Origin of the sequence: Bacillus sp. ATD (assembly GCF_050585765.1) — a bacterium.
Taxonomy (GTDB): Bacteria; Bacillota; Bacilli; order Bacillales; family Bacillaceae; genus Bacillus; species Bacillus stercoris.
This window is the reverse complement of sequence record NZ_JBOBQH010000003.1, coordinates 1-230,686: the sequence shown is the minus strand read 5'-3', so window position 1 is coordinate 230,686 and position 230,686 is coordinate 1. Positions and strand designations below refer to the sequence as shown.

General features: G+C 41.5%; 235 protein-coding genes and 7 pseudogenes (1 of these 242 cut by a window edge). 192 read left to right on the top strand and 50 right to left on the bottom strand.

Annotated elements, in window-relative coordinates:
* The 114 genes and pseudogenes from smc to ACQXR1_RS08890 all read left to right on the top strand — a co-directional run.
* A protein-coding gene (gene smc / locus ACQXR1_RS09455; RefSeq protein ID WP_430772029.1) for a chromosome segregation protein SMC crosses the window boundary here: on the top strand, positions 1-1,007 show its end. Its footprint begins 2,554 nt before the window's first position; 1,007 of the gene's 3,561 nt are visible here — the last part of the coding sequence; the start codon falls outside the window, past its left edge; the stop codon is at positions 1,005-1,007.
* A 19-nt stretch (positions 1,008-1,026) separates the two neighbouring features.
* The gene (gene ftsY / locus ACQXR1_RS09450) at positions 1,027-2,016 is read left to right on the top strand and encodes a signal recognition particle-docking protein FtsY (protein ID WP_014663946.1); all 990 of its coding nucleotides are present in this window, start codon (positions 1,027-1,029) and stop codon (positions 2,014-2,016) included.
* Positions 2,017-2,100: 84 nt separating this feature from the next.
* Positions 2,101-2,871, top strand: a complete 771-nt coding sequence (locus tag ACQXR1_RS09445; protein ID WP_430772085.1) for a phosphotransferase family protein — start codon at positions 2,101-2,103, stop codon at positions 2,869-2,871.
* A gap of 121 nt (positions 2,872-2,992) precedes the next feature.
* Positions 2,993-3,325: a putative DNA-binding protein gene (locus tag ACQXR1_RS09440; protein WP_003238590.1), complete on the top strand. Its 333-nt coding sequence runs from the start codon at positions 2,993-2,995 to the stop codon at positions 3,323-3,325.
* A gap of 13 nt (positions 3,326-3,338) precedes the next feature.
* Positions 3,339-4,679 (top strand): signal recognition particle protein, encoded by a 1,341-nt coding sequence (gene ffh / locus ACQXR1_RS09435; RefSeq protein ID WP_326245390.1) that lies wholly within the window; start codon positions 3,339-3,341, stop codon positions 4,677-4,679.
* A gap of 105 nt (positions 4,680-4,784) precedes the next feature.
* A complete protein-coding gene (gene rpsP, locus ACQXR1_RS09430; RefSeq protein WP_003220815.1) occupies positions 4,785-5,057 on the top strand; it encodes a 30S ribosomal protein S16 in 273 nt (90 codons plus the stop codon).
* Positions 5,057-5,302: a KH domain-containing protein gene (locus ACQXR1_RS09425; RefSeq protein WP_014663949.1), complete on the top strand. Its 246-nt coding sequence runs from the start codon at positions 5,057-5,059 to the stop codon at positions 5,300-5,302. Before rpsP ends, ACQXR1_RS09425 begins: the two co-directional genes overlap by 1 nt.
* A gap of 121 nt (positions 5,303-5,423) precedes the next feature.
* On the top strand, positions 5,424-5,810 hold the full coding sequence (locus ACQXR1_RS09420) for a YlqD family protein (RefSeq protein ID WP_014663950.1): 387 nt from the start codon (positions 5,424-5,426) through the stop codon (positions 5,808-5,810).
* Between the two features lie 4 nt (positions 5,811-5,814).
* Positions 5,815-6,339: a ribosome maturation factor RimM gene (gene rimM / locus ACQXR1_RS09415; protein ID WP_227098539.1), complete on the top strand. Its 525-nt coding sequence runs from the start codon at positions 5,815-5,817 to the stop codon at positions 6,337-6,339.
* Positions 6,336-7,067, top strand: a complete 732-nt coding sequence (gene trmD, locus ACQXR1_RS09410; protein WP_430772028.1) for a tRNA (guanosine(37)-N1)-methyltransferase TrmD — start codon at positions 6,336-6,338, stop codon at positions 7,065-7,067. Before rimM ends, trmD begins: the two co-directional genes overlap by 4 nt.
* 139 nt (positions 7,068-7,206) lie before the next feature.
* Positions 7,207-7,554, top strand: coding sequence for a 50S ribosomal protein L19 (gene rplS, locus ACQXR1_RS09405; protein ID WP_003220825.1), 348 nt, complete (start codon positions 7,207-7,209; stop codon positions 7,552-7,554).
* 144 nt (positions 7,555-7,698) lie between these two features.
* The gene (gene ylqF, locus ACQXR1_RS09400) at positions 7,699-8,547 is read left to right on the top strand and encodes a ribosome biogenesis GTPase YlqF (protein WP_322393317.1); all 849 of its coding nucleotides are present in this window, start codon (positions 7,699-7,701) and stop codon (positions 8,545-8,547) included.
* Between the two features lie 70 nt (positions 8,548-8,617).
* On the top strand, positions 8,618-9,385 hold the full coding sequence (gene rnhB, locus ACQXR1_RS09395) for a ribonuclease HII (protein WP_243571844.1): 768 nt from the start codon (positions 8,618-8,620) through the stop codon (positions 9,383-9,385).
* Between the two features lie 29 nt (positions 9,386-9,414).
* Positions 9,415-11,142, top strand: coding sequence for a hypothetical protein (locus tag ACQXR1_RS09390; protein ID WP_430772027.1), 1,728 nt, complete (start codon positions 9,415-9,417; stop codon positions 11,140-11,142).
* Entirely contained in the window at positions 11,139-11,420 is a 282-nt protein-coding gene (locus tag ACQXR1_RS09385) for a FlhB-like flagellar biosynthesis protein (RefSeq protein ID WP_014663956.1), read from the top strand. Before ACQXR1_RS09390 ends, ACQXR1_RS09385 begins: the two co-directional genes overlap by 4 nt.
* Positions 11,421-11,594: 174 nt before the next feature.
* Positions 11,595-12,752 carry an ADP-forming succinate--CoA ligase subunit beta gene (gene sucC, locus ACQXR1_RS09380; RefSeq protein WP_306289818.1) on the top strand — a complete coding sequence of 386 codons (1,158 nt, stop codon included), beginning with the start codon at positions 11,595-11,597 and terminating at the stop codon, positions 12,750-12,752.
* A 28-nt stretch (positions 12,753-12,780) separates the two neighbouring features.
* The gene (gene sucD, locus ACQXR1_RS09375; RefSeq protein WP_003238566.1) at positions 12,781-13,683 is read left to right on the top strand and encodes a succinate--CoA ligase subunit alpha; all 903 of its coding nucleotides are present in this window, start codon (positions 12,781-12,783) and stop codon (positions 13,681-13,683) included.
* A gap of 60 nt (positions 13,684-13,743) precedes the next feature.
* On the top strand, positions 13,744-14,637 hold the full coding sequence (gene dprA, locus ACQXR1_RS09370; protein WP_326273959.1) for a DNA-processing protein DprA: 894 nt from the start codon (positions 13,744-13,746) through the stop codon (positions 14,635-14,637).
* Positions 14,638-14,824: 187 nt separating this feature from the next.
* Positions 14,825-16,900: a type I DNA topoisomerase gene (topA, locus tag ACQXR1_RS09365; RefSeq protein WP_014663959.1), complete on the top strand. Its 2,076-nt coding sequence runs from the start codon at positions 14,825-14,827 to the stop codon at positions 16,898-16,900.
* Between the two features lie 75 nt (positions 16,901-16,975).
* Complete coding sequence (trmFO, locus tag ACQXR1_RS09360; RefSeq protein WP_069149591.1) at positions 16,976-18,283, top strand: FADH(2)-oxidizing methylenetetrahydrofolate--tRNA-(uracil(54)-C(5))-methyltransferase TrmFO; 1,308 nt, start codon at positions 16,976-16,978, stop codon at positions 18,281-18,283.
* A gap of 67 nt (positions 18,284-18,350) precedes the next feature.
* Positions 18,351-19,265: a tyrosine recombinase XerC gene (xerC, locus tag ACQXR1_RS09355; protein ID WP_014663961.1), complete on the top strand. Its 915-nt coding sequence runs from the start codon at positions 18,351-18,353 to the stop codon at positions 19,263-19,265.
* 12 nt (positions 19,266-19,277) lie between these two features.
* Positions 19,278-19,823 (top strand): ATP-dependent protease subunit ClpQ, encoded by a 546-nt coding sequence (clpQ, locus tag ACQXR1_RS09350; protein ID WP_014663962.1) that lies wholly within the window; start codon positions 19,278-19,280, stop codon positions 19,821-19,823.
* 16 nt (positions 19,824-19,839) lie between these two features.
* Positions 19,840-21,243 (top strand): HslU--HslV peptidase ATPase subunit, encoded by a 1,404-nt coding sequence (gene hslU / locus ACQXR1_RS09345; RefSeq protein WP_014476801.1) that lies wholly within the window; start codon positions 19,840-19,842, stop codon positions 21,241-21,243.
* 39 nt (positions 21,244-21,282) lie between these two features.
* Positions 21,283-22,062, top strand: coding sequence for a GTP-sensing pleiotropic transcriptional regulator CodY (gene codY, locus ACQXR1_RS09340; RefSeq protein ID WP_003220850.1), 780 nt, complete (start codon positions 21,283-21,285; stop codon positions 22,060-22,062).
* Between the two features lie 381 nt (positions 22,063-22,443).
* Positions 22,444-22,833: a flagellar basal body rod protein FlgB gene (gene flgB, locus ACQXR1_RS09335; RefSeq protein ID WP_430772026.1), complete on the top strand. Its 390-nt coding sequence runs from the start codon at positions 22,444-22,446 to the stop codon at positions 22,831-22,833.
* Positions 22,833-23,285, top strand: a complete 453-nt coding sequence (gene flgC / locus ACQXR1_RS09330) for a flagellar basal body rod protein FlgC (protein ID WP_014663965.1) — start codon at positions 22,833-22,835, stop codon at positions 23,283-23,285. The genes flgB and flgC overlap by 1 nt, the downstream gene beginning before the upstream one ends.
* 10 nt (positions 23,286-23,295) lie before the next feature.
* Positions 23,296-23,616: a flagellar hook-basal body complex protein FliE gene (gene fliE / locus ACQXR1_RS09325; RefSeq protein ID WP_003238544.1), complete on the top strand. Its 321-nt coding sequence runs from the start codon at positions 23,296-23,298 to the stop codon at positions 23,614-23,616.
* 45 nt (positions 23,617-23,661) lie between these two features.
* Positions 23,662-25,272, top strand: coding sequence for a flagellar basal-body MS-ring/collar protein FliF (gene fliF / locus ACQXR1_RS09320; protein WP_040083177.1), 1,611 nt, complete (start codon positions 23,662-23,664; stop codon positions 25,270-25,272).
* A gap of 12 nt (positions 25,273-25,284) precedes the next feature.
* Positions 25,285-26,301, top strand: a complete 1,017-nt coding sequence (gene fliG / locus ACQXR1_RS09315) for a flagellar motor switch protein FliG (protein WP_014663967.1) — start codon at positions 25,285-25,287, stop codon at positions 26,299-26,301.
* Positions 26,294-27,046, top strand: coding sequence for a flagellar assembly protein FliH (fliH, locus tag ACQXR1_RS09310; RefSeq protein ID WP_041521507.1), 753 nt, complete (start codon positions 26,294-26,296; stop codon positions 27,044-27,046). The genes fliG and fliH overlap by 8 nt, the downstream gene beginning before the upstream one ends.
* Positions 27,043-28,359, top strand: coding sequence for a flagellar protein export ATPase FliI (gene fliI / locus ACQXR1_RS09305; protein ID WP_014663969.1), 1,317 nt, complete (start codon positions 27,043-27,045; stop codon positions 28,357-28,359). Before fliH ends, fliI begins: the two co-directional genes overlap by 4 nt.
* Positions 28,360-28,362: 3 nt before the next feature.
* On the top strand, positions 28,363-28,806 hold the full coding sequence (gene fliJ, locus ACQXR1_RS09300; RefSeq protein ID WP_014663970.1) for a flagellar export protein FliJ: 444 nt from the start codon (positions 28,363-28,365) through the stop codon (positions 28,804-28,806).
* Positions 28,807-28,817: 11 nt separating this feature from the next.
* Positions 28,818-29,432 (top strand): MotE family protein, encoded by a 615-nt coding sequence (locus ACQXR1_RS09295; protein ID WP_168780914.1) that lies wholly within the window; start codon positions 28,818-28,820, stop codon positions 29,430-29,432.
* 12 nt (positions 29,433-29,444) lie between these two features.
* Positions 29,445-30,908 (top strand): flagellar hook-length control protein FliK, encoded by a 1,464-nt coding sequence (locus ACQXR1_RS09290; protein ID WP_168780915.1) that lies wholly within the window; start codon positions 29,445-29,447, stop codon positions 30,906-30,908.
* Entirely contained in the window at positions 30,905-31,327 is a 423-nt protein-coding gene (gene flgD / locus ACQXR1_RS09285) for a flagellar hook assembly protein FlgD (protein ID WP_069840323.1), read from the top strand. Before ACQXR1_RS09290 ends, flgD begins: the two co-directional genes overlap by 4 nt.
* Positions 31,328-31,348: 21 nt before the next feature.
* Positions 31,349-32,143, top strand: coding sequence for a flagellar basal body rod protein FlgG (gene flgG / locus ACQXR1_RS09280; RefSeq protein WP_069149597.1), 795 nt, complete (start codon positions 31,349-31,351; stop codon positions 32,141-32,143).
* A 39-nt stretch (positions 32,144-32,182) separates the two neighbouring features.
* Positions 32,183-32,398: a swarming motility protein SwrD gene (gene swrD / locus ACQXR1_RS09275; protein WP_014663975.1), complete on the top strand. Its 216-nt coding sequence runs from the start codon at positions 32,183-32,185 to the stop codon at positions 32,396-32,398.
* Positions 32,395-32,817, top strand: coding sequence for a flagellar basal body-associated protein FliL (gene fliL, locus ACQXR1_RS09270; RefSeq protein WP_014663976.1), 423 nt, complete (start codon positions 32,395-32,397; stop codon positions 32,815-32,817). Before swrD ends, fliL begins: the two co-directional genes overlap by 4 nt.
* Before the next feature lie 33 nt (positions 32,818-32,850).
* Complete coding sequence (fliM, locus tag ACQXR1_RS09265; protein ID WP_003220879.1) at positions 32,851-33,849, top strand: flagellar motor switch protein FliM; 999 nt, start codon at positions 32,851-32,853, stop codon at positions 33,847-33,849.
* Positions 33,839-34,978: a flagellar motor switch phosphatase FliY gene (fliY, locus tag ACQXR1_RS09260; protein ID WP_014663977.1), complete on the top strand. Its 1,140-nt coding sequence runs from the start codon at positions 33,839-33,841 to the stop codon at positions 34,976-34,978. The genes fliM and fliY overlap by 11 nt, the downstream gene beginning before the upstream one ends.
* 25 nt (positions 34,979-35,003) lie before the next feature.
* Positions 35,004-35,366, top strand: a complete 363-nt coding sequence (gene cheY / locus ACQXR1_RS09255) for a chemotaxis protein CheY (protein WP_014476812.1) — start codon at positions 35,004-35,006, stop codon at positions 35,364-35,366.
* A 14-nt stretch (positions 35,367-35,380) separates the two neighbouring features.
* A complete protein-coding gene (gene fliZ, locus ACQXR1_RS09250; protein WP_040083170.1) occupies positions 35,381-36,040 on the top strand; it encodes a flagella biosynthesis regulatory protein FliZ in 660 nt (219 codons plus the stop codon).
* Entirely contained in the window at positions 36,033-36,698 is a 666-nt protein-coding gene (gene fliP, locus ACQXR1_RS09245; RefSeq protein WP_003245692.1) for a flagellar type III secretion system pore protein FliP, read from the top strand. Before fliZ ends, fliP begins: the two co-directional genes overlap by 8 nt.
* A 14-nt stretch (positions 36,699-36,712) precedes the next feature.
* Positions 36,713-36,982 carry a flagellar biosynthesis protein FliQ gene (gene fliQ / locus ACQXR1_RS09240; RefSeq protein WP_003220888.1) on the top strand — a complete coding sequence of 90 codons (270 nt, stop codon included), beginning with the start codon at positions 36,713-36,715 and terminating at the stop codon, positions 36,980-36,982.
* 7 nt (positions 36,983-36,989) lie between these two features.
* Positions 36,990-37,769, top strand: coding sequence for a flagellar biosynthetic protein FliR (fliR, locus tag ACQXR1_RS09235; RefSeq protein WP_014663979.1), 780 nt, complete (start codon positions 36,990-36,992; stop codon positions 37,767-37,769).
* Positions 37,769-38,851, top strand: coding sequence for a flagellar biosynthesis protein FlhB (gene flhB, locus ACQXR1_RS09230; RefSeq protein ID WP_014663980.1), 1,083 nt, complete (start codon positions 37,769-37,771; stop codon positions 38,849-38,851). Before fliR ends, flhB begins: the two co-directional genes overlap by 1 nt.
* 32 nt (positions 38,852-38,883) lie before the next feature.
* Positions 38,884-40,917 (top strand): flagellar biosynthesis protein FlhA, encoded by a 2,034-nt coding sequence (flhA, locus tag ACQXR1_RS09225; protein WP_014663981.1) that lies wholly within the window; start codon positions 38,884-38,886, stop codon positions 40,915-40,917.
* Positions 40,917-42,014, top strand: a complete 1,098-nt coding sequence (flhF, locus tag ACQXR1_RS09220; RefSeq protein ID WP_014663982.1) for a flagellar biosynthesis protein FlhF — start codon at positions 40,917-40,919, stop codon at positions 42,012-42,014. Before flhA ends, flhF begins: the two co-directional genes overlap by 1 nt.
* Positions 42,005-42,901: a flagellum location/number ATPase FlhG gene (gene flhG / locus ACQXR1_RS09215; RefSeq protein WP_082033009.1), complete on the top strand. Its 897-nt coding sequence runs from the start codon at positions 42,005-42,007 to the stop codon at positions 42,899-42,901. Before flhF ends, flhG begins: the two co-directional genes overlap by 10 nt.
* A gap of 1 nt (position 42,902) precedes the next feature.
* The gene (cheB, locus tag ACQXR1_RS09210) at positions 42,903-43,973 is read left to right on the top strand and encodes a protein-glutamate O-methylesterase CheB (protein ID WP_071576858.1); all 1,071 of its coding nucleotides are present in this window, start codon (positions 42,903-42,905) and stop codon (positions 43,971-43,973) included.
* A 5-nt stretch (positions 43,974-43,978) separates the two neighbouring features.
* Positions 43,979-45,994, top strand: coding sequence for a chemotaxis protein CheA (cheA, locus tag ACQXR1_RS09205; RefSeq protein WP_040083165.1), 2,016 nt, complete (start codon positions 43,979-43,981; stop codon positions 45,992-45,994).
* 21 nt (positions 45,995-46,015) lie between these two features.
* The gene (gene cheW / locus ACQXR1_RS09200; RefSeq protein WP_003231938.1) at positions 46,016-46,486 is read left to right on the top strand and encodes a chemotaxis protein CheW; all 471 of its coding nucleotides are present in this window, start codon (positions 46,016-46,018) and stop codon (positions 46,484-46,486) included.
* A gap of 18 nt (positions 46,487-46,504) precedes the next feature.
* Positions 46,505-47,134: a CheY-P phosphatase CheC gene (cheC, locus tag ACQXR1_RS09195; RefSeq protein ID WP_003231935.1), complete on the top strand. Its 630-nt coding sequence runs from the start codon at positions 46,505-46,507 to the stop codon at positions 47,132-47,134.
* Positions 47,131-47,631, top strand: coding sequence for a chemoreceptor glutamine deamidase CheD (gene cheD / locus ACQXR1_RS09190; protein ID WP_014476818.1), 501 nt, complete (start codon positions 47,131-47,133; stop codon positions 47,629-47,631). The genes cheC and cheD overlap by 4 nt, the downstream gene beginning before the upstream one ends.
* A gap of 22 nt (positions 47,632-47,653) precedes the next feature.
* Positions 47,654-48,418, top strand: a complete 765-nt coding sequence (sigD, locus tag ACQXR1_RS09185) for an RNA polymerase sigma-28 factor SigD (protein ID WP_003220911.1) — start codon at positions 47,654-47,656, stop codon at positions 48,416-48,418.
* Between the two features lie 28 nt (positions 48,419-48,446).
* Entirely contained in the window at positions 48,447-48,950 is a 504-nt protein-coding gene (locus ACQXR1_RS09180; RefSeq protein WP_430772025.1) for a Swarming motility protein SwrB, read from the top strand.
* 143 nt (positions 48,951-49,093) lie between these two features.
* Positions 49,094-49,834 (top strand): 30S ribosomal protein S2, encoded by a 741-nt coding sequence (gene rpsB, locus ACQXR1_RS09175; protein WP_003220918.1) that lies wholly within the window; start codon positions 49,094-49,096, stop codon positions 49,832-49,834.
* A 101-nt stretch (positions 49,835-49,935) separates the two neighbouring features.
* The gene (gene tsf, locus ACQXR1_RS09170) at positions 49,936-50,817 is read left to right on the top strand and encodes a translation elongation factor Ts (protein WP_014663986.1); all 882 of its coding nucleotides are present in this window, start codon (positions 49,936-49,938) and stop codon (positions 50,815-50,817) included.
* Between the two features lie 145 nt (positions 50,818-50,962).
* The gene (gene pyrH, locus ACQXR1_RS09165; RefSeq protein ID WP_003220923.1) at positions 50,963-51,685 is read left to right on the top strand and encodes a UMP kinase; all 723 of its coding nucleotides are present in this window, start codon (positions 50,963-50,965) and stop codon (positions 51,683-51,685) included.
* A gap of 1 nt (position 51,686) precedes the next feature.
* A complete protein-coding gene (gene frr, locus ACQXR1_RS09160) occupies positions 51,687-52,244 on the top strand; it encodes a ribosome recycling factor (RefSeq protein WP_003231927.1) in 558 nt (185 codons plus the stop codon).
* A 130-nt stretch (positions 52,245-52,374) separates the two neighbouring features.
* Complete coding sequence (locus ACQXR1_RS09155) at positions 52,375-53,157, top strand: isoprenyl transferase (protein WP_040083163.1); 783 nt, start codon at positions 52,375-52,377, stop codon at positions 53,155-53,157.
* A 3-nt stretch (positions 53,158-53,160) separates the two neighbouring features.
* Complete coding sequence (cdsA, locus tag ACQXR1_RS09150; RefSeq protein WP_082033008.1) at positions 53,161-53,970, top strand: phosphatidate cytidylyltransferase; 810 nt, start codon at positions 53,161-53,163, stop codon at positions 53,968-53,970.
* Positions 53,971-54,031: 61 nt separating this feature from the next.
* Complete coding sequence (dxr, locus tag ACQXR1_RS09145) at positions 54,032-55,183, top strand: 1-deoxy-D-xylulose-5-phosphate reductoisomerase (RefSeq protein WP_243571835.1); 1,152 nt, start codon at positions 54,032-54,034, stop codon at positions 55,181-55,183.
* 6 nt (positions 55,184-55,189) lie between these two features.
* Positions 55,190-56,458, top strand: a complete 1,269-nt coding sequence (gene rseP, locus ACQXR1_RS09140) for an RIP metalloprotease RseP (RefSeq protein WP_014663991.1) — start codon at positions 55,190-55,192, stop codon at positions 56,456-56,458.
* 32 nt (positions 56,459-56,490) lie between these two features.
* Complete coding sequence (gene proS, locus ACQXR1_RS09135) at positions 56,491-58,185, top strand: proline--tRNA ligase (RefSeq protein WP_430772024.1); 1,695 nt, start codon at positions 56,491-56,493, stop codon at positions 58,183-58,185.
* Positions 58,186-58,293: 108 nt separating this feature from the next.
* Positions 58,294-62,607, top strand: a complete 4,314-nt coding sequence (locus ACQXR1_RS09130) for a PolC-type DNA polymerase III (protein WP_168780924.1) — start codon at positions 58,294-58,296, stop codon at positions 62,605-62,607.
* Positions 62,608-62,935: 328 nt separating this feature from the next.
* Positions 62,936-63,406, top strand: coding sequence for a ribosome maturation factor RimP (gene rimP, locus ACQXR1_RS09125; RefSeq protein ID WP_014663994.1), 471 nt, complete (start codon positions 62,936-62,938; stop codon positions 63,404-63,406).
* A 34-nt stretch (positions 63,407-63,440) separates the two neighbouring features.
* Positions 63,441-64,556, top strand: coding sequence for a transcription termination factor NusA (gene nusA, locus ACQXR1_RS09120; RefSeq protein ID WP_014663995.1), 1,116 nt, complete (start codon positions 63,441-63,443; stop codon positions 64,554-64,556).
* 13 nt (positions 64,557-64,569) lie between these two features.
* The gene (rulR, locus tag ACQXR1_RS09115; protein ID WP_014663996.1) at positions 64,570-64,845 is read left to right on the top strand and encodes a glucose-induced regulator RulR; all 276 of its coding nucleotides are present in this window, start codon (positions 64,570-64,572) and stop codon (positions 64,843-64,845) included.
* 1 nt (position 64,846) lies between these two features.
* Positions 64,847-65,149 (top strand): YlxQ family RNA-binding protein, encoded by a 303-nt coding sequence (locus ACQXR1_RS09110; protein WP_003220946.1) that lies wholly within the window; start codon positions 64,847-64,849, stop codon positions 65,147-65,149.
* Positions 65,150-65,168: 19 nt separating this feature from the next.
* Positions 65,169-67,316, top strand: a complete 2,148-nt coding sequence (gene infB, locus ACQXR1_RS09105; protein WP_014663997.1) for a translation initiation factor IF-2 — start codon at positions 65,169-65,171, stop codon at positions 67,314-67,316.
* Entirely contained in the window at positions 67,313-67,591 is a 279-nt protein-coding gene (locus ACQXR1_RS09100; RefSeq protein WP_003220950.1) for a DUF503 domain-containing protein, read from the top strand. Before infB ends, ACQXR1_RS09100 begins: the two co-directional genes overlap by 4 nt.
* Positions 67,592-67,607: 16 nt before the next feature.
* Entirely contained in the window at positions 67,608-67,961 is a 354-nt protein-coding gene (gene rbfA, locus ACQXR1_RS09095; RefSeq protein WP_009967251.1) for a 30S ribosome-binding factor RbfA, read from the top strand.
* 82 nt (positions 67,962-68,043) lie between these two features.
* Positions 68,044-68,973: a tRNA pseudouridine(55) synthase TruB gene (truB, locus tag ACQXR1_RS09090; RefSeq protein ID WP_069149607.1), complete on the top strand. Its 930-nt coding sequence runs from the start codon at positions 68,044-68,046 to the stop codon at positions 68,971-68,973.
* Positions 68,974-68,991: 18 nt separating this feature from the next.
* On the top strand, positions 68,992-69,942 hold the full coding sequence (gene ribF, locus ACQXR1_RS09085; RefSeq protein ID WP_243571832.1) for a bifunctional riboflavin kinase/FAD synthetase: 951 nt from the start codon (positions 68,992-68,994) through the stop codon (positions 69,940-69,942).
* Between the two features lie 156 nt (positions 69,943-70,098).
* Positions 70,099-70,368, top strand: a complete 270-nt coding sequence (rpsO, locus tag ACQXR1_RS09080; RefSeq protein ID WP_003220957.1) for a 30S ribosomal protein S15 — start codon at positions 70,099-70,101, stop codon at positions 70,366-70,368.
* 172 nt (positions 70,369-70,540) lie between these two features.
* A complete protein-coding gene (gene pnp, locus ACQXR1_RS09075) occupies positions 70,541-72,658 on the top strand; it encodes a polyribonucleotide nucleotidyltransferase (protein WP_014664000.1) in 2,118 nt (705 codons plus the stop codon).
* Between the two features lie 116 nt (positions 72,659-72,774).
* Complete coding sequence (locus ACQXR1_RS09070) at positions 72,775-73,734, top strand: polysaccharide deacetylase family protein (RefSeq protein WP_069840310.1); 960 nt, start codon at positions 72,775-72,777, stop codon at positions 73,732-73,734.
* 39 nt (positions 73,735-73,773) lie between these two features.
* Positions 73,774-75,003 carry a M16 family metallopeptidase gene (locus ACQXR1_RS09065; protein ID WP_040083155.1) on the top strand — a complete coding sequence of 410 codons (1,230 nt, stop codon included), beginning with the start codon at positions 73,774-73,776 and terminating at the stop codon, positions 75,001-75,003.
* Between the two features lie 77 nt (positions 75,004-75,080).
* Positions 75,081-75,338 carry a YlmC/YmxH family sporulation protein gene (locus ACQXR1_RS09060; RefSeq protein WP_014664003.1) on the top strand — a complete coding sequence of 86 codons (258 nt, stop codon included), beginning with the start codon at positions 75,081-75,083 and terminating at the stop codon, positions 75,336-75,338.
* 174 nt (positions 75,339-75,512) lie between these two features.
* Entirely contained in the window at positions 75,513-76,406 is an 894-nt protein-coding gene (gene dpaA, locus ACQXR1_RS09055; RefSeq protein ID WP_014664005.1) for a dipicolinic acid synthetase subunit A, read from the top strand.
* Positions 76,407-76,408: 2 nt separating this feature from the next.
* On the top strand, positions 76,409-77,011 hold the full coding sequence (gene dpaB / locus ACQXR1_RS09050) for a dipicolinate synthase subunit B (RefSeq protein WP_069149611.1): 603 nt from the start codon (positions 76,409-76,411) through the stop codon (positions 77,009-77,011).
* Between the two features lie 125 nt (positions 77,012-77,136).
* Complete coding sequence (gene asd, locus ACQXR1_RS09045) at positions 77,137-78,177, top strand: aspartate-semialdehyde dehydrogenase (RefSeq protein ID WP_014664007.1); 1,041 nt, start codon at positions 77,137-77,139, stop codon at positions 78,175-78,177.
* Between the two features lie 91 nt (positions 78,178-78,268).
* Positions 78,269-79,483 (top strand): aspartate kinase, encoded by a 1,215-nt coding sequence (gene dapG, locus ACQXR1_RS09040; RefSeq protein ID WP_040083152.1) that lies wholly within the window; start codon positions 78,269-78,271, stop codon positions 79,481-79,483.
* 30 nt (positions 79,484-79,513) lie between these two features.
* Positions 79,514-80,386: a 4-hydroxy-tetrahydrodipicolinate synthase gene (gene dapA / locus ACQXR1_RS09035; RefSeq protein ID WP_003245816.1), complete on the top strand. Its 873-nt coding sequence runs from the start codon at positions 79,514-79,516 to the stop codon at positions 80,384-80,386.
* 177 nt (positions 80,387-80,563) lie between these two features.
* Positions 80,564-82,231, top strand: coding sequence for a ribonuclease J2 (gene rnjB, locus ACQXR1_RS09030; RefSeq protein ID WP_014664010.1), 1,668 nt, complete (start codon positions 80,564-80,566; stop codon positions 82,229-82,231).
* A gap of 116 nt (positions 82,232-82,347) precedes the next feature.
* Positions 82,348-83,085, top strand: coding sequence for a translocation-enhancing protein TepA (tepA, locus tag ACQXR1_RS09025; RefSeq protein ID WP_014664011.1), 738 nt, complete (start codon positions 82,348-82,350; stop codon positions 83,083-83,085).
* Positions 83,082-83,294, top strand: a complete 213-nt coding sequence (gene tepJ, locus ACQXR1_RS09020; protein WP_003231871.1) for a TepA modulator TepJ — start codon at positions 83,082-83,084, stop codon at positions 83,292-83,294. The genes tepA and tepJ overlap by 4 nt, the downstream gene beginning before the upstream one ends.
* Positions 83,295-83,424: 130 nt before the next feature.
* The gene (spoIIIE, locus tag ACQXR1_RS09015) at positions 83,425-85,788 is read left to right on the top strand and encodes a DNA translocase SpoIIIE (RefSeq protein WP_168780928.1); all 2,364 of its coding nucleotides are present in this window, start codon (positions 83,425-83,427) and stop codon (positions 85,786-85,788) included.
* A 144-nt stretch (positions 85,789-85,932) separates the two neighbouring features.
* Positions 85,933-86,658: a GntR family transcriptional regulator gene (locus ACQXR1_RS09010; RefSeq protein WP_003245732.1), complete on the top strand. Its 726-nt coding sequence runs from the start codon at positions 85,933-85,935 to the stop codon at positions 86,656-86,658.
* A 137-nt stretch (positions 86,659-86,795) separates the two neighbouring features.
* On the top strand, positions 86,796-88,007 hold the full coding sequence (gene bcbE / locus ACQXR1_RS09005; RefSeq protein ID WP_227098998.1) for a bacillibactin exporter BcbE: 1,212 nt from the start codon (positions 86,796-86,798) through the stop codon (positions 88,005-88,007).
* Positions 88,008-88,205: 198 nt separating this feature from the next.
* The gene (gene yfmF / locus ACQXR1_RS09000; RefSeq protein WP_430772023.1) at positions 88,206-89,486 is read left to right on the top strand and encodes an EF-P 5-aminopentanol modification-associated protein YfmF; all 1,281 of its coding nucleotides are present in this window, start codon (positions 88,206-88,208) and stop codon (positions 89,484-89,486) included.
* Positions 89,483-90,769, top strand: coding sequence for an EF-P 5-aminopentanol modification-associated protein YfmH (yfmH, locus tag ACQXR1_RS08995; RefSeq protein WP_040083147.1), 1,287 nt, complete (start codon positions 89,483-89,485; stop codon positions 90,767-90,769). Before yfmF ends, yfmH begins: the two co-directional genes overlap by 4 nt.
* A 54-nt stretch (positions 90,770-90,823) precedes the next feature.
* Positions 90,824-91,552 carry an elongation factor P 5-aminopentanone reductase gene (gene ymfI / locus ACQXR1_RS08990; protein WP_418656974.1) on the top strand — a complete coding sequence of 243 codons (729 nt, stop codon included), beginning with the start codon at positions 90,824-90,826 and terminating at the stop codon, positions 91,550-91,552.
* An 80-nt stretch (positions 91,553-91,632) separates the two neighbouring features.
* Positions 91,633-91,890 carry a DUF3243 domain-containing protein gene (locus ACQXR1_RS08985; RefSeq protein ID WP_003245199.1) on the top strand — a complete coding sequence of 86 codons (258 nt, stop codon included), beginning with the start codon at positions 91,633-91,635 and terminating at the stop codon, positions 91,888-91,890.
* A 129-nt stretch (positions 91,891-92,019) separates the two neighbouring features.
* Complete coding sequence (locus tag ACQXR1_RS08980; RefSeq protein WP_040083145.1) at positions 92,020-92,811, top strand: DUF3388 domain-containing protein; 792 nt, start codon at positions 92,020-92,022, stop codon at positions 92,809-92,811.
* A gap of 18 nt (positions 92,812-92,829) precedes the next feature.
* The gene (rodZ, locus tag ACQXR1_RS08975) at positions 92,830-93,744 is read left to right on the top strand and encodes a cell shape determination protein RodZ (RefSeq protein ID WP_069839434.1); all 915 of its coding nucleotides are present in this window, start codon (positions 92,830-92,832) and stop codon (positions 93,742-93,744) included.
* A 49-nt stretch (positions 93,745-93,793) separates the two neighbouring features.
* Positions 93,794-94,375, top strand: coding sequence for a CDP-diacylglycerol--glycerol-3-phosphate 3-phosphatidyltransferase (gene pgsA, locus ACQXR1_RS08970; RefSeq protein ID WP_014664019.1), 582 nt, complete (start codon positions 93,794-93,796; stop codon positions 94,373-94,375).
* A 17-nt stretch (positions 94,376-94,392) separates the two neighbouring features.
* The gene (locus ACQXR1_RS08965) at positions 94,393-95,643 is read left to right on the top strand and encodes a competence/damage-inducible protein A (protein WP_430772022.1); all 1,251 of its coding nucleotides are present in this window, start codon (positions 94,393-94,395) and stop codon (positions 95,641-95,643) included.
* A gap of 172 nt (positions 95,644-95,815) precedes the next feature.
* Entirely contained in the window at positions 95,816-96,862 is a 1,047-nt protein-coding gene (gene recA, locus ACQXR1_RS08960; RefSeq protein ID WP_003245789.1) for a recombinase RecA, read from the top strand.
* A gap of 167 nt (positions 96,863-97,029) precedes the next feature.
* Entirely contained in the window at positions 97,030-98,205 is a 1,176-nt protein-coding gene (locus ACQXR1_RS08955; protein WP_430772021.1) for a serine hydrolase domain-containing protein, read from the top strand.
* Between the two features lie 276 nt (positions 98,206-98,481).
* The gene (gene rny / locus ACQXR1_RS08950; RefSeq protein WP_003221010.1) at positions 98,482-100,044 is read left to right on the top strand and encodes a ribonuclease Y; all 1,563 of its coding nucleotides are present in this window, start codon (positions 98,482-98,484) and stop codon (positions 100,042-100,044) included.
* A 69-nt stretch (positions 100,045-100,113) separates the two neighbouring features.
* The gene (ymdB, locus tag ACQXR1_RS08945; RefSeq protein ID WP_040083141.1) at positions 100,114-100,908 is read left to right on the top strand and encodes a 2',3'-cyclic-nucleotide 2'-phosphodiesterase; all 795 of its coding nucleotides are present in this window, start codon (positions 100,114-100,116) and stop codon (positions 100,906-100,908) included.
* A 198-nt stretch (positions 100,909-101,106) separates the two neighbouring features.
* Complete coding sequence (gene spoVS, locus ACQXR1_RS08940; RefSeq protein ID WP_003154135.1) at positions 101,107-101,367, top strand: stage V sporulation protein SpoVS; 261 nt, start codon at positions 101,107-101,109, stop codon at positions 101,365-101,367.
* Between the two features lie 265 nt (positions 101,368-101,632).
* The gene (gene tdh, locus ACQXR1_RS08935; RefSeq protein WP_430772020.1) at positions 101,633-102,676 is read left to right on the top strand and encodes an L-threonine 3-dehydrogenase; all 1,044 of its coding nucleotides are present in this window, start codon (positions 101,633-101,635) and stop codon (positions 102,674-102,676) included.
* Between the two features lie 13 nt (positions 102,677-102,689).
* The gene (locus tag ACQXR1_RS08930; protein WP_430772019.1) at positions 102,690-103,868 is read left to right on the top strand and encodes a glycine C-acetyltransferase; all 1,179 of its coding nucleotides are present in this window, start codon (positions 102,690-102,692) and stop codon (positions 103,866-103,868) included.
* A gap of 144 nt (positions 103,869-104,012) precedes the next feature.
* Entirely contained in the window at positions 104,013-105,542 is a 1,530-nt protein-coding gene (gene miaB / locus ACQXR1_RS08925) for a tRNA (N6-isopentenyl adenosine(37)-C2)-methylthiotransferase MiaB (protein WP_306289811.1), read from the top strand.
* Position 105,543: 1 nt separating this feature from the next.
* Positions 105,544-105,975, top strand: a complete 432-nt coding sequence (ricA, locus tag ACQXR1_RS08920) for a regulatory iron-sulfur-containing complex subunit RicA (protein WP_014664027.1) — start codon at positions 105,544-105,546, stop codon at positions 105,973-105,975.
* 261 nt (positions 105,976-106,236) lie between these two features.
* Positions 106,237-106,782 carry an outer spore coat protein CotE gene (gene cotE / locus ACQXR1_RS08915; protein ID WP_003221022.1) on the top strand — a complete coding sequence of 182 codons (546 nt, stop codon included), beginning with the start codon at positions 106,237-106,239 and terminating at the stop codon, positions 106,780-106,782.
* 132 nt (positions 106,783-106,914) lie between these two features.
* Positions 106,915-109,506, top strand: coding sequence for a DNA mismatch repair protein MutS (gene mutS, locus ACQXR1_RS08910; protein ID WP_430772018.1), 2,592 nt, complete (start codon positions 106,915-106,917; stop codon positions 109,504-109,506).
* A 15-nt stretch (positions 109,507-109,521) separates the two neighbouring features.
* Complete coding sequence (gene mutL / locus ACQXR1_RS08905; protein WP_430772017.1) at positions 109,522-111,405, top strand: DNA mismatch repair endonuclease MutL; 1,884 nt, start codon at positions 109,522-109,524, stop codon at positions 111,403-111,405.
* Positions 111,406-111,786: 381 nt separating this feature from the next.
* On the top strand, positions 111,787-111,984 hold the full coding sequence (locus tag ACQXR1_RS08900; RefSeq protein WP_151257152.1) for an XtrA/YqaO family protein: 198 nt from the start codon (positions 111,787-111,789) through the stop codon (positions 111,982-111,984).
* A gap of 42 nt (positions 111,985-112,026) precedes the next feature.
* Positions 112,027-112,350 (top strand): annotated as a pseudogene (locus ACQXR1_RS08895) (VWA domain-containing protein).
* Between the two features lie 513 nt (positions 112,351-112,863).
* Positions 112,864-113,121 (top strand): hypothetical protein, encoded by a 258-nt coding sequence (locus ACQXR1_RS08890; RefSeq protein ID WP_430772016.1) that lies wholly within the window; start codon positions 112,864-112,866, stop codon positions 113,119-113,121.
* A gap of 60 nt (positions 113,122-113,181) precedes the next feature.
* Here the strand turns inward: ACQXR1_RS08890 and ACQXR1_RS08885 are convergent, their stop codons facing one another.
* Positions 113,182-113,532, bottom strand: a complete 351-nt coding sequence (locus ACQXR1_RS08885) for an Ig-like domain-containing protein (RefSeq protein WP_136654460.1) — start codon at positions 113,530-113,532, stop codon at positions 113,182-113,184.
* Positions 113,533-114,035: 503 nt separating this feature from the next.
* Between ACQXR1_RS08885 and ACQXR1_RS08880 the strand changes: the two genes are divergently transcribed.
* On the top strand, positions 114,036-114,500 hold the full coding sequence (locus ACQXR1_RS08880) for a hypothetical protein (RefSeq protein ID WP_071584046.1): 465 nt from the start codon (positions 114,036-114,038) through the stop codon (positions 114,498-114,500).
* A 448-nt stretch (positions 114,501-114,948) separates the two neighbouring features.
* Here the strand turns inward: ACQXR1_RS08880 and ACQXR1_RS08875 are convergent, their stop codons facing one another.
* From ACQXR1_RS08875 to ACQXR1_RS08865, 3 genes are all read right to left on the bottom strand, one after another.
* Complete coding sequence (locus tag ACQXR1_RS08875) at positions 114,949-115,062, bottom strand: YjcZ family sporulation protein (protein WP_227098564.1); 114 nt, start codon at positions 115,060-115,062, stop codon at positions 114,949-114,951.
* A gap of 578 nt (positions 115,063-115,640) precedes the next feature.
* On the bottom strand, positions 115,641-116,096 hold the full coding sequence (locus tag ACQXR1_RS08870) for a regulatory YrvL family protein (protein ID WP_014664034.1): 456 nt from the start codon (positions 116,094-116,096) through the stop codon (positions 115,641-115,643).
* A 134-nt stretch (positions 116,097-116,230) separates the two neighbouring features.
* Entirely contained in the window at positions 116,231-116,788 is a 558-nt protein-coding gene (locus ACQXR1_RS08865) for a hypothetical protein (protein WP_071582072.1), read from the bottom strand.
* A gap of 120 nt (positions 116,789-116,908) precedes the next feature.
* Here ACQXR1_RS08865 and ACQXR1_RS08860 point away from each other — a divergent pair, with 120 nt between their 5' ends.
* The gene (locus tag ACQXR1_RS08860) at positions 116,909-117,523 is read left to right on the top strand and encodes a TetR/AcrR family transcriptional regulator (RefSeq protein ID WP_069839424.1); all 615 of its coding nucleotides are present in this window, start codon (positions 116,909-116,911) and stop codon (positions 117,521-117,523) included.
* Positions 117,524-117,660: 137 nt separating this feature from the next.
* On the opposite strand, the gene ACQXR1_RS08855 is transcribed toward ACQXR1_RS08860, so the two are convergent.
* The 3 genes from ACQXR1_RS08855 to aprX form a co-directional block, all read right to left on the bottom strand.
* Complete coding sequence (locus ACQXR1_RS08855; protein WP_014664051.1) at positions 117,661-118,017, bottom strand: hypothetical protein; 357 nt, start codon at positions 118,015-118,017, stop codon at positions 117,661-117,663.
* A 78-nt stretch (positions 118,018-118,095) separates the two neighbouring features.
* A complete protein-coding gene (locus ACQXR1_RS08850) occupies positions 118,096-118,920 on the bottom strand; it encodes an MBL fold metallo-hydrolase (RefSeq protein WP_430772015.1) in 825 nt (274 codons plus the stop codon).
* Positions 118,921-119,030: 110 nt separating this feature from the next.
* Complete coding sequence (gene aprX / locus ACQXR1_RS08845; RefSeq protein WP_069149625.1) at positions 119,031-120,359, bottom strand: serine protease AprX; 1,329 nt, start codon at positions 120,357-120,359, stop codon at positions 119,031-119,033.
* Positions 120,360-120,581: 222 nt separating this feature from the next.
* Between aprX and ACQXR1_RS08840 the strand changes: the two genes are divergently transcribed.
* The 3 genes from ACQXR1_RS08840 to ACQXR1_RS08830 all read left to right on the top strand — a co-directional run bounded on the left by ACQXR1_RS08840 (position 120,582) and on the right by ACQXR1_RS08830 (position 122,324).
* Positions 120,582-120,815: a hypothetical protein gene (locus tag ACQXR1_RS08840; protein ID WP_014664054.1), complete on the top strand. Its 234-nt coding sequence runs from the start codon at positions 120,582-120,584 to the stop codon at positions 120,813-120,815.
* Between the two features lie 279 nt (positions 120,816-121,094).
* Positions 121,095-121,802 carry a poly-gamma-glutamate hydrolase family protein gene (locus ACQXR1_RS08835; RefSeq protein WP_014664055.1) on the top strand — a complete coding sequence of 236 codons (708 nt, stop codon included), beginning with the start codon at positions 121,095-121,097 and terminating at the stop codon, positions 121,800-121,802.
* A gap of 69 nt (positions 121,803-121,871) precedes the next feature.
* Positions 121,872-122,324 carry an OsmC family protein gene (locus ACQXR1_RS08830; RefSeq protein ID WP_014664056.1) on the top strand — a complete coding sequence of 151 codons (453 nt, stop codon included), beginning with the start codon at positions 121,872-121,874 and terminating at the stop codon, positions 122,322-122,324.
* 13 nt (positions 122,325-122,337) lie between these two features.
* Here ACQXR1_RS08830 and ebrB read toward each other — a convergent pair whose 3' ends face one another.
* The 3 genes from ebrB to ACQXR1_RS08815 form a co-directional block, all read right to left on the bottom strand.
* Positions 122,338-122,691 (bottom strand): multidrug efflux SMR transporter subunit EbrB, encoded by a 354-nt coding sequence (gene ebrB, locus ACQXR1_RS08825; RefSeq protein ID WP_430772014.1) that lies wholly within the window; start codon positions 122,689-122,691, stop codon positions 122,338-122,340.
* 13 nt (positions 122,692-122,704) lie between these two features.
* A complete protein-coding gene (gene ebrA / locus ACQXR1_RS08820; protein WP_014664058.1) occupies positions 122,705-123,022 on the bottom strand; it encodes a multidrug efflux SMR transporter subunit EbrA in 318 nt (105 codons plus the stop codon).
* A 135-nt stretch (positions 123,023-123,157) separates the two neighbouring features.
* Complete coding sequence (locus ACQXR1_RS08815; RefSeq protein WP_069149627.1) at positions 123,158-123,433, bottom strand: hypothetical protein; 276 nt, start codon at positions 123,431-123,433, stop codon at positions 123,158-123,160.
* An 89-nt stretch (positions 123,434-123,522) separates the two neighbouring features.
* On the opposite strand from ACQXR1_RS08815, the gene ACQXR1_RS08810 reads away from it, so the two are divergent.
* The 9 genes from ACQXR1_RS08810 to ACQXR1_RS08770 all read left to right on the top strand — a co-directional run bounded on the left by ACQXR1_RS08810 (position 123,523) and on the right by ACQXR1_RS08770 (position 130,399).
* Complete coding sequence (locus tag ACQXR1_RS08810) at positions 123,523-123,936, top strand: YmaF family protein (protein ID WP_080478223.1); 414 nt, start codon at positions 123,523-123,525, stop codon at positions 123,934-123,936.
* A 99-nt stretch (positions 123,937-124,035) separates the two neighbouring features.
* Positions 124,036-124,980, top strand: coding sequence for a tRNA (adenosine(37)-N6)-dimethylallyltransferase MiaA (miaA, locus tag ACQXR1_RS08805; RefSeq protein ID WP_071582076.1), 945 nt, complete (start codon positions 124,036-124,038; stop codon positions 124,978-124,980).
* 39 nt (positions 124,981-125,019) lie between these two features.
* The gene (gene hfq, locus ACQXR1_RS08800; protein WP_003221097.1) at positions 125,020-125,241 is read left to right on the top strand and encodes an RNA chaperone Hfq; all 222 of its coding nucleotides are present in this window, start codon (positions 125,020-125,022) and stop codon (positions 125,239-125,241) included.
* A gap of 199 nt (positions 125,242-125,440) precedes the next feature.
* Positions 125,441-125,713 (top strand): YmzC family protein, encoded by a 273-nt coding sequence (locus ACQXR1_RS08795; protein ID WP_071582077.1) that lies wholly within the window; start codon positions 125,441-125,443, stop codon positions 125,711-125,713.
* An 81-nt stretch (positions 125,714-125,794) separates the two neighbouring features.
* Positions 125,795-126,025, top strand: coding sequence for a hypothetical protein (locus tag ACQXR1_RS08790; protein WP_003245262.1), 231 nt, complete (start codon positions 125,795-125,797; stop codon positions 126,023-126,025).
* Between the two features lie 243 nt (positions 126,026-126,268).
* The gene (gene nrdI / locus ACQXR1_RS08785; RefSeq protein ID WP_040083097.1) at positions 126,269-126,661 is read left to right on the top strand and encodes a class Ib ribonucleoside-diphosphate reductase assembly flavoprotein NrdI; all 393 of its coding nucleotides are present in this window, start codon (positions 126,269-126,271) and stop codon (positions 126,659-126,661) included.
* Complete coding sequence (gene nrdE / locus ACQXR1_RS08780) at positions 126,621-128,723, top strand: class 1b ribonucleoside-diphosphate reductase subunit alpha (RefSeq protein WP_095432820.1); 2,103 nt, start codon at positions 126,621-126,623, stop codon at positions 128,721-128,723. Before nrdI ends, nrdE begins: the two co-directional genes overlap by 41 nt.
* Positions 128,724-128,740: 17 nt before the next feature.
* Complete coding sequence (nrdF, locus tag ACQXR1_RS08775; RefSeq protein WP_014664066.1) at positions 128,741-129,730, top strand: class 1b ribonucleoside-diphosphate reductase subunit beta; 990 nt, start codon at positions 128,741-128,743, stop codon at positions 129,728-129,730.
* 48 nt (positions 129,731-129,778) lie between these two features.
* Positions 129,779-130,399 carry a hypothetical protein gene (locus tag ACQXR1_RS08770; protein WP_430772013.1) on the top strand — a complete coding sequence of 207 codons (621 nt, stop codon included), beginning with the start codon at positions 129,779-129,781 and terminating at the stop codon, positions 130,397-130,399.
* Positions 130,400-130,462: 63 nt separating this feature from the next.
* On the opposite strand, the gene cwlC is transcribed toward ACQXR1_RS08770, so the two are convergent.
* The gene (gene cwlC, locus ACQXR1_RS08765) at positions 130,463-131,230 is read right to left on the bottom strand and encodes a sporulation-specific N-acetylmuramoyl-L-alanine amidase (RefSeq protein WP_430772012.1); all 768 of its coding nucleotides are present in this window, start codon (positions 131,228-131,230) and stop codon (positions 130,463-130,465) included.
* 623 nt (positions 131,231-131,853) lie between these two features.
* Between cwlC and spoVK the strand changes: the two genes are divergently transcribed.
* From spoVK to ACQXR1_RS08675, 18 genes and pseudogenes are all read left to right on the top strand, one after another.
* Positions 131,854-132,822: a stage V sporulation protein K gene (gene spoVK / locus ACQXR1_RS08760; RefSeq protein WP_069839416.1), complete on the top strand. Its 969-nt coding sequence runs from the start codon at positions 131,854-131,856 to the stop codon at positions 132,820-132,822.
* A 132-nt stretch (positions 132,823-132,954) separates the two neighbouring features.
* Positions 132,955-134,217 (top strand): GTPase HflX, encoded by a 1,263-nt coding sequence (gene hflX / locus ACQXR1_RS08755; RefSeq protein WP_069839414.1) that lies wholly within the window; start codon positions 132,955-132,957, stop codon positions 134,215-134,217.
* Between the two features lie 17 nt (positions 134,218-134,234).
* Positions 134,235-135,500 carry an aminotransferase class I/II-fold pyridoxal phosphate-dependent enzyme gene (locus tag ACQXR1_RS08750; RefSeq protein WP_095432825.1) on the top strand — a complete coding sequence of 422 codons (1,266 nt, stop codon included), beginning with the start codon at positions 134,235-134,237 and terminating at the stop codon, positions 135,498-135,500.
* Positions 135,501-135,609: 109 nt separating this feature from the next.
* Positions 135,610-136,017, top strand: a complete 408-nt coding sequence (glnR, locus tag ACQXR1_RS08745; RefSeq protein WP_014664075.1) for a transcriptional repressor GlnR — start codon at positions 135,610-135,612, stop codon at positions 136,015-136,017.
* 58 nt (positions 136,018-136,075) lie between these two features.
* A complete protein-coding gene (glnA, locus tag ACQXR1_RS08740; RefSeq protein ID WP_014664076.1) occupies positions 136,076-137,410 on the top strand; it encodes a type I glutamate--ammonia ligase in 1,335 nt (444 codons plus the stop codon).
* A 129-nt stretch (positions 137,411-137,539) separates the two neighbouring features.
* Positions 137,540-137,709, top strand: a pseudogene (locus tag ACQXR1_RS08735) (phage holin family protein); the annotation flags it as partial.
* Between the two features lie 75 nt (positions 137,710-137,784).
* A pseudogene (locus ACQXR1_RS08730) lies at positions 137,785-138,596 on the top strand (peptidoglycan recognition protein family protein).
* A gap of 1,143 nt (positions 138,597-139,739) precedes the next feature.
* Positions 139,740-140,579: an SMI1/KNR4 family protein gene (locus ACQXR1_RS08725; RefSeq protein ID WP_430772011.1), complete on the top strand. Its 840-nt coding sequence runs from the start codon at positions 139,740-139,742 to the stop codon at positions 140,577-140,579.
* Between the two features lie 338 nt (positions 140,580-140,917).
* Positions 140,918-141,376 (top strand): hypothetical protein, encoded by a 459-nt coding sequence (locus ACQXR1_RS08720; RefSeq protein WP_430772010.1) that lies wholly within the window; start codon positions 140,918-140,920, stop codon positions 141,374-141,376.
* A 367-nt stretch (positions 141,377-141,743) separates the two neighbouring features.
* Positions 141,744-142,856, top strand: a complete 1,113-nt coding sequence (locus ACQXR1_RS08715; protein WP_069839314.1) for a RapH N-terminal domain-containing protein — start codon at positions 141,744-141,746, stop codon at positions 142,854-142,856.
* Entirely contained in the window at positions 142,856-142,987 is a 132-nt protein-coding gene (locus tag ACQXR1_RS08710; protein WP_268446067.1) for a hypothetical protein, read from the top strand. Before ACQXR1_RS08715 ends, ACQXR1_RS08710 begins: the two co-directional genes overlap by 1 nt.
* A 682-nt stretch (positions 142,988-143,669) precedes the next feature.
* On the top strand, positions 143,670-144,473 hold the full coding sequence (locus ACQXR1_RS08705; RefSeq protein WP_430772009.1) for a septation ring formation regulator EzrA: 804 nt from the start codon (positions 143,670-143,672) through the stop codon (positions 144,471-144,473).
* A 76-nt stretch (positions 144,474-144,549) separates the two neighbouring features.
* Entirely contained in the window at positions 144,550-145,680 is a 1,131-nt protein-coding gene (locus tag ACQXR1_RS08700; RefSeq protein WP_069839316.1) for a hypothetical protein, read from the top strand.
* A complete protein-coding gene (locus ACQXR1_RS08695) occupies positions 145,673-145,948 on the top strand; it encodes a DUF2651 family protein (protein ID WP_059335910.1) in 276 nt (91 codons plus the stop codon). Before ACQXR1_RS08700 ends, ACQXR1_RS08695 begins: the two co-directional genes overlap by 8 nt.
* A gap of 222 nt (positions 145,949-146,170) precedes the next feature.
* The gene (locus ACQXR1_RS08690) at positions 146,171-146,503 is read left to right on the top strand and encodes a YolD-like family protein (protein WP_430772008.1); all 333 of its coding nucleotides are present in this window, start codon (positions 146,171-146,173) and stop codon (positions 146,501-146,503) included.
* Positions 146,496-147,746, top strand: a pseudogene (locus tag ACQXR1_RS08685) (DNA polymerase thumb domain-containing protein). Before ACQXR1_RS08690 ends, ACQXR1_RS08685 begins: the two are co-directional and overlap by 8 nt.
* Positions 147,747-147,965: 219 nt before the next feature.
* Positions 147,966-148,541 (top strand): hypothetical protein, encoded by a 576-nt coding sequence (locus tag ACQXR1_RS08680; protein ID WP_430772007.1) that lies wholly within the window; start codon positions 147,966-147,968, stop codon positions 148,539-148,541.
* Position 148,542: 1 nt separating this feature from the next.
* Positions 148,543-149,010 (top strand): hypothetical protein, encoded by a 468-nt coding sequence (locus ACQXR1_RS08675; protein ID WP_430772006.1) that lies wholly within the window; start codon positions 148,543-148,545, stop codon positions 149,008-149,010.
* 320 nt (positions 149,011-149,330) lie between these two features.
* Here ACQXR1_RS08675 and ACQXR1_RS08670 read toward each other — a convergent pair whose 3' ends face one another.
* Positions 149,331-149,474 (bottom strand): hypothetical protein, encoded by a 144-nt coding sequence (locus ACQXR1_RS08670; protein WP_153801665.1) that lies wholly within the window; start codon positions 149,472-149,474, stop codon positions 149,331-149,333.
* Positions 149,464-150,594, bottom strand: coding sequence for a tetratricopeptide repeat protein (locus tag ACQXR1_RS08665; RefSeq protein ID WP_430772005.1), 1,131 nt, complete (start codon positions 150,592-150,594; stop codon positions 149,464-149,466). Before ACQXR1_RS08665 ends, ACQXR1_RS08670 begins: the two co-directional genes overlap by 11 nt.
* A 293-nt stretch (positions 150,595-150,887) precedes the next feature.
* Here ACQXR1_RS08665 and ACQXR1_RS08660 point away from each other — a divergent pair, with 293 nt between their 5' ends.
* From ACQXR1_RS08660 to xynB, 6 genes are all read left to right on the top strand, one after another.
* Positions 150,888-151,400, top strand: a complete 513-nt coding sequence (locus ACQXR1_RS08660) for a GNAT family N-acetyltransferase (protein WP_430772004.1) — start codon at positions 150,888-150,890, stop codon at positions 151,398-151,400.
* A gap of 276 nt (positions 151,401-151,676) precedes the next feature.
* The gene (locus ACQXR1_RS08655) at positions 151,677-152,318 is read left to right on the top strand and encodes a DUF3885 domain-containing protein (RefSeq protein ID WP_040083078.1); all 642 of its coding nucleotides are present in this window, start codon (positions 151,677-151,679) and stop codon (positions 152,316-152,318) included.
* Between the two features lie 269 nt (positions 152,319-152,587).
* Positions 152,588-152,752, top strand: coding sequence for a hypothetical protein (locus ACQXR1_RS08650; RefSeq protein ID WP_003231681.1), 165 nt, complete (start codon positions 152,588-152,590; stop codon positions 152,750-152,752).
* Positions 152,753-152,881: 129 nt separating this feature from the next.
* Positions 152,882-153,352 carry a hypothetical protein gene (locus ACQXR1_RS08645; protein WP_430772003.1) on the top strand — a complete coding sequence of 157 codons (471 nt, stop codon included), beginning with the start codon at positions 152,882-152,884 and terminating at the stop codon, positions 153,350-153,352.
* A gap of 829 nt (positions 153,353-154,181) precedes the next feature.
* Positions 154,182-155,573 (top strand): MFS transporter, encoded by a 1,392-nt coding sequence (locus tag ACQXR1_RS08640; protein ID WP_430772002.1) that lies wholly within the window; start codon positions 154,182-154,184, stop codon positions 155,571-155,573.
* 30 nt (positions 155,574-155,603) lie between these two features.
* Positions 155,604-157,205 carry a xylan 1,4-beta-xylosidase gene (xynB, locus tag ACQXR1_RS08635; protein WP_430772001.1) on the top strand — a complete coding sequence of 534 codons (1,602 nt, stop codon included), beginning with the start codon at positions 155,604-155,606 and terminating at the stop codon, positions 157,203-157,205.
* Positions 157,206-157,313: 108 nt separating this feature from the next.
* Here the strand turns inward: xynB and xylR are convergent, their stop codons facing one another.
* The gene (gene xylR / locus ACQXR1_RS08630) at positions 157,314-158,468 is read right to left on the bottom strand and encodes a transcriptional repressor XylR (protein ID WP_430772000.1); all 1,155 of its coding nucleotides are present in this window, start codon (positions 158,466-158,468) and stop codon (positions 157,314-157,316) included.
* Between the two features lie 240 nt (positions 158,469-158,708).
* Here xylR and xylA point away from each other — a divergent pair, with 240 nt between their 5' ends.
* The 3 genes from xylA to ACQXR1_RS08615 all read left to right on the top strand — a co-directional run bounded on the left by xylA (position 158,709) and on the right by ACQXR1_RS08615 (position 162,636).
* Positions 158,709-160,046 carry a xylose isomerase gene (xylA, locus tag ACQXR1_RS08625; RefSeq protein WP_071581672.1) on the top strand — a complete coding sequence of 446 codons (1,338 nt, stop codon included), beginning with the start codon at positions 158,709-158,711 and terminating at the stop codon, positions 160,044-160,046.
* 146 nt (positions 160,047-160,192) lie between these two features.
* The gene (gene xylB, locus ACQXR1_RS08620) at positions 160,193-161,695 is read left to right on the top strand and encodes a xylulokinase (protein ID WP_430771999.1); all 1,503 of its coding nucleotides are present in this window, start codon (positions 160,193-160,195) and stop codon (positions 161,693-161,695) included.
* Positions 161,696-161,937: 242 nt separating this feature from the next.
* Positions 161,938-162,636 carry a glycoside hydrolase family 11 protein gene (locus tag ACQXR1_RS08615; protein WP_040083068.1) on the top strand — a complete coding sequence of 233 codons (699 nt, stop codon included), beginning with the start codon at positions 161,938-161,940 and terminating at the stop codon, positions 162,634-162,636.
* A 211-nt stretch (positions 162,637-162,847) separates the two neighbouring features.
* Here ACQXR1_RS08615 and ACQXR1_RS08610 read toward each other — a convergent pair whose 3' ends face one another.
* Positions 162,848-163,471 (bottom strand): thermonuclease family protein, encoded by a 624-nt coding sequence (locus ACQXR1_RS08610; protein WP_168780950.1) that lies wholly within the window; start codon positions 163,469-163,471, stop codon positions 162,848-162,850.
* Positions 163,472-163,880: 409 nt separating this feature from the next.
* Between ACQXR1_RS08610 and ACQXR1_RS08605 the strand changes: the two genes are divergently transcribed.
* The gene (locus tag ACQXR1_RS08605; RefSeq protein WP_430771998.1) at positions 163,881-165,296 is read left to right on the top strand and encodes a sugar porter family MFS transporter; all 1,416 of its coding nucleotides are present in this window, start codon (positions 163,881-163,883) and stop codon (positions 165,294-165,296) included.
* A gap of 103 nt (positions 165,297-165,399) precedes the next feature.
* Here the strand turns inward: ACQXR1_RS08605 and alr are convergent, their stop codons facing one another.
* Positions 165,400-166,584, bottom strand: a complete 1,185-nt coding sequence (alr, locus tag ACQXR1_RS08600; RefSeq protein WP_430771997.1) for an alanine racemase — start codon at positions 166,582-166,584, stop codon at positions 165,400-165,402.
* Positions 166,585-167,229: 645 nt separating this feature from the next.
* On the opposite strand from alr, the gene ACQXR1_RS08595 reads away from it, so the two are divergent.
* Together ACQXR1_RS08595 and dutA are read left to right on the top strand one after the other, a co-directional pair.
* Positions 167,230-167,691: a DUF2691 family protein gene (locus tag ACQXR1_RS08595; RefSeq protein WP_014664097.1), complete on the top strand. Its 462-nt coding sequence runs from the start codon at positions 167,230-167,232 to the stop codon at positions 167,689-167,691.
* 34 nt (positions 167,692-167,725) lie between these two features.
* Positions 167,726-168,154 carry a dUTP diphosphatase DutA gene (gene dutA / locus ACQXR1_RS08590; protein ID WP_069149646.1) on the top strand — a complete coding sequence of 143 codons (429 nt, stop codon included), beginning with the start codon at positions 167,726-167,728 and terminating at the stop codon, positions 168,152-168,154.
* Positions 168,155-168,246: 92 nt separating this feature from the next.
* Here dutA and ACQXR1_RS08585 read toward each other — a convergent pair whose 3' ends face one another.
* On the bottom strand, positions 168,247-168,831 hold the full coding sequence (locus tag ACQXR1_RS08585) for a VanZ family protein (protein ID WP_430772083.1): 585 nt from the start codon (positions 168,829-168,831) through the stop codon (positions 168,247-168,249).
* Positions 168,832-169,210: 379 nt separating this feature from the next.
* Here ACQXR1_RS08585 and ACQXR1_RS08580 point away from each other — a divergent pair, with 379 nt between their 5' ends.
* Positions 169,211-170,050: a thymidylate synthase gene (locus ACQXR1_RS08580; RefSeq protein WP_136654431.1), complete on the top strand. Its 840-nt coding sequence runs from the start codon at positions 169,211-169,213 to the stop codon at positions 170,048-170,050.
* A gap of 87 nt (positions 170,051-170,137) precedes the next feature.
* Here ACQXR1_RS08580 and ACQXR1_RS08575 read toward each other — a convergent pair whose 3' ends face one another.
* The 5 genes from ACQXR1_RS08575 to ACQXR1_RS08555 form a co-directional block, all read right to left on the bottom strand.
* Complete coding sequence (locus tag ACQXR1_RS08575) at positions 170,138-170,425, bottom strand: hypothetical protein (RefSeq protein ID WP_014664102.1); 288 nt, start codon at positions 170,423-170,425, stop codon at positions 170,138-170,140.
* A 41-nt stretch (positions 170,426-170,466) separates the two neighbouring features.
* Positions 170,467-171,183 carry a YrpD family protein gene (locus tag ACQXR1_RS08570; protein ID WP_040083056.1) on the bottom strand — a complete coding sequence of 239 codons (717 nt, stop codon included), beginning with the start codon at positions 171,181-171,183 and terminating at the stop codon, positions 170,467-170,469.
* Between the two features lie 163 nt (positions 171,184-171,346).
* Positions 171,347-171,703: a YoqO family protein gene (locus ACQXR1_RS08565; RefSeq protein WP_134976505.1), complete on the bottom strand. Its 357-nt coding sequence runs from the start codon at positions 171,701-171,703 to the stop codon at positions 171,347-171,349.
* 250 nt (positions 171,704-171,953) lie between these two features.
* Complete coding sequence (locus tag ACQXR1_RS08560; RefSeq protein WP_430771996.1) at positions 171,954-172,220, bottom strand: spore coat protein C; 267 nt, start codon at positions 172,218-172,220, stop codon at positions 171,954-171,956.
* A 175-nt stretch (positions 172,221-172,395) separates the two neighbouring features.
* Positions 172,396-172,584: a twin-arginine translocase TatA/TatE family subunit gene (locus tag ACQXR1_RS08555; RefSeq protein WP_014664108.1), complete on the bottom strand. Its 189-nt coding sequence runs from the start codon at positions 172,582-172,584 to the stop codon at positions 172,396-172,398.
* Between the two features lie 185 nt (positions 172,585-172,769).
* Here ACQXR1_RS08555 and ACQXR1_RS08550 point away from each other — a divergent pair, with 185 nt between their 5' ends.
* Positions 172,770-173,168: a hypothetical protein gene (locus ACQXR1_RS08550; protein WP_430771995.1), complete on the top strand. Its 399-nt coding sequence runs from the start codon at positions 172,770-172,772 to the stop codon at positions 173,166-173,168.
* 67 nt (positions 173,169-173,235) lie between these two features.
* Here the strand turns inward: ACQXR1_RS08550 and ACQXR1_RS08545 are convergent, their stop codons facing one another.
* Entirely contained in the window at positions 173,236-173,670 is a 435-nt protein-coding gene (locus ACQXR1_RS08545; RefSeq protein WP_069149652.1) for an SRPBCC family protein, read from the bottom strand.
* A gap of 256 nt (positions 173,671-173,926) precedes the next feature.
* Here ACQXR1_RS08545 and ACQXR1_RS08540 point away from each other — a divergent pair, with 256 nt between their 5' ends.
* The 6 genes from ACQXR1_RS08540 to pghL all read left to right on the top strand — a co-directional run bounded on the left by ACQXR1_RS08540 (position 173,927) and on the right by pghL (position 178,872).
* Positions 173,927-174,115: a hypothetical protein gene (locus ACQXR1_RS08540; RefSeq protein ID WP_014664111.1), complete on the top strand. Its 189-nt coding sequence runs from the start codon at positions 173,927-173,929 to the stop codon at positions 174,113-174,115.
* A 315-nt stretch (positions 174,116-174,430) separates the two neighbouring features.
* Positions 174,431-175,237 carry a hypothetical protein gene (locus ACQXR1_RS08535; protein ID WP_430771994.1) on the top strand — a complete coding sequence of 269 codons (807 nt, stop codon included), beginning with the start codon at positions 174,431-174,433 and terminating at the stop codon, positions 175,235-175,237.
* 4 nt (positions 175,238-175,241) lie between these two features.
* Positions 175,242-175,859 carry a DUF4166 domain-containing protein gene (locus tag ACQXR1_RS08530; RefSeq protein ID WP_243571805.1) on the top strand — a complete coding sequence of 206 codons (618 nt, stop codon included), beginning with the start codon at positions 175,242-175,244 and terminating at the stop codon, positions 175,857-175,859.
* Positions 175,856-177,496: a YndJ family protein gene (locus tag ACQXR1_RS08525; RefSeq protein WP_430771993.1), complete on the top strand. Its 1,641-nt coding sequence runs from the start codon at positions 175,856-175,858 to the stop codon at positions 177,494-177,496. Before ACQXR1_RS08530 ends, ACQXR1_RS08525 begins: the two co-directional genes overlap by 4 nt.
* A 77-nt stretch (positions 177,497-177,573) precedes the next feature.
* Positions 177,574-177,888, top strand: coding sequence for a hypothetical protein (locus tag ACQXR1_RS08520; protein WP_040083045.1), 315 nt, complete (start codon positions 177,574-177,576; stop codon positions 177,886-177,888).
* A 225-nt stretch (positions 177,889-178,113) separates the two neighbouring features.
* Positions 178,114-178,872, top strand: a complete 759-nt coding sequence (gene pghL, locus ACQXR1_RS08515; RefSeq protein WP_040083043.1) for a gamma-polyglutamate hydrolase PghL — start codon at positions 178,114-178,116, stop codon at positions 178,870-178,872.
* A 26-nt stretch (positions 178,873-178,898) separates the two neighbouring features.
* On the opposite strand, the gene ACQXR1_RS08510 is transcribed toward pghL, so the two are convergent.
* Complete coding sequence (locus tag ACQXR1_RS08510; RefSeq protein ID WP_014664120.1) at positions 178,899-179,348, bottom strand: YndM family protein; 450 nt, start codon at positions 179,346-179,348, stop codon at positions 178,899-178,901.
* A 215-nt stretch (positions 179,349-179,563) separates the two neighbouring features.
* Between ACQXR1_RS08510 and fosM the strand changes: the two genes are divergently transcribed.
* Positions 179,564-179,998: a FosM family fosfomycin resistance protein gene (gene fosM, locus ACQXR1_RS08505; RefSeq protein ID WP_243571803.1), complete on the top strand. Its 435-nt coding sequence runs from the start codon at positions 179,564-179,566 to the stop codon at positions 179,996-179,998.
* Between the two features lie 434 nt (positions 179,999-180,432).
* On the opposite strand, the gene lexA is transcribed toward fosM, so the two are convergent.
* Positions 180,433-181,050 (bottom strand): transcriptional repressor LexA, encoded by a 618-nt coding sequence (lexA, locus tag ACQXR1_RS08500; protein ID WP_003238209.1) that lies wholly within the window; start codon positions 181,048-181,050, stop codon positions 180,433-180,435.
* 149 nt (positions 181,051-181,199) lie between these two features.
* Here lexA and yneA point away from each other — a divergent pair, with 149 nt between their 5' ends.
* From yneA to ACQXR1_RS08470, 6 genes are all read left to right on the top strand, one after another.
* Positions 181,200-181,517 carry a cell division suppressor protein YneA gene (gene yneA / locus ACQXR1_RS08495; protein WP_080478226.1) on the top strand — a complete coding sequence of 106 codons (318 nt, stop codon included), beginning with the start codon at positions 181,200-181,202 and terminating at the stop codon, positions 181,515-181,517.
* Between the two features lie 19 nt (positions 181,518-181,536).
* Positions 181,537-182,190, top strand: a complete 654-nt coding sequence (locus ACQXR1_RS08490; protein WP_040083041.1) for a YneB family resolvase-like protein — start codon at positions 181,537-181,539, stop codon at positions 182,188-182,190.
* A gap of 67 nt (positions 182,191-182,257) precedes the next feature.
* Positions 182,258-182,491 carry a DUF896 domain-containing protein gene (locus ACQXR1_RS08485; RefSeq protein WP_003231595.1) on the top strand — a complete coding sequence of 78 codons (234 nt, stop codon included), beginning with the start codon at positions 182,258-182,260 and terminating at the stop codon, positions 182,489-182,491.
* A 168-nt stretch (positions 182,492-182,659) separates the two neighbouring features.
* Positions 182,660-184,663, top strand: coding sequence for a transketolase (gene tkt / locus ACQXR1_RS08480; protein WP_243571802.1), 2,004 nt, complete (start codon positions 182,660-182,662; stop codon positions 184,661-184,663).
* A gap of 152 nt (positions 184,664-184,815) precedes the next feature.
* Entirely contained in the window at positions 184,816-185,262 is a 447-nt protein-coding gene (gene sirA, locus ACQXR1_RS08475) for a sporulation inhibitor of replication protein SirA (protein WP_003231591.1), read from the top strand.
* Between the two features lie 85 nt (positions 185,263-185,347).
* Positions 185,348-185,566: a YneF family protein gene (locus ACQXR1_RS08470; RefSeq protein ID WP_003221221.1), complete on the top strand. Its 219-nt coding sequence runs from the start codon at positions 185,348-185,350 to the stop codon at positions 185,564-185,566.
* Between the two features lie 73 nt (positions 185,567-185,639).
* Here the strand turns inward: ACQXR1_RS08470 and ynzD are convergent, their stop codons facing one another.
* The gene (gene ynzD, locus ACQXR1_RS08465) at positions 185,640-185,813 is read right to left on the bottom strand and encodes an aspartyl-phosphate phosphatase YnzD (RefSeq protein WP_024121579.1); all 174 of its coding nucleotides are present in this window, start codon (positions 185,811-185,813) and stop codon (positions 185,640-185,642) included.
* A 219-nt stretch (positions 185,814-186,032) separates the two neighbouring features.
* Here ynzD and ccdA point away from each other — a divergent pair, with 219 nt between their 5' ends.
* From ccdA to ACQXR1_RS08450, 3 genes are all read left to right on the top strand, one after another.
* Positions 186,033-186,740: a cytochrome c-type biogenesis protein CcdA gene (gene ccdA, locus ACQXR1_RS08460; RefSeq protein ID WP_095432849.1), complete on the top strand. Its 708-nt coding sequence runs from the start codon at positions 186,033-186,035 to the stop codon at positions 186,738-186,740.
* An 88-nt stretch (positions 186,741-186,828) separates the two neighbouring features.
* Positions 186,829-187,191, top strand: a complete 363-nt coding sequence (locus ACQXR1_RS08455; protein ID WP_014113939.1) for a response regulator — start codon at positions 186,829-186,831, stop codon at positions 187,189-187,191.
* A gap of 78 nt (positions 187,192-187,269) precedes the next feature.
* Positions 187,270-187,761 (top strand): CcdC family protein, encoded by a 492-nt coding sequence (locus tag ACQXR1_RS08450; protein ID WP_080478227.1) that lies wholly within the window; start codon positions 187,270-187,272, stop codon positions 187,759-187,761.
* Between the two features lie 29 nt (positions 187,762-187,790).
* Here the strand turns inward: ACQXR1_RS08450 and yneK are convergent, their stop codons facing one another.
* The 4 genes from yneK to sspO form a co-directional block, all read right to left on the bottom strand.
* Positions 187,791-188,219, bottom strand: a complete 429-nt coding sequence (yneK, locus tag ACQXR1_RS08445; protein ID WP_069839389.1) for a DynA interaction protein YneK — start codon at positions 188,217-188,219, stop codon at positions 187,791-187,793.
* 254 nt (positions 188,220-188,473) lie between these two features.
* Positions 188,474-188,866, bottom strand: coding sequence for an outer spore coat protein CotM (gene cotM / locus ACQXR1_RS08440; RefSeq protein ID WP_014664130.1), 393 nt, complete (start codon positions 188,864-188,866; stop codon positions 188,474-188,476).
* Positions 188,867-188,947: 81 nt separating this feature from the next.
* Positions 188,948-189,094, bottom strand: coding sequence for a small acid-soluble spore protein P (locus ACQXR1_RS08435; RefSeq protein ID WP_003221237.1), 147 nt, complete (start codon positions 189,092-189,094; stop codon positions 188,948-188,950).
* Between the two features lie 31 nt (positions 189,095-189,125).
* Positions 189,126-189,272, bottom strand: coding sequence for an acid-soluble spore protein SspO (sspO, locus tag ACQXR1_RS08430; RefSeq protein ID WP_003244839.1), 147 nt, complete (start codon positions 189,270-189,272; stop codon positions 189,126-189,128).
* A 226-nt stretch (positions 189,273-189,498) separates the two neighbouring features.
* On the opposite strand from sspO, the gene acnA reads away from it, so the two are divergent.
* The 7 genes from acnA to ACQXR1_RS08395 all read left to right on the top strand — a co-directional run bounded on the left by acnA (position 189,499) and on the right by ACQXR1_RS08395 (position 194,331).
* A complete protein-coding gene (gene acnA, locus ACQXR1_RS08425; protein WP_326273780.1) occupies positions 189,499-192,228 on the top strand; it encodes an aconitate hydratase AcnA in 2,730 nt (909 codons plus the stop codon).
* Between the two features lie 71 nt (positions 192,229-192,299).
* The gene (locus ACQXR1_RS08420) at positions 192,300-192,812 is read left to right on the top strand and encodes a redoxin domain-containing protein (RefSeq protein WP_430771992.1); all 513 of its coding nucleotides are present in this window, start codon (positions 192,300-192,302) and stop codon (positions 192,810-192,812) included.
* 79 nt (positions 192,813-192,891) lie between these two features.
* Positions 192,892-193,017 carry an FbpB family small basic protein gene (locus ACQXR1_RS08415; RefSeq protein ID WP_003244964.1) on the top strand — a complete coding sequence of 42 codons (126 nt, stop codon included), beginning with the start codon at positions 192,892-192,894 and terminating at the stop codon, positions 193,015-193,017.
* 64 nt (positions 193,018-193,081) lie between these two features.
* Positions 193,082-193,228: an acid-soluble spore protein SspN gene (gene sspN, locus ACQXR1_RS08410; protein ID WP_003221249.1), complete on the top strand. Its 147-nt coding sequence runs from the start codon at positions 193,082-193,084 to the stop codon at positions 193,226-193,228.
* A gap of 35 nt (positions 193,229-193,263) precedes the next feature.
* The gene (gene tlp / locus ACQXR1_RS08405) at positions 193,264-193,515 is read left to right on the top strand and encodes a small acid-soluble spore protein Tlp (protein ID WP_014664135.1); all 252 of its coding nucleotides are present in this window, start codon (positions 193,264-193,266) and stop codon (positions 193,513-193,515) included.
* Between the two features lie 84 nt (positions 193,516-193,599).
* The gene (locus ACQXR1_RS08400; protein WP_430771991.1) at positions 193,600-194,013 is read left to right on the top strand and encodes a YbgC/FadM family acyl-CoA thioesterase; all 414 of its coding nucleotides are present in this window, start codon (positions 193,600-193,602) and stop codon (positions 194,011-194,013) included.
* 18 nt (positions 194,014-194,031) lie between these two features.
* A complete protein-coding gene (locus ACQXR1_RS08395; protein WP_430771990.1) occupies positions 194,032-194,331 on the top strand; it encodes a hypothetical protein in 300 nt (99 codons plus the stop codon).
* 31 nt (positions 194,332-194,362) lie between these two features.
* Here the strand turns inward: ACQXR1_RS08395 and ACQXR1_RS08390 are convergent, their stop codons facing one another.
* Positions 194,363-194,650: a HesB/YadR/YfhF family protein gene (locus tag ACQXR1_RS08390; RefSeq protein ID WP_014664138.1), complete on the bottom strand. Its 288-nt coding sequence runs from the start codon at positions 194,648-194,650 to the stop codon at positions 194,363-194,365.
* Between the two features lie 87 nt (positions 194,651-194,737).
* On the bottom strand, positions 194,738-195,319 hold the full coding sequence (gene plsY / locus ACQXR1_RS08385; protein WP_014664139.1) for a glycerol-3-phosphate 1-O-acyltransferase PlsY: 582 nt from the start codon (positions 195,317-195,319) through the stop codon (positions 194,738-194,740).
* A gap of 169 nt (positions 195,320-195,488) precedes the next feature.
* On the opposite strand from plsY, the gene ACQXR1_RS08380 reads away from it, so the two are divergent.
* From ACQXR1_RS08380 to parC, 3 genes are all read left to right on the top strand, one after another.
* Positions 195,489-195,896 carry a CoA-binding protein gene (locus ACQXR1_RS08380; RefSeq protein WP_430771989.1) on the top strand — a complete coding sequence of 136 codons (408 nt, stop codon included), beginning with the start codon at positions 195,489-195,491 and terminating at the stop codon, positions 195,894-195,896.
* Positions 195,897-196,292: 396 nt separating this feature from the next.
* Positions 196,293-198,260 carry a DNA topoisomerase IV subunit B gene (gene parE, locus ACQXR1_RS08375; protein ID WP_014664141.1) on the top strand — a complete coding sequence of 656 codons (1,968 nt, stop codon included), beginning with the start codon at positions 196,293-196,295 and terminating at the stop codon, positions 198,258-198,260.
* Between the two features lie 3 nt (positions 198,261-198,263).
* Positions 198,264-200,684 (top strand): DNA topoisomerase IV subunit A, encoded by a 2,421-nt coding sequence (gene parC / locus ACQXR1_RS08370; RefSeq protein ID WP_430771988.1) that lies wholly within the window; start codon positions 198,264-198,266, stop codon positions 200,682-200,684.
* 40 nt (positions 200,685-200,724) lie between these two features.
* On the opposite strand, the gene ACQXR1_RS08365 is transcribed toward parC, so the two are convergent.
* Both ACQXR1_RS08365 and ACQXR1_RS08360 read right to left on the bottom strand, forming a co-directional pair.
* On the bottom strand, positions 200,725-200,850 hold the full coding sequence (locus ACQXR1_RS08365; RefSeq protein WP_003231548.1) for a hypothetical protein: 126 nt from the start codon (positions 200,848-200,850) through the stop codon (positions 200,725-200,727).
* 25 nt (positions 200,851-200,875) lie between these two features.
* Positions 200,876-201,229, bottom strand: a complete 354-nt coding sequence (locus ACQXR1_RS08360) for a hypothetical protein (protein ID WP_014664143.1) — start codon at positions 201,227-201,229, stop codon at positions 200,876-200,878.
* A gap of 511 nt (positions 201,230-201,740) precedes the next feature.
* On the opposite strand from ACQXR1_RS08360, the gene ACQXR1_RS08355 reads away from it, so the two are divergent.
* The 3 genes from ACQXR1_RS08355 to ACQXR1_RS08345 all read left to right on the top strand — a co-directional run bounded on the left by ACQXR1_RS08355 (position 201,741) and on the right by ACQXR1_RS08345 (position 205,305).
* Positions 201,741-203,138: an alanine/glycine:cation symporter family protein gene (locus tag ACQXR1_RS08355; protein WP_040083027.1), complete on the top strand. Its 1,398-nt coding sequence runs from the start codon at positions 201,741-201,743 to the stop codon at positions 203,136-203,138.
* Positions 203,139-203,467: 329 nt separating this feature from the next.
* Positions 203,468-204,967: a cellulase family glycosylhydrolase gene (locus tag ACQXR1_RS08350; protein ID WP_430771987.1), complete on the top strand. Its 1,500-nt coding sequence runs from the start codon at positions 203,468-203,470 to the stop codon at positions 204,965-204,967.
* A gap of 74 nt (positions 204,968-205,041) precedes the next feature.
* The gene (locus ACQXR1_RS08345) at positions 205,042-205,305 is read left to right on the top strand and encodes a YnfE family protein (protein WP_040083025.1); all 264 of its coding nucleotides are present in this window, start codon (positions 205,042-205,044) and stop codon (positions 205,303-205,305) included.
* Positions 205,306-205,855: 550 nt separating this feature from the next.
* Here ACQXR1_RS08345 and xynC read toward each other — a convergent pair.
* Together xynC and xynD are read right to left on the bottom strand one after the other, a co-directional pair.
* The gene (gene xynC, locus ACQXR1_RS08340; RefSeq protein WP_430771986.1) at positions 205,856-207,124 is read right to left on the bottom strand and encodes a glucuronoarabinoxylan endo-1,4-beta-xylanase XynC; all 1,269 of its coding nucleotides are present in this window, start codon (positions 207,122-207,124) and stop codon (positions 205,856-205,858) included.
* Positions 207,125-207,233: 109 nt separating this feature from the next.
* Complete coding sequence (gene xynD / locus ACQXR1_RS08335) at positions 207,234-208,775, bottom strand: alpha-L-arabinofuranosidase (RefSeq protein ID WP_430771985.1); 1,542 nt, start codon at positions 208,773-208,775, stop codon at positions 207,234-207,236.
* Between the two features lie 578 nt (positions 208,776-209,353).
* Here xynD and ACQXR1_RS08330 point away from each other — a divergent pair.
* From ACQXR1_RS08330 to ACQXR1_RS08320, 3 genes and pseudogenes are all read left to right on the top strand, one after another.
* Positions 209,354-209,805, top strand: a pseudogene (locus ACQXR1_RS08330) (GtrA family protein).
* A gap of 6 nt (positions 209,806-209,811) precedes the next feature.
* Entirely contained in the window at positions 209,812-210,705 is an 894-nt protein-coding gene (galU, locus tag ACQXR1_RS08325; protein ID WP_430771984.1) for a UTP--glucose-1-phosphate uridylyltransferase GalU, read from the top strand.
* A 72-nt stretch (positions 210,706-210,777) separates the two neighbouring features.
* Entirely contained in the window at positions 210,778-211,374 is a 597-nt protein-coding gene (locus ACQXR1_RS08320; RefSeq protein WP_003231529.1) for a DedA family protein, read from the top strand.
* Between the two features lie 48 nt (positions 211,375-211,422).
* On the opposite strand, the gene nrnB is transcribed toward ACQXR1_RS08320, so the two are convergent.
* The 14 genes and pseudogenes from nrnB to ACQXR1_RS08250 all read right to left on the bottom strand — a co-directional run.
* Complete coding sequence (gene nrnB / locus ACQXR1_RS08315) at positions 211,423-212,622, bottom strand: oligoribonuclease NrnB (RefSeq protein ID WP_430771983.1); 1,200 nt, start codon at positions 212,620-212,622, stop codon at positions 211,423-211,425.
* A 169-nt stretch (positions 212,623-212,791) separates the two neighbouring features.
* On the bottom strand, positions 212,792-214,327 hold the full coding sequence (locus ACQXR1_RS08310) for an acyl-CoA carboxylase subunit beta (RefSeq protein ID WP_430771982.1): 1,536 nt from the start codon (positions 214,325-214,327) through the stop codon (positions 212,792-212,794).
* Between the two features lie 10 nt (positions 214,328-214,337).
* Complete coding sequence (locus ACQXR1_RS08305) at positions 214,338-215,120, bottom strand: enoyl-CoA hydratase (RefSeq protein ID WP_430771981.1); 783 nt, start codon at positions 215,118-215,120, stop codon at positions 214,338-214,340.
* 20 nt (positions 215,121-215,140) lie between these two features.
* Positions 215,141-216,040, bottom strand: coding sequence for a hydroxymethylglutaryl-CoA lyase (gene ldeG / locus ACQXR1_RS08300; RefSeq protein ID WP_151257150.1), 900 nt, complete (start codon positions 216,038-216,040; stop codon positions 215,141-215,143).
* A gap of 14 nt (positions 216,041-216,054) precedes the next feature.
* Positions 216,055-216,276, bottom strand: a complete 222-nt coding sequence (locus ACQXR1_RS08295) for an acetyl-CoA carboxylase biotin carboxyl carrier protein subunit (RefSeq protein WP_014664155.1) — start codon at positions 216,274-216,276, stop codon at positions 216,055-216,057.
* Between the two features lie 14 nt (positions 216,277-216,290).
* Positions 216,291-217,625: an acetyl-CoA carboxylase biotin carboxylase subunit gene (locus ACQXR1_RS08290; protein WP_430771980.1), complete on the bottom strand. Its 1,335-nt coding sequence runs from the start codon at positions 217,623-217,625 to the stop codon at positions 216,291-216,293.
* Positions 217,626-217,634: 9 nt separating this feature from the next.
* Positions 217,635-219,284, bottom strand: coding sequence for an AMP-binding protein (locus ACQXR1_RS08285; RefSeq protein ID WP_430771979.1), 1,650 nt, complete (start codon positions 219,282-219,284; stop codon positions 217,635-217,637).
* 43 nt (positions 219,285-219,327) lie between these two features.
* Positions 219,328-220,470, bottom strand: a complete 1,143-nt coding sequence (locus ACQXR1_RS08280; RefSeq protein ID WP_014664158.1) for an acyl-CoA dehydrogenase — start codon at positions 220,468-220,470, stop codon at positions 219,328-219,330.
* Between the two features lie 90 nt (positions 220,471-220,560).
* Positions 220,561-220,767: pseudogene (locus tag ACQXR1_RS08275) on the bottom strand (hypothetical protein); the annotation flags it as partial.
* Positions 220,768-220,771: 4 nt separating this feature from the next.
* Positions 220,772-220,948: pseudogene (locus ACQXR1_RS08270) on the bottom strand (GNAT family N-acetyltransferase); the annotation flags it as partial.
* Positions 220,949-221,021: 73 nt separating this feature from the next.
* Positions 221,022-222,554 (bottom strand): glycoside hydrolase family 10 protein, encoded by a 1,533-nt coding sequence (locus ACQXR1_RS08265; protein ID WP_168780970.1) that lies wholly within the window; start codon positions 222,552-222,554, stop codon positions 221,022-221,024.
* Between the two features lie 153 nt (positions 222,555-222,707).
* Positions 222,708-223,100 (bottom strand): DUF1360 domain-containing protein, encoded by a 393-nt coding sequence (locus ACQXR1_RS08260; RefSeq protein WP_014476970.1) that lies wholly within the window; start codon positions 223,098-223,100, stop codon positions 222,708-222,710.
* A gap of 111 nt (positions 223,101-223,211) precedes the next feature.
* Positions 223,212-227,051 (bottom strand): non-ribosomal peptide synthetase, encoded by a 3,840-nt coding sequence (locus ACQXR1_RS08255; protein WP_430772082.1) that lies wholly within the window; start codon positions 227,049-227,051, stop codon positions 223,212-223,214.
* A gap of 7 nt (positions 227,052-227,058) precedes the next feature.
* Positions 227,059-230,686: amino acid adenylation domain-containing protein (locus ACQXR1_RS08250; RefSeq protein WP_430771978.1), on the bottom strand; the 3,628-nt coding region annotated here is incomplete at its 5' end.

Sequence of the window (230,686 nt, the reverse complement as noted above, 5' to 3'; positions counted from 1 at the left end):
AAGACTTAAGCTTCTTAACGTCAGAGATGTCATCAAGCACCAGCGGCGAAGAAAAGCTGGAAGAAGCCGCAAAACATAAATTGAATGACAAAACGAAAACGATCGAACTGATTGCGTTAAGGCGCGATCAGCGCATCAAGCTTCAGCATGGGCTTGATACGTATGAGCGTGAGCTAAAAGAAATGAAACGCCTGTATAAACAAAAAACAACACTCTTAAAAGACGAGGAAGTCAAACTTGGGCGAATGGAAGTAGAGCTCGATAATTTACTCCAGTACTTGCGGGAGGAATACAGCTTGTCCTTTGAGGGGGCAAAAGAGAAATATCAGCTTGAAACTGATCCAGAGGAAGCCAGAAAGCGCGTGAAGCTGATAAAACTCGCAATTGAAGAGCTTGGTACCGTGAACCTCGGAAGCATAGATGAGTTTGAGAGGGTCAACGAACGGTACAAGTTTCTGTCGGAACAAAAAGAAGATTTAACAGAAGCGAAAAATACCCTGTTCCAAGTGATTGAAGAAATGGATGAAGAAATGACGAAACGCTTTAACGACACATTCGTCCAAATCCGCTCACACTTTGATCAAGTCTTCCGCTCCTTATTCGGAGGGGGGCGAGCTGAATTGAGGCTCACCGATCCTAACGATCTGCTTCACTCAGGAGTGGAGATTATCGCACAGCCGCCGGGGAAAAAGCTGCAAAACTTAAATCTCCTGTCAGGCGGAGAGCGTGCGCTTACGGCTATAGCGCTCTTATTCTCAATTTTAAAAGTTCGCCCAGTGCCGTTTTGCGTCCTTGACGAAGTAGAGGCTGCGCTTGACGAAGCGAATGTGTTCCGGTTTGCGCAGTATTTAAAAAGATACAGCAGAGATACCCAGTTTATTGTGATTACCCACAGAAAAGGGACGATGGAGGAAGCGGATGTCCTATACGGCGTAACCATGCAGGAGTCCGGTGTGTCCAAGGTAATCTCAGTTAAGCTGGAAGAAACAAAAGAATTCGTTCAGTAACGAGGAAAGAGGTTAAAAGATGAGCTTTTTTAAAAAATTAAAAGAGAAAATCACAAAACAGACAGATTCCGTATCTGAAAAGTTTAAGGATGGCCTTGAAAAAACAAGAAACTCTTTTCAAAACAAAGTGAATGATCTTGTATCCCGTTACCGTAAAGTGGATGAGGATTTCTTCGAAGAGCTTGAAGAGGTTCTTATCAGCGCGGATGTCGGTTTTACAACCGTTATGGAATTGATAGATGAACTAAAAAAAGAAGTCAAACGCAGAAATATCCAAGATCCGAAGGAAGTCCAGTCAGTCATTTCTGAGAAACTGGTCGAGATTTATAACAGCGGAGATGAGCAAATTTCAGAGCTGAATATCCAGGATGGGCGTTTAAACGTAATCCTTCTGGTAGGTGTAAACGGCGTTGGGAAAACGACAACGATCGGAAAGCTTGCTCATAAAATGAAACAAGAAGGAAAATCTGTCGTGCTTGCTGCCGGAGACACTTTTAGAGCGGGAGCCATTGAACAGCTGGAAGTATGGGGAGAGCGTACAGGAGTGCCTGTCATTAAGCAGACGGCCGGAAGCGATCCGGCGGCTGTCATCTACGATGCTGTTCATGCTGCAAAAGCAAGAAATGCCGATGTGTTAATTTGTGATACGGCAGGTCGTCTCCAAAACAAAGTCAATCTCATGAAAGAGCTTGAAAAAGTGAAACGTGTTATCGAAAGAGAGGTTCCTGAAGCGCCGCATGAGGTGCTGCTTGCCCTTGATGCCACAACTGGCCAAAATGCAATGGCCCAGGCAAAAGAGTTCTCTAAAGCGACAAATGTTACCGGCATTGCTTTAACGAAGCTTGATGGTACGGCAAAAGGCGGTATCGTCCTTGCGATTCGCAACGAGCTTCACATCCCGGTTAAACTAGTCGGGTTAGGTGAAAAAGTTGATGACCTCCAGGAATTTGATCCAGAATCGTATGTGTACGGGCTCTTTTCAGATTTAGTGGAAAAAGCCGAGGATTAATGAATAAAAAGCGAGTATAAAATGGACAGTTTTATACTCGCTTTTTTATACGCATTGATATATCGGAATGGAGGGTGCAGATTGTTGGACAAATGGCTGAAAGCTGAATTGGAAAAAAAGATCGGCGCAATACAACACATGTCGCTGTTGGATGAACAGGGAGGCACTTCAACCGTTCGAAAAATAGTGACAAGCCAAGGCGCATATCTGTTGAAAAGTTCTTCTCACTTGAGGTATCGGGAATGGTTAAGGAGAGAAGCCCTTGTTTTACAAAAGCTTACCGAAACTCATCGTCTGCCTGTCCCTGTTTATTATGGGTTTATCCAGCAACAGCATTCCAGCCATATCGTCATGTCGTTTGAAGATGGAATTACACTGACTTCTGCTTTAAGAAAAGCAAAGGGAGATACTGAAAAGAAAAAGCTGATCAAAAGCTTCGGCCAGTTTCTCAATCGTCTGCATGAAACCGAACTTGTCCCTGATTTACAGCCGGAAATAGATTGGCTCGATTTGCAAATCAAACGAGCCGGTGAATATGTCGAAAAAGGACAAGCTGAAGGCAGCGCATGGCTTTTGAAGGAATTGGACCAGCACAGGCCTGTTCCTGTTCAGCAGACAATGATTCATGGTGACTGCACAACTGATAATGTGCTGGTGAAAGACGGAGAGGTCTGTCTGTTTATTGATGCTGCGGGAATATCAGCGGGAGATCCGCGATATGATGAATCATTAGCGATCAGAAATTTTGCCACAAATGAAGCATTTCTCAATGCTTTTTACGAAGGCTATTGCCGCTATCGAGTATCTAAACAAGAATTCGAGTATTTTAACGGCGGTCTATATGAATTTTTCTGAATGAATTTATTATGCAAAAAGAGCAGCATGCTTTGACAAGATAAAAACTTGACAGTATCAATAAAACCGTGTAAACTAAGTTATCGTAAAGGGATTTGACTTAACAAAGGGGAGAGCTCAAATGTCACTCGAAAAGACAACGAGAATGAATTATCTGTTTGATTTTTATCAGTCGTTGTTGACGTCAAAACAGAAGAGCTATATGTCGCTTTATTATTTGGACGATTTCTCCCTAGGCGAAATAGCCGAAGAATATGAGGTTTCAAGACAAGCTGTTTATGATAACATCAAACGAACAGAAGCGATGCTTGAACAATATGAAGAAAAGCTGCTCCTTTTGAAAAAGTTTCAGGAGCGTAAAGAGATGTTTAATAAGCTGAAGGAGCTTGCTTCCGGTTCAAAAGAAGAGGAAGAAATTACAGCTCTGATTGAAGCGCTTGAGAAATTAGATTAGGAGGCGGCAAACTATGGCATTTGAAGGATTAGCCGACCGACTGCAGCAGACGATTTCTAAAATCCGCGGAAAAGGGAAAGTCAGCGAACAAGATGTTAAAGATATGATGCGTGAGGTTCGTCTTGCGCTGCTTGAGGCTGACGTTAACTTTAAAGTAGTCAAGGATTTTGTCAAAAAAGTAAGTGAACGCGCTGTAGGCCAAGACGTCATGAAAAGTCTGACGCCCGGCCAGCAAGTCATTAAAGTTGTTCAAGAGGAACTGACTGAGCTGATGGGCGGCGAAGAGAGCAAAATCGCCGTCGCAAAAAGGCCGCCGACTGTTATTATGATGGTCGGTCTCCAAGGTGCCGGTAAAACGACAACAAGCGGTAAGCTTGCGAATCTGCTGCGCAAAAAGCATAATCGCAAACCGATGCTGGTTGCTGCCGATATTTACCGCCCAGCCGCAATTAAGCAGCTGGAAACGCTCGGCAAACAGCTAGATATGCCTGTTTTCTCTCTTGGTGATCAGGTCAGTCCTGTTGAAATAGCGAAACAAGCGATTGAGAAAGCCAAGGAAGAACATTATGACTATGTCATTTTGGATACGGCAGGCCGCTTGCATATCGACCATGAACTGATGGATGAACTGACCAACGTCAAAGAAATCGCCAATCCGGAAGAAATCTTCCTTGTTGTCGATTCAATGACCGGTCAGGACGCTGTGAATGTTGCCAAAAGCTTTAATGAACAGCTCGGTTTAAGCGGTGTTGTGTTAACGAAGCTGGATGGAGACACACGCGGCGGGGCTGCGCTTTCTATTCGCGCGGTCACAAACACGCCGATTAAATTCGCAGGTATGGGCGAAAAGCTTGATGCGTTAGAGCCGTTCCATCCTGAACGCATGGCATCAAGGATTCTCGGCATGGGCGACGTGCTGACATTGATTGAAAAAGCACAGGCCAGCGTTGATGAAGACAAAGCCAAAGAGCTCGAACAAAAAATGAGGACGATGAGCTTTACATTGGACGATTTTCTGGAGCAGCTCGGGCAAGTCAGAAACATGGGACCGCTTGATGAACTTCTGCAAATGATGCCGGGTGCAGGTAAAATGAAAGGCCTGAAAAACATCCAAGTTGATGAAAAACAGCTGAATCATGTGGAAGCCATCATCAAATCAATGACTGTTCTTGAAAAAGAACAGCCGGATATCATCAATGCCAGCCGGCGAAAGCGGATTGCAAAAGGAAGCGGGACATCCGTACAGGAAGTCAACCGTCTGCTTAAGCAGTTTGACGAAATGAAAAAAATGATGAAGCAGATGACAAATATGTCAAAAGGCAAGAAAAAAGGGTTTAAGCTACCTTTTATGTAATCGGTTATACATGATAAAACCATTGTTAAGAAAAAACACTTTACAAACACTTTTATCATTGTTAATATACTATCTTGTTGAAATATTTTCGGAGGTGCTAGTAAAATGGCAGTAAAAATTCGTTTAAAACGTATGGGAGCAAAAAAATCTCCTTTCTATCGTATTGTTGTAGCAGATTCTCGTTCACCACGTGACGGCCGTTTCATTGAAACAGTCGGAACTTACAACCCGGTTGCAAAACCAGCGGAAGTAAAAATTGACGAAGAGCTTGCTCTTAAATGGCTTCAAACTGGAGCGAAACCATCTGATACAGTTCGCAACTTGTTCTCTAGCCAAGGAATCATGGAAAAATTCCACAACGCTAAACAAGGCAAGTAATGACTGATCAACACTTGGAAGATTTGATTGTCCGAATTGTGACCCCGCTTGTTGATCATCCAGATGACATTCGCGTCACAAGAGAAGAAACCGATCAAAAGATTGCGCTGCGCTTATCTGTCCATAAGTCAGATACCGGTAAAGTTATCGGAAAGCAAGGCCGGACTGCAAAAGCGATTCGAACAGCTGTATTTGCAGCTGGCGCACAGTCTTCTAAGAAAGTTCAATTTGAGATATTTGACTAAAAGGGAGAGGGCCGGCACCTCCCCTTTTTTTACACGCAAAAAAAGGGTAAACTGATAGAAGCTTAGGCAAAATAGAAAAGCCTGAGCGAGAAAAAGTTTTAAAAGCGGGGAGCTTGGTGCGATGCAAATTATTCACCGTGTAGCCGTTATGCAAGTCTTAACCGAGCGCAGCAAAGAACAGCTTTTAGCTTCTTTTGCCGAAAAGAAACAAATGCTTGAACGAGAATGCAGCCAGCTCTATTTTCAGCTTAGAAAACACGAGAAAGAACAACAAAACCCTGATATGATTGAACAATTTAAAAAGGCAATAGAAAAGCGAAAAGATGATATAAAGATCATCGATTTTCAAATTGCTCAAGTACATACATTGCCGCTTGGCAGTGAGTTGAGAGAAAAGGAAGTCGATGCCCTGCTGACGATTGAAGCCGGGGATGACTGGCATGAAAAAACAGCAGCGAACACCATCGTCATAAAAGACGGAAAAGTAATTGAAATTCGCCAGAGGTGATCATATGACAAAGCGATGGTTTAATGTAGGCAAAATCGTGAATACCCACGGAATCAAAGGCGAAGTGCGTGTGATTTCGAAAACAGATTTTGCCGAAGAACGATACAAGCCGGGTAACACGCTGTATTTGTTTATGGACGGCCGTAACGAACCAGTGGAAGTAACGGTAAACACGCATAGACTGCATAAGCAATTTCATCTGCTGCAGTTTAAAGAAAGACAAAGCCTAAATGAAGTAGAAGAGCTGAAAAACGCAATCATTAAAGTGCCTGAAGAAGATTTAGGAGAGCTGAATGAGGGTGAATTTTATTTTCACGAAATCATTGGGTGTGAAGTATTTACTGAGGAAGGCGAACTCATCGGAAAGGTCAAAGAAATTTTGACGCCTGGTGCTAATGACGTTTGGGTCATCGAACGAAAAGGAAAAAAAGATGCACTCATTCCTTACATTGAATCAGTGGTCAAACATATCAATGTCAGCGAAAAGAAAATTGAGATTGATCTCATGGAAGGGTTAATAGACGAATGAAAATCGACTTTTTGACGCTGTTTCCAGAAATGTTTGAAGGTGTGCTCGGCTCATCGATTCTTCAAAAAGCCCAGGAAAAAAATGCGGTGCAGTTTCAAGTCGTCAATTTCCGGGAGTACTCTGATAACAAGCACAATACTGTTGATGATTATCCTTATGGCGGCGGTGCAGGTATGGTTCTCAAGCCTCAGCCTGTTTTTGACGCGATCGAGGACCTGACATCAAAGGCAGCAGCTGCTCCGCGTATTATCCTCGTATGCCCGCAAGGTGAGCGTTTTACCCAAAAAAAAGCCGAACAATTAGCAAAGGAAGAGCATTTGCTGTTCATTTGCGGCCACTATGAAGGCTATGATGAACGCATCCGCGAGCATCTGGTAACGGATGAAATATCAATTGGCGACTTTGTACTGACGGGCGGTGAGCTCCCTGCAATGATGATCGCAGACAGCGTGGTCAGACTGCTTCCGGGTGTACTGGGTAAAGAGGCTTCCCATATTGAGGATTCATTCAGCACCGGACTCTTAGAGCACCCGCATTATACAAGACCGGCAGATTACAAAGGTTTAAAAGTGCCTGAAACACTTTTGTCAGGAAACCATGCAAAAATTGAAGAATGGCGGAATAAAGAATCGATCAGAAGGACCTACCTAAGACGTCCGGATCTGTTGAAAGACTACCCGCTTACAGAGCAGCAAAGAAAGTGGATTTCTGAATGGGAAAAAGAATAGATTTTATTGCATAGGCTATGAAATTGTGATAAGATACTACTTGTGGCTTAAGCGGGCTTATCCGCTGCAAGCTTGAAAACGATGTTCCGCTGTGCCGTGTTTTGTGGCCAAGAGCATCTGTTGGAAGGAGTTGAAAACGATGCAAAAACTAATTGAAGATATCACAAAAGAACAACTTCGTACTGATCTTCCTGCGTTCCGTCCTGGTGACACTTTACGTGTACACGTTAAAGTTGTTGAGGGTAACCGTGAGCGTATCCAGATCTTTGAAGGTGTTGTGATTAAGCGTCGTGGTGGTGGAATCAGCGAAACGTTCACAGTTCGTAAGATTTCTTACGGTGTTGGCGTTGAACGTACTTTCCCTGTACACACACCAAAAATCGCGAAAATCGAAGTTGTACGTTACGGTAAAGTACGCCGTGCTAAACTTTACTACCTGCGTGAACTTCGCGGAAAAGCGGCTCGTATTAAAGAGATCAGACGATAATGATAACGAACGAAAAGAGCTTGTTACCTGTAACAAGCTCTTTTTTTATACAGAATTTGAAAATGCCGGACAGGCATCGTAAAATACATAAAGAACAACAATGAATCATGCATACTGAAGAGATAAAGGCGGTGTTCGTGTCACATGACAATTCAATGGTTCCCGGGCCATATGGCAAAGGCAAGAAGGGAAGTAACCGAAAAATTAAAATTAATCGATATCGTATATGAATTGGTAGATGCCAGAATTCCAATGTCATCAAGAAACCCAATGATTGAAGATATTCTAAAAAATAAGCCTCGAATCATGCTGTTAAACAAGGCTGACAAAGCAGATGCGGCAGTTACACAGCAATGGAAAGAGCACTTTGAGAACCAGGGGATCCGCTCTCTGTCCATTAATTCTGTAAATGGACAAGGGTTAAATCAAATTGTGCCTGCATCAAAAGAGATCCTCCAAGAAAAATTTGACCGGATGCGGGCGAAAGGTGTGAAGCCGAGAGCGATTCGCGCCTTGATTATCGGTATTCCAAATGTCGGGAAATCGACGCTCATTAACCGCCTTGCAAAGAAAAACATAGCAAAAACGGGAGACAGACCTGGTATTACGACATCTCAACAGTGGGTCAAAGTTGGGAAAGAATTAGAGTTATTAGATACACCGGGGATTTTGTGGCCTAAATTTGAGGATGAGCTTGTCGGCTTGAGACTGGCAGTCACCGGGGCTATTAAGGACTCGATAATCAATTTGCAGGATGTAGCCGTGTTCGGTCTTCGTTTTCTTGAAGAACATTATCCAGAACGGCTTAAAGAGCGCTACGGCCTTAATGAGATCCCGGAGGACATTGCCGAGCTGTTTGATGCAATAGGTGAAAAACGCGGCTGTCTCATGAGCGGTGGGCTTATTAACTACGATAAGACGACTGAAGTCATCATTCGCGATATCCGAACTGAAAAGTTCGGCAGGCTGTCATTTGAACAGCCGACGGTGTAAAGGCGCGCAGAAATGCGGGTCTTTATTTTTTCTTGGCCGAACCGATACATACAGTAAGGGAGAAGAGAAAGTGAATACATTAACCGTAAAGGACATTAAAGACCGTTTGCAGGAAGTGAAGGATGCACAAGACCCATTTATTGCCCAGTGCGAAAACGACCCGAGAAAAAGCGTTCAAACGCTTGTAGAGCAATGGCTTAAAAAGCAAGCGAAAGAAAAAGCGCTGAAAGAACAATGGGTGAATATGACTTCCTATGAAAGGCTGGCAAGAAACAAAGGATTCCGTTTGATTGCAGGTGTTGACGAGGTCGGACGGGGGCCATTGGCAGGGCCAGTTGTCGCCAGTGCAGTCATCCTGCCAGAGGAATGTGAAATACTTGGGCTGACAGACTCCAAAAAGCTTTCAGAGAAAAAACGTGAGGAATTTTACGAGCTTATTATGAAAGAAGCACTGGCGGTCGGGATAGGAATTGTAGAAGCTGCTGTTATTGACGAAATCAATATATATGAAGCTTCTAAAATGGCAATGGTGAAAGCGATACAGGATTTGTCGGATACACCTGATTATTTGCTTGTTGACGCAATGACACTGCCGCTCGACATGGCTCAGTCGTCAATTATAAAAGGAGATGCCAAAAGTGTGTCTATTGCGGCAGGTGCGTGTATCGCAAAAGTGACGAGAGACCGAATGATGAGCGCTTATGCCGAAACGTACCCTATGTACGGGTTTGAAAAAAATAAAGGTTATGGAACAAAAGAACATTTGGAAGCTCTCGCTGCATACGGCCCAACTGAATTGCACCGCAAAACTTTCGCTCCTGTTCAATCTTTCAGCTAAATCAATGGACAAGGAGGCACTTTTTTTAAATGAACATACGAAATGATGTGCAAAAGGCGCTGCAGCATCTTTTTGGGCGTACAGCAGTCCCGCAGGAAACATCAAATGTAAACGAAGCGCTAAACGGGGAGAAACGTCTCCTCTTGGGAAAAGTGCTTCGTTTACTAGGAGATCAGCATGCCCTGATCCAAGTCGGCAATCAAACTGTTCAGGGAAAACTAGAAACCCAGCTTCGTCCTCAGGCATACTATTGGTTTTCCTACGAAAAAACGGCAGAACAGACAGGACGTTTTCAGGTCGTTCAAAGCTTTGAGCAAAATCCTAAAACCATTCAGGATGCAGCTGGCAAGCTTTTAAATGCCATTTCAGTGAAGCCGTCAAACACAGCTCTCATGATGACAGGAGCGATGCTGAAGAGCAAAACACCCGTGACAGAAAATGATATTAAAACAGCTGTCCGCTGGATGGACACGCTGCCGTCGCAAGACGCCAAAAAAGCGATTGAAACGGTTCTCTTCGCTTTAAAGCGCGATCTTCCCATTCACTCCGAGGTTTTGAATGGTGTTCATGCTGTGAAATCGCCTGTTCCGTTGCATCAGCATATATCCCAGCTGGTTCAGGCAATCGAACAAAACCCTCAGCAGAGCCAAATGATGTCAAAGCTAACGGAGGCAGTTACAGCGCTTTTAAATAGTGAAATTGATGTTCATGCAGAACGTCTGATCTCTAAGCTTATTTCTTTAACGGAGACTGCGAAAACACCCTCTTCCGCCAATACAGCTGGAAACAGGGAACTTAGCACACCGGCAGGCTTCCCCGAAAAGGCCAGCCTGCCGGTTGCAAATCATCTAGCAGAACAGAGAAACATACAAGGAGAGCCTGTTAAAACAGCCTCAGACATTCCAATCAAAGAAGCCCGCCAGCTGCTGGCAAAGCTGACGGAATCTGCTGAAAAAAACAGTCTCCAAATAGTGAAAGAAGCAGCAAATTGGATTAAAGCGGCTGGTTCAACGGGTGATAGTAAGTCACTTGCAGCTTCAGCTCATTTACAGGCGGCACAAATCACAGACCAGGAAGCCGAAGTTTTTTTAAAGGCTGTTCAGCAGACAGCACCTCATTTAGCGGATAAGGCAGATGTTCTTTCCTTCTTATCCAAAGTGAAAACGGCAATTGGCGCAAGGGACGAGCTTGCGTTCATTAAAGCGTTTGAACAAGGAAGCGCAGACACATCTGACGAAATGCAGTCCATCAAGCTGGCTCTTCATGCCATAAGAGCATCGCATGAGGTAGCCGAACCAATCAAGCAAGAAGCCGATCAGCTTTTTCATAAATTAAATGGCCAGCTTTTCATGCAGCAGGACCATCCGTCATACAGCCAAATTGTACTGTCATTTCCGATGTTTTCGAAGTCAGGAATTCAGGACATGACCGTTCTGTTTAAAGGAAAGAAAGAAGCGGATGGCAAGCTTGATCCTTCCCATTGCCGCCTTTTATTTTTGCTGCAGCTTGATACATTAAAAGAAACCGTCGTTGATTGCTTGATACAGCAAAAAGTCATGACCATTACAATAGAGACTGATTTTGAGCTGCAGGCTGCGATAGATCCGATGGTTCCCGCGCTTAAACAGGGGTTAAAAGAAATGGGATACAGCCTTTCAGGGGTAAACGCGAAAAAAAGGGTTCACACCGAAGAAAAGGCTTCAATCGATCAATATATAACAAGTATCAGTGATCAAGAAGTGGATGTGAAAATATGAAAGAGCAGACACCGATCAGAAAAGCTGTGGCTCTTCATTATGACGAACAAAAAGACAAGGCGCCGAGAGTGCTTGCCACAGGAAAGGGTCATGTAGCCGACAACATTATTAAAGAAGCGAAAAAGGCAGGGGTCCCGATTCAAGAAGATCGGACCCTTGTCGAATTAATGCGCCATTTGACGGTAGATGATCAAATCCCTGAGGCTCTTTATGAAACGGTAGCCGAGATTTTTTCATTCATTTACAGATTGGACGAAAGCGTAAAAAACAAAAAATAGCTAAAATATTCCCCATCCTCTGTTTGAAAATTTATGTTTTTAATAAAGTAAAAGTTTGAATGTTTAGAAGGATTAAAAGATTTTGCACCGAAGTGTAGACAATTCTTCCAGTATTATTATAGAATGAAAGCGCAGTCTATTTTAGTTTTGTTACATAAGTTAGGAGGATGGGAAATGAATATCCATGAGTACCAGGGAAAAGATGTCCTCAGAAAATATGGGGTATCTGTTCCTGAAGGTAAAGTGGCTTTTACAGCAGAAGAAGCAGTTGAGAGTGCAAAGAGCTTATCCAGCTCGGTTTATGTCGTAAAGGCTCAAATTCATGCTGGCGGTCGAGGCAAAGCTGGTGGGGTAAAAATAGCAAAATCATTAGACGAAGTAAAAGCGTATGCCGAAGAACTATTAGGGAAGACCCTAGTTACACATCAGACGGGTCCGGACGGCCGAGTAATAAAACGCTTACTTATTGAAGAAGGCTGCGATATTAAAAAAGAATATTACGTGGGTCTTGTGCTTGACCGCGCTACTTCCAGAATCGTTCTGATGGCTTCTGAAGAAGGCGGAACGGAAATTGAAGAAGTTGCGGAGAAAACACCGGAAAAAATCAAAAAAGCTGTCATTGATCCGGCTGTCGGCCTTCAAGGCTATCAAGCCAGAGAAATTGCATTCGCTATTAATATTCCAAAAGAGCTTGTGGGGAAAGCTGCTAAATTTATGCTTGGACTATATAAAGCGTTTGTTGAAAAAGACTGCTCAATCGCCGAAATCAACCCGCTTGTTGTTACCGGGGACGGAAATGTGATGGCGCTTGATGCAAAATTGAATTTTGACAGCAATGCGTTGTACAGACAAAAGGACATTATGGAATACAGAGATTTGGATGAAGAAGATCCGAAAGAAATCGAAGCGTCCAAATATGACCTAAGCTACATTTCCCTTGATGGAAATATCGGCTGTATGGTAAACGGCGCGGGACTTGCAATGTCCACAATGGATATTATCAAGCATTACGGTGGAGAACCGGCCAACTTCCTTGATGTGGGCGGCGGTGCAACCGCGGAAAAAGTCACGGAAGCATTTAAAATCATTCTTTCTGATCAAAACGTTAAAGGGATTTTTGTCAACATTTTCGGCGGCATTATGAAATGTGATGTCATCGCAGAAGGGGTTGTTGAAGCGACTAGACAAGTTGGTTTGACATTGCCGCTTGTCGTCCGTCTTGAAGGCACAAACGTGGATCTAGGGAAGAAAATCCTTAGTGAATCAGGATTAAACATTACATCTGCGGAATCAATGGCTGACGGCGCGCAGAAAATCGTATCCTTAGTTTAAGAAAGAATGAAAGGCAGGGGACCATATAATGAGTGTTTTTATTAATAAAGATACAAGAGTTATTGTACAAGGGATTACAGGTTCTACCGCTTTATTTCATACGAAGCAGATGCTCGAATACGGCACAAATATCGTAGGCGGTGTAACACCTGGAAAAGGCGGAACTGAAGCGGAAGGTGTTCCTGTATTTAATACAGTGGCTGAAGCAGTTCAAACGACCGGCGCTAACGCGTCTGTTATATATGTGCCTGCACCGTTTGCAGCTGATGCGATTATGGAAGCGGTAGATGCGGAGCTTGATCTCGTGATTTGTATCACAGAACACATTCCGGTTTTGGATATGGTGAAGGTCAAACGTTTCATGGAAGGCAAGAAAACGAGACTGATAGGGCCGAACTGCCCTGGTGTCATTACGCCTGAAGAATGTAAAATCGGCATTATGCCCGGATACATCCATAAAAAGGGTCATGTAGGCGTTGTATCACGTTCAGGAACATTAACATACGAAGCGGTGCACCAGCTCTCAGAAGCGGGCGTAGGACAGTCTACAGCTGTTGGAATCGGCGGCGACCCTGTAAATGGAACAAACTTTATTGACGTTTTAAAAGCGTTTAACGAAGATCCTGACACACACGCTGTCATCATGATTGGCGAAATCGGCGGTACTGCCGAAGAGGAAGCGGCAGAGTGGGTAAAAGCCAACATGACAAAACCGGTAGTCGGTTTTATCGGCGGTAAGACAGCACCTCCTGGGAAGCGCATGGGGCATGCAGGCGCCATTATTTCCGGCGGAAAAGGGACAGCTGATGAAAAAATCAAAACCCTTAATGCATGCGGAATTGAAGTTGCAGAGACACCTTCTGTTATGGGTGAAACCTTAATTAAGGTGCTGAAAGAGAAGAACCTGTTCGAAACTTGTAAAACGCATTAATAAAAAAGGGACAGCCGTTAAGGCTGTTCCTGCTTTTTCTGTCAAAAGGAGGTCAATCTATTGGATCAGGCCGCTGCCTGCTTAACGACTTGCAGAATCAATCAATTATTATCCCCATCCCTTCTATTAAAATGGTGGAAAGCCGATCCGTCTATGTCGCTGACATCATCGGTGTTACAAACGGTTACTCGTGATAAAATGAAAGCAGCTGCATTAAAAAAGAAAATAGAAGAATTTTACCCAAAGCTCCAACGCGTACTTGCTGCTTATTGTGAGCAAGGCATTAACACCATTCCTATCTCTTCAAAGCAATATCCTTTCTGGCTTAAAACCATTTATGATCCCCCCGCCGTTCTGTTTGCAAAGGGTGATATGACTCTTCTTTCGAAAGGAAGAAAAATTGGAATTGTAGGGACAAGAAATCCAACAGCTTACGGGGAACAAGTTGTCAATCATCTTACAGAAGAACTCTGTCGTAAAGATTGGGTGATTGTCAGCGGACTGGCGTCTGGGATAGACGGAATGTCCCATGCTGCAAGTATTAAGGCGAAGGGGCGGACAATTGGCGTCATTGCAGGCGGATTTCAACACATTTATCCCCGGGAAAATCTTCAGTTAGCAGATCACATGGCTAAACACCATATCCTTCTGTCAGAGCACCCACCTGAAACTAAACCCCAAAAATGGCATTTCCCTATGAGAAACCGTATCATCAGCGGACTGAGTGAAGGCGTTATTGTCGTACAGGGCAAGGAAAAAAGCGGTTCGCTGATAACTGCCTATCAAGCATTGGAGCAAGGTAGAGAAGTGTTTGCCGTACCCGGTTCATTATTTGACCCTTACGCCGGAGGTCCTATAAAACTGATCCAGCAGGGGGCTAAAGCCATAAGGTCAGCAGAGGATATTTTCGAGGAGCTTCCCGAGAGAAACGTTCAATATACGGAACCCTTTTGAATTATCGTTTGACAAACGGCATTGTAATATTTAATAATAGTGAGGATTTAAAGTTGCATATTGTTTTCTATTTAATGAATGACGTTCATGATAAAGAATGAAATGTTGAAAGCCAAATAAAGACAGCTGCAAAAATAAAATTGAAATATCTTGAAAAGAGAGAGAACACCTCTTGAGGGGGATGAAAATGTCTGATTATCTAGTCATCGTGGAATCGCCCGCTAAGGCGAAAACGATTGAACGTTACTTAGGTAAAAAATATAAAGTAAAAGCATCAATGGGACATGTCCGGGATCTTCCAAAAAGTCAAATGGGAGTTGACATAGAACAGAATTTCGAACCGAAATATATTACCATTCGAGGTAAAGGTCCGGTATTAAAAGAACTGAAAACGGCTGCCAAAAAAGCCAAAAAAGTGTATCTCGCGGCCGACCCCGACAGAGAAGGGGAAGCGATTGCATGGCACTTGGCACACAGCCTTGATTTAGATCTCAATTCAGACTGCCGTGTAGTGTTTAACGAAATTACAAAAGACGCTATTAAGGAATCGTTTAAGCATCCACGCATGATTAATATGGATTTAGTGGATGCACAGCAAGCGAGACGTATTTTAGACAGGCTTGTCGGATATAAAATCAGTCCGATCTTATGGAAAAAAGTCAAAAAAGGGCTTAGCGCAGGACGCGTGCAATCTGTTGCCCTCCGTTTGATTATTGACCGTGAAAAAGAGATTAACGACTTTAAGCCTGAGGAATATTGGACAATTGACGGTACGTTCTTAAAAGGCCAGGAAACCTTTGAAGCAAGCTTTTTCGGGAAAAACGGCAAAAAACTTCCTTTAAATAGTGAAGCTGATGTAAAAGAGATTCTTTCTCAGCTCAAAGGGAATAAATATACAGTCGAAAAAGTAACCAAAAAAGAACGCAAACGTAATCCTGCATTGCCTTTTACCACCTCAACCCTGCAGCAGGAAGCGGCTCGCAAGCTCAATTTCAGAGCGAAGAAAACGATGATGATTGCACAGCAATTATATGAAGGAATTGATCTAGGAAGAGAAGGAACTGTTGGTCTGATCACGTATATGAGAACGGATTCAACCCGTATTTCAAATACGGCTGTTGATGAAGCTGCTGCTTTTATCGATCAGACATATGGAAAAGAGTTCCTAGGCGGAAAACGGAAGCCTGCGAAAAAGAATGAAAATGCTCAGGATGCCCACGAAGCAATTCGGCCGACATCAGTTCTCAGAAAACCAAGTGAATTAAAAGCAGTTCTCGGCAGAGACCAAATGAGACTGTATAAATTAATTTGGGAGCGTTTTGTTGCCAGCCAAATGGCGCCGGCTGTTCTAGATACAATGAGTGTCGACCTGACAAACAATGGTTTGACATTTCGTGCAAATGGAAGTAAAGTCAAGTTTTCCGGGTTTATGAAGGTGTATGTTGAAGGAAAAGACGACCAGATGGAAGAAAAAGACCGGATGCTGCCTGACTTAAAAGAAGGCGATACGGTATTATCAAAAGATATAGAACCGGAGCAGCATTTTACCCAGCCGCCTCCGAGGTATACTGAGGCACGGCTTGTGAAAACGCTTGAAGAACTCGGCATAGGCCGTCCATCCACATATGCTCCGACGCTTGATACTATTCAACGGCGCGGCTACGTGGGTTTGGATAATAAACGCTTTGTTCCGACTGAATTAGGTCAGATCGTTCTTGACTTGATCATGGAGTTTTTCCCGGAGATCATTAACGTTGAGTTTACAGCTAAAATGGAGAGAGATCTTGATCATGTTGAAGAAGGAAATACCGAATGGGTCAAGATTATTGATAATTTCTACACCGATTTTGAAAAACGCGTCAAAAAAGCCGAATCAGAAATGAAGGAAGTTGAAATCGAACCAGAATATGCTGGAGAGGATTGTGAATTGTGCAGTTCTCCGATGGTATATAAAATGGGACGGTACGGTAAATTCTTAGCTTGCTCCAACTTCCCTGACTGCCGGAACACGAAACCGATTGTGAAACAAATCGGCGTGAAGTGTCCGAGCTGCGGAGAAGGAAACATTGTTGAGCGAAAATCGAAAAAGAAACGGGTGTTTTACGGCTGTGATCGTTATCCGGACTGTGAATTCGTATCCTGGGACAAACCAATTGAACGAAAATGCCCGAAATGCGGAAAAATGCTCGTCGAGAAAAAACTCAAAAAAGGCATACAAGTCCAATGCGTGGAATGCGATTATAAGGAAGAACCACAGAAGTAGCGGTGAGCAGGGTCTTGCTCACCTTCTTTGTGTGTTAAAAGAAGGCCTTGAATAATAAACTAGGAGATGTGAAAGATGAACCAACAAACAGTGAATGTAATCGGAGCCGGACTCGCAGGAAGTGAAGCAGCATGGCAGCTTGCCAAACGAGGGATTCAAGTCAAATTGTATGAAATGCGGCCTGTGAAACAAACGCCTGCGCACCATACTGATAAATTTGCCGAGTTAGTCTGCAGCAACTCTCTTCGCTCTAATACTCTCGCTAACGCTGTCGGTGTATTAAAGGAAGAGATGCGTGCGCTTGATTCAGCCATCATCGCGGCTGCTGACGAATGTTCGGTCCCTGCCGGAGGGGCTCTTGCAGTAGACCGTCATGAATTTGCCGCAAGTGTGACAAATCGGGTGAAAAATCATCCAAACGTAACCGTTATTAATGAAGAAGTGACTAAGATTCCTGAAGGTCCTACCATTATCGCAACGGGACCGTTAACATCTGAATCGCTGTCTGCCCAGCTGAAGGAGCTGACTGGAGAGGACTATTTATATTTTTATGACGCAGCGGCGCCAATTGTAGAAAAAGACAGCCTTGATATGGATAAAGTGTACTTGAAATCCCGCTATGATAAAGGTGAAGCAGCATATTTGAACTGCCCTATGACAGAAGAAGAATTTGACCGTTTCCATGAAGCTTTAACATCAGCAGAAACAGTCCCGTTAAAAGAATTTGAAAAAGAAATTTTCTTTGAAGGCTGCATGCCGATTGAAGTCATGGCAAAACGCGGTAAGAAAACAATGCTTTTCGGTCCGATGAAACCGGTTGGGCTAGAGCATCCTGTTACAGGAAAACGTCCTTATGCCGTCGTTCAGCTCAGACAGGATGATGCTGCGGGTACACTTTATAATATTGTAGGATTCCAGACACATTTAAAATGGGGAGATCAAAAGGAAGTCCTCAAATTGATTCCAGGGCTTGAAAATGTAGAAATCGTCAGATATGGCGTGATGCACAGAAATACATTTATTAACTCTCCTAGCTTGTTAAAGCCGACTTATCAATTTCAAAACCGCAGTGACCTGTTCTTTGCAGGCCAAATGACGGGAGTAGAAGGATATGTGGAATCAGCTGCTTCAGGACTGGTAGCAGGCATTAATGCGGCGAAGCTTGTATTGGGAGAAGAGCTTGTTATTTTCCCGCAGGAAACGGCAATTGGCAGTATGGCTCATTATATTACAACAACAAACCAGAAGAACTTCCAGCCGATGAATGCAAACTTTGGGCTTTTAAAAGAACTGCCTGTTAAAATTAAAAATAAAAAAGAACGAAATGAACAATACGCGAATCGTGCAATTGAAACAATTCAAACAATTTCGAAAACAATATAGGTATTGATTGCAACCTGAACGCGATTTGTGATACCATTTAAAAGCCCTTCCTGGGGAGGTATTAGGCATGGAGAATGTTAAGAATTTCGTAAAGTTATTCGTTGAATATTTACAAATTGAAAAAAATTATTCACAATATACTATTGTGAATTATGTGGATTCAATTGAAGAATTCGAGACTTTCCTGCGCGTTCAAGGTATAAATGGATTTGAAGAAGCTGCATATCAAGATACTAGGATTTTTTTGACAGAAGCCTATGAAAAAGGTTTATCGAGAAGAACAATAAGCAAAAAGATATCTGCATTAAGAAGCTTTTATAAGTTTCTAATGCGGGAAAAGCTTGTTGAAGAAAATCCGTTTCAGCTTGTTCATCTGCCGAAACAAGAGAAACGGATACCGAAGTTTCTATATCAAAAAGAGCTTGAGGAGCTGTTTGAAGTTTCAGATATAAGCCAGCCGGCCGGAATGAGGGATCAAGCGCTGTTAGAGCTGCTCTATGCTACCGGAATGAGGGTCAGTGAATGCTGTTCCATAACTGTTAATGATGTTGATTTATTTATGGACACTGTGCTTGTTCACGGTAAAGGCAAGAAGCAGCGCTATATCCCCTTTGGGTCTTATGCCCGCGAAGCGTTGAAGGTATACATGAATAGCGGAAGACAGTGCTTGCTGATGAAGGCAAAAGAACCTCATGATCTATTATTCGTAAATCAAAGAGGCGGACCGCTTACAGCCCGTGGCATCAGACATATTTTAAGCGGGCTTGTTCAAAAAGCGTCCGGCACTTTACATATCCATCCGCATATGCTTCGACACACGTTCGCCACCCATCTGTTAAATGAAGGAGCGGATTTGAGAAGCGTTCAAGAACTGCTCGGGCATTCCAATCTGTCTTCGACACAGATATACACGCACGTTTCGAAGGAAATGTTGAGAAACACATATATGTCCCACCACCCAAGAGCATTTAAGAAAAATTAAAGGAGGCCCTTTATGTCATCTTTTCATGCGACCACAATATTTGCCGTACAGCATAAAGGACGAAGCGCTATGTCTGGAGACGGCCAAGTAACGTTTGGTCAGGCTGTTGTCATGAAACACACGGCACGAAAAGTGAGAAAACTGTTTAACGGCAAGGTTCTTGCTGGCTTTGCGGGATCTGTTGCAGACGCTTTCACTTTATTCGAAAAGTTTGAAGCCAAGCTTGAAGAATATAACGGCAACTTAAAACGGGCGGCTGTTGAGCTTGCGAAGGAATGGCGCAGCGATAAAGTGCTTAGAAAGCTTGAAGCCATGCTGATTGTGATGAATCAGGATACTTTGCTTCTCGTATCGGGAACAGGCGAGGTGATCGAACCAGATGACGGTATCCTTGCAATTGGATCAGGAGGCAATTACGCTTTGGCAGCCGGAAGAGCCTTGAAAAAGCATGCCGGTGAAAGTATGACCGCAAGTGAGATTGCAAGAGCCGCATTAGAAACAGCAGGCGAAATTTGTGTTTACACGAACGATCAAATCATACTGGAAGAGCTTGAATAGAAAGGACTTGAGGCGCATGGAAAAAAAACCGTTAACTCCTAGACAGATTGTAGATCGGTTAGACCAATATATTGTCGGTCAGCAAAACGCGAAAAAAGCTGTCGCCGTGGCATTAAGAAACCGCTATAGAAGAAGTCTTCTGGATGAAAAGCTGAAGGACGAGGTCGTTCCGAAAAACATTTTAATGATGGGGCCTACCGGCGTTGGGAAAACTGAAATTGCCAGACGAATCGCTAAGCTTTCAGGTGCGCCATTTATCAAAATTGAAGCAACTAAATTTACTGAAGTCGGCTATGTAGGCAGAGATGTCGAATCAATGGTCAGAGATCTTGTGGAGACTTCTGTTCGGCTTATAAAAGAAGAGAAAATGAACGAAGTAAAGGAACAGGCAGAAGAAAATGCAAATAAACGCATTGTTCGTCTGTTAGTTCCTGGGAAGAAAAAACAATCAGGCGTTAAAAATCCGTTTGAAATGTTTTTTGGCGGCAGCCAGCCGAATGGTGAAGATGAGGCGGAGAGCCAGGAAGAAGCAAATATTGAAGAAAAAAGAAAACGAATGGCGCATCAGCTGGCCTTAGGAGAGCTCGAAGACTACTATGTAACAGTAGAAGTCGAAGAACAACAGCCTTCTATGTTTGACATGCTGCAGGGCTCGGGTATGGAGCAGATGGGCATGAACATGCAGGATGCGCTGAGCGGATTAATGCCAAAGAAAAAGAAACGACGCAAAATGACAGTCAGAGAAGCCAGAAAAGTCCTGACGAATGAAGAAGCTAGCAAACTCATCGATATGGATGAAGTCAGCCAGGAAGCTGTTCAGAGAGCAGAAGAGAGCGGGATTATCTTTATCGATGAGATTGATAAAATCGCAAAAAACGGCGGTGCATCTTCTTCTGCCGATGTTTCAAGAGAAGGCGTTCAGCGGGATATCCTGCCGATTGTTGAGGGTTCTACCGTTGTCACAAAATATGGTTCTGTAAAAACAGATCATGTATTATTTATTGCAGCAGGAGCGTTTCATATGGCCAAACCATCTGATTTGATTCCTGAACTGCAGGGGCGTTTCCCGATTCGTGTAGAACTGAACAAACTCACGGTGGATGACTTCGTGAGAATTTTGGTTGAGCCGGATAATGCGCTCTTGAAACAATATCAAGCATTATTGCAGACTGAAGGTATATCTCTTGAATTTTCTGACGAAGCTATTCATAAGATTGCTGAAGTTGCTTATCATGTGAACCAGGACACAGATAATATCGGTGCGAGACGCCTTCATACAATACTTGAACGCCTATTAGAAGATTTGTCGTTCGAAGCTCCTGATGTAACGATGGAGAAAATAACGATTACACCACAGTATGTCGAAGAAAAACTCGGAACGATAGCCAAAAACAAAGATTTAAGTCAATTTATATTGTGAAAAATTTAATATGAGGAATGTTTAGGAGGATTATTTATCATGGCTTTATTACAAAAAACAAGAATTATTAACTCCATGCTGCAAGCTGCGGCAGGGAAACCGGTAAACTTCAAGGAAATGGCGGAGACGCTGCGGGATGTCATTGATTCCAATATTTTCGTTGTAAGCCGCAGAGGGAAACTCCTTGGGTATTCTATTAACCAGCAAATTGAAAATGATCGTATGAAAAAAATGCTTGAGGATCGTCAATTCCCTGAAGAATATACGAAAAATCTGTTTAATGTCCCTGAAACATCTTCTAACTTGGATATTAATAGTGAATACACTGCTTTCCCTGTTGAGAACAGAGACTTATTCCAAGCTGGTTTAACTACAATTGTGCCGATCATCGGAGGAGGGGAAAGATTAGGAACACTCATTCTTTCACGTTTACAGGATCAATTCAATGATGATGACTTAATTCTAGCTGAATACGGCGCAACAGTTGTCGGAATGGAAATCCTAAGAGAAAAAGCAGAAGAAATTGAAGAGGAAGCAAGAAGTAAAGCTGTCGTACAAATGGCTATCAGCTCGCTTTCTTACAGTGAGCTTGAAGCAATTGAGCACATTTTTGAGGAGCTTGACGGAAACGAAGGCCTTCTCGTTGCTAGTAAAATCGCTGACCGCGTCGGCATTACACGTTCGGTTATTGTGAACGCACTCAGAAAGCTGGAGAGTGCCGGCGTCATTGAGTCAAGGTCATTAGGAATGAAAGGTACTTATATCAAAGTGCTAAACAACAAATTCCTAATCGAATTAGAAAATCTAAAATCTCATTAATCAAAAAAAGAACCCCCTTGTAAGGGGTTCTTTTTTTATTTCAAATAAAGGAAATCAATAAGCTTTATTTCCTGGGTTGAAAGTCTTTCTGTGTAATGATTTTAATAAATCTTGCATATTTCTTCAAAAAGTTTTAAAAATGACGAAAAGAAAGGAGAAAAAACAGAAATTCTGCTATTTTCAGGCTTATATCAAGGCGGGAAATGTAGTTCTAACAATCTAGGACTTTATGCCTAGTTGTAAAATAGATAATTGTGAGGACATTTTTTTACACGAACTTCATAGACTTTATGCCTGTTATTTCTTACAATAAGCATATAGTTTTACAATTCTCGACAAGGATATTGAGGGTGAAAAAAACTGAAATGGAGGTAAGTGGATTTGAGCTTATTTTCTGGAACGATACAAAATCTTGAAAATGCCTTGAGCAGAGCGGATATTAAGCAAAAAGTCATAACTAATAATATCGCCAATATAGATACACCGAACTATAAGGCAAAAAAAGTCTCTTTCCAAAATTTATTAGATCAAGAATCCTTACGTCTTGATGCGATAAAAACAGACTATCGTCATGTTGATTTTTCTGATACTGATTCGAATTATTCAATTGTTGCGAGCGGAGATACATCGTATCAGCAAAATGGAAACAATGTCGATGTTGACAAAGAGATGACAGAATTGGCGCAAAATCAAATCAACTATCAAGCTTTGGTTGAAAGAATGAACGGTAAATTTAATTCGCTGAAGACCGTATTAACAGGAGGAAAATGATGACAGCTTTTCAGAGCTTAAATGTTTCAGCATCTGCTTTAACAGCTCAGCGGGTCAGAATGGATGTTGTATCATCTAACTTAGCAAATATGGATACGACAAGAGCTAAGCAGGTGAATGGAGAGTGGGTGCCTTACAGAAGAAAAATGGTCTCCCTTCAGTCAAAAGGTGAATCGTTCTCTTCCATTCTTAATTCTCAAATGAGCGGAAGCGGTCATGCTGGAAACGGTGTGAAGGTTTCAAAAATTACGGAGGATAAATCGGATTTTAATCTTGTCTATGATCCGACAGATCCTGATGCAAACGCTGAAGGATATGTGCAAAAACCTAATGTAGATCCATTAAAGGAAATGGTTGACCTTGTCAGCAGCACCAGATCATATGAGGCGAATGTCACTGCGATGAATGCCACAAAGGGAATGCTGATGAAGGCATTAGAAATCGGAAAGTAGGTGAATGAATGTGATTAATGCAATTTCTCCTTTTCAGGTTCAAAATACTCAAAACACTCAAAATGCAACAAATCAAGTAAACAATAGCCAAAAAACAGATTCTTCAAATCAAACAAGCTTTTCGGAGCTTTTAAAAAACTCTATTAGTTCGTTAAATGAGTCCCAAGTAGCTTCTGACAACATGACTAATGCCTTGGCTGCAGGAAAAGATGTAAATCTTGATGAGGTCATGATCGCCGCTCAAAAAGCTAGCATCTCTCTAACTGCAGCAACAGAGTTCCGCAATAAAGCTGTGGAAGCTTATCAGGAGATTATGAGAATGCAAATGTAGGGGGTCTGACGATTTAGAGAAAGAGTGGAATGACCGGGGGTTAACATGAATCGTACTCTAATGCAAATGAAAAACAAAACGAGTGAGTTTTGGAAAAATAGATCTAAATTACAAAAGATTTTAATGGTTAGTGTGTTAGCGGCAATTATTATTATTGGAATTATTATTAGTGTTTTTGCTTCCAGTACAAAGATGGCTCCGCTTTACAAAGATTTATCTGCCGAAGAAGCAGGAAAAATCAAAGAAGAATTGGATGCGAAAAAAGTACCAAACGAACTTTCGAGTGGTGGTACAGTGATTAGCGTTCCGGAGGATCAGGTTGATTCTTTGAAAGTGCAGCTGGCTGCAGAAGGACTTCCTAAAACAGGATCAATTGATTACTCGTTTTTTGGGCAGAATGCCGGCTTTGGTTTGACAGACAATGAGTTTGATATGGTAAAAGTGAAAGCGACACAGACAGAACTGTCCAACTTGATCAATGAAATGGACGGTATTAAAAACTCAAAAGTAATGATTAATCTCCCGAAAGACGCTGTGTTTGTCGGTGAAGAGCAATCTGCAGCTTCTGCTTCAATCGTTCTGCAGATTCAACCGGGTTACACACTTGACCAAAGCCAGATCAACGGACTGTATCATCTGGTATCTAAAAGCGTGCCGAACCTAAAAGAAGATAATATCGTCATCATGGACCAAAATTCTACATACTACGACAAATCAGACAGCAATGCAGGGTCCTACGCGGATAGTTATTCTTCTCAGCAAGGAATTAAGTCTCAAGTTGAAAAAGACATTCAAAAACATGTTCAGTCACTGCTAGGTACGATGATGGGCCAAGATAAAGTCGTTGTCTCCGTTACAGCAGACATCGATTTCACAAAAGAAAATCGTACAGAAGACATTGTCGAACCTGTGGATAAAGAAAACATGGAAGGCATTGCAGTCAGCGCGGAAAAGGTATCTGAAACATACCAGGGCGACGGTGCAGCCAACGGCGGAACTGCCGGAACCGGCGAGGATGATGTCACAAATTATAAGGCTGATGGTGAAAATGCCGAAAGCGGGAACTACGAAAAAAACAGCAACAAAATCAATTACGAGGTTAACCGAATCCATAAAGAAATCGCTGAAAGTCCTTATAAGGTCAGAGATTTAGGGATTCAAGTCATGGTAGAGCCGCCTGATGCCAAAAACACAGCGTCACTATCAACTGAAAGACAGGATGATATACAAAAAATCCTTTCAACTGTAGTCAGAACATCTTTAGATAAAGATGAAACGCAAAACCAGAATTTATCTGATGCTGATATCAATAATAAAATTGTTGTCTCCGTTCAGCCATTTGACGGAAAAGTCAATTTGGATACAAACACGGAGAAATCCTCAGGTATCCCGCTGTGGGCATATATTACAGGCGGTGTTTTAATCGCTGCGATTATTGTTCTGATCATTATGCTTATCAGAAAGAAACGGGCACAAGAGGATGAATTCGAGGAGTATGAGTATGAGGTTCCTCAAGAACCAATCAATTTACCTGATATCAACGAAGAGGAAAATGAAACAGCGGAAACAGTCAGACGAAAACAGCTTGAAAAGATGGCGAAAGACAAGCCGGAAGATTTTGCAAAACTGCTGAGAAGCTGGCTGGCCGAGGATTAGGAGGAATAAGAAATGGCGAGACGTGATCAAGATAAGCTTACAGGAAAACAAAAAGCAGCCATTCTCATGATTTCCTTGGGGTTAGATGTGTCAGCTTCTGTTTATAAGCACTTAACCGATGAAGAAATTGAAAGGCTTACGCTGGAAATATCAGGTGTTCGAAGCGTCGATCATCAAAAAAAGGATGAAATCATAGAAGAATTTCACAATATAGCCATTGCACAAGATTATATTTCTCAAGGCGGTTTAAGCTATGCAAGACAAGTTCTAGAAAAGGCGCTTGGAGAGGATAAAGCGGAAAACATTCTAAACAGGCTGACGTCTTCTTTGCAGGTGAAACCATTTGATTTCGCCAGAAAAGCGGAGCCTGAACAAATTTTGAATTTTATCCAGCAAGAGCATCCTCAGACAATGGCTTTAATCTTGTCTTATTTAGATCCTGTGCAGGCCGGGCAAATTTTATCGGAGCTGAATCCTGAAGTTCAGGCTGAGGTTGCGAGAAGAATTGCGGTCATGGATAGAACGTCACCAGAAATTATTAATGAGGTAGAACGGATTCTGGAACAAAAATTATCTTCTGCATTTACTCAGGATTATACACAAACAGGCGGAATTGAAGCTGTTGTGGAAGTGTTAAACGGAGTAGACAGAGGGACAGAGAAGACGATCTTGGATTCATTGGAAATTCAAGATCCCGATCTTGCTGAAGAGATTAAAAAGCGGATGTTTGTCTTCGAAGATATTGTCACACTTGATAACCGTGCTATTCAGAGAGTCATTCGCGATGTTGAGAATGACGATTTGCTCCTTTCATTAAAGGTTGCAAGCGAGGAAGTCAAAGAAATTGTATTCAGCAATATGTCACAGCGTATGGTTGAAACCTTCAAAGAAGAAATGGAATTTATGGGCCCTGTACGCTTGAAAGACGTAGAAGAAGCTCAATCGAGAATTGTAAGCATCGTCAGAAAGCTTGAAGAAGCCGGTGAAATTGTGATAGCAAGAGGCGGAGGGGATGATATTATTGTCTAATATCATTAAACAAGAATCATCTTTTTCTCCACAAAAGGAAAAAAGAAAACTTTCTATACAAGAGGTGCGTATTGATCATTCCCACCTTTTGCAGGCTGAAGAGAACCCGGAGGCTCTTATGGCCCGAGTGAAAGAGGAAGCTGACCGGATTTCTGAGCAGGCGAACAGTCATATAGAAAATACTCGCCGTCAAATTGAGCAGGAGAAAAATGATTGGGCGGCTGAAAAACAGAAGCTGATTGAGGAAGCAAAAGCCGAGGGCTTTGAAGAAGGAGTAGCATTGGGCAAAGCTGAGGCAATGCAACAGTATGCCGAACTGATCGGCCAAGCGAACAGAATTACTGAAATGTCCAGAAAAGCTGTTGAGGACAAGCTTGAAGACGCTAATGAAGAAATCGTTGAACTTGCCGTTGCATTGGCAAAAAAAGTTTGGCAGCAAAAATCTGATGATAAAGAAGCTTTCCTCCTGCTTGTACAACAGGTTGTAAACGAAGTGAAGGAATATGACGATATATCAATTTATGTTGATCCTTATTACTATGAGACAATCTTTCAGCAAAAAGATGAAATCCAGCAGCTTCTTTATAAAGAATGCCGTCTTGGCATATATGCTGATGAAAAAGCTCAAAAAGGAACCTGTTATATTGAAACTCCTTTTGGCAGGGTAGATGCAAGTGTTGACACACAATTGATGCAATTGAAAGATAAACTTCTGACAGCGCTGGAAGCGGGTGCAGCTGAATGAAGACACAGAGTCTGATAGATTGTATAGAAATGACAGACTCGTATAAACGGTACGGAAAAGTCAAGCGGGTCATCGGCCTGATGATTGAATCAAAAGGCCCTGCAAGCTCAATTGGCGACGTGTGCCTGATTTATGCAAAAGGACAATCTGGGAAAGTCATTAAAGCTGAGGTAGTCGGCTTCCAAGAAGAAAATATTTTGCTTATGCCTTATTTAGAGGCTGCGAGTATTGCACCAGGCAGCATTGTAGAAGCTACTGGGGAATCTCTTCGGGTTAAAGTTGGATCTGGACTGATCGGGCAAGTCATCGATGCTTTTGGAGAACCGCTTGACGGAAAACTTCTGCCGAAAGGGCTTTCGCCTGTATCGACGGAGCAATCACCGCCCAACCCGATGAAACGGCCGCCTATCCGTGAAAAAATGGGTGTTGGCGTCAGATCCATTGACAGCTTGCTGACAGTCGGTAAAGGTCAGCGGATTGGAATTTTTGCCGGAAGCGGTGTCGGAAAGAGCACATTAATGGGGATGATTGCCAAGCAGACAGAGGCTGACTTAAACGTCATTGCACTTGTCGGAGAACGTGGACGAGAGGTCCGGGAGTTTATTGAAAAAGATCTTGGGAAAGAGGGGCTGAAACGATCGATTGTAGTTGTTGCCACCTCAGACCAGCCAGCATTAATGAGATTGAAAGCGGCATATACAGCTACTGCAATTGCCGAGTATTTTCGAGATAAAGGCCAAAATGTCATGTTTATGATGGATTCTGTTACAAGGGTGGCGATGGCGCAGCGGGAGATTGGTTTAGCTGCTGGAGAACCACCGACGACAAAAGGCTATACACCCTCTGTGTTCGCTATTTTACCTCGTTTATTAGAGCGAACAGGTGCAAACGAGCACGGAACCATTACGGCGTTTTATACAGTGCTGGTAGACGGCGATGACATGAATGAGCCGATTGCCGATACCGTACGCGGAATTTTAGACGGACATATTGTGTTGGACAGGGCGCTTGCCAATAAAGGCCAGTTTCCGGCAGTTAATGTCCTAAAAAGCATCAGCAGGGTGATGTCAAACATATCGACAAGACAGCACCTGGATGCGGCAAATAAATTCCGCGAACTTTTATCGACATATCAAAATTCGGAAGATCTCATTAATATCGGAGCTTACAAAAGAGGCTCCTCAAGAGAAATTGATGAAGCGATACAATTTTATCCGCAGCTTATTCAATTTTTAAAGCAGGGAACAGATGAACCGGCATCATTGGAAGAAAGCATTGCTGCATTAACTAGTTTGACAGGAAATGAGGAATAAAACGTGGCTTATCAATTTAGATTCCAAAAGCTGCTGGAACTAAAAGAAAATGAGAAAGACCAATCCTTATCCGATTATCAGCAATCAGTTTCTGAATTTGAAAACGTTGCTGAAAAATTATATGAGAGTATGAGCAAAAAAGAATTACTAGAACAAAATAAAGAAAAGAAATTAAAAAGCGGCATGAGTGTACAGGAAATGAGGCACTACCAACAATTTGTCTCAAATCTTGATAATACGATTTATCACTATCAAAAGCTTGTCATTATGAAAAGAAATCAAATGAATCAAAAACAAGAAATTTTGACAGAGAAAAATATTGAAGTGAAAAAGTTTGAAAAAATGCGTGAAAAACAGTTTAAAATGTTTGCTCTTGAAGACAAAGCTGCAGAAATGAAAGAAATGGACGATATTTCGATTAAGCAGTTTATGATTCAAGGCCATTAGGAGCGAATGTAATGTCCGGCAAAAAGAAAGAAACAGGTAAGTTCCGTTCGGTTTTGCTTATCATTATCCTCCCGCTGATGTTTCTTCTAATCGCAGGGGGGATTGTTCTTTGGGCTGCTGGTGTCAATGTGTTAAAGCCGATCCAGGATGCTGCGGCAAAAACGCCGGTTCTTAAGGAATTGGTTCCTGAAACCGAAAATAAAAAAGACACAGCTTCAAGTAAGGATAGCAGTAATACGGCAGCTCTGGAAAAGACCATTAAAGATCAAAAAAGTGAAATCAGTATATTGAATAAAGATTTAGAAACAAGTAAATCGGAAATCGATAGGCTCAATCAAAAGATTCGTTCACTTGAAAAGACGGCGGAGGACCAAAAAAAGTCATCTGAAAATCATACTGAGGGAACATCAGACTCGAAAGCTTCTTCTAAAAATGACAAAGTGATCAGTGTGTACAAAAGCATGGACAGCGGAAAGGCTGCGAAAATTATTGCCCAATTAAAGGAGCAAGAAGCACTGAAAATATTGAATGGCCTAAGCAAAAAGCAGCTTGCTGACATATTGGCAAAAATGACTCCTGAGCAAGCAGCAACCTATACAGAAAAAATTGCTGCCAGCCAAGAATAGGGGGAATTAAAGGTGAAGCTGCTTGAATTATCGGGACCTTTGCTGCAAACGACAACGGGTTCTGCCGCTAAAAGCATGAAAAGTAGCCCGGGTGTTTTTCAAAACTGGCTTATATCTGAGGCAGGTTTAAAGGAACTCTCAGAACAAGAAAAGGGTACTCCGAATTCCGGAGGTCAGCTTTTAGAAGATGCGCTTAAAAAGATCGGTGAATGGCTAAAAGCAAGTCCTGAAGATCAAGACAAACAAAATGCGGGTCTTCTGCAAACATTAAGCAAACTGACAGGGAAGCAATTGGATGCGAATGCTCTGCAAATGTTGCAAAATCTTTTGCAAGCAGTTGAATCAAGATTGTCAGGCGGGATGGATCAATTGCTCACAGAAACAGAGAAAATCTTTTCAGAAGCTAAAACGGCCCTGAGTGCCAATGATTCTGCTCTTGACATTAATGGACCACTGAAGTCCGATACAGAGCAATCAAATCAGGAAAATGAAGTATCCGAGGCTGCTAAAGAACTGATCTATATCCAGATGTTCATTAGCCAACTTGTAGAAGGGAATAAGCTGACTGATCGAGGGAATGGCAATGAAGCTCATGCCATTTACCAAAGTGGGGATCAATTTCTTTCTGCATTAGAAAAAAAAGGTGTATCTCAACAGCTAATTCAGGATCTTAAACAGCAAATGTTCACCAAAGATGAGTCGAGTTCAAAACTTTATTCGATGACAGCGTCAGAGCTGAAAAGTTTTCAAAGCTTAATGGATCAAATGTCTATGCTCCCTCAAAAAGGGACCAAAGAATGGAGTTTAGCTGAAAGCCAGCTGAAAGCTTTCTTGTTATCGAAATCATCCGAATCATCACAAGACTTTGGGAAGCGTGTTTTCACACCGCTTTCGCAGAGTTCATCCAGCAAAAGTGCATCGGATGTTTCTGGAAGTATTCAGCCTGTATATAGTAAATCAGGACTCCAAATGATGTTTTCAGGGTATCGAGGCATAGGAGGAGTTCAAACACTTGATCTGCAGCAGATGTCATCTGATATACCAAATGCTGAAACAAAAACGGTGGCTGATCAAGTGATCAATGCGTGGAAGCAGATGAAATATACGCCTTTCGGCAGATCAACGGGAAGCTTCACCATTCGGTTGAACCCTGAACATTTAGGATTTGTCACAATCAAGCTGACAAATGAAAATGGAATGTTTCAGAGTAAAATCATTGCATCTAGCCAATCAGCAAAAGAATTGCTTGAACAGCATCTTCCGCAGCTGAAGCAATCATTGCCGAATATGGCCGTCCAAATAGACCGTTTTACTCTTCCGGTCCAAAGCGGGGATCAGCCGATATACGGCCAGCTTGCTGATGAACAGAAACAGCAGCAAGAGGGACAGAGACAGCAAAGACAGAAAAAGCAATCAAATGATTTTGGCGATCTGCTCGATGAAGTGTCGATGGTTGAAATGGAGGAGGAAGAATGACTTCTATAAGTTCAGAATATAAACTGCCTGAAAAAACGAACACCGTGTCGACGAACAACAGCAGCTTGGGGAAAGACGAGTTTTTAAAAATATTAATGACTCAAGTTCAAAACCAAGATCCGCTCAACCCGGTTGACGATAAAGAATTTATCAGTCAGATGGCGACTTTTTCAAGCTTGGAGCAAATGATGAATCTGAATACGACAATGACTCAATTCGTCGAAAACCAAGATCCGTTTACAACGTATGTTGATTGGATGGGAAAAGAAGTATCTTGGACTGATGGTAAAAGTGCAACAGATAAAACAGGCACAGTAAGCTCTGTTAAACATTCTAAAGGAAATTATTATCTCGTTCTTGATGATGGGACCGAGATCAGTCCTGCGAATGTCATGTCTGTGGGACAATCATCTAAATAAAAAAATCTGGGGGAATACATTATGTTACGTTCACTTTATTCTGGAATCAGCGGTATGAAAAACTTTCAAACAAAGCTTGACGTAATCGGTAACAACATTGCAAACGTGAACACAGTAGGATTCAAAAAGAGCCGTGTGACTTTTAAAGATATGGTAAGCCAAACGATTGCCGGCGGTTCTGCTGCTGGTGCAACAATCGGCGGAACAAACTCTAAGCAAATCGGTTTAGGTTCATCATCTGGCACAATTGATACAATTCATTCAACAAGCGCGACACAAAGCACAGGAAGAACACTTGATTTAGCAATCGATGGCGATGGCTATTTTCAAATTGATACAGGCGCCGGAACAGCTTATACAAGAGCTGGAAACTTCTATTTAGATAACACCGGAACATTGGTTACAGGTGATGGCTACCATGTACTAAATATGAATGGCGGAACAATTAAAATTCCTACTGATGCACAGAGCTTCACTATCGGTTCTGATGGTAAGGTATCGATCGTTGATGCCAACGGTCAACCACAAGACGGCGGACAAATCGGGATTGTGACTTTTGCCAACAGTGACGGCTTAGATAAAATCGGGAGCAACTTATACCGTGAATCTTTAAACTCTGGTACGGCCAGTGCAGCGAACCAGCCCGGTGATGGTGGTACAGGTTCCCTTAAAGTAGGATTTCTCGAAATGTCTAACGTTGATTTAACTGACGAATTTACTGAAATGATCGTAGCCCAGCGCGGATTCCAATCAAACTCAAAAATTATTACAACATCTGATGAAATCCTTCAAGAACTGGTTAACCTTAAACGTTAAGGAGGGAGGGGAGGCGAGTAATCGCTTCTCCGCTGTTTTATGATTAAAGTAACCCGTTTGAACGGGCAGCCCTTTACACTGAATGCGCTATTTATTGAACAGATTGAATGCTTTCCGGATACTACAATCACTCTGTCAAATGGTAAGAAGTTTGTAGTGAAAGAAGATGAAGAAACTGTTCTGGAAAAGATCGCATCTTTCTACCGAAACATACAAATATTTTCAATGGATCAAGGAATAGAGGAACCGGAATGAAGAAAAAGTTAATGATCATCTTACTAATTATTCTTATCGTAATTGGTGCTCTCGGGGCAACGGCTTATTTTGTGTTAGGCGGAAAGTCCGAAAAAAGTGAAGCGAAAAAAAGTATTGATGAAATTGTTTCATCTTCTGTTGATGTAGAAGAAATCACAACAAATTTAAAGTCTGATAACATTATCCGTCTTGCTATTAAACTTGAAACTGATTCTGATAAATCAAAAGAAGAACTTGAGAAACGTGATTTTCAAGTGAAAGACGCTGTTATATCACTGCTGGCTGATACGAATGCTGATCAGATTGAGGGAGACAAGGGAAAAGAAACCTTTAAGAAGGAACTAAAAGATAAAATAAATAGCTACCTCCAAGAAGGAAAAGTAGAAAAAGTGTATATTACCTCTTTTAATCTGCAATAAAGCATAATTTGACAGAATACGGAGGTGAGGAAAATGTCAGGAGAAGTTCTCTCCCAAAATGAAATAGATGCACTGCTTTCTGCAATATCAACTGGTGAAATGGACGCTGAAGAGCTGAAAAAAGAAGAAAAAGAGAAGAAAGTCAAGGTTTATGATTTCAAACGTGCGCTGCGGTTTTCTAAGGATCAGATCCGCAGTTTAACGAGAATTCATGACAATTTTGCAAGACTTCTTACCACTCATTTTTCGGCTCAGCTCAGAACCTATATTCATATATCTGTCAGTTCTGTTGACCAGGTCCCTTATGAGGAATTTATCAGATCGATCCCGAACATGACGATTCTGAATCTATTTGATGTCCATCCGATGGAAGGCAGAATTATGATGGAGGTTAACCCTACGATAGCTTATACAATGATGGACCGAGTCATGGGTGGGATTGGAATCAGTCATAACAAGGTTGACAGCTTGACAGAAATTGAAACAAAAATCATTTCTAATTTATTTGAAAATGCACTGGGTAATTATAAAGAAGCTTGGCAGTCAATTGCTGATATTGAACCGGAAATGACTGAGTTTGAAGTGAATCCGCAATTCGTTCAGATGGTGTCTCCTAATGAAACAGTCGTGGTGATCTCACTTAATACTCAAATCGGTGAAATCAGCGGTGTCATTAATCTCTGTATCCCGCATATCGTCCTCGAGCCGCTCATACCGAAGCTTTCAGTCCACTATTGGATGCAATCAGACCGAAATGAGCCAAAGCCTGAGGAAACAAAGTCGCTTGAAAAACGTATCATGACAGCACAAATACCTGTCGTGGCCGAGCTCGGCACATCTGAACTGACAATAGAAGAGTTTTTAAGTTTAGAAGTCGGAGACTGCATAACTTTGGACAAATCAGTCACGGATCCTCTTACTGTATTGGTCGGAGATAAGCCGAAATTTTTAGGACAAGCCGGCCGGGTGAATCGAAAACAGGCAGTGCAAATTTTAGATCACGACATAAGAGGTGAACAAGATGGAGAATAATAGATTATCTCAAGATGAGATTGACGCGCTTCTTAACGGTACTGGCAGCACGCTTGATGAGCCAGAGGTTCCGGAAGTAGATGACTTATCGGAAATGGAGCGTGATGCGATCGGTGAAATCGGTAATATTTCATTCGGCAGTTCTGCGACAGCACTGTCAACACTTTTAAATCAAAAGGTCGATATTACGACTCCGAGCGTAACGGTTATCCCAAAAAGTAAAATCAGCGATGCGTTTCCTGAACCGTATGTAGCGATTGAAGTAAATTATACGGAGGGCTTCAGCGGCAGCAACCTGTTAGTCGTGGAACAAAGTGACGCGGCGATCATTGCTGATTTAATGATCGGGGGAGACGGAAAAGGTGCGGATCCTTCACTGGGGGAAATCCATTTAAGTGCGGTTCAAGAAGCAATGAACCAAATGATGGGATCGGCAGCCACATCAATGTCTACTGTATTCAGTAAAAAAATTGATATTTCACCGCCTCGGGTTGAATTGCTCGATGTAACTGAAGAAAAGGGCACAGACCGTATTCCTGATGATGAAATGCTGGTGAAAGTTTCTTTCAACTTAAAGGTGGGAGAATTAATAGACTCCAGTATTATGCAGCTTTACCCATTAACATTTGCGAAAGATTTAATTTCAAGCCTTATGAATTCAGGAAATGCAGAGGAAGCAACAACGGCGCAGCCTGATGCTACATACGAGCAGCCGAAAGAGCCTGTGACGCCAGAGCCTCGTATTGAACCGAAGCAACAGCAGCCGCAGCCGCCAAAAAGGCAGGGAACAGCAAAAAAAGCAGCGCCAGTTCAGGTTTCACCGGTGGAATTTTCTGCGTTTGATCCAAATGAGGCGACACAAGCCCCTATTAATAATCTGGATATGCTTTTAGATATCCCGCTTTCAATTACTGTTGAGCTCGGCAGAACAAAGAGAAGTGTAAAAGAAATTTTAGAGCTTTCTGCAGGTAGTATTATTGAGCTTGATAAATTAGCTGGTGAGCCGGTAGATATTTTAGTTAATCAGCGTATCGTTGCCAAAGGTGAGGTTGTTGTCATTGAAGAAAACTTCGGCGTAAGAGTCACTGACATTTTAAGCCAGGCAGAGCGCATTAATAATTTAAAATAACGAAACACAAGGAGAGAGATAAATTATGGCACATAGAATTTTAATTGTAGATGACGCAGCATTTATGCGAATGATGATTAAAGATATTTTGGTTAAAAACGGTTTTGAAGTAGTAGCGGAAGCTGAAAATGGAGCACAAGCAGTAGAGAAATATAAAGAGCATTCTCCTGACCTTGTTACGATGGATATCACAATGCCTGAAATGGATGGGATTACAGCATTAAAAGAAATTAAACAAATTGATGCTCAGGCAAGAATCATTATGTGTTCTGCTATGGGACAGCAATCAATGGTTATTGATGCCATTCAGGCCGGCGCTAAGGATTTCATTGTGAAACCTTTCCAAGCTGACCGTGTGCTTGAAGCAATCAACAAAACATTAAGTTAAAGGGTGTACGATTGTTGAAAAAGAGTCAATATTTCATCGCTTTTATTTGTTTTTTCGTTTTATTCACTGTACATCCAATTGCTGCTGCTGCGGCAGACTCTGAGAATTCAACTGTAAACGAATGGTTTCAAAAGAAAGATGAGAAAACTGCAGATAAGTCAGGGCAAAAGGAAGAAAAAACAACAAAAACTGCTGATGAGACGGAGGGAGCGGCTGCTCCTTCTGTCTCAGCTTTTGATTTTGTAAAGATGATTTTCGCTTTACTGTTTGTTATCGTGCTGATTTACGGGCTGGTTAAGCTCATGAACAAAAGAAATCGGCTCCTCAAGCCTTTTCAATATGTTGAAAATATTGGCGGCACATCGGTCGGCCAAAACAGATCCATACAATTGATCAAGGTCGGAAAAAGCGTGCTCGTCGTCGGTGTAGGAGAGACGATCCAGCTGCTGAAAGAAATTGAGGATGAAAAAGAGATTGAAGTCATTCTCAGTCAGCATGAAGAGGCAATGTCAAGCAAAATAGAGTGGCAAAAGTTTGTGAAGCCGCTTAAGAGTTCTGAGCATCAGCCGCAGCAAAAACTGCCTTCATTTTCAAAAGCATTAAAAGAGCAACTTGAAGAGTTAAAACAAAACCGTTCTGAAGGAAAGAAGAAAGGCCCACGTCATCATGAATGAGTTTATAAATATTTTCAGTTCAAGCGATCCGGAAAACGTAAGTTCAACTGTTAAATTACTATTATTGTTAACTGTATTTTCAGTGGCGCCTGGAATATTGATTCTTATGACTTGCTTTACTCGCATCGTCATCGTTCTGTCATTTGTCAGAACTTCACTTGCGACGCAATCTATGCCCCCAAACCAGGTTCTTATCGGGCTTGCGCTGTTTTTAACATTTTTTATTATGGCTCCTACTTTTTCAGAAATTAATAAAGAAGCGCTGACCCCATTGATGGACAACAAAATCAGCTTGGATGAAGCGTATACGAAAGCTGAGGAACCGATTAAAGAATTTATGAGTAAACACACAAGGCAGAAGGATTTGGCGCTGTTCATGAATTACGCAAAAATGGATAAACCTGAATCATTAAAGGATATTCCGCTAACAACAATGGTTCCGGCTTTTGCCATATCAGAGCTTAAAACTGCATTTCAAATAGGGTTTATGATTTTTATCCCATTTTTAATTATAGATATGGTAGTGGCGAGCGTCTTGATGTCAATGGGAATGATGATGCTCCCTCCAGTTATGATTTCTCTGCCCTTTAAAATATTACTTTTTGTTTTGGTGGACGGCTGGTATTTAATTGTGAAATCTTTGCTTCAGAGCTTTTAGGGTAGGTGCTAAACGTGAGTTCAGAATTTGTAATTTCTATGGCGGAAAAAGCCGTATACGTAACACTGATGATCAGCGGGCCGTTATTGGCCATTGCTTTACTGGTCGGTTTAATTGTCAGCATATTTCAGGCGACAACTCAAATCCAGGAACAGACTTTGGCGTTTATTCCGAAAATCGTGGCGGTTCTTCTGGCCCTCATTTTTTTTGGTCCGTGGATGCTGTCGACGATTCTTTCATTTACAACAGAGCTGTTTTCTAATCTAAATCGTTTTGCAGGGTAATGCAGAGATGAATTCAATTATTGACTTATTTCCTGCTTTTTTATTGGTTTTTATTAGAATCTCTGCTTTTTTTGTAACGATTCCGCTATTCGGACATCGAAATGTCCCAGCTGTTCACCGCATAGGATTTGCTTTTTTTCTGGCGGTTATTTGTTTCAGCACCATTGATAAACCGCCCTCTTTGGAGATAGATGAGCAATATATGCTCTTGGCTTTTAAGGAAGCCTTGGTTGGCCTATGTCTCGGCTTAATCGCTTATATGATGATTGCCGCAGTACAGATTGCCGGCTCGTTTATTGATTTTCAAATGGGATTTTCAATAGCAAACGTTATTGATCCGCAAACCGGAGCGCAAAGTCCGTTGATTGGCCAGTTTATTTATACGATGGCACTTTTGTTTATGCTGAGTGTCAATGCCCACCATTTGCTGCTGGACGGTATTTACTACAGCTTTCAGTATATTTCAGTTGATCAGGCATTTCCGAATTTCGGCGATGAAAAGTTTGCTTATTTTATCGCGAAAAGCTTTAATGCGATGTTTATTATCGCTTTTCAAATGTCAGCGCCTGTTGTGGCCAGTTTGTTTCTAGTTGATTTAGCTTTAGGTATCGTGGCTCGAACTGTTCCGCAATTAAATGTATTTGTGGTCGGTCTGCCTTTAAAGATCGCTGTCAGTTTCATCATGCTCATTGTATGTATGTCCGTTATCTTCGTCGTTGTGCGGAATGTTTTCAGTTTAACGATTGAAACGATGCGGAATCTTTTAGCATTGGTCGGTGTTTCTTAATGAAGCTTAGAATTGACCTGCAGTTTTTTGCCGGGGAGAAGACTGAAAAAGCCACTCCGAAAAAACGGAAGGATACGCGAAAAAAAGGACAGGTAGCCAAAAGTTCGGATGTCAATACCGCCATTTCTTTACTTGTTATTTTCCTTTCGCTTATTGCAATTGGCCCGTATATGAGAGACAGGCTGCTGTCATTTATAGAAACTTTTTATACCGAATCGCTCACAATGAAGCTCTCAGAATCAAATGTGCATACCTTGTTTGTCAGCTTATTAAAGGATACGGGCATGATACTTGCACCAATCTTGCTTGTAGCTCTTGTTGCAGGGGTCGTAAGCAACTATATGCAGGTTGGATTCTTGTTTTCTGCTGAAGTGATACAGCCTAAGCTTGAAAAACTCGATCCAATCAAAGGCTTTAAACGAATATACAGTATGAGGGCGATTGTGGAGTTGATTAAATCAATTCTGAAAATCGCAGTTGTCGGTTTTGCGGCATTCGCTGTGCTTTGGCTGCATTATGGAGAAATTCTCCGGCTTCCTCTCCTGACACCTGAAGAGGCACTTTCTTTCGTTTCAAAACTCACTTTGTGGATGGGACTGAGCGGTGCAGGTGCTTTATTAATTCTTGCTGGTCTTGACTATTTATATCAGAGATTTGATTATGAGAAAAATATCAAAATGTCAAAACAAGATATAAAAGACGAGTACAAAAAATCTGAAGGTGACCCGATTATTAAGTCTAAAATTAAACAAAGACAGCGGGAAATGGCGATGAGGCGGATGATGCAGGAAGTTCCAAAAGCAGATGTCATCATCACAAACCCGACTCACTATGCGATTGCCCTGAAATATGACGAAGAAAAAATGGACGCTCCTTATATTGTTGCAAAAGGTGTTGACCACCTGGCGTTAAAAATCAGGAAAATTGCTAAAGAGCACGATGTCATGATGGTAGAAAACAGACCGCTAGCCCGTGCGTTATATGATCAGGTGGAAATTGACCAGGCAGTGCCGGAAGAATTTTTTAAAGTCTTGGCAGAAATTCTGGCTTACGTATATAAAACAAAACAAAAAGTATATTGAATTTTTCGATTTAAAAGGAGAGAAAAAACAGCATGTCAACAAGAGATTTATCCGTTTTAATAAGTGTTGTCCTCATTGTGGCGATGCTGGTGATTCCATTTCCTCCATGGCTGTTAAGTATTTTGATCATTATTAATATTTCTCTTGCGTTGATCGTGCTTCTCACCACAATGAATATGCAGGAAGCGCTTCAGTTTTCGATTTTTCCGTCACTGCTGCTGCTTTTAACCCTATTTCGTTTGGGCTTGAATGTCTCAACTACCCGTTCAATTCTTTCACACGGTGAGGGAGGGAAAGTCGTCGAGACATTCGGGAATTTCGTTGTCGGCGGAAATGTATTAGTTGGACTCGTTGTATTTATCATCTTGATTATTATTCAGTTCATCGTCATTACAAAAGGTGCTGAACGTGTTTCTGAGGTTGCAGCAAGGTTTACGCTGGACGCAATGCCCGGGAAGCAGATGAGTATTGATGCTGATTTAAACGCAGGGATGATTACCGAACAGGAAGCGAAGCATCGCCGCGAAAAAGTGGCAAGAGAAGCAGACTTTTATGGAGCAATGGACGGTGCCAGTAAATTTGTAAAAGGTGACGCCATTGCCGGAATCATCATTGTGATGATCAATATTATTTTCGGAATCGTGATCGGAATGCTTCAGCAGGGCATGTCCATTCAAGAGGCTGCTTCACACTTTACGATGCTGACTGTAGGGGATGGGATTGTTTCGCAAATCCCGGCACTGTTAATTTCTACAGCTACGGGTATTGTGGTTACAAGAGCTGCCTCTGAAGGAAACTTAGGGCATGACATTACAGGCCAGCTGTTTGCGTATCCAAAGCTTTTATACGTCGCCGCAGCTACGATCATGCTTTTAGGTATTTTCACTCCGATCGGCATTTTTCTGACGGGGCCGCTTGCGGGGTTGCTTGCTTTTGGCGCTTATACGCTATCTAAATCTGGTAAGGAAAAAGAAGAAGTGGATGAGATTCTTGAGGAAGAGGCTGAGGTTGACGAGCTTAAAAGTCCTGAAAGCGTTGTTCAGCTTCTGCATATAGATCCGATAGAATTTGAGTTTGGCTATGGACTGATACCGCTTGCTGATGCCAATCAAGGCGGTGATTTATTAGACCGAATTGTTATGATACGCCGTCAGTTGGCTTTGGAACTCGGGCTTGTCATTCCTGTCGTGCGGATCAGAGATAATATAGCGTTGCAGCCTAATGAATACCGATTGAAAATTAAAGGAAACGAAGTAGCAAAAGGTGAGCTGTTGCTTGATCATTATTTAGCAATGTCGCCTACACCTGAAGACGATCTGATTGAAGGGATAGAAACAGTGGAACCTTCATTCGGACTGCCGGCCAAATGGATTAGCGAAGCGGTAAAGGATGAAGCCGACATGCTTGGTTATACAGTAGTTGATCCTGCATCAGTCGTTTCAACGCATATTACGGAGAAAATAAAGCAGCATGCTCACGAATTGATCGGAAGGCAGGAGACAAAGCAGCTGATTGATCACTTGAAAGAATCGTATCCAGTCCTGGTTGAAGAGGTTACGCCAAATCCATTGTCTGTCGGTGATATTCAGAAGGTGCTTGCTAAGCTTTTAAAAGAAAAAGTTTCAATTCGAAACTTAGTAACGATCTTTGAAACACTTGCTGACTATGGGAAATTAACAACAGATTCTGATCTTTTGACAGAGTATACAAGACAAGCACTTGCTAAACAAATTACAGCCCAATTTGCCAAAGATAATGAAGTGTTGAAAGTTGTTACTTGCTCGGGCCGGGTAGAGAAGGCTATAGCAGACGGTGTGCAGCAAACGGAACATGGGAATTATTTATCGCTCGAACCAGATATTTCAGAAAGCATTGTGCGTTCTGTCGCTAAAGAAGCTGAACAGCTGTCATTACGTCAGGAAACCGCGATTCTTCTATGCTCGCCGCCTGTCAGAATGTATGTGAAACAGCTTCTGGAACGATACTTCCCTGATCTTCCGGTACTCTCTTATAACGAACTTGAGGCGAATGTTGAGGTACAAAGCATTGGAGTGGTGGATATTTAATGAAAATAAAAAAATTTACTGCTGCTTCAATGCAAGAAGCGGCACTTCTCATCAGAAAAGAATTGGGCAATGAAGCGGTCATATTAAATTCGAAAAAAATTAAAAAGCGAAAATGGTTTGGCCTCATCAACAAGCCTGCTGTTGAAGTGATCGCCGTATTGGATCAGGACTTTCTTGAGAAAAAAACGTCTCAGAAGGCAACTGAACCGAAACAAACATTAAAAACTCCGGTCAGCAGTCCGAAAATAGAGGAGAGGACATCCCCTCAAATTTCGGTGCAACAGGAGCAAGGTGATTTTTCAGCATATCAATCTGTACTTCCTGAGCCACTGCGAAAAGCAGAGAAGCTTTTGCAAGAAACGGGAATTAAAGAGTCAACGAAAACGAGCACTCTGAAAAAATTGCTTCGCTTCTCTGTGGAAGCAGGCGGCCTTAATGAAGAAAATGTGGTCGGCAAACTTCAGGAATTACTATGCGATACGCTGCCTTCAGCAGACAAGTGGCAGGAACCAATCCATTCAAAGTATATCGTTCTCTTTGGTTCAACAGGGGCTGGTAAAACAACTACACTAGCTAAACTCGCAGCCATATCTATGCTTGAAAAACAGAAAAAAATCGCTTTTATTACTACAGATACGTATCGAATTGCAGCTGTTGAACAGTTGAAAACATACGCTGAACTGCTGCAGGCTCCTCTGGAAGTTTGTTATACAAAAGAAGAATTTGAGCAGGCGAAAGAGTTATTTTCTGAGTATGATCATGTGTTTGTTGATACAGCCGGAAGAAACTTCAAAGACCAGCAATACATTGATGAACTGAAAGAAACGATTCCTTTTGAAAGCAGCATTCAGTCATTTCTTGTTTTATCCGCGACTGCAAAATATGAAGATATGAAACATATTGTCAAACGGTTTTCATCCGTCCCTGTCAATCAGTTTATTTTTACGAAAATAGATGAAACGACTTCCTTAGGTTCTGTGTTTAATATACTGGCAGAATCAAAAATAGGTGTCGGATTTATGACAAACGGCCAGAATGTGCCTGAGGATATACAGACTGTATCTCCACTTGATTTTGTAAGGATGCTGTGCAGATGAACCGATATGACCAAGCAGCAACTTTACGGGCGAAAATGGAAAAGCGTCAGCGCGTTCTGCCAATGGTTTATTCACAAAAAGCGAAGACACTTGCTGTCATCAGCGGCAAGGGCGGTGTCGGAAAATCTAATATTACCTTAAATATGGCACTTGCGTTGCAGGATAAAGGTAAAAAGGTGCTTCTCATCGACCTTGATATTGGGATGGGGAACATTGATATATTAATGGGAAATTCATCGTCTGCCACGATAATCGATGTTTTAACCGATCAGAAGCCGTTGCTACAGTCATTATCCGTTGGCCCAAAGGGTTTGCGGTATATATCAGGTGGAACCGGCCTGGATGTGATGTTTCAGCTGGATCAGAGAAAATGGACGTTTTTTGCCAATGAACTTTCTCATGCATTAAGCCAGTTCGATTATGTGCTGTTTGACATGGGAGCAGGATTATCAAAAGATCAACTGCCTTTTATTTTATCAGCAGAAGATATTTTGATCATAACAACTCCCGAGCCGACGGCCATCATGGACGCATACAGTGCTGTCAAGCACTTGGTTTTGACAGGAAATAAGCTTTCGATGAAGGTGGCTGTCAATCGGTGCCGTGACCAAAAAGAAGGGCTTGACGCTTTTGCCCGCCTTTCTCGCACAATTCAAATGTTTTTGGATGTTCAGGTTCAGTTTGCCGGTTCCGTTTCTGACGATGTGATCGTGAGCAAAGCGGTTGTCGAACAGGTTCCTTTTTTCATAAAAAGCCCTCAGGCAAAAGCCAGCCGGTCAGTCCGCCTTTTAGCGGACGCCTTGTTTGAAAGAGAAGAAACGAGACACAAAGAAGACAAACAGACATTTATTGAGAAGTTATCTTCTTTTTTAATGAGGAGGGCTTAATTTGATTCGTGTGCTTGTAGTTGATGATTCAGCTTTCATGAGAAAAATGATAAGTGATTTTCTGACCGAGGAAAAGCAGATAGAAGTAATCGGAACTGCCAGAAACGGAGAAGAAGCGCTTAAGAAGATTGAATTATTAAAACCGGATGTTATTACTCTTGATGTTGAAATGCCGGTCATGAATGGAACAGATACGCTTCGCAAAATTATTGAGATTTATAACTTGCCGGTCATCATGGTATCGAGCCAGACCGAAAAAGGTAAAGAGTGCACAATTAATTGTTTGGAGATCGGTGCCTTTGACTTTATCACAAAGCCATCAGGCTCAATATCTTTAGATTTGTACAAAATTAAAGAACAATTAGTTGAGCGTGTCGTCGCGGCTGGACTTTCCGGCAAGCGGAACCGTCCTGTTTCCCAAACGGTTCGGCCCGAACCTATTGTGCGAGCTGTTAAGCCTGAATTGAGCAAACCGAAACCAGGCACAGGCAGACAAATTGTGTGTATCGGCACATCAACAGGCGGCCCAAGGGCGTTACAAAAGGTGATACCGAAGCTTCCTAAGGACTTGAACGCACCAGTGGTTGTCGTTCAGCACATGCCTGAAGGATTTACTGCTTCTTTAGCTGATCGTCTGAATCATTTATCTGACATTCAGGTGAAAGAAGCAAAAGATGGTGAAGCAGCTCTTAACGGCTGTGTTTACATAGCACCGGGCGGAAAAAACATTTCCGTTATTAAAAGCAGCGGAGGACTCCAGATTGTGCTCGATAATCTCGATACCCCGAGCCGTCATAAACCATCTGCTGATTATTTATTCCGTTCTGTCGGTAAACTGACAGATTATGAAAAAGTAGCGGTTATCATGACCGGAATGGGCAGTGACGGCACTGCAGGACTAAAGGACATGCTAACAGCCGGCAATGTGAAAGCCATTGCGGAGTCTGAAGAATCTTGTGTCGTATACGGGATGCCAAAAGCTGCTGTTAAAGCGGGTCTCATTCATGAGATTAAACATGTGGAAGATATCGCAGCATCCATCACAAGCTGTGTGAAAAAAGAGAGGGTGTGATTCAAATGGATATGAATCAGTATTTAGATGTCTTTATTGATGAGAGTAAAGAACATTTACAAACATGTAATGAAAAGCTTCTCCTTTTAGAGAAAGACCCGACTGACCTTCAGCTCGTACATGATATATTCAGAGCTGCCCATACATTAAAAGGAATGAGCGCAACGATGGGCTACACGGATTTAGCGCATCTTACCCACCTGCTTGAAAACGTGCTGGATGCAATCCGAAACGGAGACATGGCAGTTACCTCAGAATGGCTGGATATTTTGTTTGAAGCTCTGGATCACCTGGAAGCTATGGTTCAGTCTATTATTGATGGCGGGGATGGTAAAAGAGATATCTCAGAAGTGAGTGCCAAGCTTGATGTAAATGGTGCACACACTGAATCTGCTGCATCCGCGGAACCTGCAGAAGCACCGAGTTCAGCATCTGATTGGGAATATGATGAATTTGAACGTACAGTTATACAAGAAGCGGAGGAGCAAGGCTTCAAACGATATGAAATCAAGATTTCTCTGAACGAAAACTGTATGTTAAAAGCAGTTCGTGTCTATATGGTGTTTGAAAAACTAAATGAAGTCGGAGAAGTAGCCAAAACAATTCCAAGTGCTGAAGTGCTTGAAACAGAAGATTTTGGAACTGACTTTCAAGTTTGTTTCTTAACACATCAATCAGCAGAAGACATTGAACAATTAATCAATGGCGTGTCGGAAATTGAGCATGTTGAAGTCAGTCAAGGGGTTCCTTTAACATCAGCTGAAAAGCCTGAGGAATCTAAGCCTGTAGACTCGCCGGCAGCTGTACCTGCGAAGCAGGAAAAACAAAAACAGCCTGCTAAAAACGATGAACAGGCGAAGCACTCAGCCGGCGGATCCAAAACAATTCGTGTCAACATTGACAGGCTTGATTCTTTAATGAACTTATTTGAAGAGCTTGTCATTGACCGCGGACGTCTTGAGCAGATTGCGAAAGAGCTTGAGCACAATGAACTGACTGAAACGGTTGAACGGATGACGAGAATTTCCGGAGATTTGCAATCGATTATTCTGAATATGAGAATGGTCCCGGTTGAAACCGTTTTTAACAGATTCCCGAGAATGATTCGCCAGCTTCAGAAAGAGCTGAATAAAAAAATTGAACTCTCGATCATCGGCGCGGAAACTGAACTGGATCGTACAGTGATTGATGAAATCGGAGATCCTCTCGTTCATTTGATCAGAAACAGCATTGACCATGGTATCGAGGCGCCGGAAACGCGTTTGCAAAAGGGAAAACCGGAATCAGGAAAAGTTGTGCTTAAAGCTTATCACAGCGGTAACCATGTCTTTATCGAAGTAGAAGATGACGGTGCAGGCCTTAATCGAAAGAAAATTATGGAAAAGGCGCTTGAGCGCGGAGTCATAACGGAAAAAGAAGCTGAAACCTTAGAAGACAACGAAATTTACGAATTGATTTTTGCTCCGGGGTTCTCAACTGCTGACCAAATTTCTGATATTTCCGGCCGCGGCGTCGGACTTGACGTTGTAAAAAACAAACTGGAGTCTCTAGGCGGTTCAGTCAGTGTGAAATCAGCCGAAGGTCAGGGCTCTCTATTCAGTATCCAGCTGCCGCTTACCTTATCTATTATTTCAGTCCTGCTGATTAAGTTGGAAGAAGAGACATTTGCCATTCCGATTTCTTCAATCATTGAAACAGCAGTCATTGACAGAAAAGACATTTTGCAAACGCATGACCGTGAAGTGATTGACTTTAGAGGGCATATTGTCCCTGTCGTTTATTTAAAAGAAGAGTTTAAAATAGAAGATACAAGAAAAGATGCGGAACAGCTCCATATCATTGTAGTGAAAAAAGGCGACAAACCTACTGCATTTGTGGTGGACTCCTTTATTGGCCAGCAGGAAGTTGTGCTTAAATCACTCGGAGATTATTTAACAAACGTCTTTGCAATTTCCGGAGCTACTATTTTAGGAGACGGAGAAGTAGCGCTCATTATTGATTGTAATGCACTGATTATTTAACCATTCGAGGAGGTGTCTCACATGACTGCAGAAATTAAAACAGGCGAAAAAATGATTGTCTTTATGGTAAATGGAAAAGAATATGCCATTTCCGTCACTCAGGTGAAATCAATTGAAAAATGGCAAAAGCCAACGAGGGTACCTGGCGTCGAACCATATATTTGCGGAGTAATCAATTTGCGCGGGGTGGTGACTCCGGTTATTGATTTAAGAAAGCGCCTGAATTTGCCAGAGTATGAAATTACCGATGAAACACGAATTATCATTATTGCTTATCGTGATATTGAAGTCGGCTGGATTGTGGATGAAGCGAATGATGTGATAACCGTACACGAAAGTGAAATAGAATCCGCTCCAGAAGGCGTTCAGAAAGATACGGATGTGTCGATCGAACAGATTGTGAAACAAGAGAACAGACTCTTAAATATTATTGATGCGAACGCGGTTTTGGATAAAGAATCATCTCAGTCCGCTGTGCCCGATCAAGCTTAATCTTAAAGGGGTTATGACATGAGTATTTTTAATGGAATCAAAGAAGAGCAGATGGACATTTTGCGGGAAGTCGGCAATATAGGCGCCGGCCACTCCGCCTCTGCAATGGCCCAGCTGTTAAATAGAAAGATAGATATGGAAGTCCCATTTGCAAAGCTGCTGTCTTTTGATGAGCTTGTCGATTTTTTCGGCGGTGCTGATGTCCCGGTTGCCAGCATCTTTTTAAGAATGGAAGGCGATTTAACGGGTTCGATGTTCTTTATAATGCCTTTTTTTCAGGCGGAGCAATTTATCAGAGAGCTGATTGGAAACCCTGATTTTGATATAGAGGACTTAGGTGAAGATCATATGAGCTCATCCGCTTTGCATGAACTGGGCAATATTTTAGCGGGATCATATTTAACAGCTTTGGCAGATTTGACTAAACTCCAGCTTTATCCAAGTGTTCCTGAAGTTTCATTGGACATGTTCGGAGCTGTGATCAGCGAAGGGCTGATGGAGCTCAGTCAGGTTGGAGAACACGCCATTGTGGTCGACACATCAATTTTTGACCAGAGCCATCAGCAAGAGCTGAAAGCGCATATGTTTATGCTGCCGGACTATGATTCATTTGAAAAGCTCTTTGTCGCTTTAGGTGCATCATTATGAGTACAACTGAGGCTGTTGTTATAAAGGTTGGGATTGCTGATGTGAAGATCGCCCGCTTCCCGGATACCATTCGGACCTCTGGTTTAGGATCATGTGTGGGGCTGGTGCTTTATGATAAAGAAAAGCAAACGGCGGGTCTTGTTCATGTCATGCTGCCGGATTCGACGTTATCGAAAACAGCAGAGCTTAACCGGGCTAAGTACGCTGACACTGCCGTAAAGACCACGATTGATATGCTGATAGAAGCGGGATGTAGGAAATTTGCATTAAAAGCAAAGCTGGCCGGCGGATCAGAGATGTTTAAATTTAAATCGACAAATGATTTGATGAAGATCGGACCGAGAAATGTATTAGCGATAAAAGAACAGCTGTCTTTATTTAATATTCCTATTATTAGTGAAGATACGGGCGGCTCAAGCGGCCGGACGATAGAATTTGAACCGAAGTCCTGCATGCTGCATATTCGAACTGTTAAACAAGGTGAAAAAACGATTTAATTAAGGTATTAGGGGGATAACAATGCAATCCTTGAATTATGAAGATCAGGTGCTTTGGACGCGCTGGAAAGAGTGGAAAGATCCTAAAGCCGGTGACGACTTAATGCGCCGTTACATGCCGCTTGTCACATATCATGTAGGCAGAATTTCTGTCGGACTGCCGAAATCAGTGCATAAAGACGATCTAATGAGCCTTGGTATGCTTGGTTTATATGATGCCCTTGAAAAATTTGACCCCAGCCGGGACTTAAAATTTGATACCTACGCCTCGTTTAGAATTCGCGGCGCAATCATAGACGGGCTTCGTAAAGAAGATTGGCTGCCCAGAACCTCACGCGAAAAAACAAAGAAGGTTGAAGCAGCAATTGAAAAGCTTGAACAGCGTTATCTTCGGAATGTATCGCCCGCGGAAATTGCAGAGGAACTCGGAATGACGGTACAGGATGTAGTGTCAACAATGAATGAAGGTTTTTTTGCAAATCTGCTGTCAATTGATGAAAAGCTCCATGATCAAGATGACGGGGAAAACATTCAAGTCATGATCAGAGATGACAAAAATGTTCCGCCTGAAGAAAAGATTATGAAGGATGAACTGATTGCACAGCTTGCTGAAAAAATTCACGAACTCTCTGAAAAAGAACAGCTGGTTGTCAGTTTGTTCTACAAAGAAGAGCTGACACTGACAGAAATCGGACAAGTATTAAATCTTTCTACGTCCCGCATATCACAGATCCATTCAAAGGCATTATTTAAACTAAAGAATCTGCTGGAAAAAGTGATTCAATAATGAATTTCATGGTTAGCGAGTGAAAAACATGTCAACACTATTATGGCTTTTAAGCTTTACGCTCCACGGCGTTCTTCTGTACGCTGTCATTATCCTGTATACGAGGCTCGCTGCAGTGAAAGAAACAGAAAAACAGCAAAAGCAGATACTTGAAGAGACGGAAAACACCTTGGCCGCGTTTCTCCTTGAATTAAAAGAAGAAAATGAGAAACTGATAGAAAACGCCGCTTCATCTTCAAGTCAATCTGACGCAGAATCTCAAAAGACAGATCTTCAGCACTTTGAAAAACATCCAGAGCAGGATGCAGTTCAAGAAATAGAGAACCTTCCTGAACATATTGAAGGTCTGATTACTGAGGTTGACCGTCGGGAAGAGATCGTAAACAGTGATGTCCCATCATTTGAAGACCAGGTCATAGAATTATATGAACAGGGGTACTTGGCAAGTCAAATTGCTCAGAAACTGAAGAGCGGAAAGACAGAAATCGAGCTATTTTTAAAATTTCGCTCCAAAGGTGTAAAGGATTCTTGATTGTCGGATAAAGCTGTGTTATATTATGTCTTGGTGTTAAATACACACGCTTAACGATTTATGCAGAGGGTGCTGCAGGCGGCAGTTCTGCACAAAAATGACCTAAGCGGAGGAAAAAAACCATTATACTAGGAGGAAATAACATGTCAGTCATTTCTATGAAGCAATTGCTTGAAGCTGGTGTTCACTTCGGTCACCAAACACGCCGTTGGAACCCAAAAATGAAGCGTTACATTTTCACGGAGCGTAACGGAATCTACATCATTGACCTTCAAAAAACAGTCAAAAAAGTAGAGGAAGCTTACAACTTCACTAAAAATCTTGCTGCTGAAGGCGGAAAAATCCTTTTCGTCGGAACAAAAAAACAAGCTCAAGATTCTGTTAAAGAAGAAGCTCAACGCTCTGGCATGTACTATGTCAACCAACGCTGGTTGGGCGGTACATTAACAAACTTTGAAACAATCCAAAAACGTATTAAACGTCTTAAAGACATTGAAAAAATGCAAGAAAACGGTACGTTTGATGTACTTCCTAAAAAAGAAGTCGTTCAATTGAAAAAAGAATTAGAGCGTCTTGAAAAATTCCTAGGCGGAATTAAAGATATGAAGGATCTTCCTGATGCATTATTCATCATCGATCCTCGCAAAGAGCGCATCGCTGTTGCGGAAGCTCGCAAATTAAACATCCCTATCATCGGTATCGTAGATACTAACTGTGATCCAGATGAAATCGATGTTGTAATCCCAGCGAACGATGACGCTATCCGCGCTGTTAAACTTCTAACTTCTAAAATGGCAGATGCAATCTTAGAAGCGAAGCAAGGCGAAGAAGAAGCGGAAGTTGCTGAAGAAACTGCACCAGAAACAGAAACAACAACTGCGTAACCTATTCAAAAGGTGATAAGAGGGACTGCCTTTTATCACCTTTTTTCAAGAAAAATGTGTAATATACATACTCTTGTTTAAACATATAAGGAGGAATACAAATGGCAATTACTGCACAGCAAGTAAAAGAACTGCGTGAAAAAACTGGCGCGGGCATGATGGATTGTAAAAAAGCGTTAACTGAAACTGACGGAGATATGGACAAAGCAATTGACCTTTTAAGAGAAAAAGGGATTGCAAAAGCAGCGAAAAAAGCTGACCGTATCGCAGCAGAAGGTTCTACTCTTATTAAAACTGACGGCAACAAAGGTGTTATCCTAGAAGTAAACTCTGAAACTGACTTCGTTGCGAAAAACGAAGGATTCAAAGAGCTTCTTAACACTTTAGCTGACCACCTTCTTGCAAATGCACCTGCAGATGTTGAAGAAGCAATGGGTCAAAAAATGGAAAATGGCTCTACTGTTGAAGAGTACATCACAAGCGCAGTTGCTAAAATCGGTGAGAAAATCACTCTTCGCCGCTTTACAGTTCTTACAAAAGACGACAGCTCTGCATTCGGTGCTTACCTTCACATGGGCGGCCGCATCGGTGTATTAACTGTTCTTAACGGTACAACTGACGAAGAAATTGCGAAAGATATCGCAATGCACGTTGCTGCGGTTAACCCTCGTTACATTTCTCGTGATCAAGTTTCTGAAGAAGAAGCTAACCATGAGCGTCAAATCCTAACTCAGCAAGCCCTTCAAGAAGGCAAACCTGAAAACATCGTAGCGAAAATGGTTGAAGGCCGTCTGAACAAATTCTTCGAAGAAATTTGTCTTTTAGACCAAGCATTCGTTAAAAACCCAGATGAAAAAGTGAAACAAGTTGTTGCAGCGAAAAACGCAACTGTTCAAACTTATGTCCGCTATGAAGTTGGAGAAGGCATCGAAAAACGTCAAGAAAACTTTGCTGAAGAAGTAATGAACCAAGTGAAAAAATAATGGCGAAAAGATTTCGCGGCCAAGTCGCGACTTTTCAGGCAGTATAGGGGACACAATTTGTGTTCCCTATTTTTAAAACTATATTTACAAACCTTTTTTTCTCTTGCATAATAGAAAACGGCAATGTTTACACTTGGAGGTTATCATGGAAAAACCAAAATACAAACGTATCGTATTAAAGCTTAGCGGGGAAGCATTGGCAGGAGAACAGGGAAACGGAATTAACCCAACTGTCATTCAATCCATTGCAAAGCAAGTGAAAGAAATCGCTGAGCTTGAAGTCGAAGTGGCTGTTGTAGTAGGCGGCGGCAACCTATGGCGCGGAAAAACAGGAAGTGACCTGGGCATGGACCGTGCGACTGCTGACTATATGGGGATGCTGGCGACAGTTATGAATTCGCTTGCTCTTCAAGACAGCTTGGAAACACTCGGAATCCAGTCCAGAGTGCAAACATCCATTGAAATGAGACAAGTTGCTGAACCGTACATAAGAAGAAAAGCGATACGCCACTTAGAGAAAAAACGTGTCGTTATTTTCGCTGCGGGCACAGGAAACCCATATTTCTCAACTGATACAACAGCTGCACTGCGGGCTGCTGAAATTGAGGCAGACGTTATTTTGATGGCTAAAAATAATGTTGACGGTGTGTATAATGCTGATCCTAGAAAAGATGAATCAGCTGTTAAGTATGAATCACTTTCTTATCTTGACGTTCTTAAAGACGGCCTGGAAGTCATGGATTCAACAGCATCATCTTTATGCATGGATAATGACATTCCGCTTATCGTCTTTTCTATTATGGAAGAAGGAAATATCAAACGTGCCGTTATCGGTGAATCAATCGGAACGATCGTGAGGGGGAAATAACGTGTCAAAAGAAGTATTAACTCAAACAAAAGAAAAAATGGAAAAAGCAATTGCTGCTTATCAGCGCGAATTGGCTACTGTACGCGCAGGCCGTGCAAATCCATCTTTATTAGATAAAGTAACGGTTGAATATTACGGGGCACAGACACCTTTAAATCAGTTGTCTTCTATTAACGTGCCTGAAGCCCGTATGCTCGTTATCACGCCATACGACAAAACAGCAATCGGCGATATCGAAAAAGCGATTTTAAAAGCTGATTTAGGTCTTACACCGACAAGTGACGGCAATATGATTCGAATTGCAATTCCGGCACTAACGGAAGAGAGACGGAAAGAATTAGTGAAAGTTGTAAAAAAATATGCTGAAGAAGCAAAAGTAGCTGTCCGTAACGTTCGTCGTGATGCTAACGATGATCTCAAAAAACTTGAGAAAAACGGAGACATTACTGAGGATGAATTGCGTGCTTCCACTGAAGACGTTCAAAAACTGACAGATGAATATGTGTCAAAAATTGACAGTGTCACAAAAGACAAAGAAAAAGAAATCATGGAAGTTTAATGAAAAACTATGTACAATAGATAATAGTGAAAAGACCCTCTCATGTTTACAGGGGGTTTTTTTGTTAATACTGTTGATTACACTGATTATCAGCAGGGAATGTAACCTTTTTGGGTGACGGAGGAATCTCATGCTCAACATACTCAAAAATTGGAAGAATCAGCAAACTGCGGCTTCCAACTTAGAACGCTATACAAAAGAAGACATACTTAAGGGAGAAATTCCCGAACACATCGCCATTATCATGGATGGAAATGGCCGTTGGGCTAAAAAACGCTCTCTTCCCAGAATTGCAGGCCACCATGAAGGGATGAAGGTGGTAAAAAGGACAACGAAGCTCGCAAACGAATTAGGTGTCAAAGTGCTGACTTTGTATGCATTTTCAACAGAAAACTGGAAAAGACCGAAAATGGAAGTCGATTTTTTAATGAAGCTTCCGGAAGAATTTTTGAATACGTATCTTCCAGAGCTTGTTGAGGAAAATGTACAGGTTCGGATCATTGGGGATGAAACAGCTTTGCCGGCGCATACATTGCGTGCGATTGAAAAGGCTGTTCAGGATACGGCGCAAAATGATGGAATGATCCTTAATTTTGCCCTTAACTATGGAGGCCGTACTGAAATTGTCACTGCTGCAAAATCACTCGCGGAAAAAGTGAAGGAAGGCTCTTTGAATATTGAAGACATTGATGAATCGCTTTTTTCTACTTATTTAATGACTGAATCTTTGCAGGATCCTGAACTTTTAATTCGAACGAGCGGCGAGATAAGACTGAGTAACTTTATGCTATGGCAGGTGGCCTACAGTGAATTTGTCTTTACTGACGTCTTGTGGCCTGATTTTAAAGAAGATCACTTCTTACAGGCGTTAGGAGAGTTTCAGCAGAGAGGCCGGAGGTTTGGCGGAATTTAGAGGATGGTGGACATGAAACAAAGAATTTTGACAGGTGTTCTGGCAGCAATTGTATTTTTATTTTTGGTTATTGTCGGGAAATTGCCGTTCACCATATTAATTTATGCTATGGGCAGTGTGGCGCTTTTTGAACTTTTACGGATGAAAAAGCTGAAGATGATTTCACTGCCGGGTTTGATCGGTCTTTTATTATTGTGGATGTTCTTATTGCCAAGCCAGTATTCGTTTTTCGAAGCTGACGGAATTTCCAAAATGGAAATCGCTTTGTTTGCGGTATTGCTATTGCTGACTTACACAGTGTTGGTCAAGAACACCTTTACTTTTGATGAAGTCGGATTTATTACGCTTGCCGCAATCTACATTGGAATGTGTTTTCATTATTTTATCGAAATCAGAAATCTTGACCAATACGGATTAACATACATTTTTTATGCATGTGTTGTCATTTGGTCCACTGATTCCGGTGCATATTTTGTCGGTAAAGCGCTTGGGAAGCGAAAACTGTGGCCTGAAATCAGTCCGAATAAAACAGTGGAGGGTTTTGTAGGCGGAATTGTCATCGCACTTGTATTGGCGACGATTTTTCAGCTTGTGGCACAACTTCCGATCCCGTATATCTATCTGCTGTTGATCACGCTGTTTTTGTCTGTTTTCGGACAACTTGGAGATTTAGTGGAATCCGCCTTGAAAAGACATTACGATGTAAAGGATTCTGGGAATATTCTTCCCGGGCATGGCGGTATATTAGACCGTTTTGACAGTTTCTTGTTTGTCATGCCTTTCTTGTACTTTCTGCTTGCCCTTTTTTCATAAAAAAGTCTAATATGAATATGAGACTGATCATGCAGCAATAAGAATAGGAGTAGTGGCAACTTTGAAAAATATTTGTCTTTTAGGAGCAACAGGATCAATCGGCGAACAGACTCTTGACGTACTGCGTGCACATCAAGATCAATTTCAGCTGGTATCTATGTCGTTTGGCAGAAATATTGATAAGGCCGTTCCGATGATTGAGGCCTTTCAGCCGAAATTTGTCTCTGTCGGTGATCTGGATACATATCATAAACTAAAACAAATGTCTTTTTCTTTTGAATGCCAAATCGGGCTGGGAGAAGAAGGACTGATAGAAGCAGCAGTAATGGAGGAGGTTGACATTGTTGTCAACGCTTTGCTCGGCAGCGTTGGCCTAATCCCGACATTAAAGGCGATTGAACAGAAAAAAACAATTGCGCTTGCAAATAAGGAAACTCTTGTCACTGCAGGGCATATAGTAAAAGAACATGCTAAGAAATATGATGTTCCGCTGCTGCCTGTTGACAGTGAGCATTCAGCCATTTTTCAAGCCCTCCAAGGCGAACAGGCCAAAAACATTGAACGCCTCATCATTACGGCATCAGGCGGAAGCTTTCGGGACAAGACGCGGGAGGAGCTCGAATCAGTAACTGTTGAGGATGCATTAAAACATCCGAATTGGTCAATGGGTGCAAAAATTACAATTGATTCGGCTACAATGATGAATAAGGGATTAGAGGTGATCGAGGCACATTGGCTTTTCGATATACCTTATGAACAAATTGATGTGGTTTTACATAAGGAGAGCATCATCCATTCAATGGTTGAGTTTCATGATAAAAGTGTGATCGCGCAGCTTGGAACTCCGGATATGAGAGTCCCAATTCAATATGCGCTCACATATCCTGACCGGTTGCCATTACCAGATGCGAAAAGGCTTGAATTATGGGAAATCGGCAGCCTTCATTTTGAGAAAGCTGATTTTGACAGGTTCCGATGCTTACAATTTGCATTTGAATCAGGTAAAATAGGAGGAACAATGCCGACAGTGCTAAATGCGGCAAATGAAGTAGCTGTCGCTGCCTTTTTAGCCGGCAAGATACCGTTTTTGGCTATTGAAGACTGTATCGAAAAGGCACTAACCCGCCATCAATTACTGAAAAAACCGAGCCTGGCGGACATTCAAGAAGTGGACAAAGATACCCGGGGATACGTCAATTCAATACTCACATAAGGTGGTATGTTCGTGAATACAGTTATAGCGTTTATCATTATTTTCGGAACGCTCGTTTTCTTCCATGAACTGGGCCATTTATTGCTAGCCCAAAGAGCGGGAATTCTCTGCCGTGAATTTGCGATCGGCTTCGGTCCAAAGATTTTTTCTTTCAAAAAAAATGAAACAGTTTATACGATCAGGCTGCTTCCGGTCGGCGGATTTGTTCGTATGGCCGGCGAAGATCCGGAAATGATTGAGGTGAAACCCGGTTACACGGTTGGGCTTCTGTTTAATAAAGAAGATCAAGTTGAGAAAGTCATCATCAATCAAAAGGAAAAATATCCGGATGCTTTAGTCATTGAAGTGGAAACAGCGGATTTAGAGCATGACATGAAGATTACCGGTTATGAACAAGGGAAAGAGGACGAACTTTCCAGCTTTACGGTCAGCGAAACATCCTTTTTCATTGTAGACGGAGAAGAAGTGCAGATTGCGCCGTATAATCGCCAATTTGGTTCCAAACCTGTGTGGAAGCGGATCAAAGCCATTGCTGCAGGACCGATTATGAACTTTATTTTAGCTTACGTCATTTTAGTGATGCTTGGGCTGATTCAAGGTGTACCGTCAAATGAGCCTATGCTCGGACAGCTGACAGACAATGGACGGGCGGCCGAAGCAGGGCTAAAAGAAGGGGATTACATCCAAAGCATCAACGGAGAAAAAATGAGGTCTTGGACTGACATTGTCTCCGCTGTAAAAGAAAACCCGGAAAAAGAAATGGACGTTGCAGTAAAAAGAGATAACAAAACGCTTCATATTTCAGTGACTCCGGAAGCTGTTAAAGATGAGAATAAAAAAACAATCGGACGTTTCGGCTCCTATGCGCCGACTGAAAAAGGCGTTCTTTCAGCGGTGGCTTATGGCGCGACATCAACCGTTGATGTCACCAAAGCCATTTTAACCAACCTGAGCAAATTAGTAACAGGCCAATTTAAACTTGATATGCTGTCAGGTCCTGTCGGCATATATGACATGACAGACCAAGTGGCGAAAACAGGGATAGTGAACTTATTTCAGTTTGCTGCGTTTTTAAGCATTAACCTTGGGATTGTCAACTTGCTTCCGATTCCGGCACTTGACGGGGGAAGACTGTTATTTCTATTTATTGAAGCGATTCGGGGCAAACCGATTAACAGGGAAAAAGAAGCATTTGTTGTGTTTATCGGAGTAGCTTTCTTAATGCTTCTTATGCTGGTCGTCACATGGAACGATATCCAGCGGCTGTTTTTGTAAACGAAAAGTAAATCAATCAGAGGTGCGAAGAAATGAGACAAAGCTTGACGCTTATTCCTACGCTCCGTGAAGTTCCAGCTGATGCCGAAGCAAAAAGTCATCAGCTTCTTCTGAGAGCAGGATTTATCAGACAGAATACGAGCGGGGTATACAGCTATATGCCTCTTGCGTATAAGGTGATTCAAAACATTCAGCAGATTGTTCGAGAAGAAATGGAGAAAATTGATGCCGTAGAAATGCTCATGCCCGCATTGCAGCAGGCTGAGACATGGCAGGAATCAGGCAGATGGTATACGTATGGTCCCGAACTGATGAGACTAAAAGACCGTCATGGCCGTGAATTTGCTTTAGGGGCAACGCATGAAGAAGTTATCACTTCGCTTGTTCGCGATGAGGTTAAATCTTATAAGCGTCTCCCTCTGACTCTGTATCAAATTCAGTCTAAGTTCAGAGATGAAAAACGTCCTCGCTTCGGTTTGTTAAGAGGCCGCGAATTTATTATGAAGGATGCGTACTCATTCCATGCATCTGCAGAGAGCCTGGATGAAACGTATCAAAAAATGTATGAGGCTTATTCAAATATTTTTGCCCGCTGCGGCATTAATGTAAGACCTGTTATTGCTGATTCAGGCGCAATGGGAGGAAAGGATACGCACGAATTTATGGCGCTTTCTGCGATCGGAGAGGATACGATTGCGTATTCTGATGAATCACAGTACGCGGCTAATATCGAAATGGCTGAAGTTCTTTACCAGGAAGTCCCTTCAAATGAAGAGCCTAAAGCTCTAGAGAAGGTTCATACGCCTAACGTGAAAACAATTGAAGAACTGACTGCGTTCTTACAGGTTTCTGCTGAAGCATGCATTAAGTCAGTATTGTTTAAAGCCGATGACCGTTTTGTCCTAGTGCTTGTTAGAGGGGACCATGAGGTTAACGATATTAAAGTGAAAAACTTGCTTCATGCAGAGGTTGTAGAGCTTGCCACACATGAAGAGGTCATTCAGCAGCTCGGAACAGAACCAGGGTTTATAGGCCCTATCGGTATTCATCAGGATGTGGAAGTATATGCCGATCAAGCTGTGAAGACAATGGTCAATGCTGTTGCCGGAGCAAATGAAGGAGATCATCATTATCAAAATGTCAATGTGAACCGTGACGCCCAAATTAAAGAGTTTGCAGATCTTCGTTTTATTAAGGAAGGCGATCCTTCACCAGACGGCAAGGGAACGATCCGTTTTGCTGAGGGGATCGAGGTCGGACAAGTCTTTAAGCTTGGAACACGCTATTCAGAAGCGATGAATGCGACATATCTAGATGAAAATGGACGCGCGCAGCCAATGCTGATGGGCTGTTACGGAATCGGTGTGTCAAGAACGCTTTCTGCTATTGTTGAACAGCATCATGATGAAAAAGGCTTAATATGGCCAAAAAGCGTTGCACCGTACGATCTTCATATTCTTGCTTTGAACATGAAAAACGATGGGCAAAGAGAGCTTGCTGAAAAGCTGTATGCCGATTTAAAAGCTGAAGGCTATGAAGTGCTCTATGACGACCGTGCTGAGCGTGCCGGCGTAAAATTCGCTGATTCAGATCTCATCGGCCTTCCAATTCGCATCACTGTTGGAAAACGGGCTGACGAAGGCATTGTCGAAGTGAAAATCCGCCAAACAGGTGAGTCAACTGAGATTTCAGTAGACGAATTATCCGCATTTATCAGCAAGCAGTAATCACCATAACGATTTATCAAAAAACATGTTAAAATAGAAATAATAGAAGGTACCTCATTGCCTGAGGTACCTTCACTTATGATGTTTTTAGGGAGGGATACTGTCTTAATGGAACAGTTATCAGTAAACAGAAGGCAGTTTCAAATTCTTCTGCAGCAGATTAATATGACAGATGATACCTTCATGACATACTTTGAAGATGGCGAGATTAAAAAGCTGACAATACACAAAGCTTCTAAGTCTTGGCATTTTCATTTTCAATTTAAATCTTTGCTGCCTTTTCAAATATATGACACATTAACAACGAGGCTGACGCAATCGTTTGCCCACATAGCAAAAGTGACATCTTCAATTGAAGTTCAGGATAACGAGGTCAGTGAAAGTATTGTTCAAGACTACTGGTCACGCTGCATTGAAGAACTGCAGGGCATTTCGCCGCCGATTATCAGTCTTTTAAACCAGCAAAAACCGAAGCTGAAGGGCAATAAACTGATTGTCAAAACCAAAACGGATACAGAAGCGGCTGCGCTAAAGAACAAATACAGTTCCATGATTCAAGCAGGCTACCGTCAATTTGGCTTTCCGGATCTTCAGCTTGATGCTGAAATATTTGTATCCGAGCAGGAAGTTCAAAAGTTTCGGGAGCAAAAGCTTGCAGAAGACCAAGAGCGGGCTATGCAGGCCTTGATTGAAATGGAGAAGAAAGATAAAGAAAGTGATGAAGACCAAGCTCCATCTGGTCCTCTAGTCATCGGTTATCAGATTAAAGATAACGAGGAAATCCGGACACTTGACAGCATCATGGACGAGGAACGGAGAATTACGGTCCAAGGTTATGTGTTTGATGTGGAGACGCGCGAGCTGAAAAGCGGGCGCACGCTGTGCATCTTTAAAATTACAGACTATACAAATAGTATTTTAATCAAAATGTTTGCACGTGAAAAAGAAGATGCGGCACTGATGAAGTCTCTGAAAAAAGGAATGTGGGTAAAAGCACGCGGAAGCATTCAAAATGATACATTTGTCAGAGATCTTGTCATGATCGCAAATGACGTAAACGAAATAAAAGCAAAAACCCGTGAAGATTCAGCACCTGAAGGAGAAAAGAGAGTGGAATTGCATCTTCATTCCCCAATGAGCCAAATGGATGCTGTTACGGGTATCGGAAAGCTTGTCGAACAAGCGAAAAAATGGGGGCATGAGGCCATCGCTTTGACTGACCATGCTGTCGTTCAATCCTTCCCTGATGCGTATTCTGCGGCCAAAAAGCATGGAATTAAAATGATGTACGGGATGGAAGCGAATCTCGTGGATGATGGCGTGCCAATTGCTTATAATGCCGCACATCGTCTGCTCGAGGAAGAAACATATGTTGTTTTTGACGTTGAGACGACAGGATTGTCTGCTGTATACGATACCATTATTGAGCTGGCTGCAGTAAAAGTAAAAGGCGGAGAAATTATTGATAAATTTGAGGCGTTTGCGAACCCGCATCGTCCGCTTTCCGCCACAATTATAGAGCTGACAGGCATCACCGATGATATGCTGCGCGACGCTCCGGATGTCGTAGATGTCATAAGAGATTTTAGGGAATGGATTGGCGATGATATCCTTGTCGCTCATAATGCAAGCTTTGATATGGGGTTCTTAAATGTAGCCTACAAAAAGCTTCTTGAAGTCGATAAAGCGAAAAACCCGGTCATTGATACACTTGAACTTGGCCGTTTTCTCTATCCGGAATTTAAGAACCACCGGTTGAACACGCTTTGTAAAAAGTTCGATATCGAACTCACACAGCACCACCGTGCGATCTATGATACTGAGGCGACTGCTTATTTGCTTCTGAAAATGTTGAAGGACGCAGCTGAAAAAGGCATTCAATATCATGATGAGCTGAATGAAAATATGGGTCAGTCCAATGCTTATCAAAGATCAAGACCGTATCACGCCACATTGCTTGCCGTGAACAGCACGGGACTCAAAAATTTATTTAAGCTTGTGTCACTATCTCATATTCATTATTTTTACAGAGTGCCCCGTATTCCGAGATCTCAGCTTGAGAAATACAGGGAAGGGCTTCTGATCGGTTCAGCCTGTGACAGGGGAGAGGTTTTTGAAGGAATGATGCAAAAATCGCCTGAAGAGGTGGAAGACATCGCGTCATTCTATGATTATCTTGAGGTTCAGCCGCCTGAAGTGTACCGTCACTTGCTGGAGCTTGAATTGGTCCGTGATGAAAAAGCGCTGAAAGAAATCATCGCGAATATCACCAAACTGGGGGAAAAGCTTAATAAACCGGTTGTTGCTACGGGAAATGTTCATTACTTGAATGATGAGGATAAAATCTACAGAAAGATTTTAATATCCTCACAAGGCGGGGCAAATCCGCTGAACAGGCACGAGCTGCCAAAAGTGCATTTCAGAACGACAGACGAAATGCTTGAAGCTTTTTCTTTCTTAGGCGAAGAAAAAGCGAAGGAAATCGTAGTCACCAATACCCAAAAGGTTGCATCTTTAGTTGATGACATCAAGCCGATTAAAGATGATTTATATACGCCGAAAATCGAAGGCGCCGATGAAGAGATCAGAGAAATGAGCTATCAGCGTGCAAGAAGCATTTACGGGGAAGAGCTGCCTGAAATTGTCGAAGCACGGATTGAAAAAGAATTAAAGAGTATCATTGGCCACGGCTTTGCTGTTATTTACTTGATCTCTCACAAACTTGTAAAACGTTCACTAGATGACGGGTATCTCGTTGGTTCCCGTGGTTCCGTAGGATCTTCATTAGTTGCGACACTTACTGAGATTACCGAGGTAAACCCGCTGCCGCCGCACTATGTTTGTCCTGAGTGCCAGCATTCTGAGTTCTTTAATGACGGTTCTGTCGGTTCTGGTTTTGATCTGCCTGACAAAACATGTCCTCATTGCGGAACACCTTTGAAAAAAGACGGCCATGATATTCCATTTGAAACGTTCTTAGGATTTAAAGGGGACAAAGTACCTGATATCGATTTGAACTTCTCGGGAGAATATCAGCCGCAGGCACACAATTACACAAAAGTGCTGTTCGGAGAAGACAATGTATATCGTGCGGGTACAATAGGCACGGTGGCAGAAAAAACAGCCTACGGTTATGTAAAAGGCTATGCCGGAGACAATGATCTTCATATGCGCGGTGCCGAAATAGATAGGCTCGTACAGGGATGCACAGGTGTAAAACGTACAACTGGACAGCACCCCGGCGGTATTATCGTAGTTCCGGATTATATGGATATTTATGATTTTTCACCGATTCAGTTCCCGGCAGATGCCACAGGTTCAGAGTGGAAAACGACTCATTTTGATTTCCACTCCATCCATGACAACCTGTTAAAACTGGATATTCTCGGACACGATGATCCGACTGTCATTCGGATGCTTCAAGACTTAAGCGGAATAGATCCAAAAACAATTCCGACGGATGATCCTGAAGTGATGAAGATCTTCCAGGGAACCGAATCACTCGGTGTGACGGAAGAACAGATCGGCTGTAAAACGGGCACGCTTGGAATTCCTGAATTCGGAACCCGATTTGTCCGGCAGATGCTTGAAGATACTAAGCCGACAACTTTTTCAGAGCTTGTTCAGATTTCAGGCTTGTCTCACGGAACTGATGTATGGCTAGGCAATGCGCAGGAACTCATCCACAATAATATTTGTGAGCTGAGTGAGGTTATCGGCTGCCGTGATGACATCATGGTGTATTTAATCTATCAAGGCCTTGAGCCGTCCCTTGCCTTTAAAATCATGGAATTTGTGCGTAAAGGAAAAGGATTAACGCCTGAATGGGAAGAAGAAATGAAAAATAACAATGTCCCAGACTGGTATATTGATTCTTGTAAAAAGATTAAATACATGTTCCCGAAAGCCCACGCCGCGGCATATGTATTAATGGCAGTCCGCATTGCTTACTTTAAAGTGCATCATGCTCTTTTGTATTATGCGGCTTATTTTACCGTTCGTGCGGACGACTTTGATATCGATACAATGATCAAGGGCTCTACAGCAATCAGAGCGGTTATGGAGGATATAAACGCTAAAGGACTTGATGCTTCACCGAAGGAAAAGAACCTTCTGACTGTTTTAGAATTAGCGCTTGAGATGTGTGAGAGAGGCTATTCATTCCAAAAAGTCGATTTATATCGCTCCAGCGCTACAGAGTTTATTATTGACGGCAACAGTCTTATCCCGCCGTTTAACTCTATCCCTGGATTAGGAACGAACGCTGCTTTGAACATTGTAAAAGCTCGTGAAGAAGGCGAATTCCTCTCAAAAGAAGATTTGCAAAAGAGAGGGAAAGTATCAAAAACGATTTTGGAGTATTTAGATCGCCATGGCTGTCTGGAATCACTGCCTGATCAAAACCAATTGTCACTGTTTTAACATAGAAGCAGAATTTCTCGGAAATTCTGCTTCTATGCATACATATGCGCAAAAAGTGTCATCGTATTATTAGAGTTTCTGTCACTTGCTTAGGTATGAAGGTAAGCGTATATCCATTTGCAATAAAAATATGGTTATGGTATAGTTTTATTGGAAATGCTAACGATTACCGAGGCAAAGAGTGGGGAAACCCGCTCTTTTGTATTGAACAAGAGAATTTTGTCTCGACATGTTCATCGTTTACTTTTTAGCCCCTGCTCTTTTGAAGCAGGGTTTTTATGCAGAGTGACGAGACGAATATGAGATCGACAGCACAAGGAGGAAGAACATGAGCAAAAAAGTGACTGACACCGTTCAAGAAATGGCTCAGCCAATCGTAGACAGCCTTCAGCTGGAACTCGTTGACATTGAATTTGTCAAAGAGGGCCAAAGCTGGTTCCTTCGCGTGTTTATTGATTCCGATGACGGTGTGGATATTGAGGAATGTGCCAAAGTAAGCGAAGCTTTAAGCGAAAAGCTTGATGAGGCAGACCCAATTAGCCAAAATTACTTTCTTGAAGTCTCATCTCCAGGAGCTGAGCGTCCGCTAAAGAAAAAAGCCGATTTCGAAAAATCACTTGGAAAAAATGTATACATTAAGACGTACGAGCCTATTGAAGGCGTAAAAGTGTTTGAAGGTGAACTGGCTGAATTTGATGGACAAACAGTGACAGTTGAGATCACGATCAAAACAAGAAAGAAACGGGTCAATATTCCGTATGAAAAGATAGCTAATGCAAGATTAGCTGTTACATTCTAATGAATACAAATGTTTTAAGGGGGGAGACCGTTAAATGAGCAGTGAATTATTAGATGCTCTCACGATTCTTGAAAAAGAAAAAGGCATCAGTAAAGAAATTATCATTGAAGCAATCGAAGCTGCGTTAATTTCTGCTTATAAGCGGAATTTTAATCAAGCGCAAAATGTACGGGTGGATCTAAACCGTGAAACTGGCTCCATCCGTGTATTTGCAAGAAAAGATGTCGTTGACGAAGTATACGACCAGAGATTAGAGATCTCTATCGAAGAAGCGCAGGGCATCCATCCGGAATATATGGTCGGCGATGTCGTCGAAATCGAAGTAACTCCTAAGGATTTCGGGCGCATAGCTGCTCAAACAGCAAAGCAGGTCGTCACACAGCGTGTGCGCGAAGCTGAGCGCGGTGTGATTTATTCTGAATTTATCGACCGTGAAGAAGACATCATGACAGGTATCGTCCAGCGTCTGGACAATAAATTTATCTACGTGTCTTTAGGCAAAATAGAAGCCTTACTTCCGGTTAATGAGCAAATGCCGAATGAAAGCTACAAGCCTCATGACCGCATTAAGGTATTTATCACAAAAGTAGAAAAAACAACGAAGGGCCCGCAGATCTACGTGTCGAGAACACATCCAGGCCTGTTAAAGCGTTTGTTTGAAATTGAAGTGCCTGAAATTTATGATGGAACTGTCGAGCTAAAATCTGTTGCCAGAGAAGCCGGCGACCGTTCAAAAATTTCTGTCCGCACAGATGATCCTGATGTGGATCCTGTCGGTTCATGCGTAGGCCCTAAAGGCCAGCGTGTGCAAGCAATCGTCAATGAATTAAAAGGTGAAAAAATTGACATTGTCAACTGGTCCAGTGATCCTGTAGAATTTGTCGCGAATGCGCTCAGCCCTTCCAAAGTGCTTGATGTCATCGTTAATGAAGAAGAAAAAGCGACAACTGTTATTGTTCCTGATTACCAGCTGTCTTTGGCGATTGGCAAAAGAGGACAAAACGCACGCTTAGCTGCTAAACTGACAGGCTGGAAGATTGATATTAAGAGCGAAACAGACGCAAGAGAACTTGGAATCTATCCGAGAGAACTTGAAGAAGACGATGAGCCGCTCTTTACAGAGCCTGAAACTGCTGAATCGGATGAATAAGAGGTGACTTTAGGTGAATAAACACAAAAAGATCCCATTACGCAAATGTGTAGTGACTGGTGAAATGAAGCCTAAAAAGGAACTGATCCGAGTTGTACGGTCGAAAGAAGGCGATATCTCAGTAGACCCGACCGGCAAAAAGAACGGGCGGGGTGCTTATTTAACGCTGGATAAAGAGTGCATCTTAGCAGCAAAAAAGAAAAACACTTTGCAAAATCAATTTCAATCACAAATCGATGACCAGATTTTCGATGAATTGCTGGAACTGGCGGAAAAGGTGAAAAAATAAAATGTCTGGAATGGAATGGTTTCCCTTGCTGGGTCTGGCCAATCGAGCTCGTAAGGTCGTGTCAGGCGAAGACTTGGTGATAAAAGAAATCAGGAATGCGCGTGCAAAGCTTGTCCTGCTTACAGAGGATGCATCATCTAACACAGCAAAAAAAGTAACCGACAAGTGCAATTATTATAAAGTCCCTTATAAAAAAGTCGAGAGTCGCGCGGTTCTTGGACGCTCTATCGGTAAAGAAGCCCGTGTCGTTGTCGCCGTCACTGACCAAGGTTTTGCGAATAAGCTGATCAGCTTGCTCGATTAATATTTTTGGGGGTGAACGAATGGCTAAAATGAGAGTATACGAATATGCAAAAGCGTTAAATGTTTCAAGTAAGGAAATTTTGACCGCACTGAAAAACATGGATTTAGAAGTGAATAATCACATGGCCATGCTAGAAGAAAAGGCCATTAAAAAGCTTGATGCCAAATATAAAAAAGGCGGCGCTGCCGCTAAATCTCAAAAGCCAGCAGAAACGAACAAAAACAAACAGCCACAAGGGGTTAATCAGCAATCAGCTGGAAATCAACCAAACAAAATTCGAGACGGAAAGAAGAATGACGTGCAGAATAATCAATTTAACAAAAACAAGAAGAATAACAACAACAAAAAAAATAAACGCAACCACAACAATAAAAACCAACATCAGCAAAAGCCTGTAAAACCGAAAAAAGAGCTTCCTGAGAAAATTACATTCTCTGGAACTTTAACAGTTGGCGCACTTGCTGAAGAGCTTGGCAAAGAGCCTTCAGAAATCATTAAAAAGCTGATGCTTCTTGGCGTAATGGCAACCATTAACCAAGAGCTTGATAAAGACACAATCGAACTCATTGCATCAGAATATGGTGTTGAAACAGAAGAGGTCATTGTGCTTGAAGAAACAGAGCTGGAAAAATACGAAGAGCCTGATAAAGAAGAGGATCTTGAAATTCGTCCACCTGTTGTAACAATCATGGGCCACGTTGACCATGGGAAAACGACGCTTCTTGACAGCATCCGTAAAACAAAGGTTGTTGAAGGAGAAGCAGGCGGTATCACTCAGCATATCGGCGCTTATCAAATTGAAGAGAACGGCAAGAAAATCACGTTCTTGGATACACCGGGCCACGCCGCATTTACAACGATGCGTGCACGCGGTGCAGAAGTAACGGATATTACGATTCTCGTCGTAGCTGCCGATGACGGTGTCATGCCGCAAACAGTAGAAGCGATTAACCATGCTAAAGCAGCAGAGGTTCCAATCATCGTTGCTGTGAATAAAATTGATAAAGAATCCGCAAACCCTGACCGTGTGATGCAAGAACTGACGGAATACGGACTTGTCCCTGAAGCTTGGGGCGGAGAAACCATTTTTGTGCCGCTTTCCGCTTTAACTGGAAAAGGCATTGATGAGCTCATTGAAATGATCTTGCTTGTCAGTGAGGTAGAGGAATTGAAAGCGAACCCGAACCGTCAGGCAAAAGGAACGGTTATTGAAGCTGAACTCGATAAAGGCAGAGGGTCAGTCGCGACATTGCTCGTGCAGACTGGAACACTGCATGTCGGTGACCCGATCGTAGTCGGCAATACATTTGGCCGTGTCCGTGCGATGGTCAACGACATTGGCCGCCGTGTAAAAACTGCCGGTCCGTCTACTCCGGTTGAAATTACCGGTTTGAATGATGTCCCTCAAGCGGGAGACCAATTCCTTGTCTTTAAGGATGAAAAAACAGCTCGTTCTGTCGGTGAAGCCCGTGCTTCGAAACAGCTTGAAGAGCAGCGCAGCGATAAAGCGAAGCTCAGTCTTGATGACTTATTCGAGCAAATTAAACAAGGTGATGTAAAAGACATCAATCTCATCGTAAAAGCTGACGTTCAAGGATCTGCTGAAGCTTTAACGGCTGCACTTCAAAAAATTGAAGTAGAAGGCGTTAAAGTGAAAATCATCCATACAGGCGTTGGTGCGATTACTGAATCTGACATTATCTTGGCATCTGCTTCCAATGCAATTGTTATCGGGTTTAATGTGAGACCGGACGGAAATGCTAAGAGTACGGCTGAAGCTGAAAATGTAGATATTCGACTTCACCGTATCATTTACAAAGTAATCGACGAGATTGAAGCTGCCATGAAAGGTATGCTTGATCCTGAATATGAAGAAAAAGTAATTGGTCAAGTAGAAGTGCGCCAAACATTCAAAGTATCTAAAATTGGTACAATTGCTGGCGGATATGTTACTGAAGGAACCATTACTCGCGACAGCGGCCTCCGTTTAATTCGTGACGGCGTCGTCATCTTCGAAGGCGAAGTAGATGTTCTGAAACGCTTTAAAGACGATGTGAAAGAAGTTTCACAAGGCTATGAATGTGGTATTACAATTAAGAAATACAATGACATTCGCGAAGGTGACATCCTTGAAGCGTTTGTCATGCAAGAAATTGAAAGAACGTGATCGGATTTGCGGAGTGTGAATGCATCATTTATGATGCAGGATCGCTAAAAGAAAAGCGCGCCGTTCTGAAGCGGATTTTAACCAGGGTTCAAAACAAGTTCAATGTTTCGATTTCGGAGATTGGCTATCAGGACACCTGGCAAAGAACCAGCTTCGGAATCGCCGCTGTTTCTTCCTCTCGCGTTCAAACAGAAAAAGAACTACAGCGCGTCCTAGCGTTTATCGATTCTTTTCCTGAAATTGAACGGACGATCACTAGGACAGAGTGGTTTTAACTTAGAGGTGATTGAATTGAGTATGAGAGCAAACCGTGTCGGCGAGCAAATGAAAAAAGAACTCGGTGATATTATCAGCCGCAAGCTGAAAGACCCGAGAATTGGTTTTCTGACAGTAACGGATGTACGTGTATCAGGTGATTTGCAAATTGCAAAGGTGTATATCTCGGTTCTCGGTGACGAGAAAAAACGGGAAGAAGCACTGAAAGGGCTGGCAAAAGCGAAAGGATTTATCCGATCCGAAATCGGCAGCCGCATCAGACTTCGTAAAACGCCTGAAATTGAATTTGAGTTCGATGAATCAATCGATTACGGAAATCGAATCGAAACATTGATTCACGAATTACATTCAGAGAAACCATCTGAATAAAAAATGAGAGGATAGGCGTATATCGTCTGTCCTCTTTCTTCGTTTATAAGAAAAAAGCTAAAAAAGAAGGAGTGAAAGGCAAATGGTTAACGGAGTTCTCCTTTTACATAAACCTGTTGGCATGACATCGCACGACTGTGTCATGAAGATCCGAAAACTGTTGAAAACAAAAAAAGTAGGACATACGGGAACGCTCGATCCAGAAGTGTCAGGCGTGCTTCCGATTTGTGTGGGAAGAGCGACCAAAATAGTCGAATACTTAACTGAAAAATCTAAAACATATGATGCGGAAATAACGCTTGGCTTTTCAACGACAACAGAGGATCAAACCGGAGAAACGGTGGAAACAAAGCCTGTCAATCATGACATTGATAAAGCCGATGCAGAAAAGGTTTTAAACAGTTTAAAGGGCAAACAAGAACAAATTCCGCCCATGTATTCCGCTGTAAAAGTAAACGGCAAAAAATTATACGAATACGCAAGAGCGGGGATTGAAGTAGAACGTCCGAAACGTATGATTACCATTGAAGACATTGCCCTAACAACAGAAATTAAACATAATGGAGAAACTGCAAGCTTCCGGTTTACAGTGACATGCTCCAAAGGGACCTATGTAAGGACGCTGGCGGTCATGATCGGTGAAAAGCTCGGATATCCGGCTCATATGTCTCATTTAATCCGTACGGCATCCGGAGATTTTTCTCTCGACGAATGCTTTACTTTTGACGAACTGGAGGCACAGGTCCAATCCGGAACCGTGGAAGAGCATATAGTCCCTATTGAACGTGCGCTTAATCATTTGCCGAAATGGATCATAAGTGATACATTAGCTAAGAAAGTAGAAAATGGGGCTTTGCTTGAGACGCCCGAGCAGTTTTCTGAAATGACAAGTGAAGACCGAATTGCCGTCTTTACTGAATCCGGAAGCTGTTTGGCGATCTATCTCCCCCATCCTGCGAAAAAAGGGCTGTTAAAGCCGGCAAAAGTATTGATGCAAAAAAGCGAACAATAGAAAAAAGGTGACCGTTCTGTGAAGACGATACATATTACACATCCTCATCATTTAATGAAAGAGGAGCAGGCAAAATCAGTGATGGCGTTAGGTTATTTTGACGGCGTTCATCTTGGACATCAGAAGGTAATCGGCACAGCGAAGCAAATAACCGAAGAAAAAGGCCTGACATTGGCTGTGATGACCTTTCATCCTCATCCTTCTCACGTTTTGGGCAGGGATAAGGAGCCAAAGGATCTAATTACGCCTCTTGAAGATAAAATAGACCAAATTGAACAATTAGGTACAGAAATTCTGTATGTCGTTAAATTTAACGAAGTGTTTGCTTCTCTTTCTCCCAAGCAGTTTATAGACCAGTATATCATCGGCCTTAATGTGCAGCACGCAGTGGCAGGCTTTGACTTTACGTACGGCAAATACGGCAAGGGTACAATGGAGACAATGCCGGCTGATTTAGACGGAAAAGCTGAGTGCACCATGGTAGAAAAATTAACAGAGCAGGATAAAAAAATCAGTTCTTCGTATATCCGTACCGCGCTTCAAAACGGAGATGTTGAATTGGCGAATGTCTTGCTTGGACAGCCTTATTTTATAAAAGGAATTGTGATTCATGGTGATAAAAGAGGGCGGACCATCGGGTTTCCGACAGCAAATGTCGGTTTAAATAACAGCTATATCGTTCCGCCAACGGGTGTATATGCCGTAAAAGCGGAAGTGAACGGCGAAGTCTACAATGGCGTTTGCAATATCGGCTATAAGCCGACGTTTTATGAAAAGCGCCCTGAACAGCCTTCCATTGAGGTCAATCTGTTTGATTTCGATCAAGAGGTATATGGAGCCGCTATAAAAATCGAATGGTACAAACGGATTCGGAGCGAGCGGAAATTCAATGGCATCAAAGAATTAACAGAGCAAATTGAGAAAGATAAGCAGGAAGCCATCCGTTATTTCAGCAATTTGCGGAAATAACTTGCAACGCACGCAAATTTTATTCTAAAATATTTGCATATAGGCACGATTTTTAGTATGATAGTTTTCGTAGTCTTAAAACCATTGCTTGGCAATCCGAAGTCACCGACGGTTGCTAGGTAACTGGGGCTAAATATGATTTGGAGGTGAAACAGGATGGCAATTACTCAAGAGCGTAAAAACCAACTCATCAACGAGTTCAAAACACACGAATCTGATACTGGATCTCCAGAAGTTCAGATCGCTATCCTAACTGACTCAATTAACAACTTGAACGAGCATTTACGTACTCACAAGAAAGACCACCACTCACGTCGCGGTCTTCTTAAAATGGTAGGTAAGCGTCGTAATCTTCTTACGTATCTACGTAATAAAGACGTAACTCGTTACCGTGAGTTAATTAACAAACTAGGCTTACGTCGATAATCGTAAAAAGCGGGAGGATTCCCGCTTTTTTATCGTATTAAAGCGAAATTTCTTATAACAAATCATTGAAATCCTTTTACATACTACTTTGACATTGATATGTTCAATTCATTTCGTTCATAATAGGAGTAATTGATAATTTCACACAACGAAGAGAGGAGTTCGTAATCGTATGGGACAAGAAAAACACGTCTTTACCATAGATTGGGCCGGAAGAACGCTTACTGTTGAAACCGGCCAGCTTGCCAAACAGGCAAATGGTGCTGTGATGATCCGCTACGGTGATACAGCAGTACTTAGTACAGCAACCGCTTCAAAAGAACCAAAACCGCTTGATTTCTTCCCTCTTACTGTAAACTATGAAGAAAGATTATATGCGGTAGGGAAAATTCCCGGCGGCTTTATTAAAAGAGAAGGACGCCCGAGTGAAAAAGCGGTTCTTGCCAGCCGTTTAATTGACCGTCCGATCCGTCCTTTGTTTGCCGATGGATTCCGTAATGAAGTTCAAGTCATCAGCATTGTCATGAGTGTTGACCAAAACTGCTCTTCAGAAATGGCTGCCATGTTCGGTTCATCTCTTGCGCTTTCTGTATCGGATATTCCGTTTGAAGGACCAATTGCAGGGGTTACTGTCGGACGCATTGATGATCAATTTATCATTAACCCAACAGTTGATCAGCTTGAAAAAAGCGACATCAATCTTGTCGTTGCCGGCACGAAAGATGCCATTAACATGGTAGAAGCGGGAGCGGACGAAGTTCCTGAGGAAATCATGCTTGAAGGCATTATGTTCGGCCATGAAGAGATTAAACGCCTGATTGCATTCCAAGAAGAAATTGTTGCGGCAGTCGGCAAAGAGAAATCAGAAATTAAGCTCTTTGAAATTGATGAAGAGCTTAACGAAAAAGTAAAAGCTTTAGCAGAAGAGGATCTGCTGAAAGCTATCCAAGTTCATGAAAAGCATGCTCGTGAAGATGCCATTAACGAAGTGAAGAGCGCAGTTGTGGCAAAATTCGAGGATGAAGAGCATGATGAAGATACAATCAAGCAAGTGAAGCAGATTTTATCCAAGCTGGTGAAAAATGAAGTTCGCCGCCTGATTACTGAAGAGAAAGTAAGACCGGACGGCCGAGGTGTCGATCAAATCCGCCCGCTTTCTTCAGAGGTTGGCCTCTTGCCAAGAACGCACGGTTCAGGTCTATTTACAAGGGGACAAACTCAGGCCCTCAGCGTATGTACACTAGGTGCTCTGGGAGATGTGCAAATCCTTGATGGCTTAGGTGTCGAAGAGTCGAAACGGTTTATGCATCACTACAACTTCCCGCAATTTAGCGTTGGGGAAACAGGACCGATGCGCGGACCGGGACGTCGTGAAATCGGACATGGAGCACTGGGTGAGCGCGCGCTTGAGCCAGTTATTCCGTCTGAAAAAGACTTCCCTTATACTGTCCGTCTTGTTTCAGAAGTGCTTGAATCAAACGGTTCTACGTCTCAAGCAAGCATTTGCGCAAGCACACTTGCAATGATGGATGCCGGTGTACCGATTAAAGCGCCAGTTGCTGGTATTGCGATGGGTCTTGTCAAATCAGGCGAACATTACACTGTTTTGACTGACATCCAAGGCATGGAAGACGCGCTCGGAGATATGGACTTTAAAGTAGCGGGAACTGAAAAAGGCGTAACGGCCCTGCAAATGGACATTAAAATTGAAGGCCTTTCCAGAGAGATTCTTGAAGAAGCGCTTCAGCAGGCGAAAAAGGGCAGAATGGAAATCCTCAACAGCATGCTTGCAACATTAAGCGAATCAAGAAAAGAGCTTTCTCGATATGCGCCTAAGATCTTAACAATGACCATTAATCCTGATAAAATCCGCGATGTCATCGGACCAAGCGGAAAACAAATCAATAAGATCATCGAAGAAACCGGTGTTAAAATTGATATTGAGCAGGACGGCACAATCTTCATTTCCTCTACAGATGAAAGCGGCAACCAAAAAGCGAAAAAAATCATTGAAGACCTTGTCAGAGAGGTTGAAGTCGGCCAGCTTTACCTAGGTAAAGTGAAACGGATTGAAAAATTCGGTGCTTTCGTTGAAATTTTCAGCGGAAAAGACGGTTTGGTGCACATTTCAGAGCTTGCGCTTGAACGCGTAGGGAAAGTTGAAGATGTTGTGAAGATCGGAGACGAGATTCTTGTCAAGGTCACTGAAATTGACAAACAAGGACGAGTGAATTTGTCTCGCAAAGCGGTGCTCCGTGAAGAGAAAGAAAAAGAAGAACAACAATCTTAAATGAAAACATAAAAGGAGCCTGGGAGACCCGGCTTCTTTATTTTGAAGCTTTTCAAAAGCAGGCGGGTTCTACCTTGTCCTTCTTCTTCATAATGTGAGGTGAGGGGGGACAGAACATGTACAAAAAATTTGTACCGTTTGCCGTTTTTTTATTTCTTTTTTTTGTCTCATTTGAGATGATGGAAAATCCGCATGCACTTGATTATATAGGGGCAATGAAAAAAGATACGGTGACTGTCACGGCGTCCAAAGACCCGTTATATGAAGAATTGCTTCAAAAAGCGCCGGAGTACGAAGTTAAGCCCCAGAATGCAAGAATTGATAAAGTGTGGAAAAGCATTCCTGGCTACAATGGATTAAAGGTCAATATTGAACAATCATATAAAAAAATGAAAAAGCATGGCGAGTTTCGGGAAAATGACCTGGTGTACAGCCAAGTAAAACCAAACGTTCATCTTGAGTCACTTCAGCCTGAGCCTATTTATAAAGGAAATCCTGACAAACCGATGGTGGCTTTTTTAATCAATGTGGCATGGGGAAATGAGTATTTGGAAAAAATGCTTCCTATTCTGCAAAAGCACCATGTCAAAGCTACGTTCTTTTTAGAAGGCAATTGGGTGAGAAACAATGAACAGCTCGCTAAGAAGATTGCAAAAGACGGACATGAAATCGGAAATCATTCATACAATCATCCGGATATGAGCAAACTGACTACAGGAAGAATTTCCGAGCAGCTCGACAAGACAAATGAGCAAATAGAACAAACGATCGGCGTTAAGCCAAAGTGGTTCGCTCCGCCGAGCGGAAGTTTCAGAAAAGCGGTTATCGATATTGCAGCTGAGAAACAGATGGGAACAGTTATGTGGACAGTTGATACAATCGATTGGCAAAAGCCGGCTCCGTCTGTACTTCAGACAAGAGTGTTAAGCAAGATACATAATGGTGCCATGATTTTAATGCATCCGACTGACCCTACGGCGGAAAGTCTTGAAGCGCTGATTACAAAGATAAAAGACAAAGGATACGCACTTGGAACAGTCACTGAACTAATGGATGAAACAAGACTATTGAAGTAACAGATGAAGGCAGCTTGTCTTTGAATAGGAGGAACAAATTTGATTAAACGATATACGTGTCAAAATGGTGTAAGAGTTGTGCTGGAAAATAACCCGACAGTCCGTTCTGTTGCGATCGGCGTATGGATCGGTACAGGGTCGAGACATGAAACGCCGGAGATAAACGGAATTTCTCACTTTTTAGAGCACATGTTCTTTAAAGGGACGAGCACAAAATCTGCACGTGAGATAGCAGAATCTTTTGATCGTATTGGCGGTCAAGTCAATGCGTTTACTTCAAAGGAATATACCTGCTACTATGCAAAGGTGCTTGACGAGCATGCGAATTACGCGCTGGACGTATTAGCAGATATGTTCTTTCATTCAACGTTTGATGAAAACGAGCTGAAAAAAGAGAAAAATGTAGTATATGAAGAAATTAAAATGTACGAAGATGCGCCGGACGACATTGTGCATGATTTACTGAGCAAAGCCACTTACGGCAATCACTCTTTAGGCTACCCAATTCTTGGCACGGAAGAAACGCTTGCTTCCTTTAACGGTGACTCTCTCAGACAATACATGAATGATTATTATACGCCGGACCGAGTGGTGATTTCGGTAGCGGGCAATATATCTGACAGTTTTATCAAAGATGTAGAAAAATGGTTCGGGTCATACGAGGCGAAAGGCAAAGCGACAGGCCTTGAGAAGCCTGAGTTCCACACGGAAAAACTGACGAGAAAAAAAGAAACAGAGCAGGCTCATTTGTGCCTCGGATTTAAAGGCTTAGAGGTTGGCCATGAACGTATTTATGATTTAATCGTCCTCAATAATGTGCTCGGAGGCAGCATGAGCAGCCGGCTGTTCCAAGATGTCCGTGAAGATAAAGGACTTGCTTATTCTGTTTACAGCTATCACAGCTCGTATGAGGACAGCGGAATGCTAACGATTTACGGCGGAACGGGTGCAAATCAGCTTCAGCAGCTGTCAGAAACAATTCAAGAAACGCTTGCTACTTTAAAACGTGACGGTATTACTTCGAAAGAGCTGGAAAACAGCAAAGAGCAAATGAAGGGAAGCTTAATGCTGAGCTTAGAAAGCACAAACAGCAAAATGAGCCGAAATGGGAAAAATGAACTGCTTCTCGGCAAACATAAAACATTAGATGAGATCATCAATGAATTAAACGCCGTGAACTTAGAGCGTGTCAACGGCCTTGCCAGACAATTGTTCACAGAAGACTATGCATTAGCACTGATCAGCCCTTCCGGCAATATGCCATCTTAAAAAGGAAAGCCTGCCCCATAATGGGGCAGGCATTTTTTAATCCTTTCCATCATACATAGTACAAGGGGGTGACAGACATGCGGCTCAGTGAATTATCAGGAAAGGAAATTGTAGACATCAAAAGAGCTGAACGGCTCGGAGTGCTCGGCCAGACCGATTTAGAAATTAATGAACAGGATGGACAAATTACAGCACTCCTCATTCCCACAGTTAAGTGGTTTGGTTTAAGAAAACAAGGTCATGACATTCGCGTCCCATGGCATCATATTCAAAAGATCGGATCAGATATGATCATATTAGATGTACCTGAGGAAATGTCTCCTCGACAAGAGTAAATCGACCAATTGGGTTCTAAAGAAAACATCTGAAACATCGGCTCTGGCAGCCGATGTTTTTTTATATGGAAAAAGCGCATCTTTTATATTCACCGGTATTTCCTTTTGATCATAAGATGAAGGGGAGCTTAACAACTAGAGATCCAGTATATACAAAGAAGGTGAACGTTTAGAATGTTAACCGGATTGAAAATTGCAGTTATCGGCGGTGACGCAAGACAGCTCGAAATTATAAGAAAGCTCACTGAACAGCAGGCTGACATCTATCTTGTCGGGTTTGACCAATTGGATCACGGTTTTACCGGAGCAGTAAAATGCAATATTGATGAAATTCCTTTTCAACAAATAGATAGCATCATTCTCCCAGTATCCGCAACAACAGGAGAAGGTGTCGTATCGACTGTATTTTCGAATGAAGAGGTTGTGTTAAAACAGGATCATCTCAACAAAACGCCTGCACATTGTGTCATTTTCTCAGGAATTTCTAATGCCTATTTAGAAAACATTGCAGCTCAGGCAAAAAGAAAACTTGTTAAGCTGTTTGAGCGGGATGACATTGCGATATACAACTCTATTCCGACAGTAGAAGGAACGATTATGCTGGCTATTCAGCACACGGATTATACGATACACGGATCTCAGGTGGCCGTTCTCGGTCTCGGGCGCACCGGGATGACGATTGCCCGGACATTTGCCGCGCTCGGGGCGAATGTAAAAGTGGGGGCAAGAAGTTCAGCGCATCTGGCACGTATCACTGAAATGGGGCTCGTTCCTTTTCATACCGATGAGCTGAAAGAGCATGTGAAAGATATAGATATTTGCATTAATACCATACCGAGTATGATTTTAAATCAAGCGGTACTTTCTTGTATGACACCGAAAACCTTAATATTGGATCTGGCCTCACGTCCCGGAGGAACGGATTTTAAATATGCCGAAAAACAGGGGATTAAAGCACTTCTTGCTCCCGGCCTTCCAGGGATTGTCGCTCCTAAAACAGCTGGGCAAATCCTTGCAAACGTCTTGAGCAAGCTTTTGGCTGAAATACAAGCTGAGGAGGGGAAATAAGGATGTCGTCATTAAAAGGAAAAAGAATCGGGTTCGGGCTGACCGGGTCGCATTGCACATATGAAGCGGTTTTTCCGCAAATTGAGGCGTTGGTCAGCGAAGGAGCTGAAGTTCGTCCGGTTGTCACATTTAACGTAAAATCCACAAATACCCGATTTGGAGAGGGTGCAGAATGGGTTAAAAAAATTGAAGACCTGACTGGATATGAGGCCATTGATTCGATTGTAAAGGCAGAACCCCTTGGGCCGAAGCTGCCCCTTGACTGCATGGTCATTGCGCCTTTAACAGGCAATTCAATGAGCAAGCTGGCAAATGCCATGACGGACAGCCCGGTGCTGATGGCGGCAAAAGCGACAATCCGAAACAATCGGCCAGTCGTTCTAGGTATCTCAACAAATGATGCACTCGGTTTAAACGGTACAAATTTAATGAGGCTCATGTCAACAAAAAATATCTTTTTTATTCCATTCGGGCAAGACGATCCATTTAAAAAACCGAATTCAATGGTAGCCAAAATGGATCTGCTTCCGCAAACGATTGAAAAGGCACTATTGCACCAGCAGCTTCAGCCGGTTCTCGTTGAGAATTATCAGGGAAATGACTAAATTTACAGAAAATCATTCCCAAACTAAAAAATTCGGTCATCACCCGCATATTCTATGGTAAAATAAAACGTAAAATCATAGTCAAATCAATTCAATGAAGCTGATTGGCGGAAGGAGTTTTACAGATGGGAAGAGGTTTACACGTAGCTGTTGTCGGAGCGACAGGGGCTGTGGGACAACAAATGCTTAAAACACTTGAAGACAGAAACTTTGAAATGGACACACTTACATTGCTATCTTCAAAACGCTCTGCGGGGACAAAAGTCACGTTTAAAGGCCAAGAGCTGACTGTTCAGGAAGCTTCTCCTGAGAGCTTTGAAGGGGTAAATATTGCTTTGTTCAGCGCCGGCGGAAGCGTATCACAAGCATTGGCACCAGAAGCTGTAAAACGCGGCGCTATTGTTATAGATAATACGAGCGCGTTCCGCATGGACGAAAATACACCGCTTGTTGTGCCAGAAGTGAATGAGGCAGACTTGCATGAACACAACGGCATTATTGCCAATCCAAACTGCTCTACAATCCAAATGGTTGCGGCTCTTGAGCCGATCCGTAAAACATACGGCTTAAACAAAGTCATCGTATCAACTTACCAGGCAGTATCAGGAGCGGGTAATGAAGCTGTAAAAGAGCTTTACAGCCAAACACAGGCAATTTTAAATAAAGAAGAAATAGAGCCTGAGATCATGCCTGTAAAAGGTGACAAAAAACACTATCAAATCGCCTTCAACGCGATTCCGCAAATTGATAAATTCCAGGATAACGGCTATACGTTTGAAGAAATGAAAATGATCAATGAAACGAAAAAAATCATGCACATGCCTGACCTTCAAGTAGCGGCTACATGTGTGAGACTGCCAATTCAAACTGGGCACTCAGAGTCTGTCTACATCGAAATAGACCGTGATGACGCTACAGTTGAAGATATTAAAAATCTATTAAAAGAAGCTCCGGGCGTGACACTTCAGGATGACCCGAGCCAGCAGCTTTATCCGATGCCTGCTGATGCTGTCGGCAAAAACGATGTGTTTGTAGGCCGCATCCGCAAAGACTTGGACAGAGCAAACGGTTTTCATTTATGGGTTGTTTCTGATAACCTATTAAAAGGCGCAGCATGGAACTCTGTTCAAATTGCAGAAAGCCTGAAAAAACTAAACCTCGTATAAAAGAGAGAATTTCCTAAAGACGAATAGAAGAGAGTAAGGCACTATCAGCCTGCTCTCTTCTGTTACGTCCGAATAATTTGGAGTGAAAACAGTGAAGATAATTGTTCAAAAGTTCGGCGGAACATCAGTAAAGGATGATAAAGGCCGCAAACTGGCTTTAGAGCATATTAAAGAAGCAATCAGTGAAGGATATAAGGTTGTCGTTGTCGTTTCAGCGATGGGCCGAAAAGGAGACCCGTATGCAACAGATTCTTTGCTGGGGCTGCTTTACGGCGATCAGTCAGCGATTTCTCCAAGGGAGCAGGATTTGCTTTTATCTTGCGGAGAGACCATTTCCTCTGTCGTATTTACAAGCATGCTGCTTGATAACGGAGTGAAAGCAGCTGCGCTGACAGGAGCTCAGGCTGGCTTTTTAACGAATGATCAGCATACCAATGCGAAAATCATTGAAATGAGACCGGAGCGTTTATTCGGTGTGCTCGCCAATCATGATGCGGTGGTCGTCGCAGGCTTCCAGGGCGCAACTGAAAAAGGTGATACAACAACAATCGGCAGAGGGGGCAGTGATACGTCTGCAGCCGCACTCGGAGCAGCTGTTGATGCAGAATACATCGATATTTTCACCGATGTAGAAGGCGTAATGACTGCAGACCCAAGAGTTGTGGAAAATGCGAAACCGCTTCCTGTCGTGACGTATACGGAAATCTGCAACCTAGCGTATCAGGGGGCTAAGGTCATTCATCCGCGTGCTGTGGAAATCGCGATGCAGGCCAAGGTTCCGATCCGCGTCCGTTCGACTTATTCGAAGGATAAAGGTACATTGGTGACATCACATCACTCTTCCAAGGTCGGCAGTGATGTTTTTGAAAGGCTGATTACGGGAATCGCTCATGTCAAAGATGTCACGCAGTTCAAGGTGCCTTCAAAAATCGGCCAGTATAATGTTCAGACTGAAGTGTTCAAGGCAATGGCGAACGCGGGAATCAGTGTCGATTTCTTTAACATTACACCTAGTGAAATCGTTTATACGGTAGCCGGAAATAAAACAGAAACAGCTCAGCGTATTTTAATGGATATGGGCTATGATCCAATGGTAACAAGAAACTGCGCGAAGGTATCGGCGGTCGGTGCGGGCATTATGGGGGTTCCTGGTGTTACGTCCAAAATTGTGTCGGCTCTTTCAGAAAAAGAAATTCCGATTCTTCAGTCGGCTGACAGCCATACGACGATATGGGTGCTCGTCCATGAAGCGGATATGGTTCCTGCTGTAAACGCTTTGCATGAAGTGTTTGAACTTTCCAAGTAAATGTGATTGAATCATGATGAGGTGAATAAAATGAATTTCGGAAATGTGTCTACAGCGATGATTACACCTTTTGACAATAAAGGGAACGTAGACTTTCAAAAACTGTCTACACTGATTGACTACTTGTTGAAAAACGGAACGGATTCTTTAGTAGTAGCGGGAACAACTGGAGAATCTCCAACCCTATCAACTGAAGAAAAAATTGCGCTTTTTGAATATACGGTAAAAGAAGTAAACGGACGGGTTCCGGTTATCGCCGGTACTGGAAGCAACAATACGAAAGATTCCATTAAGCTGACAAAAAAAGCTGAGGAAGCAGGCGTGGACGCTGTTATGCTTGTTACGCCGTATTACAATAAACCTTCCCAAGAGGGAATGTACCAGCATTTTAAAGCAATTGCGGCAGAGACATCACTTCCGGTAATGCTTTATAATGTTCCGGGCCGTACGGTTGCTTCTCTGGCTCCTGAAACGACGATCCGTTTGGCGGCAGACATTCCGAATGTTGTTGCGATTAAAGAAGCGAGCGGCGACCTCGAAGCGATTACAAAAATTATTGCTGAAACGCCTGAAGACTTCTATGTCTATTCAGGGGATGACGCTCTGACGCTTCCAATTCTTTCAGTTGGAGGAAGAGGAGTTGTGTCAGTGGCGAGCCATATCGCAGGCACTGATATGCAGCAAATGATCAAAAATTATACGAATGGGCAAACAGCTAATGCGGCACTGATTCATCAGAAACTGCTGCCGATTATGAAGGAACTGTTTAAAGCGCCTAACCCTGCTCCAGTCAAAACAGCGCTTCAGCTGAGAGGTCTTGATGTCGGTTCTGTGCGTCTGCCTCTTGTCCCGTTAACCGAGGATGAACGTCTGAGCTTAAGCAGCACGATCAGCGAACTGTAAGAAAATTTCATACAGTGAAACAAACGCGGTCATTCTCACATTCAGCTGAGTTTGACCGTTTCTTTTACATATTGGTTTTCCCTAAACCTTCTGCTTTATCTTGTTTTCTAAATTTACTTTCAGTTATAATAGGAACAAGTGATGATGGACGGGTATGAGACTAGGAGGATATAGATTTTGAAAAAGAAAAATACAGAAAACGTTAGAATTATCGCCCTTGGCGGTGTCGGAGAGATTGGGAAGAACCTTTATGTCATCGAAATTGACTCAGACATATTTGTCGTTGATGCCGGCCTTATGCATCCAGAAAATGAAATGCTCGGTATTGATGTGGTGATTCCTGACATATCATATTTGATTGAACGGGCTGATCGCGTCAAGGCAATCTTTTTAACGCACGGGCACGATGAAAATATCGGCGGCGTTTTTTACTTATTAAACAAGCTGTCTGTTCCAGTGTACGGAACAAAGCTGACGCTTGCGCTGTTAAGAGAGAAATTAAAACAATACGGACATAACCGAAAAACTGATTTAAGAGAAATTCACTCCAAATCTGTCATTACATTTGAATCGACAAAAGTATCGTTCTTTAGAACGATTCACAGCATCCCTGATTCTGTAGGTGTGAGTTTTAAAACATCACTTGGATCTATTGTATGCACGGGAGACTTCAAATTTGACCAAACACCTGCACTTAATCAGACGTGCGACATTGGCGAAATCGCCAAGATCGGAAATAGCGGCGTGCTTGCCCTGCTTTCTGACAGTGCAAATGCGGAACGGCCGGGTTATACTCCTTCGGAATCGGCTGTCAGCGGAGAAATCTCGGATGCGCTGTATAATTCAGAGAACCGGGTGATTATTGCTGTTTTCGCATCCAATATTAACCGGATTCAGCAAGTCATTCATGCAGCGGCTCAAAATGGCAGAAAGATTGCCGTAGCCGGAAAAAATCTTCAATCTGTCCTGCAGCTGGCAAGAAAGTTAGGATACATTGAAGCAGATGATGAATTATTTATTTCTGTACAGGATGTGAAGAAATATCCGAAGCGTGAAGTGGCCATTATTACAGCCGGAAGCCAAGGTGAACCATTAGCTGCCCTTACAAGAATGGCAAACAAAGCTCACAAACAGCTGAACATTGAAGAAGGGGATACGGTTGTCATTGCGTCAACTCCAATTCCCGGGCAGGAACTCATTTATTCTAAAACAGTGGACCTACTTGCGAGAGCCGGTGCACAAGTCATCTTTGCCCAAAAGCGTGTTCATGTATCAGGCCACGGCTCACAAGAAGAGTTAAAGCTGATGATCAATCTGCTTAAACCAAAGTATTTAATTCCTGTAAACGGCGAATACAGAATGCAAAAAGCCCATTCAAAAATCGCTGAAGAAACTGGCATGAAGCGCAGTGACATCTTCTTAATTGAAAAAGGAGACGTCGTTGAGTTCCGCGGCCAAAACGTAAAAATCGGGGATAAAGTTCCTTACGGCAATATTTTAATTGATGGGCTAGGTGTCGGTGATATCGGCAATATCGTATTGAGAGACCGCCGCTTGCTTTCACAGGACGGAATCTTAATCGTTGTCATTACACTTGATAAACAAAAGAAACATCTTGTATCAGGACCAGAAATTATCACTCGTGGTTTTGTTTATGTAAGAGAGTCTGAAGGTCTTATCGTACAGGCTACTGAGCTTGTTCGTTCCATCGTGACAGAAGCGACTGAAACATCAAATGTTGAATGGTCAACGCTGAAGCAGGCAATGCGGGATGCTTTGAACCAATTCCTTTATGAAAAAACGAAACGTAAACCGATGATCATCCCAATTATTATGGAAGTATAATGACTGACTAAAGACCGGAGCAGCTCCGGTCTTTATTTTTTTGCCCTTTAAGCCGGGATTGAATTGAGTATCTTTGTTCATAATACAAAGAGAAACTCGGAAAGGGTGAAAGCGAGATGGATCATCGTATGGAAAATACAGAAGAAGAGCGTTCTGAAAAAAATGATGCGAAAGACAGCATTATGAATAAAATACAGCAGCTTGGTGAAACGTCACTTCCACAGCTGCCCCAAGATACAAATATTCATTGTCTGACTATAATCGGACAAATAGAAGGCCATGTTCAGCTCCCTCCGCAAAACAAAACAACAAAATATGAGCATGTCATCCCACAAATTGTGGCAATTGAACAAAATCCTAAAATTGAAGGCCTGCTGATTATATTAAATACTGTGGGAGGAGATGTTGAAGCTGGTCTAGCAATTGCGGAAATGCTGGCATCTTTATCGAAACCGACCGTTTCTATCGTGCTTGGCGGGGGTCATTCCATCGGCGTTCCGATTGCTGTATCCTGTGATTATAGCTATATCGCCGAAACAGCAACGATGACGATTCACCCCGTTAGGCTCACCGGTCTAGTCATCGGGGTGCCGCAAACGTTTGAATACCTGGATAAGATGCAAGAAAGAGTTGTTAAATTTGTCACAAGCCATTCCAATATAACTGAAGAGAAATTTAAAGAGCTAATGTTTTCAAAAGGAAACTTAACACGCGACATCGGAACAAATGTAGTTGGTAAGGATGCAGTTGAATACGGATTGATTGATCACGCAGGCGGCGTCGGACAGGCAATCAATAAACTGAATGAGCTCATAGAGGCAGCAAGGAAAGAAGAAGGACGGATGATCCAATGATTCTGTATACCGTGATGCCGCAGGAAATTGTGTTTGCAGAACAGAACCAAGAAACGAGCGCACATGAGCAAATAGAATATAAAGGTGTACCGCTTCTTGTCGAAATGAAAGGAAATGAAGCGGAAGTCATTCAAATTATGAGCACAAACCCAATGCATTTTCTGCATCCGGACATTTCACCGGGGCAAAAGCTGAAATTAAACGTATAAGAATCCAATCCTTTTTTAAGGGCAAAATATGCTATAATAGGGGAATCCTACAGAAAAAACGCAGCCTGTAAACGGCTGCTTTCTTCATTATGTATGAACTTACATTTTTTAACGCAGTAAGGTGATGAGTGTGGCAAAGAAAAAACGAAAATCAAGAAAAAAACAGGCGAAACAGCTCAATATAAAATACGAACTCAACGGACTGCTGTGTATAGCCATTTCAATTATCGCAATCTTGCAGCTGGGGGTAGTCGGGCAAACATTTATCTATTTGTTCCGCTTTTTTGCTGGAGAGTGGTTTATTTTATGCTTGTTAGGTTTATTGGTGTTAGGAGTCTCGCTGTTTTGGAAGAAGAAAACCCCAAGCCTATTAACGAGACGAAAGGCCGGGTTGTACTGTATCATCGCAAGCATATTGCTGCTTTCTCACGTGCAGCTGTTTAAAAATTTGACGCACAAAGGGACTATTGAGTCCGCAAGTGTGGTCCGCAATACGTGGGAACTGTTTTTGATGGACATGAATGGCAGCTCTGCTTCTCCTGATTTAGGCGGAGGGATGATCGGTGCGCTGCTGTTTGCAGCTTCACACTTCTTGTTTGCGTCAACTGGTTCTCAGATCATGGCGATTGTCATGATTTTGATCGGCATGATTTTAGTCACAGGACGATCACTGCAAGAAACGCTGAAAAAGTGGATGAGCCCGATTGGACGCTTTATAAAAGAACAATGGTTGGCATTTATTGATGATATGAAATCCGTCAAATCAAATATGCAGTCATCGAAAAAAACAAAAGCGCCTAGCAAAAAACAAAAACCGGTCCGCAAAAAACAGCAAATGGAACCGGAGCCTTCTGATGAAGAAGGGGATTTTGAGACAGAATCGCCTCTTGTCCGTTCAGAACCAATTATCTCAAGCTTTTCTGATCGTAACGAAGAGGATGAGTCTCCAGTTATAGAAAAGCGCACCGAACCTGTATCGGAGCCGCTTCAGGACATCCAACCGGAGACAGGTGATCAGGAAACTGTTTCTGCTCCTCCTATGACCTTTACGGAGCTTGAAAATAAGGATTACGAGATGCCGTCACTGGATTTACTGGCAGATCCAAAGCATACCGGCCAGCAGGCTGATAAAAAGAATATTTATGAAAATGCGAGAAAGCTTGAACGGACCTTCCAAAGCTTTGGCGTAAAGGCGAAAGTGACACAGGTTCATCTCGGGCCGGCCGTAACAAAATACGAAGTGTATCCTGATGTCGGAGTGAAGGTTAGCAAAATTGTCAATTTAAGCGATGATTTAGCGCTGGCGCTTGCTGCGAAGGATATCAGGATCGAAGCGCCTATACCAGGCAAATCAGCAATCGGAATTGAGGTTCCAAACGCAGAAGTGGCAATGGTTTCGCTGAAGGAAGTGCTGGAGTCTAAATTAAATGACCGGCCGGATGCGAAGCTGTTAATTGGACTTGGCCGCAATATTTCAGGTGAAGCTGTATTGGCTGAGTTAAACAAAATGCCCCACCTTTTGGTCGCAGGCGCAACCGGAAGCGGAAAAAGTGTCTGTGTCAACGGCATTATTACAAGTATTTTAATGCGCGCAAAACCGCATGAAGTGAAAATGATGATGATCGATCCTAAAATGGTAGAGCTGAATGTCTATAACGGGATTCCGCACCTGCTTGCTCCGGTTGTAACCGATCCGAAAAAAGCATCGCAGGCTTTGAAAAAGGTTGTCAATGAAATGGAGCGGCGGTATGAATTATTTTCTCATACGGGCACACGAAATATTGAAGGATACAATGATTATATAAAACGCGCCAACAATGAAGAAGGAGCGAAACAGCCGGAGCTTCCTTATATTGTTGTCATTGTGGACGAGCTTGCCGATCTCATGATGGTCGCTTCGTCTGATGTGGAAGATTCGATTACGAGATTGTCCCAAATGGCGCGGGCTGCCGGCATCCATCTCATTATTGCGACGCAGCGGCCTTCGGTGGACGTTATCACAGGAGTGATCAAAGCGAACATTCCGTCACGAATCGCGTTCAGCGTATCTTCGCAGACGGATTCAAGGACCATTCTTGACATGGGCGGCGCTGAGAAGCTTCTCGGCCGCGGCGATATGCTATTTTTACCTGTAGGGGCTAACAAACCTGTCCGTGTGCAAGGAGCATTTTTGTCGGATGACGAAGTGGAGAAGATCGTCGACCATGTGATTACGCAGCAGAAAGCGCAATATCAAGAAGAAATGATTCCTGAGGAGACAACGGAAACTCATTCCGAGGTTACTGATGAACTTTATGATGAAGCTGTTGAATTAATCGTCGGCATGCAGACGGCATCTGTTTCAATGCTGCAAAGAAGATTCAGAATCGGCTATACGAGAGCGGCGCGCCTGATTGACGCAATGGAGGAACGCGGCGTTGTCGGGCCGTATGAAGGCAGCAAACCTAGGGAAGTCTTATTATCAAAAGAGAAATATGATGAGCTCTCTTCATAATGAAGGGAGTTCCATTCTCCTTTAGTTATCAATAATAACATTATGTAAACTGATAACCTTTCTATTTATTTTTTCGACAAAACATGATATAGTTGTCCCAATTGTTCAATAATTTTTATCGAAAGTGGTTTACGGAGGGGAAACATGTCTACAAAAGCTGATAATCGGCACTTGTATTTGAAAGTAATTGAACGAATTAAAGAGGATATAAAAAATGGGATCTACACTGAGAAGGAAAAGCTGCCTTCTGAATTTGAGCTTTCCAAAAAGCTAGGTGTGAGCAGAGCGACGCTAAGAGAAGCCTTGCGGATATTGGAAGAAGAACATGTGATTATCAGAAGGCATGGTGTAGGCACTTTTGTCCATTCTAAGCCGTTATTTCTTTCGGGCATTGAACAGCTGAACAGTGTAACGAAGATGATAGAACAGGCAAATATGACCCCTGGCACGATTTTTCTGTCATCACAAGTGCTTATGCCGTCTGAGGATGATACGAAGAGGTTTCATTTGGCAGAAGGGCAAGAACTTTTTTACCTTGAACGTGTTAGAACAGCTGACGGACAGCCGATTGTATATTGTATAGACAAAATTCCGATGAATATTTTGCCGAATTCTTTTTCTCATCAGCAAGAATCTATGTTTGACCTGCTTGAGAAAAATTCAGGCTCCGTAATCAGTTATGCAGTAACTGATATAGAACCGATCGGCTATCACGATACCATTTCTCCAGTGCTGGAATGCGATCCGGAAACAGCACTTTTACTGTTAAAACAAACCCATTACGATCAGCACGATAAACCGGTGCTTTACTCGTTAAATTATTTCAGAGCCGATAAATTCAGATTTCATGTTTTGCGTAAACGATTCTAAAAACGGACGCTTGTGTGTCTGTTTTTTTTATTTGCACTGATTCATGTTTCTTTGTACATACTTTCATTCCGGTTAACGCAATATATAAGAGATGACAAGAAAGTGAATGGGTGAAAATGTTGAGAAAGAAAAATGGAATGAAAAATATTATTGCATTGTCTTCCGTCCCGCTTGTGATGACACTCGGGAACTCCATGCTGATTCCTGTTCTTCCGATGATGGAAAAAAAGCTGTCGGTGACTTCATTTCAAGTGTCGTTAATCATTACTGTATATTCAGTAGTGGCAATTATTTGCATTCCGATTGCCGGATATTTGTCGGATCGTTTCGGGAGGAAAAAAATATTGCTTCCATGTCTCCTCATTGCAGGATTAGGTGGAGTGGTAGCTGCTTTTGCCTCAACCTACATGAAAAATCCTTATGCTATGATCTTGGCGGGGCGTGTTCTTCAAGGCATCGGTTCTGCAGGTGCCGCTCCTATCGTCATGCCGTTTATCGGTGACCTTTTTGAAGGAGACGATGAAAAGGTCAGCGCTGGACTTGGGGATATTGAAACCGCTAACACGTCAGGGAAGGTACTGAGTCCCATACTTGGCGCATTACTGGCTTCCTGGTACTGGTTTGTACCGTTTTGGTTTATTCCGTTTTTCTGTTTGATCAGCTTTTTGCTCGTATTGTTTTTAGTGGCCAAGCCTGAAGAAGATGAAGATGCGCCTGCGGTTTCTGAGTTTATCAAGAGCGTGAAGAAAATCTTTAAGCAGGATGGGCGCTGGCTTTATACGGTCTTCATTATCGGGTGTGTCATTATGTTTTTGTTATTTGGCGTATTATTTTATTTGTCAGATACGCTGGAGAACAAGTATGCCATTGACGGAGTAGCTAAAGGCGGATTACTGGCAATCCCACTTTTGTTTTTGTCAACCAGTTCTTTTATAGCTGGCAAAAAGATCGGTAAAGATAAAGGCCGAATGAAATTTTGCGTTGTGACAGGAATGATTCTGTTGACCCTGTCGTTTATTGCCTTGTGGTGGAACCACAGTTTTTATTTTTTATTTGTCTTTTTAAGCTTTGGCGGAATTGGGATTGGCATGGCTCTTCCTGCTTTAGATGCATTGATAACCGAAGGAATTAAAAGTGAGCAATGCGGAACCATATCCTCCTTCTACAATAGCATGCGCTTTATAGGAGTGGCTCTCGGCCCGCCTGTTTTTGCTGCACTAATGTCAAATGCAAACTGGATTATTTTCATACTCTCGGCGTTTTGCAGCATTGTTTCTTTATTTTTAGTGCTATTTACTATAGATGCTAAAAAAAGTGAAGAAGAAGAAAAAAACTTAGGGACGGTCTAGCCAACCGTCTTTTTTTGCGCGCCCTTGCAGGTTCTAACCATCGCCGAGATTGGAAAAGAACTTACTATACCGTATGTGGAGGTTATTGTTTCCTTATAAATCCTACAGTTGCTATAATTACATGAAAGAGTGTTTCTGCGGATGCTTAAAATTGGTCATAATACATACTAATGAAGAAATGAACGAAGGAGGTTCCATATGTCATATGTTAATGAACTCAAAACAAAGCACGGCGGTTTAACCGCACACATTGTAGAAACAGAAAAATTTAAAACCGTCTCGCTTATTTTTAAGATGCTTGCGCCGCTGACAAAGGATCAAGTCACCAAAAGAGCGCTTCTCCCGCATGTGCTTCTTCGCGGAACGAAAAGCCATCCGAAAACCTCAGAATTGCGTTCCTATTTGGATGAGCTGTACGGTACATCAGTATCGGCGGATCTTACGAAAAAAGGAGAGCGGCACGTCATTACGTTCAGGCTTGAAATCCCGAATGAAAAATATTTAAAAGACCAAACACCGCTTCTTGAGAAAGGGCTTCAGCTTCTCGCAGAAATCGTCTTTTCACCTGCTTTAGAGGGGGGCGCTTTTCAGGCACAATATGTGGCTCAAGAAAAACGGACGCTTAAGCAAAGAATCCAAGCCGTCTATGATGATAAAATGCGCTACTCGAATTTAAGACTGATAAAGGAAATGTGCCAAAATGAGCCTTACGCGCTCCATGTCAATGGTGAAATCGACGATGTCGATGACATTACGGCCGAGCAATTATACGAAACATACCAAAGTGCTATCCAAAAAGACCAGCTTGATCTTTATGTTGTTGGTGATGTGGACAGTAAGCAGGTGCAAACGGCCATTGATAAGTATTTCCAAACCGAAGAGCGCACTCTTGGCATGATTGAAAACAATCGGGCTGATGAAAAAGTTCAGGCAAAAGAAGTGATTGATGAGGAAGATGTCAAACAAGGAAAGTTGAATATCGGCTACCGCACCGGCATCACTTATACAGATCAGGACTATCCGGCTTTACAAGTGTTTAACGGATTGTTCGGCGGATTCTCTCACTCTAAACTTTTCATTAACGTTCGGGAAAAAGCCAGCCTTGCTTACTACGCTGCTTCACGTATAGAAAGTTTTAAAGGCTTGTTAATGGTGATGTCAGGCATTGAAGTGAAAAATTACGACCAGGCTGTTTCGATTATTGCGGAGCAGTTTCAGGCAATGAAAAACGGCGATTTCAGTGAGCAGGACATCGAACAGACAAAAGCCGTCATTCGCAACCAAGTGCTGGAAACAATTGATACTGCATACGGTTTAACTGAATTTTTATATCAGCAGGCCGCTGCTCAAGTCGAGATTCCTATCGAAGACTTTCTTGCCAATATTGAGAATGTCACAAAAGAGGATATCATGAAAGCCGGCGAAAAGATTCAGCTTGATACGACTTATTTCTTAAAAGGGACGGAGGTAGCATCTTGATCAAACCAATCGAATATGAACAGCTTCAGGAGACGCTGTATCATGAAAAAATGTCCAACGGCCTTGACGTATACGTTTTGCCGAAAAAAGGTTTCAACAAGACATATGCGGTCTTTACAACAAAGTACGGTTCAATAGATAACCGGTTTGTCCCTTTAGATAAAAATGAGATGGTTCACGTGCCGGACGGGATCGCCCATTTTCTTGAGCACAAGCTGTTTGAAAAAGCGGACGGAGACGTTTTTCAAGATTTCAGCAAACAGGGTGCTTCTGCCAATGCGTTTACGTCATTTACAAGAACGGCTTATCTTTTCTCAAGCACATCAAATGTTGAACGCAATTTAGAGACGCTCATCGATTTCGTGCAGGACCCATATTTCACTGAAAAAACGGTTGAAAAAGAAAAAGGGATTATCGGGCAGGAGATTAACATGTACGATGATAACCCTGATTGGAGGCTTTACTTCGGAGTCATTGAAAACATGTACAAAGAGCATCCTGTCAGAATTGACATAGCGGGAACAGTGGAAAGCATTTCACATATTACAAAAGATCTTCTTTATGAATGCTATGAAACGTTTTATCACCCGAGCAACATGCTCCTATTCATTGTCGGCCCGGTAGATCCTGAAGCGATCATTTCCCAGGTCAGAGAAAATCAGGAGAAAAAGCCGTATACCGATCAGCCGGAAATCAAACGTGAAGAAGTGAAAGAGCAAGAAGCGGTTTTCCGAAAAGAAAAAGAGATCAAAATGAACGTGCAGGGACCGAAATGCCTTGTCGGGTTAAAATCAAAGAACCCGTTTAGATTAGGCAAAGAGCTGTTAAAGCATGAACTTTCTATGAACTTATTGCTTGAAGCTCTTTTCGGCAAAAGCTCTGCCCAGTATGAATCACTTTATGAAAAAGGGTATATTGACGAAACGTTCAGCTTTGATTTTACTGCTGAATATGGGTTCGGTTTTGCAGCGATCGGCGGAGATACGCCTGATCCTGATCAATTGGCTGAAGACGTTTCAAGCATGCTTTTGCGCGCGGGCGAATTGATTACCGCTGAAAAGATTGAACTGGCCAGAAAGAAAAAGATCGGTACATTCTTAAAAGCGCTGAATTCCCCTGAATACATCGCCAATCAATTTACCCGTTATGCATTCTTGGATATGAGCCTTTTTGACGTCGTAACGGTACTCGAGCAGATTACTATCGAGGATGTGCAGAAAGTCATACAAGAGGAAATTGCTGCAGACAGACTGACTGTATGCAAGGTTGTTCCTAAATCATAAACAAAACATCCCTCCAGTGTGAGGGGTGTTTTTGTGCGGAAAGAGGGAAAGAGGATGAACAAAACAGCACTAATCACCGGAGCAAGCGGCGGCATTGGCAAAAGCATCAGCGAAACCCTTGCGGCTAAGGGATACAATCTGCTGCTCCATTACAATACAAATCAAAATGCGGCAGCGGAGCTTGCTGAAAAACTAAGAGAGAAGTTTGGCGTGTACGCGGAGATATTGCAAGCCGATCTGTCCTCGCCAGAAGGGGCAGATAAGCTGACAAGTTCAATTGTTCAGCCGATTGATGCGATTGTTTTAAACAGCGGAAGAAGCCATTTTGGGCTGATTACGGATGTGGATAACGTAACAGTCCAGGAAATGGTTCAGCTCCATGTGGCGAGTCCGTATATGCTGACAAGAAACCTTCTTCCAGGCATGATTCGGAATAAATCGGGAGCAATTGTGGCTGTCAGCTCGATTTGGGGAGAGACTGGAGCATCCTGTGAAGTGCTGTACAGCATGGCAAAGGGAGCTCAGCATTCGTTTGTAAAAGGGCTGGCTAAGGAGCTGGCGCCAAGCGGAATCAGGGTAAACGCGGTAGCGCCGGGCGCGGTTGATACAAATATGATGAATCAATTCACCCCGTCTGAAAAAGAAGAGATCGCTGAAGAGATCCCGATCGGCCGGCTGGCCCGGCCGCAGGAAATTGCGGATGCAACAGCTTTTCTCCTGTCTGACAAAGCATCATATATCACCGGCCAAATTCTGTCGGTGAATGGCGGCTGGCACTGCTGATCCGAAAATATTCGGTGTATAGTTTCTTTTGCGAAGGACACAATAATCTTGTAACTTCACATGAAATGGAGGAAACAAGCATGTCAGTATTAGAAAACTGGGATAGCTGGAAAAACTTCCTTGGCGACCGTCTGAACTATGCGCAAGATAAAGGTATGAGCCAGGATACGATTACAGATCTTGCGACAGAAATCGGCAGCTACTTGGCTAATGAAGTGGAATCTAAGAACGAGCAGGAAAAAGTGCTGGCAGATCTTTGGAGTGTAGCATCAAAAGATGAACAGCACGCCATTGCCAATATGATGGTTAAGCTTGTTGAAAATAACAGCACTCACTAGGAAGAGAGGGGATTTTTCCTCTCTTTTTTATGTTTTCCTCATCACAGCAACATTCTTCTTTCTAATTAGAGAAAAATGCTTTATGATAAAGGAAGGTAAAATTTTGCCACAATGAAGGGGGTATATCATTTGGCAAAGCTCGAATGGTATTTTGAATATGAAATTCAAGTGAACCGCCCCGGACTGCTCGGGGATATCTCATCTCTTCTTGGGATGCTTTCTATTAACATCGTAACGATAAACGGCGTCGATCTTTCCAGAAGGGGAATGCTCCTCAGGTGCCGCCATATAGATCAAATTAAACGATTAGAATCAATCTTAAAAACGATGGAAACAATTAAAGTAACGAAGCTCAGAGAACCGAGGCTTCGCGACCGTCTTGCCGTACGCCATGGCCGCTATATTCAACGGGATGCCGATGATAAGAAAACGTTCCGCTTTGAACGGGACGAGCTTGGCTTATTAGTCGATTTTATGGCCGAATTGTTCAAAAAAGAAGGCCATAAATTAATCGGAATCAGAGGAATGCCGCGTGTCGGAAAAACGGAATCGATTGTGGCCTCCAGTGTGTGTGCAAGCAAAAGGTGGCTGTTTGTGTCCTCAACCTTGCTGAAGCAGACGATAAGAAGCCAGCTGATTGCCGAAGAATACAGCACTGAAAATGTCTTTATCGTTGACGGAATTGTGTCAACACGAAGAGGGTCGGAACGCCATCTCCAGCTGGTCCGAGAAATAATGCGGCTTCCGGCAACCAAAGTGGTGGAGCATCCGGACATATTCGTTCAAAATACAGAGTATACACTAGATGACTTTGATTATATTATTGAACTGAGAAATGACCCTGATGAGGTTATTACATATGAACATGCCGAGGAACCCCAAATGTTTGATCAACCCGGGTTTTCAAGCTTTGATTTTTAAAATTGGAAGGTGTTTGTTGTGACTGAACTAGGAATCCGGCTCAAAGAAGCCAGAGAGGAAAAAGCAATGTCATTGGATGATCTCCAAGCGGCAACAAAGATTCAAAAAAGGTATTTAACCGCCTTGGAGGAAGGAAACTATGACATTATTCCGGGGAAGTTTTATGTTCGGGCATTCATCAAGCAATATGCAGAAGCCGTTGGGCTTGATGCGGATCAGCTGTTTGAGGAGCATAAAAAAGATATCCCGAATACGTATCATGACGATGTGTCTGAAAAGATCTCTGGCATGAATCTTCAAAAGGAAATGCCAAAGCCAGCATCTAAGGCGCTGGAGCTGCTGCCAACGATACTTGTCATTCTCGGCGTGATTGTCGTGATTGCCATTGTGTACGCGATCATTCAATTTGCGAATCACAAAAACAGTGATGATCACAATGCGGCATCAGAAAAAGCAATTACGCAAAGTGAGAGCAAGTACGAAATCCCTAAAGATTCAACGCTGAAGGAGAATCAAAATAACAGCTCTGAAAAAGAGACAGACACTAAAAAAGAAACGAAAGAAAACGAAGATAAGAAAAAAGAAAATGACAGTGATAAGCTGGAGATTAAAGCTGCTGGCACTGAAGGATCGTTAACGACTTATGAAGTGTCCGGCGCTGATAAAATCGAGCTTGAATTGAAGGCAGCGGACAGCTCTTGGATTCGGGTGCGCGATGAAAACAGCAGCTCTTTAAAAGAAGGAACGCTGAAAAAAGACGAAACCTATAAAAAAGATATAACTGATCAGAAACAGGTTGAAATCCGCACAGGATATGCACCTAATCTGAAAATAAAAATCAACGGCAAGGTTCTTTCATATGAACTTGATCCGAAAAAAGTGATGGCACAAACCATAAAGATTGTAAATAAAAAGGAAGAAAAGTCATCTTAATTACCAGATGACTTTTCTTCACGTCCGAGTATGAAATTGGAGGGGCTTTATGTTTAACTTACCAAATAAAATCACACTAGCTAGAATCGCATTAATCCCAATCTTCATGATTATCATGCTGGCGCCGTTTGACTGGGGCAGGCTCGAAGTTGGAGACGAATCGATCCCGATCGCACACTTGGCGGGGGCCATTCTATTTATTATTGCATCTACAACAGATTGGGTTGACGGATATTATGCCCGAAAACTGAACCTTGTAACAAACTTCGGGAAATTTCTTGATCCGCTTGCGGACAAGCTGCTCGTATCCGCAGCGTTAATTATCCTTGTTCAATTTGATCTCGCGCCAGCTTGGATGGTCATTGTGATTATCAGCAGGGAGTTTGCTGTAACAGGTTTAAGGCTTGTTTTGGCCGGAACAGGAGAAGTCGTAGCTGCTAACATGCTTGGTAAAATCAAAACGTGGGCACAGATTATTGCGGTATCCGCATTGCTTCTTCACAATCTTCCATTTGAACTTGTGTCATTCCCGTTTGCTGACTTGGCGCTGTGGGTAGCCGTCTTCTTTACTGTCGTCTCAGGCTGGGAATATTTCTCTAAAAACTGGGAAGCGTTAAAAACATCTAACTAAGAAAGAAGGACTTCGTCATGGAATTTCCAAAAAAAGCTGAAATTATTGCCGTCGGTTCAGAGCTGCTGCTTGGCCAGATCGCCAATACAAATGCTCAATTTATCAGCAAACAGCTCGCTGAAATCGGGGTCAACGTATTTTATCATACAGCGGTCGGAGACAACCCGGAGCGGCTGAAGCAGGTCATCCGCATTGCTGAAGAACGCTCTGACTTCATTATTTTTTCAGGAGGTCTTGGACCCACAAAAGATGACCTGACGAAAGAAACGATTGCAAATACGCTGGGGCGTCCGCTTGTGTTAAATGATGAGGCATTCCAATCCATTGAGGACTATTTCAAGCGAACAAAACGCACGATGTCACCTAATAACCGAAAACAGGCACTTGTGATCGAAGGATCTGACGTGCTGGCGAATCACTTTGGAATGGCCCCGGGAATGCTCATAGAGCATGAATCGCGCTTCTATATGCTTCTTCCTGGGCCGCCGAGCGAATTGCGTCCAATGTTTGAAAACGAGGCAAAGCCTCTTCTGCTCAAAAAGATGGGTTCAAATGAAAAAATTGTGTCCACCGTTCTTCGCTTTTTCGGTATCGGGGAATCTCAGCTTGAAGCCGATTTGGAAGACATTATTGATGCACAAACCAACCCGACAATCGCTCCTTTGGCTGCTGATGGAGAGGTGACGCTGCGTCTGACAGCCAAACACGCCGATGAAAAGGAAACAGAGCGTCTGCTAAAAGAAACAGAGGCCGTTATCTTAGAGCGTGTCGGTGAATTTTTCTATGGGTACGATGATACTTCTCTTGTAAAAGAGCTATCTAAAGCATGTAAGGAAAAAGGCATTACAATTTCTGCGGCAGAAAGCTTTACCGGCGGGCTTTTTTCTGAATGGCTGACGGATCTTAGCGGTGCTTCAACATTATTTGCCGGCGGTGTTGTTTGCTATACAAACGACGTGAAGCAGAATGTGCTTGGTGTGGAGAAGGACACATTAGATCGTTTTGGAGCGGTCAGCAAGGAATGCGCAGCCGAACTGGCTAAGGGTGTTCAAAAACTCACTGGCAGCGATATCGGCATTAGCTTTACTGGTGTAGCAGGACCTGATGCTCAAGAAGGGCATGAGCCTGGGCATGTGTTTATCGGTATTTCCGCAAATGGGAAAGAAGAGGTTCATGAGTTTCACTTTGCGGGCTCCAGAACGGGAATCAGAAAACGCGGCGCCAAATATGGCTGCCATTTAATCTTAAAGCTTTTAGAACAAAAATAATATTATCAGCACATTATCCTCCTAAGAAAACATGATTTCTCTGATACATTATGATATTTTGATAGGAATCACGCCAAGAAAAAATCCGAATATGCGTTCGCTTTTTTCTTGGCAAATCCCTTCAAACAGGGTATAGTATATGTAGTGGTAACATAAAGGAGGAAAAAATAGAATGAGTGATCGTCAGGCAGCCTTAGATATGGCTCTTAAACAAATAGAAAAACAGTTCGGCAAAGGTTCCATTATGAAACTGGGAGAAAAGACAGATACAAGAATTTCTACTGTCCCAAGCGGCTCCCTTGCTCTTGATACGGCATTGGGAATTGGCGGATATCCGCGCGGACGGATTATTGAAGTATACGGTCCTGAAAGCTCAGGTAAAACAACTGTGGCGCTTCATGCAATTGCTGAAGTACAGCAGCAGGGCGGACAAGCCGCGTTTATCGATGCGGAGCATGCGTTAGATCCGGTATACGCGCAAAAGCTTGGTGTTAACATCGAAGAGCTTTTACTGTCTCAGCCTGACACAGGCGAGCAGGCGCTTGAAATTGCGGAAGCATTGGTTCGAAGCGGGGCAGTTGACATTGTTGTTGTCGACTCTGTAGCTGCTCTCGTTCCAAAAGCGGAAATTGAAGGCGACATGGGAGATTCGCATGTCGGTCTACAAGCACGCTTAATGTCTCAAGCGCTTCGTAAGCTTTCAGGAGCCATTAACAAATCGAAGACAATCGCGATTTTCATTAACCAAATTCGTGAAAAAGTCGGCGTTATGTTCGGGAACCCGGAAACAACTCCTGGCGGCCGTGCACTGAAATTCTATTCTTCCGTGCGTCTTGAAGTGCGCCGTGCTGAACAGCTGAAACAAGGCAATGACGTAATGGGGAACAAAACGAAAATCAAAGTCGTGAAAAACAAGGTGGCTCCGCCGTTCCGTACAGCCGAGGTTGACATTATGTACGGAGAAGGCATTTCAAAAGAAGGAGAAATCATTGATCTAGGAACTGAACTTGATATCGTGCAAAAAAGCGGTTCATGGTACTCTTATGAAGAAGAGCGTCTTGGCCAAGGCCGTGAAAATGCAAAACAATTCCTGAAAGAAAATAAAGATATCATGCTGATGATCCAGGAGCAGATTCGCGAACATTACGGCTTGGATAATAACGGAGTAGTGCAGCAGCAAGCTGAAGAGACACAAGAAGAACTCGAATTTGAAGAATAAAAATAAAATAAATTTCAAATGATACAAAAGGCTGAGTGAAAAACTCAGCTTTTTTGTATTTTGCAAAAAAATGATAAAAATATTGCTTTTCTTGACAACTTTTTTAGGGCTTTATTCGTCTAACAAAACGTGTGCAAAATGGAATTTATTTCGGGAGGAAAAAATGAATGACGAGCCCAACCCGCAGAAGAACTGCGAAACGCAGACGGAGAAAACTAAATAAAAGAGGAAAACTTTTGCTTGGTCTTTTAGCAGTGATGGTTTGCATTACGATTTGGAATGCGCTTCATCGAAATAGTGAAGAAAACGAGCCATCTCAAGAAACTGCAGCGGTTTCAAATACCGATCAGAAAAAAGAGGTTAAAAAGAAAACTGCCAAAAAATCAGAGGAACAAATCAAAACAGTAGACCGAAATCAAAACATCAGCAATTATTTAAAAGAGATCGGTTTCAGCGGAACCGCTATGATTGTCAGAAATGGAGAAATCGTAACAAATAAAGGTTTTGGCTATGCAGACCGTGAACATCACATTCAAAATAATCCATTGACGTCTTTTTACGTCGGTTCGTCACAAAAAGCGCTGATTGCAACCGCTATTTTGCAGCTTGAGGAAAAGGGGAAACTTCAGACAAGTGATCCGGTAAGTACATATTTACCTCATTTTCCTAACGGACAAACGATTACTTTGAAGAATCTGCTTACACATACATCGGGGATAAACGGACATATTGAAGGAAACGGCGCCATTACCCCGGACGATTTAATAAAAGACATAGAACTTCAGGGAATCAAACGTCAGCCGGGCGTATGGGACTACAAGGATTCCAACTATTCTGTTCTCGCTTATATCATTGCTGAAGTAAGCGGTGAGCCGTATGAACAGTACATAAAAAAACACATTTTTAAACCGGCGGGAATGACGCATGCAGGCTTTTACAAAACATATGAAAAAGAACCTTATCCTGCCGTCGGGTATAAGATGAAGGGCAGCAAAACGGTTACACCGTATATACCTGATCTATCTCAGCTGTATGGAGCCGGCGATATTTATATGAGCGCTATAGATATGTATAAATTTGACCAAGCGCTGGTAGACGGAAAACTGTATTCACAAAAAAGCTATGAAAAGATGTTTACGCCAGGGAGCAGCTCCACATACGGCATGGGATTTTATGTTGATCCCGGAAGCTATTCAAACCATGGCGTTATGCCGGGCTTCAATATCTTGAACAGCTTTAGTAAATCTGGGCAAACCATTGTTATTTTGTTCTCTAACATTCAAAATAACGCTAAATTGGGCCAAGTGAACAATAAAATATATCAGCTTCTGAATCAAGAATGATCCGTGATCTTCTTTTGGATAAATTGCATTCGGCACGGGAAAAGACGTCGGGTCTGCAAACGTTAAGATGGCAAGCTTGACAAGTATTTCCGACACATTTACAATGAAGTTGTAACATTTGTTTTTTTAACATGATTGTTAAACCATTTAAACTTGACAAGGGCGATGAACATACTCATTCCCTGTGAAGGTTCTGTATGTTGAGAAAACTAGACAATGTACATGCCGACACTTATTTAAGCAACAACCAAGTTTATAGCAAGAGGAGGTGAAAGTATGACCCCAATTATGATGGTTCTCATCTCCATTTTGCTGATTCTACTCGGTTTAGTTGTTGGCTACTTTGTTCGTAAAACCATTGCCGAAGCGAAAATTGCGGGCGCACGCGGTGCAGCCGAGCAAATTCTTGAAGATGCAAAGCGTGATGCTGAAGCACTGAAAAAAGAAGCTCTGCTTGAAGCAAAGGATGAAATCCACAAACTTCGAATAGATGCTGAACAGGAAGTTCGTGAAAGACGAAATGAGCTTCAAAAACAAGAAAACCGTTTACTCCAAAAGGAGGAAAACCTTGATCGCAAACATGAGGGAATTGATAAACGGGAAGCGATGTTGGAGAAGAAAGATCATTCTCTGAATGAACGACAACAACATATTGAAGAGATGGAAAGCAAAGTGGATGAGATGATTCGTATGCAGCAGTCAGAGTTGGAACGAATTTCGAGTCTGACTCGTGATGAAGCAAAGCAAATCATTCTTGAGCGGGTTGAAAACGAGCTTTCACATGACATCGCCATCATGACAAAAGAAACTGAAAACCGTGCGAAAGAAGAGGCGGATAAGAAAGCGAAAAACATTCTTTCACTCGCCTTACAGCGCTGCGCAGCGGACCACGTTGCCGAAACAACGGTATCAGTTGTCAATCTTCCAAATGATGAGATGAAAGGACGTATCATCGGACGGGAAGGGCGTAACATTCGTACGCTTGAAACGCTGACAGGAATTGACCTGATTATTGATGATACACCTGAAGCTGTCATTCTTTCCGGATTTGATCCGATCAGACGTGAGACAGCCAGAATTGCTCTTGATAAACTCGTTCAGGATGGCCGAATTCATCCGGCACGGATTGAAGAAATGGTTGAAAAATCTCGTCGCGAGGTCGATGACTATATTCGTGAGATGGGTGAACAGACGACATTTGAGGTTGGCGTTCACGGCCTCCACCCAGATCTCATCAAGATCCTCGGCCGCTTAAAGTTCCGTACAAGCTACGGTCAAAATGTGCTTAAGCATTCCATGGAAGTCGCATTCTTGGCCGGTCTAATGGCATCGGAGCTTGGTGAAGACGCAAAGCTTGCCAAACGTGCGGGTCTTCTTCACGACATCGGGAAAGCAATTGACCATGAAGTAGAAGGAAGCCACGTTGAAATCGGGGTAGAGCTTGCGACCAAATATAAAGAGCACCCAGTCGTGATTAACAGTATTGCATCACACCACGGGGATGAGGAGCCGACTTCCATTATCGCTGTGCTGGTCGCTGCAGCAGATGCGCTTTCCGCTGCAAGGCCTGGCGCGAGAAGTGAGACGCTCGAGAATTATATTCGAAGACTTGAAAAACTCGAAGAAATTTCTGAGTCCTACGAAGGTGTTGAAAAATCATTTGCCATTCAGGCTGGACGCGAAGTGCGCATTATGGTGAAGCCGGATTCAATTAATGATCTTGAAGCTCATCGACTGGCGCGAGATATCCGCAAGCGAATTGAGGACGAGCTCGATTATCCAGGTCATATTAAGGTGACTGTAATCAGAGAAACTCGTGCCGTAGAGTATGCAAAATAAAGTGATGCGCTAAGCATCACTTTATTTTTTTGACGGCTAAGGAATTTTCAAGAAGAAAGGATTTACAAAATGAGAATTTTATTTATCGGAGATGTTGTCGGTTCACCGGGCCGTGACATGGTCAAAGAATATGTACCAAAGTTAAAAACAAAATATAAGCCTCACTTTACCATTATTAATGGTGAAAACGCCGCACACGGAAAAGGCCTGACGGAAAAAATTTATCACAGCTTAATCCAGTCCGGTGCAGATGCAATCACAATGGGGAACCACACATGGGACAAAAAAGAAATTTTTGATTTTATAGATGACGTTCCGAATTTGGTTCGCCCGGCAAACTTTCCTGAAGGAACACCGGGGAAAGGAATCACATATGTGAAAGCAAACGGCAAAGAACTTGCGGTTATTAATTTGCAGGGACGTACGTTTTTACCGCCGCTTGATGACCCATTTTTAAAAGCGGATGAATTGATTGCTGAAGCTGCGAAAAGAACACCGTACATTTTTATCGACTTTCATGCCGAAGCGACAAGTGAAAAGCTCGCGCTTGGCTGGTACACGGATGGACGGGCATCAGCTGTTGTAGGAACTCATACACACGTGCAGACAGCGGATAACCGCATTTTGCCGAAGGGAACGGCATATATTACTGATGTAGGAATGACTGGCCCATATGACGGTATACTGGGAATGGACAGAGAGACGATTATTAAACGATTCAAAACGAACCTTCCAGTCCGGTTTACTGTCGCTGAAGGGAAAACAACGCTCAGCGGAGTTGTCATTGACATAGATGATCAAACGAAAAAAGCCGTGAAAATCGAGCGTGTTTTAATCAATGATGATCACATGTTCTTTGAATAATTGAACATAGGTTATTTTATAAAAATATTAAAAAGAAAAGCAGGAATATAGCAACTCCTTAGTGAATATAGTAAAAATGGAAGGTAGCCCGCTATTTTTGAAAAGCATTGTGGGGATGGCTTTTTGGATAGCAACATCTAATAATGATTGTTCTAATGAACACTCACTTATCCATTGTAAAACTAAGGGGGAGCAGAAATGGAAATCTTAAAAGTTTCAGCAAAATCGAGTCCAAATTCAGTGGCAGGTGCGCTTGCAGGCGTGTTGAGAGAGCGAGGAGCCGCCGAGATTCAAGCGATCGGAGCTGGTGCATTAAACCAGGCTGTAAAAGCTGTGGCGATTGCCAGGGGATTTGTGGCGCCTAGCGGCGTTGATTTGATTTGTATTCCGGCTTTTACAGATATTCAAATCGATGGGGAAGAAAGAACAGCGATTAAATTAATCGTGGAACCTCGCTAAAAACAAATAAAGTATTCTCAACCTGTTTGCGTAATGCAAACAGGTTGTTTTTCATTTATTGTGATATTTTCTCCCGATAGTATTTTTGGCATATAATGGGCGGATATGCAAAATCAGAAATGAGCTAAAACGTTTCAAAAAAAAAATTCCGCCCATTTTTCAAGACAGATACTTTTGTCCTTCTGGAAAAGACAGTGCTGTTTACGCTTATTCCATATCATGGTACAATCCGAATGTAACAAGAATTTTTCAAGGAGGATTGTACATGCAGAGTGGAAAGATGAAAGCTCTAATGAAAAAGGACGGGGCGTTCGGTGCTGTGCTGACTGAAGTTCCTATTCCTGAGATTGATAAACATGAAGTCCTCATAAAAGTGAAAGCTGCTTCCATATGCGGCACGGATGTGCACATTTATAATTGGGATCAATGGGCACGTCAGAGAATCAAAACACCCTATGTTTTCGGTCATGAGTTCAGCGGAATTGTTGAAGCTGTGGGAGAGAATGTCAGCGGTGTAAAAGTAGGAGAGTATGTGTCGGCGGAAACACACATTGTCTGCGGTGAATGTGTCCCTTGTGTAACAGGAAAATCTCATGTTTGCACCAATACTGCGATTATCGGAGTGGACACGGCAGGCTGTTTTGCGGAATATGTAAAAGTTCCCGCTGATAACATCTGGAGAAATCCCGCTGATATGGACCCGTCGATTGCTTCTATTCAAGAGCCTTTAGGAAATGCAGTTCATACCGTACTGGAGAGCCAGCCTGCAGGAGGAACGACTGCAGTGATTGGTTGCGGACCGATTGGTCTTATGGCTGTTGCGGTTGCAAAAGCAGCAGGAGCTTCTCAGGTGATAGCAATCGATAAGAATGAATACAGGCTGAGGCTTGCCAAACAAATGGGAGCGACTTGTACTGTTTCTATTGAAAAAGAAGATCCGCTCAAAATTGTAAGCGCTTTAACGAATGGAGAAGGCGCAGATCTTGTTTGTGAGATGTCCGGCCATCCCTCAGCGATTGCCCAAGGTCTTGCGATGGCTGCGAATGGCGGGAGGTTTCATATTCTGAGCTTGCCGGAACATCCGGTGACAATTGATTTAACGAATAAAGTGGTATTTAAAGGACTTACGATCCAAGGAATCACAGGAAGAAAAATGTTTTCAACCTGGCGCCAGGTGTCTCAACTGATCAGTTCAAACGTGCTCGATCTATCACCTGTTATTACCCATCAGTTTCCGTTAGAGGAGTTTGAAAAAGGTTTCGAACTGATGAGAAGCGGCCAGTGCGGAAAAGTAATTTTAATTCCATAAAAGGGGGATAAACATGACGAAGGAATTTGAGTTTTTAAAAGCAGAGCTTGATAGAATGAAAGAAAACCATACATGGCAAGACATAAAACAGCTTGAATCTATGCAAGGCCCATCTGTCACAGTCAATCATCAAAAAGTCATTCAGCTTTCTTCTAATAATTACCTCGGATTAACTTCACATCCTAGACTCATCAACGCCGCACAGGAGGCCGTACAGCAGTATGGAGCCGGCACCGGATCAGTGAGAACGATTGCCGGCACATTTACCATGCATCAAGAACTTGAGAAAAAGCTGGCAGCCTTTAAAAAAACGGAGGCAGCACTTGTATTCCAATCAGGCTTCACAACGAACCAAGGCGTACTTTCAAGTATTCTTACAAAAGAGGATATTGTCATCTCAGATGAGCTGAACCATGCCTCTATTATTGACGGAATTCGACTGACAAAGGCGGATAAAAAGGTGTATCAGCACGTCGATATGAGTGATTTAGAGCGGGTGCTGAGAAAGTCAATGAATTATCGGATGCGTCTGATTGTGACAGACGGCGTGTTTTCTATGGATGGCAACATAGCTCCTTTGCCTGATATTGTAGAGCTTGCTGAGAAATATGACGCATTTGTGATGGTGGATGACGCCCATGCATCCGGAGTGCTTGGTGAAAACGGCAGGGGAACAGTGAATCACTTCGGTCTGGATGGCAGAGTCCATATTCAGGTCGGAACACTAAGCAAGGCAATCGGAGTGCTTGGCGGCTATGCTGCAGGTTCAAAGGTGCTGATCGATTATTTGCGCCATAAAGGCCGTCCGTTTTTATTCAGCACATCCCATCCGCCTGCTGTTACTGCCGCTTGTATGGAAGCGATCGATGTCTTGCTGGAAGAGCCGGAGCATATGGAGCGCTTGTGGGAGAATACCGCTTATTTTAAAGCAATGCTTGTAAAAATGGGCCTGACTCTCACGAAGAGTGAAACGCCGATTCTTCCTATTTTAATAGGTGATGAAGGTGTGGCAAAGCAATTTTCTGATCAGCTCCTTTCTCGAGGCGTTTTTGCCCAAAGCATCGTTTTCCCGACTGTAGCAAAGGGTAAAGCCAGAATTCGCACGATTATAACAGCTGAGCATACCAAAGATGAACTGGATCAGGCGCTTGATGTCATCGAAAAGACGGCAAAGGAGCTCCATCTATTGTAGGAGGAAGAGCAAACTCTTCCTCTTTTGATTCCTTATTGATTATTATTCTCAATGAGTGTACAATGATAGGTTGCCAGTTGTGCAGAGCTTCAATAACCTTTATACTGAAGGGTGGAAGTTTGGTTTGAAAGGAGAAAATATGATATGAATGAAAAACAAAAATTAGAGAGCGGACAAGTAAATCCATCGGACAAAAAATCCGAGAAGGATTACAGCAAGTACTTTGAAGCTGTTTACATTCCGCCTTCCTTAAAAGACGCGAAAAAACGAGGCAAGGAAGCCGTTACTTATCATAATGACTTTAAAATTTCTGAACAATTTAAAGGCTTGGGAGACGGAAGAAAGTTTTATATCCGTACGTACGGCTGCCAAATGAATGAACACGATACAGAGGTTATGGCAGGGATCTTTATGGCGCTCGGTTACGAAGCGACAAACTCTGTTGATGATGCCAATGTTATTTTGTTAAACACATGCGCGATCCGTGAAAATGCCGAAAACAAGGTGTTTGGTGAGCTCGGGCACTTAAAAGCACTGAAAAAAAACAATCCCGATCTGATTCTAGGCGTGTGCGGCTGTATGTCTCAAGAGGAATCAGTCGTGAACCGGATTTTGAAAAAACATCCGTTTGTCGATATGATTTTCGGAACCCATAACATTCATCGCCTGCCGGAGCTTTTGTCAGAAGCATACCTTTCAAAAGAAATGGTCATAGAAGTTTGGTCCAAGGAAGGGGACGTTATTGAAAACCTTCCGAAAGTCCGGAACGGAAAAATTAAGGGCTGGGTCAATATTATGTACGGCTGTGACAAATTCTGTACGTATTGCATTGTGCCTTACACACGCGGAAAAGAAAGAAGCCGCCGCCCTGAGGAAATCATTCAGGAAGTGAGAAGGCTTGCGAGTGAAGGCTATAAGGAAATTACACTGTTAGGCCAAAACGTAAACGCGTATGGAAAAGACTTTGAAGATATGACGTACGGACTTGGTGATTTGATGGATGAACTGAGAAAAATCGATATCCCGAGAATCCGCTTTACAACAAGTCATCCGCGCGACTTTGACGATCGCCTCATTGAAGTGCTGGCGAAAGGCGGAAATCTGCTTGATCACATTCATCTTCCGGTTCAATCAGGAAGCTCAGAAATTCTGAAGCTGATGGCCCGCAAATATGACAGAGAGCGTTACATGGAGCTGGTTCGAAAAATTAAAGAAGCAATGCCGAACGCTTCTTTGACAACGGACATTATCGTCGGATTTCCGAACGAAACGGACGAGCAGTTTGAAGAAACGCTTTCTCTATATCGTGAGGTGGAGTTTGACAGCGCCTATACGTTCATTTACTCTCCGCGTGAGGGCACTCCGGCTGCAAAGATGAAAGATAATGTACCGATGCGTGTGAAAAAAGAGCGCCTGCAGCGTCTAAACGCACTGGTGAATGAAATTTCCGCTAAAAAAATGAAGGAATACGAAGGCAAGGTTGTCGAAGTATTAGTTGAGGGTGAAAGCAAAAATAACCCTGATATTCTTGCCGGCTATACTGAAAAAAGCAAGCTTGTCAATTTCAAAGGGCCGAAGGAAGCCATCGGCAAAATTGTCCGCGTGAAAATCCAGCAAGCGAAAACATGGTCGCTTGATGGAGAAATGGTAGGAGAAGCAATCGAGGTGAAATAAGATGACGCTCTACTCAAAAAAAGACATTGTGCAGCAGGCACGGAACCTTGCAAAAATGATCTCTGAAACAGAAGAGGTTGATTTTTTCAAACGAGCTGAAGCGCAAATCAATGAGAATGACAAAGTGTCTGCAATCGTTAATCAGATTAAAGCCTTGCAAAAGCAGGCTGTCAATCTGAAGCATTATGAAAAGCATGAAGCGCTCAAACAAGTAGAAGCAAAAATTGACGCGCTGCAAGAAGAACTTGAAGGGATTCCTGTTATCCAGGAATTCAGAGACTCGCAGATGGAGGTAAATGACCTACTGCAGCTCGTTGCACACACCATTTCCAACCAAGTCACAAATGAAATCATCACGTCAACCGGAGGCGACCTGCTGAAAGGGGAAACCGGTTCAAAGGTGAAGCATTCAAATAACAGCTGTTCTCTCTAAACACGGTGCCTTTACAGGCCCGTGTTTTTTTATCATTTATTTGGTTATAAATGAACTAAATTATCTATGTACTAAATGTTCAATTGGTTTTTCTGTGCTCAGCCGCGAGTAAACTTTATCGTACTTATAAGTAAAGTTTCTAGGCACACCTGCATACAATGGAACAGAAACTTTGTATTTTTATATTTTATTTATAAAAATGCACACTAGACAAATGCCCAGCATAAGATAACACGAAGAAGAACAAGGAGGCATGCCGGAATGTCTGAATACAGGGAAATTATCACGAAGGCAGTAGTAGCGAAAGGCCGAAAATTCACCCAATGCACCAACACTATCTCCCCTGAGAAAAAACCTAGCAGCATTTTGGGTGGTTGGATTATTAACCACAAGTACGACGCTGAAAAAATTGGAAAAACGGTAGAAATTGAAGGGTATTATGATATAAACGTATGGTACTCATACGCGGACAACACAAAGACAGAGGTTGTCACAGAACGGGTAAAATACGTAGATGTCATTAAACTCAGATACAGAGACAATAATTACTTAGATGATGAGCATGAAGTAATTGCCAAAGTGCTTCAGCAGCCAAACTGCCTTGAAGTGACTATTTCGCCAAATGGAAATAAAATCGTTGTGCAGGCAGAAAGAGAATTTTTGGCGGAAGTGGTAGGAGAAACAAAGGTGGTTGTTGAGGTCAATCCTGACTGGGAAGAGGAAGACGAGGAAGATTGGGAAGATGAGCTTGATGAAGAGCTTGAAGACATCAACCCGGAATTTTTAGTGGGAGATCCTGAAGAATAAAAAAGGGACTAGGGGAGACAGTACCCCCAAGTCTCTTTTTTATATTGATATATCATTCTTTTATCACTTTTTGTTTATGTTATAATGAAGGTTGGAAAATAGATACGTTGATACATAGTGAGGGATTAAACAATGGCCGGATATACGCCTATGATACAGCAATATTTAAAAATTAAGGCAGAGCACCAGGATGCCTTTTTATTTTTTCGACTGGGTGATTTTTACGAAATGTTTTTTGAGGACGCTAAAAAAGCGTCACAAGAGCTGGAAATTACGTTAACGAGCAGAGACGGCGGTGGGGCAGAAAAAATACCGATGTGCGGTGTGCCGTATCATTCTGCTTCCGCGTATATTGAACAGCTTATTAAAAAAGGATACAAAGTGGCGATTTGTGAACAGACGGAAGATCCGAAGGCCGCAAAGGGTGTTGTAAAAAGAGAAGTGGTTCAGCTTATTACGCCCGGAACTGTAATGGACGGCAAAGGCATCCATGAATCGGAAAATAACTTTATCGCATCTGTTTCAGCCTGCTCGAATGGATACGGGCTTGCGCTTTCCGATTTAACAACGGGAGAAAATTTGGCTGTTTTGATTGAACGGCTTGAAGACGTCATATCAGAAATTTATTCAGTCGGCGCACGGGAAATCGTGGTTTCAGGAAGCCTGGATGCCGATACAGTCGCACAGCTGAAAGAGCGGTGCGGTGCAACGATTTCAATTGAAGACGGAGAAATAGACGAACACGTCACGATCATTGAGCACTTAAATAATGAAGATGTAACAAAAACATTTATGCGCTTATATGCGTATCTGAAAAGAACCCAAAAGCGCAGCCTTGATCATCTTCAGCCTGTGCAGGTGTATGAGCTTGAGGAAGCGATGAAAATCGACTTGTACTCAAAGCGTAACCTAGAGCTGACCGAAACGATCCGTTCGAAAAATAAAAAAGGCTCCCTTTTGTGGTTGCTGGATGAAACAAAAACGGCAATGGGAGGCCGGCTTCTTAAACAATGGATTGACCGGCCGCTTATCAGAGTCAATCAAATCGAAGAGCGCCAAGAAATGGTGGAAACATTGATGTCCCATTTCTTTGAACGGGAAGATCTGCGTGAACGGTTAAAAGAAGTATATGATTTAGAACGTCTTGCCGGCCGCGTGGCATTCGGAAATGTCAATGCCCGGGATTTGATTCAGCTGAAGGAATCGTTAAAGCAAGTGCCTGGCATCAAACAGCTGGTTGCTTCACTTGCTCATGACAAGGCCAAGGAACGTGCAGAGCGTATTGACCCTTGCGGAGATGTACTTGAACTGCTGGAAGAAGCGCTGTACGAAAATCCTCCTTTATCGTTAAAAGAAGGAAACCTGATAAAAGACGGTTACAATCAAAAGCTTGATGAATACCGTGATGCAAGCAGAAACGGAAAAGACTGGATTGCCCGCCTGGAACAGCAGGAGCGGGAATACACAGGCATTCGCTCTTTAAAGGTCGGATTTAATAAAGTTTTCGGTTATTACATTGAGGTGACAAAAGCAAATTTGCATTTGCTTGAGGAAGGGCGTTATGAGCGGAAGCAGACGTTAACGAATGCAGAGCGCTACATTACACCAGAATTAAAAGAAAAAGAAGCGCTCATTTTAGAAGCGGAAAATAACATCTGCGAGCTGGAGTACGAGCTGTTTACCGAGCTGCGCGAGAAAGTGAAGCAGTATATTCCGCGGCTTCAGCAGCTTGCAAAACAGATGAGCGAGCTGGATGCGCTGCAATGCTTTGCGACAATCAGTGAAAATCGTCACTACACGAAACCGGAGTTCTCTAAAGATGAAGTCGAAGTGATTGAAGGCAGACACCCGGTTGTTGAAAAAGTCATGGACAGCCAGGAATATGTCCCGAACAACTGTATGATGGGCGATAACAGACAAATGCTTCTCATTACAGGTCCAAACATGTCAGGGAAAAGCACGTATATGAGACAAATCGCGCTCATTTCCATTATGGCGCAAATCGGCTGCTTTGTACCCGCGAAAAAAGCGGTACTTCCGATTTTTGATCAAATTTTTACACGAATCGGCGCTGCAGATGATTTGATTTCCGGACAAAGTACATTTATGGTAGAAATGCTTGAAGCGAAAAATGCAATTGTCAATGCGACGAAAAACAGCCTCATTTTGTTTGATGAAATTGGGCGGGGAACGTCCACTTATGACGGCATGGCGCTGGCACAGGCGATTATTGAATATGTTCACGATCATATCGGCGCCAAGACGCTGTTCAGTACACACTATCACGAGCTGACTGTTCTGGAGGACAAGCTGCCCCAGCTGAAAAACGTTCATGTTCGCGCTGAAGAATATAACGGAACTGTTGTCTTTCTTCATCAAATTAAAGAAGGTGCTGCTGATAAAAGCTATGGTATCCATGTAGCTCAGCTTGCTGAGCTGCCTGAAGATCTGATTGCGCGGGCTCAAGATATTTTAAAAGAGCTGGAGCAGTCAGGAAACAAACCAGAGGTGCCCGTGCATAAATCTCAGGAGGCGAAACCCCAGGTGAAAGAAGAACCGGCACAACTTTCCTTTTTTGACGAAGGGGAAAAGCCGGCTGAAACACCAAAGCTTTCAAAAAAAGAAAAGCAGGTGCTCGATGCCTTCAAATCACTTAATATACTTGATATGACACCGCTTGAAGCGATGAATGAAATGTACAAGCTGCAAAAGAAATTACATTAAAACGGGGTGATGAATGTGGCAAAAGTCATCCAGCTGTCAGATGAGCTTTCAAATAAAATAGCGGCGGGCGAGGTTGTGGAACGGCCCGCCTCAGTCGTCAAGGAATTGGTGGAAAATGCGATCGACGCTGACAGCACAGTCATTGAAATCGATATTGAGGAAGCAGGCCTTGCATCCATTCGGGTTTTGGATAACGGCGAAGGAATGGAGAATGAAGATTGCAAGCGTGCTTTTCGCCGCCACGCAACAAGTAAAATAAAAGATGAAAATGATTTATTCAGGGTAAGAACGCTTGGTTTTAGGGGAGAAGCCCTGCCGAGTATCGCGTCAGTCTCTCATCTGGAGATTACGACAAGCACTGGTGAAGGAGCTGGGACGAAGCTCGTCCTTCAAGGAGGAAACATCATTTCCGAATCGCGGTCCTCAAGCAGGAAGGGAACTGAAATTATCGTTTCCAACTTGTTTTTTAACACACCGGCCCGTTTGAAATATATGAAAACCGTTCATACAGAGCTTGGAAACATTACAGACGTGGTTAATCGTATTGCTCTGGCGCATCCAGAGGTATCGATCCGTCTGCGCCATCATGGGAAAAACCTGCTTCAAACGAATGGAAACGGAGATGTACGCCATGTCCTGGCAGCGATTTACGGCACTGCTGTCGCCAAAAAAATGCTTCCGCTGCATGTAAGCTCTTTGGATTTTGAAGTGAAGGGATATATCGCTCTCCCAGAGATTACACGGGCGTCGAGAAACTATATGTCGTCTGTGGTCAATGGCCGTTACATTAAAAATTTCCCGCTCGTCAAAGCGGTTCATGAAGGATATCATACGCTTTTGCCGATCGGACGCCATCCCATTACATTTATAGAAATTACGATGGACCCGATTTTAGTCGATGTCAACGTGCATCCATCGAAGCTTGAGGTCCGGCTCAGCAAGGAAACAGAGCTTCATGACTTAATACGTGACGGAATTAAAGATGTATTTAAACAGCAGCAGCTGATTCCGAGTGCCCAGCTCCCGAAAAAATCAGCACCTGCCATCAAAAATGAGCAGCAGTTTATAAGCTTTGATGAAAAACCTGTGGAAAAAAAAGTTCCGGAAAAATCGACTGCGCCATCTTATTCACCAATGAAGCTCAGCTCAGTCGTGAAGGAGCCGGCTGATGCGGAGGAAGAATTGCCTCCTCTCCATTTTGATGCTCCACCTATCGATGATGAGGAACAAACCCTTGAGGTGTCCAGTGTTTCAGAAGAACAGTCTGAAACATATGAGCAGGAATACCATGAGGAACAGCCGCCGCCAACGTCTGAGCGGGTTCCGATTATGTACCCGATCGGCCAGATGCACGGGACTTATATATTGGCACAAAATGAGAATGGCTTGTATATTATCGACCAGCACGCCGCCCAAGAACGTATTAAATACGAGTACTTCCGTGAAAAGGTGGGGGAGGTTGAACCTGAGGTCCAGGATATGATTGTACCGCTGACGTTCCACTACTCCACAAACGAGGCTTTGATTATCGAACAGCACAAACAAGAGCTCGAAAGTGTTGGTGTCTTTTTAGAGTCATTCGGCTCTAACAGTTACATCGTCCGTTGCCACCCGGCCTGGTTTCCAAAGGGAGAAGAAGCCGAGCTGATAGAAGAAATCATTCAGCAGGTGCTCGACTCCAAAAATATTGATATTAAAAAACTCCGTGAGGAAGCCGCGATTATGATGAGCTGCAAAGGCTCCATCAAAGCAAATCGCCACCTCAGAAACGACGAAATCAAAGCGCTTCTGGACGACCTCCGAAGCACATCAGACCCATTTACATGCCCGCACGGCCGCCCGATCATCATACACCATTCCACTTATGAGATGGAAAAGATGTTCAAACGCGTGATGTAGTGGGGGAGGTTGGTGAAGGGGAAAAGACCTTTTGCCCGTATTTTGTCCATACATTTTTCAAGCATTGAGATATTCTTCGGAATTGATCAATGCTTTTTTTATTGTGTTTTTTCAGTGATATGAATTTAAACATTTGAAGTCATCTTGACTGTAGAAAATAAAGACTTACGTCAGCATAGGGAAGTCATTACATAGATTATGACGGAAGAGGAGCGTTTGGAGTATATAAAAACATCCAATCATCCAAACAGAAGAACCACAGACTAAGCTGCAAGTTTTCCCAATGAACGATTGGACGTGATAACAGTCATCTAGTAGACGTCACCGGTATGGAAAAATAGAAACTCAACACTTTTATTATACCTTTCGAGTGCGTTTATAGTGAACTGTCCAAAACATATAGAAAATCTGGAACAGGTACTTAATCAAATTGAAAATGACAAAAATTACGTCATTGCGATTGACGGAAACAATAAATCATTCAAGTTAACGGAAATGCCGGAGCACGGGAAAACAATCGTGCAAACGTCAAAAGGCAATCTCTCCAGAATTGATTTTGAGATCGGCTATAAAATGTGACGCAGAGGGGCCGGTCCTCTATGCGATAAGGGAGGAACAGACATGGATAAATTACAGGAAATTAAAGCGCGTATTTCAAAACTAAAAGGCTATGAAAATGCTAGGCTGACAGATCAATATTGGATGGCCAAAGAGCATATTGACTTTCTGATTGATCGGACTGAACTGTCTGTTAAGCAACAGGAAATCATTGAGGAAAACAAGCGTCAACAGGAAATACTGTACATTAATTTCGGCAGGCTCAAAAGAACATTCAGCAACTAAGCGGGGATAGAAACATATAAACAAGCATTAGAGAAGATCATTACCAATCGTAATTTTGCGATTACAGTTGACCAAAATGAATTGGAGGGTGATCTGAAATGAACAAGAATATTCATTTTTTGGAAAGATCTTAAAAATGAACTGAAAACACAGGATCGTGATTTTCAAGCTGCACTACGATTTTGGTTTGTAGGGGATTATAAATGGATTCGAAATTCAGAGGATGTTGTGGAACGCTTTTTTGTTTACATCCCTGAAGATGGTGAATCATATGAACTGGAAAGTTATATAAAGGACATTAAGGAGAATAAAAAAATTGTCCTCAGAAGCGATGGAAGATATAAAGTGTGAAGTTTCCTCATTAGATTGGATACATGAATATGTAGACAGTGACACTAATCTGATACCAGAAACAGAGGTTCATCACATCTATCAAAATATAATGTTTCTAACTAAAGTGGAGGCAAAACAGCACATAAAACAAAATCATTACCACTATACGAAAAAGGTTCATACGTACGCTATGACAGCTTGGAGAGTACCAAAAGTTGAACGGTTGCTTAAAATTCTTTAAACGTTTGGTTGGGATTCGTTCGGGAAAGAAGGTGCTGCAAAATGATTCCTTCACAAGTTGAACTTCAGCGGGCAGTCAAAGCCACAAAAGATGAAGCGATGACAGTTGAGCAGGCAGCGGAATATTTGAAAGTGCATCCAGATTACATACCGGTGCTTGTGGCAAAGTCAGACGATCTGAAAATGATCGGTGATGAAACAATCATTGCAAAGCGTGATAAGACAAACGGTTGGCTCATTGGGGCGATGATTTTGGTTTTATTCTTTGCAATCGCAGTTCTGCCGGGGGTAGAGGGTTAAGGCATGGGCGATAAAGTGGAAAAATAGAAGAGCATATTAGAATGCTCTTCTATTCGAAAATTAATAGACAAATACGTGTAACTGACCGTATACTGATCCATTTTTGAATATAGTTAAATATGCATTTCCAGCTTTATTACCACGGACAAGTCCATTGGTATCTACTGTGAACACAGCGCTATTATCTGAATGATAAGCGAATCCTGATCCTAAATATTTTGCATCTAATTGTTTAGAACCCCCAGCTCTCACTTCAAAAGTATCGTAATAGGCTTTAATTGGACCAGGAGATATAGTTGTTTGCGTTTCATTTTTTTGAGGAGTCATCTCTTTAGCAGAAGCCATACCACTAATTGAAAAAGCTAATACAGGAATCGATAGTGCAGTCACAGCAATCTTTTTGAAATTCATTTTAAACACTCCTTTTGAGTTTTTGTGTTACACCATAAGGATTCAACGAAAGTAATTATTTTCCTTGTAAATAAATGTTAATTATTTGTGAACTTGTTTTATGATCGAATACAGCTGCCCTGAATGTGGTCACAACGAATTAGATATAAAAATCCGCCCAGATGCACGCTGCCCGAAATGCGGCTGCAGCATGGGCGTTGAGGAGGAATTTGTGTGATGGATTACAGGCAAGTTCATAAGCTGAAAATCTTGCCGGAATACTTCAAGTAATATCCCTTGTGGCTCTAGCGCCAGCCCACTTTTTGGTTGAGCGAATAAAGTCATACTTTTTGCGATTTTGTACCCAATAAGATCGTATTCATTATCAATTATATATTTATAATCGAGAATAGAAAACAAATAACCTAGTAGAAAATAAAATAAAGCCCAAAAATATGATTGTCATTAATTTACTAATATGTTAATATTTTTATTGTACAAAGCAACAATATGGGGGGAATAAAATGGTGAAAAAGATTCTTACTTTGTTTAGCGTACTTATTTGCTTGGCGATCAGTCCGTTTGCAACGGCGAATGCATCATCATTGAACTCTGAAAAACCGACTGCGAATTCTGTAACCCCGGCTGCTTCGTGTTATGACTCTTACGATTTTGACTTTGAATTTTCCGCCAGACTCACGGGAGTAACCAGAGCCCTTTGTGCAGGAACCTTGAATGTTTCAGGAGAAATTTATGCTACTGGATATGAATCGGAAGACGAAACGACAGTATTAGTTGAGATTAAAAAAGATGTATTGGGCACTGACCCTGTGATCGACAGTTTTACAATAGATGTTGCAGATGGTGAAACCACCTATTTTGATGAGGATTTAGTAGATATACCTGCAGGAAATTATTATATGGTGATGAAAAAACAATCAGGTTCATATTGGTATTTTGAAGGATCTGGAACAATTTCAACTTATTAAATACAAAAATATGCCTACACCTCTTCTGGTGTGGGCATATTTTTGTAGAAAAGTGTTTACATCGTAAACAGTCTAGCATGTTAAAGTTGGCGGCACTGATCGAGTAAGAACGCAGAAATTAACGGATGTACTTAACCAATGTTTTATCGCAAGATACAAAATAGAAGATCAAAAAATATGGAATGGAGTTATTTAAACATTAATAAAAAAGATTAAAGCCCTCTTTAAGACGGGCTTTTTTATTCTCTGTAAACTGCTTCGGGTAAATCTCAAGATAGACTATTGGCGGTTAACGGATTTAGTGCGGTGGCAGTTTAGAGTGAATATTTGCCTTGTTTAGAAACTTTGTTGGCATGTTTCGGCAATCGCATGGCAAAACGCCATAAAAACTTCTTATGGCGTCTGCCGTACAGGGAGGTGAGTCAAAAAGACTTTGGATACTCTTAGATTAGTAAAGGAATGAAGCACCAACAATGATCAACAAGATGAACAACACTACGATCAATACGAAGCTGCTTCCGCCTGAATATCCGCCGCCAGAATATCCACCGTAGAATCCCATGATGTCACCTCCTTTAGTCGAGATAGAATAAGGTATGCGAAACAATAACTTTCGACATAGTTTTAAGTCTAAAAAAGAAGAAATGAATATTTTGTCTAAAGGTGGACCAGTGGATTTCAGCAGACTATTAACAGTTGTACCTCACCTTCATCTTCATCCGCAGCAGTTGCGATTGAACCAACCTTATTAAAATACATCTCTACATCAACCCCTGATGAAGTTTTGCGATATCAATGCTTTTTATGTATCCATTGGAGTGTGAAACGGTTGTAAACGTGTGATCCATCATACTTCGCGGATATATCCATCTACATAACAAAATTTACATTTACAGGTAATTTAAAATAATGTATATTTTGGGTGAGGGGGTGGAAACACATGGCATGTGGTCCGAAGATCATTATCTTTTTGGATGAACTTGATGACCCGAATGTAAGAATCATTCTAGAATGCAGAATTTAAAATACATCATTGTGTTTGCTCCCTGTTCGTGTGAGCAGGGAGTTTTTTTCGTTTATATAACTGGTGATGTCCAAATATAAGGTGTTATGAATTCTCCATATCTGCCATCGGCATTTTTAAGCGGCTTCTCTATTTGGCTGGTTATCAAAAGCAAGTTCAATGAAAGCCATCAAAGCTGATATCACAACAAGCAAGACATCTGGAATATAAATAGACTGCATAAAGTAATCTGCAAAACAGATCGTTATAAGATTGCTGATAAAATACAGTATAAAAGCAAAAAGTGCAGTCTTTTTCAAAGAAAGTGATTTTTCCAAAATGATAGAGATTATCTTTGTGAGTGGGTCTATGATTACGCCTACAGCAAAGCAGGCTAAAATAAATAAAGCTAATGTTTGATTGGAAGCGTATGTGATGCCAAGTATGGAGAATAATCCTTTCATCCCGAAGAAAAAGCCGCCGAAGATGACTGCAAGTGCAATAGCCACGATAAAAATGACAGATATAATTCCGATTAATTTTGATTTCAGGTTAAAATCCTTAGAGTGCTCGTTCTGTTCTTTTTGGCACAAGGATGACACTCCCTTCACCTGCTTACTCATACAAACCGTATATTTATAAGTCTGTTTCTGACGAAAGTAGTATAACATATTTTAACAAAACCAAAAAAGGCCCTTTCCGCTGGGGAAGGGTCTTTTTCATCATGTTAATTTCTGAGATTCGCCGAAGATTTCTCTTTTTTTGGCCAAATAAAATAGCTGGCTGTAATGAGAAAGTCAATGCCTATAATGACAGTCCACAGTTTAAGAATGCCGCTCAATGCCTCGGTTCGGGCAGAGTCATTGATAAAATAAATCATCCCTGCCAACAGTCCCGCACCAATTAAGTAGGCCAGCACATGTCTTAGCCAGCCTTTCGCACCGTGCTTGGCATGGTCCATTCCAAAACGTTTCAGAGGTTTTGCGCCTTTTTTTGTCACATAATATTGAAATTTTTCATCTGCCCATTGAATCATTTGTTTTCCATAAGCGATCGATATACCGATGTAAACAGCTGCAATTCCATGAGCTGCAGTCGCTGAGGCTCCGCGGTAAAGGTCCACACCAGTTGCCGTTAATAAGATCAAATCGATAACTGGAGTTAAGGCAAGGAATAGCAGTCCTAATGTATGTCGTTTGAATAGGTAGCGTACAGCAAGCCCCAAAACAATGACAACCCAAAACGCAATTTCACAGAAAACAATCATCCATGCGATACCGTTCAATCCATCCCCCTCTTTTCAATACAGTTGTATTATTTAAATAATATGTTACCACCTTTGTTTTTGTAACACAACTGTATTATAAAAATTGCCCTCTCATTTTTTTCTTGTTACAATAAAGCTATGCCAAAACAAATTGACCATGAGAAAAGAAGAAAACAAATTGCAGAAGCGACGTGGCGCGTCATTTTAGAACGGGGGATGGAGGGAGCATCAGCCAGGAACATTGCAAAGGAAGCAGGATTGTCATTAGGTGCGCTGCGCCATTATTTCACTACACAGGATGAACTGCTTGCGTTTGCAATGAAACTTGTTCAAGAAAAGGTGACGGCTCGAATTAAGGACATTGCCATGAAGGATTTACTCCCTAAGGAAAAAGTGTTGCACATTTTGCTTGAAATTGTCCCAACGAATGAAGAAACGATAAGAGAGATGGAGGTTTGGTTTGCTTTTACTGCTTACGCCAGACATAAAAAGGATATGTTTGATGCGAATCACGACGGGATTTTCAGCGGCATGCGGAATCTGATTGCCTATTTAGATGAATCCGGTTTACTGAAGCAGAATGCTGATAAAAACATTGAAGCTGAGAGGCTTTACGCGCTTGTTGACGGCTTGGCTTTACATGCGATGCTTGACCCTGTACGAGTGAATAAAGACAGAATCAAGCGGGTCATTATGCAGCATGTAGAGTCAATTTGCGTGGAAGATACACGTGAGAAAGAAGAGAAGGAATAATGATAATGCTGTGCAAAAACGGTTCAATAAAGTGCCATCTATTTATCCTAAGCGTTACTGGATAGCTTGATGTAAAGCAGCGCCTTTGAACGAATGCTCAAAGGCGCTAAGCTGCATTATTTTGATGAAAGTGAGAGTCAGCTGTGCTGGATATCAATTGTATATACTGCACGATCTGTTACGACCTTCAATCCTTCGTTTTCTTGGTGAATATGAATATCACCTAATAAAGGAATCTCATAGGCATTTTGCGGAAGCGGCACGTTTCCATCCTCAGTGAAGGTTGTTCCTTCACCTTCTAAAACGAGCTCTTCTTTCGCTACATAGTCATCAGGGTGACTCGTGCTTCGTATAGCCACTTTTTGAAGGTGGAGAACAATCTGATCCAAGTCTGATATTTCTTCATCATGGGTCAATTCACCTTTTCTAATATCAAGTGTCTGGCCGACTTTTGATTCCAGCCATTGGGAAAGCTGTGTATTCGTGTGTGCCATCAATATTCCTCCTTTTGATCTACACGATACTATTCCCAATTGCTGCATCTTTTACACGGAAAAGAGCCGCCTCACCCCTTATGTATGAAACAATTCGCTGTTCAAAGCCTTGATATAACGTATGGCAGAACGCTGGACAGCTTCGCCGGCATTTTCTTTGACAACTTTAGAAAAAGCATTGTAAAGCCGGTTGAATTGAAGCGGTTTCACTTTGGCTGCTATTTCTTCAACTTTGGATGCTGGAAGGGGAATGAGATTTGGATAGCTGTACATAAAGCTGACCCAGTTTTGATCCGCCGTAACCGTAATGATATCTCCAGTCAATAGACATCCTTTCCCTTTATTGCCGTTGCTCCAATGAAGAACAGCACCGCCTTTAAAATGTCCGCCCAGTCGGTAAAGGTCCAGCCCCGGCTTCATGCTGAGCGTTTCCCCTGACCAGAAGTGAATGTGATTGCTTGGTCTTGTCACCCATTTTTTGTCATCTTCATGGATATAGATCGGGGCCTGAAATGCTTCAGCCCACTCAACCTGAGTAGAGTAATAATGTGGATGAGACAAAGCGATGGCTTGAATACCGCCTATTTCGTTAATTTGGTCAATTGTCCTTTGGTCAAGATATGAAATGCAATCCCACAGCACATTAAAGCCCTTATGCTGGATCAGATGGGCTGTTTGTCCGATCGCAAACTCTGGTTCAGTTTTGATGCTGTAAAGATGGTCTTCTTCCTTTTTGATGATGTTTTGAAGGTTTCCTTTCTCACGCATGTCTTCAAGAGTTGTCCAAGTTTGTCCATCAGGATGAATATACTGTCTTTCATCCTCGCAAATTAGACACGAGTTGGGCGGCTCTACAGTCTGTGCATGCTGCACACCGCATGTGTTGCAGATATAATATGGCACTTTCTTCACTTCCTTCATCCATTTTCCATTATTTTACCTTATGATTATGAATATTCAAACAAAAAGCCGGCAGTTCTGCTGAGAGAGAATTGCCGGCTTTTTGATGCTGTTTATTGGCCGGGAACGGAATTTTCCGCGTTGACAGCGCCCGCTCCGTACACATTCGGATCTTCATCTTTCCATTTGTCCGTGCCGTTTTTCAAAAGCTCTTTCACTTCATCCGGCGAAAGATCCGGGTTTTGCTGAAGAATTAAAGCTGCGATTCCTGCGCAAATTGGTGTTGCCATCGAGGTGCCTGACATTGTGAAGTACTGAGATCCTACACGGCTTGACTTTTGAAGCTTATCAATATAGGAATTCGGAGAGCGAAGGGAAATAATATTAACACCTGGCGCTAAAATATCGGGCTTTTCTTTCCCGTATACTGTCGGACCGCGGCTTGAGAAGGAAGCGACTGTATCATCATCGCTGCTTGCAGTATCGTTATCGTCAAGCGCACCTACTGTAATCACCTTTTCGCTCACGCCCGGGCTTGCAATAGTCTGCGAATCAGGGCCTGAGTTTCCGGCAGCGACACAGACGACAATCCCTGCGTTCCACGCTTCTTCAACCGCTCTGACTAACGGATCTTCCTGTTCATTATCATATCTAAGGGCATCGCCCCCGAGCGACATACTCATAATATCAATCGGTTCATCAGGGTTGTCCTCATTGTATTGAATACACCACTCAACACCCTCTATAATATCTGCTAACGTTCCTGAACCCTGCTTGTTTAAAACCTTTACGCCGATGAGATTGGCTTCCGGTGCAGGTCCGCGGTATTTTCCGGAAGAGGATGCGCCGCTGCTTGCGACATCACCTGCACAATGTGTGCCATGACCATTATCATCGTATGGCTCTGTTTTTTGATTGACCATGTCCGCGAACCCGATAATCCTGCCTTCTAAATCAGGATGCGGGTAGATTCCTGTATCGACAACAGCGACAGTAACGCCTTTTCCTGTCAGGGTTTGCCCGTTTCGGACGACTTCCCTCGCATGGCTTGCTTCAGTTGCCGTGTCTAAAAGCGCTTTGACTTCGCGGTTTAAATACACTTTACGGATATTGCTGCATTCAGAAAGAAGAGAATGTAATGCTGAGGGGGTAACCTCCGCACTGCAGCAGTTGATTTTGTTGAAGCGGGTTTTTAGCTTACTCCGTTTTTCTTTTTGCAGTACCTCCCCAGCCATTTGAATGCCGGTCTCGTGACAGCCTTCCTCAAATTCAATAATGACTGACATTCTTTTTCTGTTTTTCAATTTGGTTTCGAAAAAATTATGCAAGAAGCAAGGAGTCCATTTGAAGGGCTTGTAAAGCTGCAATACGGTTTCCCGTAACGGCCAATCTAGCTTATGAGCATTTGCTCTCACCATTTGTACCATAGAGTACCCAAACATGTATTTTCCTCCTATTATAAGGTTCTCTGTATACTCTATGAACAGATGATAGGTTTGGTAAGTTTGTTTGTCCTTTATAAGAGGCGGATAAGAGTTTGTTTTTATGAATCTTTCGTATTAGATACGATGGATGAGAGGTTGAGGAAATCATTGGGGAGTGAAAAGGAACATTTGTTCGTATTATAATGTGGTCATATCAAACTGGAAGGGGAGAGCGGCTGTATGAATTTCTACTTACATCGATCTTTGGAAAGCCAAATGCCAATCAGCATTATATATATGAAGAAAGACGGAACAATTAGTAAAAGAACGATTATTGTAAGGCAGAAAAGCAAAACGAAAATCAAAGCATTTTGTTTTTCGAAACAACAGATCAGAACATTTTTATTGGACTCTATCCTCTCCTGTGACTTTGTGAGAACAAATAAGAAAAATCTTTATTTTGCAGGCCAGTAACAGGCGTCCGTCTAAGCAAACGGACAGCCTGTTACGAAAACCCTCCTTAAACCTATATACATTTATTTGCCAAGTGAGGTTGTTCCTACCTTTTTTGGCTTTCCTCTCAACCTTTTTTCACTCTTATTTGAAATGAACCGCTAATAACCGTGACAATCAATTGATTTTTTGAAACCGGGAACTTTTTCACTGATGATATCGTGTATACAATGGTAAGATAAAACCTATTGGCTAAACCTCATATAATGAACCGTGCCATTCTTATGAAAGGAGTTAAACATGAGAAGATTTTTACTAAATGTCATATTAGTCTTAGCCATTGTCTTGTTCTTGAGATATGTTCATTACTCATTAGAACCTGAACCATCAAATCAGCCAGATACATATTCAAATTTCAGCAGCTTGGCAGAGAATGAGAGTCCAGCCGATTACGATATTTCATATAATGAGAAAAAAGGAAGCAAAGTCTTAATTATGTCTCCGCATGGCGGTAGAATTGAAGGCGGAGTAAGTGAGCTTGTTCGGTATTTCAATCATGAATACTCTACATACCTGTTTGAAGGGCTGAAGTCCCACGATAACCAAACGCTGCATATTACAAGCACCAATTTTGATGAGCCATTAGCTAAAAAGAAAATCAAGGAGCATCAATATGTGGTGGCTTTTCACGGATATAAAGGGGAGAACAAGAATACCCTTGTAGGGGGAACGGATCGAAAGCGGGCAAAAATGATTGTGAGAGCTCTTGAGCGGAGAGGGTTTTCCGCTGAATTAGCGTCGTCTAAAAGCGGTCTCGCTGGATTGAATGCCGAAAACATTAACAACCAAGGAGAAACGGGGCTAAGTATACAGCTGGAAATCAGCCGCGAACAGAGAGAAGCATTTTTTGATGATTTTTATTATAAAAATAGAAAATACACAAAGAACAGTGAATTTTATGCTTATGTCAGTGCGATCAAGGGTGTCCTGGAAAAAGAGTATTCGTAACAAGCAGATCAGGAGACAAAATACGAGAAGATCAGTAGACTGAAATAGGATGAACAAGGAGGCAAAACAATGGCAGATCATCATTTTTATTTAAAAGCGAACTGGCCGGGTAAACGCAATGATGTCGGTACGATCGAAAGCGGTAACCTGATCACAGCGATTTCCATCCCTAAAGAAATGGATGGACCGGGAGAAGGGACCAACCCTGATGAAATGCTTCTCGGTGCGGCAGCGACCTGTTATATTATTACACTTGCAGCGATGATGGAAAGAAGCGGGCTGGAAAAAGAAGACTTGCAGATGGAGTCAGAAGGTATCGTCGACGTCACGAAAGGAGTCTTTACATACAAAAAGATTATTCACCGTCCCTCTGTTGTGCTTAAACATGATGCTTCACAAGACGACATCGCGTTGGCACACAAGCTTTGTGAAAAAGCGGAGTCGTCATGCATGATTTCGCGCGCGATTCAAGGGAATGTTGAGCTGCAGCTTGAAGCCTCTGTAAAAGCGGGGGGAGAATAGTGAAAACAGACGGTTACTCACAGACCGTCTGTTTTTTATCTTCAGCGTGGGCTTTCGACTGATTTAGCACGACCACGCCCGCAATGACAAGCGTGAGACCGAATATTCCCTTTAAACTGAGGGTTTCGCCAAAAAGCAAAAAACCGACAATGGCTGTAAGCGCGGTACCAACGCCCGACCATGTTGCGTACGCGCTTGATAAGTCAATTGTTTTTAAAGAAAAGCTTAGAAAAGTAAAAGCGGAAAGAAATCCGACTACGACTCCGGCAATGGGCCAGGCCTGTGTAAATCCTTCTGAAAGCTTCAGCATCGTGCTTCCAAACACTTCAGATAAAATGGCGAGAGCCAAATAAAGCAATCCTTTCATCATCCTCACTCCTTTACTGCCAGTTAAGTAACACGACCCCTGATATTAATAAAAGAATCCCGAAAAGCCCTTTCGCATTCAGTTCTTCCTTGAACCATTTCACTCCGATTACTGTCGTCAGCACCGTTCCCGCCCCGCTCCAAGTCGCATAGGAGAGGCTTAGGGGAATATGGTTTAACGTCAGTGACAGCATATAAAAGGCGAGGGAATAGCCAATGACGACCAAGGCACTCGGCTTCCACTTTTTGAAGCCATCAGATACTTTCAGCATGGCTGCTCCTATCGATTCCGAACATATGGCAATCGTGAGGAATATATATCCTATTAACATCTTAAATTCTCCTCACTATATTTTTAGATTAGAAAAGAGCTTCAGCTAGAAAAATATTAGTGTATGCCTATGTATGAGTCAAGAGATTCATTTTTACACACTTAAAAAGACCCCTTTTTAAGGGGTCTTTTGCGATTAATAATAATAAGGGAACGGGGCATACGGATAATAGGGGTATCCGCCATACAAATAAGGATTAAATAAAGCGCTTCCTATAAGCCCGCCTGCAAGGCCGCCGATAAACGGACCTCCAAAAAATCCGAATGGCCGGCCAAATCCATAGCCAAATCCGGGTCTTCCAAACCCGTAACCGAATCCGAATGGTCTTCCAAATCCAAATGGTCTCCCGAATCCAAAAGGTCTTCCAAATATTCTTGTATCTTCAGGACTGAAATTCTCTAACTCGTTCATGTTTTCTTTCCTCCTGTAATAAAGTGTAGATGATGCAGTGTATTCAGCCTGCCCGTATTTGATTGGGCGAATTAAGGAAAAAAGAGGATGTGAACACATTGGGCCTGTATCAGTCTGACTGGTCGAAAGCGCCGCCCCACGCACATGCTTATCATGTCAAAACATCGAGGGAACAGGGCCATTATCATCTGATTGAAGGGTTTACTCAGCCCGCAAACGGATCAAATACCGATCAGCATACACATTACTATACAGGGATCACTTCATTTGAAAACGGCCATTTTCATCGGTATTACGGAATCTCAGGGCCGGCGATTCCTTTAGCAGATGGCACACATTATCATGAAATCGAAGAAACGACGTATCTGGCCTATAACAAGCCGGTTGAGATCCAGTACGGAGGGGTTGTTTATGCTCCCGGAGATGACGAAAGAAAAACGCACCGTCATACCCTGAAAGGACAGACGAGGGAAATTGTCGGCAATGAGCCGATCGGCTGGTAGAAGGATGTTTACCGATGCAAAAAAAGGGCAAAATGGATAGGTGGTTGTCCATGTTGAATGCTATAATGGGGGGAGATTTATAAAAGAGAGTGATACATATTGAATAATACGAAGCAGCCCGTTGTCATTTTAGTCGGACCGACGGCAGTGGGAAAAACCAATTTAAGTATTCAGCTAGCCAAATCTTTAAACGCGGAAATTATCAGCGGAGATTCAATGCAGATTTATAAAAGGATGGATATTGGAACAGCTAAAATTACCGAACAGGAGATGGAGGGAGTTCCTCATCATCTGATTGACATTTTAGAACCCCAAGACTCCTTCTCTACCGCCGATTATCAAAGCTTAGTAAGAAACAAAATCAGCGAGATTGCAAATAGAGGAAAGCTTCCGATGATTGTCGGTGGTACAGGGCTATATATACAATCTGTGCTTTACGATTATACATTTACGGAAGAGGCAAATGATCCTGCATTTCGAGAGAGCATGCAAATGGCAGCTGAACGGGAAGGCGCTGATTTTCTTCATGCCAAACTTGCTGCAGCAGATCCCGAGTCGGCAGCTGTGATTCATCCCAATAATACAAGAAGAGTCATTCGCGCGCTGGAAATTTTACATACATCCGGAAAAACGATGTCGCAGCATTTGAAAGAACAAAAACGAGAACTTCTGTACAATGCAGTGTTAATCGGGCTGACAATGGATAGAGACACACTTTACGAAAGAATTAACCGGCGGGTCGATATGATGATGGAGGCAGGTCTGCTTCCGGAAGTGAAACACTTGTACGACAAGAACGTGAGAGACTGTCAATCGATACAGGCGATAGGCTATAAAGAGCTTTATGCATATTTTGACGGTTTTGTGACACTTTCCGATGCTGTTGAACAACTAAAGCAGAATTCAAGACGGTATGCGAAACGCCAGCTGACGTGGTTTCGTAATAAAATGCAAGTTACATGGTTCGATATGACACCGCCAGTTGATATGGAGCTGAAAAAAAAGGAAATTTTCACACATATAGCAGGAAAACTCGAACTTTAATCGAAACTGTATGATATAGAGAATCAAGGAGGACGAAACATGAAACCGATTAATATTCAGGATCAGTTTTTGAATCAAATCCGGAAAGAAAATACGTATGTCACTGTTTTTTTGCTGAACGGCTTTCAGTTGCGGGGCCAGGTGAAAGGCTTTGATAACTTTACCGTTTTGCTGGAATCGGAAGGTAAGCAGCAGCTTATATATAAACATGCGATCTCTACGTTTGCGCCGCAAAAAAACGTCCAGCTTGAACTCGAATAGATCAAAAAATGCCATGTCAAGACATAAGGAGGCTGCCGGGGGATTCTCGGCAGCCATTTTTAACATGTAAATCCACTTTTGCTCCAAACTTTTTTGTGTAAGCTGACCATGCCAAGGCACGGTCTTTTTTTATGAGAACAACATACTAAAGAAAAATGGTATATTGTGTATAAATATGAACTTAAGGAGTGACGCGACCTTGTTTGAAAGTGAAGCAGAACTGAGACGAATCAGGATCGCCCTTGTGTGGATAGCTGTTTTTTTACTGTTCGGGGCGTGCGGGAGTCAAGATACCATCATTGAAACAGACAGCGGCAATTCAGACTATGAAACGCCTCAGCCAACCTCGTTTCCGCTTGAACATAATCATTTTGGCGTGATGGAGGACGGCTATATCAAAATTTATGAGTATAATGAGTCCCGCAATGAGATAAAGCTGAAGAAAGAATACGCGGATGATGAGCTTGAATAAAATTCACAAGCATTCGAATTTACAAAGCGGATGCCAGCCGCTAAACTAAATACAGACACAGATCAAACAGAGGGTGAAAAAATGAAGCATAAAGTGATCGTGAATCATTGGGAAGAAATTTGCGAAGATGATTCTTGCTATGAATACGGAACAAGTATCATTGTGAACGGAAAAGAATTAATCAGAGAAGCGTCAATTATCACTGCTTTGAAGGCGGTTTTAGAAGAGATCGGCGCGGATGTTGAAATAGAAGAAACAGTAGAGAGCGAAAAATGCTGTGATAGCTTAAGAAAAAAAAATCTAGACTACTAAGCAGTTTTTTTTCATGTTATGATAAACATCGGCTAAAAAACGACACCCCGAGTAGGACGAGAGATGATTCTCGTTCTGCTCTCTTTTTTGGGCCCTAATGAGTCTGTCCATTTGCCTGATTTGATCAAAATATGAATTTTTCATAAAAACGAATCTATATATTGTGTTTTTGCTAGAGGGTAGTATACTATATATAGTGTTAGTGATGAGAGATTCATATTTTTTGATAGGTCGTGATAAAACGTGGTACAAATCATATTTGATTCGAAAACAGGGAATGTTCAGCGGTTTGTGAATAAAATAGGCTTTCAGCAGATACGCAAGGTGGACGAAATAGACCACGTGGACACTCCGTTTGTTTTGGTCACCTACACGACAAACTTCGGTCAGGTACCGGCATCAACACAATCATTTCTCGAAAAATACGCCCATCTCTTATTAGGAGTCGCTGCGAGCGGCAATAAAGTATGGGGCGATAACTTTGCAAAAAGCGCCGATACCATTTCTAGACAATATCAGGTGCCGATCTTGCACAAATTTGAACTCAGCGGCACATCTAAAGACGTTGAATTGTTTACTCAGGAGGTAGAAAGAGTTGTCACAAAATCAAGTGCCAAAATGGATCCAGTTAAATAACGAAATCATGATCCAAAAAGATGGAAAATTCCAGTTTGATAAGGATAAAGAGGCTGTACATAGCTATTTTGTAGACTATATCAATCAAAACACAGTTTTCTTTCACGATTTAAAAGAGAAGCTGGATTATTTGATTGAAAACCAATACTACGAAGAGGAATTCTTAAGCCTTTATTCTTTTGAAGACATTAAAGAAGTGTTTAAGACAGCTTACGCTAAGAAGTTTCGTTTTCCTTCCTTCATGAGTGCGTTTAAATTCTATAATGACTATGCTTTGAAAACGAATGACAAGAAAAAAATCCTCGAGCGTTATGAGGACCGGATCTCAATTGTTGCGCTGTTCTTCGCCAACGGCGACACTGAGAAAGCAAAAGAATATGTGAACCTGATGATCAATCAGGAATATCAGCCGAGCACACCGACATTTTTGAATGCCGGCAGAAAACGCCGCGGAGAACTTGTCAGCTGCTTCTTGCTGGAAGTCAATGATTCCTTAAACGATATCTCAAGAGCGATCGATATCTCCATGCAGCTTTCTAAACTGGGCGGCGGGGTTTCTCTTAACCTGTCCAAGCTCCGCGCGAAAGGTGAAGCCATTAAAGATGTTGAAAATGCGACAAAAGGCGTTGTAGGCGTCATGAAGCTTCTTGATAACGCGTTCCGTTACGCTGACCAAATGGGGCAAAGACAAGGGTCGGGCGCGGCGTACTTAAACATTTTCCACCGCGATATCAATGATTTTCTTGATACGAAAAAGATTTCTGCGGATGAAGATGTGCGTGTCAAAACGCTTTCTATCGGTGTTGTCATTCCGGATAAGTTCGTTGAGCTTGCACGTGAGGACAAAGCGGCTTATGTGTTCTATCCGCACACGATTTATAAAGAGTACGGCCAGCACATGGATGAGATGGACATGAACGAAATGTACGACAAATTTGTCGACAACCCTCGGGTCAAAAAGGAAAAAATCAACCCGCGGAAACTGCTTGAAAAACTGGCGATGCTTCGTTCTGAATCAGGCTATCCATACATCATGTTCCAAGATAACGTGAACAAAGTGCATGCGAATAACCATATTTCCAAGGTGAAATTTTCTAACCTTTGCTCTGAAGTGCTGCAGGCATCTCAAGTGTCTTCATACACAGACTATGATGAAGAAGATGAAATCGGTTTGGATATTTCCTGCAACCTAGGCTCACTTAACATTCTCAATGTTATGGAGCATAAATCAATCGAAAAAACAGTCAAGCTTGCGACAGACTCTTTAACACATGTGTCTGAAACGACTGACATCCGTAATGCGCCTGCTGTAAGACGTGCAAACAAAGCAATGAAATCAATCGGTCTAGGCGCTATGAACCTTCACGGTTACCTTGCGCAAAACGGCATTGCGTATGAAAGCCCGGAAGCGCGTGACTTTGCAAACACGTTCTTTATGATGGTGAACTTCTACTCCATCCAGCGTTCTGCGGAAATTGCAAAAGAGAAAGGCGAAACGTTTGATCAATATGAAGGCTCAACCTATGCGACAGGTGAATACTTCGACAAATACGTTTCCGCTGATTTCTCACCGAAATACGAAAAAATCGCCAATCTGTTTGAAGGTATGCATATCCCGACGACAGAGGACTGGAAACAGCTAAAAGCATTTGTCGCTGAACACGGTATGTATCACAGCTACAGATTATGCATTGCGCCAACAGGCTCTATCTCATACGTGCAATCAAGTACGGCGTCTGTTATGCCGATTATGGAACGAATTGAAGAAAGAACATACGGCAACTCAAAAACGTACTACCCAATGCCTGGGCTTGCATCTAATAACTGGTTCTTCTATAAAGAAGCCTACGATATGGACATGTTCAAGGTTGTGGATATGATCGCGACTATCCAACAGCACATTGATCAGGGCATCAGCTTCACATTGTTCTTAAAAGACACAATGACGACCCGTGATTTAAACCGAATCGATCTGTATGCACATCATAGAGGAATTAAAACCATTTACTATGCAAGAACGAAAGATACTGGGCAAGACAGCTGCCTTTCTTGTGTTGTTTGATTAAAGGAGAGTTTAAAGTGACAAAAATTTATGACGCAGCAAACTGGTCAAAGCATGAAGACGATTTTACCCAAATGTTCTATAACCAAAACGTAAAACAGTTCTGGCTTCCGGAAGAGATTGCTTTAAACGGCGATCTCCTCACATGGAAGTACCTCGGAAAAAATGAGCAGGACACTTATATGAAGGTACTTGCCGGACTTACGCTTCTTGATACAGAGCAGGGGAATACGGGGATGCCGATCGTGGCTGAACACGTAGACGGCCATCAGCGGAAAGCGGTGCTGAACTTTATGGCGATGATGGAGAACGCTGTCCATGCGAAATCGTACTCTAATATCTTCATGACCCTTGCACCGACTGAAACGATCAACGAAGTATTCGAATGGGTTAAACAAAATAAATATTTGCAGAAAAAAGCGCAAATGATTGTCGGGCTTTACAAAGCCATTCAAAAAGATGATGAAATTTCACTGTTCAAAGCGATGGTTGCTTCCGTCTATCTGGAAAGCTTCCTTTTCTACAGCGGTTTCTATTATCCGTTATATTTCTACGGACAAGGAAAACTGATGCAAAGCGGTGAGATCATTAACCTGATTCTTCGTGATGAAGCGATTCACGGCGTGTATGTCGGTCTCCTTGCTCAGGAAATTTATAATAAACAGACAGAAGAGAAAAAAGCAGAGCTTCGTGAATTTGCGATCGACCTTCTGAATGAGTTATATGAAAATGAGCTTGAGTATACAGAGGACTTGTACGATCAAGTCGGACTCTCACACGATGTAAAGAAATTCATCCGCTATAATGCAAATAAAGCGCTCATGAACCTTGGATTTGATCCATACTTCGAAGAGGAAGACATTAATCCGATCGTTTTAAACGGATTAAATACAAAAACTAAATCGCATGACTTCTTCTCTATGAAGGGGAACGGTTATAAAAAAGCGACAGTTGAGCCGCTCAAAGATGATGACTTTTATTTTGAAGATGAAAAAGAGCAGATATAATATCTGCTCTTTTCGGCTTGAAGGTTAAATGAGGAGGACGCAGTACCCATGGGAAAAATGGACGAAATGATTTTAGTCGCCCCGCGTGATGATGTGTTTAAGAAAGAAAGCTTAACCTTCCAGGGCGTGTACAGCGAAGATAGCAGAGTAGCAGAAATCATGGCTCAGATTGAAGCTGCCTATCGTGAAATGAGAAGGGGAGACGCGGAAGAAGATCCGCGTTTCAAGCAGCCGATACCTTATGTCGTCATCAAGCGCGAAGATGAAGTCTTCCTTTACGAGCGGCTGGCCGGCGGCGGTGAATCACGCCTGCACAACAAACTTTCTCTCGGCTTTGGCGGCCATATGAACGCGATCGAAGGGGCAGCTTCATTTGCTGAAGTCTTAAAGCTGAACACAGACCGTGAGCTTGAGGAAGAACTGCAAATAAATGAAGAAGATAAACAGGCGATTGTCACACTGGGATTGATCAATGATGATGAAAACAGTGTCGGTAAAGTGCATATCGGTATTCTTTCTGCGCTTCAATTGAAGCCCGGCGCACAAGTGAAAGTGAAAGAGAAAGACCAAATTGCAGGTAAATGGATGAAAGTTTCTGAATTAAAACAGGATGACATCTATAACCGTCTGGAAACATGGTCACAGTTTGTTGTTGATATTCTTGAATAAAAAAACCCGGTTTCTCGTGATGAGGAGCCGGGTTTTTTTATGAGACGCTCGTCTCCGTCTCGACTATGATTCCAGAATCACAATAGCGTCAAAGCCGGCATTTCTCGCTCTGGCAGCGAGACTGTCCGCATTGTCTTTGGATGAAAATGCGCCAATCTGCACTTTGTATAATCCATCCTTTAAAAGGACAATCGAGTCAAACCCTTTAGCTTCGGCGCTCCTTGCCAGCGAGTCCGCATTCGCTTTGACTTTAAATGCACCGATTTGAACCTTATATAACCCGGAGCTGGAAGTCTTTTTAAGGTTAAAGGCTTGCTCCAGCCCGTTTGCATGCCCTCTTGCTAAGCTTTGAATAAAGCTGCTTGTTTTCAGTTTGTTTGCATCGGCAACGGTATCAAGGAAGCCGTTTTCGGTCAATAGGGCAGGCATGGCCGACTCCCTTAGGACGTGGAAGTTGGCTGTTTTTTTGCCGCGATCGGCAAAGTCGACAGCTTGTATCACTTCAGAGTGAATTGACGATTGATAAGACGTCGTCGGGGCACCTACACCTGGATAAATATAGCTTTCAAAACCTGTGCCTCCACCGGAATTAACGTGAATGGACAAAAAGAAATCTGCTCCCCAGTTATTTGCGGCAGATGTGCGGTCATTTAAGCTGACATATTGGTCGCTTGTCCGGCTCAGCAGCAAAGAAATACCTTCATATTCATTAGTCAATATCGTACGTAAGGCAAAAGCGATTTGCAGAGTTAACGTTTTTTCTTGAAGGCCATTTCCTGTTGCGCCAGGATCAGACCCGCCATGGCCAGGATCAATAAAAATTTTAACCATTCTTCATCACCTCATTACAGGATATGAAAAAACACGGCTTCTGCTTGTACGATTATCATTTATCTGAAAAATGAGGAAATACCCCTTCAACATCCGGAAATTATTTCTCGGGAAAGCGCACAATTCAACATGAAGCGACAACAGATACGGTCTGAAATGAAAAATGTGCATATGTCAGATGTTAGTGAGTATTATGGGTTCGATTCTATCTGCACTGATTCCTGCTGATTTTAAGCTGTGCTTTCATTTTAAAAGCATGCATTTAGATATGAGAGCGCCGTTCATTTTGAAAAAAGGAACGGTCATGAAAGATATCATTAGAAGAAAAGGAAAACACCTTCGCAGGGATCTTCGGGCGGATGATACGCTTTGCACAAAAAAACAGCCCGTGTTTCTCAACGTGAAGGGAGAAAAGTATATATTACTCTAATAAAATGATTAAAAACAAAATCTCATGGTTTGTCCACCCTATGTCCGTGAATACAATAAGAAATAAAGTATTTCTCGGGAAAGCGCAGGATTCCTTATCGTTCCCGAAAAAAGCAATTGATTCGACACATGATAGGCGTTTGTCACAATCGGCATCCGCTTGAATATCATATAGAGAGAACAGAGAGGTGAAGATGTTGGAGCGCGCTGTGACTTATAAAAACAACGGACAGATCAACATTATTCTGAACGGGCAAAAGCAGGTGCTGACGAATGCTGAGGCAGAGGCGGAATATCAGGCTGCATTGCAAAAAAACGAAGCAAAGCACGGCATTTTGAAGGAAATTGAAAAAGAGATGAGCGCATTAGTTGGGATGGAGGAAATGAAACGCAACATCAAGGAAATATACGCCTGGATTTTTGTGAACCAAAAACGCGCGGAGCAAGGCTTGAAGGTGGGAAAACAAGCGCTGCACATGATGTTTAAAGGAAATCCGGGAACGGGAAAAACGACGGTTGCACGGCTGATCGGCAAGCTTTTCTTTGAAATGAATGTCCTCTCAAAAGGCCACTTAATCGAAGCGGAGCGGGCTGATCTGGTCGGGGAATATATTGGACACACCGCCCAAAAGACGAGAGATTTAATCAAAAAGTCATTAGGCGGCATTTTGTTTATAGACGAAGCCTATTCGCTGGCAAGAGGCGGCGAAAAGGACTTTGGGAAAGAAGCGATCGACACACTTGTAAAACATATGGAAGACAAACAGCATGAGTTTATTTTGATACTCGCCGGATATTCTCGGGAAATGGATCATTTTCTCTCGCTAAACCCGGGTCTCCAATCAAGATTTCCCATCTCCATTGATTTTCCGGATTATTCTGTGACCCAGCTCATGGAGATTGCGAAACGAATGATTGATGAAAGGGAATACCAGCTCAGTCAAGAAGCGGAATGGAAATTGAAAGATTACTTAATGACAGTGAAAAGCACGACAAGTCCCATTAAATTCAGCAATGGACGTTTTGTCAGAAATGTGATCGAAAAATCGATCAGAGCACAAGCCATGAGGCTTTTAATGGGAGACCAATACTTAAAAAGCGACTTGATGACAATCAAAAGCCAAGATCTTTCCATTAAAGAAGAAGCATCTGGATCTGTATAGACCTCTCAGTTTTTGAGAGGTCTGTTTTTTGATTGTATTTCTGCTTTTCAAAGCAATCGATTTGTGGTATACACATGCAGGGTTTGGTATGATAATACTACTGCCCAATATGCAAAAGAAAGGAACATCCATTTGAACGAACAAGAAACGATTCAGGAGAAAGCCATTTTAGTCGGATGTCAGCTGCCGCATATCACGGATGAGCATTTTGAAAATTCTATGGAAGAGCTAGCCTCTCTGACAAAAACAGCAGACGGAAAAGTATTGACCAGCGTCACGCAAAAACGGAACAGGGCTGACGCCGCTACATATATAGGAAAAGGGAAGGTAGAAGAGCTGAAGGCGCTGGTGGAAGAGCTTGAAGCTGATCTCCTCATTTTTAATGATGAACTGTCGCCAAGCCAGCTAAAGTCATTGGCAACAGCAATCGAAGTGAAGATGATTGACCGCACGCAATTGATATTAGATATTTTCGCAAAGCGGGCGAGAACAAGAGAAGGCAAACTTCAAATTGAGCTGGCTCAGCTGCAATATGCACTGCCGCGTTTGACGGGACAAGGGATCAACCTCTCCCGGCAAGGCGGAGGAATTGGTGCCAGAGGTCCCGGAGAAACGAAATTGGAGACCGACCGCCGCCATATCAGAAATCGCATTCATGAAATCAACACACAGCTTTCAACTGTCATTCGTCATAGAAGCCGATATCGAGAAAGAAGGAAGAAAAACGGTGTGCTTCAAATTGCGCTTGTCGGCTATACAAACGCGGGGAAATCAACATGGTTCAACCGCCTGACGAGTGCTGACAGCTATGAAGAAGACCTCCTGTTTGCCACGCTGGACCCGATGACGAGAAAAATGGTCCTGCCAAGCGGCTACAGTGTTCTTCTTTCAGATACAGTAGGATTTATTCAGGATCTTCCAACGACATTGATTGCTGCATTCCGGTCAACGCTTGAGGAAGTAAAAGAAGCAGATTTGATCCTGCATTTAATTGATTCTTCAAATGAGGATTATGTGGGACATGAAAAAACAGTCCTTCGTCTGCTTGAGGAACTTGAAGCAGACGATATCCCGATGCTCACGGCTTACAATAAACGTGATCAAAGACTGCCTGATTTTATACCGTCCGCCGGAAGGGATCATATTATGGTCAGTGCGAAATTTGAGGACGACGATGAAACCTTTAAAGAAGCGATTCAGCGCTATTTGCGCAAAGAGCTGTTAACGTCTTTTGAAGCACATGTGCCGGCAAGTGAAGGGAAGCTCCTTTCCAGAATCAAATCGGAAACGATGGTAGACCGCTTCTATTTTAATGAAGAAAATGAACGGTATGACATATCGGGCTATGTCCAAGAAGAGCAAAGTATCATCGGTGAATTAAAGAAGTATATGTAGGAAGGAAATATAAAGACATGTTTGACACATTAACACACGGAGAATTACTCAAAAAAACGGCAATGGAAGTGGAAGCGGACATTGCCGGCGTTCATAAACAAATAGAAGAAATCAGCGAGCGCAATGAATGGAGAGTGCTTCAAAGCTATAGAAAACACAAAGTAAGCGACACGCATTTCACGCCGTCTACTGGATACGGCTACGATGATATCGGAAGAGACACGCTTGAAAGCATATATGCGGATGTGTTTGGCGGAGAAGCGGGGCTTGTAAGGCCGCAAATCATTTCAGGCACACATGCCATCTCGATTGCTTTGTTCGGTGTCCTCAGACCGGGGGACGAGCTCCTTTATATAACGGGCAAGCCGTATGATACGCTAGAGGAAATTGTGGGCGTCAGAGGCGGAGAAAACGCTGGATCATTAAAGGATTTTCAAATCGGCTACAATGCGGTTGATCTGACAGAAGACGGAAGGGTAGACTACGATGCAGTCGCCGCTGCGATTAATCCGAAGACTAAAGTAATCGGCATTCAGCGATCAAAAGGGTATGCCAATCGCCCTTCTTTCTTAATTAGTGAAATAAAAGAAATGATCCGTTTTGTAAAAGAAATCAATGAAAACCTGATCGTCTTTGTGGACAACTGTTACGGAGAATTTGTGGAAGAGCTTGAGCCTTGCCATGTCGGAGCCGACCTGATGGCGGGATCTCTTATTAAAAATCCCGGCGGAGGTCTTGCGAAAACAGGCGGTTACCTTGTTGGAAAAGCGAAATGGATTGAAGCTTGCTCATACCGTATGACGTCACCTGGCATCGGCAGAGAAGCAGGGGCGTCTCTTTACTCGCTCCAAGAAATGTACCAAGGATTCTTTTTGGCGCCTCACGTTGTGTCTCAAAGTCTAAAGGGAGCGGTGTTTACAGCAAGATTTCTTGAAAAACTCGGCTTCACTTCAAACCCGAAATGGGATGCGAAAAGAACGGATTTAATACAATCCGTTGAGTTTTCTGACAGAGAAAAGATGATTGCTTTTTGCCAGGCTATTCAATTTGCATCGCCAATCAATGCCCATGTGACGCCTTATCCGGCCTATATGCCGGGATACGAAGATGATGTCATTATGGCAGCAGGCACATTTATTCAAGGAGCAAGCATCGAATTATCAGCTGATGGCCCTATTCGCCCGCCGTATGTAGCGTATGTTCAGGGAGGATTAACCTATTCGCATGTGAAGAATGCCATATGCAGTGCGGTAGACTCATTGATGGAAAAGCAATTAATTTAAATTTTTTAAAAATTTCTCTTAATTTGATGTTAAGAATCCTTACATCGTATTGACACAAAATATAACATCACCTATAATGAAACTAAGTTAAGAAAAGGAGGAAATTGAGATGAGTGATAATATTCGCCGCTCAATGCCTTTATTTCCGATAGGAATTGTCATGCAGTTAACGGAGTTATCAGCAAGACAAATTCGATATTATGAGGAAAATGGACTGATATTTCCAGCCAGAAGTGAAGGGAATAGACGATTATTTTCATTTCATGATGTAGATAAACTGTTAGAAATCAAGCACCTGATAGAACAAGGTGTAAATATGGCAGGAATTAAACAGATTCTGGCGAAGGCGGAAGCCGAGCCGGAGAAGAAACAAAATGAGAAGACGAAAAAACCAATGAAACATGATCTGTCTGATGACGAACTGAGACAGCTCCTGAAAAACGAGCTTATGCAAGCCGGCCGTTTTCAAAGAGGGAATACATTCCGTCAAGGCGACATGTCCCGCTTCTTTCATTAATCCGTTAGCAACTGTTTTGCTATATACATTTACCTTTTAAGAGGAGGAGTTTTACCAAATGGCAAAGTACACTAGAGAAGATATCGAAACATTAGTAAAAGAAGAAAACGTGAAGTATATCCGTCTTCAATTTACTGACATTCTTGGAACAATCAAGAATGTTGAGATTCCTGTAAGCCAGCTTGGAAAAGCGCTTGATAATAAAGTCATGTTTGACGGTTCTTCTATTGAGGGATTCGTTCGTATCGAAGAGTCAGACATGTACCTGTATCCAGATCTAAATACATTTGTTATCTTCCCATGGACAGCTGAAAAAGGTAAAGTAGCACGTTTCATCTGTGATATTTATAATCCGGATGGCACACCTTTCGAAGGTGACCCGCGAAACAACTTAAAACGGATTCTGAAAGAAATGGAAGACCTCGGCTTCAGCGATTTCAACCTTGGACCTGAGCCTGAATTCTTCTTATTCAAATTAGACGAAAAAGGCGAGCCAACGCTTGAACTAAACGACAAAGGCGGATATTTCGACTTAGCTCCAACTGACTTAGGAGAAAACTGCCGCCGCGATATCGTGCTTGAGCTTGAAGAGATGGGCTTTGAAATCGAAGCGTCTCACCACGAAGTAGCACCTGGTCAGCACGAAATCGACTTTAAATATGCTGGAGCAGTCCGCTCTTGTGATGACATCCAAACATTTAAACTAGTTGTTAAAACAATTGCCCGCAAACACGGCCTGCATGCGACATTTATGCCAAAACCATTGTTCGGTGTGAACGGTTCAGGTATGCACTGCAATCTATCACTCTTCAAAAATGGTGTTAACGCATTCTTTGACGAAAACGCAGATCTTCAGCTAAGTGAAACAGCGAAACACTTCATTGCAGGTATCGTGAAGCACGCAACAAGCTTTACAGCAGTAACAAACCCGACAGTAAACTCTTACAAACGTCTTGTTCCTGGCTATGAAGCACCTTGTTATGTAGCATGGAGCGCGCAAAACAGAAGCCCGCTTATCCGTATCCCGGCTTCCCGCGGCATCAGCACACGTGTTGAAGTACGCAGTGTAGACCCAGCTGCTAACCCGTACCTTGCACTTAGCGTATTGCTTGCTGCAGGATTAGACGGAATCAAAAACAAACTGGAAGCGCCAGCTCCAATCGACCGCAACATCTATGTGATGAGCAAAGAAGAGCGCATGGAAAACGGAATCGTTGACCTTCCAGCAACTCTTGCGGAAGCGCTAGAAGAATTCAAATCAAACGAAGTCATGGTCAAAGCGCTGGGCGAGCACCTATTCGAACACTTCATCGAAGCAAAAGAAATCGAATGGGATATGTTCCGCACACAAGTTCACCCTTGGGAGCGCGAACAATATATGTCTCAATATTAATCTCTCAATCCCTTGGCACTATTGGTGTCAGGGGATTTTTAAATTTTGGTCAAAAGATTAAGAGAACAATATTTTTGGTCCTTGACCAAAATACGACCAAAAAAATTTGAAGTTATGAATCTAACTCCAATTGTGGCAAATATCGTAGATACAATCCTCAATCTGAACGGTGTCCTGACATTTGGAACCGTTCTTTTAATGAGGGACTTTCCATTACGGAGAACCTTACACAGATTGGCGTTAAGATTCCGGCTGCCATTACTGATCGTCTTCACGTAATCGAAAGTGACAACGAATAAACAAACGAAAAAGATGAACAGGCTGCTGGGTAACCCGGCGGCTTTTTCTATATCAAAATAAAGGAGAGTACACTTATGACAATCAAAGTGAAAATGAATCTTGTATCAGAAGCTAAATACGGTTTGGAATGCCCGAATCACATGGACGCTGAATACATCACCATTCATAACACGGCAAACGACGCGTCAGCTGCTAACGAGGTCAGTTACATGACCGGAAACACCAGTTCAACGAGTGTTCACTTTGCAGTTGATGACAAAGAGGTTATTCAAGGCCTGCCGTTAAATCGCAATGCATGGCACACAGGCGACGGTACAAACGCCGTAAGTCTATTGGCGTTGAAATCTGCTACAGCAAGTCAGGAGGGGCTAAATACTACGCGGCAGAAAAGCTGGCTATTAATTTGTGGCGCAGCTGCTTAAAGAACGAGGATGGGGTATTGATCGTGTGCGGAAGCATCAAGATTGGAGCGGAAAGTATTGCCCGCATCGTATCTTGTCAGAAGGGCGCTGGGATGAAGTCAAAGCTGCAACTGATGCTGAATTAAAAGCGCTTGGCGGCAAAACATCTAGCAAGAAAACAACTTCATCTAAGACAGTTAAAAAATCAAGCTCAAGCAAAAAAGAAATCGTCCTTTAATCTACCTTCCGGCATTTTTAAAGTGAAGAGCCCATTGATGCACAGCAATGCAGTTGAGCAAATTCAAACAGCGTTATCGGCATTGCATTTCTATCCGGATAAGAAAGCCAAAAACTTTGGGATCGATAGCTATTATGGACCGAAAACCGCCGATGCCGTAAGACGGTTCCAGCTAATGAATGGATTAAAAGCTGACGGTATTTATGGGCCGAAAACAAAGGCGGAAATTGAAAAGCTCATAAAATAAGTTTGTGAATTGACGAGGTTGAAAAATCTCGTATTTTTGTACCAATAAGAATAAAAAGGATGATTTAAGCATAAAAATCAACCCGCGATGAATAAACCGGGAGTTTTTTTATGCAAAAAAAGAAAGCCTATTAGATCAGACTTTTGCAGTTTTCTAGTTAACATACTATAAGAAATTCTTAAAAAAATGTTATCTAAAAAAGTTTTTTATAGCCTCTAAACGTATGTTATGACTACATTCTTCACAAGTATATTTTCCTTTCATGTTTTCTTTAACTTGCTTATATTTCAATGTACCTTCATATACTCTAAATCTTTTCCTGCAACTTATACAAATTACTTCATAATAAAAAATCACAAATCCCTCCTTTTCTCAAAATTAATATATACACAAAGGACTTAATTCGAGAATTTTCATTTGAACTTTGACCGAACTATTCAAGATGAACGTAATGCTTCTTCAAAGTAAAAAGACATTAAGTTGCACATACAGCCAGCAATAACTACTATATGTGTTCCATACTTCATTTTAAAACAAAATGAGTGCAGTTTTCTATTCTATACAGGGGCTTAGGCAGGACAATCTTCATCATCAATCCAGTCGTCTTTCGCTTCTTCAAGCTCTTCTATTAAAAACTCTAGGAATGTGCTACCAACTTGTTTACCATTTTGGAGACTTCGATTTACTCTTGTGTTAAAGGGTCTTTATGTTTTATTCTGTATTGCCATGTAGTTTCTCTTTTTCCGAAACTATCCATACTATTCCACCTTTCTTTGTAACATATCCCATTTTAGCACTTAGTTTCTCAAGGTATAATCAAAAAATTCAGACAGTTAAGTTTCTAGCATGTTGGAACAAATTTCTCCTCTCGACTCTAAATAAAATGTGAATTTTATTTAAATCTGAAAGCTGCTTGAATACACTGCAAATATAAAGTATCCTGTAGATGTATCATAGTTGGTATATCAGCCACTATAAGCCAGAGAGTTCTCTCACATACTCTCTGGCTTTTCTTCTAAGATAAGCCTCAAGTGAAAAACATCACCGTCTGTTTTATTTTCCATCACAACTTTGATGAAACATTCCGAATTTAAAAGCGTATAGTCTTGGAGAATCATTACATAGCCCATAGGAGGTAATGCAATGAGTGAGTTTTGGGAGAACAGTGAATATGATCCTTTTAGGTTAAAAGATATTAGTGAAGATGAAATAAAGAATGTTGAACAAGAGTTAAACTTTACTTTACCTGAACAATATAAAAAAATGATTATCCGACAAAATGGTGGATTAATTAATTTTAATGCATTCCCAACAGATCAGGAAACATCGTGGGCAGACGACCATATTGAAGTTGATCATATTAGAGGAATAGGAAAGGATCTGGGGATATTAGAGAGTGAAGATCTAATAAAAGAGTGGGGTCTACCACAAAGATTATTGTTAATACAGGGGGATGGACATAATTGGGTTGCGTTAGATTATCGTCTAACTAATGAAAATCCGCCTGTTCATTACTTTGAGCTAGAATTAAATAATGATTTTAAGATTGCAGATTCATTTGATGAATTCTTATCTAAACTCTATACACACGAATACGAAGAAGTTCAAGAAGATGAAAAAGCGGATTTTGATCAAATTCATAGTATTGATCCAAACGATCCAGATGCTATTCAGAAAGAAGAAGTTGAAAAAATTCTGACTAATAAAAACCCTATGGAGATTCATAGGATTTCTCTTTTTCCAATCCAAAGTGTCGAAGATCTAAAGTGGTTGGTGAACATTATTAAAGATAATTCCATAGGAGCACAAGGTGACATTGCTTTTGAATTGGCTGACGTATTGATGTCAATTGTATCTTCATACTCACACCAAATAAAGTCAAATAATCTAAGAACTGTCGTACAAGAAGCTGCTAAAGAATTAGGGAAGCCCAAAAATGAAGATACTGAGATTATATTAGATCAACTCAAAGGTTTTTTGTAAAATAAGTATTATTTTCCTATTTTTTGTTTTTTACATCATTTGCATTATAACGGAAATGTATTGAAATTTCTAAGGGAAAGAGAGAATCAATGAAAAGCTATCGGGAGATTTTGAGTGTTGTTGTGAGTTTGCTTCTGCTGCTAACTTTTACCGAACTTTGCTGAAGCGCAGTCAATTGAGCAACCGGTTCAGGGGTCAGCCCCGTTGAACTCTCTTTTGAGAGTTTTTTTATTGGTTAAAACAATGTATAAGACACTTTTATTGGACAAGATAATAAAAAAAGAAGGTAGGTAACTGAAATGAAGAAGTTGTTACTTTTATTAAGTGTCTTGTAACTTGTGCTGTTTTTTGTGCAAACAAAAACTCAAGCGTCATCTTTTAAGGAATTGCCCATCAAACAAAAAACTGATCAATGGTCAGTAGAGTTAAGTGAAGCAAAAAACGAAAAAGAATTTGCAAGTCCTAAAAAAGGAGAGTATAAAGTCTATTCCGTTGAAATTAAAAACATTGGGAAAGAGGCAGCCACAGCGAATGTACAATTGTTTAGAGATAATCCTAATTCAATTACCAAATATTCACTTTTCGGATGTCCTGAAGAAAAGTGTGAAAAACAAAGTGAAGATTCAAGAGCTCTGGCAGAAAGTTTAAACGATGGTTCACCGTTAAGGTTTAAGCACATTATGCTGGCTGATAAGGCTTCTGAATTAGAGGTGGAAATTATATGGTCTCAAAAAGGACAAGAAGGTCGTAATTTAAAACAAACCTTTAAATTCACCGAAGATAGCTTCAATCAGTAATACAGCTTAATTTGAAACTAAATAAAATAATGGTTTTATCCATAAAACAAATGTTTGTAAATTAGGGAAAGAACATGCTTAATGCAGGTTCTTTTTTTATTTTAAATCCTAAACAATTTATTTTGCCAATATTTCTAGAGCGGGTACTCCATTTTCGGAGCCCGCTTTTATTTATTTCAAGACAATAATGCAATCAGTAGGCGGACTAATTAAAAGAAATAGGGACTTTTTTAGCATGCCCTTCCCCAAAAGGTTATTGCGGTATGACGAAAACTTACCGAAAACCACTTTTAAATTATTCCAAATATTGCAAATGTCTGTTATATTGTTTAATAATTCGAAACATTTTAGAAAAGAGGGGTTATAAATGGGTACGATCGCACACGAGGTAGTCGCTAATACTCTGAATGAACTTCATGTTGCTATTAAGAAATGTGAGATAGATTTGGCAGAGCAACTTCTTAAGAAAGCTAAGGAATCCTTGAACCATATGGAGGAAGACGATAAGGTTATCATTTATTATCAGCTTTTAGAGTCTAGGTTCAAAATGATGCTTTTCAAAAACAAAGGTAAGGGACTGCCTCCAAACGACTGGAAAGTGAAGAAGAAAGAGCTAGAGGGTTACAATATTGATAACTTGATTGACTACTATTTTTATCTCTACGAAGCTGAGTACATGTCCTATACAAAGAATTATGAGCGAGCTATCAGTTTGCTAAAAATTGCGGAAAAGAAGCTCTCTAAAATTGAAAACGATATTGAAGCAGCAGAGTTTTATATGAAAACAGCTTCTCTCTATGTGACACTACATCAAAGTGCAGTGTCGTTAGGCTATATTAATGAGGCAATCAATATATACAGTCAACATGAAGATTATAAAAGACACCTTACAATCTGTTATGTCATTAAGGCAACGAATTATATGCATTTAGGGAAGTTTGAAGAATCAGAGGAATACTTTCTTACTGCAATCAAGACTGCCAAGGAACTTAAAGATGAGTTTTATGAGGCAATGCAATATCACAACATTAGCATTCTTTATTCGAATTTTGATAAATCTCAAGAATGTATAAATGCAATTAAGAAAGCTGTTAGATGCAATGAATGGCGTGAATCTGTTTACTACATTAACTCCATTTATATGATTGTCCGAGAAAGATTTAAAATAGGCGACAGGGATAACGCCATGTATTATCTCAAGAAAGGACAAGATGAGCTTAAGTTTAGATCGAATAAAATTTATGAAACCAAAATAAATATTATTCATGACCTATATTGTAAAAGGGTAGATGAAAGCATTGACAAATGCAGGGAAAACGTACAATACTTAGAAGAGAAAGGTGACTTAGATGGAGTAAGTGACCTTTCCTTGGTTATCTCAAGGTATTATGAGAAGGGTGAGTATTACAAAGAGGCTTTGGAATTTGCTAATAAAGCAATCGAAGTCAAAGAGAATATGAGGAAACTGGAGGGAATTTGATGAAGAAGTTTATCCTTGGCTCAGTCTTAGCGGTAACGTTCTTTGGATTATCTTTAAGTCTTGGTACACACGCTAACAGTAGTACAGCATCTGGTGACATGCAGGTCGCAGAGCTTCCGGTAGGAATCTAAGTATAAAAGTTGAGTTTGTAAAAAAGGATCAGACTGTTGAGTAAAGTCTCGACAGTCTTTATTTTTCCCATCTGAAATGGAATGAATAAAGGACAAAAACGTGGTGTAAGTCAGCCTCGTTTTTTTGTTGTCAGAAGTAGTTCACAGAGGGAAGATCCAAACCCAAGTATGAGGTGTTTTCAAAAAAATTAAGCGCCAATTTTTTCAATATGAAGTGAAAATGTGACTTAGGTCTATATTTACGGAGGGGTTCTTTTGTACCAGTTTTATGAGTCTTGACAAGATAAATCGAAAATTGGCACTTGAATAACCCAGAAAACGTGACATAAAGAACAACTTGTGTGTTTGTTAAAGATCAACTACGCACAACTTTTTTCAAATATTGGAATAAATGGTGATTTTGATCTGTTTATAAGACAAGGTATTCAATACAGCCAAATATTGTGATAGGGTCTGGGTAGGGGGTGATTTGGTACATAAAAAGGGTTTAATTAACTTTTGTTGCTGTCGAGCATCGTCAATGTAGGAAGATTTAGTGAGAAAGGGAGTTATTAGGATAACGAACAATTCACTTCCATAACTCTAAATTAAAGCACACAAATCCTTTGGTGTGCTGCTTCAAAAGTGTTGTTGCTTCTATATTTTTGAAAAAAAGTTAACAATTGATAGGGAGGATGTTACAATGAAAAGGAGTAAGTATTTATTAGCAACCATGTTCTCTACAACAATGTTAATTTCTGGTCTGGGGTTTAGTAATAGTGCAAAAGCGGATGGATTCCCGAGTCTTGCCGATCAAAGAGTTCAAACTGAAATCCAAGAGTTAAAAGCAGAAGGCTTGACCGATGAGCAGATTAATAAGTTTTATGAAATGAGCAAGGAAGAATATCAATTTGTACAAAAACATGCAGATGACTTATACAATGAGTCACAAGAAGAAATAAAAAAATTGAAAGAATCCGGTGAAATTGATGAAGTTTTACACAAGTGGAACGAACCTGAATATCAACCAGAAAACAAAGTCTCAGGGTCATTGGGCACCAAAGGAGATGTCTTAGTTAGTTATGAGGTTAACTCTGGCAGCTGGTCTATTGGTGTAGGACATGCCGCTATTGTATCTAGAAATAAAGCAAAAACAGTTGAAGCCTGGCATAAAGATTGGAGCCCAATTAAACAAGATGGAGTTCGTAGATATACTAATAACTGGGGAAGCAAAAAGAAAGTTTATGGGCTATGGGTTAGAAAATCAAATAATGATAAATATATAAATGCTGCAAAATATGCAGAGAAACAGGCTGACGCCAAAAAGAAATATAATAAAAACTTCTTTGACAAAAAAACAACAAAAAAATTCTACTGCTCTCAACTAGCATGGCGTTCTTGGAAAAACCAAGGACACGACATTGACAATATTAAATGGGACACTGTTGTAAGTCCAATGGAATTAGTCAAATCAGACAATACGGTAATATTCCACCACAGAAAATGATGATTTAAACAAATCAGAAAAAGCCAAAACAATCGGATTAAAACCGATTGTTTTGTTGCTTCATAAGGAGGAAAAAATGAAAAGACTAAAGGCCCTTTTTATTCTGATGAGTATTCTTATAGTCACATGCTCTTGTGATTTACAACCGACAGGGAATAAGACAGAAAGGAACAACAATAAAACTGGTTTAAAAAATATAAGTAAAGGAGATTTTATTGTTGGATTTTCACACACATTAGACAGAGGTTCTGAGTTAGCAATATATAAAGATGATGGATCAGTAGAGGATAGTATCATGATAAAGGACGGAATTAATCTTAGCACATCATCATACAATAAAGATGATACGTTTTTTTCTTCAAACAGAAGCAATAACCATTTTATGATCAATAACAAAACTGGACGTATTAAGAAATTTAATGATAAAAGCTTATCTAAAGCAACCGAAGATGAAGGAGCTTTTTTCATTAACACTTCAGAGAATTATGTGTTACATGATATAAACGTTGGGTACACTGACTCAGGATTACAAGGTGAATTGGTTTATTGGAAAGATGACAAACAAAAGAAAAACCAAATTAAACTTGATGGAGAGATTGTTTCAGCACAAGTCCTAGATAATAAAATTTACGCTATTACGAGTGATGAAGAGAATATGTCCATCATCTCAATTAATCCAAAAACGAACAAGCAGGAAAAGAAGGTCTCCATTCCAAATAAGACTGTTTATTTCACAGATGATAAAGATGCATTCCAAACTTTTGATAAAAGAACATTTATGTTAGCTATTAATGATAATGTAAATGAAAAAGAAGCTTCAAAAATACTATTGATTGATAAGGAGACATTAAAAACAAAAAAAGAAGTTGTAATGGAGAATGGATTCATCCCAACAAAATTAAAAAGAATAAATGATGAGATCGTTGCTGTCTCATACAATGGAAAAGTTAGCTTTTTTGATGAAAATCTAAATAAGAAAAAATCTTTCAAATTCTATGCAGGCAATAGTGAAATGTTATTGAATGATATTAAATTTGATGATAGTAACATGTACGTCCTTATCAAGGGGTTTGACATGCAAAAAGAGAATGTCTTAGGGGAAATAACCTCCTATGACTTAAAATCAGGGAAAAAGGTTAACACAACACCATTAAAAGCGAAAAAAGAATGGGAAATTGCACGTTTTGAATTATTGCATAATGAATAAGATTAGGAGGATATCTCATTTGGGTGGTCCTGCATTTTTAATACTACTAGTACTGCCGGCTGTATCATTTATCTTAGGGATAATAGGATACTTTATTTTCAAAAGAGTATGGGTAACAACCTTGATTATATTTGTACTCTCTTTAGTTTTTATGCTAATTGAAATAGGGTTAGAGCCGACTTTTTTAATCTGGGTGACTATCATGACAGTTGTATGTTTTATATCTGGAATTCTAACTAAATCCATTGCAACTTTAATTAGAGGATGATAGCAGAAGCGAAGCGTTACGATAACTTTGACAGCATATTTGTCGTACATTTCTTTCAATGAAACCCTAAGTAATATGGCAACTTGATTTGCTCCTAATTAACCCCCTTTTATAAGGGGGTTTTATTTATTACCAACATTTACATCGAACTTTTGTTCTTATTTATATTGAATAAAGAACATTTGTTCTGTTGATATTAGATCGATAAAGGAGTGAGTCGATATGCTTAGAGATCGAGGAACAATCAAATGGACATCAATGATGCTTCCAGAACATTTAACACAACTTAAACAAGATTTGATTGATGTATCAAAAATTGAAAAACCATCCTTAGATGACCAACAAATTGAAGAGATGGATATACTCGTCTCTGAGGCACTTGAATTTAATAAAGAGTTGAGATTTAAACTCTTTAACAATGGATTCGTTGAAAATGTCATCGGCAGAGTCCATTACATTAATTTTGAACAACACAGGCTTCATGTAAAAGACCAGAATGACAATACAGTTTATATCAACATGAATAACATCATAGGAGTTACATACAATGATTGATTACTCGCAATTTCCACGTAAGAATATACTTTGTGTCGATATGAAATCCTTTTATGCTTCTGTATCGGCTGTAACAATGGGGCTTAATCCTTTAACATGCTATCTTGCTGTTGTCGGAAATACGGAGAGACAGGGAAGAGTAGTGTTAGCTGCATCTCCTGCACTTAAAAAAGATTTTGGAATCAAAACAGGATCGAGATTGTTCGAGATACCTGAAGATCCAAGAATACACATTGTAAATCCGCAAATGAAGCTTTTCATCAGAGTTTCAACTGAGATTACAAAACTGTTTTACAGATTTGTTCCTGAAAAATGCGTCCATACGTATTCAATTGATGAATCTTTTTTAGATGCAGGAAAAGAAAATCCTGAAGAAATTGCCAAAGCAATCCAAAGCAGCATGTCGAGAGAATTTGGTTTGATGTGCACAGTAGGCATTGGAGATAATATGTTACTCAGTAAGCTTGAACTTGACCTGGACAGTGAGAAAACAAAGAGTGGTATTGCACGTTGGAGATATGAAGATGTGCCAAATAAACTCTGGAAGGTTCACCCGTTGTCTAAAATGTGGGGGATAGGAGGGAGGATGGAAAGAAACCTGAATCGGATTGGAATATCAACTGTAGGTCAGTTAGCTAAATTTCCTTTAGAGTTGCTTGAAAAGAAGTTCGGAATAATGGGAAACCAGTTGTACTATCATGCGCATGGAATCGATTTATCAGAAATAGGAGCTCCTTTGATGCAAGGACAGATTAGTTTTGGTAAGAGTCAGATTTTACTGAGGGATTATATAAGGAGAGAAGAGATTAAGGCTGTTCTTTTGGAAATTTGTGAGGAAGTCGCAAGAAGGGCACGTACACACAACAAAGATGGTCGAACAATCAGCCTGGGTATTGGATACAGTAAGGATGATCTTGGTGGTGGATTTCATCGATCTAAAACAATTGAGCTTCCCACAAATATCACAATGGACATTTATAAATGTTGATTGATGCTCTTTAATAAGTTTTACTCGGGTAAAACAGTGAGAAGTATTTAAGTCACTCTTTCTAATATAGAGGAGGACGTGAATCAGCAGCTGAGTTTATTTGAGGTAAATAAAGAAAAGAGAAGGAAACTCGGGTTTGTGATGGATCGAATTAGAAGCCAATACGGATCGAATGCGATTCTAAGAGCAGTTTCTTATACACCCGCAGGGACAGCAATTCACAGAGCTGGGCTTACTGGGGGACATAAATCATAATAAAGGAGCTGACTTTTTACAAAACAAAGTAGTTTGATAATCTCTTTACTCTTGAATATATTTTTCTGGATTAATGAAATGTTGGAAAATATTTATTATAATTAAGAGAAAGTGTTTCGTTTTGCAAAAAGTCAATTTGTTTTAGATACGATAAAGCCTGCTTAGCATTTGTTATAATGTGCTAAACAGGTCTTGATTTTGAGAAGGTAGGTATTAAATATGCTTGGTAGCAAAATCAAATCCTTGAGTAATAGACTTCCGATTTTATTTCTATTGTGTTTTCCTTTGCCAATTATTTTATCTTTATTGTTCGTGTTGTTATTTCATGAAATATTACGTAATGCAATTTTTTCAGACTTTTTAGTGATATGTGGTTTTTTATTTACTTCAATTTCGTTATTGTTGGTTTTTATATTATATAATAAGTACTCCCATGTAGATTTTGTTAAAAATAAAACTGACATAGTATACTTAAACGGAAAAGCAAAAACGGAGCTCATGCAGTCTTTAAAGGATATTGGTGAATGTATCTCTAAAGGTAATGTTACAAACACTTTTAAAAAATCTTGTTTGAACGTTCTTCATATATATAAACTACTAGATAAAACTGAGGGAGAGCTGTACTTAAAACCATACCAAACAGAGATTAGAAACTTAGTAAGTCTTATAAACAAAAATAAGCTTACGTCTGAAGAATTGATTCATTTAGAAGGAAATAAAAATAAAGAGGTTATTGATAGATTAATATATGATCTTTTAATGTATTTGGAACGTATGAAAGAAGGGGTTGATTGAAATGAATAGTTTCAAAAAAGAGGACATAAAAGTATTAGAGAAGATTTATAAAAACCGCGATAAATATGAATGGACTACTTTAGAACATGATGAAATTTGGAGAGGTATTGACTTTCCTACTGAAGCAGAAAACAGAGGGCATGTTTTGTCAGTTGAATTAAAAAAAAATTTTTATGTTTTAACAGGAACATATCAAACTCGTTTTTATTATGAAGAAGAGAAATATTCATGGGATAAGAGAACTTTTGTTTCTTTTATTGTTTACAAGTATTCTCATTCAAACAGTATTGCATTTATTACTGACGAAGATTATCAGAAAGAATTAAGAGACAAGGATCAATTTCACTTCCAATTGTCTTTTTCCTCTTCTTCCAAACCAAACATAGTTGAAGAGATCTATAAATCTGCTAACCGTATTGCTTATGACATACCTAGTATTTATGATGATATTCTTAATGAAGATGATTAGGGAATGCTTAAATAGTTGAATCACAGAGATTTATGCTACATGTGTAAAGTGATTTTGAAAATCCATATAATATCTGTCAATGATGTTATATCATTCATATAAGCCTACTGAAGAATAATGTACTCAATTTTCAAATGCCCTCTGATTCATATGATATAAGCCTTTAGTGAAAGTTAACCATTAAATTTTATTTTAAAGACAAAAGACCGCACTATAAAATATAATAAGTGCGGTCTTTTTAATTTAATGAGTTAACAATTAATCAAGAGTTGGCAATTGGTAGCCCTCATTGTTCAATAATATTTCTAATGGGTTTAACATTAAACAAAAAACTTGGTCGGTTGAATAGAAGTAATATTCCTTTTAGCTTCATGGAACTCTTTGTCATTCGAGGATGAAAAGCCACTAAAAATTGCTAATCCAACGACAACTGACAAGGTGGCTAATGCAAGTTTAAATTTCATATAAACACTCTCCTCTTTGTATTTGGATTCGGGCGTCCACCATTACGTCAAAAAAGGTGGTTGAGTTTTCAAATTGCCCTATCTCCTTACAATAATTAGCCGTGTCGAGTGCTAATTCCTCTAAATCTGGATACATAACATTATCTTTTAGTACAGAAAAAGTTTGAAAAACTGTGCGTTTATCTATAGAGTCGATATATAAAGCTTTTAAGTAATTAAACTCAGCAACTAAGACATCATCGTTTATGGCTTGTGCTTTCTCGATTCCTTTTTTATAAAGAATAAAGCCTTTTTCAATATCCTTCATTTTGAAGTGAATTTGTGTCAGTGTAAATAACGTGTGAGGGAGAAGATCACTTTTATCGTTTTCGTACAATGAGACTGCTTGTTCAATATATTCAGCAGCTTTGTCATACTCTTTCATCTTATAATAACAGTTTCCCAAATTATATAATGATGCACCAATTAGCTTGTGTTTGTTTATGGCTTTTGAGTCTTTTAAGGCTCCCTGAAGATGCGGAACTGCTTTTTCATGACTTTCCAGATCATCAAAGTTGCCTGCTACAACAAAAGCACATTGTATTCGGCGAACAGTATAAGTTTTTTGGTCTTTATAAATGTTAAGGGCTGCTTCAGCATAGTGCATTGATACATGGGTTTGTTTCATGTGATAATACACTTCTGCCATTTTAAAATAGAACTCTGCTCGTTCAATTTCATCTGTTACTAAAGCGAGCTTTTTCTCAGCAATTTTATATGACCTTATTGCTTTTATATATTCCTTCTTATCAAATTCGTGCATTCCTCTAAAGAAATTGCAGTAGTATTCCAGGACACCTTTAAGTTTTGTTTGGTTACTTTCAATCTTTTCTAATAAGTCTGAAATTTTAGGGCGTTCTTCATTCAAGGACTTAGGTTCAAGGTAATCGAGCATTAGCTGATGACGAAAACACATTAGTGAATAATACAACAATAAGTCTTGGTCTTCCTTCATATGTTTTATTTCTTCTTCAACCTCTGCTTTTAATATCTCTGCATCTGGAACGGCGAACATCCGTATGTATTTATACCACTCATTGATTTTAACTCCAACTGCGGATGACGGAATTAATTGCTCCATTGAAATCCCTCCCTATATGTATCCAATAGACTAATATGTCATATTTTATCACATTTAAATGAATAAGGAAGATTAATGTTATCTTAAAAAACGAAAAAAAACCTTCTCAATTAAGAGAAGGGTAGAAGGTTTATCTCGGTGAATCATAATCCATTGCTTGTTCACTGTCAGAATCAGTTGATTCAAGTAAGTGGCAATATTATTGAATATTGAATAAGGATAGTCATTTAAAGAGGTTATTGTTGTCTTCATATCGAAATAAAGATGAAGTAAATGTGAGGGGGGTTACTTTAATGCATATCACAACAAAAAGGTTATTGATACGTGAATTCGAATTCAAAGATTGGCAAGCTGTATATGCGTATACATCAGATATTAATGTGATGAAGTATATACCAGAAGGGGTTTTTACTGAAGAGGACGCAAAAGCATTTGTAAATAAAAACAAAGGTGATGACGCTGAAAAATTTCCTGTCATACTAATAGATGAAGATTTACTTATCGGCCATATTGTTTTTCATAAGTATTTTGGTGAACATACATATGAGATTGGGTGGGTGTTTAATCCGAATTATCAAAATAAAGGGTATGCTTCTGAAGCTGCGCAGGCTCTCTTGGAATATGGATTTAAAGAAATGAACTTACATAGGATTATAGCTACTTGTCAACCTGAGAATATTCCATCATACCGAGTTATGGAGAAGATTGGAATGAGAAGAGAAGGCTTTTTTAAAAAGTGTATTCCAAAAGGCAATGAGTGGTGGGATGAATATTATTACGCTATTTTAGAGGATGAGTGGAATTGAACTATACTGATCTAACGTTAATCATTTTATAACCGATCTTCTCACTTTTGCCTTAGTATGAATTGATCTATGTTGAATTGCTTAATATGTCATTGAACTCAGAGAATAAAGTGAACCTGCAACAGATGTCCATTATCTTTTAGGGGGTTCCAAAAAGACCATATTTCTATCGATCGCCCAGAGTGAAAATGGTATACTAAAGTTACAATCATAGGAAGGCCAATTTTTCTAGGTCTACATAAAATCATCCGATTAACCGAAAGTGAGAATGTGTGAATGAATGTAATAGGGTATATGGAGGAAAGGTTTCAAAACCTCGAATTAATTCCTAGCATCTATAATCAATGGGGAACAGGAATCCATTTTTGTCTTGGGGAAAATATCTATCAACTCAAAGCAAATGAAGAATTGAATCTAAAGATGTTTCAGATTGTATATGAACAAACCTCAATCATTTTTAATGAATTATTCGAACAAAATGATGACATATTCCTTGTGGCGAATATGTATAAGCACAAAAAGAAAGAGAAATGTATAAGAAAATTAAAGGTATATCAACCGTTTCTAAAGTGTAAAAATCTTTTGAATCAAATGATGGTGAAGACATATCCCTACCCTTTCGAAATCAATAAAGCTGAAGAATATGAGATGCAGCAATTTTCCTTGTTATGCAAACCTCGAGACTTACGTGTAACTGAATTACTTAAAGCCGCCAGTAACGAGGATTTCCCATTGAAACCGAAATTCGGAGGTTACTCTATTGATTACCCTGATGTTTTCTTTGTGAACATTACAAAAGACATTATTTTCTTTATCTATGATGACCGCGGATGTGAAGTCATAGCTCTTGATTTCAAACGAATACGTCACCTTTATGAAAAATACCACGACTGGGTAGAAGAGTATAAGTACGTGTAATACTCTTTTTTAATAGAAACTGAAAAAAATCTAAGTTTTATATGGCTCTAGTTCAGTTCGACAAGCCATGGGACAACAGCTAAAATGGTTTTACGTAATTAGGGAAGGATTCTAAAGGTCGGGCTGAGAAATGAATGATTCAATTAGTTGTCCATTTCAAAAAACCATATGCTGATGATGAGGATTGGATTAAATTAAGTGTCAACAGAAAGGAATGGGAAATTTCAGAATTGCTTGACTTTACTTTATGATGAAAGGGGTCGAGTAAGATGGATAAAAAAAAGGATGAAATACAAAGAAAGTATAGGGAGCAAATGAGGGAGAAGAAAGAACGAGAAAAAGAAGATGGCAGTTCACACACTTTTGAAATTGTTGTTGTGCTAGCCATTATCATATTGATGTTTTTCTTTAATTCAGTATTTAAGGCTTTTTAGATATTGTACAGATGACTTTCAGGATTATTGAAAAAATAACCCTTTGAGGTATTAGTATTGAATGGCTTATGAAAATTCAAGAGGCAGTTGAATCTTAAATAATTAATTACCAAATATTGGGGATAGAAAATGAAATTGTATAATGAATTTATCAATATAGCTAAAATTTTTAATAAAGAGCTAGACATCATTCCATTATTATATGGCTCTTTAGGTCTTGAAAAGGTAACTGGGTTGGGCTTTTCCCCAGAAGATATTGATATCCTTATTCCTTTAAATTTTTTAGAGGAAAAGTGGGGAAAACTAAAAAAAGTGATGGAACTGCATGGATACAAAATGGTTGATTTACATGAGCATGAATTTAAGAAAACTAATACCAAAATAGGCATTGCTTACATTGAGGATTTAAAACCATTTGCAGATGTAGACTATAATAACCTAGAGGTTTTTGAAGATGACGGAGCGAAATATCATTTGCTAACGATTGATGATTACCTCAAGGTTTATAAAAAGTCTTTATTAGATGGCTATAGAAGAAGGAAGAAGAATCATAAAGACCAAAGTAAAATTAACATATTGAATAAATTAATACAGAATTAATTTCTGTATTCTCTTTTGTTTTCACCCTCAATTAAATTTTTAAGATTAAAATACGTTTGAAAGGAAAAATCATAGTGTTTAACAAAGCCATTAGTCCTCAGACAGTCAAATAGCCATTTCTACTCCTGTTGAAAGCTTCTCTGTTTTTGCTTCTTATTTATTCCTGTATTGATATATGTATGTAGGGTTGGACTTATAACATAAACTACTCTGGCCATTCCTTTTCTTTCTACTCATGACCAAGCTTGCCATACGCTAACAGTCTCCATACATCCTGTAACACCTTTATCAAACTCTTAAATGCAGCTTACCACTAACCAATTCCTTATTTCGCATAGATCATCTTTGTCATGTGGTTACACAAGAATCTGTTTTCGGACTGATCGTTGTTAATTGATACATGACATTCGCAAATGTTTGAGACACTGAATATAACGAAAGAGTCAAAAATCAATATTAATTTCATTCCTGTTTAAACTTTCTGAAAAAGATGTTGAAAAAGTCAAAGGGATTTTATAATATTAAGTCAAGTTAGTTTGTTCGGTCAACAAACTAATGAGGTGAATTTTAATTGTCTATCGATAAAGCTCTTGTTAAATATGGATGGAAGGGGGAATTATAACAAACAAAAGAAAGAAGCTTTTATCCTTTTTCAGCATATAAAGTATGACGAAAAAAGATGAGTTTACTGCTTGCTGATCACCATTTAGATGATGAAAATGCTCTGTTTTGAAAGCGCTTTTATAAACACGTCAAGTCCATAAGTTTGAGGGGATTTTTAAACCGTTTCACACTGTTCCATATTAAAGGATCGAAAAGGGGAGAAATCATGCTCAGTGAAAATGTAAAGAAGATTAGCATGGTTGAAAAAGTTGGATATGCGTCTGGAGATTTTGCGTGTAATTTAATTTATGCAACAGTGTCTACTTATCTTTTGTTTTTCTATACAGATGTATTTGGTTTATCGGCAGCCGCCGCCGGTACTATGTTCTTAGTGGTTAGAATAATCGACGCACTCGCTGATCCTTTTATTGGAACAATAGTTGACAGAACGAATAGCAAATTTGGACGCTTTAGACCGTATCTTTTATTCGGAGCTTTTCCATTTGTCATACTGGCCATACTCTGTTTTACAACTCCGGATTTTTCGGATATAGGGAAATTAATATATGCCTATATCACCTATGTCGGCTTGTCGCTTACATACACAATGATAAACGTGCCATATGGCGCGTTAACATCTGCAATGACCAGAAATAATCAAGAAGTGGTTAGTATAACGTCTGTCCGTATGTTATTTGCGAATCTTGGGGGACTTGTCGTTGCATTTTTTGTTCCTTTACTGGCTGCTTATTTAAGCGATACTTCCGGCAACGAATCTCTTGGCTGGCAACTAACCATGGGAATTTTGGGAATGATAGGCGGGTGCCTTTTAATTTTTTGTTTTAAAAGCACAAAAGAGCGTGTCACTCTTCAAAAATCCGAACAAAAAATTAAATTTACGGATATATTTGAGCAGTTTCGTGTTAATCGTCCACTTGTTGTATTAAGTATTTTCTTTATCATTATTTTTGGAGTGAATTCCATCAGTAATTCGGTGGGCATTTATTACGTAACGTATAACTTAGAAAGAGAGGATTTGGTGAAGTGGTACGGTTTGATCGGAAGTTTGCCCGCTTTGGTCATTTTACCGTTTATTCCAAGGCTACATCAAATATTGGGGAAGAAGAAATTACTAAACTATGCATTATTACTGAATATAATCGGCCTCTTAGCTTTACTGTTTGTTCCGCCAAGTAATGTATACCTCATACTTGTCTGTCGCTTAATCGCTGCTGCTGGAAGTCTCACTGCCGGGGGATATATGTGGGCGCTTATTCCTGAAACAATAGAATATGGAGAGTACAGGACTGGGAAAAGAATGGGCGGTCTCATATACGCTATTATCGGATTTTTCTTTAAATTCGGCATGGCCTTAGGAGGAGTTGTTCCGGGTCTGGTTCTTGATAAGTTTGGATATGTGGCAAATCAGGCACAAACTCCGGCGGCATTAACGGGGATTTTAATTACAACCACCATTATTCCCGTGTTCTTGCTGGCTCTGGCTTTAATTGATATTAATTTCTATAACTTAGATGAGAAAAAATATAAAAACATGGTTCGAGAATTAGAGAATAGAGACAAAGTTTATTTGGATCATATTGATGATTTCAAAGCTTAAAAAAGAAAATAAACTGAGGAGGAGTCCCAAATGAAGATTACCAATCCAGTCCTTAAAGGATTCAATCCCGATCCAAGTATTTGCAGGGTAGGAGAGGATTATTATATCGCTGTATCTACATTTGAGTGGTTTCCGGGAGTCCAGATACATCATTCAAAAGATTTAGTCAATTGGCGCTTAGTTGCACACCCATTACAGAGAGTTTCACAATTAGACATGAAAGGAAACCCTAATTCAGGTGGGGTTTGGGCACCATGTTTAAGCTATAGTGATGGAAGGTTCTGGCTGATCTATACGGACGTTAAGGTAGTAGATGGCGCTTGGAAAGATTGTCACAATTATTTAGTGACTTGTGAAACGATTAATGGTGATTGGGGAGAGCCGATATCATTAAACAGCTCGGGGTTTGATGCTTCTTTGTTCCATGATACGGATGGGAAAAAATATTTATTAAATATGCTATGGGATCACCGTATTGACAGGCACTCCTTTGGAGGAATTGTCATCCAGGAATATTCTGATAAGGAGCAAAAATTAATCGGTCAACCGAAAGTGATATTTAAAGGAACTGACAGAAAGCTAACAGAAGCTCCGCACCTTTATCATATCGGGAACTATTATTATTTACTAACTGCAGAAGGAGGAACACGGTTCGAACATGCTGCTACAATTGCCCGATCTGCAAATATTGAGGGACCATATGAAGTTCATCCCGATAATCCAATCTTAACGTCATGGCATGATCCAGGAAATCCATTGCAAAAATGCGGACATGCATCCATTGTTCAAACACATACAGGTGAGTGGTATTTAGCTCATTTAACGGGACGTCCCATACATCCAGACGATGAGTCAATTTTTCAGCAGAGAGGATATTGTCCTTTGGGCAGAGAAACAGCTATTCAAAAACTTTACTGGAAAGATGAATGGCCCTATGTAGAAGGTGGAAAAGAAGGAAGCTTGGAGGTAGAAGCGCCTTCTATACCCGAAACCATGTTTGAAGCAACGTACCCGGAAGTTGATGAATTTGAGGATTCAACATTAAATATAAATTTTCAAACTTTAAGGATTCCATTCACGAATGAATTAGGTTCATTGACTCAAGCGCCAAATCATTTACGATTATTCGGTCATGAATCATTAACCTCGACATTTACTCAGGCATTTGTAGCCAGACGCTGGCAAAGCCTCCATTTTGAAGCGGAAACAGCTGTAGCGTTTTTCCCGGAAAATTTTCAACAAGCTGCTGGATTGGTGAACTACTACAATACAGAGAACTGGACGGCTCTTCAAATCACGTATGATGAAGAACTCGGCCGTATTCTTGAATTAACAATATGTGATAACTTTTCTTTTTCACAGCCATTACACAATAAAATTGTTATTCCTCGTGAAGTAAAGTATGTATATTTAAAAGTAAATATCGACAAGGAAAAATATTATTATTTCTATTCTTTTAACAAAGAAGATTGGCACAAAATTGATATTGCATTGGAATCGAAAAAATTATCAGATGATTACATCCGTGGGGGAGGATTCTTTACAGGAGCCTTTGTAGGGATGCAATGTCAAGATACCAGCGGTCATCATATTCCGGCCGACTTTAGATATTTTCGTTATACAGAAAAATAAAGTGTATTTGAAAAAGGAGGCTCTATTTTAGGACTCCTTTTTCATCTTAGAATGTGCCTATATATAACAAACAAAAAGCTCATCTTTAAAGATGAGCGGAGAGCGACATTACATTGTAACCATATCCAGAAAATGATCAATCACAATGGAGGACATTCCTAATGCCGGTGCATTTTTTCCTAAGGAAGATGGTAATAATTCATAGCTATTGCCTAATTGGGAATAAACCCTGGACGATACTTCGCTTCTAATTGAATTTAAAACCATAGGATGGGATTCAATTATGCTGTTTCTTAAAATGATGGCTTGTGGATTGAATGTATTTAGAATATTGGTAAGGCCTATTCCTAAATAGAATCCAAAATTCTGTAATGCATGTAAGGTGCTGATATCATTTGCATGGGCGAGCTCTATGATATCTTGATAGGACACTTTTTTCTCTTTCGTCTGAAGCGATGTTAATAAAGCCTTTTCTGAAGCATACAATTCCCAGCAACCTCGGTTTCCGCAACTGCATTTAGGACCATTAAAGTCAATTGTCATATGTCCCATTTCTCCAGAGAATCCGCTTACCCCTCTATATAAATGGTTGTTGATAATAATACCGATCCCTATCCCTGTACTGATACTTGCATAAATAATGTTATCGTGATTTTTTGCAGCACCAAATACTTTTTCTCCATATGCGCCAGCATTTGCCTCATTTTCAACAAAAACAGGCACATTGAACTTCTCATGTATAGAAGATTTTAAGTCGATATCTTTCCAGTTAGAGTTCGGAGTGAAAACAACTTTTTGATTTTTATCAATGAGTCCTGGCACACAGATGCCTATACCAATAAGACCGTAAGGAGATTGAGGCATATGCGTAATAAAGTGATGAATCATATCAATTAAAATGTCTTTCGTTATTTCTGGAGAATTTGATCCTAAATGGTGGTGTTGATCAAGAACGATCGTCCCTTCAAGGTCTGTTAAAATACCATTGATATAATCCACACCCACATCTATTCCTACGGAGTATCCTGCCTTTTTATTAAAAACAAGCATGACAGGCCTTCTTCCGCCACTTGATTGACCTTGACCTATTTCAAATACAAGATTTTCTTTCATTAATGTGTTTACCTGTGATGAAACAGTTGATTTATTTAATCCAGTCATTTCAGATAATTTTGCTCTTGAAATCGGTGAATTTTTAAGTATTTCTTTTAATAATAACTTTTGATTTACTTTTTTAACAAAGGCTTGATCTGCGATATCCACTTCATCCACTCCATTTGTATAACCTTTAAATTAAGTATGAACATAGTACATAGCGAATCTTCCCTTTATTATATCTAATGTGTTCATAAAAAACTAAAAAAAATATTGAAAATACTGATGAGGTTATATAAGATGAAAATAAGTTAGTTTGTTCAGGCAACAAACTAACAAGCAGCTATGAAATAAATACATCTGTATTTGCATGATCTGTTCTGAATTTATTTTTAAGGGGGAAATCACATGGCTCAATCTCATTCTAGTTCAGTCAACTATTTTGGAAGCGCAAACAAAGTGGTTTACGAAGGGAAAGATTCGACTAATCCTTTAGCATTTAAATATTATAATCCTCAAGAAGTAATCGGCGGAAAAACGATGAAAGAGCATTTGCGATTTTCTATTGCCTATTGGCATACATTTACTGCTGATGGCACAGACGTTTTTGGAGCGGCTACGATGCAAAGACCGTGGGATCACTATAAAGGCATGGATCTAGCGAAGGTGAGAGTAGAAGCAGCATTTGAGATGTTTGAAAAACTAGATGCACCATATTTTGCTTTTCATGACCGGGATATTGCACCAGAAGGAAGTACGCTAAAAGAGACTAACCAAAATTTAGATATGATCGTGAGCATGATTAAAGATTACATGAGAAATAGCAACGTTAAGCTATTATGGAATACTGCAAACATGTTTACAAATCCCCGTTTCGTCCATGGCGCTGCGACTTCTTGCAATGCAGATGTGTTTGCGTATGCTGCAGCACAAGTGAAAAAAGGGTTAGAAACAGCAAAAGAGCTTGGCGCCGAGAACTATGTATTTTGGGGCGGCCGTGAAGGATATGAAACATTGTTAAATACCGATTTAAAATTTGAGCTTGATAATTTGGCAAGATTTTTGCATATGGCAGTGGATTACGCGAAGGAAATCGGGTACACAGGGCAGTTTTTGATTGAGCCAAAACCAAAAGAGCCGACCACCCATCAATACGATACAGATGCAGCAACAACCATTGCCTTTTTGAAGCAATATGGCTTAGACAATCATTTTAAATTAAATCTTGAAGCCAATCATGCCACATTAGCCGGGCATACATTCGAACATGAATTACGCATGGCAAGAGTGCATGGTCTGCTTGGCTCTGTTGACGCGAACCAGGGACACCCTCTGTTAGGCTGGGACACAGATGAATTTCCGACAGATTTATATTCTGCGACATTAGCAATGTACGAAATTCTGCAAAATGGCGGCCTTGGAAGCGGCGGATTAAACTTTGACGCGAAGGTCAGAAGATCTTCTTTTGAGCCTGATGATCTAATATATGCCCATATTGCAGGGATGGATGCATTTGCAAGAGGATTGAAAGTCGCCCATAAATTAATCGAAGATCGTGTGTTTGAAGATGTGATTCAACACCGCTACCGCAGCTTTACTGAAGGGATTGGTCTAGACATTATAGAAGGAAGAGCTAATTTCAATACACTTGAGCAATATGCGCTAAATAATCAATCAATTAAAAACGAATCTGGAAGACAGGAGCGATTAAAAGCGATATTGAACCAATACATTTTAGAAGTGTAATGGGATAAGCTCCAGATCCTGCGATACAAAGTCACCGAACTACCCGTCATAATTCCTTTACTCTTTCTGATTGTTATGACGGGTCCTTTCTATAATTAGGATTTATTTAAAGTGAATGGTTTTTTTAAGGGGAAGGAGTGAAAAAAATGAAGTATGTCATTGGAATAGATCTTGGGACGAGTGCTGTTAAAACCATTTTAGTCAATCAAAACGGCAAGGTTTGTGCAGAAACGTCCAAACGTTATCCGCTCATCCAAGAGAAGGCGGGATATAGTGAGCAAAATCCTGAAGACTGGGTGCAGCAAACAATTGAAGCATTGGCTGAATTGGTTTCTATATCCGATGTTCAAGCCAAGGATATTGACGGGATAAGCTATTCGGGACAAATGCATGGGTTGGTGCTGCTTGACCAAAATCGTCAGGTGTTGCGTCATGCAATTCTTTGGAATGATACCAGAACGACGCCTCAATGTATCAGGATTACCGAGACATTTGGCGATCATCTGCTTGACATCACAAAAAACCGTGTACTAGAAGGATTTACATTACCTAAAATGTTATGGGTGAAGGAAAATGAACCCGAACTTTTCAAAAAAACGGCTGTTTTTTTGCTTCCAAAAGACTATGTGAGATTTCGTATGACTGGTGCCATTCACACTGAATACTCCGATGCAGCAGGGACTTTACTTTTACATATTGCCCGCAAGAAGTGGAGTGATGATATTTGCAAACAATTTGGTATACCTGTAGATATTTGTCCTCCGCTTGTTGAATCTCATGATTGTGTAGGATCGCTGCTTCCGAACGTCGCCGCGGAGACAGGACTATTGGAAAAAACAAAAGTGTACGCTGGGGGAGCGGATAATGCTTGCGGTGCTATTGGAGCGGATATTCTTTCTTCCGGCAAAACATTATGCAGTATTGGGACCTCAGGGGTCATACTTTCCTATGAAGAAGACAATGAAAGAGACTTTAAAGGGAAAGTGCACTTTTTTAATCATGGAAAAAAGGATTCTTTTTATACGATGGGAGTCACGCTCGCTGCAGGATACAGCTTGGATTGGTTTAAAAATACGTTTGCGCCAAACGAATCGTTTGAGCAATTATTGCAGGGGGTGGAATCTATTCCGATAGGAGCCAATGGACTGCTATACACTCCTTATTTGGTGGGTGAAAGAACGCCGCATGCTGATTCTTCTATTCGGGGAAGCTTGATCGGAATGGATGGAGCCCACAAAAGAGAGCACTTTTTGAGGGCGATAATGGAAGGTATCACATTCTCTTTGCATGAATCAATTGAGCTATTCCGCGAAGCGGGAAAATCAGCTAATACTGTCGTTTCTATTGGTGGGGGTGCTAAAAATGAAACGTGGCTGCAAATGCAAGCTGATATTTTCAATGCGAGGGTGATTAAGTTAGAAAATGAACAAGGCCCAGCCATGGGAGCGGCTATGCTGGCTGCTTTTGGAAGTGGGTGGTTTGAATCCCTTGAAGATTGTGCAAAGCAGTTCATTCGTAAGGCTGCTACATTTTATCCAATGGAACAAAATGTCCAAAAATATAAAACACTATTTGATTTGTATAAGAACATTTACACTCACACAAAGGATCTCAATACAGCTTTGCAGAGCTTTCGAAAAAACGAATGACAATGGAACAATTAGCGACGAATCACCATCAAAGGCATTATCTGTTAACAAAATTGAAAACGTTATCAAAAAATCATTTCATGCAATTCTATTTTCAAAAAAACAATAGGCTATTACATTATAAACTAAGCTTTTTAGGGGGATTGAGAGAATAATTCTAACTACCATGGCAGCCTCTTTTGAAAGGTGGTGAGCACAACGGTAAGACCAAATACACCCTCATCAAACAGGAGGAATACCAAATGAAGCAAAAAAGAATGAAGTTTTTGTTAGTAGTTTTATTTAGTCTAGCACTGACATTACCTGCATGGTCCGCACAGGCGGCAACTACAATCACCTCAAATCAAACTGGCTCCCAAGATGGCTATGATTATGAATTGTGGAAGGATTATGGGAACACTAGTATGACGCTAAATAGCGGTGGCGCGTTTAGCGCCCAGTGGAGTAACATTGGGAATGCTTTATTCCGAAAAGGCAAGAAATTCGATACAACCAAGACTCACTCACAACTTGGAAATATATCAATTCGTTACAACGCAACCTTCAATCCGGGAGGAAATTCATATCTGTGTGTTTATGGATGGACAAAAGATCCGCTCGTAGAATATTACATCGTCGATAATTGGGGCACCTATAGACCGACTGGAACGCCTAAAGGTACATTTACTGTTGATGGAGGGACATATGACATTTATGAGACCACTAGAATCAACCAACCTTCCATTATAGGTATCGCAACCTTTAAACAGTATTGGAGTGTCCGGCAGACAAAACGAACAAGCGGAACCGTATCTGTCAGCGAACACTTCAAAAAGTGGGAAAGCTTAGGAATGCCAATGGGTAAGATGTATGAAACCGCACTTACTGTAGAGGGATATCAAAGTAATGGCAGTGCTAATGTAACTACCAATGTATTGACTGTTGGGGGGAAAAGTCAATAATCCTTCCTCTTGGTTTACGATGAATATGGGCAGTATGTTCATGCACAAATAACCCCTCACATTAACGTGAAAGGGGTTTTTTATTATCTACACTTTTTATATTATTCAAAAAGATTCATGTTACAAAAGCTAGATCAACTCTAACTATTAGGAGTTGCGAAATCAGCTATCTCGTGTGCTATACACAGAAAATTTCACAGGCAGTGTTTTTCTATTTCACACAGCCATGAAAACCTCTATTGGTCACGTATCCATTCTTGCTCCAGATGGAAAGTTTTTCTGATTTTGCTTCTTGCTCATCTAGTCTGAATTGGTCTATGTATTTGGTGTTTGGCTCATATACATATGCTACTCTGGCCAATCCTTCTTTCAACAATGTTTCCTGAACAGATTTGCCGTCAGCATAAACGTAAGCTAACAGTCTTCCATACTTATCTCTGCGATCGCCTTTATCAAATTCCAGCTGCAGCTTACCGCTGTTGACCAATTCTTTATTTCGTTTTGACGCATCCTCACCGTATGGCTGAACACAAGAATGCGGTTTCTTCGTCTCAGGTGTATCAACGAGCAAGTAGCGGACTGTGTCTTTTTTTCCGTTGTAAATAACCTTAATCGTATCTCCATCAACTGTTCTATCTAATGTAACATCCACCAATTTTTTCTGATTTTTTGAATGAGGCGTTCCAGCCCCTTGTTCTGGCTGTTTATATTCATTAGAGTGAGTATGCTCAGTCTCACTAGAACCTGACTGGTTTGTTGCTGTGCGATTTGATCCGCAAGCTCCCAAAGTCATACTTAAAACGATGGCGATCATACTGACCAAAATCTTCTTCATATTCATTCCCTCTTTATCATTTTCTCTTTTCACGTTTAAACATCAACATTATAACGATATGGACATTTTTTGTGAATGGAAAATGCCTATAACTTCAGGGGAACTTCTTACACTGAAATTGCCAATGGTTAACTTTGTAATAAGGTGACCAAAATATTACCATCATAGAAGGAAGATAAACAATTCTGAAAATGATATTGACTGAAAATGCTTTTAGAATTATGATAATATCAGAAGTGACAATAATATGACAAAAACATCACTACAACATAACAATTAATGGCTTATGTTATTGATTAAAAATGCAAACGATTACAAACGCAGAAATCTAAGATCGAGATGACATTAGTTTTGTATCAATATCCACACTGAAAGAGCTTATTAAGTATTCTTAATAAAGGCAGGGGAGATGGATATGAATGAACATCGAAATCGAAGGTTGAAATTAATAATGATCTCAGCAACTTTTGGAGGACTTCTCTTTGGGTATGACACCGGAGTTATAAATGGAGCTTTGCCTTTTATGGCAAGACCAGATCAGCTTCATTTAACAGCGGTTACAGAAGGGCTTGTTACGAGTATTCTTTTATTAGGTGCGGCGTTTGGAGCGTTGTTATGCGGAAGATTAGCTGATCGATATGGCCGCCGTAAAATGATCCTTAATCTCTCTTTTTTATTTTTCTTGGCATCACTTGGGACAGCGTTTGCACCTAGTGTTTTCATCATGGCGGTCTTTCGTTTTTTATTGGGACTGGCTGTTGGGGGAGCTTCAGCGATGGTACCGGCCTTTTTAGCAGAAATGGCACCGCATGAGAAGAGAGGACGTATGGTAACCCAAAATGAACTAATGATTGTTGGCGGGCAATTTTTAGCATATGTTTTTAATGCCATCCTTGGTGTAACAATGGCAAATACGGGACATGTTTGGAGATACATGCTAGTCATTTGTGCCGTTCCGGCTATCATGTTATTTGCCAGTATGCTTAAGGTACCAGAAAGCCCGAGATGGCTAATCTCCAAAGGTAAAAAAAATGAAGCACTGCGTGTTCTTAAACAAATTCGTGAAGATAAACGTGCAGAAGCTGAATATCGAGAAATTCAAAAAGCGGTAGAAAAAGATACACAGCTTGAGAAGGAATCGCTCAAGGACTTTTCTACCCCATGGCTGCGCCGTCTTTTGCTGATTGGAATCGGTGTAGCCATCGTGAATCAAATTACAGGTGTGAACTCGATTATGTATTATGGCACACAAATCCTTAAAGAATCCGGTTTTGGCACAAAAGCGGCTTTAATCGCTAATATTGGGAATGGGCTGATATCCGTTATTGCAGTTATATTTGGGATTTGGCTGGTCGGAAAAGTAAGGCGGCGTCCAATATTGTTGATTGGTTTGGCGGGGACGACTACAGCGCTCCTATTGATTGCGATTTTCTCAATTGTGCTTGATGGATCTATGGCACTTCCTTATGTAGTGCTTTCTTTGACCGTTTTATTTCTTGCCTTTATGCAAGGGTGTGTAGGACCTGTGACTTGGCTGGTCATAGCGGAAATATTTCCTCAAAGATTGAGAGGACTTGGTTCTGGGATAAGTGTTTTTTTTCTCTGGTTATTAAACTTTGTGATTGGTTTTGCTTTCCCGATCTTGCTTAGTTCTGTAGGGTTGTCTTTTACATTCTTTATATTCGTGGCTTTAGGTGTATTGGCAATTGGTTTTGTGTACAAATTCATGCCGGAAACAAAGGGGCGTACACTTGAAGAACTAGAAGAGCATTTCCGTTTTCGACATGATCATAATACTCACGAACAATCAGTTATTAAGGTATAAATATGTTGAACATCTCTCTTCTTAGAGGAGGGATTTTTGTTTAGCTTCAGAAAAAACAAAATCCCTCTGCCAGAGGGATTTTGATTCAGCATGTTAAGATGTTCTACACGTATAATACAGGAGTTGATACTTTGAAAATCTCGCCATCTCTTATATAAAAACGAGGGATGCGGCGGCTTAATGTAGACACCACTTCATAGTTAATCGTATTGAGCATTTCAGCCACTTCATCAACGGAAATCTCAGCTCCTTTTTGCTTACCGTAAATTACGACTTCTACTCCTTGTTCACCTTCACCGTTTTCTCCTAAACTGACCATGATCATATCCATTGTTACTCTTCCCGCTACAGGCACTCGTTTTCCGCGGTGAAGAACAAACCCGCGATTGGAAAGGGCACGAGAATAGCCGTCAGCATAGCCGATCGGGATTGTAGCAATTACTTCATTAGGTTCTGCAACGTATGTAGCACCATAGCTAACGGTTCGGGGCTCTGTCCGCATGGTTTTGACATAAGCGATGCGCGCTTTTAAACTTAGCGCAGGTTCAAGCTTAACGAGATGTAGTTGTTTAATATAGGAAGAAGGATATAAACCATATAAGCCGATACCTAAACGGATCATATCAGCGCTAAATTCCGGAAATGCGATAGCTGCAGCTGTGTTGCACATATGCACGGTGGGCAGCTCAATCCCTTGTTCTTTTAAAAAGCTGAGAAAATTGATGAATTTTTCGTGCTGCAGCTTTGTGAGTGTTGTGTCTGGTTCATCAGCTGTTGAAAAATGTGTAAAAATCCCTGTCCACCTGAGAAATTCGCTTGCCTTTAGGGTTTTCACTACTGCTAAAAGCTCTTCCTTTGTGCGTACACCTAATCGTCCCATGCCGGTATCCATGTTAATATGAATAGCCAGCCGATCAGTACTTGCTTCTTTCTCCAATATCTCGTTTGCTTCTTTTATCCAATCAACCTGAAATGCTGATAATGTTATATTCCAAGCCGCTGACTTCTTCACACAACTAAGGGACGTAAAACCAAGCACAAGGATAGGTGCTGTAATCCCCGCTTTTCGTAAAACGATTCCTTCCTCCACGCTGGCAACAGCGAGCTCACTCGCCCCGTGTTCAAGTGCATGACGCGCCACTTCTATAGACCCGTGACCATAACCGTTCGCTTTTACGACAGCCATAATTTTGCTCTTATGTGGAATATGACGGCGGATCGCTCGCAAATTCTTTTTAACGGCATCAAGATTGACTTCGATCCAAACTTCTCGGCAAAGCTTAATCATCAACGCTTCCTTCCTTCTTATGGATTGTAACTACCACCTATTGCCGCAAGAATAAATGTTAATTGTTGGATGATTCGATCTTATTTTATTCAGCTTCATTTGAAATCATTCAACAGCAGATCCATGTGATACGAAAAGGTGCTAATCAATGTTCGAATAGCAAATACGGATAAACGAGGCTTGTAAGGGGATGAGAATGGATATGGAGGCTGAGGATATGAGAAGTACAACTAATCAAAAATAATCTGCAGTGATTATTTGTTTTGGTACACTCTCATAGGAGGAATGATAACCAGAAATCAAACAGGGAGGTTTCACCGTTCTCAATAACAAGGGATACCGATTAGAGTGTTGAACACTATGACGGAGCAAACTGGCCAGAACATGAAGATGATTCAAGCGAAAAAGCACGGTCTGCAGAGAATAGAACAAGAAAGACACTTTATATAAAGATACTGACTGAGCCTAGAGGAAGGGGAGCGCCTAAGGTATGAACATTAGAAGAACCTTTTAAATGAGAAGGACTGAGAAAATTCTGTAAAAGATAATCCGTTCAAAAAGCAGTCGATTCCTTGTTCCATAAACCTGACATCAGAGTATATAATTAAATTCGTATTCAAAAAATCGTTTAAGTAAGGGGTATACATGAAAAGGGGAGTTAGTTTTCAAATACCGAATGAATATGGAAATTTTCTATGGAGAATACTGCAGCCAGTAGACATAGCTCATTATAAGTGGCAAACGAGTGGTGAATCTTATTTTGTAGTAGACGGAGAGCTCGATAATGAGGAGCTTTTTCATGACTTTGCTATTGTTGAAGGGGCGGATTTTGCGCAACTATTAAAAACGAATCAGTACTATACCATTTTCGTTGAATTGAAAGCATTTCCACATGGAAAAACAGTTAATCAAGTCAATACATATGAAGAGTTTGCTGACAGTGATTGCGAATTTGTACTTTTGATAGCAGATAATAGCTACGTTTCGATTTACTGTAAAAACAAAAATACCATTGAAAAACTTTATTTTAATGCTTTACACAATGATTTTGAAGACGTTCAGTTTATAACTGATGAAAATGACACAAGAACAGGCCTTACTGTATGATAGCCAATAAAATAAAAGGAGCTAATACATAACAATGCAAATTAAAATCAAATATCTAGATGAAACACAAACAAGAATCAGCAAAATTGAGAAGGGAGACTGGATCGATCTTCGAGCAGCTGAAGATGTAACAATCAAAAAAGATGAATTTAAGCTTGTCCCATTAGGTGTAGCAATGGAGCTGCCAGAAGGTTACGAAGCACATGTCGTTCCTCGGTCAAGCACATATAAGAACTTTGGCGTTATTCAAACAAATTCAATGGGTGTTATCGATGAGTCATACAAGGGAGACAACGATTTTTGGTTCTTTCCTGCTTATGCATTGCGCGATACTGAAATTAAGAAGGGTGATCGTATCTGTCAGTTTAGAATCATGAAGAAAATGCCGGCGGTTGAATTGGTTGAAGTTGAGCATTTGGGAAACGAGGATAGAGGAGGACTCGGTTCAACAGGTACTAAGTAAACAAAATAAATCCTTGGCTGTCTTCATGATGTGTGATTGATCAATGCAGATTACAGCCAAGGTACATATTATCTAATTTGATCAGCAAATGATTAAATGTTTATTGAGGTCCTATTTTTATTTTTATAGCGATTAGCTAGTCTTTTATAATACATGCTTAATATGTAAAAGAACCAATAGCCTAACAAAGTCCCTAAGGTGTTAAGCATTAAATCATCCACGTCAAAACTTCTGTAAACAGATTTTATATACACTGAATACGAAAGCTGTGTTAGTTCAATAAACAAAGAAATGAAAAATCCAATTAGTAATATTTTTTTAAGGTTATTAAGCTTTTCAAATAACAGTGGAAATAAAAAGCCAACTGGGAGCAGTAATATCAGGTTTCCTCCGATTGATCTGATTACATAAAATTGTAGGCCTTCGTGATAAACATCTACAAAGAAATAAAATGGGATGAAGTTATTCCCTGATACAAATGGGAGATAAGAGTCGTACCTCATATCTTTTATTAAACCAGCATCTACGGGCAGAGGAAATAATGTAACACTTATCAAATTGAAAAAGTAAACCAATAAACAAAAGATAACGATATGCTTATGTATGGGTAATCGATCTTTTTTAAAAAGGGCTCGTTTAATGAGTCGATAAACTAGAAAGCAAAAATAGAGGACCATTAAAAATGGCAAGAGAAAAGACGAGTCGAGCATAAGTACACCACAATTTCCTTTTTGATTCATTTTAACACAAATAGGAAAATGAAGGAATTTCCAAAATAAAAGAATGTTTGATCAGAGGGCAAATAAAAACTAGGATATCATCAACTTAACCAAGTTAAATGGTGTGTCTGGGTTAAAACTTGCGGTAACTAAAAGCAATGTGACAGACTATGTTATGGAGAAATACCGATGTAAAAGAGGGGGTAACTCCTCTTTACACACAAAGGGATGGAATAAGAATCTCATTTTATCGGTGCGTGCTTACTATTTGCGATAATATTGTATTCGTAATATATTATGCCAAGCAACTGAAAATGAAGGAAGGAAATGAATTGCCATGACTCAATTCGATAAACAATACAACTCAATCATAAATGACATTATAAATAATGGAATCTCAGACGAAGAATTTCAAGTAAGAACAAAGTGGGACTCAGATGGAACACCGGCTCATACACTAAGCGTGATTAGTAAGCAAATGAGATTCGACAACTCAGAGGTTCCGATTTTAACGACAAAAAAAGTTGCCTGGAAAACAGCCATTAAAGAATTGCTCTGGATTTGGCAGCTGAAATCGAACGATGTTAATGATTTAAACAAGATGGGCGTACATATTTGGGATCAGTGGAAACAAGAAGATGGCACCATTGGTCATGCATATGGATTTCAGCTGGGGAAGAAAAACAGAAATTTAAATGGAGAAAAGGTGGATCAGGTTGATTATCTTCTTCATCAATTGAAGAACAATCCGTCTTCACGCAGACACATTACAATGCTGTGGAATCCTGATGAATTAGACGCAATGGCCTTAACACCATGTGTATACGAGACACAGTGGTATGTAAAACAAGGGAAACTCCACCTTGAGGTAAGAGCGCGGAGCAATGACATGGCGTTGGGGAATCCGTTCAATGTATTTCAGTATAATGTGTTGCAGCGCATGATTGCTCAAGTGACTGGCTATGAGCTTGGTGAATATATTTTTAACATTGGGGATTGCCATGTGTACACCCGTCATATAGACAATTTGAAAATCCAGATGGAAAGAGAACAGTTTGAAGCACCGGAACTATGGATCAATCCTGAAGTGAAAGATTTTTATGATTTTACAATCGATGATTTTAAGTTAATCAACTATAAGCATGGGGACAAGCTTTCATTTGAGGTAGCAGTTTAATGTTGCTAATTTCATTAAGAAATCTGGAAGATGAATAAAAATCGAAGGACAAATACGTATAATACATAAAAAAGATTAACTGTACAGTTAATCTTTTTTATTCAGAAGAAAATATCCTAATTTTGAAACTAAATATAAAGTAAAAGCAATCATTAAAGTTCTTGATATCACAATTCCGTGAATAGCGAGATCATATCCAGCAGGTACCAACGCATTTGTATTACACATAAAATATATCGATATTAGAAGTGCTACTATAACTAAAATCATTCCAAAAAGACTTGTTTTTTCATATTTCATACCAATATTCACCCTTTTTAAAGTTTGGTTTGAACAAAAGAGCTGAAGATACGAGCTATGAGCAGTATGCTCCATAAAAAACCGCCAGCAATGCTGGCGGCCTTTTGCTGCTTCGTTTATTTATTAACAGAGATTGTAACGTTATTTCCTGAAACCGAAACCTTTGCGAAATCCTGTGTATCTACCACAGGAGTGATAGCTTTATTGTCGATTGTGATGCTGTTAAAAGATGTCGAAAAGGCTGTTTTGATGGCATCACGCTGGCTTTCATAAGAAACTGCTGCAGTAGCAAGTGTTTTCCATTTTGAAATCGTGCCGATGTTGGTCCCTTGAATTTCTGTGATAATTCGTCCGGTATAGCCGTCATTGTTCGTTCCCCAAAGGGTCATGCGCGTATTGCCGTTTAAATTTTTATAGATTGTCATTTGGACTGTGCTTCCAGGGCGGAAGCCTTTATTGTATGTGAACTTGTCTTTTCCTTCGATGTACGTTTCTTCATTTTTGGACCCTACCTTCATGAGGGGCTTCCAGACGTTGTATTGCTTGCTGTACTGAAGCCCGATATCTGCCTCAGTTCCACTTGTTGCCCTAAATCCTGAATAAATATAAGGAGTAGAGACCGTATCATATTTTACAGTGTCAGGAAGATTGATTTTAGCTGTGAAAACGGCGCCTGTACTATTCAGATAGGCGCGGCCGCCGATTCCCTTAGGCAGCTGGGAGGCTGCTTTTGCGACTTGAGCATCTGCCGCGGGCAAGCCTGGTATACCTGATGGAAGTGTTCCGAAAAGAATGGCTGTTCCTACTGCACCTGCAATCAATACTTTTTTCACTCAAATTCCCCCTTTTGATAGTGATTTCGTCATTTATTATACCTTATTTTGGAACTGGATTTATGTATATAAATCGACAAAATATTTCATTTTGAGTGATGTAAGGGACGAAACGTTTCTGAAATCTGAAAGCTATATACCTTTAACAAAGGAAATAATAAGATCATAATCGTTTTAACCGATTTGAAATTTTCCTCATAATAAAAGCACAAATGCTTAAAGAAACGATAATCAAAAGAATGCGCGCTATCGTTTCCCAGCCTGTAAAAAAGGGGTGCTGTTTCATCAATGTCTGTCCTTGTAACATGATAAAAGCACAGATACCGACTAAGAAAAGAAAACAAATGCTTAGGATTGCTAACGCTTTACATGAGGATGTTTTCATTTCATCTTTAAAATACAGCAATACGAAAACAAAGCAGCTAACATTGGCGATTGTTCTTATCACCTCAAAGCTTGTCATGGCAACTGATATAAATAGACAAAGTAAAATGAGATAAAATACGATGTTTCTAGACAAACAACCTCTCCTTTTATGTGTGATACTCTAAGAGTTTATAAACATTTCTTTGTAACTGCAATACTTGGAAATCGAATTGAATCTGCCTATATAAGAACTAAATAAACTATGTACTAAATATTCATCATTCTTTTTTTAATTCAGTCACCAAGGTTTTTAAAGAAAGTGAAGGGAAGCTTCAAGATGATAGTGCCCAAAAAAGCCCGGCATTAGCCGGGGAAAAGTGAAAACGAGGAGATGTGAATGGAGTTTAGTAATGTTTCTTATGCTTTTTATACTCTACAACATAATCATAGTCTTTTTTGTCGTGATCATAATATTTTTTATCGTAATCACAGTCATCATCTTTCTTATGATAGTCATCATCTTTCTTATGATAGTCATCATATTTTTTGTCATAATCACAGTCGTCATCTTTTTTATCATGGTGGTATTTTTTATCATATTCGTAATACTTTTTATAATACGTTTTTTTGACCGTATAATACTCTTCTTTATATTTTTTGTAATAACCCATATATACTCCTCCTTTATTTATAATACGTTTTATTATACGGCGAGTTGATTTTGCGGCTTGGACAGTTAAAATCATAGAAGGAAAAAAGGGCTGTCCAAATGGAAGAAAAAAGACAGGTGACATAGAAACAAATCAAAATAAAGAGCCGATTTTTCATCGGCCCAAACGATATATCTTATATTTGTTTGTCTTCTTTGTTGTCTGCATCACTTTTTCTTAAATCCTGAGTCAGTCCGCTGGTTGCTTGTTTAAATTCTGATAAGGCTTTTCCTGCTGCACGGCCAAGCGCCGGCAGTTTATCAGGTCCAAACACTAAAAAACCTACAAACAAAATAACGAGTATTTTTGTGAAGCTTAATTCCATATCCCTTTCCTCCTGATTGAAGTACAACCTTTTACACAAATTATAAGAGATGGCAGTTCAAATGGGAATGCATTTATTTTGACAAATTAAAGCCAGCTCAAAAGCGGATTCTTAAAACGGCTGCTGCTGAATATAATATCCAATGCCCTGCTTAAGATGATTGAAATAAAGGAGAGGTGTGACTGATGAGATTTACTAAGGTATTTGGATTTTTGTCTGTTTTAGGGCTGGCGGCTGTTTTTCCATTAACGGCACAAGCAGAAAAAGCGGGAACTGCGGGAGCTGGAGAGTGGGAAAAATTGGGGACTTACACATATACCTACTCAAGTCCCACGGTATACTCAAGCGGAGGAGATTTTAGAGTGTGCCTTTCAGGAAGCACTCCTTTTTCTGTCTCACTGCACTTATATGAGGATGATGCCGGTGACAATCCTGATGATTATGTAGGGTCAAACTATTTTTCACCCGGAGAATGCTACACCTTTGGCAGTATTGGAAAATTTGTAGACGGGAGCAATAACAAGGCTGAGTTTTTTGTCACCGATTACTCTGGAAAATCTAAAGCGGTTACGTTTTATGATTGATGTGCTCAAATTGTGAAGTACAACCCTTTGTTAAAAACAAAAAAGAGAGAGGTATCTCTCTCTTTTTTTATTCTTCGACAGCCTTACGAAGCCGTTCATTTACGATGCCAGTCCAGCCGCCATCCATCTTATCGCGAATGACGGAGCTTTTCTCGTTGGCTTTGCCGATCAATTCATTCGGCTCTTTCCAGCCGCCGTGAATAAGGGTAAGCATCGTTTTTTCCCCCAAGTCTTCTAATTGAAAGGTAACGACCCATCCTTCTGTATCCCATTCAAAAGAAAGTTCAGTTGGAGCTTGAACAGCCAAAACCTTACAAGGGGACGGTCCAAACGGTGATTGCAAGTGGAATTCTTGTCCTTCTTTGAGCTGAAAGTCATTGGGCATAAACCACTTGGCAATGCCTTCTGAAGTGGAGACTGTCTCCCAGACTTTCTGAATGGGAGCCTCCAGGGTAATGCTTTTCGTAATATCTGGTAATGTATTTTTATGATTTTGAACCATTTTGTTTACCTCTTGACATATGATGTTTTTTCAATTTAATCATATAATAACTAATAAGATCATGTCCATAGCTTGCATTGTTTATGCTGCAGCTGCTGATGAATAGTGTATCAGCCGAAAATGTATAGTTGTGATTGCATTCTTGCTTATGTTTGAATCAGGTTCCTGTTCAGCCCATTTATTTTGCGCGATTTTGCTGTGCTTATCAGTTTTGTTTTAATAGTAAATCTCATTTTTCTAAAACAGGAGGTTTTTTATGCTTGGAAAAATCAAAGCAGCCATTGATAACAGTCCAGGGAAGCCAGCCAGAATCGTAGTTAGTGAAAAAGCGTTTCAGCAATTAAAGGAAGAAATGCGCTTTGTTTACGTATCCAAACCGAAAACGATAATGGGGATTCCTGTGGAAGTTTCAGATCAGGCAGAAAGCTTCAAACTGGAATTTTAGTTGATCCGAGGCTGTCTAAAAATGTTCAATTTGATTTCTTGAAAGCATGATGAAATGTTCATCATGATATGTGCGCAGTAATCTTCACTCATGACTACAACTTTTAAATGCAGGCTAAACACTTCTTGGTCCCGCCTTAACACAAAGGGACGGTTAAAACTCAATAATGAATCACAAGGAAGAGAAGGAAACCTCTCTTCTCTTTTTTTTTTTGCATTTTTAGGATTAAGATGCTTTTTTTGGAGAGGTATACACTTATCAAATCGACCAATATGCTAATATAGGAATTGCTTGAAATAGAAGGGAGGAGGAGCTATGAGACAGAAACCGATTTATGTAGAAATCGAAATGAATTCTGATTTGGATACACTCTGGGAATATACACAAAATCCATCACTGCATAAGGAGTGGGATCTCCGGTTTTCAAATATCACGTATTTGGATAGACAGCCATGCGAAAAACAGAAGTTTCTTTACGAAACAAGAATAGGTTTTGGGTTAAAGGTGTCAGGTACAGGAGAAACAGTCGGCGTTTTCGACAAATGTTCAGCTGAAAGATCTTCCTCACTGGCTTTCGGCTCAAATCATCCGTTATCTCTGATTCGGCATGGAAGCGGGTACTGGAGGTATATACAGAGAGAAAATGGGAAAATGACGTTTTTAACACAGTACCAATATAAAACAGCCTACGGACTGCCGGGAATGTGGATCGATCGTTTATTATTTCGGCCGCTGCTTGGATGGGCGACTGCCTGGAGCTTTGATGCATTAAGGGTTTGGATTGAGCAAAATAAACATCCGAAACATTTCATTCGATCTGCTGTCGTCTATGTGTTCATGTGCCTGTTTTTCAGCCTGTTTTGGTTTAATCAAGGCTTTACAGATGTTGAAACAAGCATTTTGGCAGGGACAGCGGAGATAGGTTTAGCTATTTTGTGGCTGATTCCTTTAAAAAGAAAATGGATCATTCATGGTGTCCAGGCTTGTATCTTTGCTTTGTTCGCTTGTCTAGGTTCCGAGACGCTCATATGGGTTCTGTTGAGTGTGTGTTCTGCGGCAAGCGGTGCTCTTAGCCTGCAGCTCCCTAGTGCCATGCGCACAAATCGAAAGAGAAAGAAGTGACATTGTGAGTTCGATTTATGAAAAATCAATTATTAACTACCATTTGCTCCATCCCAAGCTGCGGAAACGGTACCAATTAGACGGGTCTCATACCTTTAGCGGGACGGGAACGATGTCAGAAATCAGCGGAGGCTCTTTTCTGGTTAGAATGCTGTTAAAGCTGGGCGTTTTGTTCAGGTGTTTCTTTTCAGAAAGAGGCAAAGACATCCCATTTACGATACAAAATAGATCTTGCCTTATGAACTCGGAACATATCGGGATAGAATGGAACCGTACATTTTTCTTTAAAGGCAAAAAACGTTTCTTTGACGCGATTATGATATACGACGAGAAAGAAAATAGAATCCTTGATTTCTTCGGCAAACCTCATCTGCTGCTGTCTGTTTTGTCGTTCGAGGCATCTCATGTCGGCTCTCTTACGATCACATCGGGAAAGCAATGGCTACTGATATGCGGAAAACGAATCCCGCTGCCAAAATGGCTGACAGGTACATCCGTAGTTTGCGAAACATTTGATGAAAGAAAGAATTGTTTCACCATTGAAGTGCATGTGCGAAATACAATTCTCGGCACTCTTTTCTTTTATAAAGGAACGTTTCAGGAGGAAGAGAGGGAATCATGAAACGAAATGGCATTGTCAGTGCGCTTTGTTTTATAGGATTTATTGCAGCAGAAGCACCGGATATTTCAGTGGCAGAGGCACTCGTTTTGTTATCCATTCTTTTTTTCGTGCCGGGAATTTTCCCTTTTGTTTTTCGTCAATCGCAGCTTCGTGCTGCTCAATTCATTGAATACGGGCTAATCCATTGCTATCCGGCAGCCGCGTTCTTTGCAGTGCTGGCTCTTGTGACAGAGATTGGTGGTTTCGCGCTAATCTGGTGGATATACACAGTTTTTATTGCATTGTATGCGATCCTCCGCCTTTGGGAAACAAAGATACATAGAATCGAAGAGACATCTGTTTTGTTCGGTCTTATTTATTTGGCGGGAGGAGGATTTTGGTTTTTTGCTTATGCTGACCATTTGCAGATCATGCAATTTGGCCCTCTCATCATTTTGCTGACCGCTGTCCACTTTCACTATTCTGCTTTTCTGATCCCGATCTTCAACGGTTTACTCGGCAGAACCATTAGAAAGCATCGTATGTTGTACAGTTGGATAACATGGGTGATTTTGCTTTCGCCCCTTCTGATCGCACTGGGCATAACCTATTCAAAAACACTTGATGTCATTGCGGTTGGCATTTATATGGCGGCGATTTATCTTCATGGATTTTTGGTGTTCACGGCAGCTTTTCGCACCAAGACGGGGGCATTTCTTATTCGGCTTTCTTCCGCTGTTTTAATGATTACGATTGCTTTCTCGATGATTTATTCATTTGGTGTATTTCGGCAAGAAGTTACATTGACCATTAATCAGATGATTTGGATTCACGGTTTTGTAAACGCGTTTGGTGTTATCTTGCCCGCTCTCATAGGATGGAGAATAGAGGATCCGAAGCCTTTTGATGCAGGCCGTATAAAGACCTTCAGCCATATCTTCGGAAAAAGAAAGATTGGAAAAGACTTTTTAGCTAACATTCAAGCTGAGAGTAACGTCCAGTACAGCGGACTTGTGGACGATATGGGCAGCCTTCGTTCAAAGGATTTTTCACCTGAAAAACTGGCACCGCTCATTCTTTCGTTTTATGAACAAACCATCGAATACAATATCAAAGCAAAAGTAACATGGAACACGTGGTTTCGTCCGCTTGCAATTGTTTACGAATGGTTCAGCAGAAGAACCGGCCAAATACATCTTTCGACGAACCCTGACTGGTATAGAATGTACAGCGAAATAAAAGGTGTTCATTCAAAAAAAGACGGAAGAGAAAAAGTACGTGCCTGGATTAGAACAAATGAAAAAAACGAAACCATTTTTACCGCGCTATATTCAGTGTACCGTTCAAATGGAGAGGGGTATATGAATATTTCTTTGCCGCTTCCATTTAGCAGCATGACAGGTATTTTAAAACCATATCATCATCAGGAGAAGCTGATTTTAACAAGCAGGCGGAGAAAAAGCAGAGCGGGGGATGAGGGAATTTATCTGCAAACAAGAGCGGGAACTTGTCCGCTACCTTTATCTGAAACCTTTCTGATAGAAGCTGCACATGACAACAAATTAACCGCTGTTCATCACATGTGGCTCTTTGGAATAAAATTTCTAACTGTTCATTACAGTATGACACATATTACCCGGCCTATTGAAAGAACCTAACATAAAGAAGAAGCTTCGTCTGCCAGTTGCTGCATTTCAAAATTCTGCGCCGCATCTAGACAGGAAAGGAAGAATTTATGATGTTTTATATCAGTTTATTTCTGATTCTTTGGCTGGCTGCGGGGTTTGCTGTGGGAATGAAACAAGTGTATGTCGATCAACTGTTTGATAAAGCTGTGATCGAAAGGCTGGAAAAAGAAGCGAATGATCATGGACACGCTGACCGGATGATCAAACAGCGTGTCCTTTATATCGCAGCAGTGACATTAAGCGGATTTATTTCTGTTTATCATGAACTTAAAACAATTCCGCAAAGGCGAAACATAAGAAAAATTGAAAAAAACATCATGAAATTAAATCAAGCAAAAAAACGAAGAATGAAGAGAAAATAAAAAATGCACAGGCCAAATGGCAGGTGCGTTTTTGTTTTGTATGGAAATGTGGGGAAGTGGTGCCAGATTCCTTTTCATAAATTCAAAAATGAGAAGAACAGCGCCCGGGCTAATGGTATATAATATTGTGAATTTAACAAAAATTTAACAAGGAGGACGAGAGAAATCGTGCTAAAGCCTCAAAGAAACCGACATCCTGTTGATTTGGACTTAGAGGCGGAGTAGATGAAACCGGCCAAAGTATCCCTGCTCCGCCGTTTGCTCCATTCCTTGAAGCATGTTGATTGTAACATAGCCAAACGTTTTCCATCAACTATTAAAATTGTAAAATTATTGTTAATTTTTATGGTGTTTACTCCGATTTCTTCAATTTATGCTGAAGATGTATATCAGAATTTTGAGGAATTAAAAAACAATGAAGACCCTTCTGATTACGACATTGTTACGAAAGAAACCGAAAGCCCTGTACTTGTTTTAGCCATTCACGGAGGAGGTATTGAAGGCGGAACAAGTGAGGTAGCGAGAGAGCTCAGCAAAGAGTACTCGCTGTATTTATTTGAAGGCTTAAAATCGTCGGGAAACTCAGTCCTGCACATTACGAGCACACATTTTGATGAACCTCGGGCCCTGAAAATGACGGAAAATCATGAATATGTCATTTCATTGCACGGATACGCAGAAGAAGATCAGCAGATCGAAGTTGGCGGTACAGATCGCGTAAGAGCGGCAGATTTAGTTGAGAAGCTGCAACATGCCGGTTTTCCTGCTGTATTGCTCAATACAGACCATCCGCATGCGGGCGTTAGTCCAAATAATATTGCAAATAAGTCAAAAACAGGTTTAAGTATCCAGATAGAAATGAGCACAGGCTTTAGAAAGTCTTTGTTCGGCATCTTTTCTTTAAAAAGCAGAGCTGTTACTCAAAATGAGAGGTTTTATGATTTTACAGAAGAGATGTCCCGTTTTCTCAAAAATAGCTACTGAAAAATAGGAGGCAATTTGACAGCCTCCTATTCCTTATGCTTCTCATTCGTTTCGGGAAACAGCTCGTCCGCGGTTTCCGTTTGATACTGCAACGTGTTATCTCTGGCTGACAGTTCATTTCGGAAATTTTCATCAAGCACATTTTTCAGTAAATACCGATGAAAAAAGTATTCAAATACAGTAAGACAGGCAGCGGACAGAAGAGCAGCTCCAAATGGTGAAAAATCGTTTCTTGTTTGGGTTAAAACAAAGACCCAAAGAATCACGAAAGAAAGGCCAAAGTCAGCAAGTGAAGCTGTAATATTGTTTGTTCTCGGTAAGACGAGCATGTCGCCAGATAGATAGGAAACAAAACCCAAGAAAAGTGCAATAAACATCACGCTCAAAAAGGATGCGTGATAGACTCTGTCCAAAATCACATATAAAAGGGCGAGAGTGAAAGCAATCTTTGAAGCAAGCGCAATGATATGTTTCATTTGACCACCTAAATTGTTATTTTTTGAAGAAAATTCTTGGGAGAAACAAGTGATAAACACGGCAATTCGATCTCAGTCATAATGGTCATGACGATTACAGTGATTATTTTAAACAATCCGTTTTTGTTTACACTGGTATTTTTTTCAGCTGTATGAAACTTTCTTATGAAAAAGGTCGTATATGTAGATGATCAGCTTTCAAGGGGGAATGGTTTATGAAGATAAAAGGAATCAATCACTTGCTATTTTCAGTTTCGCATTTGGATACATCGATTGATTTTTATCAAAAAGTGTTTGGCGCAAAGCTTCTGGTAAAGGGAAAGACAACTGCATATTTTGATATGAACGGCATCTGGCTTGCGCTTAATGAAGAAGCAGACATCCCCAGAAATGAAATTAAGTCTTCTTATACTCATATTGCTTTTACGATTGAGGATCATGAATTCGAGGAAGTATCAGCGAAATTAAAAAGACTTCATGTCAATATTCTGCCTGGCAGAGAACGAGATGAACGCGATCGAAAATCAATTTATTTTACCGATCCTGACGGCCACAAATTTGAATTTCATACCGGAACCCTTCAAGACAGGCTTCGATATTACAAACAAGAAAAAACACATATGTCCTTTTATGATGATACGGCCTTTTGATATCACACACCACATATGGTTAAAAGCATATTTACTTGTTGTATATAGCTCACGACGATTTAGAGAAGTGAGCGGTTTTTAACAGAAAAATGAACTAAATAAACTATGTGCTAAATTTTCAATATATTCAATCGCCTCGCCCCTTAATAAATATGAAACCATATCCTTTCACGCCCCAAAGAATGAAACATTTTTAAGAAGGTAGCGTCTAATCTTATAAACATGCATGTGTTGATTAAAAGTTTCCTGAAGGAAAGAAAATTTCTTGACTTCAACAATCTTTTAGTGGATAATTATGGTGTAAACATGATGTTCTTTTTCCTCCTATTCAGGCTCGCACCCAAAAGTCAGGGCGAGCCTGCTTTTTTTGAACAACAAACCCCCTCTCCGTAAAGGAAGAGGGGGTTATTTCATGCGTCTGATAGATCAATAGATTAATGGACCGTTCTGAACACGCCAATTACTTTCCCTAGAATGCTGACATTCTGCAAAATGATGGGTTCCATCGTTGGGTTCTCAGGCTGCAAGCGAATGTGAGTATCCTCTTTATAGAAACGTTTTACCGTAGCTTCATCATCTTCTGTCATCGCAACTACAATTTCCCCATTGTTCGCTGTGTTTTGCTGTTTAACGATGACATAGTCCTTATCGAGAATACCAGCGTCTATCATGCTGTCTCCCATAATCTCCAGCATAAATACATGTTCGTCTGGAGGAACCATGCGGTCAGGAAGCGGAAAGTATTCTTCAATATTTTCTACTGCTGTAATAGGAGAGCCCGCTGTGACTTTCCCAATGACAGGTACATTAACAACCTGGCTTTGCGGAATGTCTACTTCTTCATCAAGAATTTCTATTGCTCTTGGTTTTGTCGGATCCCGTCTGATCAGCCCTTTTGTTTCCAATCGGGCCAAATGGCCGTGGACAGTAGAGCTGGACGCAAGCCCGACAGCCTCTCCGATCTCTCTCACGGAAGGCGGATATCCTTTTGATTTAACCTCTGCTTTAATAAAACGGAGGATATCAAGTTGCCTTTTTGATAGCTTCGTCATTTTTCGCACCTCAAAACGTCGATTTTAAGAAGATTATAGCATGATTTTCCTTACAGTACAAACATAGGTTCGAAAAAAACAATTGACAGAAACGTTTGTTCGTATATACTGAAATTATAAAAATGCGAACAAACATTCCTGTCGGAGGTATGATCATGAGTAAAGAATCTATTATTTTTGTCGGTCTGTTCACAGTGATTTTGAGCGCGGTTATCCTGATGCTGTCATATACAAGCAGCGGCCAAGAGCTTAATCAGTATGTTAAAATAGAAGTCCAGCAAGGGGACACACTCTGGTCAATTGCTGATCAGGTAGCTGATACAAAAAAGATAAATAAAAATGATTTTATCGAATGGGTGGCTGATAAAAATCATCTTCAGACGTCTGATATCCAGCCGGGTGATGAATTAGTGATCCCATTGAAAAAGAAGCATCAAGATGCATATGAATTGGCAACTGTAAGATAGAGAGGACAGATAGAAAAAAATGAAAGCACTCATTTACGCCCGCGTAAGCACAAATAAAGAACAACAGGAAACGTCATTAAAGCGGCAGGAGGAAGAGCTTGCGGCCATTGCAGCTGAGAACGGCATGGAAGTTGTCAAAGTGATTTCTGAAAAAGCCAGCGGATATGAAATGGATCGGGATGGTGTATTTGAGCTGCTTGATGAGATTAAGAACGCTGGAATCGATGTCATTTTGGTTCAGGATGAGACAAGGCTCGGAAGGGGAAACGCAAAAATCGCACTGCTTCATTGCATTTACAGAGAAGGTGTGAAAGTCTATACAACTGCACACAGAGGTGAATTGGAGTTATCGGAGGCTGACTCAATGGTGCTGGAAATCGTCAGCATTGTGGAAGAGTATCAACGTAAAATTCACAACATGAAAATCAAACGGGGAATGAAGCGTGCGGTAAAAAACGGTTTTAAACCGCAAAAAAACTTAAAAAACCAACACGAGAACAGCGGAAAAGATAGAATAGAGGTGCCAATCTCTGAGATCGTCCGCCTGAGAGCGAATAAACTGACGTTTGCTGAAATCGCGGCTACCTTAAGAGGGTTTGGTTATGATGTCTCTAAAGCAACCGTTCACCGGCGTTTTCAGGAATACATAGAGAATGAAGAGACAGCGGAGTGAATCAGTTGTAAAACTTTTTTTGATCTAGTACTATATAGACAAAATGCAATAAATAAAGGAGTTTAACATGATTTCAAACGCGAAAATTGCCAGAATTAATGAGCTTGCTGCTAAAGCAAAAGCTGGCGTTATTACAGAAGAAGAAAAAGCCGAACAGCAAAAGCTCCGTCAAGAGTACTTGAAAGGTTTTCGTTCTTCTATGAAGAACACCTTGAAAAGCGTCAAAATCATTGATCCAGAAGGCAATGATGTAACACCAGAAAAGCTAAAAAGAGAACAAAGAAATAACAAACTTCACTAATATAAGAGGAATACGGCAATATCGTATTCCTCTTTTGCATATACTATAATCAAAACTCTTATGTGACAAAATTCAACAAGTTTCTCTCAAATTTAAGCTGAAACAGTTGAGAAAAAGTCGTCAGACATTTATGATGTAAGGGTACAACACATAAGGAAGGGGATTTTTATGGATACAATTGAAAAGAAATCAGTTGCTACCATTCGCACACTGTCAATAGACGCTATTGAAAAAGCAAATTCTGGTCACCCAGGGATGCCGATGGGGGCTGCTCCGATGGCATACACGCTGTGGACAAAATTTATGAACGTAAGTCCGACAAACCCTGGCTGGTTTAACCGTGACCGTTTTGTTTTATCTGCTGGACATGGGTCAGCACTTTTATACAGCATGCTTCATTTAAGCGGGTTTGATCTTAGTATTGAAGATCTTAAGGGATTCCGCCAGTGGGGCAGCAAAACACCTGGACATCCGGAATTCGGACATACTGCCGGTGTGGATGCGACAACAGGTCCGCTTGGCCAAGGAATTGCCATGGCAGTCGGTATGGCAATCGCTGAACGCCATTTAGCGGAAACTTACAACCGTGATTCATTTAACGTAGTCGATCATTATACATACAGTATTTGTGGTGATGGTGATTTAATGGAGGGGATTTCTTCTGAAGCCGCTTCACTCGCAGGACATCTTCAGCTTGGCCGTCTGATCGTACTATACGATTCTAATGACATCTCTCTTGATGGAGATCTGAACCGTTCATTCTCTGAAAACGTAAAACAGCGTTTTGAAGCAATGAATTGGGAAGTTCTTTATGTTGAGGATGGAAACAATATTGAAGAATTAACAGCGGCTATCGAAAAAGCACGCCAAAATGATAAGAAACCTACATTAATTGAAGTGAAAACGACAATCGGATTCGGATCGCCTAACCGCGCAGGTACATCCGGTGTTCACGGCGCGCCGCTTGGTAAAGAGGAAAGCAAATTAACAAAAGAAGCTTACGCGTGGACATATGAAGAAGATTTCTACGTTCCGTCAGAAGTATATGAGCATTTCGCTGCAGCTGTAAAAGAATCAGGCGAGAAAAAAGAACAGGAATGGAATGCTCAATTCGCTAAATATAAAGAAATTTATCCTGAACTTGCTGAACAGCTTGAACTGGCAATCAAAGGAGAGCTTCCGAAGGACTGGGATCAAGAGGTTCCTGTTTATGAAAAAGGAAGCAGCCTAGCATCCCGTGCATCTTCCGGTGAAGTTCTCAACGGACTCGCGAAAAAAATTCCTTTCTTTGTCGGAGGTTCTGCCGACCTAGCGGGATCGAACAAAACGACAATTAAAAATGCCGGTGATTTTACAGCGGTTGATTACTCAGGCAAAAACTTCTGGTTTGGTGTACGTGAATTTGCGATGGGTGCAGCATTAAACGGTATGGCGCTTCATGGCGGACTGCGTGTATTCGGCGGAACTTTCTTTGTCTTCTCTGATTACCTGCGTCCTTCTATTCGCCTTGCAGCGTTAATGGGCCTTCCTGTCACATATGTCTTCACACATGACAGTATTGCTGTAGGTGAAGACGGCCCGACGCACGAGCCTGTTGAACAGCTTGCTTCACTCCGTGCAATGCCTAATCTTTCTTTGATCCGTCCTGCAGACGGCAATGAGACAGCAGCAGCGTGGAAGCTTGCAGTACAAAGCACTGATCAGCCAACAGCGCTAGTGCTAACACGCCAAAACCTTCCTACCATCGATCAAACGCCTGAAGAAGCATTGGCAGGAGTAGAAAAAGGTGCATATGTTGTTTCTAAATCTAAAAACGAAACACCTGACGCTCTTCTCATCGCTTCAGGATCTGAGGTAGGTCTTGCGATTGAAGCGCAAGCAGAATTGGCAAAAGAAAATATCGATGTTTCTGTTGTCAGCATGCCTTCAATGGACCGTTTTGAGAAACAATCTGATGAATACAAAAACGAAGTCCTTCCTGCAGCTGTGAAAAAACGCCTAGCAATTGAAATGGGCTCATCATTTGGATGGGGCAAATACACGGGGCTTGAAGGAGACGTACTTGGCATAGACCGATTCGGTGCGTCTGCCCCTGGTGAAACCATCATTAACGAATACGGCTTCTCAGTACCGAACGTAGTGAATCGAGTAAAGGCATTAATTAATAAGTAAGTCTTTGAAAGAGGATGAGTCAAATCATCCTCTTTTTCTTGTTTATCCGACAAAAATAGTATTGGCTGTTTAACAGTAATAGACAATTCTTTCTTTTCTTCTTTTGTATAATAGAGAGCAAATGAAATGCTGCTGGAAAAGGGGATGAAAAGATGGAACGTCACTACTATACGTACCTGATAAAAGAGGAGTTTGCCAATCACTATTTCGGGCGGGAATCGGTTATGTTTGAGCTGTTTCAAGACTATCATTGGACAAGCCTTGAAAAGCAGCAATATGAAATGACAGAGAAACAGATTCAATATATTACACAACCAATCCCGATTTTACATATGCATCAGCGATTAAAAATGAATTTAAACAAAACGGATTACAGGCAGCTGGATTATATTTATAGAATAGCTTTGCCAAAAGCAAAAGGCCATGCGACATTTATGATGAAGGAGCACATGATAGAAATAGTGGCTTCGGGAGATTATGAGGCAGAAACGATATTCTTTGAAGTGTTAAGAAAAGTAAGCCCTTGCTTTTTAGCGATGGATTTCAATTCGAAGCGTTACGGATGGCTAAATCCGGTGAAAGAAAGAAATTTTGTCTAAAACCGAAGAAAAAGAGATGTAAATGTTGTATAATAGCTTTTGGTTTAGTACACTTTAAACTAGACAACATGAAGGAGGAAATAAAATGACTTTATGGGTTGGCATCCTAGTGGGCGTTGTTGCATTGCTCATAGGTGTTGCACTCGGGTTTTTTATTGCTCGTAAATATATGATGAGCTACCTGAAAAAGAATCCGCCTATTAATGAACAAATGTTACGCATGATGATGATGCAAATGGGAATGAAACCTTCTCAAAAGAAAATCAATCAAATGATGAAAGCCATGAATAATCAAACGAAATAATACGTAAAGATTATGATATAGAGAAACATGGTTATAAAATAAAAAACCCTTATACGGGTTTTTTATTTTGCGATCATTCATCACCCGCTACTGCTCGAAGGCGCTGCTTTTGATATTGTATGAGAAGATGGTCAAGCTCCTGACTGAGCTCTATCGTAATATGAGATGTCATTCCGTTCGCCATGACAATTTGCAGCAGCTCTGCTCTTTTTTTTTCAATTTCATTTAATAGATGCTCTCTAATCACAGGGATGTATCCTTTCATACATTAAATCTTCAAGTTGAATGTTTATATTATATCCATATTTATACTAATTTTCAAATGAGAAGGAGTACAATATCTCAATGTCAAATTAAATTATATAAGTTTTTTCTGAAAATAGAAATCCTTCAGGTGAAAGTGTTAAAAAAATGAAATGATTTTGTCATAACTTGAAGGAATGTCAAATCATGAAGGGATGATGACATGGGAGACGTAAATTATTTTTTGACATTCGGAGCGGGGTTTTTATCTTTTATTTCGCCTTGCTGCCTGCCGCTTTACCCAGCTTTCTTGTCATATATTACAGGGGTCAGCATGGATGATGTAAAAACAGAAAAGCTGCTGCTGCAGAAAAGAAGCCTGTTTCATACTTTGTGTTTTTTGCTCGGCTTTTCAGTCATTTTTATTGCTTTAGGCTATGGAACATCTTTAATTGGCAGCCTGTTTAGGGATTACCATGATGCGATTCGGCAAATTGGCGCGTTGCTTATTATTTTGTTCGGTTTCTTTACACTCGGCGTGTTCCGGCCAGAGGCTATGATGAAAGAGCGGAGAATCCATTTTAAACATAAACCGAGCGGGTTTTTAGGTTCAGTCTTAATCGGAATGGCATTTGCGGCGGGATGGACACCGTGTACCGGTCCAATATTAGGTGCTGTTATCTCACTTGCTGGCACCAATCCAGGCTCAGCCGTGCCATACATGATGTTATATGTACTCGGTTTTGCTGTACCGTTTCTTTTATTGTCTTTCTTTATCACAAAGCTGAAATGGATAAGAAGGAACCAGCTTTTGATCATGAAAGCAGGCGGCGTTTTAATGATTGTGATTGGTGTGCTGTTATTCTTTGATTGGATGAGCCTGATCATTATTTTGCTGTCTGACCTTTTTGGGGGATTTACTGGTTTTTGATGACGAATTACTTTCGCACTACTACTAAACCTGTTGTTTTTGGTACAATAAGACTATTATTTGTGGAAATCGTTTTTTGGAGGGGCATATGACAAGAGTTTTAGTTGTAGACGACGCCAAGTTCATGAGAGTGAAAATCAGAGAGATCTTGGAAGAGGCAAATTACATAATCGCAGGCGAAGCGGCGGACGGCGAGCAAGCAGCGGATCTGTATAAAAAACTGCGCCCGGACATTGTGACAATGGATATTACAATGCCAGTGAAAAACGGCATAAAGGCGCTTCGTGATATCCTAACCTTTGATCCTAAAGCGAAGGTCATCATGTGCACTGCCATGCGCCAGCAAAGAATTGTAACGGAAGCAATTGAGCTGGGGGCAAAGGATTTTATTGTGAAGCCGTTCGAGGAAACAAAAGTGCTGGAAGCTGTCAGCCGCGTTATGGGATATTAAAGTCATTTCTTTTCAAAATGGTTTTTTTTATTGTTTTGGAGTATAGTATATAGTATCAACACTCCGAGAAACAAAGGAATGATAAGTATGATGATTATAATTTCATCGATTATTGCTGTGTTCATGGCTGTAGCTGTCATGGTTGTCAGAATAAAGTCCTCTGACAAGCCTGTTTCACCAAAAAAAATCATTCTCCCGCCGATTTTTATGAGTACGGGAGCGTTAATGTTTTTATTTCCGGTATTTTGGGTAACTGGTGCAGAGTTTTTGGAAGCATTCACTTTAGGTGTGATTTTCTCTATTTTTCTAATCAAAACCTCTAAGTTCGAAGTTAAAAATAATGAGATTTACATGAAACGCTCTAAAGCATTTGTTTTTATATTAGTCGGTCTTTTGGTGATCAGAATCGTGATGAAATCGATTTTGAGCACATCAATTGATTATGGTGCATTGAGCGGAATGTTTTGGATTCTGGCTTTCGGTATGATTGTGCCTTGGAGAATCGCCATGTATTTATCATATCGAAAACTTCATAACGAGCTGCAGTCAGCTAATATTCAAATGAATTAAAAAACCTTTCCTCTTGCCAGGAAAGGTTTTTATTTGAGAAAGGTTTGATAAGGCTCCAGATCGATTTTTTTGTCCCGCAGATGCCTTTTTAAGAAGGTATGATCTCTTTTTGGAGTTGCGAGAATATAACCTTTGATCATAAGTTGCTGATCAATCTTTGCTACCTTTTCTTTTAATGCAAGCTCACCGATTTTGCCTGCGATCTTGGCTTTTGCTGCATCTCTGAACAGTTCTGGCACCGGCGCTGTCAATTCATCTAGAAACTGTTTGTTTTCGTCGTTCCATAAATGTCTGCTGTTTTCAATATAGTAATCCTGCCAATCAAGCTCTGACCTGCCGTCCTCTTTAGGTAAACGCTTTAAAAACTTTCGAAACATAAAAAACCCGCCGATTGATAATAAGATAACCATCATGATCACCCAAAATAGAATAAACCACAAAAACCATCCTTCCAGCATCAATCATCCCCCCTTATTCTAACCATATTGTATACGAAGAGAGATTAGAAGAACACAGTAAAAAAAGAGAAGAACACAGTAAAAAAAGAATAGAAAAAAGTGATAGATGTCTAGTCAAAAGAGATAGTAGATCATATTCTATTGTATAGTGAATCTGCTATTTGGCCATGGGAGAGTCACTAGAGGGTATTTGACGATAAATGGACGGAAAAAAAGTCACTTTCATTATAGGGGATGAAAGTGACTTTTTATGTTTAGCTGAGAGGGAATTGAAGAGAAAAAGAAGAGCCATCTTCTGTTTCTTTATTGACGGCGACTGTGAGTATTTGATTTTCGCATTCGGCTTGAATGGTTTTGTCATTAAAATAAAAAGGAAGCATCATTTGTTTTTCAAAAGTCTGTCCAGATGATTTGACTGTTAAAATGAACTCGCAGCCAGACAGGGTAACCATTACTTGTGTCGGCTGTAAAAAAGTCAGATCCGCTTCTATAATATACTGCTGACTTGTTTCATATAAATCAATAGGCAATGTTTCGTCGTACCAGGCGAAGGGGTCTTCAAAAAATTGCCGAAGCCATTCATCCATACTATCGAAATCATTTGCATCATTACGTTTTGAATGGGTCATGGAAGCATTCCTCCACATATCAACCTTGCCTTACAGTATATGCGGTGGATAATAAATGGGTGAACGCATAAAAAAAACAGACACTAAGGTCTGCTTTTCTTACATATCATGGCTTGAGTTGTGCTTTTGTCTTGTGTGGTTTCGGTTCTTCACTTTTTTGCTTCCGCTTAAAGGCTCAGGCTGTCCCGGATTGTGTCCTTTTGGCGCATTTTTATGCATATCTTTACTTGTATTTTTATTGGTCATAAAATGAGGACCTCCTTAAAAGAGTTCGATGTTATTGATTGGTTTTTCTCTTTTTATTATTTTGGCGTTCAGCTTCAGTCAGTACAAGCTGATCGTTTTCGATATAGCCGGCGCCTTTGCCTTGGCTTTTGGCGTCATTCATTCCGTTAATAACGTGATTCGCTTTTCTTTTAACCATCATTATCACCTCAATCATAATATGGCTCCTTTTAGTGTGTTCTATGAGAGAGCATAAACAGTAAAAATTACCGGTGTATATTCTCATAAGTCGAACTTATTGTATTTAATAAAAACATTGATATTTACTTATGTATGATTTTGTTTTAATATGAAATTGTGAGAAAATTGTGATGGAATGTAATGTTCATCTGAGAATGATCTGATCTGAAGGGGGATTTTGGAGAATGGCAAACGAGCAAAAAACTGCAGCAAAAGACGTTTTCCAAGCGAGAAAAACGTTTACTACAAATGGGAAAACATATCATTACTACTCTTTAAAAGCGTTAGAAGATTCAGGTATCGGGAAGGTTTCGAAGCTTCCTTATTCCATCAAAGTTCTTTTAGAATCAGTTTTGCGTCAAGTTGACGGATTCGTCATCAAAAAAGAACATGTGGAAAATTTGGCAAAATGGGGAACTGCCGAATTAAAGGAAATCGATGTTCCGTTCAAACCGTCTCGTGTTATTTTACAAGACTTCACAGGGGTTCCGGCAGTAGTAGACCTTGCTTCACTGCGTAAAGCGATGGCAGCAGTCGGCGGAGATCCTGATAAAATCAACCCTGAAATTCCTGTTGATCTCGTTATCGACCACTCTGTACAGGTTGATAAAGCGGGTACGGAAGACGCGTTAGCAGTAAATATGGATTTAGAATTCGAAAGAAATGCAGAACGCTACAAATTTTTAAGCTGGGCAAAGAAAGCGTTTAACAATTATCAAGCAGTGCCGCCTGCAACAGGTATTGTGCATCAGGTCAACCTTGAGTTCCTGGCAAGTGTTGTCCATGCCATTGAAGAAGACGGTGAGCTTGTAACGTATCCAGATACGCTTGTGGGGACAGACTCACATACAACAATGATTAACGGTATCGGTGTTCTTGGCTGGGGTGTCGGCGGAATTGAAGCTGAAGCGGGAATGCTTGGACAGCCTTCTTACTTCCCAGTTCCAGAGGTAATCGGCGCGAAACTTGTCGGCAAGCTTCCAAACGGAACAACAGCTACTGACTTGGCGTTAAAAGTAACACAAGTGCTCCGTGAAAAAGGCGTTGTCGGCAAATTTGTTGAATTCTTCGGACCGGGAATTGCTGAACTGCCGCTTGCAGATCGCGCAACAATTGCGAACATGGCTCCGGAATATGGTGCTACATGCGGATTCTTCCCAGTAGATGAAGAAGCGCTCAACTACATGCGCCTGACAGGCCGTGATCCTGAACATATTGATGTTGTCGAAGCGTACTGCAGAAGCAATGGCTTGTTCTACACTCCTGATGCGGAAGACCCTCAATTTACTGATGTGGTTGAAATCGACCTCTCACAAATTGAAGCAAACCTATCAGGTCCAAAGCGTCCACAGGATTTAATTCCGCTTTCTGCTATGCAGGAAACGTTTAAAAAGCACTTAGTCAGCCCTGCGGGTAACCAAGGATTCGGTTTAAACGCTGAGGAAGAAAATAAAGAAATTAAGTTTAAACTCCTCAATGGCGAAGAAACAGTTATGAAAACGGGTGCGATCGCTATTGCCGCGATTACAAGCTGTACGAATACATCTAACCCATATGTTCTGATCGGCGCCGGACTAGTAGCGAAAAAAGCGGTTGAGTTAGGGCTTAAGGTGCCTAATTACGTGAAAACGTCACTTGCACCGGGTTCTAAAGTCGTTACAGGATATCTTGTGAATTCAGGCCTTCTTCCATACATGAAAGAGCTTGGCTTTAACCTCGTTGGGTACGGCTGTACAACATGTATCGGAAACTCAGGTCCGCTTTCACCAGAAATCGAAGAAGCGGTTGCGAAAAATGATCTTCTGATTACGTCTGTCCTTTCCGGAAACCGTAACTTTGAAGGACGTATTCACCCGCTTGTTAAAGGAAACTACCTTGCTTCTCCGCCGCTTGTTGTGGCATATGCGCTGGCTGGAACGGTAAACATTAACCTGAAAACCGACCCGATCGGTGTGGGTAAAGATGGTCAAAACGTATACTTTAACGATATTTGGCCGTCAACAGACGAAATCAATTCACTTGTTAAGCAAACTGTTACGCCTGAGCTCTTCCGTAAAGAGTATGAAACGGTATTTGATGACAACGAGCGCTGGAACGAGATTGAAACAACAGATGAAGCATTATATAAATGGGATAGCGAGTCAACTTACATTCAAAATCCGCCATTCTTCGAAGAAATGTCTGTTGAACCAGGCAAGGTTGAACCATTAAAAGGTTTGCGTGTTGTCGGTAAATTCGGCGATTCAGTCACAACTGACCATATTTCTCCTGCTGGTGCAATCGGTAAAGATACGCCTGCCGGAAAGTATTTGCAAGAAAAAGGGGTTTCTCCTCGTGACTTTAACTCCTACGGTTCGCGCCGAGGAAACCATGAAGTCATGATGAGAGGGACATTTGCAAACATTCGCATCAAAAACCAAATCGCACCGGGTACAGAAGGCGGATTTACGACGTACTGGCCAACTGGTGAAGTAACATCCATCTATGATGCGTGCATGAAATACAAAGAAGATAAAACCGGTCTTGTTGTATTAGCAGGAAAAGACTACGGTATGGGATCTTCACGTGACTGGGCTGCCAAAGGAACAAACCTACTCGGCATTAGAACGGTAATTGCAGAGAGCTTTGAAAGAATTCACAGAAGCAACCTTGTATTCATGGGTGTGCTGCCGCTTCAGTTTAAACAAGGTGAAAATGCGGATACACTTGGCTTAACGGGTAAAGAAGTCATCGAGGTAGATGTTGATGAAACAGTTCGCCCTCGTGACCTTGTGACGGTAAGAGCAATCAATGAAGACGGCAATGTAACAACTTTTGAAGCAGTCGTCCGCTTTGACAGTGAAGTTGAAATTGATTACTACCGCCATGGCGGCATCCTTCAAATGGTGCTTCGTGAAAAAATGAAGCAGTCCTGATGAATCAATAGGAAGAGAAGGCATTTCGCTTTCTCTTCTTTTTATGACAAAATGTGCTGCGGAGGTGGCATATGCTGAAAAAATGGCTTGCAGGGATCCTGCTTATTATGCTTGCCGGTTATATGGGTTGGAACCTGTATCAAATATACAGCAAAAAAGAAGTCGGAATTGAAGAGGGGCAACAAGCACCTGATTTTTCTTTGAAAACGCTGTCGGGAGAGAATAGCTCCTTAAAGGATTCACAAGGCAAAAAAGTATTGCTCAATTTTTGGGCAACTTGGTGTAAGCCGTGCCGTCAGGAAATGCCGGCGATGGAAGAGCTGCAAAAAGAGTATGCCGACAAACTTGCGGTTGTTGCGGTAAATTTCACTTCAGCTGAGAAAAGTGAAAAACAAGTCCGAGCGTTTGCAGATACGTATGATTTAACGTTCCCCATTCTGATTGATAAAAAAGGGATCAATGCTGACTATAACGTGATGTCATATCCAACGACATATATCTTGGATGAAAAAGGTGTTATTCAAGACATACACATTGGCACCATGACAAAAAAAGAAATGGAACAAAAACTGGATCTTGATTAGATTCAGTTTTTTTATGTTCAAATATGCTTACAAGTTTTCAGAATTGGAAAAAATAAAAGAATATGCGGAGGTGAGAAGCGTGAAGAAGATGAGAAAACGTTCTTTTCATGAGCTCGTCATGGAAAACAAAAAAGAGCTGATGACTAATACAGAGTATTTAAATCAGCTTGAGGAAAAGCTTGAACAGCGATTTAAGCAAAAATAACCTTTAATTTGTATTCATGTTTATCCCTCCTTTTGAGAAACCTATCTGTTGAGGAGGGATAAACATGGGAAACAACAAGAAAAACGGTCAGCCTCAATATGCTCCAAGCCACTTGGGTACAAAGCCTGTGAAATATAAAGCCAATAAAGGGGAAAAAATGCATGATACTTCAGGACAGCAGCCGATCATCATGCAGACAAAGGGCGAGTAGCGAAAAATCGAGTTTATTTCTAGGAGGTACATCCGATGACAAAGAACCAAAATCAATATCAGCAGCCTAATCCTGATGATCGTTCTGATAATGTAGAAAAATTGCAGGATATGGTTCAAAATACAATTGAAAATATAGAAGAAGCAGAAGCAACAATGGAGTTTGCTTCTGGAGAAGATAAACAGCGTATCAAAGAAAAAAATGCAAGACGCGAACAGAGCATTGAAGCATTTCGCAATGAAATACAGGACGAATCCGCAGCGAGACAAAATGGATACCGCTCTTAAAAAACCAGGGAAACCTGGTTTTTTTATTTCTGATTTGGTTATGGTAAAATGGGGCTAAATTGACGTTAAGGGAGCAGAGTAATCTTGCATGTATCAAAAAAAGAAATAGAAGTGCGTTATGCAGAAACAGATCAAATGGGGATTGTCTATCACGCAAATTATCTTGTGTGGATGGAGGTCGGCAGAACAGCTTTAATCAAGGACTTAGGCTTTTTATATAGTGATATGGAGAAAAAAGGTGTTCTGTCTCCAGTCGTTGATATCAACATTTCCTATAAAAAGCCGCTTCATTACGGAGAAACCGCGGTTGTCCATACATGGATAGAGGAATATAACGGCTTTAAAACCGTTTATGGTTATCACATTTATAATCCGGCCGGTGAGCTTTCCATCAAAGCCACCTCATCTCATATATGTGTGGATAAAGAAAGCTTTAAGCCTATTCAGTTTCGCAAAGCTTTTCCTGATTGGCACGCAGCATATGAAAAGGCCAAATAATAGGGAAGTGAACGGGATATGGCGTTTGGTGTGAAACGGGAGGAACTGAACCGGTGGAAACAAGCAGTGAAAAAAGGAGAAATCGCATTTTTAACACATTATTGGCTAGATGACCGGTTTCCGGAAGCAAAGACTGTGACAAAAGCCGGCTGTGTAGATATTGATAAGCTGATCCGGTGGGGAGCAGCCTACGGGTTAAAGAAAGAATGGATACATAAGAAAAGTGAATTTCCTCACTTTGATCTGCTGGGGGAGACCCAAAAATATATTTTGGAACAAGAAAACCTAACCGATCATCTTATACGATTTCATTTGTAAAAAAAAGAACGCACATCATGTGCGTTCTTTTTTATTGGTATTCAAAAACTGGTTCATTAGCGTCTTCTGAATAGCTGACGAGAAGGTCGTGATTATCAAAGTACCATAAATCACTTTCTTCAATAAAGAAGGTAATGCCGTCTGCTTCTGCAGTGACTCCAGCCTCTTGTGGGGCATCTTTCGCTACACCGAGAGAAAAACCCTTTTGAACGTTGCTGCAGCCTCCGTAGCGGACGAAAAAGCGAACCTGGTCTCCGCTTTCCAAATCGAGCTCTTCTTTATACCAGTTCAATGCGTCTTCATTAATTGTCATATTCATAACAGCACACCCCTTTGTTCTTCATTTGAATTTTCTCTATTATAAACGTATTAGGCTATTCTGTGTCAAAAGAGAAGGTTTTTAAGCTTATAGCCATTTTACTTTAGGTTCTGTTTTATTGATGATTCGTTTAATGTTTGCCCGGTGTCTGTATATCACAAAAATAGTGAGCAGGGTAACGACAATCAATAAATACGTATCATGGACAAAGAAACTATATATAACAGTATAGATCCCTGTTAACATTGATGATAGAGAAACAAATTTAGTCAAGTATAAAAAGATGAAGAATACCGCAACCATTGTGATAAATAACAGAGGTGCGTAAAATAGCAAAACGCCACCTGATGTTGCCACGGCTTTACCGCCTTTAAATTTAGCGAAGACGGGGAACACATGGCCTATAACCGCAAAGACTCCTGCAAGAAGCGGATGAATATCAACGTGCATGAGAAAAGGCAATGCAGTTGCCAGCGTCCCTTTCAAAATATCTCCGGCTATGACGACCGAACCAGCTTTTACGCCCAGTGTACGGAATGCATTGGTAGCGCCTAAGTTGCCGCTTCCGTGCTCCCGAATATCAATTCCCTTGGCAAGCTTGCCCACAATTAAGCCAGATGGAATGCTGCCTATCAAGTAGGCCAAAATAATCAATAAAGCAATTAACATCTACATTTCTCCTTTTTCAAATTCCCTTCTTTCTATTTTAACATGAGATGTCATGATCTGATGATAAGTTTTTTTGTAAAGTTTGCTTACAAATCTAATCAAACCTGCATCATATTTTGATTTCTCCTGTTTTGATCGTGTAAAATAAGTGGAAAAGGAGTGACTCATGATGCAAAACCCTTCTAAAGCGGAAATTAAAGAGATTCTTCAAAGAAGCAAACGTATAGCGGTAGTGGGGCTTTCAGACCGTCCGGATAGAACGTCACATATGGTTTCAAAAGCAATGCAGGACGCGGGTTATGAAATTATCCCTGTGAACCCGACAATTGATGAGGCACTAGGCGTAAAAGCCGTTTCATCTTTAAAAGAGATTGACGGTCCGATTGACATCGTCAATGTATTCCGGCGCTCCGAACAGCTTCCTGGAGTGGCGGAAGAGTTTTTAGAGACAGATGCTCCCGTATTTTGGGCACAGCAAGGGCTGGTAAACGAGGAAGCATACCAGATGCTAAAAGAAAAAGGCAGAACGGTTATCATGGATCTGTGCATAAAAGTGGCACACACTGTAACAAAATAGGTGCAGAACTGCAAAAATCCTTGTGAATTCAAGGATTTTTGCTTTTTAATTTTAAGATATTGTTTGCGTATTACGGTGAAACAGATACAATAAAGCTTGAACAGCTTTTTTTGAATACCTTGTCCAGCTGGGTTTCGGCCGTTCGATTTGCGAAGGTCTGCTGCTTTATATATAATAAACAAACATACGTTCTCATAGTGCGAAAACAGCACTAGCCGATGTTTTGAGAACTGATTCGTTAGCTCTATGTTGCGATTGCAAACATATTGGTTATAATGAGGAGTCCAAGGCAGTACCGGCTTGAGGCGAGGTTTATAAAAAATATCTTATATACAAATGATGTGTAACACTGAAAAAGAGAAAGACAATGTTAGTTTTTGAAAGGGGTTTGTACGTTTGGCTAGAAAACAGCAATTTGATTACAACGAAGATGCCATACAGGTGCTCGAAGGCCTTGAGGCTGTCAGGAAAAGGCCGGGTATGTATATTGGCTCTACTGACGCGCGCGGCTTGCACCACTTGGTTTATGAAATTGTAGATAACTCTGTCGACGAGGTGCTTGCCGGCCATGGAGATCACATAATCGTCAAAATACATAAAGACAATAGCATTTCTGTACAGGATAGAGGACGCGGCATGCCGACCGGAATGCATAAGCTCGGCAAACCAACCCCTGAAGTGATTTTTACGGTGCTTCATGCCGGAGGAAAATTCGGCCAAGGCGGCTATAAGACAAGCGGCGGGCTCCATGGAGTGGGTGCATCAGTCGTGAATGCTTTATCTGAATGGTTGACAGTTACCATTGAACGGGACGGTTTTATCTATCAGCAGCGATTTGAAAATGGAGGAAAACCGGTTACATCTCTCGAAAAGATCGGCAAAACGAAAAAGACGGGTACACTCACACACTTTAAGCCAGATCCAACGATGTTCAGCGCAACAACCTATAATTTTGAAACGCTTTCCGAGCGCTTAAGAGAGTCTGCGTTTTTGTTAAAAGGATTGAAAATTGAGCTGATTGATGAACGCAATGACCAGCATGAGGTCTTTTATTATGAAAACGGCATAGAGGCGTTTGTCGCTTACTTAAATGAAGAAAAAGACGTCTTGTCTGAAGTGGTCTCGTTTGAGGGAGAGCATCATTCCATAGAAGTGGATTTTGCGTTCCAGTTTAACGATGGTTATTCTGAAAATATTTTGTCTTTTGTTAACAATGTCAGAACAAAAGACGGCGGGACGCATGAGTCGGGTGCAAAAACTGCGATGACCCGGGCTTTTAATGAATATGCGCGAAAAGTGGCTTTGCTGAAGGAAAAGGATAAGAACCTTGAAGGCACCGATATAAGGGAAGGGCTTTCAGCCATTATTTCTGTCCGCATTCCTGAGGAGCTTCTTCAATTTGAAGGACAAACAAAAGGAAAGCTCGGAACGAGTGAAGCAAGATCAGCGGTTGATGCAATTGTTTCCGAGCAGCTTGCTTACTTTTTAGAGGAAAATCGGGACACCGCAACGCTTCTTGTCAAAAAAGCAATCAAGGCGAGCCAGGCGCGCGAAGCGGCACGCAAAGCCCGTGAAGAAGCAAGAAGCGGCAAAAAACGAAAAAAATCAGAAGCGACTTTAAGCGGAAAGCTGACGCCTGCGGGTTCGAGAAACCCGGCAAAAAATGAATTGTATCTCGTTGAGGGTGATTCAGCAGGCGGATCAGCCAAGCAGGGAAGAGACCGCAGATTCCAAGCAGTTCTGCCTTTACGCGGTAAAGTCATTAATACAGAAAAAGCTAAGCTTGCGGATATCTTTAAAAATGAAGAGATCAATACGATCATTCATGCGATCGGCGGGGGTGTCGGAGCAGATTTCTCAATCGATGACATCAACTACGATAAAATCATTATTATGACCGATGCTGATACTGACGGCGCTCATATTCAAGTGCTGCTTCTTACCTTTTTCTATCGCTATATGAAGCCGCTCATTGAGCATGGCAAGGTGTTTATTGCGCTGCCACCTTTATATAAGGTCAGTAAAGGAAGCGGGAAGAAGGAAATCATTGAATATGCATGGTCTGATGAAGAGATGGGTGATGTCCTGAAAAAAGTTGGCAAGGGCTATACCATTCAGCGATATAAAGGTCTTGGAGAGATGAACGCAGACCAGCTATGGGAAACGACGATGAATCCGGAGTCGCGCACACTTGTCAGGGTCAAAATTGACGATGCGGCACGTGTAGAGAGACGTGTAACGACGTTAATGGGAGACAAAGTAGAGCCGCGCAGAAAGTGGATTGAGAAAAACGTCGCTTTCGGCTTGGATGAAGAAAGCAATATTTTAGAAAATGAAAACTTATCGGTCGCTGAGGAGGTTTAATGATTGTCACAGCCAGAATTATTTCATGATTTACCATTAGAAGAGGTGATCGGCGACCGTTTTGGACGCTACAGTAAATATATTATTCAAGACAGAGCGCTGCCTGATGCGAGAGACGGATTAAAGCCGGTACAGCGCAGAATTCTGTATGCGATGCATACAGATGGAAACACGTTTGATAAAAACTTCAGAAAAGCGGCCAAAACGGTCGGTAACGTCATCGGTAACTATCATCCGCACGGTGACAGTTCGGTTTATGAAGCAATGGTGCGGATGAGCCAGGATTGGAAAGTTCGTAATGTGTTGATCGAAATGCATGGAAACAACGGAAGCATCGACGGAGATCCCCCGGCAGCCATGCGTTATACAGAGGCACGATTATCTCCGATAGCATCTGAGCTTCTTCGGGATATTGACAAAAACACGGTTGAATTTGTGCCTAACTTCGATGACACAAGCAAGGAGCCTGTCGTACTCCCGGCGATGTTTCCTAACTTATTGGTCAACGGATCTACCGGGATATCAGCGGGATACGCGACCGACATTCCCCCGCATCATCTTGGAGAAGTCATTGATGCTGTCATTAAGCGTATTCAAATGCCATCTTGCTCTGTTGATGAACTCATGGAAGTCATTAAAGGGCCTGATTTTCCGACAGGCGGTATTATTCAAGGCGTTGACGGCATAAGAAAAGCTTACGAAACAGGAAAAGGAAAAATCATTATCCGCGGAAAAGCTGAAATTGAAACAATCAGAGGCGGACGAGAACAAATTGTCATTACTGAAATTCCATTTGAAGTAAATAAAGCAAACCTTGTGAAAAAAATGGACGAGTTCCGTATTGATAAAAAGGTTGAAGGCATCTCAGAGGTTCGTGATGAAACGGATCGAACAGGGCTGAGAGTGGTCATTGAACTGAAAAAAGAAGCGGATGCCAAAGGCATTTTGAATTTCTTATATAAAAACACTGATTTGCAGATCACATATAACTTCAATATGGTGGCTATTCATAACCGCCGTCCGATGCTGATGAGCCTGAAGTCTATTTTGGATGCGTATATTGGACACCAAAAGGAAGTCGTCACAAACCGGTCCGTTTATGAGCTTCAAAAAGCAAAAGACAGACATCACATCGTAGAAGGGCTCATGAAAGCTTTGTCCATTTTAGATGAAGTCATTGCAACGATCCGTTCTTCAAGCGATAAACGTGACGCTAAAAATAATTTGATTGCGAAATACGAATTTACAGAGCCTCAGGCTGAAGCCATTGTGTCATTGCAGTTATATCGTTTAACCAATACCGATATCACAGCGCTTAAGGAAGAGGCAGAAGAGCTCGGTAAAAAAATTGAAGAGCTCGAATCTATTTTAAGCAATGATAAAAAGCTGTTAAAAGTGATCACAAACAGCTTAAAAGCACTGAAAAAGAAATATGCAGACACGAGACGCTCCGTGATTGAAGAAAAAATTGAGGAAATTAAAATCAACCTCGAAGTTATGGTTGCGTCTGAGGATGTATATGTAACCGTTACGAAGGATGGCTATCTAAAACGGACAAGCCAGCGCTCATATGCCGCTTCCAACGGCCAGGATTTCGGAATGAAAGATACGGACAGGATGCTGCATCAATTTGAGATGAATACGACGGACGTGCTGCTGCTCTTTACGAACAAAGGAAGCTACATTTATTGTCCTGTTCACCAGCTGCCTGATATCAGATGGAAGGACATGGGTCAGCATTTTTCTAATATCATCACCATTGACCGTGATGAAACGATTGTAAAGGCCATACCGATAAAAGAATTTGATCCGTCGGCATATCTATTGTTCTTTACGAAAAACGGCATGGTGAAAAAGACAGAGCTCACCCATTACAAAGCACAGCGTTATTCTAAGGCGCTTGTGGCCTTAAATCTGAAGGGTGAAGATGAATTGATTGATGTTCATGTAACAAATGGGGAAAGCCAGATCTTTATGGCCACTCACTTAGGGTATGGCCTGTGGTTTGGCGAAGACGAAGTGAATGTAGTTGGCGCGCGTGCGGCAGGTGTCAAAGGGATTAACTTAAAAGAGGATGACTTTGTTGTCTCCGGGGAGATCCTTCAAGAATCTGATTCAATTGTTTTGTTCACACAGCGGGGAGCGGTAAAACGCATGAGTCTTTCTGAGTTCGAGAAAACATCCCGCGCAAAACGCGGTGTCGTGATGCTAAGGGAACTGAAAAAGAATCCTCACCGTGTTGCAGCACTGTTCGCTTGCGGTCTTGAACAGCGGCTTATGGCAGAAACAGAAAAAGGCGACAGAAAAGAACTGCAGGCAAAAGAGCTGCGGACAAACGACAGATACAGCAATGGCTCTTTCTTTTTTGATGAAGAGGAATCAGGCAAGGTTACAGCTGTTTGGCGCGTTCATACAGAACAATAATAAAAAACCCGCTCATATTACGTGAGCGGGTTTCGTTTATTTAGCTTTCATGGTTGGTGAATAGATCTGTTACGGCATGAATGACTTCAATTCCCTGCCATACAAATAAATTCAGCGCTGTGAAAGAAAATAAGCCTAATATCACCATTCTTAAGATAAACAACATGTTAAACAGCCTCCTCATATTATCGTTATATAATCGGGTGATGTTGAACATGAAGTTTGCCGAAATAAGACGATTGATAAAATTTGGCCAGTATAAAGCTTTTTTTCCGCTGGCGCCTGCGGGTGTATCCCGTACTTTTGCTTTCAGCGGTCAGAAGCAGAACAGCCATTGCCCACAAAGCGGTTAGCGCAAATGCCCCTGTGATGGATTTCTTCTCATCATCAGCATTTTGGCCGGCTTTCATCTCGTGCATTTCCTGCTGGTCGGCTACGGCTTTATAATGATGGCCGATATCAAAGGCGTGGGGAATTGAGAGCAAATGAAAACTGGCGATCGCCAAGAATAAGATGGATGCTTTCAATATCGTTACTTTTTTCAAATGATCTCCCCCTCCTTTAATATTACTGAATATTTTTATAATAATACCCCAATCCATCCTAAAAGTAAACCTGATTTATTAAATTTAAAAACTAAATTTCACTTTGTTAAGTATATATCTTTTTGCTTATTTTTGAAAGAGAAACATTCTTTATTAGTGTATGTATACCCGGTTTATGGTGTGAATAAAAGCATATTTTAGATGATATGTTTGTTGTCTAAGGTTTATTCCTTTATTTGTGAGCTAAAATCAAAGGAAAGGTAAGAAAATGAGAGGAAATGATTGCATTGTTAATAGGTACTTTTTTAAAAATGCCAACTTGCAACGAATGTTTTTATTTTTTATAGGAAAATGCTAGGGAAAGGGTCGACAGAGTAACATCTGGCTATGACAATATTCTTCGCGAAAAAACTTCCTAATTCGTCATATTGTGATATAATAAAACTCGTTATGTTAAAAAATCTAACATCAAAACGAATTCGTATTGAATTGATGAAAACGGGAGGTAAATATGGCGTCTTTTTTCGATAGTTTAATTCATATTCCAAGTGATTTCATTTGGAAATACCTATTTTATATTTTAATAGGGCTTGGATTATTTTTTACCATACGTTTTGGTTTTATCCAATTCCGTTATTTTATTGAAATGTTCAGAATAGTAGGTGAGAAGCCTGAAGGAAATAAAGGCGTTTCCTCTATGCAGGCATTCTTTATATCCGCTGCATCCCGAGTCGGTACTGGGAATTTGACTGGTGTAGCTTTAGCAATTGCGACAGGCGGACCGGGCGCTGTGTTTTGGATGTGGGTTGTAGCTGCTGTAGGTATGGCTTCTAGCTTTGTTGAGAGTACGCTAGCGCAGCTTTATAAGGTAAGAGACGGGGAGGATTTCCGCGGAGGTCCGGCCTACTACATTCAGAAGGGCCTTGGAGCCAGATGGCTCGGCATCGTTTTTGCTGTCTTAATTACGGTATCATTCGGTTTAATCTTTAACGCTGTTCAAACGAATACTATTGCAGGAGCGTTGGATGGCGCATTTCATGTGAATAAAACAGTTGTAGCCATTGTCTTGGCTGTTTTAACTGCGTTTATCATTTTTGGCGGTTTGAAACGTGTTGTGGCTGTAACACAGTTAATCGTACCGGTTATGGCAGGCATTTATATTATTATTGCATTATTTGTTGTTATCACAAATATTACGGCTTTCCCTGGCGTTATCGCTACAATTGTTAAAAATGCTTTAGGGTTTGAACAAGTAGTCGGCGGCGGAATTGGCGGCATCATCGTTATCGGTGCGCAGCGAGGACTTTTTTCAAACGAAGCAGGGATGGGAAGCGCTCCGAATGCGGCTGCAACAGCTCATGTATCGCATCCGGCAAAACAAGGTTTTATTCAAACATTAGGCGTATTTTTCGATACATTTATCGTATGTACGTCCACAGCGTTTATCATTTTGCTGTACAGTGTAACTCCAAAAGGTGATGGTATCCAAGTAACCCAGGCTGCCCTTAATCATCATATCGGCGGCTGGGCGCCTAGCTTCATCGCAGTCGCAATGTTCTTGTTTGCATTCAGTTCAGTTGTCGGCAACTATTATTATGGTGAGACAAATATTGAATTTATTAAAACAAGCAAAACATGGCTCAATATTTACCGGATTGCGGTTATTGCTATGGTTGTCTACGGTTCTCTATCAGGCTTCCAAATCGTTTGGGACATGGCGGATCTCTTTATGGGTATCATGGCGCTGATTAACTTAGTTGTGATTACGCTGCTGTCAAACGTTGCTTACAAAGTGTATAAAGATTACGCGAAACAGCGTAAACAAGGACTTGATCCTGTATTTAAAGCGAAAAACATTCCAGGGCTGAAAAATGCTGAAACATGGGAAGATGAGAAACAAGAAGCATAAGAAAACGGCTGCATTCAATTCATTGAATGCGGCTTTTTATTTGGCGCGAAGAAGCAGAATCTTTCAAATTAAACAAAAAGTAACGTGAATAGTCCTGATTAAACAATTTTCTATTTGGTCCGTATGTGTCAGCAGTATCTGAATCAAGACAAAAAGAGCAAATTGACAGGCTTTTTAATCCGTCTAAAAACAAGAAATTAGGTTGATAGACAAAGATGAGATAAATTTTTACAATAGTCCGTGCCAAACAAAAACGGAAGGGAGGTGGAGCGGACGAGTTAATAGGCATATATTTTCGTCATGATGTAAAGGAGGAAAGAATACTATATATGAAACGTCAAGTCTCTATCTTAATCGTATGTTTATTAATTTCAATACTCGCAACCAGCGGCTTAGGAAATCCAGCAGCATCTGCCGCAGGAGCAAAAACGCCAGTCGCCATAAATGGCCAGCTTAGCATAAAAGGCACGCAGCTAATCAATCAAAACGGCAAAGCGGTGCAATTGAAGGGGATCAGTTCACACGGATTGCAATGGTATGGCGATTTTGTCAATAAAGACAGCTTAAAATGGCTGAGAGACGATTGGGGCATTACCGTTTTCCGAGCGGCGATGTATACAGCAGATGGCGGTTATATTGACAACCCATCCGTGAAAAACAAAGTAAAAGAAGCGGTTGAAGCGGCAAAAGAGCTTGGGATATATGTCATCATTGACTGGCATATCTTAAATGACGGTAATCCAAACCAAAATAAAGAGAAAGCAAAAGAATTCTTCAAGGAAATGTCAAGCCTTTACGGAAACACGCCAAATGTTATTTATGAAATTGCAAACGAACCAAACGGTGATGTGAACTGGAAGCGTGATATTAAACCGTATGCGGAAGAAGTGATTTCCGTTATCCGCAAAAATGATCCAGACAACACCATCATTGTCGGAACCGGTACATGGAGCCAGGATGTGAATGATGCTGCCGATGATCAGCTAAAAGATGCAAATGTCATGTACGCGCTTCATTTTTATGCCGGCACACACGGCCAATCTTTACGGGATAAAGCAAACTATGCACTCAGTAAAGGAGCGCCTATTTTCGTGACGGAATGGGGAACAAGCGACGCGTCTGGAAATGGCGGTGTATTCCTTGACCAGTCGCGGGAATGGCTGAATTATCTCGACAGCAAGAAAATCAGCTGGGTGAACTGGAATCTTTCTGATAAGCAGGAATCATCCTCAGCGTTAAAGTCGGGAGCATCTAAAACAGGCGGCTGGCCGCTTACAGATTTAACTGCTTCAGGAACATTCGTAAGAGAAAACATTCTCGGCAACAAAGATTCAACGAAAGAACGCCCTGAAACGCCGGCACAAGATAACCCCGCACAGGAAAACGGCATTTCTGTACAATACAAAGCAGGGGATGGGGGTGTGAACAGCAACCAAATCCGCCCGCAGCTTTACATAAAAAATAACGGCAATGCGACGGTGGATTTAAAAGATGTCACTGCCCGTTACTGGTATAACGCGAAAAACAAAGGCCAAAACTTTGACTGTGACTACGCACAGATTGGATGCGGCAATCTGACCCACAAATTTGTGACGCTGCATAAACCTAAGCAAGGTGCAGATACCTATCTGGAACTGGGGTTCAAAAAAGGAAAGCTGTCACCGGGAGCAAGCACAGGAAATATTCAGCTTCGTCTTCACAACGATGACTGGAGCAATTATGCACAAAGCGGCGATTATTCCTTTTTCCAATCAAATACGTTTAAAACAACGAAAAAAATCACATTATATAATCACGGAAAACTGATTTGGGGAACAGAACCCAAATAGTTTAACTGTTGGCGGACATCAGAAATGATGTCCGTTTTCATTATCTTATTCAGTAAAACAAGGAGGTTTAGGTTGTGGATGAAACACTGAAGCAGTATATGATGCTGTTCAAAGAAATGAATCATGCGATAAATGGTCCGGACTATCCAGGTAAGGAAAAAGACATCCAGTATCAAAAAGAACAGATTGAAGCTTACGAAAAACAGCTGCAGCAAGGATTTTCTACAGATTATGACTATGATGTGTTTGCTGACTCTGTTATCAAATGCGCATATGGCGATATGACGCTGGAAGATTTAGAAGCAGTTTATTATGGATTAACAACGCCATTTTTTTGATTGGCAACAAACCAATAAAATTTCAACTCCTGTCTCACTAACTTAAGTATACTTTTGATATGAGACAGTAGTTTATTTATTTTGTTTACTTCCTAGAATATATATTATGTAAACTAATAAGCGAATTCTTTTAGTAGTTGGTTACTAATTCTTGGCCTTCCGGTCTTTTCTTTTCTTAAAGTTTGAATTGTCAACCTGTGTCATCTTATTTGACGTTGGATTCAACGGCTAACTCTTTGACATGCGTATATCAGCAACCTATGTCACTTGTTGCTGGTCTTCTTGATCAAGTCAAAATAATGATAAAATACTTATTTGATATGTTTATTCCTTGTACATTTATTTTAACAAGCTGATGCCCTCCCGCATTAAAAACCTTGAATCATGCATCTTCAAAACGACGCACGACACGAAAAAAAGCGATTTTCTGATCGGAAAATCGCTTTTTTCTGACTTCGACTTTTTTATTCCTGTGCAGGTTTATTTGCGGCACCCTCGGCGGTTAATGTCCGTATCCGCTCCAATGCGGTACCGCTTGCCTTAGGTGTCCTTAACGATTTACAACAAATGTTGTCACGCTTTGAGCTGGAAGATGGGCCCAAAAATGATTGCCTGATACAGTGAGATTCGTTCCAGGTTGTAGATTGCTGCTGCTGCTTGTGATCCATCTAGATACGTTTGAAGCAGATCCATTTTGCAAAACAAAGTTTTGGTTGACCCCTGTGTTGCTTTTGTTAATGGCAACAATAACGACCTTGTTGTCACCTTTATAGGCTGACACGTAAACGTTCGTATTCGGGTTTTTCGTTGCATCAATCCTTACATAGCCGGGACGCACAAACTTCGAGAAATGAGCCATATTGTAACCGCGTTTACTGATCGTACCATCTTCTTTCATAGGACCATATGATCTTCGGATGTACCACCAAACATAAGCTTGAAAATCTCCCTCTACCATCGAATTGTGAATATGTTGTGAAACATCCAATGCCTCGGGCCATCGATCCGCCGAGTTGTTATCACTGTTCGGATAGTATACTTCCGTCATCCAAAGGTCCTTCCCTGCTCCTTTCTGTTTGAAAAGAGGATAAGGGAATTGGCTGACCTGAGTGCCGTACAGGTGGGTTCCGAGAATATCCATATTGCCAAGAGCCTGCGGATCGTTCAAAATCGGGTCCGACAAATTCTTCAAGTATTGAAATGACTCAGGCGCAATGACGCGGGCATTGATCGAGCCGGCGTTTTCTCTCATAAAGCGGAGTATTTCTTGCGGCGTCCACCACGTCCACTCGTGAGCGTAATCAGGCTCATTTTGGACCGAAATCGCGTAAAGATTCACACCATTATTTTTCATGAAGGTAACAAAATCGTTAAGATGCTGCGCATATGCGGCGTACTTATCGTATTTCAGCCGTTTAGCCGATGTATCACCATTACGATTAAAGGTCTCAACCATATCACTTGGAGGATTCCAGGGAGAAGCAAAAACGATTGCCCCATGTTTGACCGCACTCTTGGCAGTCTCCACCTCTTTATACCAATTATTTCGATTTTCATCTACATGAATTCTTAAGATTGAAAAGCCTAACTGATTCTGTCCATTGCCAAAAGCCGTTTCTCTTTGAGCTGCTGTAAGATCCCCAGCCCAAGCCGGATGATTCATCCCTCCAAAACCGCGAATCACTTGTTTCTCTGCAGATACATTAACTGTTACATCACTGGCTGCCAAAACTTCAGCAGCGCCTGGCCCTAACATGACTGACAGCATAGTGAAACATACTAATAATATACAAATTGTTTTTTTTAAACGTGGAATCATTTATTTCGCTCCTTCGTCATGTGTCTTTTACGGTATTAGAAAATTCTTAATGGCGGGCTATTCCGGTGCTGGTCACCCGTCTCGTTTTTAAACGGTCCCATTACGAATCCTATCTTTGTGTAAACTGCCAGTAATCAAAATTAAACAAGTTTCCTGTACCTGTTCCGGTAAATACAAAGAATACTTTGTGCACACCGGTTGCCCCGCTTACTGCAGTTTCTATCTCTCTCCACGTTTGCGCTCCGCCTGTGGAAGGTACATTCAGGGTTCCAACAAGCTTACCATCAGCACTGTCGAGGCGCACTTCTATTTTTCCGCCTAAAGTGGATGCTACATTTGCTTTAAATGACCTGGCACCGCCCGCTCCAAAGTCTGCATTTCCTACAGCAATCCAGTCTCCATTTTGAATGCTTGTTACATGCTGTTTATTTACTGGCCCGCCGGGTGCTGTGGACTTCTCTGTCAAAATGCGTCCATTCCAGGCAAACGTTTCAGCTTCTACCCGGTTATATGGGTTTAAATTGGAAAGCTGTGTTACACCTGCATAATTTGCTGCTACCTCTTGGATGGATCCATCTGGGTTATGCACCAGCTTATTAATATGGGGAGAACGGTAACCTTTGCCGGCCCCGAACAGAGCGGAACTGACAGTTTGCGCATGGTACACTGCATACCACTCGTTTTTAAAATTGAAAACAGCATGATGGTTGTTTCCACCACCTCCGAAAAATGCACCCGGATTTTTCAGGAAGTGCCCTCTATATGTAAAGGGACCCATGGGATTTGAACTGGTCATGTAGCCGATCTCACCTGGGGGTTTATCGGCCGGGTGCGCGCCGCCGAAATTGATGCAATAGGAATAGTAATATGTTCCGTTATGCTTGTGCAATCCCGAATCTTCAAACATGAAAGGCGCATCAATTGTAGATGCACTTCCCTCAACACTCGTCATATCAGGCCCCAATTTTATGACTCTTGCCGTTTTAGGATTGGCCCATTGTCCCTGCGTTGGATTTGAACCGCCAGGAACGCCTCCCCCGGCATACAGGTAACCGGTGCCGTCATCATCTACAAATACTGCCGGATCAAAAAGCCATACAACACCAGACATTCCTGGCGTACTTGGCGTTACGAGCGGTTTTCCGATTGGGTCGGTCCATGGACCAATCGGGCTGTCTGCGGTGAGAACCCCGATACCTCCGCCGCTGTTTGCGAAATAAAGGAAGAATTTATCCTTGCCATTTATTTTTTTAACTGCGATTGACGGTGCCCATGACGCACCTGCCCATTTTGCAATTCCATGGCCTCCATTAGCTCCATTGGCACCTGCTACCGGAATGGCTCCGTGGTCTGTCCAGTTCACCATATCCGCTGAAGATATGACGAATACTCTATTCAAATTGGCAAATGAATTATCTTTAATTGTTCCGTTGCTATTATATTCATAATCATCACTTGACATATAAATGTAAACCCTTCCGTTATAGGTCAGCGCAATCGGATCTGCTCCCAAATGATGGTCGATAAGCGGGTTTGAATTCCCTATATGTTTTGCAATTGTAGTACTGGTGGCAGCATACGCAGACTTTCCAGATAAGCAGCTCAATAATAAAACTAGAATCCATAAACATACGCTACACTTTTTCCTCATCACTTAACATCCTCCTTTTTCCTTAAAATGGGGGGATTTTCTTTTGGAATTTGATAACAACAGGTCATGAAGATCGCACCACTAAACCCATTGAACGGAGATGCATATTTATCCAAAATATCCCTTTGTCTAACATCCTACCTTATTAAAAAAATTGTGTATAGGATACTTTTGGAGGAATTCGTGTTCGATTCTACAAAGGAACTGGATACATTTATTCATTGATAAGATGGGGCTAACATAGACGACTGTTACCGACTTCTTCTTCGCTTCCTGTTCCCTCGAATCTCGTTGTTTTAGAGCTATTGACATAATAGACATCTCTGCAGATAGGAAATCATGGCTCGAAACTTCTCAATCTATTGAATTCTGCCTGCTTTTTCTGCTGATTCCTGTTTACATTGTTCTCTTCTTTGTAAGACATTTCGTTATCATTCCGCCCTCTTCCCCTTCGACATACTGCATATTTTGTCCATCCTTATGTAAAGAGAGCGGTATACCCGTTTTTTCATGTTTTGTTCATATTTTATTAATTGTTTATTCAACACTGTCCGTTAAAGTAATCAATATCAACAAATATGGCAGCTATTCGCATCTTTTATGAAGGGAGGTCGGTGCCGTTATGCTGAAAGAAAAAATAAAAACATTAGGACGCTTTTGCACCGTAGGCGTCGGCAATACGCTGATAGATTTTGGTGTCTTCTTTCTCCTTACTGCTTGTCATGTCCCTTATCTGTCGGCGCAGATCTGCTCCTATTCGGCAGGTATCATCAACAGCTATGTGTGGAACCGGAATTGGACGTTTCGTGTAAAACGTAAGGCTGACGGGAAAGAGATCGTGCGCTTTCTCATGATTAATATTGCCGCGTCGGGGATCACCTTTTTGCTGCTTTATTTGTTTCAAAACTGCGGATGCTCGCTTTTGGTGAGTAAGCTCGCCGCCACTATCGGCGGAATGATGATGAATTTTATAGGAAACCGAATCTGGGTATTTGGAGATTCGCTGAAAAATATACAGGATCAGGAGTGAAGATGAATGAGAAAAAAAGTGAGAAAAGCGGTTATTCCCGCAGCGGGTTTAGGAACGAGATTTCTGCCGGCGACAAAGGCGCAGCCTAAAGAAATGCTCCCAATCGTCGACAAACCAGCAATCCAATATATTGTAGAAGAGGCCGTAGAGTCAGGAATTGAAGATATACTGATTATTACAGGGAGAAACAAACGCTCGATTGAAGATCATTTTGACCGATCGGCGGAATTGGAATTCAATCTGCGGGAAAAAGGCAAGACGGAGACACTTGAAGAAATGCAGCAGATCGCCGATTTGGCCAACATTCATTACATCCGCCAGAAAGAACCGCTCGGATTAGGCCATGCGGTACTGTGTGCGGAGCATTTTATCGGAGATGAGCCTTTTGCCGTTCTTTTAGGTGATGATATTATGGTGTCTGAAACACCGGCTCTTCGGCAATTAATGGATGTATATGACGTTTATGGCACAGAGGTTGTCGGTGTACAGTCAGTTCTCCCTGAGGATGTCAGCAAATATGGTATTATTAATACGTCTGGAACTCATGGGCATGTGTATGAAGTGAAAGATTTAGTTGAAAAGCCTTCACCTGAAGAAGCGCCTTCCGACATCGCCGTAATGGGACGGTATGTGTTGAATTCTTCGATCTTCCCCGTTTTGAGGTCAATTGGCAGAGGCGCGGGAAATGAAATTCAGCTCACAGATGCGCTTCGTGAGGTTTGCCGTAATGAGCCGATCCATGCTCGGCTGCTGGAAGGAAATCGATATGACATTGGCGATAAGCTGGGCTGTTTTAAAGCGAGCACTGAAATCGGCTTAATGCGTCCCGAAATGAGATCTCAGCTTTTGGCCTATTTAGAAGGTGTGATCAAACGGGAAACGAAAGAAATGCTGCGGTAAAAAAATTGTAACCATCTTGCTCGTCAATCAGTCATATAATAGTGAAAAAGATTAGGACAGGTTGTGAAGAATGTGGGCAGTTTGATAAGCGAAATTTTAACATGGCTGACGAACATGGGATATGCGGGTATTGCGATTGGGTTAATGATTGAAATCATTCCGAGTGAGATTGTATTAGCTTATGGCGGCTATATGGTATCGGAAGGCACGATTGGATTTATAGGCGCCATTATTGCGGGCGTTATCGGAGGTACCATTGCCCAGATCTTTATTTACTGGATCGGCCGCTATGGAGGCAGGCCATTTTTGGACAAATACGGGAAGTATTTATTAATTAAAAAGCATCATATCGACATGTCGGAAAACTGGTTTCAAAAGTACGGCGCTGGGGTTGTTTTCTCGGCTCGTTTTATACCGGTTGTCAGACATGCGATATCCATTCCTGCAGGTATTGCCAGAATGCCATTTCTCAAGTTTGTGGTACTGACTGTGCTTGCTATCATTCCATGGTCTATCCTGTTTGTGTATTTAGGCATACAGCTGGGAAGCCAGTGGGATGATGTAGAGAACATAGCGGGTACTTATACAACACCGATTATGATATTGGCTGTTGTTGTGATAGCCCTTTATTTTGTGATCAAGAAACGTACAGCCATATTCAAACGATAGCTAGCGGATATGCATAGGGGTGAATGACGCTCCCCTATGCATATTTTTTTACTTGCGATGCTGATTTGCCAGCTTCAGATTCTCCGCTAAAAATGCGACAAACACTTCATCCCGCACGAGCGATGCGGCATAATTTCTTTTAATGAACCATTCTGCTTCTTCAAACGCTGCGAATGTTTCATCCTGTGTTTCCCCGTTAATTTGGATATTCCACTCGTTGTCTAAAGGAAACAGAAAAAATCTCATTTGAGCACGATTTTCATATAATGATCCGTTCGCAGATCCTTTTAGATTATACATGTTACGGAAAGCATCAGGCCGTACAGGATCAATCCGGAAAGCTTCAGTTACAAACAACTCGTATACTTCATCGGTTATTGAACAGCCGGATGCCTTTGCATGCCCTCCGCCTCCGTATCGGCCGGCGATCTCTGACACATCGATGTAATCATGAATAGTGCGCAAACTGACTCGTTTTGATCCCATGCTTAAAATTGCAATGTAATCGAGGTGCGGATTATCTTTCCCTAGCCTGTTTCCCAGTTCTGAATGGTACGATTCAGCGTGAACAATGCCTACACAGTGTTCGTGCACAAAGGTTTGTACCATTTCCCTTTTCTTTCTGCGGAGGTAACGCTCAATTTTTTCGTTTTCTAAATCAAGCAGTTTTTCTTCAAAATCATCGAAGAAAAATTCGTTATGCGAGGAAAGGCGCTGAATCATTTTTGCCTCAAATTCATCAATTGACAGCAAAAAGAAAAGATCATTAAGCCGCTTCGCCTGTTTTTGATCGTACCGCTCCCATTCCCATGTATCGTATTGACGGACGAGCTCTGTGAATTGGTCTAAGGCATTTGTCGGTTTCATGAATCCATTTTCAACGAGATAGCCATATAAAAGTGACGTCGCGGATGTGAGCCTTCCATCATCGTATTCCACCTGGACAAATCCCCATTCATGCTCATTCAAATGAAGGGCTGTTTTATGGTGGTCAATAAGCTTCACTTTGCCCCCTGCATGAACATAATCATTCAATCTCTGTTCGTTTTCTTCATTGACGGCGAGATCGGTGATGAATAATGCATCTTGTCTGTTGCTCTCCTTCATTTTTTCTAAAAAGTACTGCACCTGTGCGTTTAAGCCGTTGACAGAGTTATACCGGACCTCAACGTCTTTTCCGAATGCCAATTTTGCTACGATTCCGCATCCTACTCCGTCCAAGTCGTTATGTGAATATAAATGATACATAATGTAGGCCCCTTTTTATGATAAACTGACAATTGCCGCTAAAGATGCGGCAGCCTTTATTTACTATTCTAAAAAACAAAGCGTTTTATACAAAGGCTATTAGTTTACATAATATTATTATTGTGAATATATAAAAGAGCGCTTTTGGCGCTCCTAAGTTCTTGCTTTTTTATACCGGATAAACCGGATGCTTTCGATTGGTAAATGTCATTTCCTTTGTCATGTATGCCTTCAGCCGTTTGGCCAGCTCATCACGCAGCGAATTGGCTGGGATAACAGCATCAATGATCATTTCTGAAGCCAGACGGTAGATATTGATGTCCTCTTTGTATTCCTCCCGTTTGTTGCCGATAAATGCGGCTCTCTCTTCTTTTGGCAGTTCGGCGATTTTTTTAGCGTAGACAGCGTTTACAGCAGCTTCAGGGCCCATAACGGCGATTTGGGCGGTTGGGAGCGCTAGACAGCAGTCCGGTTCAAAGGCAGGCCCTGCCATTGCATACAACCCCGCTCCGTACGCTTTTCGGACAATGACAGAGAGCTTTGGAACAGTTGCCTCCGACATCGCAGAAATCATTTTCGCTCCGTGTCTGATAATCCCCGCCTGTTCCACTTTTGTGCCAATCATAAAACCGGGAATATCCGCTAAGAACAGCAACGGGATATGAAATGCGTCACATAAGGTAATAAACTTAGCCGCTTTGTCTGCTGAATCGTGGAATAAGACGCCGCCTTTAACCTTGGGCTGGTTTGCAACAATGCCGACAGGCTGTCCCTCGATCCGTGCGAAGCCTGTTACTAATTCTGGTGCAAATAAGGCTTTGATCTCAAAAAATGACCCTTCATCAATGATCCGCTCAATCAGCTCATGCATATCAAAAGGTGCGTTCTGGTTTTGCGGAATGACGTCGGCAAGCGGGATGTCGAAGTGTTTTGGCGGGTGTTCCTCATGAATGGGCGCCTTTTCTTGAAAATTTGCCGGAAAGTAAGACAAATAAGCCCGCGCCAGATGTATGGCTTCTTCTTCAGTTTCTGCAAGAATATCTCCGCAGCCGGAGATGGAGCAATGCATACGAGCGCCGCCCATTTCTTCGAGAGACACTTTTTCACCAATGACCATTTCCGCCATCCTTGGCGAGCCTAAATACATGGAGGCGTTACCGTCTACCATAACGACGATATCACAGAAGGCCGGAATATAAGCGCCTCCTGCCGCAGACGGTCCGAAAAGCAAACAGATTTGCGGAATGCGTCCCGATAATTTGACTTGATTATAAAAAATTCTTCCTGCTCCGCGTCTCCCTGGAAAGACATTGATTTGATCGGTGATTCTGGCGCCTGCTGAATCGACTAAATAAATGAGCGGAACGTTTAGTTTTTCGGCAGTTTCTTGAATTCTGATGATTTTTTCAACGGTTTTAGCTCCCCAGGAGCCCGCTTTCACTGTTGAATCATTTGCCATGACGCAAACAGTTTGGCCGCCGATTTTGCCGACCGCCGTCACCACTCCGTCAGCGGGAAGGCCGTCTGACATGCATTCCGCAAAAAAAGCGTCTTCTAGCTCAATGCCATCGTCAAAGAGAAGCGAGAGCCGCTCTCTGACAAAGAGCTTGCCTTTTTCTCGATTGCTTTGGTGATACTTTTCCGCTCCGCCTTTTCGGATTCGTTCGGCCAATTCTGTTCGTTCCTTTTCATAATCCATGAGCATTTCCTCCCTTTTATATTCCCTTGTATACGGCCCGTCTTTTTTCTTGAAACGCCTGAAGTCCTTCTCTCCTGTCTTTTGAAGGAATGGTATGTTCATACGCCTTTTGTTCAATCGCAAGACCTGTAGCGAGATCTGTCTCCAATCCTTTATTGATCGCGAATTTAGCTTGACGGACAGCGATCGGCCCGTTGGCAGAAATGGCAGCAGCCAGTTCCTCTGCTTTTGGCATAAGGTCACAAGGAGCCGTGACATGCTCTACAAGGCCTATCTCTTTTGCTTCATGAGCGGTTACGCGTTTGCCAGTATAAATTAATTCTTTGGCTTTTCCTCTGCCAATCAGCCGGGGCAGTCTTTGGGTCCCTCCAGCGCCTGGAATAATAGCTAACCCTGTTTCCGGAAGTCCCAGCACAGCTGATTCAGATGCAATTCGAAGATCGCATGCCAATGCCAATTCTAGCCCGCCGCCTAATGCGCTGCCGTTTATCGCGGCTATGATTGGCTGCGGCAAGGCTTCAAGGAAAGACGCTGTTCTTTGAATGAGAGATACACTTTCCAGAACCTGATCTTCTTTTAGTTTTATTCGTTCTTTCAGATCTGCCCCCGCACAGAACGCTTTTTCGCCGGTGCCGGTGAGGATAACGCAGCGAATGTTTGAGTTGAATTCAATTTCCTGAAGACTCATTTGCAGGTTTCTAAGCATTTCTGCTGAAAGAGCATTTGCCGCTTGAGGCCTGTTTAAGGTGATCAACGCAATATGTTCATTTTTCACAGTGAAAAGAATAGATTCTCCCATTGTATGCGTCCTCTCTTTTATCAAGATGATTTAAATACTTGTAAATTTCGGCTCGGCAGCTGTTTGCCCATTTTTTCTTCAATCCATTTGGCAGCAGATAGCAGTTTTTCGAGCTTTACATTTGTTTTGATGCCCATCTGTTCAAGCATGTACACGATATCCTCAGTTGCGGCGTTTCCTGATGAACCTGGCGCATATGGACATCCGCCAAGCCCGCCTGCCGAGCCGTCGAACACCGTGATGCCCATTTGGAGCGCTGTGACCATGTTGGCGAGCGCTGTTCCTCTCGTATCATGAAAATGCAGGGCGATTTGATTTGCGGGGAATCGTGCCAATAGAGCTTCAAGTACAGTTTCCACTTGGGCAGGATTAGCCGCTCCAATCGTATCTCCAAGCGACAGTTCAGAAATTCCAAATTCAAATAGAGCTTCTGAAAGGCGAATGACTTGTTCAATGGGGACATCTTTTTCGTACGGACAGCCGAAAACAGTCGAGAGGTAGGCTCTTGTTGTGAGGTTTGCTTTTTTTGCGTCATTGTTTACTTGTTTGAGTACACGAAGAGTTTCAGAAGTGGATTTATTAATGTTTTTTCTGTTGTGCGTTTCGCTAGCGGACATAAAAACGCAAGCTTCGTTAATGCCTCCTTCAAGCGCATTCTCCAGTCCTTTTTGATTCGGGACAAGTGCCGCGTACGTCACCCCTTTTTCACGGTCGATGCCTTTTGCTACATCAATAGCATCTCGAAGCGCCGGAATCCATTTCGGATGAACGAAGGATGTGATTTCAATATACGAAAGCCCTGTCCGGGAAAGCTGGTTGATCCAGGTTATTTTATCCTTTGTTTCGATCCATGCGGACTCGTTTTGTAAGCCGTCACGCGGGCCGACTTCTTTGATTGTCACTTTTTTAGGATATGACATGGTCTTCCTCCAAGTTATTGAGTGGAATCGCTTAGTTCGAGCAGTACGTCGCCTTCATTTACAAAGTCGCCTTCATTTTTTTTGACTTCTTTTACGACTCCGCTTCTATCGGCAACGATCGGGATTTCCATTTTCATCGATTCCAAAATGGCAACCTCCTGGCCTTTTTCAATTTTGTCGCCGGCTTTGACGTGGACTTTCCACAGGTTTCCTGCCATTTGTATGCTAACTGTCATAACAACTGCCTCCTTTATAGGTGTTGTTTCAAAAAGTCAGTCGTAACATCCCCTTCTTTAAATGCCTTTGATGCCGCAGCCTGTATGAGAAGCGGAAGATTTGTTTTGATTCCTTCTACATGGTAGTCGCGAAGCGCTGTCTCCAGTTTTTCAATCGCTTCTGTTCTGGACTGGCCTTTGACGATCATCTTAGCGATCATCGGGTCATAAAAAGGGGTAACAATGCTGTCTTTTGCTACCGCACATTCGTGTCTGACCCCTTTATGGTCAGGGAGTGAGAACGCAGTGATCGTGCCTGGTGACGGGTAGAAGGTCTTGGGGTCTTCCGCGTATATTCTCACCTCTATCGCATGCCCGTTTCGTTTGATGTCTTTTTGAGAGAATGTGAGTGTATGGCCCGCAGCAATTCGCAGCTGCTGCTCAACTAAGTCCAGGCCTGTTATTTCTTCAGTCACGGGGTGTTCAACTTGCAGTCTCGTATTCATTTCGAGGAAATAAAAATTTTGCTTTTGGTCAACTATAAATTCGATGGTGCCTGCGTTCGTATAGCCGATTGCCTTTGCTGCTATTACTGCCGTTTGCCCAATCTTCATTCTCAGTTCATCGTCTACAAATGGAGACGGCGCTTCTTCAATGACTTTTTGGTGGCGCCTCTGAACTGAGCAATCGCGTTCAAACAGATGTACTGTATGGCCGTGTTGATCGGCTAAAAGCTGAACTTCGATATGGCGTGCATGTTCAATGACTTTTTCTATATACATTGATCCGTCACCGAAAAAATCTGCCGCGCGCTTTTTGTTCCCCTCGTACGCTTTTTTTAATGCTTCTTCATTTTCAACAAGCTGCATTCCGATGCCGCCTCCGCCCGCTGAAGCTTTCAGCATGACAGGATATCCGATTTGACTAGCAGTGCGGCAGGCTGCCTCTATGTCTTCGAGGGGTTCTGAAACGCCGGGCACCACAGGGATACCCGCAGCCTCCATTGCTTTGCGCGCTTCAATTTTGCTGCCCATCTTTGCGATGATATCGGGTGAAGGTCCGATAAACACGATGTTTTCTTGCTTGCAGCGTTCAGCAAATCGGCTGTTTTCTGATAACAATCCATATCCCGGGTGGATCGCGTCGGCATTTGCTTTTTTTGCCGTCTCTATGATTCTCTCTATATTTAAATAACTTTCACTGACTCTTGATTCCCCGATCAAATAAGACTCTGTAGCGGCTTTTGTATGGGGCGCTTCCTTGTCTGCTTCTGAATAAACCGCGACTGTTTTGATGCCTAGACGGCTGCACGTTCGGATAATTCTCATTGCAATTTCTCCGCGGTTGGCGATCAGTACTTTAGTAAACATGATTTCACCTCATTGAGTTGATGATAAGTTGAACATTTCAATGGTTTTTTCTCGCAGTTTATATTTTTGAATTTTGCCTGAAGCCGTCATCGGATAGTCGTCTGTAAAAATCACATAACGCGGAATTTTGTGGCGGGCGATTTTTCCTTTGCAATAGGCTTTAAGATCATCAGATGAAACGCTTTTCCCGTCTTTTAGTTTAATCCAGGCTGCAGCCTCCTCCCCGAATTTGGCGTCTGGCACACCAACGACCTGTACGTCTAAAACAGCGGGATGCCGGTATAAAAATTCTTCAATTTCCCGCGGGTAAATGTTCTCGCCGCCTCTGATGAGCATATCTTTTAATCTTCCGGTGATACGGCAGTACCCGTCTTCATCCATGACAGCAAGATCTCCTGTAAATAGCCATCCGTCATGATTGATTGCTTTTCTGGTCGCTTCTTTGTCTTTATAATAGCCTTTCATGACGTGATAGCCGCGGGTGCATAGCTCTCCCTGCACGCCTCTTTGAACTTCTTGGCATGTTCCGGGCTCTACAATTTTCACTTCAGTATGCGGCAGGGCTCGGCCGGTTGTTTCGACTCTTCTTATGAAGGAATCATTTGCCCTCGTTTGCGTAATGACCGGCGAGGCTTCTGTTTGTCCATAGGCGATTGTAATGTCTTTCATGCCCATCCTTTCAATCACAGCTTTCATTACTTCACTTGGACAGGGAGAGCCGGCCATGATGCCTGTTCGGAGCGTTGATAGATCATATGCATCAAAATCCGGATGATGCAGCTCGGCGATAAACATGGTAGGCACACCATGCAGCGCTGTGCATTTCTCTTTTTCTACCGTTTTAAGGACGGTAACGGGATCAAATTCTGGAACAGGTATCATGGCTGCCCCGACGGACACACATGCCAAAACCCCGAGCACGCATCCGAAGCAGTGAAAAAACGGAACCGGGATGCACATGCGGTCTTGAGCGGATAAAGCCATACATTCAGCAATATTGGCAGCGTTATTGATGACATTAAAATGGGTCAGCATCACGCCTTTAGGAAACCCTGTTGTTCCTGATGTGTATTGCATGTTAATCACATCGTCTTTATCCAGGCTGTTCATTCTTGCTTCCAGCTCAGCATCTGTCACTGTTTTCGCCAATCTCTCTATATCGTCCCAATGATACAAGCCAGGCAATCGTTTATTGCCAATATAGATCAGTGTTTCTAAAAAGGGATAGCGTTCTGATTTCAGTTGGCCGGGCTTTGCTTCTTTCAGTTCTGGTATCAAACTGTTCACAATGTCTGGATAAGAAGTGCCCCTGTATGAATCCATGATGATAAGCGCTGCGGCATCCGATTGCTTTAACAAGTAATCAAGCTCGTGTGCTTGATAATTGGTATTGACGGTTACGAGCACGGCTCCAATCTTCGCAGTTGCGAACTGGACGGCAAGCCATTCAGGGATATTAGAAGCCCATATGGCGACGTGATCTCCTTTTTCAATCCCCATCCGCATGAGACCTTTAGCGGTTTGGCGGCACAGACTGTCAAATTGGGCGTACGTATAGCGGATATTCCGGTCTGGATACACAACCGCGTCTCGATGGGGATGCGCTTCAGCTGTTTGTTCCAGCAGCCTGCCGATTGTGGAATGGATGAGTTCAGCCATTGATTGTTCCTCCTTTCTTAATAGTTAGAAAGCGTTTACATTTTCATTTTAAAAGCTGTCTGGCGATTACGAGGCGCTGAATTTCAGATGTGCCTTCACCGATTTCCATTAATTTTGCATCCCGCAGCATCCGTTCCACCCCGTACTCTTTCATATATCCTGAACCTCCATGGATTTGAATGGCTTGATTGCAAGCTCTAGTCGCCATTTCAGATGCGAACAACTTGGCGTATGCCGCTTCTTTTGTGAACGGGCGGTTATGGTCTTTCAGCCAGGCGGCTTTTAACACCATTTGCCGTGCCAGATCAATTTCCATCGCCATGTCAGCAAGCTTAAATTGAATCGCTTGGAAGGAAGAAATCGGCTGTCCAAATTGCTTCCGTTCTTTCGCATATGCCAATGATGCGTCAAGTGCCGCCTGGGCAATGCCAACCGCAAGAGCAGCAATGGAGATTCGCCCGCCGTCCAGCGTATATAGAAATTGTTTAAATCCTTTTGTTGGATCGCCGAGTAAGTTGCCCGCAGGCACTCTTACATCCTCAAGCAAAATTTCTGCTGTATTCGAACCACGGACGCCCATTTTATCGTACGGGCTCGTAATCGTGAGTCCTGGTGTGTCAGTTGGCACAATCAATGCGGAGATAATGTTTTTTCCGTCTTTGTTTTTGCCTGTTACCGCGGTCACAATAACTGTCCGTGCGTAGCTTGCATTTGTGATCCAGCACTTTTCGCCGTTGATTACATATTCGTCACCATTTGAAATCGCTTTTGTTTGAGTGCCTCCCGCATCTGAGCCGGCATTTGGTTCCGTCAGGCCGAATGATCCGAGTGCTGTTCCCGAAGCCAGCGGCGTCAAATGCGTCCGTTTTTGTTCTTCTGTTCCAAAGTAATAAAGAGGGCTGGCGCCTAATGAGACCGCTGCAGCGTAGCTTAATCCAGTACTGCCGCAAGCTTTGCCGACTTCTTCAACCGCTAAGGCATATGAAATCGTATCACCGCCAGATCCGCCGTACTCTTCTGGAAATGGAATACCCATCAGCCCGAGTTCACCCATTTTTTTAAATGTTTGGATCGGGAACTCGCCCGTTTGATCTACATGTTCAGCGTGAGGAGCAATTTCTTTTTTCGCAAAATCTTTTACCATTTCACGCACCATTTGTTGTTCTTTTGTCAGCTCAAAATTCACGTCGTTTCCTCCTTCACATCTTTGTAACATTTTATTAGGCGAGTTCTATAATCATTCCCTGACAAGAAAAGTCTGAAAATTAAAACTGAATCATTTTTTATGTGATAATATCAGCGGAATGAGCAAATACATGCCGTAGGCGCATACCATCCATATCGCAAACGCAATGACTTGGCCCTTTGATAGAGCCGGGAAGATAAGGGGGTGATTCCAAAGGGAAATCGTATCAATCAATAAACCGACCGCTGACCCCCATATACCGAGCTTGATCACCGCGTACTGTGATCGGTCGAGTTTGGGTAATCATGTTATGTACTGTTTTTATGTTATGTTTCGGGATGATTCCGCAGTAATCGAATACTTTTTCATTATCATAGATCGAAAACACGTCCTGTACATGGATCTCTTCGATTTTACTTAGTACTAGGTTCTCAGATTCCAATACTGGAAAATGTCCAAACACCGCTTCCACATTCATGTGTGTCATCGTTTCCTGTTTCCAACATCAATTTTTTAAAAAAGACGACTTCGAAAGCCGTCCGTCTCATTTCTTATTTTGTTGTTCGTTTGGAAGTCTTGCTTTCGTTATGAAGCCGGTCTGCTGAGGTGACATAATACGTATATTTCTTGTTAGGATCTGCCGTGTTATCTAAGAAGGTTTGCTGCTCATGTGTTTTTCTTTGCGTTGCCAGCAATGTTTTCTGCTTTTTCCCTTCGGCTCTGTATATCGCATAATAGACTGTTTCTTTCGTTTTTTGATTTGATGGGTGATCTTTAATCTGCAGAAGGTTGCCGTTTTTGTTTTCGATGACTTTTGTAAGCTTCGGTTTTTTGGGAGCGGTACTGTCAAGCCAAGGCATTTGCGGAACCAATGCCGGCTTGCTGTAAAGATCAGTGATGAGCCTGTCTTTGATGCCAAGCGGATTTTTGTTGAGGTCCTTGAGGCTGAAATGCATGCTTCCTTTTACCAGCTCATGCTGACGGTTCAACGTGATTTGCCGCACATATTCCTCGGGATCGGACCAAGGCGGATCAAAATTGTTATTGATTTTATATGCTGCCTGGCCAATATATAAGTGAACAGGCTTATTTTTAACTTCATTGCTCCACCAATCAGCCAGCACGTCGTAAGCCGCTGCATTAAAGCCGATACTCCAATAAATTTGCGGAGCGATATAATCGATGTCACCTTCTTGGATCCAATGTCTTGTGTCTGCATATAGGTCGTCATAATTTCTGACGCCTGCTTTTGTATTCGATCCGGTCGGGTCATCTGCAGCGTTTCTCCATACGCCAAAGGGACTGATGCCGAATTTGACATACGGTTTTGAAGCTTTAATTGTTTGATTGATTTGTTTGACAAGCTGGTTCACATTGTCCCGCCGCCAGTCATCAATATTCGAAAAAGCGTGTTTTCCGTATTGTTCATACTGTGCTTGATCAGGAAATTCCTTTCCCGCTATTTTATAAGGATAAAAATAATCATCCATATGAACGGCATCGATATCATAATGTTTTACGACTTCTTCAATGCCTTTAACGATAAAATCTCTCGCTTCTGGAATGCCCGGATGATAATACAGCTGGTTTCCGTAGGCGGCAACCCAGTCTGGATGTTTTCTTGCCGGGTGATCTTCAGACAATTTATTAAGATCTGTATGATTCATCGTAATACGGTATGGATTAAACCATGCGTGAAATTCCAAATTTCGTTTATGGGTTTCCTCAATCATAAATGCAAGCGGATCATAGCCCGGGTCTTTCCCTTGGACACCTGTTAAGTATTCAGACCAAGGTCCGTAAGCGGATGGATAAAAGGCATCAGCCGTCGGTTTAATCTGAACAATAACGGTATTCATTCCCATTTTTTGCACATCATCGAGCAGTTTGCTATACTCCTGCTTTTGCTTTTCAACCGATAACCCTTTTTTTGACGGCCAATCAATGTTCAATACGGAAGCTATCCATACGGCTCTCAGCTCCCTGTCAGACTGCGCATTGGCCATAAACGGAACGGAGATGACAAACGTTCCGACGATCAAGCTGACAAGGAAACGGACAATCGACTTTTGGCAAACCTTCATTCTGTTTCTTCTCCCCCATTACATCACTTTCACTATTCGCTATTACGGTATTCCCGGGCTATAAAAGGGTGATTAACAGAATGAAGAAATCAGGATTTATGTCTATCTCACTAAATAAACGAAAAAAGTCCTAAAGCATGTTGTGAGCCGCTTTTAGGACTTTTTATCATTCATCATGGTTTGCAGGCTTTTTAACACATCAATGAGTTTTACGCCGACACCGACAGCCGTTTCAAGGATCGCTTGTGCCCCGGCGATGGCTAAAATAAAGATCAGCGGTATAGCAATACGAGGCAAAAAAAGATAGCCAAGTCCGATCAAGATGGCACACCAAACACCGGCACACCAGTAGCAATTGAGCATGTATCCAAAATTAGAAGCCGGCACGCTTTTTTCGTCTACATGCCCGTTTTGATCTACAATCCTTTTCTTTTTCATAAAAGGTTTTCGGATAAATTCTGTGATTTTGTCGAATACAATCAAATGTGTCAGCCTGTAACTGGCTAGAATCAGCATGATAAATGTAAGAAAAGATAGGTGATCCATGGGAAGCCTCCAAGAAAAAGGATGATGTTATCATTCCCTAGTGTCCTTTATCCATTCTTGATACAAACAGAAAGACGGACAGAGAATGCATGCCTCTGTCCGCTAATTCGCTTATCGTTTTTGCAGTATCGCGTTATTTAAAGTGATCTTGTCTATTATGTCGAGGATGATGTCAGCATTCTTTTCAGCATATGTTCCTTCCAGCATGTCTTTATGAGCGCCAAAGCCCGTGTACTCACTGTAGGTTCCACAGGCTCCCTCCCATTTCGTCAAGCCTGTATGCCCGCTGGTTTCGGTTTGAATTCCAGCTTCAATGAAATGAATGTTTGCTTTGATGCGCCCTTCATTTAGCAATTGTGCCCAATATGCCTGATAGTTTCTCTTTTTCTTGATCACCTTTTCTCTGACCGCTTCAGGCAGATATGCTGCAGATTCGTCATTTCCTGTATCGATAGGCAAAGACTGTTTTTTGAGATAAGCGTCCACGATAATGAAGTCGCTGACTTCCAATCCTTTGCGCTCCATAGCCTGTGCCACTTCAAAAGCCAGGTTTCCGCCTGCGGAGTAGCCTAATAAAACGTATGGGCCTTCAGGCTGTATGTCCGTGATGCAATTAACATATTGTTCAATGCGGGTGTCGTGTTCTATAAAGTGAAAGCCGTAGACAGATGCCTTGTCATTCAGCAATAAAGCAAGGTCTTTGAAATAAATGCCAAATCCTGATATCGGCGGGAAGCAGAACAGGTTTTGCGCGCCGTGCTGGTTCAGTTTGATCACATGCTGTTCATTTGCGTCTGTCAGCTGTTTAGAGTAAAGTGTTTCGGCAAGCTGAGCGATTGTCGGATGTTCGAATAACAAATCAATCGGTATATCAATTTGCTGCTGGTGCTTCAGGGTGTGTATGACCTGCAGCGCTTTTAGTGAATGTCCGCCAAGTGCAAAGAAGTCATCATCAATACTGATTGTGTTGACACCGAGAACATGCTTCCAAATGTTCGCCAATTCTTCCTCAACCAAGTTTCTTGGCAGTGTGATGTCCTTCCGTTTGTCAGGCTTATTTTCTGGTATAGGAAGAGCGCTGCGGTCTATTTTTCCGTTTCCGGTCAGCGGCATCCGGTCCACACGCACCCAGTGCTGCGGGATCATATAGTCTGGGAGCACACGCGCCAAATCGGCACGTATCTCCTTTTCTGTTCGTTTGTCATCGCCGACGTAATGAGCGTACAGCTGTCCCTCTCCGTCAATTTCTCTCATTGTCACTGCCGCTTCCTGCACACCTTCCATTTCTAACAGGCGCGCTTCAATTTCGGCGGGCTCAATTCGTTTTCCGCGGATTTTCATCTGCCTGTCAATCCTGCTGATGTATTCTAAGTTTCCATCGGGCAGCCAGCGCGCCAGATCACCGGTACGGTATATTCTTTCTCCAGGCAAGAAAGGATGTGGAGAAAAAACAGCATTTGTCAGATCTTCTCTGTTCAAATAGCCTTTTGCGACTCCATCGCCGCCTACACAAAGCTCGCCGGGAACGCCTATTGGCAAAAGTTTCCCTTTTACACCTAAGATATAAGCGGTGCTATTACTGATTGGTTTCCCGATCGGAATCGGCCCTGCATAGTCTCTTTTCATCTTAAAAAAGGTTGAAAATGTCGTGTTTTCCGTAGGTCCGTAAATATTATGAAGCGCAAGATCAGGACAGGCGTGTCTGACAGCATTCATCAGGGCGGGAGAAAGTGCTTCTCCTCCGACATATAATGTGTGGAGCCCGCTGAACATGTCTGCTCGTACCTGTGCCAGCTGATTAAAAAGAGCTGTCGTTAAAAATAGCACGGTGATGTCATTTTTAATCAAATACGCCCCAAACCGATCAGGTGACAGCAGTATCGATTGATCAATGATATGAAGGCTTGCACCATTTAATAGCGCCCCGAACATTTCAAAGGTGACGGCGTCAAAGCTGATAGATCCAGTCAGAATAAATCGGTCATCAACGGACGCAGACGTGTAATTGCTGTTTTTGACAAGGGACACGACATTGCGATTGGTGATCATGACGCCTTTCGGCCGGCCTGTTGATCCTGAGGTATACATGATGTACGCAAGATGATCCGGGCTGGAGCTGATGTTGATAGGGATATCGTTCTCTTCCATCAATCCCTGCGCATCTGAAATGATACTTGTTCCTGAGAATGCAGTTGTTTGCTCCAGCCCCTTTTGAACAATCAGCATTTTTGCTTGCGTTTCCTCAAGCATAAAGCTGGCTCGTTCAGTAGGGAGCTCAGCATCAAGCGGGAGGTATGCTCCCCCTGCTTTTAAAACGGCAAGCACACTGATGATGAATTCGGGAGAATGAGCAGCTAATATTCCGGCTGTCTCGTTTTTCCGAAACCCTTTTTGATATAACGCTCTGGCGAGTGAATTTGAGCGTTTATCAAGCTCTTCATACGAAAAAGACATATTCCCATATACAAGTGCGGTATGGTCTGGCGTCTTTTCTGCTTGTTCACGAAATAAATCGATAATTGTATGATTCTTTGGATATTCTGTTTTTGTATTGTTGAACTGTGTGACAATCTGCTCTTTTTCTGTTGCATCAAGAAAAGAAAAATCAGCAATGGGAATATCAGGATAATGTGCAGCTGTGCTTAGTGCTTGCGTAAATTGCCTCTTGATACAGCTGATCCAAGCAGCATCGTAAACGAACGCATTATAGCTGAATTTGATGACAAGTTCTTCGCCGGGAGCAACGACAAGATTAAAGTGATATCCTGATTGCTCGGATACTTGAACTTGATCGATTTGCAGCGGTGAATCGGTTTGATCAGCGGAATCGGCGATTTTCTGCTGTAACGGATAGTTTTCAAAGACGAAAATGTGATCAATCAGTTCCTGTTTTAATGTTGTGTTTGCCTGAATATCAAATAGAGGCTGACAGGTAAACGGCTCAGCTTCCAGCATTTCTTTCTGGCATCGTCTGAGCAGTTCTTGGAACGTTTCGTCTTGCTGTGTTTTAATGCGAACCGGAATGGTATTGATAAACAATCCTATCATTTGCTCCACGCCCGGAATTTCTGACGGTCTGCCTGATACAACCGCACCAAATACAACGTCGTCGGTGCGGTTATATTGCTGGAGCATAACGCCCCAGACGGCCTGAATTAGGGTAGCGAGGGTGACGCCGTGTTGTTTGGCAGTCTCTTTCAGCTTGTCAGTCAGTGACTTACTTAATGAAAATACCAAATCTTCACGGAGATACCCTTCTTTTGTTTCTTTATCAGACACACGAGGCAGCGGTGATGGAGTGCTATAGTTTTTTAAATAGGCATCCCAGTACTCCGCCGCTTTTGCTTTGTCACGGTTTGTCAGCCAGGAAATATAGGTGCTGTACGGACGGACAGGGGCTAAAGAAAGTGTTTTACCTGTACAGATAGATTGATAAATCTGCATAAATTCCTGAAGTACGATGCCAAGGCACCAGCCGTCCATTAAAATGTGATGATGGCTCCAGACACAGACATGCTCCTCTTCAGCTGTTTTGAATAGAGAAATTCGCATCAGCATGTCTTTTTGCAAATCAAAGCCTTTTTGTTTGTCTCTTTCCTTAAAGCATTCAATATACTCATTCTGGTCGTTTGTTGGCAGATGGGAAATGTCTTGGCTGCACAAATGAAATTCGCGTTCTGTCATCACGACTTGCCGAGGTCCCGACAAATGCGGAACATGCGGCAAAAAGACGGTTCTGAAAATGTCATGGCGGTCGATGATGGTTTGAATGCTGCGCTGAAACCATTCATAACTAAGGCTTCCTTTAATGGTAAAAAGCGACTGTTCAACGTATGCTCCCTCCTCTTTACGGAGGAAGGAATGAAAGAGCATTCCCTCCTGCATGTGACTCAGAGGATAAATGTTCTTGATTTTTTTGATGTTATCCATAATGTCTGCACCTTTCTTCACGGATTCATTAGTGAAAACTGAGCATATCAGCAATCTCTTGCAGCGCGTCCTCGGTCAGTTCTTGATCATCAAAATCACTGATGGTCTTTTCTGTTTCGCTTTTGTTCTGGCAGTGTTCGATCAGCTGTAATAAACATTGACGGCATGTTTCGCTAAGCTGTTCGATGGTTTTGTGCTGAAAACGCGTAGTGTCATAAGTCATATTGACAGTCATTTTCCCTTCTGCAGCGATTGCGCTGATATCCAGTAACTGTTCACGGTTCCATGTTGTGCTGATATCATCCCCGGCACCAAGCGGAGAGAATGAGAAGGCGTCTTCTTCAGATACTTCAGTTGGACTGCTGCTTTCAAATTGCCCCAAATAATTGAAGCTGATTTCTGGCGTGCCTATGAAATTGATGTCTTTTTTGTCAGGCGGCGTCAAATATTTAATGACACCGTAGCCGAATCCTTTGTCCGGTACGCGTCTCAGTGTATCTTTTGTTGTTTTTAGCACATGAACTATGCCTTCTTCTGAATCTAGCAAGTCTGTGTTCAGTTTAACCAATAACGGATAAATGGCGGTAAACCATCCAACCGTACGGCTCACATCTATCCCGTCTAATACACCCTCTCGCCCGTGTCCCTCTAATGATAGTTTGAAGGCGGATCGATTGGTCCAATGGTGCAGCGCAAGAATGACAGAAGACAGCAGCATGTCCTGCGTATCAGTGTTATATGCGCTGTTGGCGTCTTTTAAGAGCGCAGCTGTCTCTTTCTCGTTTAAGGTAAACGAAATCGTGGACCGTTGTCCCTCGTGTGCTCTAGTCTCGGCGATTTGATCAATAGGCAGTGCCTCTGTTTGATATTCTTCGGTTTCGCGCCAATACTTAAGCTGTTTCATTAGCTGCTGGCTTTCAGCGTAGTCAGAGAGCTTTTTCGTATACGCTTTAAATGAGCTTGTTTTAGGCGGCAGCTGAATCTCTTCCCCACCTGCAGCTTGACGATAGCCTAAAGCCAAATCTTCTAACAGCACTCGCCACGAAATACCGTCAACAACGAGGTGATGAGCAGATAAAAATAAGAAATCACCGTCAATTGTGTGAAAAAGACCGGCTTGCAGCAGCGGACCATTTTTTAAATCCATTTTCTGCTGAAGATCAAGTACATGGGTTTTGATAAGAGATTCATACGGTCTATTACCATCAGTGCCGTCTGGAGCCGACAAATCAATAATCTGAAGGCCGTACAGCGCGTCGTCCGAATGACTGAGCGGCCGATTATATTGACTCCACTTTCCTTGTTCATTCTGTGTAAATACCATCCGCAGCGCATCATGATGACACGTTATTGCTTTTAACGTTTTACGAAGTGCCACCTCTTGTACAGAAGTGCTCCGATGCAGCATAACGGACTGATTAAAATGGTGTCTTTCTTTTATCTCTTGAGAAAGAAACCATTTTTGAACAGGCGACCATTGTACGTCTCCCTCAACCGCAGCTTGGCTGGAACTTGTATCTGAATCACGGATATAAGCTGCCAGTTCTTGAATGGTCGGATGGCTAAACAAATCTTTTACTGCCATTTGCTTTCCTATCCGATGAAGCCGCGCGGATACTTGTAACGCTTTGATCGAATCTCCTCCAAGTTCAAAGAACGAATCAGCAGTTCCGATTTTTTCTGCCCCCAGTACTTCTGTCCATATATCCGCCAGTATTTGTTCCATCTTGCTGGCTGGCGCGAGGAATGGACGTTCAGCTCCGCTCTTCGATACGGGTTTCGGAAGTGCTCTGCGATCCAGCTTACCGTTAGGTGACAATGGAAGTGCATCCAGTTTTTCAATAAACGCAGGGTGCATAAACACCGGCAGCTTGTTTTGTAATTCTGAGCGTACAGTATTTGTGCTCAACTCTGGTTTTGTCACAACATAAGCGCTTAATTCGGTTTGTCCTGACGCTGTTACATGAGCAACTACTGCGGCGTCTTGTACACCGTTTATACAACGGATGACCGATTCAATTTCTTTCGTTTCTACACGGTATCCTCTAATTTTGACTTGATCATCGATTCTTCCCAGATATTCGAGTGTTCCGTCGGCCATCCATCTGGCGGCGTCTCCTGTTCGGTACATTCGTGTTTCAGGTTTGAATGGGTTCTTTGTGAAGGCTCTCTCTGTCTGTTCCGGAAGATTGACGTACCCCCTTGCAAGCCCTGTTCCAGCTATATAAAGTTCTCCCGCAACACCGATTGGCTGAAGCTGATGACTGCTATTTAAAATCAGTACTTGAGTCCCGTCAATCGGCTGGCCGATGCTTACGCATGTCTGCTTTTCCATATGTCTCATGACGGTTGTTGCCACGCTGTTTTCTGTAGGCCCATATTCGTTGGCGAGTTCGGTATGCGGACAAATGGCCAAGCTGCGGTGGATCAATTCGCGGTCAACTGCTTCTCCCGCTAGTGTGACGACTCTAAGTGTCTTTACATCTGCCGGCTGCACTATGTCCAAAAGCGCTCGATATAAAACAGGCACAATAATCATATGTGTAATCCGGTGACGAGACAGCTGATGCTTAATGGCCAGAATGTCCTTTGCTTCCTCTTCATGAAGCAGAACTGCTTTTGCACCTGACAAAAGCGGTGTGAACATACTAGTTAAAAAGCCGTCAAATGAGAAAGAAAAGAGCTGCAGGATGGCATCTGTCTCGTTGAATGCATAAGCGTTTCGCCGCCACAGAAGCGTGTTGGCAATGCCTTTATGCTCGACCATCACCCCTTTTGGCCGGCCCGTCGTTCCTGAAGTATAAATGATATAAGCCAAATGGTGGGCAGACGACACTTGCGGCAGCGGCGATTTGTCATAAGCCTCCGCGCTCTCTATCGTCAAGACCTCTCCTTCAAAATCAGCAAGTTCTCCCCAATCCGCTTCATTTACTGTCATTAGCAGTTTCGTTCCGCTGTCGCTTAGGATATAGCGTTTCCGTTCCGCCGGGTATGCAGGATCAATAGGCACGTAACAGCCTCCAGCTTTCCACACACCAAGTATGGCTGCCACCATACTAAACGAACGATGCACCATGATGCCTACTGGTGTGTCCGGTTTAACACCTCTGCTGCGTAATGTGTGTGCGATTCCATTGGACCACTCGTCCAACTCTTGATAAGTCAGTGTTTTGTCTCCGCTGACAAGTGCAGACGTTTTTGGTGTTCGTGCAGCTTGCTGTTCAAACAATTGACTGATTGTTTGTACTTCGTACTGATTCGCTTGCCCGGTGTTAAACTCATTGAGCAGCTGGTTCCGCTCTTCTTGTGTCAGGACGTCGATATGATTGAGTGTCACCTCCGGGTGTTTGCCGATGATGCGAAGTATATTTGTCAAGTGCGACGCCCAGCGTTCAATGGTGGTTTTCTCAAACAGTGCTGTTGAATATTCAATAAGGAAATGGATGTTTCCGTCACCTTCAGATGCTTGTAATGTTAAATCGAACTTAGACACGAGATGAGAAACTTGTGCCGGCTTCATTTGCAAATCATGCAGTTGCAATGGCTCGTAATCATTATTTTGGACAACTAGCATGGCATCAAACAGCGGGTTTCTGCTCATATCCCTTGTCAATTCAAGCTTATCGACAAGCTCTTCGAACGGATAATCCTGATGT

Bases quoted from the DNA above. Each gene is read 5' to 3' on its own strand.
- ftsY (WP_014663946.1), top strand. From the start codon at position 1,027: ATGAGCTTTTTTAAAAAATTAAAAGAGAAAATCACAAAACAGACAGAT.
- ACQXR1_RS09440 (WP_003238590.1), top strand. From the start codon at position 2,993: ATGTCACTCGAAAAGACAACGAGAATGAATTATCTGTTTGATTTTTAT.
- ffh (WP_326245390.1), top strand. From the start codon at position 3,339: ATGGCATTTGAAGGATTAGCCGACCGACTGCAGCAGACGATTTCTAAA.
- rpsP (WP_003220815.1), top strand. From the start codon at position 4,785: ATGGCAGTAAAAATTCGTTTAAAACGTATGGGAGCAAAAAAATCTCCT.
- ACQXR1_RS09425 (WP_014663949.1), top strand. From the start codon at position 5,057: ATGACTGATCAACACTTGGAAGATTTGATTGTCCGAATTGTGACCCCG.
- ACQXR1_RS09420 (WP_014663950.1), top strand. From the start codon at position 5,424: ATGCAAATTATTCACCGTGTAGCCGTTATGCAAGTCTTAACCGAGCGC.
- rimM (WP_227098539.1), top strand. From the start codon at position 5,815: ATGACAAAGCGATGGTTTAATGTAGGCAAAATCGTGAATACCCACGGA.
- trmD (WP_430772028.1), top strand. From the start codon at position 6,336: ATGAAAATCGACTTTTTGACGCTGTTTCCAGAAATGTTTGAAGGTGTG.
- rplS (WP_003220825.1), top strand. From the start codon at position 7,207: ATGCAAAAACTAATTGAAGATATCACAAAAGAACAACTTCGTACTGAT.
- ylqF (WP_322393317.1), top strand. From the start codon at position 7,699: ATGACAATTCAATGGTTCCCGGGCCATATGGCAAAGGCAAGAAGGGAA.
- ACQXR1_RS09390 (WP_430772027.1), top strand. From the start codon at position 9,415: ATGAACATACGAAATGATGTGCAAAAGGCGCTGCAGCATCTTTTTGGG.
- ACQXR1_RS09385 (WP_014663956.1), top strand. From the start codon at position 11,139: ATGAAAGAGCAGACACCGATCAGAAAAGCTGTGGCTCTTCATTATGAC.
- sucC (WP_306289818.1), top strand. From the start codon at position 11,595: ATGAATATCCATGAGTACCAGGGAAAAGATGTCCTCAGAAAATATGGG.
- sucD (WP_003238566.1), top strand. From the start codon at position 12,781: ATGAGTGTTTTTATTAATAAAGATACAAGAGTTATTGTACAAGGGATT.
- topA (WP_014663959.1), top strand. From the start codon at position 14,825: ATGTCTGATTATCTAGTCATCGTGGAATCGCCCGCTAAGGCGAAAACG.
- trmFO (WP_069149591.1), top strand. From the start codon at position 16,976: ATGAACCAACAAACAGTGAATGTAATCGGAGCCGGACTCGCAGGAAGT.
- xerC (WP_014663961.1), top strand. From the start codon at position 18,351: ATGGAGAATGTTAAGAATTTCGTAAAGTTATTCGTTGAATATTTACAA.
- clpQ (WP_014663962.1), top strand. From the start codon at position 19,278: ATGTCATCTTTTCATGCGACCACAATATTTGCCGTACAGCATAAAGGA.
- hslU (WP_014476801.1), top strand. From the start codon at position 19,840: ATGGAAAAAAAACCGTTAACTCCTAGACAGATTGTAGATCGGTTAGAC.
- codY (WP_003220850.1), top strand. From the start codon at position 21,283: ATGGCTTTATTACAAAAAACAAGAATTATTAACTCCATGCTGCAAGCT.
- flgC (WP_014663965.1), top strand. From the start codon at position 22,833: ATGACAGCTTTTCAGAGCTTAAATGTTTCAGCATCTGCTTTAACAGCT.
- fliF (WP_040083177.1), top strand. From the start codon at position 23,662: ATGAATCGTACTCTAATGCAAATGAAAAACAAAACGAGTGAGTTTTGG.
- fliG (WP_014663967.1), top strand. From the start codon at position 25,285: ATGGCGAGACGTGATCAAGATAAGCTTACAGGAAAACAAAAAGCAGCC.
- fliI (WP_014663969.1), top strand. From the start codon at position 27,043: ATGAAGACACAGAGTCTGATAGATTGTATAGAAATGACAGACTCGTAT.
- ACQXR1_RS09295 (WP_168780914.1), top strand. From the start codon at position 28,818: ATGTCCGGCAAAAAGAAAGAAACAGGTAAGTTCCGTTCGGTTTTGCTT.
- flgD (WP_069840323.1), top strand. From the start codon at position 30,905: ATGACTTCTATAAGTTCAGAATATAAACTGCCTGAAAAAACGAACACC.
- flgG (WP_069149597.1), top strand. From the start codon at position 31,349: ATGTTACGTTCACTTTATTCTGGAATCAGCGGTATGAAAAACTTTCAA.
- swrD (WP_014663975.1), top strand. From the start codon at position 32,183: ATGATTAAAGTAACCCGTTTGAACGGGCAGCCCTTTACACTGAATGCG.
- fliL (WP_014663976.1), top strand. From the start codon at position 32,395: ATGAAGAAAAAGTTAATGATCATCTTACTAATTATTCTTATCGTAATT.
- fliM (WP_003220879.1), top strand. From the start codon at position 32,851: ATGTCAGGAGAAGTTCTCTCCCAAAATGAAATAGATGCACTGCTTTCT.
- fliY (WP_014663977.1), top strand. From the start codon at position 33,839: ATGGAGAATAATAGATTATCTCAAGATGAGATTGACGCGCTTCTTAAC.
- cheY (WP_014476812.1), top strand. From the start codon at position 35,004: ATGGCACATAGAATTTTAATTGTAGATGACGCAGCATTTATGCGAATG.
- fliP (WP_003245692.1), top strand. From the start codon at position 36,033: ATGAATGAGTTTATAAATATTTTCAGTTCAAGCGATCCGGAAAACGTA.
- fliR (WP_014663979.1), top strand. From the start codon at position 36,990: ATGAATTCAATTATTGACTTATTTCCTGCTTTTTTATTGGTTTTTATT.
- flhB (WP_014663980.1), top strand. From the start codon at position 37,769: ATGAAGCTTAGAATTGACCTGCAGTTTTTTGCCGGGGAGAAGACTGAA.
- flhA (WP_014663981.1), top strand. From the start codon at position 38,884: ATGTCAACAAGAGATTTATCCGTTTTAATAAGTGTTGTCCTCATTGTG.
- flhF (WP_014663982.1), top strand. From the start codon at position 40,917: ATGAAAATAAAAAAATTTACTGCTGCTTCAATGCAAGAAGCGGCACTT.
- cheA (WP_040083165.1), top strand. From the start codon at position 43,979: ATGGATATGAATCAGTATTTAGATGTCTTTATTGATGAGAGTAAAGAA.
- cheW (WP_003231938.1), top strand. From the start codon at position 46,016: ATGACTGCAGAAATTAAAACAGGCGAAAAAATGATTGTCTTTATGGTA.
- cheC (WP_003231935.1), top strand. From the start codon at position 46,505: ATGAGTATTTTTAATGGAATCAAAGAAGAGCAGATGGACATTTTGCGG.
- cheD (WP_014476818.1), top strand. From the start codon at position 47,131: ATGAGTACAACTGAGGCTGTTGTTATAAAGGTTGGGATTGCTGATGTG.
- sigD (WP_003220911.1), top strand. From the start codon at position 47,654: ATGCAATCCTTGAATTATGAAGATCAGGTGCTTTGGACGCGCTGGAAA.
- ACQXR1_RS09180 (WP_430772025.1), top strand. From the start codon at position 48,447: ATGTCAACACTATTATGGCTTTTAAGCTTTACGCTCCACGGCGTTCTT.
- rpsB (WP_003220918.1), top strand. From the start codon at position 49,094: ATGTCAGTCATTTCTATGAAGCAATTGCTTGAAGCTGGTGTTCACTTC.
- tsf (WP_014663986.1), top strand. From the start codon at position 49,936: ATGGCAATTACTGCACAGCAAGTAAAAGAACTGCGTGAAAAAACTGGC.
- pyrH (WP_003220923.1), top strand. From the start codon at position 50,963: ATGGAAAAACCAAAATACAAACGTATCGTATTAAAGCTTAGCGGGGAA.
- ACQXR1_RS09155 (WP_040083163.1), top strand. From the start codon at position 52,375: ATGCTCAACATACTCAAAAATTGGAAGAATCAGCAAACTGCGGCTTCC.
- cdsA (WP_082033008.1), top strand. From the start codon at position 53,161: ATGGTGGACATGAAACAAAGAATTTTGACAGGTGTTCTGGCAGCAATT.
- rseP (WP_014663991.1), top strand. From the start codon at position 55,190: ATGTTCGTGAATACAGTTATAGCGTTTATCATTATTTTCGGAACGCTC.
- proS (WP_430772024.1), top strand. From the start codon at position 56,491: ATGAGACAAAGCTTGACGCTTATTCCTACGCTCCGTGAAGTTCCAGCT.
- ACQXR1_RS09130 (WP_168780924.1), top strand. From the start codon at position 58,294: ATGGAACAGTTATCAGTAAACAGAAGGCAGTTTCAAATTCTTCTGCAG.
- rimP (WP_014663994.1), top strand. From the start codon at position 62,936: ATGAGCAAAAAAGTGACTGACACCGTTCAAGAAATGGCTCAGCCAATC.
- nusA (WP_014663995.1), top strand. From the start codon at position 63,441: ATGAGCAGTGAATTATTAGATGCTCTCACGATTCTTGAAAAAGAAAAA.
- ACQXR1_RS09110 (WP_003220946.1), top strand. From the start codon at position 64,847: ATGTCTGGAATGGAATGGTTTCCCTTGCTGGGTCTGGCCAATCGAGCT.
- infB (WP_014663997.1), top strand. From the start codon at position 65,169: ATGGCTAAAATGAGAGTATACGAATATGCAAAAGCGTTAAATGTTTCA.
- truB (WP_069149607.1), top strand. From the start codon at position 68,044: ATGGTTAACGGAGTTCTCCTTTTACATAAACCTGTTGGCATGACATCG.
- rpsO (WP_003220957.1), top strand. From the start codon at position 70,099: ATGGCAATTACTCAAGAGCGTAAAAACCAACTCATCAACGAGTTCAAA.
- pnp (WP_014664000.1), top strand. From the start codon at position 70,541: ATGGGACAAGAAAAACACGTCTTTACCATAGATTGGGCCGGAAGAACG.
- ACQXR1_RS09070 (WP_069840310.1), top strand. From the start codon at position 72,775: ATGTACAAAAAATTTGTACCGTTTGCCGTTTTTTTATTTCTTTTTTTT.
- ACQXR1_RS09060 (WP_014664003.1), top strand. From the start codon at position 75,081: ATGCGGCTCAGTGAATTATCAGGAAAGGAAATTGTAGACATCAAAAGA.
- dpaA (WP_014664005.1), top strand. From the start codon at position 75,513: ATGTTAACCGGATTGAAAATTGCAGTTATCGGCGGTGACGCAAGACAG.
- dpaB (WP_069149611.1), top strand. From the start codon at position 76,409: ATGTCGTCATTAAAAGGAAAAAGAATCGGGTTCGGGCTGACCGGGTCG.
- asd (WP_014664007.1), top strand. From the start codon at position 77,137: ATGGGAAGAGGTTTACACGTAGCTGTTGTCGGAGCGACAGGGGCTGTG.
- dapA (WP_003245816.1), top strand. From the start codon at position 79,514: ATGAATTTCGGAAATGTGTCTACAGCGATGATTACACCTTTTGACAAT.
- tepA (WP_014664011.1), top strand. From the start codon at position 82,348: ATGGATCATCGTATGGAAAATACAGAAGAAGAGCGTTCTGAAAAAAAT.
- tepJ (WP_003231871.1), top strand. From the start codon at position 83,082: ATGATTCTGTATACCGTGATGCCGCAGGAAATTGTGTTTGCAGAACAG.
- ACQXR1_RS09010 (WP_003245732.1), top strand. From the start codon at position 85,933: ATGTCTACAAAAGCTGATAATCGGCACTTGTATTTGAAAGTAATTGAA.
- bcbE (WP_227098998.1), top strand. From the start codon at position 86,796: ATGAAAAATATTATTGCATTGTCTTCCGTCCCGCTTGTGATGACACTC.
- yfmF (WP_430772023.1), top strand. From the start codon at position 88,206: ATGTCATATGTTAATGAACTCAAAACAAAGCACGGCGGTTTAACCGCA.
- ymfI (WP_418656974.1), top strand. From the start codon at position 90,824: ATGAACAAAACAGCACTAATCACCGGAGCAAGCGGCGGCATTGGCAAA.
- ACQXR1_RS08985 (WP_003245199.1), top strand. From the start codon at position 91,633: ATGTCAGTATTAGAAAACTGGGATAGCTGGAAAAACTTCCTTGGCGAC.
- pgsA (WP_014664019.1), top strand. From the start codon at position 93,794: ATGTTTAACTTACCAAATAAAATCACACTAGCTAGAATCGCATTAATC.
- ACQXR1_RS08965 (WP_430772022.1), top strand. From the start codon at position 94,393: ATGGAATTTCCAAAAAAAGCTGAAATTATTGCCGTCGGTTCAGAGCTG.
- recA (WP_003245789.1), top strand. From the start codon at position 95,816: ATGAGTGATCGTCAGGCAGCCTTAGATATGGCTCTTAAACAAATAGAA.
- ACQXR1_RS08955 (WP_430772021.1), top strand. From the start codon at position 97,030: ATGACGAGCCCAACCCGCAGAAGAACTGCGAAACGCAGACGGAGAAAA.
- rny (WP_003221010.1), top strand. From the start codon at position 98,482: ATGACCCCAATTATGATGGTTCTCATCTCCATTTTGCTGATTCTACTC.
- ymdB (WP_040083141.1), top strand. From the start codon at position 100,114: ATGAGAATTTTATTTATCGGAGATGTTGTCGGTTCACCGGGCCGTGAC.
- spoVS (WP_003154135.1), top strand. From the start codon at position 101,107: ATGGAAATCTTAAAAGTTTCAGCAAAATCGAGTCCAAATTCAGTGGCA.
- tdh (WP_430772020.1), top strand. From the start codon at position 101,633: ATGCAGAGTGGAAAGATGAAAGCTCTAATGAAAAAGGACGGGGCGTTC.
- ACQXR1_RS08930 (WP_430772019.1), top strand. From the start codon at position 102,690: ATGACGAAGGAATTTGAGTTTTTAAAAGCAGAGCTTGATAGAATGAAA.
- miaB (WP_306289811.1), top strand. From the start codon at position 104,013: ATGAATGAAAAACAAAAATTAGAGAGCGGACAAGTAAATCCATCGGAC.
- ricA (WP_014664027.1), top strand. From the start codon at position 105,544: ATGACGCTCTACTCAAAAAAAGACATTGTGCAGCAGGCACGGAACCTT.
- cotE (WP_003221022.1), top strand. From the start codon at position 106,237: ATGTCTGAATACAGGGAAATTATCACGAAGGCAGTAGTAGCGAAAGGC.
- mutS (WP_430772018.1), top strand. From the start codon at position 106,915: ATGGCCGGATATACGCCTATGATACAGCAATATTTAAAAATTAAGGCA.
- ACQXR1_RS08890 (WP_430772016.1), top strand. From the start codon at position 112,864: ATGATTCCTTCACAAGTTGAACTTCAGCGGGCAGTCAAAGCCACAAAA.
- ACQXR1_RS08885 (WP_136654460.1), bottom strand. From the start codon at position 113,532: ATGAATTTCAAAAAGATTGCTGTGACTGCACTATCGATTCCTGTATTA.
- ACQXR1_RS08880 (WP_071584046.1), top strand. From the start codon at position 114,036: ATGGTGAAAAAGATTCTTACTTTGTTTAGCGTACTTATTTGCTTGGCG.
- ACQXR1_RS08875 (WP_227098564.1), bottom strand. From the start codon at position 115,062: ATGGGATTCTACGGTGGATATTCTGGCGGCGGATATTCAGGCGGAAGC.
- ACQXR1_RS08860 (WP_069839424.1), top strand. From the start codon at position 116,909: ATGCCAAAACAAATTGACCATGAGAAAAGAAGAAAACAAATTGCAGAA.
- ACQXR1_RS08855 (WP_014664051.1), bottom strand. From the start codon at position 118,017: ATGGCACACACGAATACACAGCTTTCCCAATGGCTGGAATCAAAAGTC.
- aprX (WP_069149625.1), bottom strand. From the start codon at position 120,359: ATGTTTGGGTACTCTATGGTACAAATGGTGAGAGCAAATGCTCATAAG.
- ACQXR1_RS08840 (WP_014664054.1), top strand. From the start codon at position 120,582: ATGAATTTCTACTTACATCGATCTTTGGAAAGCCAAATGCCAATCAGC.
- ACQXR1_RS08835 (WP_014664055.1), top strand. From the start codon at position 121,095: ATGAGAAGATTTTTACTAAATGTCATATTAGTCTTAGCCATTGTCTTG.
- ACQXR1_RS08830 (WP_014664056.1), top strand. From the start codon at position 121,872: ATGGCAGATCATCATTTTTATTTAAAAGCGAACTGGCCGGGTAAACGC.
- ebrB (WP_430772014.1), bottom strand. From the start codon at position 122,691: ATGAAAGGATTGCTTTATTTGGCTCTCGCCATTTTATCTGAAGTGTTT.
- ebrA (WP_014664058.1), bottom strand. From the start codon at position 123,022: ATGTTAATAGGATATATATTCCTCACGATTGCCATATGTTCGGAATCG.
- ACQXR1_RS08815 (WP_069149627.1), bottom strand. From the start codon at position 123,433: ATGAACGAGTTAGAGAATTTCAGTCCTGAAGATACAAGAATATTTGGA.
- hfq (WP_003221097.1), top strand. From the start codon at position 125,020: ATGAAACCGATTAATATTCAGGATCAGTTTTTGAATCAAATCCGGAAA.
- ACQXR1_RS08790 (WP_003245262.1), top strand. From the start codon at position 125,795: ATGAAGCATAAAGTGATCGTGAATCATTGGGAAGAAATTTGCGAAGAT.
- ACQXR1_RS08770 (WP_430772013.1), top strand. From the start codon at position 129,779: ATGGGAAAAATGGACGAAATGATTTTAGTCGCCCCGCGTGATGATGTG.
- cwlC (WP_430772012.1), bottom strand. From the start codon at position 131,230: ATGGTTAAAATTTTTATTGATCCTGGCCATGGCGGGTCTGATCCTGGC.
- spoVK (WP_069839416.1), top strand. From the start codon at position 131,854: ATGTTGGAGCGCGCTGTGACTTATAAAAACAACGGACAGATCAACATT.
- ACQXR1_RS08750 (WP_095432825.1), top strand. From the start codon at position 134,235: ATGTTTGACACATTAACACACGGAGAATTACTCAAAAAAACGGCAATG.
- glnR (WP_014664075.1), top strand. From the start codon at position 135,610: ATGAGTGATAATATTCGCCGCTCAATGCCTTTATTTCCGATAGGAATT.
- glnA (WP_014664076.1), top strand. From the start codon at position 136,076: ATGGCAAAGTACACTAGAGAAGATATCGAAACATTAGTAAAAGAAGAA.
- ACQXR1_RS08725 (WP_430772011.1), top strand. From the start codon at position 139,740: ATGAGTGAGTTTTGGGAGAACAGTGAATATGATCCTTTTAGGTTAAAA.
- ACQXR1_RS08715 (WP_069839314.1), top strand. From the start codon at position 141,744: ATGGGTACGATCGCACACGAGGTAGTCGCTAATACTCTGAATGAACTT.
- ACQXR1_RS08710 (WP_268446067.1), top strand. From the start codon at position 142,856: ATGAAGAAGTTTATCCTTGGCTCAGTCTTAGCGGTAACGTTCTTTGGA.
- ACQXR1_RS08705 (WP_430772009.1), top strand. From the start codon at position 143,670: ATGAAAAGGAGTAAGTATTTATTAGCAACCATGTTCTCTACAACAATG.
- ACQXR1_RS08700 (WP_069839316.1), top strand. From the start codon at position 144,550: ATGAAAAGACTAAAGGCCCTTTTTATTCTGATGAGTATTCTTATAGTC.
- ACQXR1_RS08695 (WP_059335910.1), top strand. From the start codon at position 145,673: ATGAATAAGATTAGGAGGATATCTCATTTGGGTGGTCCTGCATTTTTA.
- ACQXR1_RS08690 (WP_430772008.1), top strand. From the start codon at position 146,171: ATGCTTAGAGATCGAGGAACAATCAAATGGACATCAATGATGCTTCCA.
- ACQXR1_RS08680 (WP_430772007.1), top strand. From the start codon at position 147,966: ATGCTTGGTAGCAAAATCAAATCCTTGAGTAATAGACTTCCGATTTTA.
- ACQXR1_RS08675 (WP_430772006.1), top strand. From the start codon at position 148,543: ATGAATAGTTTCAAAAAAGAGGACATAAAAGTATTAGAGAAGATTTAT.
- ACQXR1_RS08670 (WP_153801665.1), bottom strand. From the start codon at position 149,474: ATGAAATTTAAACTTGCATTAGCCACCTTGTCAGTTGTCGTTGGATTA.
- ACQXR1_RS08665 (WP_430772005.1), bottom strand. From the start codon at position 150,594: ATGGAGCAATTAATTCCGTCATCCGCAGTTGGAGTTAAAATCAATGAG.
- ACQXR1_RS08660 (WP_430772004.1), top strand. From the start codon at position 150,888: ATGCATATCACAACAAAAAGGTTATTGATACGTGAATTCGAATTCAAA.
- ACQXR1_RS08655 (WP_040083078.1), top strand. From the start codon at position 151,677: ATGAATGTAATAGGGTATATGGAGGAAAGGTTTCAAAACCTCGAATTA.
- ACQXR1_RS08650 (WP_003231681.1), top strand. From the start codon at position 152,588: ATGGATAAAAAAAAGGATGAAATACAAAGAAAGTATAGGGAGCAAATG.
- ACQXR1_RS08645 (WP_430772003.1), top strand. From the start codon at position 152,882: ATGAAATTGTATAATGAATTTATCAATATAGCTAAAATTTTTAATAAA.
- ACQXR1_RS08640 (WP_430772002.1), top strand. From the start codon at position 154,182: ATGCTCAGTGAAAATGTAAAGAAGATTAGCATGGTTGAAAAAGTTGGA.
- xynB (WP_430772001.1), top strand. From the start codon at position 155,604: ATGAAGATTACCAATCCAGTCCTTAAAGGATTCAATCCCGATCCAAGT.
- xylA (WP_071581672.1), top strand. From the start codon at position 158,709: ATGGCTCAATCTCATTCTAGTTCAGTCAACTATTTTGGAAGCGCAAAC.
- xylB (WP_430771999.1), top strand. From the start codon at position 160,193: ATGAAGTATGTCATTGGAATAGATCTTGGGACGAGTGCTGTTAAAACC.
- ACQXR1_RS08615 (WP_040083068.1), top strand. From the start codon at position 161,938: ATGAAGCAAAAAAGAATGAAGTTTTTGTTAGTAGTTTTATTTAGTCTA.
- ACQXR1_RS08610 (WP_168780950.1), bottom strand. From the start codon at position 163,471: ATGAAGAAGATTTTGGTCAGTATGATCGCCATCGTTTTAAGTATGACT.
- ACQXR1_RS08605 (WP_430771998.1), top strand. From the start codon at position 163,881: ATGGATATGAATGAACATCGAAATCGAAGGTTGAAATTAATAATGATC.
- alr (WP_430771997.1), bottom strand. From the start codon at position 166,584: ATGATTAAGCTTTGCCGAGAAGTTTGGATCGAAGTCAATCTTGATGCC.
- ACQXR1_RS08595 (WP_014664097.1), top strand. From the start codon at position 167,230: ATGAAAAGGGGAGTTAGTTTTCAAATACCGAATGAATATGGAAATTTT.
- dutA (WP_069149646.1), top strand. From the start codon at position 167,726: ATGCAAATTAAAATCAAATATCTAGATGAAACACAAACAAGAATCAGC.
- ACQXR1_RS08585 (WP_430772083.1), bottom strand. From the start codon at position 168,831: ATGGTCCTCTATTTTTGCTTTCTAGTTTATCGACTCATTAAACGAGCC.
- ACQXR1_RS08580 (WP_136654431.1), top strand. From the start codon at position 169,211: ATGACTCAATTCGATAAACAATACAACTCAATCATAAATGACATTATA.
- ACQXR1_RS08575 (WP_014664102.1), bottom strand. From the start codon at position 170,425: ATGGAGCATACTGCTCATAGCTCGTATCTTCAGCTCTTTTGTTCAAAC.
- ACQXR1_RS08560 (WP_430771996.1), bottom strand. From the start codon at position 172,220: ATGGGTTATTACAAAAAATATAAAGAAGAGTATTATACGGTCAAAAAA.
- ACQXR1_RS08555 (WP_014664108.1), bottom strand. From the start codon at position 172,584: ATGGAATTAAGCTTCACAAAAATACTCGTTATTTTGTTTGTAGGTTTT.
- ACQXR1_RS08550 (WP_430771995.1), top strand. From the start codon at position 172,770: ATGAGATTTACTAAGGTATTTGGATTTTTGTCTGTTTTAGGGCTGGCG.
- ACQXR1_RS08545 (WP_069149652.1), bottom strand. From the start codon at position 173,670: ATGGTTCAAAATCATAAAAATACATTACCAGATATTACGAAAAGCATT.
- ACQXR1_RS08540 (WP_014664111.1), top strand. From the start codon at position 173,927: ATGCTTGGAAAAATCAAAGCAGCCATTGATAACAGTCCAGGGAAGCCA.
- ACQXR1_RS08535 (WP_430771994.1), top strand. From the start codon at position 174,431: ATGAGACAGAAACCGATTTATGTAGAAATCGAAATGAATTCTGATTTG.
- ACQXR1_RS08525 (WP_430771993.1), top strand. From the start codon at position 175,856: ATGAAACGAAATGGCATTGTCAGTGCGCTTTGTTTTATAGGATTTATT.
- ACQXR1_RS08520 (WP_040083045.1), top strand. From the start codon at position 177,574: ATGATGTTTTATATCAGTTTATTTCTGATTCTTTGGCTGGCTGCGGGG.
- pghL (WP_040083043.1), top strand. From the start codon at position 178,114: ATGAAACCGGCCAAAGTATCCCTGCTCCGCCGTTTGCTCCATTCCTTG.
- ACQXR1_RS08510 (WP_014664120.1), bottom strand. From the start codon at position 179,348: ATGAAACATATCATTGCGCTTGCTTCAAAGATTGCTTTCACTCTCGCC.
- fosM (WP_243571803.1), top strand. From the start codon at position 179,564: ATGAAGATAAAAGGAATCAATCACTTGCTATTTTCAGTTTCGCATTTG.
- lexA (WP_003238209.1), bottom strand. From the start codon at position 181,050: ATGACGAAGCTATCAAAAAGGCAACTTGATATCCTCCGTTTTATTAAA.
- yneA (WP_080478226.1), top strand. From the start codon at position 181,200: ATGATCATGAGTAAAGAATCTATTATTTTTGTCGGTCTGTTCACAGTG.
- ACQXR1_RS08490 (WP_040083041.1), top strand. From the start codon at position 181,537: ATGAAAGCACTCATTTACGCCCGCGTAAGCACAAATAAAGAACAACAG.
- ACQXR1_RS08485 (WP_003231595.1), top strand. From the start codon at position 182,258: ATGATTTCAAACGCGAAAATTGCCAGAATTAATGAGCTTGCTGCTAAA.
- tkt (WP_243571802.1), top strand. From the start codon at position 182,660: ATGGATACAATTGAAAAGAAATCAGTTGCTACCATTCGCACACTGTCA.
- sirA (WP_003231591.1), top strand. From the start codon at position 184,816: ATGGAACGTCACTACTATACGTACCTGATAAAAGAGGAGTTTGCCAAT.
- ACQXR1_RS08470 (WP_003221221.1), top strand. From the start codon at position 185,348: ATGACTTTATGGGTTGGCATCCTAGTGGGCGTTGTTGCATTGCTCATA.
- ccdA (WP_095432849.1), top strand. From the start codon at position 186,033: ATGGGAGACGTAAATTATTTTTTGACATTCGGAGCGGGGTTTTTATCT.
- ACQXR1_RS08455 (WP_014113939.1), top strand. From the start codon at position 186,829: ATGACAAGAGTTTTAGTTGTAGACGACGCCAAGTTCATGAGAGTGAAA.
- ACQXR1_RS08450 (WP_080478227.1), top strand. From the start codon at position 187,270: ATGATAAGTATGATGATTATAATTTCATCGATTATTGCTGTGTTCATG.
- yneK (WP_069839389.1), bottom strand. From the start codon at position 188,219: ATGCTGGAAGGATGGTTTTTGTGGTTTATTCTATTTTGGGTGATCATG.
- cotM (WP_014664130.1), bottom strand. From the start codon at position 188,866: ATGTGGAGGAATGCTTCCATGACCCATTCAAAACGTAATGATGCAAAT.
- ACQXR1_RS08435 (WP_003221237.1), bottom strand. From the start codon at position 189,094: ATGACCAATAAAAATACAAGTAAAGATATGCATAAAAATGCGCCAAAA.
- sspO (WP_003244839.1), bottom strand. From the start codon at position 189,272: ATGGTTAAAAGAAAAGCGAATCACGTTATTAACGGAATGAATGACGCC.
- acnA (WP_326273780.1), top strand. From the start codon at position 189,499: ATGGCAAACGAGCAAAAAACTGCAGCAAAAGACGTTTTCCAAGCGAGA.
- ACQXR1_RS08420 (WP_430771992.1), top strand. From the start codon at position 192,300: ATGCTGAAAAAATGGCTTGCAGGGATCCTGCTTATTATGCTTGCCGGT.
- sspN (WP_003221249.1), top strand. From the start codon at position 193,082: ATGGGAAACAACAAGAAAAACGGTCAGCCTCAATATGCTCCAAGCCAC.
- tlp (WP_014664135.1), top strand. From the start codon at position 193,264: ATGACAAAGAACCAAAATCAATATCAGCAGCCTAATCCTGATGATCGT.
- ACQXR1_RS08395 (WP_430771990.1), top strand. From the start codon at position 194,032: ATGGCGTTTGGTGTGAAACGGGAGGAACTGAACCGGTGGAAACAAGCA.
- ACQXR1_RS08390 (WP_014664138.1), bottom strand. From the start codon at position 194,650: ATGAATATGACAATTAATGAAGACGCATTGAACTGGTATAAAGAAGAG.
- plsY (WP_014664139.1), bottom strand. From the start codon at position 195,319: ATGTTAATTGCTTTATTGATTATTTTGGCCTACTTGATAGGCAGCATT.
- ACQXR1_RS08380 (WP_430771989.1), top strand. From the start codon at position 195,489: ATGCAAAACCCTTCTAAAGCGGAAATTAAAGAGATTCTTCAAAGAAGC.
- ACQXR1_RS08365 (WP_003231548.1), bottom strand. From the start codon at position 200,850: ATGTTGTTTATCTTAAGAATGGTGATATTAGGCTTATTTTCTTTCACA.
- ACQXR1_RS08355 (WP_040083027.1), top strand. From the start codon at position 201,741: ATGGCGTCTTTTTTCGATAGTTTAATTCATATTCCAAGTGATTTCATT.
- ACQXR1_RS08350 (WP_430771987.1), top strand. From the start codon at position 203,468: ATGAAACGTCAAGTCTCTATCTTAATCGTATGTTTATTAATTTCAATA.
- xynC (WP_430771986.1), bottom strand. From the start codon at position 207,124: ATGATTCCACGTTTAAAAAAAACAATTTGTATATTATTAGTATGTTTC.
- xynD (WP_430771985.1), bottom strand. From the start codon at position 208,775: ATGAGGAAAAAGTGTAGCGTATGTTTATGGATTCTAGTTTTATTATTG.
- galU (WP_430771984.1), top strand. From the start codon at position 209,812: ATGAGAAAAAAAGTGAGAAAAGCGGTTATTCCCGCAGCGGGTTTAGGA.
- nrnB (WP_430771983.1), bottom strand. From the start codon at position 212,622: ATGTATCATTTATATTCACATAACGACTTGGACGGAGTAGGATGCGGA.
- ACQXR1_RS08310 (WP_430771982.1), bottom strand. From the start codon at position 214,327: ATGCTCATGGATTATGAAAAGGAACGAACAGAATTGGCCGAACGAATC.
- ACQXR1_RS08305 (WP_430771981.1), bottom strand. From the start codon at position 215,120: ATGGGAGAATCTATTCTTTTCACTGTGAAAAATGAACATATTGCGTTG.
- ldeG (WP_151257150.1), bottom strand. From the start codon at position 216,040: ATGTCATATCCTAAAAAAGTGACAATCAAAGAAGTCGGCCCGCGTGAC.
- ACQXR1_RS08295 (WP_014664155.1), bottom strand. From the start codon at position 216,276: ATGACAGTTAGCATACAAATGGCAGGAAACCTGTGGAAAGTCCACGTC.
- ACQXR1_RS08290 (WP_430771980.1), bottom strand. From the start codon at position 217,625: ATGTTTACTAAAGTACTGATCGCCAACCGCGGAGAAATTGCAATGAGA.
- ACQXR1_RS08285 (WP_430771979.1), bottom strand. From the start codon at position 219,284: ATGGCTGAACTCATCCATTCCACAATCGGCAGGCTGCTGGAACAAACA.
- ACQXR1_RS08265 (WP_168780970.1), bottom strand. From the start codon at position 222,554: ATGAAGGTTTGCCAAAAGTCGATTGTCCGTTTCCTTGTCAGCTTGATC.
- ACQXR1_RS08260 (WP_014476970.1), bottom strand. From the start codon at position 223,100: ATGGATCACCTATCTTTTCTTACATTTATCATGCTGATTCTAGCCAGT.